This window comes from Bradyrhizobium sp. USDA 336 (assembly GCF_044908355.1).
Taxonomy (GTDB): Bacteria; Pseudomonadota; Alphaproteobacteria; order Rhizobiales; family Xanthobacteraceae; genus Bradyrhizobium; species Bradyrhizobium yuanmingense.
In genome coordinates this window covers 1,236,508-1,465,461 of the sequence record NZ_JBIYDC010000002.1, presented here as the reverse complement: position 1 = coordinate 1,465,461, position 228,954 = coordinate 1,236,508, and the positions used below count along the sequence as shown (strand labels likewise).

At 64.6% G+C, this 228,954-nt stretch carries 204 protein-coding genes, 3 tRNA genes and 4 pseudogenes (1 of these 211 only partly in view); 84 read left to right on the top strand and 127 right to left on the bottom strand.

The window, feature by feature from the left end; translation table 11 throughout:
* The first annotated feature begins 179 nt into the window (after positions 1–179).
* From ABIA45_RS07785 to ABIA45_RS07775, 3 genes are all read left to right on the top strand, one after another.
* On the top strand, positions 180–2,165 hold the full coding sequence (locus ABIA45_RS07785) for a PAS domain S-box protein (RefSeq protein ID WP_404651599.1): 1,986 nt from the start codon (positions 180–182) through the stop codon (positions 2,163–2,165).
* Positions 2,162–2,833 carry a response regulator transcription factor gene (locus tag ABIA45_RS07780; RefSeq protein WP_271537795.1) on the top strand — a complete coding sequence of 224 codons (672 nt, stop codon included), beginning with the start codon at positions 2,162–2,164 and terminating at the stop codon, positions 2,831–2,833. Before ABIA45_RS07785 ends, ABIA45_RS07780 begins: the two co-directional genes overlap by 4 nt.
* Before the next feature lie 96 nt (positions 2,834–2,929).
* Entirely contained in the window at positions 2,930–3,316 is a 387-nt protein-coding gene (locus ABIA45_RS07775) for a response regulator transcription factor (protein ID WP_404651597.1), read from the top strand.
* A gap of 54 nt (positions 3,317–3,370) precedes the next feature.
* On the opposite strand, the gene ABIA45_RS07770 is transcribed toward ABIA45_RS07775, so the two are convergent.
* The 15 genes from ABIA45_RS07770 to eno form a co-directional block, all read right to left on the bottom strand.
* Positions 3,371–4,342 (bottom strand): tripartite tricarboxylate transporter substrate binding protein BugD, encoded by a 972-nt coding sequence (locus ABIA45_RS07770; protein ID WP_271537791.1) that lies wholly within the window; start codon positions 4,340–4,342, stop codon positions 3,371–3,373.
* Positions 4,343–4,516: 174 nt separating this feature from the next.
* Positions 4,517–5,758, bottom strand: a complete 1,242-nt coding sequence (locus tag ABIA45_RS07765; protein ID WP_271537789.1) for a threonine synthase — start codon at positions 5,756–5,758, stop codon at positions 4,517–4,519.
* Positions 5,759–5,902: 144 nt separating this feature from the next.
* Positions 5,903–7,324, bottom strand: a complete 1,422-nt coding sequence (gene lpdA / locus ABIA45_RS07760; protein ID WP_271537787.1) for a dihydrolipoyl dehydrogenase — start codon at positions 7,322–7,324, stop codon at positions 5,903–5,905.
* A 17-nt stretch (positions 7,325–7,341) separates the two neighbouring features.
* Positions 7,342–7,548, bottom strand: a complete 207-nt coding sequence (locus ABIA45_RS07755) for a hypothetical protein (RefSeq protein WP_271537987.1) — start codon at positions 7,546–7,548, stop codon at positions 7,342–7,344.
* A 49-nt stretch (positions 7,549–7,597) separates the two neighbouring features.
* Positions 7,598–8,947, bottom strand: coding sequence for a pyruvate dehydrogenase complex dihydrolipoamide acetyltransferase (locus tag ABIA45_RS07750; protein WP_271537784.1), 1,350 nt, complete (start codon positions 8,945–8,947; stop codon positions 7,598–7,600).
* Between the two features lie 63 nt (positions 8,948–9,010).
* Positions 9,011–9,463 (bottom strand): nucleoside deaminase, encoded by a 453-nt coding sequence (locus ABIA45_RS07745; protein WP_157283646.1) that lies wholly within the window; start codon positions 9,461–9,463, stop codon positions 9,011–9,013.
* A 2-nt stretch (positions 9,464–9,465) separates the two neighbouring features.
* A complete protein-coding gene (locus tag ABIA45_RS07740) occupies positions 9,466–9,768 on the bottom strand; it encodes a DUF5076 domain-containing protein (RefSeq protein WP_008547332.1) in 303 nt (100 codons plus the stop codon).
* 3 nt (positions 9,769–9,771) lie between these two features.
* Positions 9,772–11,154 carry a pyruvate dehydrogenase complex E1 component subunit beta gene (locus ABIA45_RS07735; RefSeq protein ID WP_271537779.1) on the bottom strand — a complete coding sequence of 461 codons (1,383 nt, stop codon included), beginning with the start codon at positions 11,152–11,154 and terminating at the stop codon, positions 9,772–9,774.
* A gap of 28 nt (positions 11,155–11,182) precedes the next feature.
* Positions 11,183–12,205, bottom strand: coding sequence for a pyruvate dehydrogenase (acetyl-transferring) E1 component subunit alpha (pdhA, locus tag ABIA45_RS07730; protein WP_404651594.1), 1,023 nt, complete (start codon positions 12,203–12,205; stop codon positions 11,183–11,185).
* Positions 12,206–12,568: 363 nt separating this feature from the next.
* Positions 12,569–14,086, bottom strand: coding sequence for an aldehyde dehydrogenase (gene adh / locus ABIA45_RS07725; protein WP_275499695.1), 1,518 nt, complete (start codon positions 14,084–14,086; stop codon positions 12,569–12,571).
* Positions 14,087–14,237: 151 nt separating this feature from the next.
* Positions 14,238–15,197, bottom strand: coding sequence for a GAF domain-containing protein (locus ABIA45_RS07720; RefSeq protein WP_404540936.1), 960 nt, complete (start codon positions 15,195–15,197; stop codon positions 14,238–14,240).
* 201 nt (positions 15,198–15,398) lie between these two features.
* Positions 15,399–15,716, bottom strand: coding sequence for a septum formation initiator family protein (locus tag ABIA45_RS07715; protein WP_025036496.1), 318 nt, complete (start codon positions 15,714–15,716; stop codon positions 15,399–15,401).
* Between the two features lie 178 nt (positions 15,717–15,894).
* Positions 15,895–16,446, bottom strand: coding sequence for an NADPH-dependent FMN reductase (locus ABIA45_RS07710; protein WP_271537770.1), 552 nt, complete (start codon positions 16,444–16,446; stop codon positions 15,895–15,897).
* A 204-nt stretch (positions 16,447–16,650) separates the two neighbouring features.
* Complete coding sequence (locus ABIA45_RS07705) at positions 16,651–17,784, bottom strand: zinc-binding dehydrogenase (protein ID WP_271537768.1); 1,134 nt, start codon at positions 17,782–17,784, stop codon at positions 16,651–16,653.
* Positions 17,785–17,830: 46 nt separating this feature from the next.
* Positions 17,831–19,114: a phosphopyruvate hydratase gene (gene eno / locus ABIA45_RS07700; RefSeq protein WP_157283638.1), complete on the bottom strand. Its 1,284-nt coding sequence runs from the start codon at positions 19,112–19,114 to the stop codon at positions 17,831–17,833.
* A 174-nt stretch (positions 19,115–19,288) separates the two neighbouring features.
* On the opposite strand from eno, the gene ABIA45_RS07695 reads away from it, so the two are divergent.
* The 3 genes from ABIA45_RS07695 to ABIA45_RS07685 are packed head-to-tail and all read left to right on the top strand — an operon-like array spanning position 19,289 to position 21,584.
* Complete coding sequence (locus ABIA45_RS07695; protein WP_271537766.1) at positions 19,289–20,266, top strand: lyase; 978 nt, start codon at positions 19,289–19,291, stop codon at positions 20,264–20,266.
* A gap of 40 nt (positions 20,267–20,306) precedes the next feature.
* Positions 20,307–20,771, top strand: coding sequence for a preQ(1) synthase (queF, locus tag ABIA45_RS07690; protein ID WP_271537764.1), 465 nt, complete (start codon positions 20,307–20,309; stop codon positions 20,769–20,771).
* A 15-nt stretch (positions 20,772–20,786) separates the two neighbouring features.
* Positions 20,787–21,584: an extracellular solute-binding protein gene (locus tag ABIA45_RS07685; protein WP_404651589.1), complete on the top strand. Its 798-nt coding sequence runs from the start codon at positions 20,787–20,789 to the stop codon at positions 21,582–21,584.
* A 48-nt stretch (positions 21,585–21,632) separates the two neighbouring features.
* Here the strand turns inward: ABIA45_RS07685 and ABIA45_RS07680 are convergent, their stop codons facing one another.
* Both ABIA45_RS07680 and ABIA45_RS07675 read right to left on the bottom strand, forming a co-directional pair.
* Positions 21,633–25,016: an autotransporter domain-containing protein gene (locus tag ABIA45_RS07680; protein WP_404651587.1), complete on the bottom strand. Its 3,384-nt coding sequence runs from the start codon at positions 25,014–25,016 to the stop codon at positions 21,633–21,635.
* Between the two features lie 465 nt (positions 25,017–25,481).
* Positions 25,482–26,570 carry a cyclase family protein gene (locus ABIA45_RS07675; RefSeq protein WP_271537758.1) on the bottom strand — a complete coding sequence of 363 codons (1,089 nt, stop codon included), beginning with the start codon at positions 26,568–26,570 and terminating at the stop codon, positions 25,482–25,484.
* A 116-nt stretch (positions 26,571–26,686) separates the two neighbouring features.
* Here ABIA45_RS07675 and ABIA45_RS07670 point away from each other — a divergent pair, with 116 nt between their 5' ends.
* Positions 26,687–27,757 carry a CobW family GTP-binding protein gene (locus ABIA45_RS07670; protein ID WP_404651585.1) on the top strand — a complete coding sequence of 357 codons (1,071 nt, stop codon included), beginning with the start codon at positions 26,687–26,689 and terminating at the stop codon, positions 27,755–27,757.
* 44 nt (positions 27,758–27,801) lie between these two features.
* Here the strand turns inward: ABIA45_RS07670 and ABIA45_RS07665 are convergent, their stop codons facing one another.
* From ABIA45_RS07665 to ABIA45_RS07655, 3 genes are all read right to left on the bottom strand, one after another.
* Entirely contained in the window at positions 27,802–29,010 is a 1,209-nt protein-coding gene (locus ABIA45_RS07665) for an MFS transporter (protein WP_404651584.1), read from the bottom strand.
* The gene (gene kdsA / locus ABIA45_RS07660) at positions 29,010–29,858 is read right to left on the bottom strand and encodes a 3-deoxy-8-phosphooctulonate synthase (RefSeq protein ID WP_271537752.1); all 849 of its coding nucleotides are present in this window, start codon (positions 29,856–29,858) and stop codon (positions 29,010–29,012) included. Before kdsA ends, ABIA45_RS07665 begins: the two co-directional genes overlap by 1 nt.
* Before the next feature lie 113 nt (positions 29,859–29,971).
* On the bottom strand, positions 29,972–30,298 hold the full coding sequence (locus ABIA45_RS07655; RefSeq protein WP_225125229.1) for an NIPSNAP family protein: 327 nt from the start codon (positions 30,296–30,298) through the stop codon (positions 29,972–29,974).
* Positions 30,299–30,512: 214 nt separating this feature from the next.
* Here ABIA45_RS07655 and ABIA45_RS07650 point away from each other — a divergent pair, with 214 nt between their 5' ends.
* Complete coding sequence (locus tag ABIA45_RS07650) at positions 30,513–32,171, top strand: hypothetical protein (RefSeq protein ID WP_404651582.1); 1,659 nt, start codon at positions 30,513–30,515, stop codon at positions 32,169–32,171.
* Between the two features lie 43 nt (positions 32,172–32,214).
* Here the strand turns inward: ABIA45_RS07650 and ABIA45_RS07645 are convergent, their stop codons facing one another.
* From ABIA45_RS07645 to tpiA, 3 genes are all read right to left on the bottom strand, one after another.
* Complete coding sequence (locus tag ABIA45_RS07645) at positions 32,215–33,846, bottom strand: CTP synthase (protein WP_157283627.1); 1,632 nt, start codon at positions 33,844–33,846, stop codon at positions 32,215–32,217.
* Between the two features lie 166 nt (positions 33,847–34,012).
* Positions 34,013–34,396: a preprotein translocase subunit SecG gene (gene secG, locus ABIA45_RS07640; RefSeq protein WP_036009912.1), complete on the bottom strand. Its 384-nt coding sequence runs from the start codon at positions 34,394–34,396 to the stop codon at positions 34,013–34,015.
* A gap of 140 nt (positions 34,397–34,536) precedes the next feature.
* Entirely contained in the window at positions 34,537–35,292 is a 756-nt protein-coding gene (gene tpiA / locus ABIA45_RS07635; RefSeq protein WP_404651580.1) for a triose-phosphate isomerase, read from the bottom strand.
* 223 nt (positions 35,293–35,515) lie between these two features.
* Between tpiA and ABIA45_RS07630 the strand changes: the two genes are divergently transcribed.
* The 5 genes from ABIA45_RS07630 to ABIA45_RS07610 all read left to right on the top strand — a co-directional run bounded on the left by ABIA45_RS07630 (position 35,516) and on the right by ABIA45_RS07610 (position 42,714).
* On the top strand, positions 35,516–37,414 hold the full coding sequence (locus ABIA45_RS07630) for a SurA N-terminal domain-containing protein (RefSeq protein ID WP_404651578.1): 1,899 nt from the start codon (positions 35,516–35,518) through the stop codon (positions 37,412–37,414).
* Between the two features lie 14 nt (positions 37,415–37,428).
* Positions 37,429–38,442, top strand: a complete 1,014-nt coding sequence (gene trpD / locus ABIA45_RS07625; RefSeq protein ID WP_275499714.1) for an anthranilate phosphoribosyltransferase — start codon at positions 37,429–37,431, stop codon at positions 38,440–38,442.
* An 8-nt stretch (positions 38,443–38,450) separates the two neighbouring features.
* A complete protein-coding gene (gene trpC, locus ABIA45_RS07620; protein WP_404651577.1) occupies positions 38,451–39,272 on the top strand; it encodes an indole-3-glycerol phosphate synthase TrpC in 822 nt (273 codons plus the stop codon).
* 1 nt (position 39,273) lies between these two features.
* The gene (gene moaC / locus ABIA45_RS07615; RefSeq protein WP_404651576.1) at positions 39,274–39,804 is read left to right on the top strand and encodes a cyclic pyranopterin monophosphate synthase MoaC; all 531 of its coding nucleotides are present in this window, start codon (positions 39,274–39,276) and stop codon (positions 39,802–39,804) included.
* Between the two features lie 177 nt (positions 39,805–39,981).
* The gene (locus ABIA45_RS07610) at positions 39,982–42,714 is read left to right on the top strand and encodes an EAL domain-containing protein (protein ID WP_404651575.1); all 2,733 of its coding nucleotides are present in this window, start codon (positions 39,982–39,984) and stop codon (positions 42,712–42,714) included.
* An 81-nt stretch (positions 42,715–42,795) separates the two neighbouring features.
* Here ABIA45_RS07610 and ABIA45_RS07605 read toward each other — a convergent pair whose 3' ends face one another.
* On the bottom strand, positions 42,796–44,130 hold the full coding sequence (locus tag ABIA45_RS07605; RefSeq protein WP_404651573.1) for a S41 family peptidase: 1,335 nt from the start codon (positions 44,128–44,130) through the stop codon (positions 42,796–42,798).
* 302 nt (positions 44,131–44,432) lie between these two features.
* Here ABIA45_RS07605 and ABIA45_RS07600 point away from each other — a divergent pair, with 302 nt between their 5' ends.
* The 7 genes from ABIA45_RS07600 to ABIA45_RS07570 all read left to right on the top strand — a co-directional run bounded on the left by ABIA45_RS07600 (position 44,433) and on the right by ABIA45_RS07570 (position 50,866).
* Entirely contained in the window at positions 44,433–45,566 is a 1,134-nt protein-coding gene (locus tag ABIA45_RS07600; protein WP_271537729.1) for an alpha-hydroxy acid oxidase, read from the top strand.
* 26 nt (positions 45,567–45,592) lie between these two features.
* Complete coding sequence (locus tag ABIA45_RS07595) at positions 45,593–46,216, top strand: HAD family hydrolase (RefSeq protein ID WP_404651572.1); 624 nt, start codon at positions 45,593–45,595, stop codon at positions 46,214–46,216.
* A gap of 158 nt (positions 46,217–46,374) precedes the next feature.
* Positions 46,375–46,578 (top strand): hypothetical protein, encoded by a 204-nt coding sequence (locus tag ABIA45_RS07590; protein WP_128265692.1) that lies wholly within the window; start codon positions 46,375–46,377, stop codon positions 46,576–46,578.
* Positions 46,579–46,796: 218 nt separating this feature from the next.
* Positions 46,797–48,005 (top strand): gephyrin-like molybdotransferase Glp, encoded by a 1,209-nt coding sequence (gene glp, locus ABIA45_RS07585; protein ID WP_271537726.1) that lies wholly within the window; start codon positions 46,797–46,799, stop codon positions 48,003–48,005.
* Positions 48,006–48,181: 176 nt separating this feature from the next.
* The gene (lexA, locus tag ABIA45_RS07580) at positions 48,182–48,883 is read left to right on the top strand and encodes a transcriptional repressor LexA (RefSeq protein ID WP_036009965.1); all 702 of its coding nucleotides are present in this window, start codon (positions 48,182–48,184) and stop codon (positions 48,881–48,883) included.
* Between the two features lie 389 nt (positions 48,884–49,272).
* Positions 49,273–49,707 (top strand): hypothetical protein, encoded by a 435-nt coding sequence (locus ABIA45_RS07575; protein WP_271537723.1) that lies wholly within the window; start codon positions 49,273–49,275, stop codon positions 49,705–49,707.
* A 217-nt stretch (positions 49,708–49,924) separates the two neighbouring features.
* Positions 49,925–50,866, top strand: a complete 942-nt coding sequence (locus ABIA45_RS07570) for a GAF domain-containing protein (protein ID WP_271537721.1) — start codon at positions 49,925–49,927, stop codon at positions 50,864–50,866.
* A 6-nt stretch (positions 50,867–50,872) separates the two neighbouring features.
* Here the strand turns inward: ABIA45_RS07570 and ABIA45_RS07565 are convergent, their stop codons facing one another.
* The 4 genes and pseudogenes from ABIA45_RS07565 to ABIA45_RS07550 form a co-directional block, all read right to left on the bottom strand.
* Positions 50,873–53,152: a ComEC/Rec2 family competence protein gene (locus tag ABIA45_RS07565; protein ID WP_404651569.1), complete on the bottom strand. Its 2,280-nt coding sequence runs from the start codon at positions 53,150–53,152 to the stop codon at positions 50,873–50,875.
* Between the two features lie 95 nt (positions 53,153–53,247).
* Positions 53,248–53,367, bottom strand: a pseudogene (locus tag ABIA45_RS07560) (DUF2171 domain-containing protein); the annotation flags it as partial.
* A 158-nt stretch (positions 53,368–53,525) separates the two neighbouring features.
* A complete protein-coding gene (locus ABIA45_RS07555) occupies positions 53,526–53,912 on the bottom strand; it encodes a nuclear transport factor 2 family protein (RefSeq protein WP_157283616.1) in 387 nt (128 codons plus the stop codon).
* Positions 53,913–53,929: 17 nt separating this feature from the next.
* Positions 53,930–55,606: a glutamine--tRNA ligase/YqeY domain fusion protein gene (locus ABIA45_RS07550; RefSeq protein WP_404651567.1), complete on the bottom strand. Its 1,677-nt coding sequence runs from the start codon at positions 55,604–55,606 to the stop codon at positions 53,930–53,932.
* Positions 55,607–55,761: 155 nt separating this feature from the next.
* Here ABIA45_RS07550 and gltX point away from each other — a divergent pair, with 155 nt between their 5' ends.
* The 9 genes from gltX (at position 55,762) to ABIA45_RS07505 (ending at position 65,438) form a co-directional block, all read left to right on the top strand.
* Positions 55,762–57,189: a glutamate--tRNA ligase gene (gltX, locus tag ABIA45_RS07545; RefSeq protein WP_404651565.1), complete on the top strand. Its 1,428-nt coding sequence runs from the start codon at positions 55,762–55,764 to the stop codon at positions 57,187–57,189.
* Between the two features lie 144 nt (positions 57,190–57,333).
* Positions 57,334–58,635, top strand: coding sequence for a citrate synthase (gene gltA, locus ABIA45_RS07540; RefSeq protein WP_157283613.1), 1,302 nt, complete (start codon positions 57,334–57,336; stop codon positions 58,633–58,635).
* A gap of 178 nt (positions 58,636–58,813) precedes the next feature.
* Positions 58,814–59,992 carry an ROK family transcriptional regulator gene (locus ABIA45_RS07535; RefSeq protein ID WP_271537986.1) on the top strand — a complete coding sequence of 393 codons (1,179 nt, stop codon included), beginning with the start codon at positions 58,814–58,816 and terminating at the stop codon, positions 59,990–59,992.
* Between the two features lie 59 nt (positions 59,993–60,051).
* Positions 60,052–61,338 (top strand): ABC transporter substrate-binding protein, encoded by a 1,287-nt coding sequence (locus ABIA45_RS07530; RefSeq protein ID WP_157283611.1) that lies wholly within the window; start codon positions 60,052–60,054, stop codon positions 61,336–61,338.
* Complete coding sequence (locus ABIA45_RS07525) at positions 61,335–62,255, top strand: carbohydrate ABC transporter permease (RefSeq protein ID WP_198399729.1); 921 nt, start codon at positions 61,335–61,337, stop codon at positions 62,253–62,255. The genes ABIA45_RS07530 and ABIA45_RS07525 overlap by 4 nt, the downstream gene beginning before the upstream one ends.
* On the top strand, positions 62,248–63,105 hold the full coding sequence (locus ABIA45_RS07520; protein WP_198399728.1) for a carbohydrate ABC transporter permease: 858 nt from the start codon (positions 62,248–62,250) through the stop codon (positions 63,103–63,105). Before ABIA45_RS07525 ends, ABIA45_RS07520 begins: the two co-directional genes overlap by 8 nt.
* 10 nt (positions 63,106–63,115) lie before the next feature.
* Positions 63,116–64,225, top strand: coding sequence for an ABC transporter ATP-binding protein (locus ABIA45_RS07515; protein ID WP_157283609.1), 1,110 nt, complete (start codon positions 63,116–63,118; stop codon positions 64,223–64,225).
* Entirely contained in the window at positions 64,222–64,989 is a 768-nt protein-coding gene (locus ABIA45_RS07510; protein WP_404651564.1) for an SDR family NAD(P)-dependent oxidoreductase, read from the top strand. Before ABIA45_RS07515 ends, ABIA45_RS07510 begins: the two co-directional genes overlap by 4 nt.
* A 131-nt stretch (positions 64,990–65,120) precedes the next feature.
* Positions 65,121–65,438: a hypothetical protein gene (locus ABIA45_RS07505; RefSeq protein WP_225124099.1), complete on the top strand. Its 318-nt coding sequence runs from the start codon at positions 65,121–65,123 to the stop codon at positions 65,436–65,438.
* A gap of 298 nt (positions 65,439–65,736) precedes the next feature.
* Here ABIA45_RS07505 and ABIA45_RS07500 read toward each other — a convergent pair whose 3' ends face one another.
* Positions 65,737–66,399, bottom strand: a complete 663-nt coding sequence (locus tag ABIA45_RS07500) for a phytochelatin synthase family protein (protein WP_275510023.1) — start codon at positions 66,397–66,399, stop codon at positions 65,737–65,739.
* 249 nt (positions 66,400–66,648) lie between these two features.
* Here ABIA45_RS07500 and ABIA45_RS07495 point away from each other — a divergent pair, with 249 nt between their 5' ends.
* From ABIA45_RS07495 to ABIA45_RS07475, 5 genes are all read left to right on the top strand, one after another.
* Entirely contained in the window at positions 66,649–66,864 is a 216-nt protein-coding gene (locus ABIA45_RS07495; RefSeq protein ID WP_036010047.1) for a dodecin family protein, read from the top strand.
* Positions 66,865–67,020: 156 nt separating this feature from the next.
* The gene (locus ABIA45_RS07490; protein ID WP_036009997.1) at positions 67,021–67,332 is read left to right on the top strand and encodes a hypothetical protein; all 312 of its coding nucleotides are present in this window, start codon (positions 67,021–67,023) and stop codon (positions 67,330–67,332) included.
* A 150-nt stretch (positions 67,333–67,482) separates the two neighbouring features.
* On the top strand, positions 67,483–67,653 hold the full coding sequence (locus ABIA45_RS07485; protein WP_193760664.1) for a hypothetical protein: 171 nt from the start codon (positions 67,483–67,485) through the stop codon (positions 67,651–67,653).
* A 39-nt stretch (positions 67,654–67,692) separates the two neighbouring features.
* The gene (locus ABIA45_RS07480; protein WP_271537688.1) at positions 67,693–68,019 is read left to right on the top strand and encodes a GcrA family cell cycle regulator; all 327 of its coding nucleotides are present in this window, start codon (positions 67,693–67,695) and stop codon (positions 68,017–68,019) included.
* Between the two features lie 337 nt (positions 68,020–68,356).
* Positions 68,357–69,892 carry a PAS domain S-box protein gene (locus ABIA45_RS07475; RefSeq protein ID WP_404651561.1) on the top strand — a complete coding sequence of 512 codons (1,536 nt, stop codon included), beginning with the start codon at positions 68,357–68,359 and terminating at the stop codon, positions 69,890–69,892.
* A 115-nt stretch (positions 69,893–70,007) separates the two neighbouring features.
* On the opposite strand, the gene lpxB is transcribed toward ABIA45_RS07475, so the two are convergent.
* Genes lpxB through lpxA form a run of 3 tightly spaced genes read right to left on the bottom strand, consistent with a single transcriptional unit; the run spans position 70,008 to position 72,865 of the window.
* Positions 70,008–71,186: a lipid-A-disaccharide synthase gene (lpxB, locus tag ABIA45_RS07470; protein ID WP_404651559.1), complete on the bottom strand. Its 1,179-nt coding sequence runs from the start codon at positions 71,184–71,186 to the stop codon at positions 70,008–70,010.
* Positions 71,186–72,055, bottom strand: coding sequence for an LpxI family protein (locus ABIA45_RS07465; RefSeq protein WP_157283600.1), 870 nt, complete (start codon positions 72,053–72,055; stop codon positions 71,186–71,188). Before ABIA45_RS07465 ends, lpxB begins: the two co-directional genes overlap by 1 nt.
* 18 nt (positions 72,056–72,073) lie before the next feature.
* The gene (lpxA, locus tag ABIA45_RS07460; RefSeq protein ID WP_271537679.1) at positions 72,074–72,865 is read right to left on the bottom strand and encodes an acyl-ACP--UDP-N-acetylglucosamine O-acyltransferase; all 792 of its coding nucleotides are present in this window, start codon (positions 72,863–72,865) and stop codon (positions 72,074–72,076) included.
* A 176-nt stretch (positions 72,866–73,041) separates the two neighbouring features.
* Here lpxA and ABIA45_RS07455 point away from each other — a divergent pair, with 176 nt between their 5' ends.
* Entirely contained in the window at positions 73,042–73,362 is a 321-nt protein-coding gene (locus ABIA45_RS07455; protein WP_404540898.1) for a KTSC domain-containing protein, read from the top strand.
* A 12-nt stretch (positions 73,363–73,374) separates the two neighbouring features.
* On the opposite strand, the gene fabZ is transcribed toward ABIA45_RS07455, so the two are convergent.
* From fabZ to ABIA45_RS07370, 17 genes are all read right to left on the bottom strand, one after another.
* Positions 73,375–73,836, bottom strand: coding sequence for a 3-hydroxyacyl-ACP dehydratase FabZ (gene fabZ, locus ABIA45_RS07450; RefSeq protein WP_036010015.1), 462 nt, complete (start codon positions 73,834–73,836; stop codon positions 73,375–73,377).
* The gene (gene lpxD, locus ABIA45_RS07445; RefSeq protein WP_404651557.1) at positions 73,833–74,900 is read right to left on the bottom strand and encodes a UDP-3-O-(3-hydroxymyristoyl)glucosamine N-acyltransferase; all 1,068 of its coding nucleotides are present in this window, start codon (positions 74,898–74,900) and stop codon (positions 73,833–73,835) included. The genes fabZ and lpxD overlap by 4 nt, the downstream gene beginning before the upstream one ends.
* A gap of 125 nt (positions 74,901–75,025) precedes the next feature.
* Positions 75,026–77,554 carry an outer membrane protein assembly factor BamA gene (gene bamA / locus ABIA45_RS07440; RefSeq protein WP_404540895.1) on the bottom strand — a complete coding sequence of 843 codons (2,529 nt, stop codon included), beginning with the start codon at positions 77,552–77,554 and terminating at the stop codon, positions 75,026–75,028.
* 176 nt (positions 77,555–77,730) lie between these two features.
* Positions 77,731–78,882 (bottom strand): RIP metalloprotease RseP, encoded by a 1,152-nt coding sequence (gene rseP / locus ABIA45_RS07435; RefSeq protein WP_157283596.1) that lies wholly within the window; start codon positions 78,880–78,882, stop codon positions 77,731–77,733.
* Between the two features lie 44 nt (positions 78,883–78,926).
* A complete protein-coding gene (dxr, locus tag ABIA45_RS07430; protein ID WP_225125195.1) occupies positions 78,927–80,150 on the bottom strand; it encodes a 1-deoxy-D-xylulose-5-phosphate reductoisomerase in 1,224 nt (407 codons plus the stop codon).
* Between the two features lie 4 nt (positions 80,151–80,154).
* Positions 80,155–80,997, bottom strand: coding sequence for a phosphatidate cytidylyltransferase (locus ABIA45_RS07425; protein WP_271537667.1), 843 nt, complete (start codon positions 80,995–80,997; stop codon positions 80,155–80,157).
* A complete protein-coding gene (locus tag ABIA45_RS07420) occupies positions 80,994–81,752 on the bottom strand; it encodes an isoprenyl transferase (RefSeq protein ID WP_157283594.1) in 759 nt (252 codons plus the stop codon). Before ABIA45_RS07420 ends, ABIA45_RS07425 begins: the two co-directional genes overlap by 4 nt.
* Positions 81,753–81,764: 12 nt before the next feature.
* Positions 81,765–82,328: a ribosome recycling factor gene (gene frr, locus ABIA45_RS07415; RefSeq protein WP_025036556.1), complete on the bottom strand. Its 564-nt coding sequence runs from the start codon at positions 82,326–82,328 to the stop codon at positions 81,765–81,767.
* A gap of 65 nt (positions 82,329–82,393) precedes the next feature.
* Positions 82,394–83,110 (bottom strand): UMP kinase, encoded by a 717-nt coding sequence (gene pyrH, locus ABIA45_RS07410; protein WP_404651554.1) that lies wholly within the window; start codon positions 83,108–83,110, stop codon positions 82,394–82,396.
* Between the two features lie 58 nt (positions 83,111–83,168).
* Complete coding sequence (tsf, locus tag ABIA45_RS07405; protein ID WP_157283592.1) at positions 83,169–84,092, bottom strand: translation elongation factor Ts; 924 nt, start codon at positions 84,090–84,092, stop codon at positions 83,169–83,171.
* A gap of 133 nt (positions 84,093–84,225) precedes the next feature.
* Positions 84,226–85,221, bottom strand: a complete 996-nt coding sequence (locus ABIA45_RS07400) for a 30S ribosomal protein S2 (RefSeq protein WP_157283591.1) — start codon at positions 85,219–85,221, stop codon at positions 84,226–84,228.
* A 210-nt stretch (positions 85,222–85,431) separates the two neighbouring features.
* Entirely contained in the window at positions 85,432–88,245 is a 2,814-nt protein-coding gene (locus tag ABIA45_RS07395; RefSeq protein ID WP_404651553.1) for a caspase family protein, read from the bottom strand.
* A 218-nt stretch (positions 88,246–88,463) separates the two neighbouring features.
* Positions 88,464–88,982: a hypothetical protein gene (locus ABIA45_RS07390; protein ID WP_275499779.1), complete on the bottom strand. Its 519-nt coding sequence runs from the start codon at positions 88,980–88,982 to the stop codon at positions 88,464–88,466.
* 150 nt (positions 88,983–89,132) lie between these two features.
* Positions 89,133–89,876 (bottom strand): carbonic anhydrase, encoded by a 744-nt coding sequence (locus ABIA45_RS07385; RefSeq protein WP_404540887.1) that lies wholly within the window; start codon positions 89,874–89,876, stop codon positions 89,133–89,135.
* Positions 89,877–90,007: 131 nt separating this feature from the next.
* Positions 90,008–93,511 carry a DNA polymerase III subunit alpha gene (gene dnaE, locus ABIA45_RS07380; RefSeq protein ID WP_404540885.1) on the bottom strand — a complete coding sequence of 1,168 codons (3,504 nt, stop codon included), beginning with the start codon at positions 93,509–93,511 and terminating at the stop codon, positions 90,008–90,010.
* Between the two features lie 446 nt (positions 93,512–93,957).
* Positions 93,958–94,680, bottom strand: coding sequence for an outer membrane protein (locus ABIA45_RS07375; protein ID WP_271537996.1), 723 nt, complete (start codon positions 94,678–94,680; stop codon positions 93,958–93,960).
* 48 nt (positions 94,681–94,728) lie between these two features.
* Positions 94,729–95,037, bottom strand: a complete 309-nt coding sequence (locus ABIA45_RS07370) for a hypothetical protein (RefSeq protein ID WP_404651550.1) — start codon at positions 95,035–95,037, stop codon at positions 94,729–94,731.
* A gap of 267 nt (positions 95,038–95,304) precedes the next feature.
* Between ABIA45_RS07370 and ABIA45_RS07365 the strand changes: the two genes are divergently transcribed.
* Positions 95,305–96,621 carry a hypothetical protein gene (locus ABIA45_RS07365; protein ID WP_404651548.1) on the top strand — a complete coding sequence of 439 codons (1,317 nt, stop codon included), beginning with the start codon at positions 95,305–95,307 and terminating at the stop codon, positions 96,619–96,621.
* A gap of 50 nt (positions 96,622–96,671) precedes the next feature.
* Here the strand turns inward: ABIA45_RS07365 and ABIA45_RS07360 are convergent, their stop codons facing one another.
* Both ABIA45_RS07360 and ABIA45_RS07355 read right to left on the bottom strand, forming a co-directional pair.
* Complete coding sequence (locus ABIA45_RS07360) at positions 96,672–99,821, bottom strand: GAF domain-containing protein (protein ID WP_404651547.1); 3,150 nt, start codon at positions 99,819–99,821, stop codon at positions 96,672–96,674.
* Positions 99,822–99,888: 67 nt separating this feature from the next.
* Positions 99,889–100,746, bottom strand: coding sequence for a helix-turn-helix transcriptional regulator (locus tag ABIA45_RS07355; RefSeq protein WP_404651545.1), 858 nt, complete (start codon positions 100,744–100,746; stop codon positions 99,889–99,891).
* A gap of 119 nt (positions 100,747–100,865) precedes the next feature.
* Here ABIA45_RS07355 and ABIA45_RS07350 point away from each other — a divergent pair, with 119 nt between their 5' ends.
* Positions 100,866–101,945: a zinc-binding alcohol dehydrogenase family protein gene (locus ABIA45_RS07350; RefSeq protein ID WP_404655623.1), complete on the top strand. Its 1,080-nt coding sequence runs from the start codon at positions 100,866–100,868 to the stop codon at positions 101,943–101,945.
* A 177-nt stretch (positions 101,946–102,122) separates the two neighbouring features.
* Here the strand turns inward: ABIA45_RS07350 and ABIA45_RS07345 are convergent, their stop codons facing one another.
* From ABIA45_RS07345 to ABIA45_RS07310, 8 genes are all read right to left on the bottom strand, one after another.
* A complete protein-coding gene (locus tag ABIA45_RS07345; RefSeq protein ID WP_157283582.1) occupies positions 102,123–102,827 on the bottom strand; it encodes an ABC transporter ATP-binding protein in 705 nt (234 codons plus the stop codon).
* A gap of 7 nt (positions 102,828–102,834) precedes the next feature.
* Positions 102,835–104,115 carry a lipoprotein-releasing ABC transporter permease subunit gene (locus tag ABIA45_RS07340; RefSeq protein ID WP_157283581.1) on the bottom strand — a complete coding sequence of 427 codons (1,281 nt, stop codon included), beginning with the start codon at positions 104,113–104,115 and terminating at the stop codon, positions 102,835–102,837.
* Positions 104,116–104,205: 90 nt separating this feature from the next.
* A complete protein-coding gene (gene proS, locus ABIA45_RS07335; protein ID WP_404651544.1) occupies positions 104,206–105,525 on the bottom strand; it encodes a proline--tRNA ligase in 1,320 nt (439 codons plus the stop codon).
* Positions 105,526–105,689: 164 nt separating this feature from the next.
* A complete protein-coding gene (locus tag ABIA45_RS07330) occupies positions 105,690–107,252 on the bottom strand; it encodes a copper resistance CopC/CopD family protein (RefSeq protein WP_404651543.1) in 1,563 nt (520 codons plus the stop codon).
* Positions 107,252–107,770: a YcnI family protein gene (locus ABIA45_RS07325; protein WP_157283578.1), complete on the bottom strand. Its 519-nt coding sequence runs from the start codon at positions 107,768–107,770 to the stop codon at positions 107,252–107,254. Before ABIA45_RS07325 ends, ABIA45_RS07330 begins: the two co-directional genes overlap by 1 nt.
* A gap of 29 nt (positions 107,771–107,799) precedes the next feature.
* A complete protein-coding gene (locus ABIA45_RS07320; RefSeq protein WP_404651542.1) occupies positions 107,800–108,333 on the bottom strand; it encodes a copper chaperone PCu(A)C in 534 nt (177 codons plus the stop codon).
* 67 nt (positions 108,334–108,400) lie between these two features.
* Positions 108,401–110,611, bottom strand: a complete 2,211-nt coding sequence (locus ABIA45_RS07315; protein WP_404651541.1) for a TonB-dependent receptor family protein — start codon at positions 110,609–110,611, stop codon at positions 108,401–108,403.
* Between the two features lie 85 nt (positions 110,612–110,696).
* Complete coding sequence (locus tag ABIA45_RS07310; protein ID WP_404651540.1) at positions 110,697–111,071, bottom strand: DUF2946 family protein; 375 nt, start codon at positions 111,069–111,071, stop codon at positions 110,697–110,699.
* A gap of 481 nt (positions 111,072–111,552) precedes the next feature.
* Here ABIA45_RS07310 and ABIA45_RS07305 point away from each other — a divergent pair, with 481 nt between their 5' ends.
* The 4 genes from ABIA45_RS07305 to ABIA45_RS07290 all read left to right on the top strand — a co-directional run bounded on the left by ABIA45_RS07305 (position 111,553) and on the right by ABIA45_RS07290 (position 115,673).
* On the top strand, positions 111,553–111,957 hold the full coding sequence (locus tag ABIA45_RS07305) for a globin domain-containing protein (protein WP_404651539.1): 405 nt from the start codon (positions 111,553–111,555) through the stop codon (positions 111,955–111,957).
* A gap of 141 nt (positions 111,958–112,098) precedes the next feature.
* A complete protein-coding gene (locus ABIA45_RS07300; protein WP_036010114.1) occupies positions 112,099–113,118 on the top strand; it encodes a sugar ABC transporter substrate-binding protein in 1,020 nt (339 codons plus the stop codon).
* A gap of 15 nt (positions 113,119–113,133) precedes the next feature.
* On the top strand, positions 113,134–114,636 hold the full coding sequence (locus ABIA45_RS07295) for a sugar ABC transporter ATP-binding protein (protein WP_404540869.1): 1,503 nt from the start codon (positions 113,134–113,136) through the stop codon (positions 114,634–114,636).
* An 11-nt stretch (positions 114,637–114,647) separates the two neighbouring features.
* Complete coding sequence (locus tag ABIA45_RS07290; RefSeq protein ID WP_036038970.1) at positions 114,648–115,673, top strand: ABC transporter permease; 1,026 nt, start codon at positions 114,648–114,650, stop codon at positions 115,671–115,673.
* A 318-nt stretch (positions 115,674–115,991) separates the two neighbouring features.
* Here ABIA45_RS07290 and ABIA45_RS07285 read toward each other — a convergent pair whose 3' ends face one another.
* Together ABIA45_RS07285 and ABIA45_RS07280 are read right to left on the bottom strand one after the other, a co-directional pair.
* Entirely contained in the window at positions 115,992–116,693 is a 702-nt protein-coding gene (locus ABIA45_RS07285) for an L-2-amino-thiazoline-4-carboxylic acid hydrolase (RefSeq protein WP_404651537.1), read from the bottom strand.
* Positions 116,694–116,739: 46 nt separating this feature from the next.
* Positions 116,740–117,132, bottom strand: coding sequence for a RidA family protein (locus tag ABIA45_RS07280; protein WP_404651536.1), 393 nt, complete (start codon positions 117,130–117,132; stop codon positions 116,740–116,742).
* A 130-nt stretch (positions 117,133–117,262) separates the two neighbouring features.
* Between ABIA45_RS07280 and ABIA45_RS07275 the strand changes: the two genes are divergently transcribed.
* The 3 genes from ABIA45_RS07275 (at position 117,263) to ABIA45_RS07265 (ending at position 123,184) form a co-directional block, all read left to right on the top strand.
* Positions 117,263–117,889, top strand: coding sequence for a LysR family transcriptional regulator (locus tag ABIA45_RS07275; RefSeq protein ID WP_404651534.1), 627 nt, complete (start codon positions 117,263–117,265; stop codon positions 117,887–117,889).
* 507 nt (positions 117,890–118,396) lie between these two features.
* Positions 118,397–119,839 carry an FAD-binding oxidoreductase gene (locus ABIA45_RS07270; RefSeq protein WP_404651533.1) on the top strand — a complete coding sequence of 481 codons (1,443 nt, stop codon included), beginning with the start codon at positions 118,397–118,399 and terminating at the stop codon, positions 119,837–119,839.
* A gap of 18 nt (positions 119,840–119,857) precedes the next feature.
* Positions 119,858–123,184 (top strand): AAA family ATPase, encoded by a 3,327-nt coding sequence (locus ABIA45_RS07265; protein WP_404540864.1) that lies wholly within the window; start codon positions 119,858–119,860, stop codon positions 123,182–123,184.
* 518 nt (positions 123,185–123,702) lie between these two features.
* On the opposite strand, the gene ABIA45_RS07260 is transcribed toward ABIA45_RS07265, so the two are convergent.
* Genes ABIA45_RS07260 through ABIA45_RS07240 form a run of 5 tightly spaced genes read right to left on the bottom strand, consistent with a single transcriptional unit; the run spans position 123,703 to position 129,086 of the window.
* Entirely contained in the window at positions 123,703–124,731 is a 1,029-nt protein-coding gene (locus tag ABIA45_RS07260; protein ID WP_404651531.1) for an ABC transporter ATP-binding protein, read from the bottom strand.
* Positions 124,724–125,704, bottom strand: a complete 981-nt coding sequence (locus tag ABIA45_RS07255; RefSeq protein ID WP_404651530.1) for an ABC transporter ATP-binding protein — start codon at positions 125,702–125,704, stop codon at positions 124,724–124,726. The genes ABIA45_RS07260 and ABIA45_RS07255 overlap by 8 nt, the downstream gene beginning before the upstream one ends.
* Complete coding sequence (locus ABIA45_RS07250; protein WP_404651528.1) at positions 125,701–126,522, bottom strand: ABC transporter permease; 822 nt, start codon at positions 126,520–126,522, stop codon at positions 125,701–125,703. Before ABIA45_RS07250 ends, ABIA45_RS07255 begins: the two co-directional genes overlap by 4 nt.
* Positions 126,519–127,442 (bottom strand): ABC transporter permease, encoded by a 924-nt coding sequence (locus ABIA45_RS07245; RefSeq protein ID WP_157283564.1) that lies wholly within the window; start codon positions 127,440–127,442, stop codon positions 126,519–126,521. The genes ABIA45_RS07250 and ABIA45_RS07245 overlap by 4 nt, the downstream gene beginning before the upstream one ends.
* A 54-nt stretch (positions 127,443–127,496) precedes the next feature.
* Positions 127,497–129,086, bottom strand: coding sequence for an ABC transporter substrate-binding protein (locus tag ABIA45_RS07240; protein WP_404651527.1), 1,590 nt, complete (start codon positions 129,084–129,086; stop codon positions 127,497–127,499).
* Between the two features lie 225 nt (positions 129,087–129,311).
* Between ABIA45_RS07240 and ABIA45_RS07235 the strand changes: the two genes are divergently transcribed.
* On the top strand, positions 129,312–130,196 hold the full coding sequence (locus ABIA45_RS07235; RefSeq protein WP_404651526.1) for a hypothetical protein: 885 nt from the start codon (positions 129,312–129,314) through the stop codon (positions 130,194–130,196).
* A 68-nt stretch (positions 130,197–130,264) separates the two neighbouring features.
* Here ABIA45_RS07235 and mtnK read toward each other — a convergent pair whose 3' ends face one another.
* Positions 130,265–131,554 (bottom strand): S-methyl-5-thioribose kinase, encoded by a 1,290-nt coding sequence (gene mtnK / locus ABIA45_RS07230; RefSeq protein WP_404651525.1) that lies wholly within the window; start codon positions 131,552–131,554, stop codon positions 130,265–130,267.
* Positions 131,555–131,784: 230 nt separating this feature from the next.
* Here mtnK and ABIA45_RS07225 point away from each other — a divergent pair, with 230 nt between their 5' ends.
* On the top strand, positions 131,785–132,234 hold the full coding sequence (locus ABIA45_RS07225; RefSeq protein ID WP_036025325.1) for a YidB family protein: 450 nt from the start codon (positions 131,785–131,787) through the stop codon (positions 132,232–132,234).
* A 31-nt stretch (positions 132,235–132,265) separates the two neighbouring features.
* Positions 132,266–132,529, top strand: coding sequence for a GlsB/YeaQ/YmgE family stress response membrane protein (locus tag ABIA45_RS07220; RefSeq protein ID WP_024341246.1), 264 nt, complete (start codon positions 132,266–132,268; stop codon positions 132,527–132,529).
* On the opposite strand, the gene ABIA45_RS07215 is transcribed toward ABIA45_RS07220, so the two are convergent.
* From ABIA45_RS07215 to ABIA45_RS07105, 23 genes are all read right to left on the bottom strand, one after another.
* Positions 132,530–132,883, bottom strand: a complete 354-nt coding sequence (locus tag ABIA45_RS07215; protein WP_036025327.1) for a hypothetical protein — start codon at positions 132,881–132,883, stop codon at positions 132,530–132,532. It lies immediately after the preceding gene.
* 30 nt (positions 132,884–132,913) lie between these two features.
* Positions 132,914–133,189 (bottom strand): DUF1467 family protein, encoded by a 276-nt coding sequence (locus ABIA45_RS07210; RefSeq protein ID WP_025036606.1) that lies wholly within the window; start codon positions 133,187–133,189, stop codon positions 132,914–132,916.
* A gap of 9 nt (positions 133,190–133,198) precedes the next feature.
* The gene (mce, locus tag ABIA45_RS07205) at positions 133,199–133,603 is read right to left on the bottom strand and encodes a methylmalonyl-CoA epimerase (protein WP_157283560.1); all 405 of its coding nucleotides are present in this window, start codon (positions 133,601–133,603) and stop codon (positions 133,199–133,201) included.
* Between the two features lie 10 nt (positions 133,604–133,613).
* The gene (locus ABIA45_RS07200; protein WP_404651522.1) at positions 133,614–135,284 is read right to left on the bottom strand and encodes a ribonuclease J; all 1,671 of its coding nucleotides are present in this window, start codon (positions 135,282–135,284) and stop codon (positions 133,614–133,616) included.
* The gene (locus ABIA45_RS07195; RefSeq protein WP_036039011.1) at positions 135,284–136,090 is read right to left on the bottom strand and encodes a biotin--[acetyl-CoA-carboxylase] ligase; all 807 of its coding nucleotides are present in this window, start codon (positions 136,088–136,090) and stop codon (positions 135,284–135,286) included. Before ABIA45_RS07195 ends, ABIA45_RS07200 begins: the two co-directional genes overlap by 1 nt.
* A gap of 1 nt (position 136,091) precedes the next feature.
* Entirely contained in the window at positions 136,092–137,528 is a 1,437-nt protein-coding gene (gene nuoN, locus ABIA45_RS07190) for an NADH-quinone oxidoreductase subunit NuoN (RefSeq protein ID WP_225113103.1), read from the bottom strand.
* Positions 137,529–137,550: 22 nt separating this feature from the next.
* Positions 137,551–139,059 carry an NADH-quinone oxidoreductase subunit M gene (locus ABIA45_RS07185; protein WP_036025336.1) on the bottom strand — a complete coding sequence of 503 codons (1,509 nt, stop codon included), beginning with the start codon at positions 139,057–139,059 and terminating at the stop codon, positions 137,551–137,553.
* Complete coding sequence (gene nuoL, locus ABIA45_RS07180; RefSeq protein ID WP_157283557.1) at positions 139,060–141,159, bottom strand: NADH-quinone oxidoreductase subunit L; 2,100 nt, start codon at positions 141,157–141,159, stop codon at positions 139,060–139,062.
* Between the two features lie 61 nt (positions 141,160–141,220).
* Positions 141,221–141,529, bottom strand: coding sequence for an NADH-quinone oxidoreductase subunit NuoK (nuoK, locus tag ABIA45_RS07175; RefSeq protein ID WP_036010170.1), 309 nt, complete (start codon positions 141,527–141,529; stop codon positions 141,221–141,223).
* On the bottom strand, positions 141,526–142,164 hold the full coding sequence (locus ABIA45_RS07170) for an NADH-quinone oxidoreductase subunit J (RefSeq protein WP_036010173.1): 639 nt from the start codon (positions 142,162–142,164) through the stop codon (positions 141,526–141,528). Before ABIA45_RS07170 ends, nuoK begins: the two co-directional genes overlap by 4 nt.
* Positions 142,165–142,173: 9 nt before the next feature.
* On the bottom strand, positions 142,174–142,668 hold the full coding sequence (nuoI, locus tag ABIA45_RS07165; RefSeq protein WP_157283556.1) for an NADH-quinone oxidoreductase subunit NuoI: 495 nt from the start codon (positions 142,666–142,668) through the stop codon (positions 142,174–142,176).
* A gap of 8 nt (positions 142,669–142,676) precedes the next feature.
* Complete coding sequence (gene nuoH / locus ABIA45_RS07160) at positions 142,677–143,744, bottom strand: NADH-quinone oxidoreductase subunit NuoH (protein WP_085969087.1); 1,068 nt, start codon at positions 143,742–143,744, stop codon at positions 142,677–142,679.
* 10 nt (positions 143,745–143,754) lie between these two features.
* Positions 143,755–145,830 carry an NADH-quinone oxidoreductase subunit NuoG gene (gene nuoG / locus ABIA45_RS07155; protein ID WP_271538018.1) on the bottom strand — a complete coding sequence of 692 codons (2,076 nt, stop codon included), beginning with the start codon at positions 145,828–145,830 and terminating at the stop codon, positions 143,755–143,757.
* A gap of 5 nt (positions 145,831–145,835) precedes the next feature.
* On the bottom strand, positions 145,836–147,161 hold the full coding sequence (gene nuoF, locus ABIA45_RS07150; RefSeq protein WP_036025343.1) for an NADH-quinone oxidoreductase subunit NuoF: 1,326 nt from the start codon (positions 147,159–147,161) through the stop codon (positions 145,836–145,838).
* Between the two features lie 15 nt (positions 147,162–147,176).
* Positions 147,177–147,377, bottom strand: a complete 201-nt coding sequence (locus ABIA45_RS07145; protein WP_157283554.1) for a hypothetical protein — start codon at positions 147,375–147,377, stop codon at positions 147,177–147,179.
* Complete coding sequence (gene nuoE, locus ABIA45_RS07140; RefSeq protein WP_271538019.1) at positions 147,377–147,988, bottom strand: NADH-quinone oxidoreductase subunit NuoE; 612 nt, start codon at positions 147,986–147,988, stop codon at positions 147,377–147,379. The genes ABIA45_RS07145 and nuoE overlap by 1 nt, the downstream gene beginning before the upstream one ends.
* Positions 147,989–148,000: 12 nt before the next feature.
* Positions 148,001–149,008, bottom strand: coding sequence for an FkbM family methyltransferase (locus tag ABIA45_RS07135; RefSeq protein WP_271538243.1), 1,008 nt, complete (start codon positions 149,006–149,008; stop codon positions 148,001–148,003).
* Entirely contained in the window at positions 149,008–150,204 is a 1,197-nt protein-coding gene (locus ABIA45_RS07130; protein ID WP_404651518.1) for an NADH-quinone oxidoreductase subunit D, read from the bottom strand. The genes ABIA45_RS07135 and ABIA45_RS07130 overlap by 1 nt, the downstream gene beginning before the upstream one ends.
* A 2-nt stretch (positions 150,205–150,206) precedes the next feature.
* Entirely contained in the window at positions 150,207–150,821 is a 615-nt protein-coding gene (locus ABIA45_RS07125) for an NADH-quinone oxidoreductase subunit C (protein WP_036010195.1), read from the bottom strand.
* 11 nt (positions 150,822–150,832) lie between these two features.
* Positions 150,833–151,417, bottom strand: a complete 585-nt coding sequence (locus ABIA45_RS07120; RefSeq protein WP_193760674.1) for an NADH-quinone oxidoreductase subunit B family protein — start codon at positions 151,415–151,417, stop codon at positions 150,833–150,835.
* A complete protein-coding gene (locus ABIA45_RS07115) occupies positions 151,414–151,779 on the bottom strand; it encodes an NADH-quinone oxidoreductase subunit A (protein WP_008136158.1) in 366 nt (121 codons plus the stop codon). Before ABIA45_RS07115 ends, ABIA45_RS07120 begins: the two co-directional genes overlap by 4 nt.
* 680 nt (positions 151,780–152,459) lie before the next feature.
* Positions 152,460–152,873 carry a TonB-dependent receptor domain-containing protein gene (locus ABIA45_RS07110; RefSeq protein WP_404651515.1) on the bottom strand — a complete coding sequence of 138 codons (414 nt, stop codon included), beginning with the start codon at positions 152,871–152,873 and terminating at the stop codon, positions 152,460–152,462.
* On the bottom strand, positions 152,821–154,671 hold the full coding sequence (locus ABIA45_RS07105; protein WP_404651513.1) for a TonB-dependent siderophore receptor: 1,851 nt from the start codon (positions 154,669–154,671) through the stop codon (positions 152,821–152,823). Before ABIA45_RS07105 ends, ABIA45_RS07110 begins: the two co-directional genes overlap by 53 nt.
* A 406-nt stretch (positions 154,672–155,077) precedes the next feature.
* Here ABIA45_RS07105 and ABIA45_RS07100 point away from each other — a divergent pair, with 406 nt between their 5' ends.
* Positions 155,078–155,281 (top strand): hypothetical protein, encoded by a 204-nt coding sequence (locus ABIA45_RS07100; protein ID WP_036010204.1) that lies wholly within the window; start codon positions 155,078–155,080, stop codon positions 155,279–155,281.
* 163 nt (positions 155,282–155,444) lie between these two features.
* On the opposite strand, the gene ABIA45_RS07095 is transcribed toward ABIA45_RS07100, so the two are convergent.
* The 3 genes from ABIA45_RS07095 to ABIA45_RS07085 all read right to left on the bottom strand — a co-directional run bounded on the left by ABIA45_RS07095 (position 155,445) and on the right by ABIA45_RS07085 (position 157,335).
* Positions 155,445–156,551, bottom strand: a complete 1,107-nt coding sequence (locus ABIA45_RS07095) for a hypothetical protein (RefSeq protein WP_404651512.1) — start codon at positions 156,549–156,551, stop codon at positions 155,445–155,447.
* Positions 156,552–156,792: 241 nt separating this feature from the next.
* Positions 156,793–157,044: a hypothetical protein gene (locus ABIA45_RS07090; protein ID WP_404651511.1), complete on the bottom strand. Its 252-nt coding sequence runs from the start codon at positions 157,042–157,044 to the stop codon at positions 156,793–156,795.
* Positions 157,045–157,113: 69 nt separating this feature from the next.
* A complete protein-coding gene (locus ABIA45_RS07085; protein WP_404651510.1) occupies positions 157,114–157,335 on the bottom strand; it encodes a hypothetical protein in 222 nt (73 codons plus the stop codon).
* Here ABIA45_RS07085 and ABIA45_RS07080 point away from each other — a divergent pair.
* Both ABIA45_RS07080 and ABIA45_RS07075 read left to right on the top strand, forming a co-directional pair.
* Positions 157,334–159,478, top strand: a complete 2,145-nt coding sequence (locus tag ABIA45_RS07080) for a caspase family protein (protein WP_404651509.1) — start codon at positions 157,334–157,336, stop codon at positions 159,476–159,478. The genes ABIA45_RS07085 and ABIA45_RS07080 overlap by 2 nt on opposite strands.
* A gap of 16 nt (positions 159,479–159,494) precedes the next feature.
* On the top strand, positions 159,495–160,994 hold the full coding sequence (locus tag ABIA45_RS07075; RefSeq protein WP_404651508.1) for a caspase family protein: 1,500 nt from the start codon (positions 159,495–159,497) through the stop codon (positions 160,992–160,994).
* 101 nt (positions 160,995–161,095) lie between these two features.
* On the opposite strand, the gene ABIA45_RS07070 is transcribed toward ABIA45_RS07075, so the two are convergent.
* Positions 161,096–161,172 (bottom strand) — tRNA-Asp (locus tag ABIA45_RS07070).
* Positions 161,173–161,406: 234 nt separating this feature from the next.
* On the opposite strand from ABIA45_RS07070, the gene ABIA45_RS07065 reads away from it, so the two are divergent.
* From ABIA45_RS07065 to ABIA45_RS07055, 3 genes are all read left to right on the top strand, one after another.
* On the top strand, positions 161,407–161,721 hold the full coding sequence (locus ABIA45_RS07065; RefSeq protein WP_404651506.1) for an HU family DNA-binding protein: 315 nt from the start codon (positions 161,407–161,409) through the stop codon (positions 161,719–161,721).
* Positions 161,722–161,819: 98 nt separating this feature from the next.
* Positions 161,820–163,070, top strand: coding sequence for a peptidase T (pepT, locus tag ABIA45_RS07060; RefSeq protein WP_404651504.1), 1,251 nt, complete (start codon positions 161,820–161,822; stop codon positions 163,068–163,070).
* Positions 163,067–163,924, top strand: coding sequence for an alpha/beta fold hydrolase (locus ABIA45_RS07055; RefSeq protein ID WP_271538027.1), 858 nt, complete (start codon positions 163,067–163,069; stop codon positions 163,922–163,924). The genes pepT and ABIA45_RS07055 overlap by 4 nt, the downstream gene beginning before the upstream one ends.
* A gap of 18 nt (positions 163,925–163,942) precedes the next feature.
* Here the strand turns inward: ABIA45_RS07055 and ABIA45_RS07050 are convergent, their stop codons facing one another.
* Entirely contained in the window at positions 163,943–164,833 is an 891-nt protein-coding gene (locus tag ABIA45_RS07050) for a hypothetical protein (RefSeq protein WP_404651502.1), read from the bottom strand.
* Between the two features lie 361 nt (positions 164,834–165,194).
* Between ABIA45_RS07050 and ABIA45_RS07045 the strand changes: the two genes are divergently transcribed.
* The 6 genes and pseudogenes from ABIA45_RS07045 to ABIA45_RS07020 all read left to right on the top strand — a co-directional run bounded on the left by ABIA45_RS07045 (position 165,195) and on the right by ABIA45_RS07020 (position 172,418).
* Positions 165,195–165,425, top strand: a complete 231-nt coding sequence (locus ABIA45_RS07045; RefSeq protein ID WP_271538029.1) for a hypothetical protein — start codon at positions 165,195–165,197, stop codon at positions 165,423–165,425.
* Positions 165,426–165,545: 120 nt separating this feature from the next.
* Positions 165,546–165,908: a hypothetical protein gene (locus ABIA45_RS07040; protein WP_404651501.1), complete on the top strand. Its 363-nt coding sequence runs from the start codon at positions 165,546–165,548 to the stop codon at positions 165,906–165,908.
* 55 nt (positions 165,909–165,963) lie between these two features.
* Entirely contained in the window at positions 165,964–167,238 is a 1,275-nt protein-coding gene (gene ihpA, locus ABIA45_RS07035) for a divalent metal ion exporter subunit IhpA (RefSeq protein WP_275499863.1), read from the top strand.
* Positions 167,235–168,222 (top strand): annotated as a pseudogene (ihpB, locus tag ABIA45_RS07030) (divalent metal ion exporter adaptor subunit IhpB). Before ihpA ends, ihpB begins: the two are co-directional and overlap by 4 nt.
* Positions 168,215–171,435, top strand: a pseudogene (locus ABIA45_RS07025) (efflux RND transporter permease subunit). Before ihpB ends, ABIA45_RS07025 begins: the two co-directional pseudogenes overlap by 8 nt.
* 2 nt (positions 171,436–171,437) lie before the next feature.
* The gene (locus ABIA45_RS07020) at positions 171,438–172,418 is read left to right on the top strand and encodes a cation diffusion facilitator family transporter (protein WP_157283541.1); all 981 of its coding nucleotides are present in this window, start codon (positions 171,438–171,440) and stop codon (positions 172,416–172,418) included.
* Between the two features lie 123 nt (positions 172,419–172,541).
* Here ABIA45_RS07020 and ABIA45_RS07015 read toward each other — a convergent pair whose 3' ends face one another.
* A complete protein-coding gene (locus ABIA45_RS07015) occupies positions 172,542–173,402 on the bottom strand; it encodes a methyltransferase domain-containing protein (RefSeq protein ID WP_404651499.1) in 861 nt (286 codons plus the stop codon).
* Positions 173,403–173,898: 496 nt separating this feature from the next.
* On the opposite strand from ABIA45_RS07015, the gene ABIA45_RS07010 reads away from it, so the two are divergent.
* The 3 genes from ABIA45_RS07010 to ABIA45_RS07000 all read left to right on the top strand — a co-directional run bounded on the left by ABIA45_RS07010 (position 173,899) and on the right by ABIA45_RS07000 (position 176,278).
* Positions 173,899–175,413, top strand: coding sequence for an outer membrane protein (locus tag ABIA45_RS07010; protein ID WP_404651498.1), 1,515 nt, complete (start codon positions 173,899–173,901; stop codon positions 175,411–175,413).
* Between the two features lie 232 nt (positions 175,414–175,645).
* A complete protein-coding gene (locus ABIA45_RS07005; RefSeq protein WP_404651496.1) occupies positions 175,646–176,008 on the top strand; it encodes a hypothetical protein in 363 nt (120 codons plus the stop codon).
* Positions 176,009–176,201: 193 nt separating this feature from the next.
* A tRNA-Val gene (locus ABIA45_RS07000) sits at positions 176,202–176,278 on the top strand.
* A 142-nt stretch (positions 176,279–176,420) separates the two neighbouring features.
* Here the strand turns inward: ABIA45_RS07000 and ABIA45_RS06995 are convergent.
* From ABIA45_RS06995 to clpX, 3 genes are all read right to left on the bottom strand, one after another.
* Positions 176,421–176,825, bottom strand: a complete 405-nt coding sequence (locus ABIA45_RS06995; RefSeq protein WP_404651494.1) for a GFA family protein — start codon at positions 176,823–176,825, stop codon at positions 176,421–176,423.
* A gap of 72 nt (positions 176,826–176,897) precedes the next feature.
* Positions 176,898–179,321 (bottom strand): endopeptidase La, encoded by a 2,424-nt coding sequence (lon, locus tag ABIA45_RS06990; protein WP_036010279.1) that lies wholly within the window; start codon positions 179,319–179,321, stop codon positions 176,898–176,900.
* 320 nt (positions 179,322–179,641) lie between these two features.
* The gene (gene clpX / locus ABIA45_RS06985) at positions 179,642–180,913 is read right to left on the bottom strand and encodes an ATP-dependent Clp protease ATP-binding subunit ClpX (RefSeq protein ID WP_157283535.1); all 1,272 of its coding nucleotides are present in this window, start codon (positions 180,911–180,913) and stop codon (positions 179,642–179,644) included.
* Positions 180,914–181,095: 182 nt separating this feature from the next.
* Between clpX and ABIA45_RS06980 the strand changes: the two genes are divergently transcribed.
* Entirely contained in the window at positions 181,096–181,302 is a 207-nt protein-coding gene (locus tag ABIA45_RS06980; protein ID WP_404651493.1) for a hypothetical protein, read from the top strand.
* Between the two features lie 62 nt (positions 181,303–181,364).
* Here the strand turns inward: ABIA45_RS06980 and ABIA45_RS06975 are convergent, their stop codons facing one another.
* The 3 genes from ABIA45_RS06975 to ABIA45_RS06965 form a co-directional block, all read right to left on the bottom strand.
* Complete coding sequence (locus ABIA45_RS06975) at positions 181,365–182,000, bottom strand: ATP-dependent Clp protease proteolytic subunit (RefSeq protein ID WP_225150084.1); 636 nt, start codon at positions 181,998–182,000, stop codon at positions 181,365–181,367.
* A gap of 278 nt (positions 182,001–182,278) precedes the next feature.
* Positions 182,279–183,640: a trigger factor gene (gene tig, locus ABIA45_RS06970; RefSeq protein WP_157283533.1), complete on the bottom strand. Its 1,362-nt coding sequence runs from the start codon at positions 183,638–183,640 to the stop codon at positions 182,279–182,281.
* Between the two features lie 174 nt (positions 183,641–183,814).
* Positions 183,815–183,899 (bottom strand) — tRNA-Leu (locus tag ABIA45_RS06965).
* Positions 183,900–184,053: 154 nt separating this feature from the next.
* On the opposite strand from ABIA45_RS06965, the gene ABIA45_RS06960 reads away from it, so the two are divergent.
* Positions 184,054–185,355, top strand: coding sequence for a multicopper oxidase family protein (locus ABIA45_RS06960; RefSeq protein WP_404540825.1), 1,302 nt, complete (start codon positions 184,054–184,056; stop codon positions 185,353–185,355).
* Between the two features lie 4 nt (positions 185,356–185,359).
* Here ABIA45_RS06960 and ABIA45_RS06955 read toward each other — a convergent pair whose 3' ends face one another.
* Positions 185,360–186,859, bottom strand: coding sequence for an NAD(P)H-hydrate dehydratase (locus ABIA45_RS06955; RefSeq protein ID WP_404651491.1), 1,500 nt, complete (start codon positions 186,857–186,859; stop codon positions 185,360–185,362).
* Positions 186,860–187,240: 381 nt separating this feature from the next.
* Between ABIA45_RS06955 and ABIA45_RS06950 the strand changes: the two genes are divergently transcribed.
* Both ABIA45_RS06950 and glnA read left to right on the top strand, forming a co-directional pair.
* On the top strand, positions 187,241–187,579 hold the full coding sequence (locus tag ABIA45_RS06950) for a P-II family nitrogen regulator (RefSeq protein ID WP_007603495.1): 339 nt from the start codon (positions 187,241–187,243) through the stop codon (positions 187,577–187,579).
* 153 nt (positions 187,580–187,732) lie between these two features.
* Positions 187,733–189,142 carry a type I glutamate--ammonia ligase gene (gene glnA, locus ABIA45_RS06945; protein WP_036010292.1) on the top strand — a complete coding sequence of 470 codons (1,410 nt, stop codon included), beginning with the start codon at positions 187,733–187,735 and terminating at the stop codon, positions 189,140–189,142.
* 140 nt (positions 189,143–189,282) lie between these two features.
* Here glnA and ABIA45_RS06940 read toward each other — a convergent pair whose 3' ends face one another.
* The 5 genes from ABIA45_RS06940 to ABIA45_RS06920 all read right to left on the bottom strand — a co-directional run bounded on the left by ABIA45_RS06940 (position 189,283) and on the right by ABIA45_RS06920 (position 193,925).
* Positions 189,283–190,044 (bottom strand): slipin family protein, encoded by a 762-nt coding sequence (locus ABIA45_RS06940; protein WP_036025384.1) that lies wholly within the window; start codon positions 190,042–190,044, stop codon positions 189,283–189,285.
* On the bottom strand, positions 190,041–191,423 hold the full coding sequence (locus tag ABIA45_RS06935; protein ID WP_404655622.1) for a nodulation protein NfeD: 1,383 nt from the start codon (positions 191,421–191,423) through the stop codon (positions 190,041–190,043). Before ABIA45_RS06935 ends, ABIA45_RS06940 begins: the two co-directional genes overlap by 4 nt.
* Positions 191,424–191,967: 544 nt before the next feature.
* On the bottom strand, positions 191,968–192,204 hold the full coding sequence (locus ABIA45_RS06930) for a hypothetical protein (RefSeq protein WP_271538042.1): 237 nt from the start codon (positions 192,202–192,204) through the stop codon (positions 191,968–191,970).
* Positions 192,205–192,356: 152 nt separating this feature from the next.
* Positions 192,357–193,130, bottom strand: a complete 774-nt coding sequence (locus ABIA45_RS06925) for a gamma-glutamyl-gamma-aminobutyrate hydrolase family protein (RefSeq protein ID WP_036025392.1) — start codon at positions 193,128–193,130, stop codon at positions 192,357–192,359.
* A 90-nt stretch (positions 193,131–193,220) separates the two neighbouring features.
* Positions 193,221–193,925, bottom strand: a complete 705-nt coding sequence (locus ABIA45_RS06920) for a hypothetical protein (protein WP_275510075.1) — start codon at positions 193,923–193,925, stop codon at positions 193,221–193,223.
* Between the two features lie 137 nt (positions 193,926–194,062).
* Here ABIA45_RS06920 and ABIA45_RS06915 point away from each other — a divergent pair, with 137 nt between their 5' ends.
* Positions 194,063–195,214, top strand: a complete 1,152-nt coding sequence (locus ABIA45_RS06915) for an AI-2E family transporter (RefSeq protein WP_404651486.1) — start codon at positions 194,063–194,065, stop codon at positions 195,212–195,214.
* A 77-nt stretch (positions 195,215–195,291) separates the two neighbouring features.
* On the opposite strand, the gene ABIA45_RS06910 is transcribed toward ABIA45_RS06915, so the two are convergent.
* The 6 genes from ABIA45_RS06910 to ABIA45_RS06885 form a co-directional block, all read right to left on the bottom strand.
* Positions 195,292–195,588 (bottom strand): antibiotic biosynthesis monooxygenase family protein, encoded by a 297-nt coding sequence (locus ABIA45_RS06910; protein ID WP_404651484.1) that lies wholly within the window; start codon positions 195,586–195,588, stop codon positions 195,292–195,294.
* Positions 195,589–195,688: 100 nt separating this feature from the next.
* On the bottom strand, positions 195,689–195,925 hold the full coding sequence (locus tag ABIA45_RS06905) for a hypothetical protein (protein ID WP_157283526.1): 237 nt from the start codon (positions 195,923–195,925) through the stop codon (positions 195,689–195,691).
* Positions 195,926–195,985: 60 nt separating this feature from the next.
* Positions 195,986–197,206: a diguanylate cyclase gene (locus ABIA45_RS06900; protein WP_404651483.1), complete on the bottom strand. Its 1,221-nt coding sequence runs from the start codon at positions 197,204–197,206 to the stop codon at positions 195,986–195,988.
* A 229-nt stretch (positions 197,207–197,435) separates the two neighbouring features.
* The gene (gene rpsI, locus ABIA45_RS06895; RefSeq protein ID WP_018642439.1) at positions 197,436–197,915 is read right to left on the bottom strand and encodes a 30S ribosomal protein S9; all 480 of its coding nucleotides are present in this window, start codon (positions 197,913–197,915) and stop codon (positions 197,436–197,438) included.
* Between the two features lies 1 nt (position 197,916).
* The gene (rplM, locus tag ABIA45_RS06890) at positions 197,917–198,381 is read right to left on the bottom strand and encodes a 50S ribosomal protein L13 (protein ID WP_018642440.1); all 465 of its coding nucleotides are present in this window, start codon (positions 198,379–198,381) and stop codon (positions 197,917–197,919) included.
* Between the two features lie 158 nt (positions 198,382–198,539).
* The gene (locus ABIA45_RS06885; protein WP_024341189.1) at positions 198,540–198,968 is read right to left on the bottom strand and encodes a PaaI family thioesterase; all 429 of its coding nucleotides are present in this window, start codon (positions 198,966–198,968) and stop codon (positions 198,540–198,542) included.
* Between the two features lie 85 nt (positions 198,969–199,053).
* On the opposite strand from ABIA45_RS06885, the gene ABIA45_RS06880 reads away from it, so the two are divergent.
* The 4 genes from ABIA45_RS06880 to ABIA45_RS06865 all read left to right on the top strand — a co-directional run bounded on the left by ABIA45_RS06880 (position 199,054) and on the right by ABIA45_RS06865 (position 202,372).
* Complete coding sequence (locus ABIA45_RS06880; RefSeq protein WP_404651480.1) at positions 199,054–199,878, top strand: enoyl-CoA hydratase; 825 nt, start codon at positions 199,054–199,056, stop codon at positions 199,876–199,878.
* A gap of 26 nt (positions 199,879–199,904) precedes the next feature.
* Positions 199,905–200,489, top strand: coding sequence for a CoA-binding protein (locus ABIA45_RS06875; RefSeq protein ID WP_157283523.1), 585 nt, complete (start codon positions 199,905–199,907; stop codon positions 200,487–200,489).
* Positions 200,490–200,639: 150 nt separating this feature from the next.
* Positions 200,640–201,920: an O-acetylhomoserine aminocarboxypropyltransferase gene (locus tag ABIA45_RS06870; protein WP_404651479.1), complete on the top strand. Its 1,281-nt coding sequence runs from the start codon at positions 200,640–200,642 to the stop codon at positions 201,918–201,920.
* 107 nt (positions 201,921–202,027) lie between these two features.
* Complete coding sequence (locus ABIA45_RS06865) at positions 202,028–202,372, top strand: hypothetical protein (protein WP_271538049.1); 345 nt, start codon at positions 202,028–202,030, stop codon at positions 202,370–202,372.
* Positions 202,373–202,391: 19 nt separating this feature from the next.
* On the opposite strand, the gene ABIA45_RS06860 is transcribed toward ABIA45_RS06865, so the two are convergent.
* Entirely contained in the window at positions 202,392–203,474 is a 1,083-nt protein-coding gene (locus ABIA45_RS06860; RefSeq protein ID WP_404651477.1) for a COX15/CtaA family protein, read from the bottom strand.
* A 110-nt stretch (positions 203,475–203,584) separates the two neighbouring features.
* Here ABIA45_RS06860 and ABIA45_RS06855 point away from each other — a divergent pair, with 110 nt between their 5' ends.
* On the top strand, positions 203,585–203,806 hold the full coding sequence (locus ABIA45_RS06855; protein WP_036010340.1) for a DUF2842 domain-containing protein: 222 nt from the start codon (positions 203,585–203,587) through the stop codon (positions 203,804–203,806).
* Here ABIA45_RS06855 and ABIA45_RS06850 read toward each other — a convergent pair.
* The gene (locus ABIA45_RS06850) at positions 203,790–204,836 is read right to left on the bottom strand and encodes a polysaccharide deacetylase family protein (protein WP_404651475.1); all 1,047 of its coding nucleotides are present in this window, start codon (positions 204,834–204,836) and stop codon (positions 203,790–203,792) included. The two genes, ABIA45_RS06855 and ABIA45_RS06850, sit on opposite strands and share 17 nt — an antisense overlap.
* A 128-nt stretch (positions 204,837–204,964) precedes the next feature.
* Between ABIA45_RS06850 and ABIA45_RS06845 the strand changes: the two genes are divergently transcribed.
* Positions 204,965–206,146 (top strand): GNAT family N-acetyltransferase, encoded by a 1,182-nt coding sequence (locus ABIA45_RS06845; RefSeq protein WP_404651473.1) that lies wholly within the window; start codon positions 204,965–204,967, stop codon positions 206,144–206,146.
* 239 nt (positions 206,147–206,385) lie between these two features.
* Here ABIA45_RS06845 and ABIA45_RS06840 read toward each other — a convergent pair whose 3' ends face one another.
* Positions 206,386–208,731 carry a GumC family protein gene (locus ABIA45_RS06840; protein WP_404651471.1) on the bottom strand — a complete coding sequence of 782 codons (2,346 nt, stop codon included), beginning with the start codon at positions 208,729–208,731 and terminating at the stop codon, positions 206,386–206,388.
* A 202-nt stretch (positions 208,732–208,933) separates the two neighbouring features.
* Between ABIA45_RS06840 and ABIA45_RS06835 the strand changes: the two genes are divergently transcribed.
* From ABIA45_RS06835 to ABIA45_RS06825, 3 genes are all read left to right on the top strand, one after another.
* Positions 208,934–210,067, top strand: a complete 1,134-nt coding sequence (locus ABIA45_RS06835; protein WP_404651469.1) for a glycosyltransferase family 4 protein — start codon at positions 208,934–208,936, stop codon at positions 210,065–210,067.
* Positions 210,068–210,181: 114 nt separating this feature from the next.
* Positions 210,182–211,732, top strand: a complete 1,551-nt coding sequence (locus ABIA45_RS06830) for an undecaprenyl-phosphate glucose phosphotransferase (protein WP_404651468.1) — start codon at positions 210,182–210,184, stop codon at positions 211,730–211,732.
* A gap of 77 nt (positions 211,733–211,809) precedes the next feature.
* Positions 211,810–213,066: an O-antigen ligase family protein gene (locus ABIA45_RS06825; protein ID WP_404651466.1), complete on the top strand. Its 1,257-nt coding sequence runs from the start codon at positions 211,810–211,812 to the stop codon at positions 213,064–213,066.
* Here ABIA45_RS06825 and ABIA45_RS06820 read toward each other — a convergent pair.
* Positions 213,035–213,511, bottom strand: a complete 477-nt coding sequence (locus ABIA45_RS06820) for a MarR family transcriptional regulator (RefSeq protein WP_198399736.1) — start codon at positions 213,509–213,511, stop codon at positions 213,035–213,037. The two genes, ABIA45_RS06825 and ABIA45_RS06820, sit on opposite strands and share 32 nt — an antisense overlap.
* A gap of 145 nt (positions 213,512–213,656) precedes the next feature.
* Between ABIA45_RS06820 and ABIA45_RS06815 the strand changes: the two genes are divergently transcribed.
* The gene (locus tag ABIA45_RS06815; protein ID WP_404651464.1) at positions 213,657–214,853 is read left to right on the top strand and encodes an FAD-dependent monooxygenase; all 1,197 of its coding nucleotides are present in this window, start codon (positions 213,657–213,659) and stop codon (positions 214,851–214,853) included.
* Positions 214,854–214,952: 99 nt separating this feature from the next.
* On the opposite strand, the gene ABIA45_RS06810 is transcribed toward ABIA45_RS06815, so the two are convergent.
* From ABIA45_RS06810 to ABIA45_RS06800, 3 genes are read right to left on the bottom strand one after another with little or no spacing between them, the layout of a single operon-like run.
* Complete coding sequence (locus ABIA45_RS06810) at positions 214,953–216,131, bottom strand: saccharopine dehydrogenase family protein (protein ID WP_404651462.1); 1,179 nt, start codon at positions 216,129–216,131, stop codon at positions 214,953–214,955.
* A 9-nt stretch (positions 216,132–216,140) separates the two neighbouring features.
* Positions 216,141–216,923 carry a DUF169 domain-containing protein gene (locus ABIA45_RS06805; RefSeq protein ID WP_275499911.1) on the bottom strand — a complete coding sequence of 261 codons (783 nt, stop codon included), beginning with the start codon at positions 216,921–216,923 and terminating at the stop codon, positions 216,141–216,143.
* A gap of 55 nt (positions 216,924–216,978) precedes the next feature.
* The gene (locus ABIA45_RS06800; protein ID WP_404655621.1) at positions 216,979–217,746 is read right to left on the bottom strand and encodes a YdcF family protein; all 768 of its coding nucleotides are present in this window, start codon (positions 217,744–217,746) and stop codon (positions 216,979–216,981) included.
* A 168-nt stretch (positions 217,747–217,914) separates the two neighbouring features.
* Here ABIA45_RS06800 and ABIA45_RS06795 point away from each other — a divergent pair, with 168 nt between their 5' ends.
* The 3 genes from ABIA45_RS06795 to ABIA45_RS06785 all read left to right on the top strand — a co-directional run bounded on the left by ABIA45_RS06795 (position 217,915) and on the right by ABIA45_RS06785 (position 219,809).
* Positions 217,915–218,856: an acetamidase/formamidase family protein gene (locus tag ABIA45_RS06795; RefSeq protein ID WP_404651460.1), complete on the top strand. Its 942-nt coding sequence runs from the start codon at positions 217,915–217,917 to the stop codon at positions 218,854–218,856.
* 200 nt (positions 218,857–219,056) lie between these two features.
* Positions 219,057–219,254 (top strand): hypothetical protein, encoded by a 198-nt coding sequence (locus ABIA45_RS06790; RefSeq protein WP_024341172.1) that lies wholly within the window; start codon positions 219,057–219,059, stop codon positions 219,252–219,254.
* A gap of 75 nt (positions 219,255–219,329) precedes the next feature.
* Positions 219,330–219,809: a GcrA family cell cycle regulator gene (locus tag ABIA45_RS06785; RefSeq protein ID WP_404651459.1), complete on the top strand. Its 480-nt coding sequence runs from the start codon at positions 219,330–219,332 to the stop codon at positions 219,807–219,809.
* Positions 219,810–220,082: 273 nt separating this feature from the next.
* On the opposite strand, the gene ABIA45_RS06780 is transcribed toward ABIA45_RS06785, so the two are convergent.
* Positions 220,083–221,570: a porin gene (locus ABIA45_RS06780; RefSeq protein ID WP_157283508.1), complete on the bottom strand. Its 1,488-nt coding sequence runs from the start codon at positions 221,568–221,570 to the stop codon at positions 220,083–220,085.
* 408 nt (positions 221,571–221,978) lie between these two features.
* Between ABIA45_RS06780 and ABIA45_RS06775 the strand changes: the two genes are divergently transcribed.
* A complete protein-coding gene (locus tag ABIA45_RS06775; RefSeq protein WP_025036671.1) occupies positions 221,979–222,485 on the top strand; it encodes a MarR family winged helix-turn-helix transcriptional regulator in 507 nt (168 codons plus the stop codon).
* A 15-nt stretch (positions 222,486–222,500) separates the two neighbouring features.
* Here ABIA45_RS06775 and ABIA45_RS06770 read toward each other — a convergent pair whose 3' ends face one another.
* Both ABIA45_RS06770 and ABIA45_RS06765 read right to left on the bottom strand, forming a co-directional pair.
* Positions 222,501–223,613 (bottom strand): alpha/beta hydrolase family protein, encoded by a 1,113-nt coding sequence (locus tag ABIA45_RS06770; RefSeq protein ID WP_404651457.1) that lies wholly within the window; start codon positions 223,611–223,613, stop codon positions 222,501–222,503.
* A gap of 367 nt (positions 223,614–223,980) precedes the next feature.
* On the bottom strand, positions 223,981–224,952 hold the full coding sequence (locus ABIA45_RS06765) for an SDR family NAD(P)-dependent oxidoreductase (RefSeq protein ID WP_157283505.1): 972 nt from the start codon (positions 224,950–224,952) through the stop codon (positions 223,981–223,983).
* A gap of 410 nt (positions 224,953–225,362) precedes the next feature.
* Here ABIA45_RS06765 and ABIA45_RS06760 point away from each other — a divergent pair, with 410 nt between their 5' ends.
* Positions 225,363–225,602 (top strand): hypothetical protein, encoded by a 240-nt coding sequence (locus tag ABIA45_RS06760; protein WP_025036674.1) that lies wholly within the window; start codon positions 225,363–225,365, stop codon positions 225,600–225,602.
* Positions 225,603–225,749: 147 nt separating this feature from the next.
* Here ABIA45_RS06760 and ABIA45_RS06755 read toward each other — a convergent pair whose 3' ends face one another.
* Complete coding sequence (locus tag ABIA45_RS06755; protein WP_271538066.1) at positions 225,750–226,724, bottom strand: alpha/beta hydrolase fold domain-containing protein; 975 nt, start codon at positions 226,722–226,724, stop codon at positions 225,750–225,752.
* A 121-nt stretch (positions 226,725–226,845) separates the two neighbouring features.
* Here ABIA45_RS06755 and ABIA45_RS06750 point away from each other — a divergent pair, with 121 nt between their 5' ends.
* Together ABIA45_RS06750 and ABIA45_RS06745 are read left to right on the top strand one after the other, a co-directional pair.
* On the top strand, positions 226,846–227,466 hold the full coding sequence (locus tag ABIA45_RS06750) for a TetR/AcrR family transcriptional regulator (RefSeq protein ID WP_271538067.1): 621 nt from the start codon (positions 226,846–226,848) through the stop codon (positions 227,464–227,466).
* Between the two features lie 366 nt (positions 227,467–227,832).
* Positions 227,833–228,339, top strand: coding sequence for a septal ring lytic transglycosylase RlpA family protein (locus ABIA45_RS06745; protein ID WP_271538068.1), 507 nt, complete (start codon positions 227,833–227,835; stop codon positions 228,337–228,339).
* A gap of 87 nt (positions 228,340–228,426) precedes the next feature.
* On the opposite strand, the gene ABIA45_RS06740 is transcribed toward ABIA45_RS06745, so the two are convergent.
* Positions 228,427–228,579 (bottom strand): hypothetical protein, encoded by a 153-nt coding sequence (locus ABIA45_RS06740; protein WP_271538069.1) that lies wholly within the window; start codon positions 228,577–228,579, stop codon positions 228,427–228,429.
* 146 nt (positions 228,580–228,725) lie between these two features.
* Positions 228,726–228,954: pseudogene (locus tag ABIA45_RS06735) on the bottom strand (OpgC domain-containing protein) (it continues 945 nt past the right edge of the window).

Below are 228,954 nucleotides of genomic sequence, written 5' to 3'. Positions count from 1 at the left end.
CACGGTCACCGTGAACCTCGGCCGGCACGGTGTCCTTCAGGCGCCGCAATGGACCTGGCGGTGGGCGGACAGTCCAAAGGCGAACGTCATGACGACCGACCCGACTTTGGCTGGAATTGCTCCTATCGCCGCAACGTGCTCTACTCCTGTTCACGCAGAGAGTGCCGGGAGCGTCAGCGATGAAGCCTGGCCGGGCAGCGACGTTCGGGAAGTCAGCCGCGCAATTCATCGTCGGCTGCCTGAGGCAAACTGTTCCCGCCAAGCAGCGCACCGATGCCAACGCCGCCGACTTGCTTGAGGCGGTCAAGCAGTGGCAGCAGGTCTTCGAGCACACGCCGGTCATGTACTTCATGGTCGATCCGGCCGGTACCGTGATCAACGTCAACACCTTCGGCGCCGAGCAGCTGGGCTACACGCCGGGGGAGTTGATCGGCCGATCCGTGCTGGATGTCTTCCTCGCCGAAGATCGCGCCACTGTCCGCGCCTGTGTCGCGTTGTGCCTCAAGACCCTTGATCAGTCACACACCTGGGAGATCCGGAAGGTTCGCAAGGACGGCTCGATGTTATGGGTGCGCGAGAACGCCAAGGCCATGCTGCGAGCCAATGGCGGGCCGATCGTGCTGGTCGCCTGCGAGAACATCACCGAACGCAAGGAGGCCGAGAACGCGCTGCGACAGAGCGAGGCTTACCTCGCCCAGGCGCAGGAATTGAGCCACACCGGCAGTTTTGGCTGGAAGGCCAAAACCCGCGAGATCACCTGGTCCAAGGAGACTTATCGCATCTTCCAATGCGAAGAAGGGACGAAGCCCAATATCCCGTTCATGCTCCAGCGGATCCATCCGGAGGACCGGCTCGCCGTGCAGCAGACGACGGGCCAAGCGGCGCGCGAGGGGAAAGACTACGATCACGAATACCGGCTGGTGATGCCCGACGGTTCCATCAAATACGTTCGGGCGGTGGCACGGGCGACGCGAGATACGAGCGGCTACGTCGAATTCGTCGGATCAGTCAGCGACATCACGGCGGCCAAAGAGGCAGAACGCAGGCTCCGCGACAGCGAGCAGCGCTTTCGCGATTATGCCGAAACTGCCTCTGACTGGTTCTGGGAAACCGGGCCGGACCACCGGGTCACCCAGGTATCGGAACACTCGGATACCAACACTGTTCCCGCGGGCCTGATCGGGCTCACGCGGTGGGACATTGCGCCCGACGCCGCTCTTGAGCCCGAGAAATGGCGACAACATCGCGCGGCCCTCGACGCCCACGTCCCGTTCCGCGACTTGGTGTATCGCAGCAAGGACCGCAACGGGCAGCCGATCTATGTGCGGACCAGCGGCAAGCCGTTCTTTGACGCGGACGGCGCTTTCCTGGGCTACCGTGGCGTTTGCACGGACGTAACCGCGGCCATCCGGGCCAATCAAGCCGAAGACGCGCTACGGAAGGCCCAGGCCGAGCTCGCCCATGTGACACGTGTCACGACACTGGGTGAGCTGACCGCTTCGATAGCCCACGAAATCAATCAGCCGCTCGCTGCAGTGATCGCAAACGCCGACGCCTGCCTCGCCTGGCTGCAGCGCAGTCCACCGGACCTCAAAGCGGCCCGCCGCTCCGTCGAGTGGATCATCGAGGACGGCAGGCGTGCCGGCGACGTGATCCGTCACGTTCGGGCGCTCGCCAAGCGTTCTGACATCGAGATGGTACCGCTCGACGCCAATGCGGTCGTGCGGGAGGCCGTCGCGCTGGTTCAGCGCGAGATGGCCAGCCACGGCGTGTCCGTCCGCATGGAGCTGTCCTCGGCGCTGCCGAAGATCTTTGGCGATCGCATCCAATTGCAGCAGGTCCTGATCAACCTGATCATGAACGGGATCGAGGCCATGGCAGACGTCCACGATCGCCCGCGCGAACTGGCGATCCGCTCACAGGCGAGCGGCGATGGCGCGATGCAGGTGAGCGTTTCCGACTGCGGAACCGGCATCAGCGAACAGGCGATAGACCGCCTGTTCACGCCGTTCTTCACCACGAAGTCCTCCGGCATGGGCATGGGCCTGTCGATCTGTCGATCGATCATCGAGGCCCATGGAGGGCGACTTTCCGCCATACCAAATCAGGAGCGCGGCGCGACTTTTCAGATCGCCTTGCCCCTCCACCGAGAGGAAGCATCGTGACCGAGCGCGCGGACTCTTCGCCGCCGCAGAAGGACGGCGATCAGCCCCTTGTCCTCATCGTCGACGACGACGCGTCCATGCGCCGTGCGCTCACCAATCTGTTCGAGTCGGTCGGTCTCAAGGTCGAAGCATTCGGCTCGGCGCCGCAGCTCCTGCAGGCCAAGCCGCCAGACGTCCCGAGCTGCCTGGTACTCGACATCCGACTGCCCGGAACGAGCGGCCTCGAGCTGCAGGCCGACCTTGCCAAGGCAAATATCCACACGCCTATCATCTTTATTACCGGTCATGGCGATATTCCCATGACGGTTCGGGCCATGAAGAGCGGGGCGATCGACTTCTTGACCAAGCCGGTCCGCGATCAGGACATTCTCGACGCAGTCCAGGCCGCCATCGAGCGAGACCGCAAGCGCCGCGACCTCAACAGGACGGTCTCGACGGTCAGATCACGCTTCGAGTCACTGTCCTCGCGGGAGCGAGACGTATTGTCACTGGTGACGTCCGGCCTGATGAACAAGCAGGTCGCCGCCCAGCTCGGATTGGCCGAAATCACCGTCAAGATCTACCGCGGCCAGATCATGCGGAAGATGGGCGCGAAGTCGCTGGCCGATCTGGTGAGAATGAGCGAGGCGCTCGGGATTGGCCCGAACAAGCCCGATGCACAAACCTAAGTATGAGTTTCCAATCGTGACCGGCAGGTCCACCTTGCGCCTTTATGTTCTAGCCGTGGCGACGGCAAGCGTAATTCCCGGCGAGGAGCGGACGTCTTGTCAGTGGCTTCGGTCATCTCGGTGCTTGACGACGACCCCTACGTTCGGGCCGCGATCAACAATCTCCTGGAATCGCGCGGATACACCGTCCACACATTCGCCTCGGCGGAAGAGTTCCTGAGCTCGACCGATTCGAGCGATACCTCGTGCGTGATCGCCGACGTGCAGATGCCGCTGATGAGCGGAATCGATCTGTTGACGAAGATGCGGGCGCAGGGTTCGGCTACGCCGTTCATATTCATCACAGCTTTCCCGGATGAGGGCGTGCGTGTGCGGGCGCTCGATGCGGGCGCAATCTGTTTTCTCGGTAAGCCGTTCGCCGCCTCGGATCTGATGCAATGCCTGGACCGTGCGCTGGCACCAGGTCACCAAACCACGTCGTGAGCGCCCGCCGCCAGCAAACGCGGCGGTGACGCCGCGAGGAGTGCGCCGCCCGGTTCAATCTACCTTGATGTTCGCCGCCTTGATGATCGGCCACCATTTGGCGATCTCGGCCCTTTGGCGCGTGCCGAGCGCTTCGGGCGTGAGCTGATCCTTGGGTGTCATCTCGAGACCCTGGCTTTCGAGCTGCTTCCTCACTGCCGGATCGTTCAGCGCCTCCACGGCCGCGGCGTTGAGCTTTGCGACGATCTCCCTCGGTGTGCCCTTCGGCACCCACATGCCCGACCACAGCGTCATGTTGAAGCCTTTCAGGCCCGCCTCGTCCGCGGTCGGGATCTCGGGCGCGGAGGCGAGGCGCTTGTGGTCGGTGACGGCGTAGGCGCGGATGGTGCCGGCGCGGACCTGGCCGATGGAATTGGAGGTCTGGTCGACGATGATGTCGATCTGGCCGGCGATGAGATCGTTCAATGCCGGTGCAGTGCCGCGATACGGCACGTATTGCAGCTTGATGCCGGAGACGCTCTCGAAATAGACGCCGGCGATGTGGCTGCCGGAGCCCGCGCCGGCCGTGCCCGCGGTCGGCGGCGATGGCCGCGACTTCAGCCAGTCGATCAACTCCTTCAGCGAGGTCGCGGGCACCGCATTCTTGCTGACCACGATCATCGGGTTGCTCGGCAGCAGCACTACCGGCTCGAGATCGGCAACGAGGTCGAATTTGAGCTTGTAGACGGCGCCGTTGGCGACATGGGTGCCGAGATGGCCAAACGAGATGGTGTAGCCGTCGGGCGGCGATTGCACGGCACGGCCGACACCGATCGAGCCGCCGGCTCCGGTCACGTTCTCGACGACGACCGGCTGGCCGAGCGGCACCCGCATGCGCTCGGCGAGCACCCGCGCCATCGCGTCCGAAGGCCCGCCCGCCGCGAACGGCACGATGATGGTAATGGGACGCGAGGGAAAATCGTCGGCGCGCGCGGCGCCTGCAACAGCGAGAACAGCAATCAGCGCAGCCCAGACGGCCTTCTTCATTGTCTTCTCCCCAGGTGTTTTTTTCTTCACCTCGCCCCGCTTGCGGGGAGAGGTCGAATTGCGAAGCAATTCGGGTGAGGGGGAGTCTCCGCGAACTCAACTTTCACTGTGTTTGCGGAAGCAGCCCCTCACCCCGACCCTCTCCCCGTAAGAACGGGGAGAGGGAGAAGCAAGTTAGAACTTCGAATAGTCAATCGGCTTGTGGCGATCGAGCGTGCGGGTGACCGGCGGCAGCGGGTATTTCAGGCCAGTCGCGCAGTTGAACAGCATGACACGATCGGTCTTGCTGACCCGGCCGTCGGCGAGACTTTCCTTGTAGGCGGCGTAGGTCGCGGCACCCTCGGGGCAGAGCAAGAGCCCCTCCTCGCGCGCGACCTCGCTCAGCGCCGCCGAGATCTTGTCGTCATCGACCGCAATGGCAAAGCCCTTGCTCTCGCGCACCGCGCGCAGAATCAGGAAATCGCCGATCGCTTGCGGCACGCGGATGCCCGAGGCGATGGTGTGGGCGTCCTCCCAGCGCGTCGCATGCTCGGTCCCGGCCTCATAGGCGCGTACCATCGGCGCGCAGCCGGAGGCCTGCACCGCGACCATGCGCGGGCGCTTTGAGCCGATGAAGCCGATCTTCTCGAGCTCGTCGAACGCCTTCCACATACCGATCAGGCCGGTGCCGCCGCCGGTCGGATAGAAGATCACGTCGGGCACGTCCCAGCCGAGCTGCTCGGCGAGCTCGAGTCCCATCGTCTTCTTGCCCTCGATGCGGTACGGTTCCTTCAAGGTCGAGGTGTCGAACCAGCCGACTTTCGCCTTACCCTCGCCGACGATCTTGCCGCAATCGTCGATATAGCCGTTGACGCGGTAGACGGTCGCGCCCTGCAGCTCGATCTCGCTGACATTCACCTCGGGCGTATCGGCCGGGCAGAAGATCGTGGTCTTGATGCCGCAGGACGTGGCGTAGGCCGCCAGCGCCGCGCCGGCATTGCCGTTGGTCGGCATCGCCATATGCTTGATGCCGAGCGCCTTGCCCATCGACACCGCCATCACGAGGCCGCGCGCCTTGAATGAGCCGGTCGGCAGCCGTCCCTCGTCCTTGACGATGATCTCGCCGCCGCCGAGTTTTGCACCGAGCTTCGGCAGCCGGATCAGGGGCGTCGTGACTTCGCCGAGCGAAACGATGTCCTTGCATTTGCGCACGGGCAAGAGCTCGCGGTAGCGCCACATGTCGCCGGGGCGCTGGGCGAGCGCATCCTTGGTCAGCGCCTTCTTCACGCCCGCGAGGTCGTAGCGCACCAGGAGCGGCTTGCCGGCCTTGGAGAGGTTGTGGACCTCGTCGGCCGCGTAATGATCGCCCTCCATCGCGCATTCGAGATGGGTGACGAAGGTCGGGCGTTCGATAGTGAGATTGTCGTTGTCGTGCATGGGATGATTTCCTTCTTGTTCTGCAAACAGCTCTCTCTGCTCGTCATTGCGAGCGAAGCGAAGCAATCCAGAATCTTTCCGCAGCAGCAGTCTGGATTGCTTCGCTTCGCTCGCAATGACGGCGGCGGGCGACGCGCTCGCCTCTCAAATGTTCAACACCCGTCCATACGCATCCAGCACGGCTTCCTTCATCATCTCCGACAGCGTCGGATGCGGGAAGACCGTGTGCATCAGCTCTTCTTCCGTGGTCTCCAAATTCATGGCGACGACGTAGCCCTGGATCAGCTCGGTGACCTCCGCGCCGACCATGTGAGCCCCGAGCAGTTGGCCGGTCTTCTTGTCAAAGATGACCTTGACCAGGCCCTGATCCTCGCCGAGCGCGATCGCCTTGCCGTTGCCCACGAAGGGAAAGCGGCCGACGCGGATCTCGCGGCCGCTCTCTTTCGCTTTGGCTTCGGTGAGGCCAACCGAGGCGACCTGGGGGTGGCAATAGGTGCAGCCCGGGATCATGTTCTTGTCCATGGGATGCGGATTGAGCCCCTTGATCGCCTCGACGCAGATCACGCCCTCATGCTCGGCCTTGTGCGCCAGCATCGGCGGACCGGCGACGTCGCCGATGGCGTAGATGCCGGGGACGTTCGTCTTGCCGAGACCGTCGACCACGATGATGCCGCGGTCGGTCTTCACGCCGACTTTTTCCAGGCCGAGATTCTCGATGTTGCCGACGACGCCGACCGCCGAGATCACGCGCTCGAACTCTGATGTGACGGGCTTGCCCTTGCCGTCGTCGATGGTGGCGAGGACGCTGTCGGCCTTCTTCTCCAACTTCGTGACCTTGGTCGAGGACATGATCCTGATGCCTTGCTTCTCCAGCCGCTTGCGGGCGAGGCCCGCGATCTCGGCGTCCTCGACGGGCAGGATCTGCGGCAGCACCTCGACCACGGTGACGTCGCTTCCCATGGTGTGGAAGAACGAGGCGAACTCGATGCCGATCGCGCCGGAGCCGACCACCAGCAGCGACTTCGGCATCCGCTCCGGCACCATCGCCTCGAAATAGGTCCAGACCAGCTTCTTGTCCGGCTCGAGGCCCGGCAGCACGCGCGGCCGCGCGCCGGTGGCGACGATGATGTGCTTGGCCTGATAGGTCCCCTCGCCTAGCGCGCCCTTCGGGCCCTCGACGTCGGACTTCTTCACCGTGACCTTGCCGGGCGCGTCGATCGAGGCGGCGCCCCAGATCACGCTGACCTTGTTCTTCTTCATCAGGAAGCCGACGCCGTCGTTGAGGCGCTTGGAGACGCCGCGCGAACGCTGCACCACCGCCTTCGGATCAAACGAGACCTTCTCGGCGGAGAGCCCGTAGTCCTTGGCGTGCTGCATGTAGTGGTAGATCTCGGCTGAACGCAGCAGCGCCTTGGTCGGAATGCAACCCCAGTTCAGGCAGATGCCGCCGAGATATGACTTTTCGACGATCGCCGTCTTGAAGCCGAGCTGCGCGGCGCGGATGGCGGTGACATAGCCGCCGGGGCCGGAGCCGATGATGATGACGTCGAAGGATGTGTCGGCCATAGCGGCTCCCGTTCAACTCAAGAAGCGCCGCGGGCGCGGCGCTTGACCAGAAAAGACCTCACCAGCCATTCGAGCAGCACCACCAGTACTATGATGGCAAGCGCAGTGAGCACGATCGGCTGGGCGATGTTTCGTGCCAGCTGCTCGCCGGCAAAGAACGCAGAGTGAAGAAAATCGAGCTCGACCGGGTTGAGCGCGACGATGGCTCCGAGCAATAGCGATATCCATGGCCAGCGGGTCCGGACATGCAAGGTTGCCCCCTCTGCCGCCGCGTCAGACCATCATCATGACGGGGTTTTCGATCAGCTGCTTGAACGCGCCGATCAGCTCGGCGCCGAGGGCGCCGTCGATGGCGCGGTGATCGCAGGACAGGGTCACGCTCATCATGTGCGCGATCTCGATCTTGCCGCCGCGTACCACGGGACGTTCCTCGCTGGTGCCGACCGCAAGGATGGTCGCATGCGGTGGATTGATCACCGCGGTGAAGTGGCTGATGCCGTACATGCCGAGGTTGGAGACGGCGGTGGTGCCGCCCTGATATTCCTCAGGCTTCAGCTTGCGCGAGCGGGCCCGCGCGGCAAAATCCTTCATCTCGTTGGAGATGGTCGAGAGCGTCTTGGTCTCCGCTTTCCGGATGATCGGCGTGATCAGGCCGCCGGGCATCGCGACGGCGACGCCGACGTCGGAATGGTGGTGCTTGACCATGCCGCTTTCGGTCCAGCTGACGTTGCAGTTCGGGATCTTCTGCAGCGCGACCGCCATCGCCTTGATGACGAAGTCGTTGACCGAGATCTTGTAGAGCGGCTTCTTCTCCTTGTCCTTCGGCGCGGCGGCATTGATCTCCTCGCGGGCCGTGAGCAGCTTGCCGATGTCGCAGTCGATGGTGAGGTAGAAGTGCGGGACGTTCTGGATCGACGCGGTCAGGCGCTGCGCGATGGTACGGCGCATGCCGTCATGCGGGACGATGTCGTAGGAACCAGGCTCGAACAGCGACAGGATCTGCTTGTCCGACATGGTCGGCGCGATCGCGGGCGCGCCTGACGGCGCAGCAGCGGGCGCTTTCAGACCCTTGCCGGACTTGGCCTGCTCGACGTCGCGCGCGACCACGCGGCCGTGCGGGCCGGTGCCGTTGACCATGCCGACGTCAATGCCGGCTTCCTTGGCGAGACGCCGCGCCAGCGGCGATGAGAACACACGACCGCCGTGGCCATTGGCCTGCGCGGCCGGAGCTGCGGGCTGCGGCGCGGGCGCAGCTGCCGGCGACGCCGCGGCCTTGGGCGCAGCAGGCGCCGGCGCCGGCGCAGCAGCAGGTGCTTCAGCAGCTTTCGGCGGCGCGGCCGAAGCGCTGGGCTTGGCGCTCCCTGCAGCCTTCACATCCTCGCCCTCGCCGGCGAGCACCGCGATCACGTCGTTCACCGGAACGTCCTGCGTGCCCTCGGGCACCAGGATCTTGGCGATCGTGCCCTCGTCGATCGCCTCGACCTCCATGGTCGCCTTGTCGGTCTCGATCTCGGCGATGACGTCGCCGGACTTGACCTTGTCGCCCTCCTTCTTCAGCCACTTGGCGAGGTTGCCCTTCTCCATCGTCGGCGAGAGAGCGGGCATCAGGATGTTGATGGGCATGCTGACCTCAAGAAGAACTTTGCAAAACGTCGTCTTTCGACAGCGAAGACGAACAGACCAGGTTTAGTTGCCGATGTCGCCCTGCCACAGGCGCTCATTGGCGGGGATGGAGCGCCAATTCTTCATCATGGTTATGGAGCGGTCGTCGGCAAGGTCGATCCAGGGGATGCCGAACTTGTCGAGGATGTCCTTCGAGCCGGGGAAGGTGATGGACTCTCCGATCACCACCAGCTTGACCTTGAACAGCGCGAGCGCGCCGGCGCACATCGAGCAAGGCGACAGCGTGGTGTACATGACGGTGTCATGGAACGAGATCGCGCCGGCCTCGCGCAGGCAGCTCATCTCGCCATGCAGAATCGGATTGTTCTCCTGCACGCGGTTGTTGTGGCCGCGGGCGATGATCTTGTTGTCGCGCGTCAGCACCGCGCCGATCGGCAGGCCGCCCTGCGCGATCGAGGCTTCCGCCTCGCGGATCGCCTCCAGCATGAAATCGTAATGATGGGCTTCGATCGCCATGGTCAGTGCCCCTTGCCGCGCGGCGTGGTGGTGCCGGTGTCGGTGGGACGCTCGATCTCGGCCTGGAACATGTCGAGGATCCGGTTCAGCGCGTCCTCCTCGGTATATTCGCTCTCGCGCGCATAGGCGCGCGCGGCATGACGGGCGAGATCGACGAGCAGGAGACCCCACATGTCCGGCTCCTCGAAGGCGCGCTGGAACGCCATCGACAGCCCGCCGTCCAGCACGAACACGCGCAGGATCTCGACCGCGTCGTCGCGGGTCATGACGTCTGGCGGCAGTGGCTGCTCCTTGGGGCCTGCCATGGTCTACCTGTAGCAGACGGCTTTGGCGGCTTCGATGACGTCCGCCGCCGAGGGCAGCGCGAGCTTCTCCAGGTTCGCGGCATAGGGCATCGGCACGTCCTTGCCAGACACGCGCGTCACCGGCGCATCAAGATAGTCGAAGGCGTTCTCCATGATGCGCGCGGCGATCTCGGCGCCGACGCCGCTCTGGGCCCAGCCCTCTTCCACGGTGACGGCCCGGCCCGTTTTCTTGACCGAGTTGATGATGGTCTCGGTATCCATCGGGCGCAGCGTGCGCAGGTCGATCACCTCGGCCTCGATGCCGTCCTTGGCAAGCTCGTCGGCGGCCTTCAGCGCATAGGTCATGCCGTTCGACCAGGAGATGATGGTGACGTGGCTGCCGGCGCGGACGATGCGTGCCTTGCCGATCGGGATGATGAAATCGTCGAGCTTGGGCACTTCGCCGGTGTGACCGTACAGCACCTCGTTCTCGAGGAAGATCACCGGGTTGGGATCGCGGATCGCAGCCTTGAGCAGGCCCTTGGCGTCCGCGGCCGAATATGGCGCAACCACCTTGAGGCCGGGGACGTGCGAATACCACGCCGAATAGTCCTGGCTGTGCTGCGCGGCGACGCGCGCGGCCGCACCGTTCGGTCCGCGGAACACGATCGAGCAGCCCATCTGGCCGCCCGACATGTAGAGCGTCTTGGCCGCGGAATTGATGATCTGGTCGATCGCCTGCATGGCGAAGTTGAAGGTCATGAACTCGACGATGGGCTTGAGGCCGGTCATCGCGGCACCGACGCCGACGCCGGCAAAGCCGTGCTCGGTGATCGGCGTGTCGATCACGCGCTTGGCGCCGAACTCCTGGAGCAGGCCCTGGGTCACCTTGTAGGCGCCCTGATATTCGGCCACCTCTTCGCCCATCACGAACACGTCCGCGTCGCGGCGCATCTCTTCGGCCATGGCATCGCGCAGCGCTTCGCGGATGGTCTGCGTCACCATTTCGGTGCCGGCGGGGACTTCCGGATCGGGCTCGGCGACGGCCTGCGGAGCAGGCGCGGCTTTCGGCGCGGGCGCCTCGGCCTTTGCTGCGGCCGGCGGCGCGGACTCCGCAGCCTTCGCCGCCGCTGCGGGTGCCTTGGCGAGATCAGCCGCGCTCTCGCCGTCGGCGAGGATGGTCGCGATCGGGGTGTTCACCGCGACGTCGGCGGTGCCCTCGGGGATCAGGATCTTGCCGAGCGTGCCCTCGTCGGTCGCCTCGACCTCCATGGTCGCCTTGTCGGTCTCGATCTCGGCGATGACGTCGCCGGACTTGATCGTCTCGCCCTCTTTCTTCAGCCATTTGGCGAGGTTGCCCTTCTCCATCGTGGGCGACAACGCGGGCATCAGCACTTGAATTGGCATATCTTCTCCAAAGAAAGCTTGCGCGCGTTCAGCGGTACACGTCGGTCCAGAGCTCGGCGGCATCCGGCTCGGGATCATGCTGGGCGAAATCGGCGGAGGCGTTGACGATGTCGCGCACTTCGGCGTCGATCGCCTTGAGATCGGCCTCGCTGACCTTGGCGGCGAGCAGGCGATTGCGAACCTGCTCGATCGGATCCTGGTCGTGGCGAACCTTCTCGACCTCCTCGCGTGTGCGATATTTTGCGGGATCGGACATCGAGTGGCCGCGATAGCGGTAGGTCTGCATCTCCAGGATGAAGGGACCCTTGCCGCCACGGCACCAGGCCGCCGCCTCCTCGCCCGCCGCCTTCACGGCGCGGACGTCCATGCCGTCGACCTGCTGGCCCGGGATGTTGAATGACGCCCCGCGCTTGGAAAAATCCTGCTGCGCCGAGGCGCGCGAGACCGAGGTGCCCATGGCGTAGCGGTTGTTCTCGATGACGTAGATCACCGGCAGCTTCCAGAGCTCCGCCATGTTGAAGCTCTCATAGACCTGGCCCTGATTGGCCGCGCCGTCGCCGAAATAGGTGACGCTGACATTGTCGTTGCCGCGATAGTGGTTGGCAAAGGCAAGGCCGGTGCCGAGCGAGACCTGGGCGCCGACGATGCCGTGGCCGCCGTAGAAGTGCTTCTCCTTGCTGAACATGTGCATGGAGCCGCCCTTGCCCTTGGAATAACCGCCGCGACGACCCGTCAGCTCGGCCATCACACCGTTGGCATCCATGCCGGTCGCAAGCATGTGACCGTGGTCGCGATAGCCGGTGATGACCTGATCGCCCTCTTTGAGGGCCATCTGCATGCCGACCACCACGGCCTCCTGGCCGATATAGAGGTGGCAGAAGCCGCCGATGGCGCCCATGCCGTAGAGCTGGCCTGCCTTTTCCTCGAAGCGCCGGATCAGGAGCATGTCGCGGAGCGCCTTGAGTTCCTGCTCCTTCGTGAATTCCGGGGGCGAACCGCCGTCGGTCTTGTCCTGTGCAGCGCTTGCGGCGGCTTTCTTGGGTGCGGCCATGGGAATTCCGGGTCAGAGAAAACTTTCGCCCTCTCTAACCCAAGTCAAACGCCCTTGGAAAGCACCGCGGCGGCATGGCACGACTTTCATTATGCCGCACTGCAACGTGATCGAAATATTGCAAAATCTTTGGCGCTGATCGGGCAACAAATCTATGCGCGTCATCGTGCGCGCAGATTCGTGACCGGATCAAGAAGTGCTGCGCAGTCATCCTGCCGCCAAATCTCATAAATTGAGCGCTACAGCTTCCACGACGTCATGGCCGGGCTTGTCCCGGCCATCCACGCCTCGCCCCCGCGCACGAAGAACGTGGATGCCCGGGACAAGCCCGGACATGACGACCTCGTGAGTGCGGCTTCCCGATCAGAAGAAGCCGAGCTTCTTCGGGCTGTAGCTGACCAGGAGGTTCTTGGTCTGCTGGTAATGATCAAGCATCATCTTGTGGGTCTCGCGCCCGACGCCCGACTGCTTGTAGCCGCCGAACGCCGCATGGGCGGGATAGGCGTGGTAGCAGTTGGTCCAGACCCGGCCGGCCTGGATCTCCCGGCCGAAGCGGTAGCAGCGATTGGCGTCGCGGCTCCAAACGCCGGCACCCAGGCCGTAGAGCGTGTCGTTGGCGATCGCGAGCGCCTCTTCGTCGGTCTTGAAGGTCGTGACCGAGACGACGGGGCCGAAAATCTCCTCCTGGAAGATTCGCATCTTGTTGTGACCCTCGAACACGGTCGGCTGCACGTAGAAGCCGCCGGTGAGATCGCCGCCGAGATCGGCGCGTCCGCCGCCGGCCAGCACCTTGGCACCCTCCTGCTTGCCGATGTCGATATAGGAGAGGATCTTGCTGAGTTGCTCGCTGGAAGCCTGTGCGCCGATCATGGTGGTGGCATCGCGCGGATCGCCCTGCTTGATTGCCGCGACGCGCTTGAGCGCCCGCTCCATGAAGCGGTCGTAGATGTCGGCGTGGACCAGCGCCCGGCTCGGACAGGTGCAGACCTCGCCCTGGTTCAGCGCGAACATGACGAAGCCCTCGATCGCCTTGTCGAAGAAATCATCGTCCTCGGCGGTGACGTCCTTGAAGAAGATGTTCGGCGACTTGCCGCCGAGCTCCAGCGTGACCGGGATGAGGTTCTGGCTGGCATATTGCATGATCAGCCGGCCCGTCGTGGTCTCGCCGGTGAAGGCGATCTTGGCAATGCGCGGGCTCGACGCCAGCGGCTTGCCGGCCTCGAGGCCGAAGCCGTTGACGATGTTGAGCACGCCAGGCGGCAGCAGGTCGGCGATGATCTCGGCGAAGACCATGATCGAGGCCGGGGTCTGCTCGGCGGGCTTGAGCACCACGCAATTGCCGGCGGCCAGCGCCGGCGCGAGCTTCCAGCAGGCCATCAGAAGCGGGAAGTTCCAGGGTATGATCTGGCCGACCACGCCGAGCGGCTCATGGAAATGGTAGGCGATGGTGTCGTGGTCGATCTCGCCGATCGAGCCTTCCTGCGCACGCACCACACCGGCGAAATACCGGAAATGGTCGATCGCGAGCGGCAGGTCGGCGGCACGCGTCTCGCGGATCGGCTTGCCATTGTCCCAGGTCTCGGCAATCGCGAGGCGCTCGAGGTTCTCTTCCATGCGGTCGGCGATCCGGTTCAGGACCGCGGCGCGCTCGGCGACGCTGGTGCGGCCCCAGGCGGACTTGGCGGCATGCGCCGCGTCGAGCGCTGCCTCGATGTCCTGCGCGTCGGACCGCGCGATCTTGCAGACGACCTGGCCAGTCAGGGGCGAGGCATTGTCGAAATATTTCCCGGAGATCGGCGCGACGAACTTGCCGCCGATGAAGTTGTCGTAGCGTTCGGCAAAGGGCACTTTGGTGACGCTGAGGAATTCCACCTTGTTCATTGATCACTCCCGATGTTGCTGTTTGCGCTTGTCGTCGCCTGTTCGCGACTTGCGCAGACGATGATGCGGGAGGCGTTTTCTGTCAGCCCGGGTGGACGCGATCGCGGAGCGGACCTGTCGCAGTTCTGCGACAGTCGTGGCGCGGCGCCGCTCAGTGGTTCAGCTCGAACCGCTTGAGCTTCCGGTGCAGCGTGGCGCGGCTGACGCCGAGGGCCTTGGCGGCTGCGGAGACATTGCCGCCAGCGCGCAGCAGCGCGCGCTGCAGCACCGCACGCTGGCCACCGACAAGATGATCGCGCGCGGCATCGCCGCCGAGAAGATCGGCCGCGGGCACCGGCCGCAACGCACCGCCGGGCACGATGCCGAGCGCTGCCCGCGCGGAGCGCGTTGCGCCGATCACCAGATCGTCCGCATCGACCGCAACGAGGCCGCCGCAGCTTCCATCCGCCGCTTGTGTCAGCACGATGCGGGCATGGGCGAAGACCTTGCGAAACAGGTCGGCCTCGATCCGCCTGGCCGCCTCGCCTGCCGCGAGCGCGATCAGGCTGGCGAAGGCATCGGTGCGGTCGGCGCGGCAGGAGGAGACGTCGAGCACGCCCGCGAGCGCCGCCTCGTGATCGTAGATCGGAACGGCGGTGCAGCTCAGAAGCGTGTTGCGCGCAAAGAAGTGCTGGTCGCGATCGATGGTCAGCGGACGCTGCTCGACGAGGCAGGTGCCGATACCGTTGGTGCCCTCGTGCTCCTCGCTCCAGAGTGCACCGGTCCAAAGGCCCCAGGACTGAAACGTCGCATCGTCCGCCACCGTGCCGCGGCGATCGACCGGCACGCCCTCGCGATCGGCGAGCAGCACGCAGCAGCCCGCTGCGCCGACCGCCTGGTAAAGCCGGTCCATGGCGCCCTGGGCGGCCGCCAGAAGCGGCGCGATGCGCTCGCGCGCCTGCTGCAGCTCGGCTTCGGTCAGCCGCATCGGCGCGGCGTGGCCGCCGGGATCGAGATGATGCAATCGGGAGGAACGGCGCCACGAGGCCACGAGCGCGGACCGGGCCGCCTGGCCTGACGCGATGGCGGCCTCGACGCGGGCCGCGTGATGCCGGGGCATTGTCCCATTCACCACAGTTTCCTCCGGATATCGATTGTAGGACGCGCCGCTGCTCCCCGGTTGATCTACGTCAACTTCAGCCAGCGCCTGCAAATGGCATGAGCCCGCCGCGGCGCCGCCGTCAAGGCGACCGCCCGGTTCCGGAGTTACGACCTTCGCAGGAGGAGGCAGGTTGCCGGATCCCAGCAGCGGCTTTCGGAAGCTGCGGATGCGCTAATTCGCCGGGATCATCCGAACGAGATCGCGCGGATGGACATAGTCGAGCTGGAAGCGCGCCCGCTCGTCCAGCATGTCCGGGTCGATCTTCTCGGACCGCAACAGCGACACCCGTTGTTCGCTCCTGGCGCGCTCGCGCTTGAGCTGAGCCAGCTCACTGGTCAGCGCGATGATCTCCTGGTCGAGCTCTTGGCGGGCGTTGAGGCCGTATTTGCCGGTATAGGCGTTGACGCCGAAATAGCCGACGATCGCCGCCGCCATCGCATAGAGGGCAAGACCGGTCAGGATCGATTTCAGGCGCGCGCGGGAGACCATCTTCGGAAGATGGGACAGGTTGGTTAAGGGAGTGCTAATTGCCAGAACGAGGCACTATCCCCACGACGCGTCATGGCCGGGCTTGTCCCGGCCATCCACGTGCTTTGCCGGCGATAACGAAGAACGTGGATGCCCGAGACAAGCCCGGGCATGACGGAGCGTCGGCTTGGCCGGAAGCTCAACCCTGATTCTTCGCCACATGCGCGGCGAAGGCGTCGATATATTGCTGCAGCACCGTCTTGAGGGAGTCCTTGGTCAGGTTGCCCTCCGCATCGAAGGCATCGCCGACGCCACTGAGGTAGATTTCCGGCTGCTGGAGGACCGGACCAGAAATGCCCGGCAGAATGTTCTGCAGATGCTTGGCCGCGCTGACGCCGCCGAGCAGCCCCGGCGAATTGGAGACGATGCCGACCGGTTTGCCGAGGAACGAGCTCTTGCCATAGGGGCGCGAAGCGACATCGATGGCATTCTTCAGAACGCCCGGGATCGAGCGGTTGTATTCGGGCGTGACGAACAGGACGCCATTCGACGTCTTGAGCTTCTCGCGGAAGGCGAGCCAGTCCGCGGGCGGCGCGCCCTCTAGGTCCTGGTTGAAGAACGAGATGCCCGCCGGCGTGATCACCTCGAGCTTGAGCGAGGCAGGCGCGAGCTTGGCGAGCGCATTGGCGATCTTGAGCGAGAAGCTGTCCTTGCGCAGGCTGCCAGCGATCGTGACGATGTTGTAGGCCATTGGGTGTCCATTGAAGGCTTGAGCGGGAATGCCGGGACGGCACTTAAGCCATCCGGGCCAATAGATGCAAGTGCATGAACTGGTCCGATTTGGAAACGCTGCGTTTCTGGAAATGGGTCCGCGTGCCCTCCATCCGGGCCGATACAAAAAGGAATCAGGCCGCCAAGCGGCGGCCCGATGTGTCACGATAACCGTCCAAGCCGATCACTTGTTCGGGTTGATCAGGAATTTTTCGCCGGTTGCGCGCTTAGCGTAGACCGCGATGTTGGCGGGATCGAGCGCCTCGGCGAGCGACACCACCTTGGTGTAGTGGCTGGCGAAGGTGGTCTTGAGCTCGGATGCCACGCGCTGGCGCAGGCGGCCGATCTCGGCCGGGCCGATGTTCTGAAGGAATGGCGTGAGCAGCCAGCCGCCGACGCCCCAGCTGAGCCCGAACGAGCGGTTCAGCTCCGTGGGCCGGGTGTCGAGGCTGCCATAAATATAGACCTGCTTGTACACGTTGGAGCCGTAGCGGCTGTATTCCTTCGTGGTCTTGTTGGCCGCGATCTCCATCGCGGTCAGGATCTGGCTCGCCAGCTTGCCGCCGCCGATGGCGTCGAAGGCGATGGTGGCGCCGGTCTCGACCAGCGCGTTGGTGAGATCGTCCATGAAGCTGGGCGCGCTGGAATCCACGACGTATTTCGCGCCGATCTTGTGCAGGATGTCGGCCTGCTCCTTGTTCCTGACGATGTTGACGAGGCCGATGCCGTCCTTGATGCAGATCTTGTTGAGCATCTGACCGAGATTGGAGGCTGCGGCCGTGTGCACGAGCGCCTTGTGGTTCTCCCGCCGCATCGTCTCGGTCATGCCGAGTGCGGTCAGCGGATTGACGAACCAGGAGGCGCCGTCCGCCGCCGTGGTGCCCGGCGGCAGCTCCATGACGTCGCGGACCTTGAGCACGCGGTACTGCGTGTACATCCCGCCGCCGATCATCGACACCGTCTTGCCCATCAGGGCCTTGGCCGCATCCGACGATCCGGTCCTTATCACCGTGCCGGCGCCCTCGTTGCCGACCGGCAGCGACTGATCGAATCTCGCCGCCATCATCCGCATCGCCGCCTCCGGCATCGTGGCGGTGATGACCGGCATCTCCTTGGTGCCGGAGGCCTTGGCGGCCGACATGTCGGCGGGACCGATCAGGAGCCCGAGGTCGGATGGATTGATCGGGGTGGCCTCGACGCGAACCACGACCTCATCGTCGGCCGGCTCCGCGGTCGGGACCGTCACGAGAGACAATTCCAGCTCGCCGCTCTTCTTCAGCAGCGAACGCAATTCCAGTCCGGTCTTGCCGTCACTCATGTCGATCCTCCCCTGTCCTTCCGTTTGCGCGGATCGAGACGCCGGCTTACGCCAGCGCCTTCAGTGCCGCCTTGCCGCCATAGAGCGCCTGCTTGCCGAGCTGCTGCTCGATGCGCAGGAGCTGGTTGTATTTGGCGGTGCGGTCGGACCTTGCAAGGGAGCCGGTCTTGATCTGACCGCAATTGGTGGCGACCGCGAGGTCGGCGATGGTGGAATCCTCGGTCTCGCCGGAACGGTGCGACATCACCGAGGTGTAGCCGGCCTTGTGCGCCATCTCGACCGCGGCGAGCGTCTCGGTCAGCGTGCCGATCTGGTTGACCTTGATCAGGATCGAGTTGGCGCGGCCGGTCTTGATGCCTTCGGCGAGGCGCTTGACGTTGGTGACGAAGAGGTCGTCGCCGACCAGCTGGCACTTCTTGCCGATCAGGTCGGTGAGCTCCTTCCAGCCGTCCATGTCGTCTTCCGACATGCCGTCCTCGATGGTCACGATCGGGTAGCGCGCGACGAGGTCTGCAAGATACTTCGCCTGCTCGGAGATCGAGCGGGTCTTGCCCTCGCCCTCATAGACGTATTTGCCGTCCTTGAAGAACTCGGTCGAGGCGCAGTCGAGGCCGAGCATGATGTCAGTGCCCGCCTTGAAGCCGGCCTTGCCGATCGCGTTCATGACGAAGTCGAGCGCGGCGTCCGCCGACGGCAGGTTCGGGGCGAATCCGCCCTCGTCGCCGACATTGGTGTTGTGGCCGGCCTTCTTCAATTCGGACTTCAGCGTATGGAAGACTTCCGCGCCGTAGCGGAGACCTTCGGCGAACGATGATGCGCCGACCGGCAGGATCATGAATTCCTGGAAGTCGATCGGGTTGTCGGCGTGCACGCCGCCATTGATGATGTTCATCATCGGCACCGGCAGCAGGCGCGCGGAGGTGCCGCCGACGTAGCGATAGAGCGGCATGTCGAGCGAGTTCGCGGCCGCCTTGGCGCAGGCCAGCGAGACGCCGAGAATGGCGTTGGCGCCCAGCCGGCTCTTGTTCGGCGTGCCATCGAGGTCGATCATGATCTGGTCGATCTGGGCCTGTTGCTCGACGTCGAGGCCGCTCAGGGCCTCGAAGATCTCGCCGTTGACGGCGCCGACCGCTTTGGTCACGCCCTTGCCGAGATAGCGGGTCTTGTCGCCGTCGCGCAGTTCCACGGCCTCATGGGCGCCGGTGGAGGCGCCGGACGGAACCGCGGCGCGGCCAAGCGCCCCGTCCTCCAGCACGACATCGACCTCGACGGTGGGATTGCCCCGGCTATCGAGAATTTCGCGGCCGATGATGTCGATGATGGCGGTCATGATGTCCACTTCCGTTCGTTAGGGCTGATCGGTGCCGCGGGTCTTACACGGGCCGCAAGCAAATGTGAACGCTTGGACGCACCGCTCCGCCTGACGCGCAAGGCGCCTCAGAATATGCTCGACCGCATCTGGTCCGCGTGCCCAACCTCAATCTCAAACAGTCGGGGTAACGCCATGAATCGCCGCCAATTTCTTGCCTCAAGCGCCGCGCTGCTCGCCGCCCGCCCAGGTTTTGCGCAGGAAGGCGCGTTCCGGACGAGATACTACCCCATCAGCCCGGGTATCGGCCTGCACGATCTCACGCCCGCCCCTGACGGCACGATCTGGTTCACGGCGCAGGGCAAGGGCCTGCTCGGCAGCCTCGATCCACGCGATGGCCGCTTCAAGACGGTCAGCCTCGGCCAAGGCGCGGCCCCACACGGCGTGACCATCGGGCCCGACGGCGCGCCCTGGATCACCGAGGGCGGACAGAACGCGATTGCGCGGGTCGACCCTGCCGATCTCAAGGTGACGTTGTTCCGCCTGCCGGAAAGGTTCGCCTCCGCCAATCTCAACACCGGCGTGTTCGACAAGGATGGCACCTACTGGTTCACCGGCCAATCCGGCTATTACGGGCGGCTGTCTCCGAAGACCGGCGAGATGAATGTGTTCAAGGCGCCGAAGGGGGTCGGCCCCTACGGCATCACGGTCACGCCCAACGGTGATGTCTGGTACGCCTCCCTCGGCGGCAGCCATATCGCGAAGATCGACCGCGCGGGCGGCAATGCGACCGTGGTCGAACCGCCGACCCCGAACCAGGGGTCGCGGCGCGTCTGGTCGGATTCGAGGGGCCGGATCTGGGTCAGCGAGTGGAACAGCGGCCACGTCTCGGTGCATGATCCCGCCGACGGCTCGTGGAGGACCTGGAAGCTGCCGGGCGAACGTCCCCGCGCCTATGCCGTGTACGTCGACGACAAGGACAAGGTCTGGCTGACCGATTTCTCCGCCAATGCCATTGTGCGCTTCGATCCCGCCACCGAGAAGTTCAACGTCTTCGCCAGCGACAAGGCCAACGCCAATGTCCGCCAGCTCGACGGCCGGCCGGGCGAGCTTTGGGGCTGCGAGTCCGGCAACGATCGCATCGTCATGATCCAGACAATCGCCGCCGGTTGACGACGAGCCCGTTTGCGTCCATCCCGGCATCCGAAACAGGATGTTGACGACGATGGCGAAAAAGTCCCTCCAGCTCGGCCGCGCGGTCGAATGGCCGCACACGCCGGAAGAGGCCCAACTCGACCGCGTGCCCAATCCGCAGAAAGGCACGGATTATCTGATCCGCTTCACGGTGCCGGAATTCACCTCGCTCTGCCCGGTCACGGGCCAGCCGGATTTCGCGCATCTGATGATCGACTACGCGCCAGGCGCTTGGCTGCTGGAATCGAAATCGCTCAAGCTCTACATCGCGAGCTTCCGCAATCACGGCGCGTTCCACGAGGACTGCACCGTGATGATCGGCAAGCGTATCGCGTCGGAGATCAAGCCGAAATTCCTGCGCATCGGCGGCTATTGGTATCCGCGCGGCGGCATCCCGATCGACGTGTTCTGGCAGACCGGCCGCGTGCCGAAGGGCCTTTGGGTGCCCGAGCAAGGCGTCGCGCCCTATCGCGGACGGGGCTAGTTAGAGGCGAAGACGATGACATCAATCTCGGCAACATTCCGTAATTTGGCGCTAGGCCTCTTCGGCCTCCTCTTGCTGACCGGCACATCAGATGCCGCTGAGGTGCGGGTGATGATTTCGGGCGGGCTGACGGCGGCCTACAAGGCGCTCGTGCCGGAATTCGAAAAGACCAGTGGCCACAAGGTGCTCACCGAATATGGGCCGTCGATGGGAATGACCGCGAACGCGATTCCGGTCCGGCTCGAGCGCGGCGAGCCGGCCGACGTCCTGATCATGGTGGGCTATGCCCTCAGCGACCTCGCGAGCAAAGGCAAGGTCGTCGCCGGCAGCCAGGTCGATCTCACGAAGTCGCCGATCGGAATCGCGGTGAAATCGGGCGCGCCGAAGCCGGACATCAGCTCGGCCGATGCGGTCAAGCGCGCGCTGCTGGCGGCGAAGACGATCGCCTATTCCGATAGCGCCAGTGGCTTCTACGTCTCGACCGAGATGTTCGACAAGCTCGGCATTACTGAGTCCATGAAGGACAAGGCGCGCAAGATTCCGGCGACGCCGGTCGGCGAGATCGTCGCGCACGGCGAGGCCGAGCTCGGCTTTCAGCAGATCAGCGAGTTGAAGCCCGTCAAGGGCATCGACATCGTAGGTCCCCTGCCGGACGAATTGCAGAGGATCACGATCTTCTCGGCTGGGATTGCGACGGGCGCGAAGGAGCCGGAGGCTGGCCGCGCCTTGATAAACTTCCTCGCCTCCCCCGCCGCGCACGACGCCATCATCGCGAGCGGGATGGAGCCCATCGCGACCGGCGGGGCGAAATAACGCCTCTCTCAGTGCGTCTGTCCAGGTCCTGTCCCGACAGGATCCGTTTCACCACGCGTACCGCACCACGCCCTTGCCTGCGTAGGAGCGCGTGACGTTCGAGAACTCGCCCTCGAACGTACCGGCAGCCGACCAGCCGCTCAGCCACTTCTTCTCGACCGATCCCGTCACCAGCGCGGAATCGGCGGCCATCGCCGCGCCGTTCACGACAAAGCTCGCGCCGGGCAGAGCTTGGAACGTGGCTCCGATGGCGCGGTCCGGATTGAAGTCGTGCGCCCAGGCGAGCCGCCCGCGCAAGGTGACGATCCCGTCGGCCTGGGCGAAGGATTTGTCCGTGCGCAGGCCGAGCTCGGTGCGGGTGTTAGTGACGCTCTTGGCACCATAGGCCAGCGCGAACAGGTTGCCGCCGACGATGGCCTGTTCGGCGTAAGCCGGCAGGTCGAACGTCGTGAACTGCGCTGCGGCGTAAGGCGTAAGGCCGACGCCCTGCGTGACGAAGCGGTAGCCGCCCTCGAGGCGGCCGGAATAGGCGTTGGCGTTGAACTCAGCGCGCAGGCGATCGACGCCGGCAACCGTCACGGTGCGATCTGTGGTGATGTCCTGCCATCCATAGGCCAGCGCACCGGTGATGTAGGCAGGGCCGACGATGTGCCGGAGGAAGGCGCCGGCCTGGAACAGGTCGGACCGGCCGCCGCCGAGCGCGTTCGCCACGGTAAAGTTGGTGCCGCCGCCGGCGAGCGCGAAGCCAACCAGCGTATCCGGCGAGATGCGATAATCCGCACCGACGGCGGTGCCATAGAGGTTGCTTGTGGTGGTGTTCGATCCGACGATGGCGTTGCCGTCGGTCTGCTGCGCGCCGCCGAAGCCTGCCGCCCAGACGCTCCAGCGCTGCTCGAACGACGGTGCAACCGGTGCCTTGGTGTAGATCGCAGCCAATGCGTCGTCCGGCTTGCGCTTGCGCGCGTACGCCAAGGCGGTCTCATCCGCATAAGCATTCGGCGTGCCGCCCGCACTGATGGGATCGCCGCGGCCCGCGATGAATGGATCGGTCATCACGCCCATGAACTGGTTCATCGCGTTGAAGGTCGCCTGCTGCGGCGCGCTGCCGACCTCGCCGGAGAGCTGGGTCAAGCCGGCGGGCGTCAGGCTACCGAACACCATCGGGATGGTGCCGTTGGCGTTGAAATAGTTGATGATCGCGTTGCCGACGTTCTGCTGATTGCCGTTGAGGTTGCCGGACGGGGGCACGAAGTTCAGCGCGAGGTCCAGATAAGCATGTGTGGTGTCATAGCTCACGCTGGTGTGAAAACCTGACGGCAGGCCAATATTGGTCACCGTAGGACTGAACGCGCCGGTGATGCTGGTCGCATTCAGGATCGTGTACTGCTTGGCGACGTAAGAGCCGGCCGCAAAATTTGCACTAACGGTGGCGCCGCCAAGCCATGCATTGCCGGCAACATTGGCAAAGGTGGAGGTTGTGGGATTGACGAAGACATTGAAGTACGCCCCAGGTTGCATCACGAGGCTTGTCACTGCCATCGAGGTTCCCGGGCTACCCGGCGCACCCGGCGAGAAATAGCCTCCCGCGATCAGGGCGGCTCCGACTGCACCGTTTCCGGTCAGGTATCCATCGGAATTGACGGTGGTGAGAGCCGACGACGCCATCGATCCCGACACGACGAGCGTGCCGCCGTCAACCGTGGTGGTGCCGGTGTAACTGCTGCTATCGCCGGACAGGATCAGGGCGCCGGACCCGGTCTTCACGAAGCTGCCGGTGCCAATGATGGATCCGGCGAACACAGACGTCGAATTGTCGCCCCCGACGGTGAAGGCAAATGCGCCCGTATTGAGCTGGGTGCCCGCCACGCCGGCGAGTGAGCCGTAGGTCGCGCCGCCCGAGGTCGAGTAGACATTCGCACCGGCAGCCGTCATGTCCACCCGCCCCGTGACGGTGCCGCCATAGGTGTTCATCGAAGCGAGACCGCCGGACAGTGTCACGTTGCCGTTGATCGTCCCATAGAGCTGCGTGTATCCGCCGGCGGCGTTGATCGATCCATTGATCGTCCCGGTGGGGTCGACGACGATATTGGCGCCGATGGCGTTGCTGATCGTGTTTGTCGCATTCAGCGTTCCCGTGACTCCAAGATTGCCGTCGTTGGTCACGGTCGTCGCATTGACCGTCCGGCCGGCGTCGATCCAGGTGGCGTGAATCATCGCGCTGGCCTGGTTGATCAGCGTCGTTACGGTGAGATCGCCGCCTGAGACAAAAAGGTCGGATATTGCACCGGTGGTCAGGGTCCCGTTGACGGTGAGCGCACCGGTCACCGTGAAGGTACCGCCTTGATGGTCGACGTTGCCGTTGATCGTGCCGGCTGCGTTCGTCGTGCCGGAATTCGTCAGTCCGCCATTGACCGTTCCAGTCGTCGTGAAGGTACCGGCGGCTGCGTTCGTCGTCCCGGCGGTCGTCGTCACCGTACCTGCGTTGGTGAAGGAACCGGCGTTGTTGACGATGCTGGTCGCGCTCAGCGTCCGGCCTGCCGCCACCTGGACCGCCGTGGCCGAGGTCGAATTGTTCGTCAGCGTCGTGATGCCGGTGAAGCTGCCGAACTGCACGGCCAGGCTCGATGTCCCGTTGTTGGTCACCGCACCATTGGTGGTCAGGTCGCCGCTCAGCGCGAAGGCGCCGCTGCCCTGGTTGGTGATGCCGTCATTGAACACGCCCCTCGCGTTGGCCGTGCCCGCATTCGTCAGTCCGCCGTTGACCGTGCCCGTCGTGTTGAAGGTGGCGCCGGCGGCATTGGTCGTGCCTCCGGTCGTCGTGATCGAGCCATTGTTGAAGAACGTGCCACCGTTGTTGGCAATCGTCGTCGCGGAGATGATGCCGGCTGGAAGATTGGAGAAACCGGTGGTGGTGGTGATGTCGCCGATCAGGGTACCTTGATTGCTCGCGATCGCACTGACGGTCAGCGACGTCGTCAGGCTGCCGGTGTTGACGAAGGTTCCGGCGGTAACGCTGGTGGTGGTGAACGAGTTGGTGCCGGACAGCGTCAACCGGCTCGACCCTGCCTGCGAGATCGTCGCGCCCGTCATGTTGTTGCTGATCGAGATGAAAGTACCGACACCGACGGCATTGTTGGTGATGCCGGCGACAAAATTCACCGCCTGACCGCTGATTGTGTAGCCTTGTGAGGCAGCGTCGAAAATCCAGGACTGGGGCGCGATGGGGCCAAGGGTGACTGTGACGGCCGTCGTGCCAGTCGAGGAAAAGGTCGCGGTTTCACCCGCGGTGTCGGGGACCGTACCAGTCGACCAATTGGACGGCGCGTTGTAATTGCCGTTGTCGATGCCACCGTCCTGCCAGACCTGCGCTCGCGCCAGGGACGGCACCAAGGCAACCGTCGCAAGAGCTGTGCCGGCGAGAAAAGCCTTCAAGAGCGCCCCACGCGTGGGCCCAACCCCGTCCGCCCGGATCATTGAAAATTCCGCTGGGCCCTGCGCTGCAGCTGCCCTCGATTGTCAGATAATTCAAACAGCGAATATCTAGCTGCTTCGCCACCCGCGAACCATCGATGATCGGTGTCATCACGCATGGCTGAACGATTTTCGGCGCGATGTGTTTGTCGAGCAACAAAAATTTGCATATTTTCTGAGCACCCGCGACACCGGAACAGCGCGAAGCGGCGCAGCCGGCGCGGCTCGTCGGTCCGGACGGCGATCGCGCTCCCCTACCGTGGAAGTAGTCTCGAAACCGGAGAGGATGGTGGTGAGGCCGGCATTGCCGAGCGCGGTCAGGATGGGGAGCAATGCCTCCCGGCCTCGCGCCTATCGCGGGCGGGGCAGATCGGGCGGCCTTTCGCGGGTGCGCGGGGAAGCCCGCCCACCCGCGTTTTATCCGCCTCAGGTGATCGCGATCGGACAGCCATTGCTGCCGGTCGCGCCTTTGATCGGCGACGGCGTGAAGCAGTAGACGAACTGGTACTTCTTGTCGGCAATCAACTCGTCGAAGATCAGGTTCTCGTGGTTGAGAATGCCGTGCTTGGTCTGCAATTCGGAATGAACCGCGAAAGCGAGCGACTTGTCGGGATTGGGCACCACTTCGACCGCCCAGGTGTCGGCCGCAGTCAGCGCGAGATCCTTCTCGATGATCCACTTCGCGGCATCGAGGCCGATCCCGGGCTCGCCGCTATTGTAGCGATCATTGTTCTTCATCCACAGGGAGCCCCAGCCGGTGTGGAACATGATCGCATCGCCTGGCTTGATGTCGCTCTCCGCGATGCTTTGCTTCGCCAGCGCCGCCTTGATATCGGCCGAGGTGATCTCTTGGCCCGCATCCATCATGCCGCCCTTCAGCGCGACCATATCGATCAGGTGGGCGCGTGTGAACAGCGGCTTGAGCTTCTCGGTGCCAAGCTTCTTCAGGCCGTAGGCGTCGCCGATCTCAGCGGCAGTGAAGCCGTTGTAGAAGCGCATCTCGCTCTTGTCGCCGTCCTTGCCCAGCTGGATACCGATATGGCCGAGTCCGTCGAATTGTGTGCCGGTCTGGCCGATTTCGGTGGCGAGAAACTCGTCGTGATAGACGAGCTTGTTGTCGCCGAACGGGCCGCCAGTCGGCCCGCCGGGAATGCGCAACGAGAATGCGCGGGCGCCGAACAACGGCATGCCTTGCTCGTAAACGCGGCCGATCTTGTAGATCTTGCCATCCTTGATCCACTTCACGGCATCGAGAACCTTCGCTGGCGTGATGTGGTTCGACGCGCCAGCCTCGTCGTCCTTGCCCCATTTCGAGGGCCACCAAGGCTTGTCCACGCCCTTTGGCATCGCCGGGGTTTGGGCTTGGGCCGCGGTGATCGGTGCGAGTGAGAACTTGCCGTGCATCGCACCTGCGAACGCCGCCCCAGCCGCACCAGCAAGACCTGCCGTGCGGAGCAAGGTCCGCCGATCGGTCGCCGCACCGCCCTTCTCTTCATCGCCTTTGGTATGGTCCATCGCTTCCTCCCGGGGTGTGCCCGCTGAGATCGGGCTTAAGATCCTGTTTTCGGAATGCTCGTCCTCCATTAGGCTGTTGTCCAGCGACAAAAATAAGACCAGGGTTGAGGACGCCGATGAGCCTGTTCGAGAGCGACAAATCCGCCGAGCGGACTCCGGTGTCACTGATCACCGGCTTTCTTGGCAGCGGCAAGACCACATTGCTCAACCGCCTGCTGCGCCACGACGCGATGAAGGACAGCGCCGTCATCATCAACGAATATGGCGAGGTCAGCCTCGACCACCTCCTCGTGGAACGCGTGGACGGCGAAGTCGCCGTGCTTGCGAGTGGTTGTATTTGCTGCACTATTCGCAGCGATCTGGAAGAGACCCTGCGCGCGCTGCTGGTGCGCCGCGATCGTGGCGAGGTCCCGCCGTTCCGCAGGATTTTGGTTGAGACGACGGGGTTGGCTGACCCCGCTCCCATCGCTCAGCTGCTGCTGAACAACCCCTTGGTCTCGCATTTCCTGCGGCTAGACACCGTGGTGACCACCGTCGACGCGGTCAATGCAGCGCGGCAGCTCGACCGCCAATACGAGGCGGTGAAGCAGGTCGCGCTCGCTGACCGGCTGCTGATCACCAAGCGCGATTTGGTCAATGACACTGACGCACTGGACTTGCGGCTTCGTCGGCTCAATCCCAGCGCCAGGATCGAGAACGTGGCGCATGGCGAGGTCGATCCGGCTCAACTGTTCGGCGCCGCCCTCATTGACCCCGAAAAGAAGACAGCCGATATCGAGCGCTGGCTCAACGAGCAGGCGTTCGCCGACATCGCCAAGGCTGCGCATGAGCGCGGCCATCATCACGATGACGGTCATGCCCATCACGAGCATCATAGCCACGACGCGTCGATCCTCAGCTTCATGATCGCATTCGACGATCCCCTTGACTGGATGGCCGTATCGCGCTGGCTCGCACATCTGCGTGCCACCCGGGGCGAAGACCTCTTGCGGGTCAAGGGCATCTTGAATCTTCGCGATGAAGCCACACCGGTCGCGGTCCATGGCGTCCACCACGTCTTCCATCCGCCGGTGGCGCTGGCAAAATGGCCCAATGCCGACCGCCGTTCGCGCATCGTGTTCATCACCCGTGGCATTACGCGCCACGAGGTGCTTGACCTCTGGCAGGAGGCCCACGCGAGCGCCTGAGCACCACAAAGACTGCTCGCGAAGCTTTTTGAGAGGACGCGCGCTCAGACGCGGGCGTCTGACGGCGCCCGCTGCTTGAGCAGCCGCGCGCAGACGAGGCCGAGCAGCACCATGATCGCGGCGCTTGCAGACAAGGTCGCCATCTTGCCGGCATGCTGGAGCCCGAAGCCGTAGGCGAGCGGCCCCACCGTCTGCCCCATGAAGAAGAAGAACGAATGCAGCGACATCGCTGTGGCGCGCGCCTCGACCGAGAGCTCGCTGGCGAAGACCTGGAGACAGCCATGGGCGATGTAGAAGCCCCAGCCCATCACGACGAGATTCAGCGCCTGCACTTCCCAGCGTGGACCGAAGGCGACGGCGATGAGCTGTGAGGCGACCAGCGTCATCCCTGCGATCATCATGCCCTTCACGCCGAGCCAAGGCAGCAGGCGCGACACCGTGAGCGTGTAGAACAGGCCGCCGACCGCAAAGCCGGCGATGACGATGCCGGCGATCGACAACGAGGTCTGGCCGAGCTCGAACAGGAACGAAGCGATGTAGGGAAACAGGCCGAGCACGCAGCAGCCTTCGATGAACACAGCCGAATAGCAGACATAGGCATTCGGGTTGGTGAAGATGGTGCGATAGCCGGCCTTCAGCGCCGACAGGCTCGTCTTCGGCGGATGCTTGACCTTGGCGCCACGAAAGCCGGCAGCGACTGCGATAGACGCGACGATCACGAGCACACCGAGCACCGCCAGCACGCCGCGCCAGCCGAGGAAATCGCCGATCAGGCCGGAGGCCGAGGCGCCGAGCAGATTGCCGGTCATGGCGCCGGCGAGCGTGCGGCTGATCGCAACCTGGCGTTTCTCGGGCTCGACGAGATCGCTGGTCAGGCTGAGCGCCACCGGAAATACGCCGCCGGAGCCGATGCCCGCGAGGATGCGGGTCGCAAACAGAACCGAGAACGACGTCGAGAATGCGCCCAGGATGTTGGCGAGGCCGAGCAGCGCGAGGCAGCCGATCATCAGCCGCGTCTTGCCGAACAGATCGGCGGCGGCGCCGATAATCGGCTGGATGATCGAGAAGGTGAAGGCGAACACCGCGGCAAAGCCCGCGGCGGTCGCGATGCTGACGCCAAAATCCTCGGCGACGTGCGGCAGCACCGGATCGAGTGCACGGGCCGACAAGGCAGCGGCGAAGCTTGCGCCTGAGATGACGTAGAGCGCCGTCGGCAAGCCGGGATCTGGCGGCCGCGCCTCGCTCTGCTGCATCAGCGCGGATTCTTTGCCAGCGCGTCGAACGCGATCAGCCGGGCGATGAGCCCTTCGAACTCGCGCAGCGGCACCATGTTAGGACCGTCGGAAGGCGCGCGATCGGGATCGGGATGGGTCTCGATGAAGACGCCGGCAACGCCGACCGCGACAGCTGCACGCGCCAGCACCGGGACGAATTCGCGCTCACCGCCCGAGGACGTCCCCTTCCCGCCCGGCTGCTGCACCGAATGGGTGGCGTCGAAGATGACGGGTGCGCCGGTGGTGCGCGCCAGGATCGGCAGCGCGCGCATGTCGGAGACGAGCGTGTTGTAACCGAACGAGGCACCGCGCTCGGTGACGAGCACGTTGGGATTGCCGGCGCTCGTGATCTTGGTCACGACGTTGGCCATGTCCCAGGGTGCCAAGAACTGGCCCTTCTTGACGTTGACGACCTTGCCGGTCGCGGCCGCCGCCAGCAGCAGATCGGTCTGCCGGCACAGAAAGGCTGGAATCTGCAGGATGTCCACGGCCTGCGCCACCTCGGCGCATTGCGTGGCTTCGTGCACGTCGGTCAGGACAGGCAGGCCGAGCGAGGATCGGATCTCGGCGAAGATCGGCAGCGACTGCGCAAGGCCCAGCCCGCGCGCCGCCGCCGCGCTGGTGCGGTTGGCCTTGTCGAACGAGGTCTTGTAGACGAGGCCCAAGTTCAGCCGCGCGGCGATCTCCTTCAGCGCGGAGGCGACCTCCAGCGCATGCTGGCGGCTCTCGAGCTGGCAGGGCCCGGCAATGACCGAGATCGGCAAATCATTGCCGAATTTGACCCTGCCGATGGTGACGACCGGCGCCGCTGAATTCGAAGAGCTCAAGGAAAATCCCTCGTTTCGGCGCGACCATAGCCGCCACGAGGGTCGGATCAACCCTCTTCCGCCCGGGCAGTCCGAATATCAGGGTTGCGCCAGGGTTCCCTGCCCGCCGCCTGCTACTTCACCGCCGAGAAGGCGGTCGGGGTCAGGATCTGGCTGACGATGTTGGCGACGATCTGGCCGTCGGCTTCGCTCTCGGCGCGCGCCTTCATCCAGTCCGGATCGGTCATGAACGCGCCCCACTTCTTCTCGCGCTCGGCAAGCGAGTCCCAGGCGAGGAAATAGGTCAGCTCCTGGTTGGATTCGCCGATCAGGGTGGTGAAGAACCCGGCCTGCTTGATGCCATGCTTCTCCCAAATCTTGAGCGTGGCGGTCTCGAAGCGCTTGAGCAATGCCGGTAGGCGGCCGGGCACGCAACGATAGACGCGCATTTCGTAGATCATTCTTGCTCCCTCCCTGGCAGGAGCGCCGGTTATACCCGCTGGCCACAACTCTGTCTTGAGCCTCACCCGGGGCCCCCTCATGGCGTTTCGCGCATAGCTCGATAGCGCGGAGCCTGCGCTCTTGATAATGTGCAGGCTCGGTCCGGACGGATCAGCCGCCGACGGCCCGAGCAATCGGCAAAACGACCGAAGCGATCAAAGGGGGGCAGAGGCAATGACCTATTTTGATCTCGGACACTACAGCCGCAAGATCAGCACGACTTCGCCCGATGCGCAGCTCTGGTTCGACCGAGGGCTCAACTGGGTGTTCGGATTCAACCACGGCGAGGCGATCAAATGCTTTCGCAAGGCGCTCGAGTTCGATAACAGCTGCGCCATGGCCCACTGGGGCATCGGCTACGCCGCGGGTCCCAACTACAACCTGCCCTGGGTCCGCTATGACGCACAAGGCCGTCAATTGGCGCTGGCGGCATCATACGATGCGACGCAGGACGCGCTCGCGCAGGCGGATAGGGCGAGCCCGGTCGAGCAAGCGCTGATCCGCGCCTTGTCGGTGCGCTATCCGCAGCGTGAAGCGATCGAGGACATGGCGCCGTGGGACAAGGCCTTCACGCGAGAGATGCGAAAGGTCTTCGCCACGTATCCCGAAGATCTCGATGTCCGAGCCATCTTTGCCGAATCGATCATGAATGAGACGCCGTGGCTGATGTGGGACCTTGAGTCTGGAGAACCCACCAAGGGCGCTGGCACCGAGGAATGCAGGGCCGTGCTCGAACAAGCTTTCGATGGATGGCCGGCTGCGTGGAATCATCCGGGGCTGCTCCATCTCTACGTCCACCTCATGGAGATGTCGCCCTTCCCGCAACGGGCGATGCGGGCTGGGGACCGGCTGCGCGGGATCGCCCCCGATAGCGGCCATCTGATCCACATGCCGACGCATCTCGACGTGCTGTGCGGGCAGTACAACGACGTCCTGCTCTACAATCAGAAGGCGCTGGCGACCGACCGCAGATTCCTCGCTTATTCGGACGATCCGGGTGTCTACCTGGTCTATGTCATCCACAACTTCCACTTCGCCATCTACGGCGCGATGTTCCTGGGTCAATACGCCCCCGCTATCGCAGCGGCCGAGGAACTCATTGCCACCGTGCCCGAGCCAGTGCTGCGCATTCAATCGCCCCCCATGGCGGACTTCCTGGAAGGCTATTTGACGATGAAGCAGCACGTTCTCGTGCGTTTCGGCAAATGGCACGACATCATTGCCCAACAGCTGCCGGAGGATCGCGAGCTATACTGCTCTGTGACGGCGATGATCCACTACGCCAAGGCGGTGGCTCATTCGGCGCTTGGCCACGTCACTGAGGCCGAAACCGAGAAAGCGTTGTTCGCACAGGCGAAGACGCGCGTGCCGGAGAGCCGGCTCGTGCACAACAACAAGGTCGTCGCCCTGCTCGGCGTGGCCGAAGCCATGTTGAATGGCGAACTGGAATATCGCAAAGCCAATTACGACTTCGCGTTCGCTGAGCTGCGCAGATCGGTCGCGCTCAGCGACGCCTTGCCCTATGACGAGCCGTGGGGATGGATGCAGCCACCGCGTCACGCACTCGGCGCGCTGCTGCTGGAGCAGGGACGGGTCGAGGAAGCCGAGGCAGTGTACCGTTCCGATCTCGGCCTCGATGGAAAGCTGAGCCGGGCCTGCCAGCATCCCGACAATCTGTGGTCGCTTCACGGTTTGCACGAATGTCTCATGCGGCGTGGCGACAAGGCCGAGAGGCCGCTGATCAAGCAGCGACTTGACCTCGCCCAGTCGCGGGCGGAGGTGCCGATCAAGGCATCTTGCTTCTGCCGCAGGATGGACATCGCGGCCGCGTAACCGGACGTGCGAGCAAGACTTTGGTCAGGGCAGACCGAGCCGGCTACACCAGCCGGCTCTGCTTCGCCGCTGCCTCGATGAACGAAGCGAACAGCGGATGCGGCTCGAAGGGGCGCGACTTCAGTTCGGGGTGGAACTGGACGCCGATGAACCAGGGGTGGTCCTCGTACTCGACGATTTCAGGCAGCACGCCGTCGGGCGAGAGGCCTGAGAACTTCAGGCCGTGCTGCTCGAGGCGGTCCTTGTAGGCGGTGTTGACCTCGTAGCGATGGCGGTGACGCTCGGAGATTTCGGTTGCGCCGCCATAGACCTGCGAGACGCGGCTGCCGCGGTTGAGCGTTGCCGGATAGGCGCCAAGCCGCATCGTGCCGCCGAGGTCGCCGGCCTGCGAGCGCTTCTCCAGCTCGTTGCCGCGCAGCCACTCCGTCATCAGGCCGACCAGCGGCTCCTTGGTCGGGCCGAACTCGGTGGAGTTGGCGTCCTCGATGCCGACGAGGTTTCGCGCGGCCTCGATCACCGCCATCTGCATGCCGAAGCAGATGCCGAAATACGGCACGTCGCGCTCGCGCGCGAACTGCGCCGCCTTGATCTTGCCTTCGGCGCCGCGCTGGCCGAAGCCGCCGGGCACCAGGATGCCGTTGACGTGCTCGAGGAACGGCGCCGGATCCTCCTTCTCGAAGATCTCGCTCTCGATCCAGTCGAGATTGACCTTCACCTTGTTGGCGATGCCGCCATGCGAGAGCGCCTCGATCAGCGATTTGTACGCATCCTTCATGCCGGTGTACTTGCCGACGATGGCGATGGTGACGTTGCCCTCGGGGTTGCGGATGCGCTCGTTGATCTGCTGCCAGCTGCGCAGCTCCGGCGGAATCCGCGAGCCGATGCCGAAGGCGGCGAGCACCTCATCGTCGAGGCCCGCATTGTGATAGGCCTCGGGCACCGCGTAGATGTTGTCGACGTCGCGCGCCTCGATCACGGCGCTTTCGCGCACGTTGCAGAACAGCCCGAGCTTGCGCCGCTCTTCCTTCGGGATCTCGCGATCGGTGCGGCAGAGCAGGATGTCCGGCTGGATGCCGATCGAGCGCAGCTCCTTCACGGAGTGCTGCGTCGGCTTCGTCTTCAATTCGCCGGCGCTGGGAATATAGGGCAGCAACGTCAGATGGATGTAGACGGCGTGATCGCGCGGCAGCTCGTTCTTGAGCTGGCGGATCGCCTCGAAGAACGGCAGGCCCTCGATGTCGCCCACGGTGCCGCCGATCTCGACCAGCACGAAGTCGTAATCGTCGTTGCCGTCGAGGACGAATTCCTTGATGGCGTTGGTGACGTGCGGAACCACCTGGATGGTCGCGCCGAGATAATCGCCGCGGCGCTCCTTGGAGATGATGTCCTGGTAGATGCGCCCGGTCGTGATGTTGTCGGCCTTGGTCGCGGGACGGCCGGTGAAGCGCTCGTAGTGACCTAGATCGAGATCGGTCTCCGCGCCGTCATCGGTCACGAACACTTCGCCGTGCTGATACGGCGACATCGTTCCGGGATCGAGGTTGAGATAGGGGTCGAGCTTGCGGAGGCGGACCTTGTAGCCTCGGGCCTGCAGCAGGGCACCCAGTGCCGCCGACGCCAGACCCTTGCCGAGCGAAGAAACCACGCCGCCGGTGATGAATATGTACCGCGCCATGGGACTTAACCTCTAATCCCCTAAATACGATTCGCCAAAGCGATTCGTATTCCGCCCCAAAGATTTTGCGGGCCTGTGGGTGAGCCGAAACGAAGAGTGATGACAGTGCCTTGATGGGGATTGTTGATGCAGGACGGTAGCCACCGCCCTGCATGGCCCCCCTGCTTTATTGCGAGCGCGGCACCTGAGGACCGGTCGGAGCCGGTGCCTGCTGCTGCTCGTCAGCCTTCTTCAGCGAATCCAGGATGCCGCCCGAGGTCGGCGGCGCGATCGGCGACCCGCCGGCCGGCTGGGTCTGCGAGGGCTGGCCGATGATCGACGACGGCTTGCGGTCGTAACCGGCATACCAGGACAGGAACAGGCTGGTGAGGAAGAAGCCGACGGCCAAGATCGCGGTGGTCCGCGTCAGAAGGTTCGCCGTGCCGCGGCTCGACATGAAGCCCGCGCCGCCGCCCATGCCGAGGCCGCCGCCTTCCGACTTCTGGAGCAGGACGGCACCGATCATGACGGCGACGATCATGAGGTGGATGACGATGACAACGGTCTGCATGATATCCTTCCGTCACAAGCGGGCGGCGCCTGACGGCGGCCGATCGCGCTTCGCGGGTTTTCCTGAAGTTGCGCGGTGTTACACGATCGGAGGTGGCAATGCCACCCCCGATCGGGCCCGGTCCCGCGGTTTGGACTTAGCTAGGGGCAGCCCTTGGCGATCGCAAGGAAATCGGCCGCCTTCAGGCTGGCACCGCCGACCAGAGCCCCATTGACGTTCTTCACCGCCATCAGCTCGGCCGCGTTCGAGGGCTTGACCGAGCCGCCGTAGAGGATTCGCATCTTCGCGCCCTCAGCCTTGAACCTGATGGTCAGGAGTTCCCGGATAAACCCATGAATTTGCTCGACATCCTTGGCTGTGGGGGTCAGCCCGGTGCCGATCGCCCAGACCGGCTCATAGGCCACGACCAGGTTGGCCGCCGTCGAGCCATCCGGCAGCGAGCCGTCGAGCTGGCCGCGCAGGATGTCCAGGGTCTGGCCGGCGTCGCGCTGGCCCTGCGTTTCGCCAATGCAGACGATCGCAACGGCCCCGGCGCGCCAGGCCGCCTCGGCCTTCTGCCGGATCAGCGCGTCGCCCTCCCCGTGGTCGGCGCGGCGCTCGGAATGGCCGACGATGATGGCGGTCGCGCCTGCATCGGCGAGCATTTCGGCGGCGATATCGCCGGTGTGGGCGCCGGAGGCCCTGGGGTGGCAGTCCTGGGCCCCGACCGCGACCTTCTTGCCGCGCGCCTTCTCGGCGAACGCCGCAACCAGGGTCGCCGGCGGGCAGACCAGCAGGTCGGCCTTGCCAGCCACGTCTGCCGCGCCGTTGAGCATGGCGTCGAATTCAGCAGCCTGGGCTTTCAGGCCGTTCATTTTCCAATTGCCCGCGATCAGCGGTCGGATGGCGTCGGTCATGTCAATGTCCAGCAGAATGAGGTTTGTTCATGCGCTAGCAGAGGTGCTCCTGCAGTTCCAGAGACCAGAGGCCCTTTCGCCGCAGCTTCAAGTGGTCGCCCGGGGCGAGGTTGCGGGGGGAAAGCCGCCACTTTATGATGATCTATCAATTTGGTGACGCGCTTTTGCGGAATCTGCATTAAGACGCGCTCCGTTCCCCTCCTGACCAAACAAGTTGGACCAAATGCTCCGAGGAATACGCAAGGCCTCATCGAACTGGCTCGGCAAGATCATTATGGCCGTGGTGATGGGCGTGTTGATCATCAGTTTCGGCATTTGGGGCATTGCCGACATCTTCAAGGGCTTCGGCCAGTCCACGGTCGCCAAGATCGGCAGCACCGAGATCTCGCTCAACGAGTTCCGCCAGATCTACACCGACCGCCTGCAACAGATCAGCCGCCAGTTCGGCCGTCCGTTGACGTCCGACCAGGCGCGCGCGTTCGGCCTTGACCGCCAGGTGCTGCAGCAGACCATTGCCGAGGCCGCGCTCGACGAAGTGGCGCGCCGGCTCGGCCTCGGCCAATCCGACGAGCAGATCCGCCAGCTCATCATGAACGACCCCAACTTCAAGGGTATCGGCGGCAATTTCGACCCCAATCGCTTCCAAGCCTTGATCCGCAATTTCGGCTACACCGAGCAGCGCTATGTCGCCGAACAGCGCAAGGTATCGCTGCGCCGGCAGATCACCGGCACGGTCGGCGCCGGCCTCGAGCCCCCGAAGGCCATGGTCGACGTCCTGACGCGCTACCAGAACGAACAACGCTCGATTGAATTCGTCCGGCTCGACGCCGCGCAGGCCGGTCCGATCGACCCGCCCTCGCCCGAGGCGCTTGCCGCCTATTTCGAGGATCACAAGGTCCAGTTCCGCGCGCCCGAATATCGCAAGATCTCCTTCGTCGTGGTCTCGCCGGAAGAGATCGGCAAATGGACCGAGGTCTCGGACGAGGATGCCCGGAAGGCGTTCGAGCAGCGCAAGGATCGGCTGGGCACGCCGGAAAAGCGCCAGATCCAGCAGATCGTGTTTCCGAACGTTGCCGAAGCGCAAGCCGCTCGCGAGCGCCTCGTCGGCGGGACGTCGTTCGAGGACATCGGCAAGGAACGCGGGCTGAGCGCCTCCGACGTCGACCTGGGACTGGTGACCAAGTCTTCGCTCACGCCCGCCGTCGGCGATGCCGCGTTCGCGCTGCCTGCCGGCGAGATCAGCCAGCCGATCCAGAGCGGACTCGGCGTCGCGATCGTCAGGGTCGACAAGATCGAGCCGGGCGCCGAGGCCGACTACGCCAAGCTTGTCGGCGACATCAAGCGCGAGATCGCGACTGAGCGTGCGCGCGTTAAGGTCGCCGACCTCCGCGACAAGATGGAAGACGAGCGCGGCGGCGGCTCCAGCGTGATCGATGCGGCGCAGAAGCTCGGCCTCACCGCCGTGACCATCGAGGCCGTCGACCGCTCCGGCCGCGCCCCGAACGGCCAGCCGATCGCCAACATCCCGCAGGGCCTCGACGTGGTGTCGCAGGCCTTCAACACCGACGTCGGCGTCGACAACGACGCGATCTCGTTCAAGGGTGGCTATGTCTGGTACGACGTGCTCGCCATCACGCCCTCGCGCGACCGCAATCTCGACGAGGTCCGCGACCAGGTCGAGGGGCGCTGGCGCCAGGACCAGATCGCGGCCAAGCTGAAGGCCAAGGCGACCGAGATGGTGCAGAAGCTCGAAGCGGGCGGCAAGCTCGCCGACGAGGCCGCCGCTGTCGGCGCCAAGGTCGAGACCGCGGCCGGCTTCAAGCGCGACGACTCGCCCGCCGGCGTGCCCGGCACCGTCGTGGCGGCGGCCTTCCGCACCGCCAAGGACGGCATCGGACAGACGACCGTGAGCGGCGGCAGCGAGGTGATCGTCTTCCGCGTCACGGACATCGTCGATCCCGCGGTCGACTTTGCCTCCGACGCGGTCAAGAAGCTGAAGGAGAGCCTCGACCGCGCCCAGACCGAGGAGCAGGTCGCTTCCTACGTCAACAAGCTTGAAACCGACATCGGGACCACCATTAATCAGGCCGCCTTCGCGCAGGTGACCGGCGCGAACCAGTGAGTTGAAAGCACGCGATGGACGACCTGAAATCGATCATTGGAAAAGTGGCGACCGGCGCCAGCCTGTCGCGTGACGAAGCCGCTTCCGCCTTCGATGCCATGATGAGCGGCGAGGCCACGCCCTCGCAGATGGGCGGGCTCTTGATGGCGCTGCGGGTGCGCGGCGAGACCGTGGACGAGATCACCGGCGCGGTCGCGGCGATGCGCGCGAAGATGCTGACCGTGCAGGCGCCGCCGGAGGCGGTCGACATCGTCGGCACCGGCGGCGACGGCTCCGGCTCGGTCAACGTCTCGACTTGCGCATCCTTCATCGTCGCGGGCGCCGGCGTGCCCGTGGCCAAGCACGGCAACCGCGCGCTGTCGTCGCGCTCGGGCGCCGCCGACGTGCTGGCCTCGCTCGGGGTGAAGATCGATCTCAAGCCGGAGCAGGTCGGCCGCTGCGTGCGCGAATGCGGCATCGGCTTCATGTTTGCCCCCGCCCACCATCCCGCCATGAAGAACGTCGGCCCCACCCGGGTCGAGCTCGCCACGCGCACGATCTTCAATCTGCTCGGTCCCCTGTCGAATCCGGCCGGCGTGAAGCGGCAGATGGTCGGCGTGTTCTCCAGGCAATGGGTGCAGCCGCTGGCGCAGGTGCTGAAGAATCTCGGCTCCGACTCCGTCTGGGTGGTGCACGGCTCCGACGGCCTCGACGAGATCACACTCACCGGCCCGACCTTCGTCTCCGCGCTTCACAACGGCGAGATCCGGAATTTCGAGGTGACGCCGGAGGAAGCCGGCCTTTCGCGTTGCGAGGCCGGTGCGCTCAAAGGCGGCGACGCCGATGCCAACGCGATCGCGCTGCAGAGCGTGCTCGACGGCAAGCCGAGCCCCTTTCGCGACGTGGCGCTGCTCAACGCCGCCGCCGCGCTGGTCGTGGCCGGCCGTGCCAAGGACCTCAAGGAGGGCGTCGCGATCGGCGTCCGCTCGATCGACAGCGGCGCAGCCAACGCGAAGCTGAAGCACCTGGTCACGGTCTCCAAGAGCTGAACTCCCGCATGTCCGACATCCTGACCAAGATCGAGACCTACAAGCGCGAGGAGATCGCGGCGGCGAAGCGAGCGCGTCCGCTCTCCACCGTCGAGGCGCAGGCCAAGGCCGCCTCCGCGCCGCGCGGCTTCCTGCGCGCGATCAAGGCAAAGCACGCCAAGGGCGGCTACGCGCTGATTGCCGAGATCAAGAAAGCCTCACCCTCCAAGGGACTCATTCGCGCCGATTTCGACCCGCCGGCACTCGCCAGGGCCTATGAGGCCGGCGGCGCCGCCTGCCTGTCGGTGCTGACCGACACGCCCTCGTTCCAGGGCCATCTCGACTTCATGGTAGCCGCGCGCGAAGCAACCTCGCTTCCCGTTCTGCGCAAGGATTTCTTGTTCGATCCCTATCAGGTGGTCGAGGCCCGCGCGCACGGCGCCGACTGCATCCTGATCATCATGGCGGCGCTCGATGACGCCGCCGCAAGAGACCTCGAAGACGCCGCCCTCGCCTACGGCATGGACGTCTTGATCGAGATCCATGACCGCGCCGAGCTCGACCGGGCGCTGAGACTTCGCTCGCCGATGATCGGGGTCAACAACCGTAATCTTCGGACCTTCGAAACCACGCTCGCGACCAGCGAGGCCTTGGCGCCGCTGATCCCTTCGGACCGGCTGATGGTCGGCGAGAGCGGCATCTTCACGCCCGAGGACCTCGCCCGGCTGGAGCGCGTCGGCATGGCGACGTTCCTGGTCGGCGAGAGCCTGATGCGGCAGGCCGACGTCACGGCGGCGACGCGCGCGCTGCTCGCGCGCCAGGCGACGGCGCGCGCGGCGGGCACGCGCTGACATGGCGCGCCAGCCAGCGAAGAGGTCGGCCAAAGCGAAGCAGGCCAAAGCCGAGGCGGGCCCGGCCCTCACCCATATCGGCGCCTCCGGCGAAGCGCGGATGGTCGACGTCTCGGACAAGCCCGCGACGGAGCGGCTTGCGGTCGCCGAGGGACGCGTCGTCATGACCAAGACGACGCTCGATCTGATCGTGTCCGGCAACGCCAAGAAAGGCGACGTACTCGGCACCGCGCGCATCGCCGGCATCATGGCCGCCAAGCGCACCTCGGAGCTGATCCCGCTCTGTCATCCGCTCGCGCTGTCAAAGGTCATCGTCGATATCGAGCCTGACGCCAAGCTGCCGGGCTGCGTGGTACGGGCCAGCGTGAAGGTGACGGGACCGACCGGCGTCGAGATGGAGGCGCTCACGGCGGTGTCGGTCGCCTGCCTCACCATCTACGACATGATCAAGGCCGTCGAGCGCGGCGTGCGCATCGAGGGCATCCATCTGGTCGAGAAGCTCGGCGGCAAATCCGGCCATTACCGCGCCTGACGCGGGTTTGCGCAAGCACGCCGGTTTCGCGCCGCGCGCATGGATTGCTTTTGCGCGCGAGCATTCACGTCTCGTTAACCGCGCTTCCTAACTTTACTTCCACACCGTCACCGTAAACCAACGGATGTTCTCAGGGTCCTGAATTGATCCTGACGTGTGCGCGGCAACGAATCCAGCATGAAGATGAAATTCGGCAATCGTCTGTTTGACCAGGTCTTCGTGCGCAGCGGTCCGATCCGCTGGCTGGTGGTTGGCGGCACGCTGCTGATCGCGGCCATCGCCATAGGCTCGGTCCTGATCGCGCAAAATTTCCGGGAGCGGGCGCTGCGCAATTCCGGCCGCGAGCTGGAAAACACCGTACTGCTGCTCGCTCATCATTTCGACCAGCAATTGCAGGACTTCGCCGTCATCCAGAAGGATTTCGTCGATCACGTCCGCACCACCGGAATTGCGACCGGAGAGGACTATCGCAAGCGCCTCTCGGGCGAGGACGTGCATCGGAGGCTGCGGTCGAAGATCGAGGCGCTGCCCTACATGGGCGGCGTCAACATCATCGATGCCGAAGGCAATCTGATCAATTCGTCGACGGCGTGGCCGGCCCCCAAGGTGAATGTCGCCGATCGTGCCTACTTCCGCACCTTCAAGTACGATCCCAATGCGCCTGATGTCCTGATCGAGCCGCTGCACAGCCGCGTCTCCGGTGCGTGGACCATTCTGGTGGCCCGGAGGGTCGTCGGGCCACGCGGCGAGTTCCTCGGTGTGGTCGGACGCGGAATCGAGCCCGCCAACTTCGAGAAGTTCTTCGCCTCCGTGGTGCTCGGCGAAGGCGCGACGATCTCGATGCTGCATCGCGACGGCACACTGCTCGCCCGCTATCCGCAGTCCGGCGAATTGATGGGGCGAAACTTCAAGACCGGACCGTTCGAGCATCAAAGGGTGTTCGGGCTCGATCATTTCGCCGGCCGCTTCAACAGCCCGGTCGACGGCGAGGACCGGCTGATCTCCTCCCGCGCCCTGCCCCACTTCCCGATCCTGGTGATGGCCACCACGACGCGCGCAGCAGCCCTGGCGGACTGGCGCGAGCAGATCGGCATTCTGATCTCGATCGCAGCCTCTTCCGCGCTCGCGATCGCAGGCGTGCTGATTGCCGTCGTGCGCAAGCTGCTGGAGCAGCACCGCCTTTCGCGCGAACAGCTGACGCTGGAGAAGCAGCGGCTCGACCGCGCCGTCAACAACATGACGCAGGGCCTGTTGCTGTTCGATTCCGAGCAGCGGCTCGTGGTCTGCAACCAGCGCTACATCGAGATGTACGGCTTGTCGGCCGAGATCGTGAAGCCCGCCTGCAGCTTTCGCGACATCATCGCCCATCGCAAAACGACCGGCTCGTTTACCGGCGACGTCGATGCCTACGTCGCGCGCGTCCTGAAGGACATCCATCTCCGCAACTCCATGGTGGTCGATACCGCCGACGGCCGTTCGATCCACATCCTCAACGAGCCGCTCGCGGATGGCGGCTGGGTGGCGACCCATGAGGACATCACGGAGCGCCGGCGCATCGAGGAGCGCATCACCCACCTCGCCCACTACGACGCGCTGACGGACCTGCCCAACCGCGCCATGTTTCACGAGCATCTGCGGCAGGAGCTGGCTGCGGCCCGCCACGGCGAGCAGACCGCGGTGCATTACATCGACATCGACGAGTTCAAGGGCGTCAACGACGCGCTCGGCCATCTCGTCGGCGACGAGCTGTTGAAATCGATCGCGACGAACCTCCGCCGCTGTGCCGGCCCGGCAGACTTCGTGGCGCGCCTCGGCGGCGACGAATTCGCCATCGTGCAAGGCGCGGTGACGTCGTTGGATCAGGTCAACGAGCTCGTCGCGCGTGTCTTCGAAACCATCCGCACGCCGGTCGACTGCATGGGCCATCATCTCACCAGCGACGCCAGCATCGGCATCGCGCTCGCGCCGGAACACGGCACGGCGCTCGACCAGATCCTGAAGAATGCGGACATGGCAATGTACGCGGCCAAGTCCGCCGGACGCCACACCTACCGCTTCTTCGAGCCGGCCATGGACGCCAAGGTCCGCGAACGCCGCGACCTCGAGGGCGACCTGCGCCACGCCATCGCGCAAGGCGGCCGCGAAGGCGGGCTCGAGGTGTATTACCAGCCCTGCCTCGGCCTGAAGGACGACCGCATCACCGGCTGCGAGGCGTTGGTGCGCTGGCGCCATCCCGAGCGCGGCTGGGTCTCGCCGGCGGATTTCATCCCGATCGCCGAAGACACCGGCCTGATCAACGAGATCGGCGAATGGGTGCTGGCGACCGCGTGCCGGGACGCGGCAAGCTGGCCCGACGACATCCGCCTCGCCGTCAACGTCTCGCCGGTGCAGTTCAAGAGCGGCACGCTGGCGCTGAAGATCATGGCGGCGCTCGCCGCGTCGAACCTGCCGGCGAGCCGGCTCGAGCTCGAGATCACCGAGGCGGTCCTGATCCGCGACGACGATGCCGCGCTTGCCATCCTGCACCAGCTCCGCGCCATCGGCGTGCGCATCGCGCTCGACGATTTCGGCACCGGCTACTCGTCGCTGAGCTATCTGCACCGCTTCCCGTTCGACAAGATCAAGATCGACCGCTGCTTCGTCGAGGACATCGCCCGTCCCGACGGCTCCGCCAGCATCGTTCAAGCCGTCGTCAACCTGGCGCCCGCCCGTCGCATGACCACGACGGCCGAAGGCGTCGAGACCGAGGAGCAGCAGCGTCTGCTGCGCACGCTCGGATGCTCCGAGATGCAGGGCTATCTGTTCAGCGCCGCCAAACCCGCCGACAAGATGCTGGAGCTGTTCGCGCTGCACCGCAGCCGGCTCGCCCGGCGCGAAAGCCGCGAGAGCCGCCGCCGCGAGGTCGGTTAGGCCGAAACGGCGCTGCAAACCAAATCGCCCGGAAGCGGTCCTCCGCTCCCGGGCGAAACATGATCCGAAACGTCGTAAGATCTAGTTCGGCACTGCGGCCTTCGTCGCAGGCTTGGCGGCGATCGCATTTGCCGTAACGCCGCGGAGGAAGTCGTAGGCTGCGTGCAGAGCCTTATCGTCCTTCTCTTCCGGCGGAACGTAGGACTGCGATCCGGTCTGCTCGGTGCCGTCGGCCGACAGATGCCCGCGCATCTGGGATTCCGCCATGGTGTCCATCCGCCCCTTCAGCTCGGGCGGCACGTCCTGGAGGATCTCGATGTCGGGCGCGATGCCTTGGGCCTGGATCGAGCGGCCCGACGGCGTGTAGTAGCGTGCCGTGGTCAGCGCCAGCGCGCCATTGCCGGAGCCGAGCGGAATGATGGTCTGCACCGAGCCCTTGCCGAACGATCGCGTGCCGATCAACGTCGCGCGCTTGTGGTCGTGCAGTGCACCGGCAACGATCTCCGAGGCCGAGGCCGAGCCGCCGTTGATCAGCACCACGATCGGCTTGCCTTTGGTGAGGTCGCCGCCATGGGCGGTGAAGCGCTGGGTTTCTTCCGGACTGCGGCCGCGGGTCGAAACGACCTCGCCGCGCTGCAGGAAGGCGCTCGACACCGACACGGCCTGGTCGAGCAGGCCGCCCGGATTGTTGCGCAGATCAACCACATAGCCGGCGAGCTTCTCCGGCGGGACCTGCTTGGAGACCGAGGCGATCGCCTTCTTCAGGCCGTCGGCGGTCTGCTCGTTGAACGAGGTGATGCGGATATAGCCGATGTCGCCGTTCTCGACGCGGAAGCGCACCGGACGCACATGGATGATCTCGCGCGTGATCGCAACCTCGAGCGGCGCATCCGCGCCCTTGCGGATGATGGTCAGCTTGGTCTTGGTGTCGACCGGTCCCTTCATCTTGTTGACCGCCTGCTCGAGCGTCATGCCCTGCACGGCCTCGCCGTCGATCTTGCCGATGAGGTCGCCGGACATGATGCCGGCCTTCGAAGCCGGCGTGTCGTCGATCGGCGAGACGACCTTGACGAGGCCATCCTCCATCGTGACCTCGATGCCGAGCCCGCCGAACTCGCCGGAGGTGGTCTCCTGCATCTCGGTCCAGGCCTTGGCGTTCATGTAGCGCGAATGCGGGTCGAGCGAGGTCACCATGCCGGTGATCGCCCCCTCGATCAGCTTGGCATTGTCCGGCTTCTCGACATAGCTGGCCTTGACCCGCTCGAACACCGCGCCGAACAGATTGAGCTGGGAATAAGCATCATTCGCACTCACTGCCGCCCGCGCTGCCCATACGCCGCCCTGCGGGCTGGCTACCAGAAGGGTCAGGCACGCTCCCGTGAGCGCGCCCAGGGGGAACAGCAGGGTTTTCCGCATGAAGGTGCCTTTTGCTTGGCGTTTCTCTTGAGGCTGGGAAACGCCATGCAAATGGCGATCCAGTCCATCTCTCACAATACCATTCTGGTTTCTTCAAGGCCGGGATGCCGCGCTGGCGGGTACACCGAAGAAATCTCTTCGCCTTGGCCTAAACTTTTGGCAACGTTCCGAAACTGTTTCGAAGCAACACGACGCCGGTCCGAGCCGCTCACGCCTCGCAGCTATGCGATTTTAGGATGGTTTTGGAGGGCCGGACGCGATAGGCGATGGCGACAAGACTTCAAATTCTCGGGAGGACAACAATGAATGAAGCGCCCCGCATCCGGCCGGAACGGAACGTCGAGCTCGGCGCCAGCGACGAGCCGTTCCAGAACCTGCACGAGTTCATCCGGAAGGCGCGCGCCAACCTCAACCAGAATGCCTGGGACTACATCGTCGGCGCCGCCGAGACCGAGACCACGATGCGGCGCAATCGCATGGCGCTCGACGAGATCGCCTTCCGCCCGCGCGTGCTGCGCGACGTGCGCAGGATCGATGGCAGCGTCGAGCAGTTCGGCCGCAAGCTGCGTCTGCCGGTGGTGCTGGCTCCCGTCGGCGCACTCGAGATCTTCGATCCGGATGGCGCGGCGAGCGTCGCGCGCGCTGCAGGCAGGTTCGGCGCCGCGCACATGCTGAGCTCGGTGTCCGAGCCCGGCCTCGAGACGACCGCCGAGGCTGCCCCCGATGCACTGCGTCTCTATCAGCTCTATGTCCGCGGCGACGATGCCTTCGTCGCCGATGTCGTCAGCCGGGCCGAGAAGAACGCCTATGCCGCCTTCTGCCTGACCGTCGACACCGCCCATTACAGCCGTCGTGAACGTGACATCGCCAAGCGCTACGTTCGCGAGAGCCGCCTGCGCGCCACCGGCGGCGATTTCCAGAAGGGCCTGGAGTGGCGGACCGTGAAGATGATCAAGGATACGTTCAAAATTCCGCTGATCCTCAAGGGTATCGCCACGGCCGAGGATGCGCAGATCGCGCTCGATCACGGCGTCGAGTGGATCTACGTCTCCAACCATGGCGGACGCCAGCTCGACCACGGCCGCGGCGCCATGCACGTGCTGCCGGAGATCGTCGACGCCGTGAAGGGCCGCGCCAGGATCATGGTCGACGGCGGCTTTTGCCGCGGCACCGACATCGTCAAGGCGATCGCGGCGGGCGCCGACCTCGTCGGCATCGGCCGGCTGCAATGCTGGGCGCTGGCGGCAGCCGGCGAAGCCGGCGTCGCACGGATGCTGGAGCTGCTCGAAGACGAGGTGCTGCGCTGCCTCGGCCTCCTGGGCGCCACCTCATTCGCCGAGATCGATAAATCCTGCCTGCATCCGGCGACCGCCACCAACGCGCCCAGCGTGTTCAGCGCGTTCCCGCTGTTCGATCACGAGCCCTATCGTTACTGACGCGCCATACTGAAGTGAAGGACGCAATGACATCGCTCTCTCCCGGCAGCGCGGATGCGCTGCTGTTCGACCTCGGGCGCGTTGTGCTCGACATCGACTTCTCCAAGGCGATCGCCTGCTGGGCGGGACATGCCGGCTGCCAGCCCGAGGCCATCATCGCGCGCTATGTGCGCGACGAGGCCTACCGGTTGCACGAGATGGGCAAGATCAGCGATGCGGACTATTTCGCCTCGCTGCGGTCCTCGCTCGGGATCGGCATCTCGGATGCGCAATTCCTGGAAGGCTGGAACGCGATCTTCGCCGGCGAGATGCCTGATATCGCCGAGCTGCTGCCGCGGGCGGCGAAGCAGATGCCGCTCTATGCCTTCTCCAACACCAACCGGCCGCACGTCGACTATTTCTCGAAGGAATATGCCGGTCTGCTCGGCCATTTCCGCGAGCTGTATCTGTCCTCCAGCATCGGCCTGCGCAAACCGGATGCCGAGGCCTTCGACCATGTCGTGGCGGCGATCGGCGTGCCGGCCGAGCGCATCGTGTTCTTCGACGACCTCGCCGAGAACATCGAGGGAGCGCGGGCGCGCGGGTTGACCGCCGTGCATGTCACCTCGCCGCGTGATGTCGGGAGCGCATTGAAAGCACTGGGGATCTGAGCCGCGGGAAAGCCCGAAACGCGATCACTTCCCGGAACAAAAACTGCTGAAATTGTGGAACCTGATCACTTTGTGCATTTTTATACAGAGTTCCGGGAACGGAATACCACCTTTCGGACTCATGAGTCCGTTGGGACTTCTACATTGGACTGATCGACGTGCTGGGCAAGACCTATCTCACCAAGCAAGCCTCTCTCCTGCTCGAATTCGCTAGAACCACCTCGGATTCTGACCTCTCCGCCAAGCTGATCAGCAAGGCCGCCGACCTGAAATCCCAGGCCGATCCGCTGCCCGACAAAGATCAGGGTCCCAAGGCGCCCGACGTCGCGGATTTCAGTCCAGGCGATCCGACGGAGCGTTGACCGATGCTGGCCGTGGCGCTCGTCATTCTCGTCCTTGCCATGGCAATCCTCGTTCCGGTCTGTCTCGCCTTCCGCATCATGCCGCGGCGGAGTTGAGCCGACCTCCTCCACCCGCGATCACGCAGGATAAATCATCCCGCGTGCTGCTTTGCCTCACGCCTGCACTCGGCTAGAACTCTCGCCGCCCATTGACTGATGTGCTCAGCAGGAGTTCGCCCGTGGCCCTGATGCCGGTTTCTGACGCGCTTGCCGCGGTGTTGGCCGGCGTCGAGCCGCTGGCTGAACAGATGGTTTGCCTCGACGAGGCCTACCATCGTGTGCTCGCCCGCGATGTCGCGGCACGGCGCACGCAGCCGCCGGAGGCAATGTCGGCGATGGACGGCTATGCCGTGCGCACGGCGGACGCGGCATACGATTCGAGGTTGACCGTCGTCGGTGAGGTCGCGGCGGGCCGGCCGTTCGCGGGAAGCGTCGGCCCCGGCGAAGCCGTGCGGATCTTCACCGGCGGCGTCGTTCCCGACGGCGCCGATGCCGTCGTGATCCAGGAGGACACGGCTGCCGACGGCAAACATGTCACGATCAAGGAAGCCGCCATTTTCGGCCGGCACATCCGCCCTGCAGGCGTCGACTTCCGCGAAGGCGACGTGCTGCTGCGCAAGGGAATCCGTCTCACCGAGCGCGATCTCGCCCTTGCCGCCGGAATGAATCATCCGCATCTCGCCGTCATCCGCCGCCCGAGGGTTGCCGTTCTCGCCACCGGCGACGAGCTCGTGATGCCGGGCACCACGCCTGGTCGCGGCCAGATCGTCTATTCCAACGGCTATGCCCTGCATGCGCTCGCCCGCAGCGAGGGCGCCGAGACCATCGACCTCGGAATTGCCGCCGATACGCTGGAGGCGACGTCCGCCGGCATCCGCAGCGCGCGCGAGAGCGGCGCCGACATCCTGATCACGACCGGCGGTGCGTCGGTCGGCGACCACGACCTGGTCCAGCAGGCGCTCAAGGGCGAAGGCATCGCGATGGCGTTCTGGAAGATCGCGATCCGGCCCGGCAAGCCGATGATGCACGGTCGACTAGGCGCGATGCGCGTGATCGGCCTGCCCGGCAATCCCGTGTCGTCCTACGTGTGCGCCTTCCTGTTCATGGTGCCCTTGATTCGCGCCCTGTCGGGCCGTTCAGCGATTCATCATCAGCGCGAGCGCGCCGTGCTGGGCCGCGATCTCGCCGCCAACGACCAGCGCGAGGATTATCTGCGTGCGCGGCTGGAGGTGCGCGACGACGGCACGCGCGTCGCCCTTCCCGTCAGCCATCAGGACTCCTCCCTGCTTGCGAATCTCGCTGCGGCACAGGTACTTCTCGTGCGTGCACCGTTCGCGCCGAAGGCCGAGGCAGGGACGCCTTGCGAGGTGCTCCGGCTGCCCGTCTGAGCCACCCAGCCACACGCATTCCGCGAGTTTGGCCGCGTTCACCATAAATTAAGCAGTTGCGGAACACATATCGAACATATAGTGTCCGTTCATGATTTGTTTCGAGGATGTAGCGGCTTATTGCCGACTTCATCGTCTCGGAATCGAACGACATCAACCGGGGGACTTTGGTCGAGATGTTGACGCGCAAACAATACGAGCTTCTGCGGTTCATCAGCGAGCGTCTGAAGGAAAGCGGCGTGCCGCCGTCCTTCGACGAGATGAAGGATGCGCTCGACCTGCGCTCGAAGTCAGGCATCCATCGCCTGATCACTGCGCTCGAGGAGCGCGGCTTCATTCGCCGCCTGCCCAACCGTGCCCGTGCCATCGAGGTGATCAAGCTGCCCGAGCTCCAGGCCGCCGCCGGCAATCGCCGCGGCTTCACCCCGAGCGTCATCGAGGGCAATCTCGGCAAGGTGCGCGCGAGCTCCAGCCCGCCCGCGGACGAGGGCGAGCGCCCCGTCGCGGTGCCCGTGATGGGCCGCATCGCCGCCGGCACGCCGATCGAGGCACTGCAGACCCGCAGCCACACCATCAGCGTGCCGCCGGACATGCTCGGCTCGGGCGAGCATTACGCGCTCGAAGTGCGCGGCGATTCGATGGTCGAGGCCGGCATCCTCGACGGCGACATGGCGCTGATCCAGCGCAACGAGACCGCAAATACCGGCGACATCGTGGTGGCATTGATCGACGACGAGGAGGCCACGCTCAAGCGCTTCCGCCGCCGCGGCGCCTCGATCGCGCTCGAGCCCGCCAATGCCGCCTACGAGGTCCGCATTCTTCCGCCGAACCGCGTGAAGATCCAGGGTAAGCTGATCGGGCTTTATCGGAAGTACTGATACCGGAAGTCTCAAGCGCCGCGCGCGCTTCGATCGGCATCGGCGATCCAGGATCGGAGCGGATACTTGTCCGCTCCGGCGGGACGGTTTGTCTGGTTCTGCGCCGGCTGTCCGGTCTATCTTCCCGCGCGACATTCGCCCGTGCAGGCGCGCAGCAATCTCTCTCTGCTTCGCCGGTAGAGTTGTGCCGGCAGTGCTGATAGCTGCGGCCAAATGCAAGGACGCGAGGTTTGTTCCTATCGAATCCGGGAAAGATAATGTGATCGCGTGCTGCGAACGCGAGCCGCAGATTTGCCCATAACCGAGCAGAGCGTTGTATGCTTCCACTCTGATAGAGGCCTGCGCCTCGAAAGAGACGCGGGTCGCTATCCCAGCATGAGGAGCACCCGATGTGTGACTACAGCCTGCATGCCGTCGCGACGCGCCCCGCCGTAGTCGGCGAGACGATCGTCACGACAACCTTCCGCGGCACCTCGACGCGCGGCTTCGCTTCTGAAGCCGATCCCTCCGTCGCGGTCTGTCTGCTGCCGGGAACGGAGCTCGCTTTCGCCGACGACGTCCGCTACGACAACCGCTGGATCTGGACGCGCACCGTGAACTCTCGCGTCGGCAAGTTCGGCAAGATCGACCCGCACATTCCCGATCGCCATCATGACGCGATCGAATTTCCCGACGGCAAATATGTGCTGGTGACGCAGCTCGTCGAAGGCCAGCGCGCGACCGTGCTGCAATTGCCGGTGACGCAGCCGGCCCCCGAGCGCGAGCACAAGCCGCAGACCGTCGCCGACACGCGGCCCACGATCACGCGCCTGCCGATCGGCTGACGCCCTTCGGCCGAAAGGCCGAGCCCGGGATTGAAATTGCCGTCGCCGGCCGAGGCCGGCGAGCCCGGTGGGTTTTTGTTTCAGGACATTCGATCGGCGAGCCCGCCGCCGCGCCTCGTCGCCGCATGAAGTTTGGGCCGTCCTGCCTGAATTTTGAACGTTCGCTCCGCAGCCAAATGACCGATGCTGCAGTGGCTTGAGGCGGCGGACAGACTCGATGAAGACCTTCATTCGCGTCGTTGAACTCTGGGTACCCGACCGGACGCGCATGCGGCTGGAATTCGGCGGCGGCCTCTACGACGAAGGGCTGTCCGCGTTCAAGGCCGTCAGCGAAGAGCTGCACTTCGGATATGACGAGGGACTTCCAGGCAAGGCCTGGGCCTGTGGCCACCCCGTCATCCTCACGAAATTCGCCAACTCCTATTTCAAGCGGACCGATCAGGCCGCTGCGGCCGGCCTCACCTGCGGCGTGGCGGTGCCGGTGTTCGCGGGCGAATTCCTGCAAGCCGTGCTGGTGCTGTTCTGCGGCGACGACGAGGCGCACGTCGGCGCGATCGAACTCTGGCACAACGATCCTGATCTCTCGCATGAGATGGGGCTCGTCGATGGCTATTACGGCACCGCGGACATGTTCGAATTCAACTCCCGCCACACCAGATTTCCGCGCGGCTTCGGCCTGCCCGGACGCACCTGGAAGGCGGGCCTGCCACTGATCATCAAGGACTTGCACGACGCCAAGAGCTTCTTGCGCTGGGAGGACGCCGCCAAGGTCGGGATCAATCTCGGCGTCGGCGTGCCCTACGGAACCGGTACCGACCAGACCTGGGTTCTGACATTCCTGTCCGCGCAGGCAACGCCGATTGCACGACGCTTCGAGATCTGGGTCCCGAACGAGGACCGTTCGGCGCTGGTCTTTCGCGCCGGCGATTGCAGCGCACAGACCGACCTCGCCGCACGCTATGCGGCGCAGTCCATCGCCAGGGGCGAAGGCAGCATCGGCGGCGCCTGGGCCGCCGGCATGCCCGCGCTCAACGACGATCTCACCCGTGACGGCTCGATAGCCGGCTCCGAAGCCTGCGCAGCCGGGCTGAGCCGAATGGTGGCCCTGCCGGTCATCGGCAACGGAAGGCTTGACGCCGTGCTGGCCTGGTATTTGTGATCCGCGTCAATCGTCGGCCTGCAAGTCGGCCTCCGATGGCGTTGCGTCCCGGCTGCGGGGCACGGCCGCCTTCGGCACCAGGCTGCCGTCGAAATCCCCCTCGCCGGCGCCGGCAGGCAGCCAGGGACGGCTTGCCCCTCTCGCTCTCACCGCCTGCACCGAAAAACCCTCTCCGCTTCGCGTCAGAGCCAGTGCGCCCTGACTGGCAAGACGCGCCCGATCGACCACCATCGCCGCGCAATCGGACGGCGCGGGCCGCGCCGTCACCACCAGCGCGGCGCGGCTGCAATCATCGGCCAGCGCGTCGATGCGCGTCGCCAACGCGATCAGTCGTCCGTCCGCGAGCGGCGCCACGCAGCCGGACTCGTCACACGACACCCCGCTCGCCATCGAGGCGTTACCGGCATCGCGCGGATCGGCATCGGCAGCCAACCACTCCTTCAGCAGGAAGCTGTCCTTGCTGGCGCGGATCACCTGCAAGCGCCCATCCCCGCCCCGGACCGCGACGCTCGCGCCGTCCCCGGCAATCAGGATATCCGGCTGCCGTACCGACAGTCCCCAGAGGATCGCTGCCAGCAGCACCAGGGCGCCGGACCAGCGCAAGGGCGTGCGCAACAGGCCCATCACGATGAGCCCGAGGCTCGCCGCGATCAGCGGCGCGATCCCGAAGGCGGGAATGCGGCCAACGGCGCCCGGCAGGGCCGCCACCCAGCGCGCGACCAGGACCATCCACTCGATGCCGATCCCCATCAACCACCAGAACACGCCGTCGAGCCCGAAGGGCGCCGCGAGCAGCCCCAACAGCCCGGCCGGCATCACCAGCGCCGAGACCACCGGCATGGCGCCGAGATTGGCGAGCACGCCGTATGGCGTCACGCGATGGAAGTGGAAGGCGGCGTATGGCGTGGTCGCGAGCCCCGCGATCAGCGAGGCCAGGAACAGCATCGCGATCTCGCGGCCGCCCCACAACGCGATCCGCGCCGTTGCGGGATGATCGGGCGAGGCGAGCAGGTTCGGCATGCCGATCTGCACCAGCGCCACCAGCCCGAGCGTTGCCGCAAACGACATCTGGAAGCTCGGATGCACCAACGCCTCCGGCGCGACCGCGAGCACGATCAGCGCCGCCACCGCCAGCGTGCGGAAGGTGATGGCGCGGCGGTCGACCATCACGGCGATCAGCACCACCGCCGTCATGAAGAAAGATCTTTGCGTCGCGACCTCCGCGCCCGACAGCAGAAGGTAAAACGCGGCCGCGACCAGCGCCGCCGCCGCCGACCACTTCTTGATGGCAAAGCCGGCCGCCAGCCCCGGGATCAAGGCCAGCAGCGCGCGCACCGCGAAGAAGACGACGCCGGCGACGACCGCCATGTGATAGCCGGAGATCGACAGCACATGGCCGAGTCCCGAGACGAACATGGCATCGTTCACGGGCGCGGTGATCGCATCGCGCCGCCCCGTGAGCAGCGCCGTCGCAATCGCGCGGTTGTCGCCTTCGAGCGTTGCGCGGATGCGCGCATCGATCGCGTCGCGCAGGCCCTGCATGAAGGCGGCATAGCGCAGCCGCAGGCCGCCGCCATCCGGCGGCGAGGACGCCGTGATCGCGCCCATCACGAAGCCGGAGGCGCCGATGCCCTGGAAGAACATGTCGCGCGAGAAATCGTAGCTGCCGGGGCGCACCGGTGAGATCGGCGGCATCAGCCGCGCCTTCAATTGCACGAAGCTGCCGACCTCCGGCGCCGTGCCCTTGCGCACCGAGAGGCGGACGCGCTCGAGCTTGACGTCGCTGCGCTGCGCCTCTATCGCGCTGACGCGCAGCACGAAGCGATCGGTGCGCTCGCGGATGTCGCGCGCTTCCACGAAGCCCGACAGCGACACCGAATAGAGCGGTTTTGCCAAAACGGTGTGCGCGATACGCGCGGTCTTCCAGGTCGCCACGGCAAAACCAGCCGCGACCGCCGCGAGCATGATAGCAGGCGCAAACAGCCGACTTCGCCGCAGCAGCAACGCGCCGAGCATCAGCGCGATGGCTGTGGCGGCAACCACCCACAGCACCGGCTCATGATCGGCGGCGAAATAAAGCGCGATGCCGCCGCCGAAGGCGACCGGCACCCACGGCAACAACCGGCCAGGCCCGGCCTCGGCCCGCGCCCATTGGCGCAGCGTGTCGACGATCGCCGGCCAGATGCCGAGGCCCGCTGGCGCCAAGCCGCCGGCCGGGGCGGCGCGGCCGACCGGCCACGTCCCGGCAACTCCCTGGGACCGTCCTGGCCGGCCCGGCTCCGCCATTCCCCTGCACCTTACGATACGCGACGGCTGCAGAGGCTACCGGACCGTGCGGCTGCGCGAATAGCGGTACAGATCAGGAACAGGCGTGGACCGGCTTACTTTTCCTCTTTCATCGTCACGGCGACGTCCGCCTTGGCAGACAGCCTCACCTTGTGTCCTTCGACATCGGCAACAACGCCCTTGTCGATGAAATGATGGTGCCCTTTGGAGTCACCTCAACCCTCGGAGAGAACTCCGGTTCGTATCCTTCCGTCATTCCGGGGCGCGCCACTTGGCGCGAGCCCGGAATCCATAACCACGAACTGGGGTTATGGATTCCGGGCCTGGCCCTTCGGGCCATCCCGGAATGACAAACTGGTGAAGAGAGTCCTGCTCAGATCAGCGGCGCCTGCGACGAGGCGTGGTGATTGACGATCTTCCAGTCGCCGTCCTCGCGGATGATGACCCAGCTCATCTTGACGACGAGATCATCCCGCTCGCCCGCGAGATCGAACGTGATGGTCGCGGCCATGTTGATCAGATCAGGGCCGGCCTGCGCGGCGTGCACGTCGGAGAAGGTCGCGCTCGGCCTCCCCCAGCGCGGCAGGCCGTTGAAATAGTCGGCGACGCCATCTCGGCCGCGATAGAGCTTCGGGTTCGAACCGAAGAAGAACGCGTTCCTCGCATAGAGCGACGACAGCGCGGCTGCATCGAGCGTCGCGAAGCCGGCGCACCATTTCGCGATGATGGCGGAAACGATGGCGTCGGCTTCGCTGCTCATGTCCTGCTCAGCCCTTCTCAACCCTTGGCGACTTCCTTCGCGAACGTGTCGCGCAGGCCGATGGTGCGCGAGAACACCGGCTTGCCGGGCGTCGAGTCCTTGTCGCGCACGAAATAGCCCTGACGCTCGAACTGCATCGGCTCGGTCGAATTGCTCTCCGCAACGGATGCCTCGACCCGCGCATCGGCGAGGATCTCCAGCGAGTTCGGGTTAAGATCGGCCGCGAAGTTTGAGGCATCCGGGCTCGGATTAGCGAACAGCGGGTTGTAGATGCGGATCTCCGCCGACTTGGAGGCCGCTGCCGGCAGCCAGTGCATGGTCGCCTTGACCTTGCGGCCGTCCGGCGCATTGCCGCCCTTGGTCGCGGGATCATAGGTGCAGCGCAGCTCCACCACCTCACCCTTGTCGTTCTTGATCACGCCGGTGCACTTGACGAAATAGGCATAGCGCAGCCGCACCTCGTTGCCAGGCGACAGGCGGAAGAACTTCTTCGGCGGGTTCTCCATGAAGTCGTCCTGTTCGATATAGAGCTCGCGGCCGAACGTGATCTTCCGCGTGCCTGCCGAGGGATCGTCGGGATGATTGATCGCCTCGAGCTCCTCGGTCTGCCCTTCCGGATAATTCTCGATCACCACCTTGAGCGGCTTCAAGACCGCCATGCGCCGCTGCGCCGTGCGGTTCAGCTCCTCGCGGATGCAGAACTCCAGCATGCCGACATCGACGACGCTGTTGGCCTTGGCGACGCCGATGCGCTTGACGAACTCGCGCAGCGCGGCCGGCGGCACGCCGCGCCGGCGCATGCCCGCCATGGTCGGCATGCGCGGATCGTCCCAGCCCGCGACATGGCCGTCGCGGACGAGCTGCGTCAGCACCCGCTTGGACAATAGCGTGTAGGTCAGGTTCAGCCGCGCGAATTCGTACTGGTGCGGTTTGGACGGCACCGGCAGCTTCTCGATGAACCAGTCGTAGAGCGGCCGGTGGTCCTCGAACTCCAGCGTGCAGATCGAATGCGTGATGCCTTCGATGGCATCCGACTGGCCGTGGGCATAGTCGTAGCTCGGATAGATGCACCATGCGTTGCCGGTGCGCGGATGGTGCGCATGCAGGATGCGGTACAGCACGGGGTCGCGCAGATTGATGTTGCCCGCGGCCATGTCGATCTTGGCCCGCAGCACGCGCGCGCCGTTGGGGAATTCGCCCGCCTTCATGCGGCGGAACAGGTCGAGGTTCTCCTCCACGGAGCGTTCGCGGAACGGCGAATTCTTGCCGGGCTCGGTCAACGTGCCGCGCGAGAGGCGGATCTCCTCCTGGGTCTGGTCGTCGACATAAGCGAGGCCGTCGCGGATCAGCTGCTCCGCCCATTCGTACAGGCGGTCGAAATAGTCCGAGGCGAAGAACAAGTTCTTGCCCCAGTCGAAGCCGAGCCAGCGCACGTCGGCCTGGATGGAATCGATATATTCCTGCTCTTCCTTGACCGGATTGGTGTCGTCGAAGCGCAGGTGGCAGCGGCCGGGAAACTCCTGGGCGACGCCGAAGTTGAGTGCGATCGACTTGGCGTGGCCGATATGCAAGTAGCCGTTGGGCTCCGGCGGGAACCGGGTCACGATCTCCTTATATTTGCCCTGATCGAGGTCGGCCTGGATGATGTCACGAATGAAATCGCGCCCAACCTCAGCTGCCACCGGTTCTGTCATTACGAAAATCCTGTAGGGAAATCAGCGGTCCTTCTGCCAAATTCGCGTGGCCGCGCCAAGAGCATAAGCAAGGCCTGCCGGGTCCGCAGTCGCCCTTTAGTTATGTCCCGTTCCTGCTATACACCACCGCCTCCAATGCATAGGCCCTGCCAAGAATGTCCGATTCCGCCGTCACGCGCTTCGCTCCCTCGCCGACCGGCTTCCTCCATATCGGGGGCGCCCGCACGGCGCTGTTCAACTGGCTCTATGCCAAGAAGCACGGCGGCAAGATGCTGCTGCGGATCGAGGACACCGACCGGGAACGCTCCACGGAGGCGGCGATCGGCGCCATCCTCGACGGGTTGAAGTGGCTCGAGCTCGGCTGGGACGGCGAGGTCATCTACCAGTTCGCCCGCGCCGCCCGGCACCGCGAGGTCGCCGAGCAGCTGCTGGCCGACGGCAAGGCCTATCGCTGCTACGCCACCGCCGAGGAGCTTGCCGCCATGCGCGAGAAGGCGCGCAGCGAGGGGCGCACCCGCCTCTATGACGGCATGTGGCGCGACCGCGACCCGGCGACGGCTCCGAGCGACGTCAAGCCCACCATCCGCCTGCGCGCGCCGCAGACCGGCGAGACCGTGATCGAGGACCAGGTGCAGGGCCGCGTGGTCTGGCAGAACGAGAACCTCGACGATCTCGTCCTGCTGCGCGGCGACGGCAACCCGACTTACATGCTCGCCGTGGTGGTCGACGACCACGACATGGGCGTCACCCATGTGATCCGCGGCGACGACCACCTGATCAACGCCGCGCGCCAGAAGCAGATCTACGATGCGATGGGCTGGGCGCTGCCCAGCATGTCCCATATCCCGCTGATCCACGGCCCGGACGGCTCGAAATTGTCCAAGCGGCATGGCGCGCTCGGCGTCGATGCCTATCGCGCGATGGGGTACCTGCCGGCTGCGCTGCGCAACTACCTCGTCCGGCTCGGCTGGAGCCACGGCGACCAGGAGATCTTCTCGACCGAGGAGATGATCGAAGCGTTCGATCTCGGCAGCGTCGGCCGCGCCGCCGCCCGCTTCGATTTCGCCAAGCTGGAAAACCTCAACGGCCACTACATCCGCCACGCCGACGATCAATCGCTCGTGAAGATGTTCGAGGACGTGCTCGACCACATCGTGCCGAGCCGCGACGAGATCAAGGCCAAGTTAAACGACACCACGCGCGCGCAGCTGCTCAAGGCCATGCCGGCCCTCAAGGAGCGCGCCAAGACCTTGATCGAGCTGATCGACGGCGCCCATTTCATCTTCGCCGACCGGCCGCTGGCACCGGATCCCAAGGCGCAGGCGCTGCTGACGCCCGAGAACCGCAAGCTGATCGGCCAGCTACATTCCGCGCTGGAGAAAGTCGAGACGTGGAGCGGCGCCACCACCGAGGCCGCGCTGCGCGCCTTTGCCGAGGAAAATAGTCTCAAGCTCGGCGCGGTCGCCCAGCCGCTTCGGGCGGCGCTCACCGGAAGGACGACGTCCCCTGGTATATTTGAGGTTTTGGACGTGCTGGGGCGCCAGGAAAGCCTCGGCCGGCTTAGGGATCAGGCTACGACGTAAGTCGACCATGCGTGCGGCGATCTTGCAGCGCACATAGCAATAATATACCCATCTCCCCCACATTCTGGAACATCCGGCCTGCCCCTATGGTCGCCCTGGGGGTCTCCGGCTCCGGCCCGTCTCACCACACATCGGGGACCTCTGATGGACGCAAAAGAAAGCCCAAAGACCGCGACGCTGACGGTCGGAAACAAGAATTTCGATCTTCCGATCCTCAGCGGCAGCGTCGGGCCTGACGTCATCGATATCGGCAAGCTCTACGGCCAGTCCGGCCTGTTCACCTACGATCCGGGCTTTACCTCGACCGCGAGCTGCCAGTCCAAGATCACCTATATCGACGGCGACGCGGGCGTGCTGGAATACCGCGGCTACCCGATCGAGCAGCTCGCCGAGCACGGCGACTTCCTGGAGACCTGCTACCTCCTGCTCTACGGCAACCTGCCGACCGCCGCGCAGAAGAAGGATTTCGACTACCGCGTGACCCATCACACGATGGTGCACGAGCAGATGGCCCGCTTCTTCCAGGGCTTCCGCCGCGACGCCCATCCGATGGCGATCATGGTTGCGGCCGTCGGCGCGCTCGCCGCCTTTTATCACGACTCCACCGACATCAACGATCCGAAGCAGCGCATGATCGCCTCCATGCGCATGATTGCGAAGATCCCGACGCTGGCTGCGATGGCCTACAAGTACACCGTCGGCCAGCCCTTCATTTATCCGAAGAACTCGCTCGGCTTTGCCGAGAACTTCCTGAACATGTGCTTCGCGGTGCCCTGCGAGGACTACAAGGTTAGCCCGGTGCTCGCCGACGCGCTGGAGAAGATCTTCATCCTGCACGCCGATCACGAGCAGAACGCCTCGACCTCGACGGTGCGCATCGCCGGCTCCTCGGGCGCCAACCCGTTCGCCTGCATCGCGGCCGGCATCGCCTGCCTCTGGGGCCCGGCCCATGGCGGCGCCAACGAGGCCGCGCTGAACATGCTTTATCAGATCGGCACGGTCGACAAGATCCCCGAGTTCATCGCCAAGGTGAAGGACAAGAACTCCGAAGTCCGCCTGATGGGCTTCGGCCACCGGGTCTACAAGAACTACGATCCGCGCGCCAAGATCATGCAGAAGATGTGTCATGCCGTGCTCAAGGAGACCGGCCATGGCGACGATCCGATGCTGAAGGTGGCGATGGAGCTCGAGAAGATCGCGCTCAGCGACCAGTACTTCATCGACCGCAAGCTCTACCCGAACGTCGATTTCTATTCGGGCATCACGCTGAAGGCGATGGGCTTCCCGGTCTCGATGTTCACCGTGCTGTTCGCGGTCGCCCGCACCGTCGGCTGGATCAGCCAGTGGAGCGAGATGATCGAGGATCCCCAGCAGAAGATCGGCCGCCCCCGCCAGCTCTACACCGGCGTCGCAAAGCGCGATTACGTTCCGATCGACAAGCGCTAACGTCAGGCCATCACGGCTTTCGAAGCGGCGTCATCGCAAGATGGCGCCGTTTTGTTTTGCGCCCGCACTTTCCTCGTGCTGCCACGCACAACAACAAGTCCGTGCTCACGGCGGCAAGCGCCTTGACAGCCGAAATGCTCCGCGCGCATTCTTACTCTAAGTAAGAATGACGACAGGGATGGAAATGCCGGAGCAGCCGAGAAGTCGGCGGCAGACGCGCGCTGCCATTTTGACTCATCTGCTTCAGTCGGGCGGCTCGTTTCGTCCGCCGCTGGCCAAGGCCGTGCGTCTATCGGAAGCGAGCCTGTCGCGCATCCTGCTTGACCTGAAGGCCGAGGGCCTGATCGAGGAAGTGCGGCGCCCTGCCCCTTATGTCGGCGGCCCGACCGGTCTCGTGTCGCTCGACGGCGCGGTGGCGCTGGCAGCCTTCGAGCTGACGGCGCAGCGGCTCAGCGTCGGGGTCGGCGGCCTGTCGGGTGAACTGCACTACACCGAGCGCGTGCCGCTCCCGAAGACGCCTGACGTCGAGACCGTCGGCCGGGCATTTCGCGAAGCGATGACGTTGTTGCGCGACTGGACGCGACGCCGCCGGATCACCCTCTCGCAGATCGGCGTCTCGATTCCCGGCCTCGGCCGTCTCAGCATATCGGCCAATCCGATCATTCCCTGCGACGTCGCTCGCATCAGCGACATGTTCGGCGCGATGTTCGCGGGCGTGCCGCTCGAATTCACCAATTCGGTCGTCGCGCATGCCACCTTTCACCGCTGCCGCACGGAAAACTACCCGTTCAACGACACGCATCTGTTCGTGCTCGTCAGCCACGGCGTCGCCGGCGCCTGGATGGATGATCCGGCCGAGGCCGATGCTCTGCAGCCGATCGAGCTCGGCCACATGGTGTTCGGGCCTGACGGACCGCGCTGCCGCTGCGGACATCACGGCTGCGTCGAGGCCTATACGTCGATTCCCGCGCTGGCCGCGCTTCTCGGCGTTTCTGAGACCGAGCTGCTCCAGCTCGGCAACGAATGGGTCAACACGGTCCCGATCTCAGCGCGCGTGCGGCAGGAGTTGCGCCGGCGGCTGTTCCGGCTCGGCCTTGCGATCGGCAATACGCTGAACGTCAAGCCGTGCGGCGGCGTTGCGATCAGCGGCTGGCCGTCGCTTCTCGCTGAAGAGGATCGGAAAGCACTGGTCGATGGCATCGACGCCTGCCTGCTGGGCGGACGCAAATTGGCACAGGTCTCCCTCGCCTTCGTGCCGCCGTCGACGGGCAACGACCCGCAGGCTGCGCTCGCCTTTGCCGCCTTCTGTCTCGCCAGCCGTGGCGGCATGCCCGCGGCATCGACGGAGGCGGCCTGACATGCGCTGAGCCTGAACGGCCCGCAAGGGCGAAAGATTTCACACCGGGAGGAACTGCCATGCCGATCACAACAACAAGGCGTCGTCTGCTCGCTGGATCTGCTGCCGCGCTCGCATTTCCGCACCTTGCCCGCGCGCAAGGCGCGGCCAAGCCGCGACTGACCGCAATCTCGCAATGGTCGGCGGGCAGCGATGGGGCCGCCATTACGGCGCTCGGTAAGAAATTCGAGGAGAAAGGGGGCGTCTGGCAGCACTCGCCCGTCCCAGGCTTCACCACGGAGATGATGAACAAGCTGCGGGCCCAGATCATTGCCGGCGATCCGCCGGCCTGTTCGCAGCTCAAGGGGCCCGAGATCGCGGCTTGGTCGAAGATTGCTCCGACCGTGGATCTCGACAGCATTGTCGCCGCCGCCGGCTATGAGAAGGTGGTCGCGCCGGACCTTGCGAAATTGCACAAGCCGGGAGGCAAGTGGATCGCCCTGCCGCTCCAGATCTACAGCACCAACATGCTGTTCCTCTCCAAGCGCGGGATGGACAAGGCTAAGGCCGACAAGATCCCCGTCACCTGGGCTGACTTCAACGAACTTGCCGACAAGATGAAGTCGGCCGGAATGAACTACCCACTCGCCAATGGCGGCACCCGTCCCGATGACGGGCAAAAATTCGAGGCCTCCTTCGCCGGCATCAGCCCGACCGCATATCGCGCGGCGATCATGAACCTCGACAAGAAGGCGCTGGAGGGGCCCGAGATCAAGGCTGCCTTCGCACAAACCCGCAAGATCGCCGACTGGTGCGACCCCAATGTTGGCGCACAGCCCTATGCCACCAATCTGAAGCGCTTCATCGATGGCGACATGGGCATGATGATCCAGGGCGGATGGGCCCAGGGCGTGTTGCGCAACGCCGGGTTCAAGTTCGACGATTTCATCATCGCGCCCGGGCCCAGCGACAACGGCAAGCCGGTCTTCCTCTTGAATGCCGATGCCTTCATCTTCTGGCAGCGCAAGGAGCCTGACTTGCAGGCCGGCCAGATGCTGATGGCCCAGCTCGTCATGGATCCGGCGATCCAGACCATGTATTCGCAGATCACCGGATCGATTCCGGTGCGCACCGATGTCGACCTCTCCGGCGAAGGCTGGTCGGACGGCCAACGGCGGACCGCAGCCGCGCTGAAGGACGCGGTCGCCAACAATCAGGCCGTCCTCAGCCTTGCCCACAACATGGCGCAGCAAAACGGCCTGACCGCCGCGATGATCGACGTGCTCACCGAGTACGTGAAGAACAAGACGATCAAGCCGGAGCAGGCGGTCACTCGTCTTGCCGATGCCGTCGAGGGTGCGCGTTGACCGACGTGGTCGCAACAGCAGCGCGGCCGGCGACGCCCGACTGGGTGCGCCGGCTGCCCGAATATCTGATGATCTGGGTGCCGCTGCTCCTGTCCGCGGCGCATCTGGTGACGTTTTCGCTCTGGACGATCTGGATCTCGTTCACCCCCTCCACCCTGGTTCCTGTCACTGGCTGGGTGGGTCTGCGCAACTACTCGGCGGTCCTGGCGAGCCGGAACTGGCAGATCGCCTTCGACAATCTGCTGCTGTTCGGCAGTGCTTTCGTGCTGCTGAGCCTGGTGACCGGTCTCCTGCTCGCGATCCTGCTCGATCAGCGCATTCGCGGCGAGAACGTGCTGCGCTCCATCTTCCTCTACCCCCTGGCCGTGTCCTTCGTGGTCACCGGCACGGTCTGGAGCTGGCTGCTCAATCCCGGCATCGGCATCCAGAAGCTCGTTCACGACCTCGGCTGGACATCCTTCAGGTTCGACTGGCTGGTCGACCGCGACATGGCGATCTGGACCATCGTCATCGCCGCGATCTGGCAATCCTCCGGCTTCGCCATGGCGCTCTTTCTCGCCGGTCTCAGATCCGTCGACGCCGACATCATCAAGGCGGCGCAGATCGACGGCGCCGGGCCGATCCGAATCTACCGTCGCGTCGTCTTGCCCACACTCTGGCCGATCACGATCACCGTGGTCGTAGTCCAGCTGCAATTTGCGATCTCGGCCTTCGATCTCGTCCGCGCGCTGACCAATGGCGGGCCTGGAATCGCGACCCAGCTGCCGGCGCTCGTCGTCTACGACCTCATGTTCCAACGCAGCCAGCTCGGCCGCGGCGCGGCAGCGGCGGTGCTCATGCTGCTCATTCTGCTCGCGGTGCTGCTGCCCTATGCAGCCTGGCGTTATCTCCGTCGACGGCGGGCCACCCATGCGTGAGCGAACCTTCGCGCCGAGCCGGCTTCTGATCTATCTCGTCGTGTCGCTGGTCGCGGCCGCCTATCTCGCGCCATTGGTTGTGGTCGTCCTGAACTCGCTCCGCAGCAACGAGGAGATCGCGCAGGCCTCGATGATCGGCTGGCCGCAACAATGGGCCTGGAGCAACTACGCGAGGGCCTGGAGCGGTTTCTGCGTCGCCGAAACCTGCGCCGGCATCCGGCCCTACATGCTGAATTCCGCGCTCGTCACGATACCGGCGACGATCATCTCGACCCTGCTCGGCGCAATCGCCGGTTACGCCGTGTCGCTCTGGCGTTTTCGCGGCGACAACTGGATCTATGGCATCGTGACGCTTGGCCTGTTCCTCCCCCAGCAGATGCGTCTGTTGCCCTGGACCATCGTGCTGCGGGACGTCGGCCTCATCAACACGCTGACCGGCCTCGTGCTGATTCACACCATTCAGGGGCTCTCCTTCACCACGCTGTTCTGCCGCAACTATTACGTCGCCGTTCCCCATGAATTGATCAGGGCCGCGCGGATCGACGGCGCCGGCTTCTTCCGCATCTTCTGGCGCATCATCCTGCCGCTCTCCGGGCCGATCCTGATCGTCACGGTGATCTGGCAATTCACCCACATCTGGAACGAGTTCCTCTATGGCGTGACGTTCACCACCGGCCAGCAGCAACCCGTCACCGCAGCTCTCATCGCACTGTCCGCCGCAATCGCCGATATCCCGCAGCATGGCGTGCAGAGCGCAGCGGTGATCATCGCCGCGCTGCCCACGCTGTTGATCTACCTTCTCGGCGGCAAGTACTTCGTCCGCGGCCTGACTGCCGGGGCCGTGAAATGATGGAGTTGTCATGGCAGCACTGAGCATTCGCGCCCTGTCCAAGCGCTACGCCAATCTGGAGGTGCTGAAGGACATCGCGCTCGACATCGAGAGCGGCGAGTTCACCGTGCTGGTCGGCCCGTCCGGCTGCGGCAAGTCCACCCTGCTCAACATCGTCGCCGGGCTCGACCGCCCGAGCGCGGGAACGATCGAAATCGGCGGCCGCGTCGTCAACGACGTCGCGCCGAAGGACCGCGACATCGCCATGGTGTTCCAATCCTACGCGCTCTATCCCTCGATGACCGTGCGCCAGAACATCACCTTCGGCATGGAATGCCGCCACATTCCCAAGACCGAGCAGGACGCTGCGGTCGCCAATGTCGCAAAACTGCTCCAGATCGAGCCGCTGCTCGGCCGCAAGCCCTCGCAATTGTCCGGCGGCCAGCGCCAGCGGGTGGCGATGGGGCGCGCGCTGGTGCGCAATCCCCTGCTCTTCCTGTTCGACGAGCCGCTCTCCAATCTCGATGCCAAGCTGCGCGTCGAGATGCGGATGGAGATCAAGCGCCTGCATCAGCGCATCGGCGCCACCATCGTCTATGTCACCCACGACCAGATCGAGGCGATGACGATGGCGACGCGGATCGCCGTGATGCATCAGGGCAGCGTGCAGCAATTCGCCGATCCCGACACCGTGTACCGCTATCCCGCCAATCTGTTCGTCGCACGCTTCATGGGCTCGCCGCCGATGAACACCATGCCGGCGCGGCTCGAGGCCGAAAATGACGGTCCGGTCGTCGTGATCGGCGCAGGACGGCCCGACGAGCTTCGTCTGCGCCTCAGGGGATATGACGCCGCAGCACCCTTTATCGGGCGCAAGGTGGTGTTCGGAATCAGGCCGGAATGCATTGCCGAGGGCAGCCGCACGTTTTCCAGCGAAGCGCCTGTCCTCGTCGAGGCGCCGGTGGAGCTGGTCGAGCCGACCGGTGCCGAGACCATGGTGCTCCTGCGGCTTGGCGGCGAGCCCGCGATGGCGCGAGTCTCGCCGGATATCCGCCCCGCGCCCGGCACGTCCGCCGCCTTCGCGCTCGACACTCGCCGCATTTGCCTGTTCGACCCCGAGACGGAGCGCCTGATCGCATGACGAAGACGACCTATTCCAGCCTTGCCGACCGCGTGGTGCTGATCACCGGAGGCGCCAGCGGCATCGGCGCCGCCTTCGTCCGAGCCTTCGCGGGCCAAGGTGCCCGGGTCGCCTTCTTCGACATCGATAGGGACGCCGGCGAAGCCCTGGTGCGGGAGATTGCGGCCTCGTCCGGGCCCGCGCCGCTGTTCGTGCCCTGCGATCTCCTCGACATCGATGCCCTGCGCAGCGCGATGGCAGAGGCCCGCCGCTCGCTTGGCGACGCCGCCGTTCTCGTGAACAACGCCGCCAACGATCAGCGCCAGGTTCTCGCCGAGGTCACGCCATCCGAGTTCGACTGGATGATCGGCGTCAATCTCAAGCACGTCTTCTTCGCGGCGCAAGCGGTGGTGCCGCAGATGCAGGCGCGCGGCGGCGGCTCGATCATCAACATGTCCTCGATCGCCTGGATGCGCGGCGCGCCGGCACTGCCGGTCTACGCCGCGGCGAAAGCGGCGATCGTCGGCTTCACCAACTCGCTGGCGCGGTCGGTCGGTCCCGACCGCATTCGCGTCAACGCGATCGCGCCGGGCATGGTGATCACCGAGCGCCAGCGCCGGCTGTGGTATCCGGACGATCGGATCATCGCCGAGATGCGCTCGCGGCAGGCGGTGCCCGATGCGGTAACGCCCGAAGACATTGCGAGCATGGCACTATTCCTCGCCTCCGACGAAAGCCAGCGCATCACCAGCCAGTGTTTCAGGGTCGATGGCGGACTCGCCTAGGCTTGGTGCGCATAAGACCGTTCGAGTGCCCTTTGCTTAGTCCTACGTGACGTTCGACAATAGTGGTTGGAACTAGGAAACCTTGGGAGGTTCGCGCGTTTAGGGGCCGGAGCAAGCCGTGGAGGAGAAGCATGCGAACAGCAATTCTCGCATTGATTGTAGTTGCCGGAAGCGCAATGACCTTCCAAGCAACGGCCCAACAGCAAAAGGCCGCACCCAGTGAGCAAACCAAGGAGGAGATGAAGCGCGACGTGGACCGGGAGCTCAAGGCCGGCCAGCCCAACGAGCAGATGCAGCGCGATGCGGACAAAGGGATCAAGACCCGCAACTCCGGAGAGTCCGGATACGTGGCCGATCAGGACAAGCCGGCCGCTTCGGCGCATCCTCCGGGCCGGCCGGGAAGTGAGCAGACCACGGGTTCGGGTAGCCAGACCGGCACTCCGAAATAGAACACTCGGCCTGCGCTGCGTCTACGGCGAGTTGCGCGGGCGCCGGAAGTGGCCAGTTCACGGGCCGCATGCGGTCCCGGGTTAGCGTGTCGTCCGCTTGGTTGCCGCCCAAATGTCCTCCCGGGGTCAGTATGTCGCGCTCAGCGAGACCCCGGCGGCAAGTGGCGGCCGTCATAGGGCACACAAGCGCCGGTCGAGGCCAAGACGGTCCCCCGCGTTCTGTCCACCGCCGATAGACGACATCCCAACTGCCTCAAATGATCGGGCTAAGGGTCACGAGGCGACATGGAGCGGGATGTTACTCTATGAACAGCAGTCCCCTCTTCTTATCGCCGTCAAACGTATTTACAGCGTCGAACAGCCGCTTCCGTTCGACTAGCCACGGCTGGAAATCGAAATTGACATCGAGCACGAAAACGAGGTCTTCGGCTTCGAAATAGCCCCCGATTGGGGAATGGTGTCCACTACCAGCACCAAAAATATGCGCGCGATCGAAATTCACGATGTAGCGTCGTCGCGGATCGTTGGAGCGACGGAGATGCTCCAGAAACTGGTTTTCGCTGAGATCGCGCAAGACCGTAACTTTCCGGCTGGTGTTGGACTGGGCGACGTTGGCCAGTTCATCAAGCGTGAGCCCCATGATGCATACGCCTGTCCAGCAACTCCACGTCCCGGCCAGCACCTTGCCTTCCGTCCTTGCCGCCTCGCCAAGGGACCGATACGCATTTGCAACAGCGGCGGGTCCGCAGCGAGAGCCATTTGACTGCCAATCAACGTGTCGTTCAAATGTTGCTGCCACGGGCAGGTGCCACGCACGCTCAATAAGCTCCGGAGTACGTGTGACCGATGACGCTATGGCCTCTGATGGCACGTGCGATTGATTGACCACCAGGGCCCCGGCACACACCAGACTCAGGGCAATCACCAAGCTGCTGATGCTTACGCGGTGCCATCGCTTCATGGATCGGAACCTTGGCGGCAATGACGACTTAGGCGCGCAAAATTATACTGGGAAGCCGGAGAGCGCGAAGGTCCGCGTTCGTCCGGGCTGAAAATGCGAGCGTAATCTCCGACAGGACGACCCGAGTTCTTCTTTGGATCGAAGAGAAAAGCGACAGCCAATCGGACCCTTTCCGCGGCACCCCCGAGACGTATCAGCGTCGAGATCCCAGTGCTAGACTTCCTGCTCCTACCGATTAGGAGGACGAACATGCCCGATAGCGTCTACAAGGTCATTGAACTGGTCGGTACCAGCAGCGACTCATGGGAGAAGGCGGCCGCTAACGCAGTCGAGCAAGCTGCTAAATCTCTCCGAGATCTTCGCATTGCAGAGGTCGTCAAGCTCGACATGCAACTGGATGACCAGGGAAAAGTTGAGGCCTATCGCGCCAAGCTCAACGTATCGTTCAAGTTCGAGGGCTCCTGAGCCTCAGCACCTCGCCCCTTCGGGCGAGGACGGCTCATTGGACAGGCGCGTTGCGGTCCGCCAGCCGGACGCTGTGGCCCATCCCGGAAGTTGGCACTAGTCCGAGCGGGACCGAAGTGCTTTGATGCGCAGGAGCGTATGGCGCGTGGTGCCCCCATGTACATGGTCATTCGCAAGTACAGCAAGGTTCGTTCGGTCGCGGACGCCGCTCGTCGCGCCAAGAGCGGCGTTGGTGAGATCCTAAGACAATCGCAGGGATTCAAATCTTACCATGTGCTGGATGCGGGCGACGGTGTCGGTATCGCGGTGATGATATTTGACGACCGCGAAAGCGCCAACGCAGCGAACGCCAAGATACTGGCATTTGTTCAAGCCAGTCTACCCGACCTCGAACTTGGAGTTCCTGAAATCGCTGCCGGCGAGGTTTTGGTAAACATAGAGCCTAATGGATCCTCGGGGATCAAGTAGTCTAGAGTGCTGTCTGTTGCAGGGGCCTGCCGCCCGCTGATCATGCAGTCTACCCGACCCGCATCGCGTTTGCGGCGGTCGCGCCCCGGCACCGGCATATGCCGGCCAAGAATCTGGCGACTGCGCCCATTTTTCGAGGAGCACAATGCCATGAAGCAACACACCTCCGAAGCATTTTCCACCACAGCCAGGAAACTGCTCATACGGATGCGCATCGTGATGCCACCCAGGGATCCCGATGAAGACGAGGAGGACGAAGACGAGGATGAGGAAGATGATGCCGACGAACCGGCGGTCGTGCGCGAGCCGGACGAAGACTAGACTAGCCGGTGTCTGGCAGGCGGCGTTATACTATCTCTCATGGGCTGGGATGCGAAAGACATAGCGCTTCTCAAAAGGCTCTGGTCCGCGGGACAGAGCGCGGCGCAGATTGCGCGCCATCTCGGCTGCAGTCGTAACGCGGTATGCGGTATGCTGAACCGTCTGGGCCTGAAGCGCGGCCACAAGCCGCCCACAGCGCAGCCCCAGATAAGGCCGGCCCCGAAGCTGAGGCCGTCGTCGGCCTCCTGCGCCCGTCCCATCGCGCGGAGGGTGTCGCCGAGTACAGCAGAGAGGGAGCTGCCAAAGGAATTCAGCCGGCAGCAGCTTTACGCCATTCTGGCTGAGGCGGTCAGAAACACTGGTTAAGAGCTCGCCACGAACCTCCTTGCCCTCCCGTCCATGTCAGGCCCGCCTCGACGGTTCGGAGGTTCATGAGTACGCGCCTTAGCTCGTTCGCCCGCTCTTCCGCCCGCGAGACAAGAAAACAGGGCCCACCTCACACGCATGCGTTGAGGGAACCGGGTTTTAGCTCGCGTTGTTTCGGCTCGGGGTCGTCACAGCCACGTCGCTATAGAGAAGCCCTGTATACGGAAGTATAGTCGCCAAAGGCATATTCCCGATCGATCTTGACCGACTCCGGGGGGACGCGATCCGGCACGAGAAATCTGTCGATTGATCCATCACGCGTAAGCAAGAGATGATCATGCAACATGCGATTGAAGTGCCCTCGGTCGCGCTCGATTCGAATGAGTGCAAGCGCCCCGAGGAGGCACTGCGCGAGAGCGAGGAGCGCTTTCGCACGCTGGTGCAATTCTCCTTTGATGTGTACTGGGAAACGGACGCACAGCATCGCTTCATCCGCCAGGAATTCGCCGAGACGCTTCCCGAGCCGCCGGTCTCCGAGATCGGCAGGACACGATGGGAGGTCCCGTATCTCGAACCTGACGCAGATGGCTGGCGCAAACATCGGGAGATACTCGACGCTCACCTCCCGTTTCGCGATTTCGAGCTCGCGCGGCCGATGCCCGACGGCGGCAAGCGCTATATTTCCGTCTCTGGGCTGCCCATCTTTGACAAGACAGGGAACTTCGTAGGTTACCGAGGTGTGGGGCGCCACATCACGGAGCGCAAGCGCGCCGAACAGGCGCTGATCGAGAGCGAGGCCCGTTTCCGTACTTTCGTGGACCACGCGACCGATACGTTCATGCTGCACAGTGAAGATGGTCGCGTTCTCGATGTGAATCGGAATGCCTGCGAAAGTCTCGGCTACAGCCGGACCGAACTGGTTGGGGCAACTGCGGCCTTGTTCGATCTGGAGATGGATGAGGCGACTTGGCGTCGCAACCGCGAGCGTCTCAAGGCCGGCGGCATCGCTACGCTCGAGAGGCGCTATTGCCGAAAGGATGGCACTGTGTTTCCCGTCGAAGTTCGTATGCGCGAGTTCTGCGAAGTCGGACAGTCACGAATCATTTGTCTGAGCCGCGACATCACCGAACGCAAGCGAGCCGCCGAGACGTTCCGCGAGATGCAGGCTGAACTAACACACGCCAATCGCGCGGCGGCAATGGGCCAGGTCACGGCGTCGGTGACACACGAATTAAGCCAACCAATCACCGCGGTGCTCTGCAACGCAGAGGCCGCACTGAACTGGCTAGGAACACAATCTCCGAATTTCGAAAAGGCACAGCAGGCGCTCGTATCCATCGTCACAGAAGCCAAGCGAGGCGGCGAGATCATCAGTTGGATCCGTTCCTTGATCAAGAAAGCTCCGGCGCCGAAGGAGAGCGTCGATGTCAATAGTGCAATCCTGGACGTGATCACCATCGCCCGTAGCGAGCTGCTCAAACATGATGTCTCGATCCAGACCGACCTCGCTCCGGGCTTGCCGCTCGTGAAGGGCTATCGCGTTCAGCTGCAACAGGTGGTTCTCAATTTGATCCTCAACGCGATCGAGGCAATGAACTGTGTCGACGTTGGCGGACGAGAGCTGAGGATCAGCACGGCTGCAGATGCTTCAAATCGCGTTGTTGTCGCCGTACGGGATACCGGACCTGGGCTTGACGTCGCAATCGTTGACCGCCTGTTCGAGCCCTTCTACACAACCAAGCCGGACGGGACCGGCATGGGCTTGTCGATTTGCCAATCGATCATCGAGGCGCACGGAGGACGACTTTGGACTGGTGCGAATGAACCACGGGGGGCCGTGTTTCACTTTAGTCTGCCTTCGCAACAGGGGTGATCCACGTCGCTTTAGCGTAACTCACGCCTTCGCTGTTGCGTTTCCTGGCGTCTGGCCTTTGAAGGGCCGCTCACGCTTTGGAGGGGGCGGCTCAAGCAGACTTTTATGAAACACCCTAGCTCGTTCGCCGGCCTTGGCGCATCGTTGCGAGCACGATGTCGGCGGCGAGCACGCTCGGCGATGTGTTGCCGGTCGACATGATCTGATCGAGCCTGGCGAAGGCCTCGACCTGCTGCCGGCGCAGCGGAGACTCCGTCAGCACGTCCCGAAGCGCCGGCGCCAGCTTCCCCGGCGTGCATTCCTCCTGCAAATACTCGGGAATGACATCCTTGCCGATCACGAGATTGGCAAGGATCACCGAGGAGACACGGATCGCGCGTCGCAGGATGAACGCCTCGATCGCGCCGACGCGATAGGCCGTCACCATCGGAATGCCCGCCAGAGCGAGCTCGAGCGTCACCGTGCCGGATTTCGCCAGCGCGGCGTGAGCGATGCGGAAAGCCGCACGCCGCTCGTTCTCGCCGATCACGATCTGAGGCTTGACCGGCCAGCTCGCGATGCCTTCGCGGATGGTGGCTTCGAGATGCGGCATGGTCGGCAGCATCAGTTCGAACGCACAGCCCTCACCCCTTAAGCGGCCGAGCGTTGCGCCGAACACGTCGAGATGATGCCCCACCTCGCTGCGGCGGCTGCCGGGCAGCACCAGCAGCACCGGCGGCTCACTGTCGCGGCGCGCCTGCTCCTCCGCACTCGGCCGCAGCGAGCCCAATTGCTCGATCAGGGGATGGCCGACATAGCTGCAGGGCGGCCCGCCGAGCTTGCGGTATTCCTCGGGCTCGAACGGCAGCAGGCCGAGCACGTGGTCGACATAGCCGAGCATGGTCCGCGCCCGTCCTGGCCGCCATGCCCAGAGCTGCGGCGAGACGTAGTCGACGATTGGGATCGCGGGATTGCGCGCGCGCACGCGGCGGGCGACGCGATGGGTGAAGTCGGGGCTGTCGATGATGACGAGCACGTCGGGCGCGGCCTCGGTCACTGCGTCGGCAGTCTGCCGGATCAACCGCAGGATCTTCGGCAATTGCTGCACCACCGCGGCAAACCCGACGATCGACAGCTCCTCGATCGGAAACAGCGATTCCAGGCCCTCGCGCGCCATGGTGCGGCCGCCGACGCCGACGAACTGCACGCCGTCGCCGAGACGCTGGCGCAGCACCTTCATCAAGGCGCTGCCGAGCCTGTCGCCGGATTCCTCCGTCGCGATCAGGAAGATCTTGCGCTTGGGATCACGCGACATCACGCGGGCAGGCCGATGACGAAGAGATATTTGGCATCGGCAAGCGCGATCATCGCCTGCGGCTCGGCGGCGATGGTGTTGCCCGCGATGACGGCGATGCCGGCAAGGCCGGCGGCCGCGACGCCCTCGATGGTGCGCGGGCCGATCGTCGGCAGGTCGAAGCGCAGGTCCTGGCCGCTCTTCGGCGCCTTCACCAGCACGCCGCGTCCGGTAGCGGCGCGGATGCGGCCCTCCTCGCGCAGCCGCGCGACGCGGGCGAGCAGCGCGTCGGTGCCCTCGATGTCCTCGACCGCCACCACGTGGCCATCGATCACGACCACGGCTTGGCCGATGTCGAACGGGCCGAGTGCGGTCAGCACCGCCCGGCCGCGCGCGATGTCGGCCTTGCTGGCATCGCTCGGCCAGGCGCGGCTGATGCAGCCCTCGGGCATCAGGAGATCCGGCGCGACGTCCTTGATGCCGACCATCCGGAAGCCGTCCTGCTCGAGGATGCGGCCGACACCCGACAGCAGATGATCGTCGCCGCCGCGGAAGGCGCGGATGACGTTGCCGAGCAGGCGCAGCGTCGTGAAGTCGAACCGGATCTCGGACAGCGAAGGCCGCACCAATGTGCCGATGAAGATCAGGTCGCGGCAGCCCTCCTCGCGGAACAGCCGCATCGCGCGTCCGAGCTGGCCGACCGAGATCCAGCGATGCCGGTACTTCTCCACCCGCTGGGGATCGCACGCCCCGCGCAGCGGAAACAGCACCGGCGTGATGCCGTGCGCGGCGAGCGACTCGGCGACCGCGAACGGCATGGCTCCGCCGCCGGCGACGATGCCGACCGGTGACGAAACCTGCAAAGCCGCCGATGTCGTGCCCGCGGCCATCCCAAGGTCACTCCAAGATCACTTCGCGATGGCGGGAAGACAGAGCGGGCGCTTGCCCTTGCCGATGAAGTCGAGGATTTCGGCGATCGCGGGGTCCTCGCCCGCGAGCGGCCGCGCCGCCTCCAGCCGCTCGGCGAAGGTGCCGGCGCCATGGAATAGCTTCTGGTAGAACGCACGCACGATGGCAAGCCGCTGCTTGGTGAACTTGCGACGCTTCATGCCGATCAGGTTGAGGCCTTCGAGCACGGCATATTGGCCGTTGACGAGACCGAACGGAATGATGTCGTCGCGCACGCCACACACGCCGCCGACCATGACCTGCGGTCCGATGCGGGTGAACTGATGCACGGCGGACAGCCCGCCGATGAAGACGAAGTCGCCGATCTCACAATGGCCGCCGAGCGTTGCCGAGGTCGCGAAGATCACGTCGTTGCCGACATGGCAGTCGTGGCCGACGTGGCTGCAGTTCATGAAATAGCCGCGGTCGCCAACCGAGGTGACGCCCCCGCCAGCGACGGTACCCGCGTTCATGGTGACGGATTCGCGGATGGTGCAGCCCGAGCCGATCCTGAGCTGTGTCAGCTCGCCACGATAGCTGAGCGATTGCGGCGGCGTGCCCAGCGAAGCGAACGGATAGATGGTGCAGCCATCGCCGATCGTGGTTTGCGCCGTGATGTGCACGTGCCCGATCAGCTTGCAGTTCACGCCAATGACGACGTTCGGGCCGATGATGCAATAGGGTCCGATCTCGGTGCCCTCGCCGATCACGGCGCCGTCCGCGATCCGCGCGGTGGGATCAATCTTGCTCATCAAGCCAATCTTACTCGTCAAGAAGGTCGGGTTATGTATTGAAGTCGCTCGGTTTTCGGCTGGTTAGCGCGACTATGCCCGATCTGTCCAGTGACGTATCATCTCGCCGTGTTTCAAGTGCCGGATGAGGCGGCCTTCCCGTCCCGTCGTCAGGTTCATGTGGAGCTTCAACGATCGTGGTCAGGGCCCTGATCCTTCTGCTGGCGCAGCTCGCGGATACTCCGATCGTGTCGGAGGCGGTCGAGACCGGCGAACACCGCCTGGTCGATCTCCAGACATTCGAGTGCCGGGACATCACCCGCAGCACGGTGCTTCAGCGGGTCTGTTACGATCGCGCGCAGCAGGACCTGATCGTCGCGAGCAACGGCGCCTATCACCGCTATTGCGGCGTGACGTCCGACACCGTCGAGCGCCTCCTCGGCGCGCCCTCCATGGGCCAGTTCTTCAACCGGACTATCAGGCGGGAGGCGGCCGGCAGCCGCTACGATTGCACCTGAGCCCAGTGCCGCTCAATCGGTCAGCATGGCGCCGACGTCGGCTTCGGCGACGACCTGACCGTTGACCTTTGCATCGCCGTGAAACCACCACATGGTCTTGCGGCGGCCGAGCGAGCGCATGTGATACTCGATCGTATCGCCCGGCAGCACCGGCTTGCGAAACTTGCACTTGTCGATGGTGAGGAAATAGACCGCCCGCGGCTTCTCGGTGCCCTCGACCGACTTGATGCCGATCACGCCCGCGGTCTGCGCCATCGCCTCGATCATCATGACGCCGGGATAGACCGGACGCTCGGGGAAATGCCCCTGGAACGCCGGCTCGTTGAAGGTGACGTTCTTGATGCCGATGCCGCTGTAATCGGCGCGGATGTTGATCACGCGGTCGATCAGCAGCATCGGAAAGCGGTGCGGCAGTGTCTGGAGGATCGCGTTGATGTCCACCAGCTCGAACTTAACAGGTGATTCCGCCGTCATTCCCGTCCCTCGTCCTTCGGATCGGCCTTGCTGTCGCGTACCAGCCGCTCCACCGCGATGATCTCCTTGAACCATTGCTTGGTCGGCTTGGCGAAGTGCCCGCCCCAGCGGCCGCCCGGCGGGATGTCGTCCTTGACCGCGCTCATCGCCGTCACCTGCGCCCCGTCGCCGATCTTGAGGTGATTGTTGATGCCAACCTTCGCTCCGAGCGCCACGTTGTCGCCGATGGTCAGGCTGCCGGCGAGGCCGATCTGCGCCGCGAGCAGGCAGTGCCGGCCGATCGTCACATTGTGGCCGATCTGGACCTGATTGTCGATTTTGGTCCCCTCGCCGATCACGGTGTCACGCAAGGACCCCCGGTCGATCGTGGTGTTGGCCCCGACCTCGACGTCGTTCTGAATCAGCACGCGCCCGGTCTGCGGCACCTTCAGATGGCCCTCCGGGCCGAAGAAGATGAAGCCGTAGCCGTCCTGGCCGATCGAGCAGCCGGGATGGATCAGCACGTTGTTGCCGATCAGGGCGCACTGGATCGCAGTCCGGGCGCCAACATTGCAATCCCGGCCGATCTTGACGCCGGGACCGATCACCGCCCCGACGCCGATCACGGTGCCGCTGCCGATCTCGACGTCCGGGCCGATCACAGCCAGGGGGTCGACGACCACACCGTCCTCGAGCCGGGTCGTGGGATCGATGATGGCCGATGGCGCGATACCGTCGTTGCCGACCCAGGATTGCGGCCGCAGCGCGTCGGCGTGCCATTCCCGCGCGATCCGGACGAAGGCGCGGAATGGCTGCGCCACCCGCAGCACGGCCACATGTTCGGGCACCTCGGCCTCGAAGCGCGGACTGACCAGACAGGCCCCCGCCTTGGTCGCCCTGAGCTGATCGGCGTATTTGAGGTTGTCGAAGAACGCCAGATGCATCGGGCCCGCTTCGTCGAGCGAAGCAAGGCCCGTGATGACGTGGCCGCCCCTCGCGGGATCGACCAGCTGCGCCTTGGTCAGCGTGGCGATGTCGGCCAACGCTGCGGCAGGCGGCTTTGTGAAGAAGGTCGGCTGCGCCATTCCACCCCGTCGCGGTCCGGCTTCGGCATGAAGCGGTCAGGCCGCATCATGCCTCATGTCTTGGATCGGCACGATCCCTTTCGGAAACCGGTTCCGGTGATCCGGATCGTGCCGTGCTGATCGAATTAGAACGTGGTGCCGCCGCCGAACCGGAACTCCTGCGTGCGGTCATACCTGCCCTTGCTGAGCGGCACGGCGTAGTCGAAGCGCAGCGGTCCGAACGGCGACTGCCAGATCACGCCGACACCGACCGACGAGCGGACGACCTTGCTGTCGTCATAGACGAGACCGGTGCAGGTCCCCGTGCTCGAGGGATTGATGGTCGACGGGATACAGCCCGGCGCGTTGACTTCGTTGGTGGTGGTCCAGCTCGTCGGTCCCCTGTAGTCGTAGAGGCCGCCGGCGTCGGCATAGACCGCGCCCTTCAGACCCACTTCCTTCGGCAGGAACCAGAACGGCATCTGCAATTCGAACGAAGCACCCCAATACTTGGTGCCGCCGAGCGCATCCTGCGTACCGAACGGGTTCAAGTCGCGCGGACCGATGCCGTTCGGGGAAAAGCCGCGGACGAGGTTCGGGCCCATCTGGAAGTGGTCGAGCATGCGCAGATCGGTGCCGATCTTGTTCAGCATGCCGCCTTGCAGGCGGACGAGGCCGACGATGTCGGACACCAGCGGAGTGTAGTACTTCGCGTCGACGACCGACTTCAGGTAGGAGACGTCGCCGCCGACGCCGGCGAAGTCCTGCCGGAAGTCGACGAGCAGACCGTCGGTCGGGTTCTTGTTGTTGTCCAGCGTGTTGTAGGTCAGCGTGTAGCCGAGCGCCGAGGTCAGCGTCTTGCCGCCGGCGAGCTCCTTGCGCACCGGCAGCGAGGCTTCGCCATCGTTGTAGCAGCCGAGCCCGCTGGTCGACGACAGATCAATCGGCGGCGTCTGAGACGCGGCGAAGGCCGGGCTGGGGTTGAAGGTAGACGAACCAAGGACGTTGTTACAGTTCGCCAGATACGACGGCAGGGTGATTTCCTGCTGATAGATCGAGTAGCGCACCTGGAGCGAGAGATCTTCACGCAAGGAGAAGCCGAGGCGCGGCGAGAAGCCGAGCGTCTTGGTGCCGTAGGAGATGTAGCTGTTGGACTTCTGCTCACGCTGATAGAGGTCGAGGCCGAGCGCGACGCGGTAGTCGAGCAGGTACGGCTCGACAAACGACAGCGAGTAGCCGCGCGCATACTGGCCATAGGTCACCGCGGCCTTGGCGAACAGGCCGCGACCGAGCAGGTTGCGCTCGGAGATCGAGACTTCGGCCAGCGCGCCGTCGGTGGTGGAGTAACCGCCCGAGACCGAGAAGTCGCCGGTCGATTTTTCTTCCATGTCGACGATCAGGATGACGCGGTCGCTCGACGAGCCCGGCTCGGTCGTGATCTTCACGCTCTTGAAATAGTCGAGGTTCTTCAGGCGCCGCTCGGCACGGTCGACCAGCGCGCGGTTGTAGGCGTCGCCTTCCGAGATGTCGAACTCGCGGCGGATCACGTAGTCGCGCGTGCGGGTGTTGCCGCGCAGGTTGATGCGCTCGATATAGGTGCGCGGGCCCTCGTCGATGTTGAACACGACGGACACGGTGTGCGCTTCGAAGTTGCGGTCGCCGCCGGGCCGGACCACGGCGAAGGCATAGCCGCGGCGGGAGGCTTCGATCTGCATCTCCTCGACCGACTTCTCGACCAATTCGACGTTGTAGAGCGAGCCGACATTGAGACGCGAATAGGCGCGCATCGAGCTCGGATCGAAGTTCGGAATGCTGCTGCGGAAATCCACCGCGCCGACGCGGTATTGCTGACCTTCCTCGATCTTGAAGGTGACGTTGAAGCCCTTCTTCTCCGGATCGTATTCGGTCAGCGCCGCGACGACCTGCACGTCGGCGAAGCCGTTCTTGAGGTAGAATCGGCGGATCAGGTCGCGATCGGCTTCGACGCGGTCGGGATCGTAGACGTCACCGCTGCCGAGGAAGCTCAGCAGATTCGTCTCGCGCGTCTTGATCACGTCGCGGAGGCGGTAGGACGAGAAGGCATTGTTGCCGACGAACTCGATCGACCGGACGCCGGTCTTGACGCCCTCCTCGACCGTGAAGATGAGGTCGACGCGGTTGTTGGGCTGCTCGATGATCTCGGGCGTGACGCGCACGTCGTAGCGGCCGGAGCGGCGATAGATTTCGGCGATACGGAGCGTGTCCGACTGCACCATGGCGCGGGAGAAGGTGCCGCGGGCCTTGGACTGGACTTCAGCGGTGAGCTGCTCGTCCTTGATCTTCTTGTTGCCCTCGAAGGCGATACGGCCGATCACCGGGTTTTCCACCACGGAGACGATGAGCTGGCCGCCGGAACCGCGGTTGATCCTGACGTCCTGGAACAGGCCGGTCTCGATCAACGCCTTGAGGCCGTCGTCGATGGCGGCCTGATCCAGCCGGCCGCCGGGACCCGGCTTGAAATAGGAGCGGATCGTTTCCACCTCGACGCGGCGATTCCCTTCGACGGAAATCGACTGAACGGTCTGGGCGAGCGCAGACGAAGACACGAAAACAGCCCCAACCGGGGCAACCACCGGCGCGCCGAACAAGATCAGGGTCGCGAGCAAGCCCCCCCGGAGTCGCAGTCCAAACTTCATCGCGCAACGCGCCCTTATCATTCCCTGCCAGACCCAACCCCAACGCCGGTCCGGAGATTCCCCAAGTTCAGGCCGCTTGTAGCCAATTTCGCCGACGCCGCAAACGGCCGAAAGCGCCGTAATTTCAATTTCATTCCAAGACGTTGCTCAACAGCAACGCCACAAAAAAGCCCCTATCAGGAAGCGGCCATCCGCAGGATGTCGTTGTAGGTCGCAAACACCATCAACATCAGCACCAGGCCAAGCCCGATTCGGAACCCCATTTCCTGGGTCCGCTCGGACAAAGGCCGGCCCCGGACCACCTCGGCCGCATAGAACATCAGGTGGCCGCCATCGAGCAGCGGAATCGGGAACAGGTTCAAAAGGCCGATCGACACCGACAGCACCGCGCAGAGATTGATCACGAACTGGAACCCGGCGCTGGCCGCCTGCCCCGACATTTTCGCGATTCCCAGGACGCCGCTGACCTCGTTCGGATTGCCCTGGCCGGCGAACAGCGAGCCCAGGAACTTGAAGGTGCTGGTGATGATGAACCAGACCTGCTCGACGCCGATCTTGAGCGCTTCACCGACGCCGACCGGGGTGGTCGAGGCCTCCCCGGCCTGCGATTTGTGCTCGATGCCGAGAACGCCGAGACGGTGGCTGTTGCCGAAGGGGTCCTTGCGCTCCAGCAGCGCCGGGGTCGCGGTCAGTGAGACGACGGCGCCGTCGCGCTTCACTTGGAAGGTAAGAGCCGAACCGGCGTTCATCGCAACGATTCGCTGCATGTCGGCAAAGCTCTCGATCGGCTTGCCGTCGATCTGGATGACGACGTCGCCCACCTTGAAGCCGGCGGCAGCGGCCGCGCCGTTGGCGACAACGCCGTCGACCCGGGCGATCGTGCTCGGCTTGCCGTAATAGAGCGCCATTCCGGCGAAGATCAGCGCGCCCAGGATGAAATTGGCGATTGGTCCGGCCGCGACAATCGCCGCCCGGGGACCGACCTTCTTGTGGTGGAAGCTGCCGGCGCGCTCCTCGGCCGACATAGCCGCCAGCGTCTGGGCCGACGGGGTCGACGCCTCGCTCTCGTCGCCGAAGAACTTGACGTAGCCGCCGAGCGGGATCGCCGAGATCTTCCAGCGGGTGCCACGGCGGTCGTTGAAGCCGACCAGCTCGGGGCCGAAGCCGAGCGAAAAGGTTAACACGCGTACGCCCGCCCAGCGCGCGACCAGGAAATGGCCGAGCTCGTGGAAGAACACGACAATGGTCAGGACGAACAGGAAGGGAACCGCGTAGCCGAGGAGCCCATGGCTCAAGGTATTGAAACTATGGACGAAAAAGTCGATCATCGAATTCCCTCACCCAGCGCCGCAAGGCCCTGGTCCCGAACCAACTAGGATGCCTTTAAGGCAATTTGAGGCAATAGGGCGGCAGCCCTATTTCGCGCAACATGGTCAACAGAGATTGCATCGTCTGCGGAGGTCAGGGGCGCCTGGTTGCCGCCTTTGATCCAATCCTCGAGGGTCGCCTCGACTAGCCGGGCAATCGCACCGAACCGGATCTTGCCGCCGATGAAGGCGGCGACGGCGACCTCGTTGGCGGCATTGTAGACGGTGGTCGCGCCCTTCCCGGTCCGGAGCGATTCGTAGGCCAGCCGCAGTCCGGGGAAGCGCTCGAAGTCCGGCGCTTCGAAGGTCAGCTGGCCGATCTTGGCAAGGTCGAGCTTCGCCGCCGGGCCCTTGATTCGATCGGGCCAGCCGAGGCAATGGGCGATCGGCGTCCTCATGTCGGGCGCACCGAGCTGGGCCACCACCGAGCGGTCGGAAAACTCGACCATGCCGTGGATGATCGACTGCGGATGAACCAGCACGTCGATCTCGTCCGGCGAGAGCGCGAACAGATAGGACGCCTCGATCACCTCGAGCCCCTTGTTCATCATCGAGGCCGAATCGATCGTGATCTTCTGGCCCATGCTCCAGTTCGGATGCTTCAGGGCCTGCTCGAGCGTCGCCTGCTCGATGTCTGAGGGCTTCCAGGTCCGGAACGGGCCGCCGGAGGCGGTGATGATGACGCGGACGAGCTCGTCGCGATTGCCTGAGCTCAGCGCCTGAAACAGCGCGTTGTGCTCGGAATCGGCCGGCAGGATGCAGGCGCCGGCTTTTGCCGCGCGCTGCATGAAGAAGTCGCCGGCGCAGACCAGGCACTCTTTGTTGGCGAGCGCGACATGCGCGCCGCGATCGACTGCGGCCAGCGCCGGCTTCAGCCCGGCAGCGCCGCTCACCGCCGCCATCACCCAGTCGGCCGGACGCGCGCCGGCTTCGATCACCGCGCTTTCGCCGGCGCCGCATTCGGTGCTGGTGCCCGCGAGCGCAGCCTTGAGCTCGGCGAGCTTGGAGGTGTCGGCGATCGCGACATAGCGTGCGTTGAATTCCTTGGCGAGCTTGGCGAGCGCTGCGACATTGCCGTTCGCCGTCAGCGCCTCGACACGGTAGCGCTCGGGCGAGGCGCGCAAGAGATCCATCGTGCTGTCGCCGATCGAGCCGGTGGCACCGAGGACCGTGACGCTGCGAATGTCGGACGCAGCAAGCCTGTTGTTACGCAAGGGAACCGCGCTCATATCCTCACCAAACCATAAGACCGCTTCCGGCGCTATGCACACCATGGCGGAAAAAGCCGATAAACCAGGCCGCCAGGATGGCGGCGACAAAACCGTCCAGGCGGTCCATAAGCCCGCCATGGCCGGGAATTAAGTGACTGGAATCCTTGACACCGAAGCGCCGCTTCACGGCGGATTCGAAGAGATCGCCGAGCTGCGACACCACCGACAGGACGGCGCTGACGAGCAGCAGCGGAACCAGCTTTCCGATCCCGCAGGCGGCGAAGCCGGCCGCGACCGCAAGGCTCGCCGCAAAGCCGCCGAGCGCGCCGGCCCAGGTCTTTTTCGGGCTCACACGCGGCCATAATTTCGGGCCGCCGATGCTGCGTCCGGCGAAATAGCCGCCGATGTCGGTCGCCCACACCACGAGCAGCACGAACATCAGCGCGGAGAAGCCGTTGACGAGATCCTTGCGCACCAGGATCGAGGCCAGCAGCGCCGCCGCCGCATAGGCAAACCCGCTCGCCGCCCACAAGAACTTGCCCCGCGCGATCAGCGTCACGATGGCACCGCCGATGAGGCCGGTGACGACGGAGGTCTTGAGCGCGCCGAAAGCGACGGAGGCTCCCATCATGGCGATCACGACCGTCCCTGCCCCGGTCAGCGCGGCCGATGCTGCGCCCACCACCATCAGCCATTCCGCGAACAGCCCGATCGAGACCAGGGTGACGAGAAGCGCCCACAACCAGCCGCCGGCATAGGCGATCGCGATTGCCAGCGGCGCCAGCACCAGCGCTGCGAGGACCCGCATCACCAGATTGCTCGGGGCAGGCTTGGCGCCCGCCGATGCAGGATCGGGTTCGTTCACGAGGCGGTCTTCGCAACCAGGCCGCCGAAACGGCGCTCGCGCCTGGCAAATTCGGCGATCGCGCTTTCCAGCGCCGCCTTGTCGAAGTCGGGCCAATGGATCGGCACGAACACGAGCTCGCTATAGGCGGCCTGCCACATCAGAAAGTTGGACAGGCGCTGCTCGCCGCTGGTGCGGATGATGAGATCGGGGTCCGGAATGTCGGGCGCGTCGAGATGCGCGCCAAGCGTCTCGGCGTCGATCGTGGCAGGATCCCGCCTGCCCTCCGCGACCTCGTGGGCCAGCTTCTGCGCCGCCTTCGCGATCTCCTGCCGCGAACCGTAGTTGAAGGCGACGACCAGCGTCAGGCGCGTGTTGTCGCGCGTCAGCTCCTCGGCCTCGTTCAGCAAGGCGCAGATGTCGCTCTCGAGCCCCTCGCGCTCGCCGATGATGCGGACCTTGACGCCGTCGCGATGCAGGCTCGCCAGGTCGTTGCGGATGAAGCGCCGCAGCAAGCCGAACAGGTCGCCGATCTCGCTCGCCGGGCGCGACCAGTTCTCCGAAGAGAACGAGAAGATGGTGAGATAGCGGATGCCGAGCTCGTGCGAGGCACGCACCACGCGGCGCAGCGCGTCGACGCCGCGGCGATGCCCTTCCGCCCGCGGCAGACCGCGCGCGGCCGCCCAACGCCCGTTGCCGTCCATGATGATGGCGACATGTGCAGGCGCCTCGGACCTGTCGGGTCCTTCCGTTGCGGGCGCGGCGGCGTTGGACATGAAGGCGGTGCCTTAAACGGTGAGGATTTCTTTTTCCTTGGCGGCCAGCAACTGGTCGATCTCGGCGATGGTGCCGTCGGTCGCCTTCTGCACCTCGTCGGCGTGACGCTTCTGGTCGTCCTCCGACATCTCGTGATTCTTCTCGAGCTTCTTGAGCACGTCGAGCCCGTCGCGGCGGACATGGCGCGCGGCGACCTTGGCGGCTTCGGCATATTTGTGCGCGACCTTCACCAGCTCCTTGCGGCGCTCCTCGTTGAGCTCGGGAATGCGCAGGCGCAGCACCTGGCCCTCGGTCGCGGGCGACAGGCCGAGATTGGAATCGACGATCGCCTTCTCGACGGCCTTGACCATCGACTTGTCCCAGACCTGCACCGAGATCAGCCGCGGCTCCGGCACGCTGACGGTGGCGAGCTGATTGAGCGGCATGTGACTGCCATAAGCCTCGACCTGCACCGGATCGAGCATCGAGGCGGAGGCGCGTCCCGTGCGCAGGCCGCCGAGCTCGTGCTTGAGCGAGGCGACGGCGCCCTGCATGCGGCGCTTCACTTCGTTGAGATCGAAATTACCCGTGGCCATCACGTTTCTCCTTCAAAATCCCGGCGACCGCTCCGCACCGTCCTTTCGGCGCGTCAGATGAGCCGTCAGCCGGCGACGATGGTTCCGTGGCCGACGCCACGCAGAATCGCGCCGATCGAGCCCGGCTCCGCGATCGAGAATACGATGATAGGCAGCGACGTCTCGCGGGCAAGCGCGAAGGCGGTCGCATCCATCACCTTGTAACCGCCCTCGATCGCCTGCGAATGCGTCAGGCGGTCGAACCGCGTCGCGGTCGGATTCTGCTTCGGATCGGCCGAGTAGACCCCGTCGACATTCGTCGCCTTCAGGACCGCCTGCGCGCCGATCTCGGCGGCCCGCAGCACCGCGGTCGTGTCGGTGGTGAAGAACGGATTGCCGGTCCCGCCGCCGAGCAGCACGATCCGGCCTTCGGCCAGGTATTTGTGTGCCGCGGTGCGGGTGAACAGCTCGGAAATCTCGGGCATGACGAAGGCCGACAGCGTCCGGGCCGGCGTTCCCTTGCGCTCGATCGCCGCTTCCAGCGCGAGGCAATTCATCATGGTGGCGAGCATGCCCATGGTGTCGCCGGTGGTGCGCGACACCCCGCGGGATGAGACCTCGACGCCGCGGACCATGTTGCCGCCGCCGATCACGACCGCGACCTCGGTACCGAGCTTGCGGGCGGCGATCAGATCGTCCGCAACCCGGTCGATGGTCGGCTGATCGATGCCAAAGCCTTGCTGTCCCGCGAGATACTCGCCGGACAGCTTGATCACGACGCGACGATAGACCGGATCAGTCATGAGCACTTTCCTTGTCGGGCGCCGCTTCCGGCGGCACGCCGGAAGGAACTTCCGGCGCTTACTTCTTGCCGCTGGCCGCGGCGACCTCGGCCGCGAAGTCGCTTTCCTGCTTCTCGATTCCCTCGCCGAGAGCATAGCGCACAAAGCCCGCGATTTTCACAGCGCCGCCGACCTTGCCCTCGGCCTCCTTCACCGCCTGCGCCACCGACTTGCCGCTGTCGTGGATGAAGGCCTGCTCGAGCAGGCAGACTTCCTTGTAGTAGGTCTTGAGGCCGGACTCGACGATCTTCTCGATCACGTTCTCGGGCTTGCCCTGCTGACGGTACTTGTCGGCCAGCACGTCCTTCTCGCGCTTGACCACGGCCGGATCGAGGCCGGACGGATCGAGCGCCAGCGGGTTGGCGGCCGCAACGTGCATCGCGATCTGACGGCCGAGCGCTGCGAGCTCATCGGCCTTGCCCGGCGATTCCAGCGCCACGATCACGCCCATCTTGCCGGCGCCGTCAATGACGGCACCGTGGACGTAGTGCGAGACCACGCCCTGGCTCACCTCGAGCTGGGCGGCGCGGCGCAGCGTCATGTTCTCGCCGATGGTGGCGATCGCATCATTGATGGCGGTTTCGATCGTGACGTCGCCGACCTTGGCGGCCTTGATCTTCTCGACGTCGGCACCGACGTCGAACGCGACCTGGGCAATCATCTTGACGAGGCCCTGGAACTGGCCGTTGCGCGCAACGAAGTCGGTCTCGGAGTTGACCTCGACCACGACGCCCTTGGTGCCCTTGGTGAGCGCGCCGATCAGACCCTCGGCCGCGACGCGGCCCGACTTCTTGGCGGCCTTGGACAGGCCCTTCTTGCGCAGCCAGTCCTGCGCCGCTTCCATGTTGCCGTCGTTTTCGGTGAGCGCGGCCTTGCAGTCCATCATGCCCGCGCCGGTCGATTCGCGCAGGTCCTTGACCATCGCAGCTGTGATCGTTGCCATCGTTGAAAATCCTTTGTGCCTGCCGGTTTGCCGCGGCGCGGCATCGAATCGCCTCGCCGCGGTCCATCTCAGGAATTCGCGTCAACTGAAATGGTGGCCGGACCCTATCCGGCCAACCCATCGCTCTTTTTGACTATTCCGCTTCCGCGGTCAGCGCCTTGGCCTTGGCCACCCAGGCATCCGCGCGGCTCGGCAGACCGACTTCCTCGCCGATCGTATGCGCGGTGTCGTGGTCGAGCTCGGCGAGCTGCCAATAGTGGAAGATGCCGAGATCGTTGAACTTCTTCTCGATCGCACCCGACACGCCCGGGAGCTTCTTGAGGTCGTCGGCAGTGCCGCGAGGACCCGCAAGGCCCTGGAAGCCGCTCGAGGACGCCGCCGGCAGCTCTTCGGCGACCGGCTGGGCCGAAGCGCCGATGTCGATGCCCGAATCGCCCTGCGCGCGCGAGATGCCGTCGATCGCCGCACGCGCGACGAGATCGCAGTACAGCGAGATGGCGCGGCCGGCGTCGTCATTGCCCGGCACCACATAGGTGATGCCCTTCGGGTCCGAATTGGTGTCGACGATCGCAGCGACCGGGATGTTGAGCCGCTGGGCTTCCTGGATCGCGATGTCTTCCTTGTTGGTATCGATCACGAAGATCAGGTCGGGCAGACCGCCCATGTCCTTGATACCGCCGAGCGAGCGGTCGAGCTTGTCGCGCTCGCGCTGCAGCGTCAGGCGCTCCTTCTTCGTGTAGGAATTGGCTTCGCCGCCCGAGAGCACGTCGTCGAGGTGACGCAGGCGCTTGATCGAGGCCGAGATCGTCTTCCAGTTGGTCAGCGTACCGCCGAGCCAGCGCGAATTGACGAAATACTGCGCGCAGCGCTTGGCCGCGTCGGCAACGCCGTCCTGCGCCTGGCGCTTGGTGCCGACGAACAGGATGCGGCCGCCCTTGGCCACTGTGTCGCTGACGGCCTGGAGGGCCTGGTGCAGCATCGGCACGGTCTGGGCGAGGTCGACGATGTGGATGTTGTTGCGGGTGCCGAAAATGAACGGAGCCATTTTCGGATTCCAGCGGTGAGACTGGTGACCAAAGTGCACGCCAGCTTCGAGCAGCTGACGCATAGTGAAATCGGGCAGTGCCATGGTTCTAATTCTCCGGTTGGTTCCTCCGGAAACGTGTGAGCAAAACGGAGCGTTCTCGCCCCGGTTGCCACCGGACGGCCTTGTGAGCCATGTTTCCGTGTGAGATGGCGCGCTATATAGCGCCATTTCGGCCAGAAGCAAGGAAATAACGGCCTTCGGGGACGGCCTCTAGGCTGCTGTCGCATCCCGCATCCCTGCCCCTTGCGCCTCCTAACACCTGGGCTGGCCCGGGGGGCAGCTCTTCGGTGGCGGGCCGGCCGGCCGCGGAGGAGCATGTGGCGCCGGATGCGGCGCGGCGGCCATCGGCGGCGGCGCCGGTCGGGCGACCGGAGGTGGTGGCGGCGGCGGCGCTGGCCGCGCAACCGGCGGCGGCGGTGGTGCCGGCCGCGCCATCGCTGGCGGAGGCGGCGCCGGCCGGGCAACAGGTGGCGGTGGCGCCGGCCGCGCCACGGCCACGGGCGGAGGCGCCGCTCGCGGCGGCGGAGGTGGCGCAACGCGCGGCGGAGGCGGCGGCGTCGGCCTTGCCAGGGCCTGAGGAGGCGGCGGCGGAGCGGCGGGCCTGGCGGCCTGCGGTGGCGCTGGCGCGGGCCGATGATCCTGAACTCCGGACGGTGTCCGCGCCGCTACAGGCGGAGGCGGAGGTGCCGCGGGTTTGACTGCAGTCGGGGCCGCGGGCTTGCCGGTGGCCGCGCTCGGCGGCGGCAAAGCGCCCGGCTGGGGCCCGCCCGGCCTGCCGTGCAGGTCAGGCGCAGGCTGGGTCGTTGTCCCCGACGGCCTGGGCAGGGCCGCGGACGGGCTCGCCGCGGTTCCGGAAGCCGGCGGGTGATTGGGCGTCGTTGCCGCGTTCGGCTGCGCCGGCGGAACGTTGCCGCTCGGCGCCGTGGCGGTGGCGGCGGGCTTGCCAGGGGATGGGACGGTCCCGGGCACAGCCCCAGCCCTAGCCGGCGGCGGCCCGCCGGGGGTGCCGGGCACGGGCAGCGTATTGGCCGGCGGCAGCTTGGTCGGGGCCAGCGCTTGCGGGGTTGCTGCGGCGTTGCCGGCGGGAGCGTTCGCGCTCGGACTGGGCGTGCCGCCGGGCGTCCCCGTCGCGGGCGGCGCTCCGGCCGGCGGGCTGCCCGAAGATCCCGGCACCGGCAGCGTATTGGCCGGCGGCGGCTTGGTCGGGGCCAGCGCTTGCGGGGTTGTAGCGGCGCTGCCGGCGGGAGCGTTTGCGGTCGGACTTGGTGTGCCGCTGGGGGTGCCCGTCGCGGGCGGCGCTCCGGCCGGCGGGCTGCCGGGAGCTCCCGGCGGCGGTACAGTATTGGCCTGCGGCAGCTTGGCGCCGGCGGGCGGCGGCGCTGTCGTGCCAGGCGCGACATTGGCAGGAGCTGGTGTCGCGATACCGGGCCTCGCCGTCGGCTGGATGGTCGCGCTCGGCGGCATCGGCGCCTTGCCCTGCTGGATCAGGGCGGCGCGCTGAACGACCGCCTGCGGCACGGCCGGTCCTGCCGGCGTGGCGCGGCCGGCAACCGCCGGCGCCAGATTGCCAGGTCCGATCCCAGATCCGAGCGCCGGCCCCGTGGCCGGCGGCGGCGCCGGTGGGCGGTTGATGACGGTGTTGATGACCGTGGTATTGTGGATGTTCTGGTAGATGATGTTGTTCGGTGGCGGCGCGACATAGACCGGCGGCCTCACGAACACCGGGATCGGCACGAACACCGGCTGCGGCAGCACGAACAGGCCGACCACCGGCAGCGGCGGCGGCAACACGACGAAATCAGGCGGCGGCGGCGGCAAATAATAGACCGGTGGTGGCGGTGGCGGCGCGAAACCGAAATCGGGATCGCTGAAATACAGCACCGGGCGATCGACATAGACCACCTCCTCCGGCGGCGGTGGCGGCACGTCGTAGTCGATCATCGCGAAGGTCGGCGGCGGCTCGGGCGGCGCGGTGAGGATCGCAAGGCGGCGCCGCGCATCCGCCGCATGCGGCCCGCGCGGATAGCGGCGCAGATACGACCAATAGGCCTCCGGCGTGTCCGTCCGGTAAGTCCGCCGCCAGGTGATGGCTTCGCGGCGCGCGGCAACGATCGCCATCACGCGCTTGGCAAGCGGATCATTCGGATAGGCCGCGAGAAACTCCTCATAGGCCGCCAGCGTGTCGCGCTCGAGCGCGGCGGCATAGGCGTCCTGCACGCCGAGATCGCGGATCGGCTTGCTCCGGATCGCGGCGACCTGGTCGGGCGCAGCCGCCGGCGGCGCATCGGGCGCGCGCTCGAAGAACGAGAATGGCGCCGAGATCTTCTGCTCGTTCCAGGGCACCTGCGCACCCTTGGAGGCCTCGTTGACGCGCAGGCGGACGCGCTCGAACACCTCGGGCAGCGGCAAGCCGCCGGTGCGGATCATCTCGGCGAGCGACTGCGCGTAGATGCCGTAGGGCCCCGGCTCCTCCGGCGCCACCGTGCCGGGCGCGGCATTGAAGGCGATCAGCATGTTCGCCTCGGGCTCGACCAGCGCCAGACCGCTCGCGATCGGCTGACCGCCCTCGATGAAGGGCTGCGCACGGGCTGCGTCGAGCACGACGATATTGGCCTTGAGCGGAATCGATGCGAGCTGGCGCGCATAGTCGCTGATGCGCAGGGCCTCGGTCGGTATGTCGGTGTCGCGGCTGATGTTGGAATCGACCGGGATGAAATAGTTCTCACCGGCGAGCTGCACGCCGTAGCCGGCGAGATAGATCATCGCGACGGTGCCCGGGCCCGACGCCTGGGCCTTCTGGATGAAATCGCGCAAGCTCTTGCGCAGCGTGTCGCCGTCGAGATCGCGCGCGCCGACCACGTCGAAGCCGGCCGCCTGGAGCGTCTGCGCGATCAAGCCGGCATCGTTCGCGGTGGTCGCCAGCGGCGATTTGGCATAGGCGCCGTTGCCGACCACGAGCGCGATGCGCTTCTCCTGCTGCTGGGCGCGGGCCTGATGCGGCGTGCCCGCGGCAAGGGCCACCATCGGCAGGAGAAGGCAGAGAAAGACTTTGAGCGTCCCGCGCATGGCTGTGCCCGCTTTTGTCGTTGAGGTGGCCACCGCGTATCAGGCGCGCGGCGAGCTGAATGGCACTTGAACGAGATGACCGGATTGAGGCGACGACATGGCCGCGCCGCTGCCTGCGCGAGCCCAGCGTAAGATGCAAGACGAGGTGGGCTTCCCGCCTTTGGCCCTCAATTCACGCCATGCCGCGATGCCGAAACCAACAAACGCCTCCCGCTCGCCTATTCGGCCAGTCGGAGCTCTGCAACCGTCGTCCGCGCAGCCTGCTCCTCCAGCGGCATGAAATCCAGCGGCCCCTGATTTTTGTACCCAGAGGTGATCGCGAGCGTGAGGCCCCAGCCGAGCAATCCCGTACTCGAATTTGCGATCATCGCGTTTTTTCGCTCGCTGTAGCGCGCAACGAAGAACAAGGTCTGGCCCGATCGCGCGGTGAAGTCCACGCGCGTGACGCCGAGCGCTGCCTCTTCCGCCACGAATTGATGTTGCCCTGCGGGCCGATCGACATAGACGTATGTCCCTGTCTTCAGACCTTTGACCGGTATTCCATCGATGCTGAATGCCCAGTCGGGATCGCCGATCCCGCCGAAGCCCTTTTCGCGCAGGACGACCACACGTGCTTGCCCTGCTTTCGGTGGGCCGATCTTTCGCTCTGCTGCCGCATAGTCGAGCCCGCTCCTTGCGGTTTCGCAGCCGCACAGCAACAAGGCGGCCACGAACAGTACCAGTCCACGCAGCAACATCACGCCCCCAGAAATTCCCCGGAAGCATCCTAGTGGGAAACACCACTTGGTTGCAACAGCATCCGGCGACCACTGTGTCGAGCGTCAACGGGATAATCCGCCGGCCGGCCTCTCCCTGGAAGAGGCGCGACCATCCCACGCCCGATGCTCTCAGCCCTGGGCGAGCAACTCGACGGTCCCGGTGCTCAGCCGATAGATGCCGCCGACCACCTTGAGCTTGCCCTGCTCGACTGCCGCGTTGAGGATCGGGGCGGCCGATTTCAGCTTGGCGACGTTGTTCATGACGTTCTGGCGGATGGCGTTGTCGAGCGCATTGCCGCTCTGCTGCGCCGCCGCCTTCACCGCCGGCGCGATCGCAGCGACCAGCGAGGGGATGTGTCCCGGCAGCGGCTTGTCGTCCTTTAGCGACTTGATCGTCGCATCGACGGCGCCGCAATTGTCGTGCCCGAGCACCAGGATCAGGGGCGTTCCGAGCACCGCGACAGTGTACTCCATGCTCGCTACGGTCTCATCGCCGGCAAAATTTCCGGCAACGCGGCACACGAACAGGTCGCCGCGTCCGCTGTCGAAGGCATATTCGGGCGCGATGCGGGAATCCGCGCAGCTCAGAACGGCCGCGTAGGGATTCTGGCCGCCGACCAGCGCCTCGCGCTCGTGCTTGAAGTCGTGGCGGCGCGACACGCCCGAGACATAGCGCGCATTGCCTTCCATCAGCCGCTTCAGCGCCGCATCGGGCGACAACACGTTGTGCGGCTTCGGCGGCGCCTTCGCCTCTTTGGCCAACGCGGAGCCGCCAATGGCGGCGGACGCAAATGCTGAACCGGCCAACAGCATCATGGCGCGCCGGGAGGGAGTAACCGGCTGATGCAGGTCGTCAGAGCATTGGTCGCACATGGTGTTTTTCTTCCGTGGTTTCCGGTCCGAACGAGATTGCCGAGACGACAACTGATAGCTGCGCTGGCGCAACTTTGAAACCAGGTGCGAGCCAAATAGTTAAGCTTTGGTTTGCAGCGATGCGCGCAATGTCAGAGCTGCTGCACGTCGACCACGCCCGCCACCGCCTTGATCGCGCCGGCGATCTGCGGCGAGACCTTGAAGCGGCCGGGCAGCTTCATTTCCACCTCGGTCTCGAGGTCGAGCATCAGCACCAGCGAGACCTCGCCGTCGCCGTTTCCGCGCGGTGCGATGCCGGGACTGCCGACCTTCGGCACGCCGCCGTTGGCGGCCGCCATCTCGGGCCCGGCGAGCCGCTTGGCGATCGAGTCCAGCGGCTTGGTGTCGCGCAGGAAGATGCGCAGCCCCTTCTGCGTCTTCGCCGCGGCGTCATCGAGCGGCTCGGCATGCAGCACGCGGGCGCGGACGTCCTCGCCCTGAAGCTCGGCCCCTAATTGCAGCAGCACGGCCGCGCCCGGCTCCAGCACGTCTCGATATTGCGCAAGGCCTTCCGAGAACAGCACCGCCTCGAAATGGCCGGTGGGATCGGACAGCCCCATGATGCCCATCTTGTTGCCGGTCTTGGTACGCCGCTCCATGCGCGAGACCACGGTCGCGGCGACCTTGCCGGCGGTGGCGCCGGTCTTCACCGCGCGCGAGAACTCGGCCCAGCTCTGCACCCGCAGCCGCTTCAGCACGGTCGCGTAATCGTCTAGCGGATGCCCCGACAGGAAGAAGCCGATCGCGTCGTATTCGCGGCGCAGCCGCTCGGCCGGCAGCCACGGCTCGACCTGCGGCAGCATGATGGTCGGCGCATCCGCCGACATGCCGAACATGTCGTTTTGGCCGATGGTCGCAGCTTCATGCGCGCGCTGGCAGGCGGCGAGGATCGCGTCCGCACCGGCAAAGACGCGCGCCCGGTTCGGCTCGAGCGTGTCGAAGGCGCCGGCGGCGGCGAGACTTTCGATGATGCGCTTGTTGATCGCGCGCGGCGAGACGCGCGCGGCGAAATCCGCGAGCGAGGTGAACAGGCCGCCCCGGGTGCGCTCCGCGATGATCTGCTCGATCGCCTGGATGCCGACGCCCTTGAGCGCGGCGAGCGCGTAGTAGATCGTGTTCTCGCCGACCTCGAAGGTCGCGCCCGATCGGTTGATGTTCGGCGGCTCGACCTTGATGCCGAGCCGCTGCGCCTCGGAGCGGAATTCGGAGAGCTTGTCGGTGTTGTTCAGATCGAGCGTCATGGACGCGGCGATGAACTCCACTGGATAATGCGCCTTCATGTAGGCGGTGTGGTAGGACACTAGCGCGTAAGCCGCCGCGTGGCTCTTGTTGAAGCCGTAGTCGGCGAATTTCGCGAGCAGCTCGAAGATGGTCTCGGCCTGCCCCTTCGGCACGCCGTTCTTCACCGCGCCCGCGACGAAGATGTCGCGCTGCTTGTCCATCTCGGCGCGGATCTTCTTGCCCATGGCGCGGCGCAACAGGTCGGCGTCGCCGAGCGAATAGCCCGACATCACCTGCGCGATCTGCATCACCTGCTCCTGGTAGATGATGACGCCGAAGGTCTCCTTCAGGATCGGCTCCAGCACGGGATGCAGATATTCCGGCTCCTCGTCGCCGTGCTTGCGCGCGCAATAGGTCGGGATGTTCGCCATCGGGCCCGGCCGATAGAGCGCGACCAGCGCGATGATGTCCTCGAAACGGTCGGGGCGCATGTCGATCAGCGCCCGCCGCATGCCCTGGCTTTCAACCTGGAACACGCCGACCACCTCGCCCCGCGCCAGCATCTGGTAGCTCTCGGCGTCGTCGATCGGCAGCGTGGCGAGATCGATATCGATGCCGCGCGGCTTGAGCAGCTTGCAGGCGACGTCGAGCACGGTGAGCGTCTTCAGGCCGAGGAAGTCGAACTTGACGAGGCCCGCCGGCTCGACCCATTTCATGTTGAACTGGGTCACCGGCATGTCGGATTTGGGATCGCGGTAGAGCGGCACGAGCTCGCTCAACGGACGATCGCCGATCACGATGCCGGCCGCGTGGGTCGAGGCGTGGCGGGTCAGGCCTTCGAGACGCTGGGCGATGTCGAAGGCGCGCGCCACTACGGGATCTTCGTCGCGGAACGCCTGCAGCTTCGGCTCGCTCTCGATCGCGGCGGCCAGCGTCACCGGCGCCGCCGGATTCTGCGGCACCAGCTTGGTCAGCTTGTCGACCTGGCCATAGGGCATCTGCAGCACGCGGCCGACGTCGCGCAGCACGCCGCGCGCCTGCAGCGTACCGAAGGTGATGATCTGCGCGACCTGGTCGCGGCCGTAGCGCTGCTGCACGTAACTGATCACCTCGCCGCGGCGGTCCTGGCAGAAGTCGATGTCGAAGTCCGGCATCGAGACGCGTTCCGGATTGAGGAAGCGCTCGAACAGCAGGCCGAACCTGATCGGGTCGAGGTCGGTGATGGTGAGCGCCCATGCCACCAGCGAGCCCGCACCGGAGCCGCGGCCCGGCCCGACCGGAATGCCGTGAGCCTTGGCCCATTTGATGAAGTCGGACACGATCAGGAAGTAGCCCGCGTACTTCATCCGCATGATGACGTCGAGCTCGAACGCCAGGCGCTTGTTATAGTCTTCTTCCGTCGTGCCCTGAGAGAGGCCGTGCACGCGCAGACGGTTGGCGAGCCCCTCCTCCGCCTGCCGCTTCAGCTCGGCCGCCTCGACCGCGGCGGCGTCCGAGCTCGCCGCGGCGCCGACGGTGAAGAACGGCAGGATCGGCTTGCGCGTCATCGGCCGGAACGAGCAGCGCTCGGCGATCTCCACCGTCGAGGCCAGCGCCTCCGGAATGTCGGCGAACAGCACCGCCATCTCGGCGCGCGTCTTGAAGCGATGATCCGGTGTCAGCTGCACACGGTCGGTCTCGGCGATCAGCCGGCCGCCGGCGATGCAGAGCAGCGCATCATGCGCTTCGTAATCGTCAGTGGTCGCGAAATACGGCTCATTGGTCGCAACCAGCGGCAGTCCCTTGGCGTAGGCGATGTCGATCAGGCCGCCTTCGACGCGCCGCTCCTTCTCGGCGTTGTGGCGCTGCAATTCGATGTAGAGACGGTCGCCGAACAGAGCAGCCAGACGCTCGCACCGCGCGCCGGCGAGTTCGGCCATGCCGCCGGCGAGCGCCAGCGAGATCGGCCCGTCCGGCCCGCCCGTCAGCGCGATCAGGCCCTCGGTCTCGCCTTCGAGCCAGTCAAACTTGATGAACGGAGCATGGCTGTCCGGAGATTCCAGAAACGCGCGCGAGTTCAGCCGCATCAGGCTGCGATAACCGCGTTCCTGCGCGGCGAGCAGCACCACGCGCGACGGCCCCATCGCGTTGCGCGCGTTGGGATCCTGATCGCCGAAATCGATGGCGAGCTCGCAGCCGACGATCGGCTGGATGCCGGAGCCCGCCATCTTGTCGGAGAACTCCAGCGCGCCGAACAGATTGTCGGTGTCGGTCAGCGCCAGCGCCGGCTGGTGGTCTTTCTTGGCAAGCTCGGCGAGCTTGGCGATCTTGATCGAGCCCTTGAGCAGCGAATAGGCCGAGTGAACGTGAAGGTGGACAAATCCGGCGCTCGGCATGGTCGCGTGACGGCCTCTTGCAGATGAGATGGAGCGGTCGTCGGCGCCTCAAGGCATCATGCACTCGCGGCCGACTCGCCTCTCAATGGTGGGGTCTCACAGCTTGAGAGTCCACGCCGGAGCGGCCGCTTGGGCGCGTCGTCCCGCTTTTCCCCAAGAGGTCGGAGAAAGCCGGCCTAGAGCTGCGGAATGACCTGGGCCCAGATCGCGATCATCCCGACGAACAGCGTGATGGACGCCAGTGCGGCGGCTTCTTCCACGAAAACCCTGAACATGGCCTGCTCCCTTGTTGGAACGTATGAAGAACATTGTTCTCATTTCGTTCTATGGAGTCAAGCGATCCGGAAGCCGCCGAAAGGAGATGGTTAACTCGCTGAAGACAAACAGCAAAAAAGCCCCGGCCGAGGCCGGGGCTTTCGTCAGCCGCTCACGTGGAGCGGTCAGTCTCAGTAACGGCCGATCATCGGGCCGCCGAACTTGTAGTTCAGGCGGACGAGACCCATGTCGATGTCCTGCCCGATGCGTTCGACAGCGCCACTGGCGAAGGTGACGTTGTGGTCGCCGAGGAAGATGTGGTTGTACTCGACGCCGACCGTCCAGTTCGGAGCAAAACCAAACTCGAGGCCCGCGCCAACCGTGGCACCCCAGCGGGTCTCGTCGGCCCGGTCGAGATTCGCACCCGTCACGACGCTGTAGACGTCGTACTTGTTGCTGACGACCGCCGCACCGCCCTTCGCGTAGAGCAGGACGTTGTTCCAGGCGTAGCCAACCTGACCCGTGATCAGACCGAACGCGTCGACCCGCGTACGATTCCGGAGTCCGGTGAGGCCGCTGATGTTGTCACCCGAGAAGTCGGCCCAGTTGCCCTGGCCCTCGAGACCGAACACGAACTGGCCGGACTGAAAGCGGTAACCGATCTGGCCACCGACGGTGCCGCCGGTCGAGTTGTGGGAGCCTTCCGGACCGAAGCCGACCAGATCCCACGACGTGTCAGCCGAACCGCCGCCGCCGTTGATACCGATGTAGAAGCCGCTCCAGTCGTACACCGCAGCGATCGCCGCCGGCGGTGCTTTGGTGTAGGGCCGTGCCGCGAGATCTGCCGCAAGTGCCGGCGCAGCCGCGCTGAGCGCGACGAGGCTGACAGCTGCAAGCAACAAATTCTTCTTCATTTGATTCCCGTTCCAGTTTCTTCAGTGGGCCCCCCGGCCGTGGTGTCGTCATAACAGCGATCGACGGAATTGCTGTAACCACGAGGCAACAGGTGCGATCGAAAGGACCTTGCTCACTAACAAATGTTTATCGGCACGCGCGCGGAAACCCTTTGAAACAAGGGTCTTCAGCACTTTCAATGTCGCCGAGGCGAGACAAACTGCATGCGCGCGCAACATCGTCGCGCGCACATTCGCGTGATGGGAGAATCGAGAGACACGCTCGAGTTCCGCATCCAAATTGTCGCCATGTTTTCGCTCACTTTCATCACATTCGTCACCACTCGCAAGCTCGCCCGCGCACGTTCGAACGATCACCCCTTCTGCTGCCTCGCTGAGAGCACCGCGCCTCGCTCATGCTCGCCCCCACCGGCATTCTCCCGACGAGCGGAGCTTCACGCGCGAACCTCTGATCCGACCGAACGTCCCCCCTCGCCGCCCGGGCCGCGCCGCCAGTACCAGAGCGTTCTCGGACGCAGCATTGCCGGCCGCTTGTCCGAGTAAATGCGCATGGCGAGCGCAAGTTGTGACCGCGCCAGTCATCGTATAGCGTCCGGTCAAACTTTCCTTTCGCGCAGTCGATCCATGCTCGCCCGCATCCTGCTCCTTGCCTCGCTCTTGCTTCCCGGCACTTTGCGTGCCGAAGCAGCGCCGGCCGAGAAAACCGGATTTGCCTCCAGACTGACGATCTATCTCGCCAAGGGACCACCCGATGCGTGTGGCCCCGGCTGCGATCGCTGGATCGCCATCGAGGGCGAGATCGATCGGGAGGCTGCGCTGCGCATTCGCCGCTTCCTCGCCGCCGTCAAGGACCTGCAGCGTCCGATCTATCTCCATTCGCCCGGCGGCAACGTCGAGCAGTCCTACGCGATCGCGCGGTTGCTGCGCAGCCGCAAGGCGATTGCCAGGGTCGGCCGGACGATCGCGACCGCCTGCGCCGCGGGCACGCAGGGAGACGCCGCTTGCCTGAAGTTCAAGAACGCGAGCGGCGAGGTCGAGGCCGAACTCGCCACGAACCGTGCCATGTGCAACTCGGCCTGCGCATACCTGTTTCTCGGGGCGGCATCGCGCGAGGTCGCCCCCGACGCCACAATGGCGGTCCATAATTCCAGGCTGGTGCTCGCCTTCGACGGACGGCCCGATCCGGCGGCGGTCGCAGAATACAGGCGTCGCCGGCTCCTGGCGGCCGATCGCGATCGCGCCGCGTTCATCGCGGCGATGGGAATTAGCCGCGAGCTCGACTCCCTCGTCCGAACGGTGAAGTTCGAAAGCCTGCACGTGCTGACGCGATCCGAGCTGTACGGTTTCGGCATTGACACGCGACCGCTCGCTGAGACGAACTGGTCGCTGGAGAAGGAGGCCCGGCCGTTCGTCCGCAAGATCGCCACGGCAAAGAAGGCGAACGGCTCCGCGTTCCGAACGATGGAGCTGCGGCTGTCTTGCGAAAGCAGCAAGGGCGCACCGCTGACATTTGCGGCCGAGGTCGACGAAGCGGCCGCCGGCAAGAGCACGATCCTGATCGCGGCGGATGCCGACAAGGAGAAGACGGCCGGAGGAGCTCCGCTGCGGACCGGCAAGTACGAGGTCTGGCGCAGCAACATCGATACCGACATGATCAAGGCGATACTGGCCTCCCGCTCCCTGCAGGTCCGCGAAAGCACGCCGATCGCGGACGACAAGACGGACATCATGACATTCGAGCTCGACCTGGCGGGCCTGCCGTCACAATGGGCTCGGCTCAAGGCATCCTGCGCATTGCCGACGCCGGGCCCGACAAGCTCCTGGCCGACGACGCCTGGGAAAGCGGCTCCCTGGCAGGCAGCTCATTGGCCCGAGAGCCCTTGGACGCCCGCCCCCCAACTGACCGTCAGCACAAACCCTCGGCCCGCTCCCTCGCCTTGAAATGACGTCGGACATCGCCCCGCGGGGCGATTCAAACGCGCAACATTCATTCACCCCTCGTCGAGCAGGGAGCGGACCTTGGCGGCCAGGTCTTCGATCGCAAAGGGCTTGGACAGCAAATGCTTGCCGGCATCGAGCACGCCATTGTGGACGATCGCGTTGCGCGTGTAGCCGGTGGTGAACAGCACTTTCAGATCCGGGTATCGTCTCGACAGTTCGGCCGCGAGTTCGGCACCGGTCATGTCGGGCATGACGACGTCCGTGAACAGCAGATCCGGAACGAAGCCGCCTTCGATTTTGCCGATCGCCTCCCGGGCGCTGGCGGCCTCGACGACGGTATAACCAAGCTCGCGCAGGCTTTCGGAGGAGATGCCGCGGACCCGCTCGTCGTCCTCGACGACAAGGATGGTCTCGCTCTGCAGACTTGCACCGGGATGTGGTACGCCGTGCGACGGAGTTGAGACAGGCTCCTCGCCCGCGAAGCGTGGAAGATAGATCTTCACGGTCGTACCGACATCCACCTCCGAATAGATTTTGACATGGCCGCCGGACTGCCGCACGAAGCCGTAGACCTGGCTGAGGCCAAGGCCAGTCCCCTTGCCGACGATCTTGGTCGTGAAGAACGGATCGAAGACCTTTCCCAGCACGTCCGCCGCAATGCCCGTGCCGTTGTCCGTCACCGCAACGAGAACGTACTGCCCGGGCTGCAGCGCGTATTCGCGGGCATATTTTGGGTCTATCGAGGCGTTGGCGGTTTCGATCGTCAGCCTGCCCCCCTTCGGCATGGCATCGCGTGCATTGACCGCAAGATTGACGAGAGCGCTTTCGAGCTGCGCGGGGTCTGCCTTGACGCGCCATAGGCCGGCCGCCAGCACCGTCTCGAGACGGACGAGCTCGCCGAGCGAGCGCTCGAGCAGCTCACTCATTTCACCGACCATCTTGTTGATGTCCACGACCTCGGGCGCAAGAGGCTGCTGTCGCGAGAACGCCAGCAACCTTTGCGTCAAGGTGGCGGCGCGGTTCGCACCATCCATGGCGCTCTCGAGGAAGCGGTCAATGTCGAGCTCGCCCTTGCCGAGCCGCCGTTTGGCGAGATTCAAGCTGCCGAGGATGACGGCCAGCATGTTGTTGAAGTCGTGGGCGATCCCTCCGGTCAATTGCCCGACGGCTTCCATCTTCTGCGATTGCCGCAATTGCTCCTCGGCCTTCATACGCTCGGCGATCTCGTCGGCGACACGTTGCTCCAGCTCGGCATTGAGCGCTTCGAGCCTGGTCAGCAGCCGGGCGTTGTCGATCGCGGTCGCGGCGTGGCCGGCAATGCCGAGCAATGCGGCCTCGTGCTCTTCGTGGAATCGACCGACCTCCGCATGACCGAAGAAAAGCCCACCGAGCACTTCGCCGCTGCGCGAGATCACGGGGACCGCCAGGTATGACCGGACCGGGAGATGGCCCTCGGGCATGCCTTTCCGCGGCGCATTCTTGCCATAGCGCGGGTCTTGCAGGATGTCGTCCGACCTCACCACGCCCGTGCCCTTGAAGGTCGGCTCGAACACGGCGGTGGCGCGCGGCATCGGGAAGTTTTCGAAAGCGGATCGCGGCACGCCGGACAGCGAATACAGCATGTAGCTGCCGCCGTCCGCCGACAGGACGTTATAAAAGAACGCTCCGAACTGGGCACTCGTCAGCTCGACGCCGGCATCGGTCACGATCTGGACGATCTTGTCGAGATCGCGTTCGCGGGCGACCGATGCTCCCGTATCGTTGAGGATTCGCAGATGACGTTCGGTCTTCTTTTGGACGGAGATATCGAGCACAGTCCCGATGAATCGCGTGGCCTGACCATTGGAAAAGATCGTGTGGCCCGTTGCGGCGATCCAGCGCTCGACGCCATCCTCGATGCCGACGGTCCGGTATTCGATGTTGTAGCTTCCCGGAGAATTGGGCTGTAGCGCGTTCGAAACGGCCTCATGAGCGCGCTGCCTGTCGTCGGGATGAATGCCTTTCAGGAATGAGCCCTCATAGCTGACCTCGGTATCCGGCGAGAGACCGAACACCTCCTTGCAGCGGGCGTCCCATCGAAGGATATCGTTGACCGGATCGTAGTCCCAGGTGCCGATCCCTGCGGCCTTGTTGGCGAGGACCAGCCGTTCGGCAGCTTCGCGCGCCGCCTGCTCCGATCGTACGCGCTCGATGTGGGCCCATGATCGCTCCGTCACTTCGGTGAGCAAGGCAAGTTCGCGCGGCGTCCACAGATGGGGGCCGCGGTGATGAATGGCCATCAAGGCGGTCAGGCGCCCCTCCTTCACCAAGGGCATGCAGATCGTCGAACCGATCCCGATGCGCTGGAAAGTGGCGGCTTCCTCGGGAGCGATTTCCTTCAGATTGTCGTTGATGATGAGGGGCCGCCCGGCGCCCAGCTCTCGCACCGCCTTCTCGCCGAAGTCGGCAAGGCTGTAGTGCCCCAATATGTGCATCGCACCGGGGGCCGCCCAATCCCCGCGGATGGTGAAGCCGTCCTGATCAGGATCCATGTCGGCATAGGCGCAGCTGGAGACGCCGAGATACTCACCGACCATTCTCGTCGTCACCGCCATGACGCCGTCCGCATCGCGCGTCTTGGCCGTTTGCTTGTTGAGAGCGTCTAGGAAGAGGAGCCGTGCTTCGTTCTCGCGCACCGCGCTCTCAGCGCGCCGACGTTCGACCGCGGTGCGGGTGCGTTCGGCAACCTCGCGGATGAGCTCCAGCTCGGCTGGGCTCCATTCGCGGAGCGTGGCATTGTTCAGGTACAACAGCGCCACAACCCCGTCGGGCTCGGAGATCGGCATGTTGACGAATGCGCGCGCCGAGATCGCCTCGAGAGCTCGGGCGCGGTCGCCGACGCGAGGGTCCTTTTCAGCATCGGCGCAGACGACCGTCTCACCCCGCTTCAAGTCTTCGATATAGCTGCCATAGTCGCGAAAGCGCAGCACACCGGCCAGGCTCGAGATCCCAGGCGCATTCCAGTCGCGCGCGATCGTGATGGTCTCTGCTGAGGTGTCGACGGTGCCGTAACCTGCCCGGCTGACATTGAGACTGCGGCCCAGCAGCTCCGCCGCCGCATAGGCGAGATCGTCGGGGCTGCCGATCTCTCGAATATGATCGCCGAGGGTAGCCAAGACGGCGTTGCGATCGGCCGAGGCCCCCTCGGTCGCTCTCGTCATCGGTCAACCCCGAACACGTCCCTCGCTCCACCTGCATAATGATGAAACGGTAACCGTAGGATGGCCCTTAGGTTCCCCGGCTAAGGGAGCACCTCGCGGTCCTGCAGAGCGGACGTGGCGTGATACGGCGGAAGCGCGCTCTGAAGCGGGCTAAGACCGGCGTATAGATCACGAGCTTCAGCGCGGGATCGTCGTTGGCCTGGAAGCTGGTGTGCTCGAACTGCAGCACGCCCTTGCTCGGATGGTTCATGGTCTTGCGGCCCGCGATGGTGCTGCGGATGTCGTGCGCCCCCCACCATTTGACGAACTCCGGACTGCCCTCGCGCAGCCGCATCAGCAGCTCCGTGAAGGCGGGATCGCCGGCCCAGACGTCGTGGGTGGCGCGAAACATCGCCACCATGCGCTTGGCAACGTCGGTCCAGCTCGCGCCGTAGAATTTTCGCGTCTGCTTGTTCGTCAACACCAGAAGCAGCGTGTTACGATCCTCCTCGGGGAACTGACCGAAGCCAAAGACCTCCTCGGCCGCCGCGTTCCAGGCCAGCACGTCCCAGCGACGCCCGGTGATGTAGGCTGGCTGCTCTAGGCTCTCGATCATCCGCCGGATGGGCGGCGGCACGATCTCGCGGGTGAACGCGTTTTTCGCACCGTCACGGGCCAACGCTTTCAGATGCGCATGCTCGGTCTTGCTGAGCCGCAGCGCACGGGCGAGCGCATCGATGGTGGCGACCGACGGGCTGACCGTTCGGCCCTGCTCGAGCCGGATGTACCAATCGACACCGATCCCGGCGAGTTGAGCCACCTCCTCGCGACGCAGCCCCGCGGTACGCCGCCTGGAGGTCAGGGGAAGTCCGACCGCTTTTGGCGTGAGCTTCTCGCGGCGGGACCGCAGAAAGTCGCCGAATTCGACGCGGCGGGGGTCGGCCATGACGTGCTCCCGTAGGGAGGGACAAGACAATACTAGGATAATACCAGGCCTTCCTGCCCGCCGACAGCCCTTGCATATTCCGTGCACCTCACAATGAGGTACGAACGAAGGTCAACATGATGAAGGCTGCCGTACTCAAATCTTTCGGATCCCCGCTGGTCATCGAGGACGTCCCCGAACCGGTGCTGGGCACCGGCGAGGTGATCGTCGATGTCGTCGCCACCCGCGTGCTGTCCTATTCCAAGGAAGTGTTCAGCGGTGAACGCAAGTACGCGTTGGACTTGCCCGTCATTCCCGGAGCCGGCGGGGTCGGCCGGGTACGCGCGGTCGGCCCGGACGCAACGAAACTGTCCGTGGGTGACTGGGTGCTCTGCGATCCCACGGTGCGCTCGCGCGACGACGCGGTCGCTCCCGACATTCACCTGCAGGGTGTGAGCGCGCGCGGCGAAGGCGGCATGCGGCTACAGAAACATTTCCACCACGGCTCCTTCGCCGAGCGGATGATGGTACCGACGGAGAACCTCACGCGGCTCGGCGAACTCAGCGAAGCAGAAGCCACGCAATGGAGCGTGCTCGGCACCATGCTCGTGCCCTATGGCGGCTTCCTTGCAGCAAAGCTGCAGGCCGGCGAGACCGTGCTCGTGAGCGGCGCGACCGGCAATTTCGGCAGTGCCGCCGTGGCCGTGGCGCTCGCGATGGGCGCGGCCTGTGTCGTGGCGCCGGGCCGAAACGAGAAGATGCTGGCCGAACTCGTGCGTCGCCATGGCACGCGCGTCAGGCCGGTGAAGCTGACGGGCAACGAGAATGACGACCGCGAACTGATGAAGCGCGCAGCGCCTGGCCCGATCGATTGCGCGTTCGATATCATGCCGCCCTCCGTCGCCACGACGGTGGTGCGCGCCGCGATCATGACGGTGCGGCCCAACGGCCGCATCGTGCTGATGGGCGGCGTCAACATGCAGGGCGGTCCAGGGCTGGAGCTGCCCTACAACTGGATCATGCGCGAATGCATCACAATCCATGGCGTCTGGATGTACCCACGCGATGCCGCGGCTCGCCTGGTCGCGCTGGTACGCGCGGGACTGCTCAAGCTGGAGGAGTATGAGACGACAGCCTTCGACCTCGATCACGCCAATGCCGCCGTGGAGCACGCCGCGGCAAATGGCGGGCCGTTCAAATCGACGGTAATCAGGCCCTGAGTCCCGAGGCGCGCGGCGCAGCGCCGTCGCCGATTTTTTCGGAAGTCCCACCAAGCACTTGGCTACTGTGCATGGGGTTGCTTTCGCAGTTGTTATTTTGACGTTGAACGCACGCCGCGTCGGGACTGCACCTCTCCCTCCGGAGAGGTGAACGCGCCTGCGACTGGCTTCGGTTAGCTAATCGAGCTCGACCACCTGACCGTGCGACAGGGAGACCCGCCGGTCCATGCGGCCGGCGAGCTCCATGTTGTGGGTCGCGATCAACATCGACACATGCGTCGCCTTGACCAGCTGCATCAGCGCCTGGAACACGTGCTCGGCGGTGCCGGGGTCGAGATTGCCGGTTGGCTCGTCCGCAAAGAGCACGCGCGGCGCGTTGGCCACCGCACGGGCGATGGCGACACGCTGCTGCTCGCCGCCGGACAGCTCAGCCGGACGATGGGTGATGCGGTCGCCGAGGCCGAGATAGCCGAGGATCTCCTTGGCACGCTTGACGGTCTCGGACTTCTTCAGGCCGCGGATCATCTGCGGCAGCATGACGTTCTCGAGCGCCGAGAACTCCGGCAGCAGCCGGTGCGACTGGTAGACGAAGCCGATATCGGTGCGGCGCAGCTGCGTGCGCTCGATGTCGGGCAGTTGCGAGGTCGGCGCGCCCGAGACATAGACCTCGCCGGAATCGGGGGCTTCCAGCAGCCCCGCGATGTGCAGCAGCGTCGACTTGCCCGAGCCCGACGGCGCCACCAGCGCGACGGACTGGCCGGCCCACAGCGCCAGCTTGGCGCCGTCGAGGATCGTCAGCGGCACCTCGCCCTGCAAGTACTGCCGCTTTATCTCGTGGAGATAAATGACCGGTACATCTTCTGCCCCCTGCTTCTGCTCCATCAGTCCCTCACTCGTACCGGAGCGCTTCGACGGGATCGAGGCGCGCGGCGCGCCACGACGGATAGAGCGTCGCCAGGAACGACAGCGTCAGCGCCATGATGACGACGGCCGTGGTCTCGCCGACGTCGATCTCGGCGGGCAGTTTCGACAGGAAGTAGAGCTCCGGCGAGAACAGCTCGGTCGAGGTCAGCCAGGACAGAAATTGCCGGATCGATTCGATGTTAACGCAGATCACGAGGCCGACGCAGAAGCCGACCAGCGTGCCGACGACGCCGATCGAAGCGCCCGTGATCAGGAAGATCCGCATGATCGAGCCCTGCGAGGCGCCCATGGTGCGCAGGATCGCAATGTCGCTGCCCTTGTCCTTCACCAGCATGATCAGGCCGGAGACGATGTTGAGCGCGGCGACCAGCACGATCATGGTCAGGATCAGGAACATCACGTTGCGCTCGACCTGGAGCGCGTTGAAGAAGGTCGAGTTGCGCTGCCGCCAATCGACCAGGAAGATCGGACGGCCCGCCGCCTCCGTCACCGCCTTGCGGAAGGCGTCGATCCTGTCGGGGTTGGTCGTGAACACCTCGATCGAGGTGACGTCGTTGCTGCGGTTGAAGTAGGCCTGCGCTTCGGCAAGCGGCATGAACACGAAGCCGAGATCGTATTCGGACATGCCGATCTCGAACACCGCGACGATCTTGTACGGTTTTATGCGCGGCGTCGTTCCCATGGGCGTCACTGCGCCCTTCGGCGCCACCAGAGTGATGCTGTCGCCGGCATGCAGCGAAAGCTGATCGGCGAGGCGCCGGCCGATCGCGACGCCCTGCCCTTCGTCAAACCCCTCGAGCGAGCCCTGCTTGATGTTCTTGGCGATCGAGGTGAGGTTGTTGAGATCGTCGGAGCGGATGCCGCGCACGAGGACGCCCGAGGCGTTCCATGGCGATGACGCCAGCGCCTGACCATCTACCACCGGCGCCGCGAGCCGGATGCCCTGGACCTGGCTGAGACGGTCGGCAACGTCCTTCCAGTCGGTCAGCGGCGATTCCAGTGGCTGGACCAGGATGTGGCCGTTGAGGCCCAGGATCTTGTCGAGCAGCTCCTTGCGGAAGCCGTTCATCACGGCCATGACGATGATCAGCGTCGCGACGCCGAGCATGATGCCGAGAAAGGAGAACCCGGCGATGACCGAGATGAATCCTTCCTTCCGGCGCGCCCGCAAATAGCGCGCCGACAGCATCCACTCGAAGGGCGCGAAAGGCGCGGTTTGCACGGTTTCGGTCATGGTCTCATCCATCGCTCGATAATCCCATGATTCGGGGTCAATTGTGGCCGGATTGGCGGCCGCGGTATCGCGCGATGAACAATATTCAGCCGACCGGCCTCATCAGCCCACAAGTCTTGCGACCGCGTCGGCAGGCGACATGGTCTCGCGCGCGCCGTCGCTGCGCCGCTTGATCTCGACCTTGCCGTCGGCAAGGCCCTTCGGCCCGATCATGATCTGCCAGGGGATTCCGATCAGGTCGGCGGCGGCGAATTTGGCACCGGCGCGTTGGTCGGTGTCGTCATAGAGCACGTCGACACCCCTGGCCGTAAGATCGGTATAAAGCTTCTCGCAGGCCGCATCGACCGCGGCGTCACCCTGCTTGAGGTTGAGGATCGAGACACGGAACGGCGCCACCGCCTCCGGCCATTTGATGCCGGCATCGTCATGGCAAGCCTCGATGATGGCACCGAGCAGGCGCGAGACACCGACGCCGTACGAGCCGCCATGGATCGGCACGTCGACACCATCAGGCCCCGCCACGAGCGCCTTCATCGGCTCGGAATATTTGGTGCCGAAATAGAAGATCTGGCCGACCTCGATGCCGCGGGTGTTCACCCGCTTGTCCACGGGCACCTCCTGCTCGAACCGCGCGGCATCGTGGACGTCTTCGGTCGCCGCATAGAGCGAGGTCCATTGCTTGATGATCGGCGTCAGATCGCTCTCATAATCCACGTCCTCGCCCGGCACCGGCAGGTCCAGCACGTCGCGATTGATGAACACGCCGGATTCGCCGGTCTCGGCGAGCACGATGAACTCATGGCTGAGGTCGCCGCCGATCGGGCCGGTCTCGGCGCGCATCGGGATCGCCTTCAGCCCCATCCGCGCGAAGGTGCGCAAGTACGCGACGAACATCTTGTTGTAGGCGACGCGCGCCGCGGCCTCGTTGAGATCGAAGGAATAGGCGTCCTTCATCAGGAACTCGCGGCCGCGCATCACGCCGAAGCGCGGACGCTGCTCGTCGCGGAATTTCCATTGGATATGATAGAGATTCAACGGCAGGTTCTTGTAGGACTTCACATAGGCGCGGAAGATCTCGGTGATCATTTCCTCGTTGGTCGGTCCGTACAGCAGCTCGCGCTTGTGGCGGTCGGCGATGCGCAGCATCTCCGGGCCGTAGGCGTCGTAGCGGCCGCTCTCGCGCCAGAGGTCGGCGAGCTGGAGCGTCGGCATCAAGACCTCGATCGCGCCGGAGCGATTCTGCTCCTCGCGCACGATCTGCTCGATCTTCTTCAGCACGCGAAAGCCGAGCGGTAGCCAGGCATAGATGCCCGCCGCCTCCTGCCGGATCATGCCGGCACGCAGCATCAGCCGATGCGAGACGATCTCCGCCTCTTTCGGATTTTCCTTCAGGATGGGCAGAAAGAACCGCGACAACCGCATGGTAATACTCTGGGAATCAGTGATCGCCTGCAGTGAAACCGGATTGGGAGCGAAAACACAAGACGGGAATGAGGAAAAGCCGCTAACGCGGCGAAATACCTGTCATCTTTCCGTTGCCTTCAGGTTTGACTTCAGGAGCACCGTGCTCAGCAAAGCCGGTGAGCCTAGGGCGGTGGCACCTCGAGTTCATCCGCCAGCGTGATCTTCTCGAAATCGCTCACGAGCGCCTCGATGCGCACACGCCAGCGGCCGGCGAAGGGCAGCTCGACCTTGCGCACGTGCCAGTAGCCATCCGGCCCGAGCAAGGCGTCCCGTTCCATCGGCTCGATGCCGCGCTCGGGCAGGCTGAGCGTCAACGTCACCTCTTTGGCCGCCAAGGGCGTCCCATCGCCGGTCATGAGCTGGAGCACGAAATCGTCCTTGCCGACCTTTCCGGGCGACACCAGCACCTGGAACATCGCCTTGTCGCCGTGGATGTGGATCGCCAAAGGGATCTCCGGAATGATCGTTCGCGGCGGCGGCGTGAAGCGCCAGCCGGCGACGACGGCGAAGATGGCGAGGGCGATCACGCATTCGAGGAGGATCGAGCGCTTGAGGATGGCTTGGGCTCCACGATCGCGGGCGAGTGCCGGAGTGAGGCGGAAGCGGTTGAGCGCCGCAAGTGTGAGCAGCATGAGAACCAGGCCGAGCTTGATCGAGAGGATGAGGCCATAGCGGGTCTCGACCAGCGCCGAAACTTTTTCGAGCTGAACAATCGCAAGGGCGAGACCCGTCAATGCCAGCACGCCGACCGCCGGCATGGCGATGCCCGAGAAGCGCTTCACGACGGCGAGTGTTGCCGGCGTCGGCTTCGACAGCAAAGCCGCGAGCGGAGCAAGAGCGCCGATCCACAGCGCAACGCAGAGGCCGTGAAGAAACATCGCCGGGCGCATCATCATTCGAGGCGGCGCCGTTGCGGCATGCCCGCTCATGGCGAGCGACAGGCCCACGCCGGCCATGGCAATGATCGCAAGAGCCCGCGAGGACCATGCGCTGCGCAGCGCCAGCAGAGCGAACAGCATCGCGGCGGCAGCAACTAGAAACGCGCGGCCGGCGCTGGTTGCCACCGCGACCTTCCAAGGCGCGGCCGTCGCGAGCGCCGCCGGCGGCAGGCCGAGGAGATCGAGGCCTAGCGCACCAAGGGACACCACCGCGCTCGAAAGGCCGATCGCGAGCGCCACGCGCGGCACGGTCATGCCGGCCAGAGACCATGATATCCAGCGCGCAAACCACACACCGCCGACGCCAACGAACAGTCCGAGATAGAGGCCAACGCGCGCCAGCCAGATCAGCGCGGCCAACCATTGGTCCGTACTCGCGGGCAGCTTCGTTTCCGACGGCATGCCGACTGAAAACATCACCGATCCCACGATCGGATGGCCATCCCGCGAGACCACGCGATAGCTGACGACCGCGGTCCCCTTAGGCAGATCCGCTGGTATCTGGATCGAAATCGTGTCGCCGGACGCACTGACGCGCGTCTCGTCCCGCGCCCTGCCCGTCCCGTCGATCAGCCGGATCGCGCCCGGCGTTACCGGTTCGTTGAACCGCAGCTCGACCACCTTCGGCGCGGTCGCGAGCGTGCTGCCATTCGCAGGCTCGACCGAGATCAGCGCCGCATGCGCGAGCGCACCGCTCGCGAAGCTGGCAGCGAAGAGCAGCGTCGCGAGCGCGGCGAGGAGGCGCATCAGGGTTTCGGCAGGAGCTTGACGCCAGGCGCCGGCGACTTGCCCTCATGCGAATGGCTTGACCCGTCGGTTGGGATCTCGATCCAGCGACGAACGCCGGTCTCGCATTCCTGAACCACTGGGAAGTACAAGGTCGTGTTCGCCTTGAGCTTGTCGGTCAGCACCGTCTGCATGATGAACTCGTCATAGTTCTTGTCCGGCAGCTTGCCGCCGGACCACGCCACCTCCTTGACGCCGGACGAGAGCTTGTTGCCGTGATAGTCGTATTCCCCCGCATATTTGCCCTCGACGACGTCGACGGTCCAGCCGGCCTTCGGCATCGGCTTCACCGCGATCACCCCTTCCGGAATCTGCACGCGGATCTTCACCGTCGGCGAGCCCGCGCAGCCATGCGGCACGGTGAACACCGCCTTGTAGGACGCGCCGATCGTGGCTTGCTTGGTCTCGAGCGAGACATGCGCCGCCGCTGGTGTTGCGGCGAGCGCGGCAATCAGGATCAGACAGGATCGCTTCGACATATTCGGTCTCCCGAGAATCCAGAACAGTCTCATTTCATCTTCATTCCCGAATGATCCGGCATTTTCTTCATGTCCATGTGGCCCGAGTGTCCGCCATCGCCCGGCGCCTGCGCGCCGACGCCCTGGACGGCGAGCGCAACAGTGACCTTCCCGGCCTTCTCGAACTGAAGCGTCACCGGCACCTTGTCGCCCTGCTTGAACGGCCCCTTCAGCTCCTGAAGCATCAAATGATTGCCGCCGGGCGCGAGCTTCACGGTCTTGCCGGGCTCGATCGCCAGTCCCTTGTCGAGCGCGCGCATCTTCATCACGCCGTTGTCCATGGCCATCTCGTGAATCTCGGCCTTGCCTGCGATATCGGCGGACACGCTGACCAACCTGTCGGCCGCGTTGCCCTTGTTTTCGATCGTCAGATAGCCGCCGGCGACCTTGGCGCCGCCCGGCGTCGCCCGGCTCCAGGCCTGCGAGACCACGAGATCGCCGGCCTTGACGTCCTCGGCTGCGACCCCCGCGCTGGTGCCGAGCAGCATGGCGACGGCGAGAAGTGATAGATTGATCCTGTTCATTTGGTTCCCTCGGCTTTGATCTGATCGAGCACGGTCGGTCTTGGTGGTTTCGACAGCCTCAGTTCGCTTACCATCGATACCTCATTCCGGTGTAGACCGCCCGGCCGGCGCCTGGCTCGAACAAGGCCGACGTCGCCGTGGCGCGATCGATGATACTGGCGCTTGCAATGTAGGTCCTGTTGGTGAGGTTTCGACCCTCGATATAGGCGGAGAACGGCCCGCCATTGTCGAAGCCCGCTTTCAATCCGAGCAGTGCATACGGCTCGGTCGTCAACGTGTTCATACTGTCGACAAAATAGGCCTGCGGCACCCATTCGACGTTCGGACCAGCGTAGAATCCGGTCGGATGCTTGTAGAGCAATTCGGCGCGCAAATAGTGACGCGGCGCGCCGGGCAGCTGGTTGTTGCCGAACGCCGTGTCGCTGTCGAAGCGAAAATCGCTGTAAGTATAAGCGAGGTTGAGCCACACCTTATCGGGCGCGCCTCCTGTCACGAAGATATCGCGGAAGATTGCTGCCCCTGCCCCCGCCTCGACGCCCTGGTGGACGGTTCGGTCGGCATTGGTCACGTTACAATTGCCGAACGCGCTGTACAGGCACAGCAGCTCATCGCGGATATCGGCACGATAGGCGGTCAACTCCCACGAATAGTCTGGCCGTCGCATGCGGGTCCCTATCTCGTAGGTCGTCGCAATCTGCGGGCGGATGCTGGTGAACGGAATCGTCGGAATGCCAGGACCGCGCGCGCTCTCGCCGAAGCTCGGCACTTCGGCGCTCCGCGAGACATTGGCGAAGGCCTGCCACGTCGGATCGATCTGCCACAGCAGGCCCGCCTTCGGCGACCAAAGATCAAAGCGGGTTGCTCCCGACTGGTCGCCGTCGCTAAGAAACCGGTCCCGCCGATTGCGGGTCGCATGCAGAAATTGCGTGCCGGCAATCGCGGCGACGTTCGGCAGAAAATAGAAGCTGTCCTCCACGTAAACCGAGGTGTTCTCCGAGCGATCGAACGACGACGACAGCAATGCCCCCTTCTGTCCGGCAATGTTGGCGAATTGCTGGTTGTCGATGCTGCCATTCAACAGGTTGACGCCCGCGACCAGCCTGTTGTGGTAACCGCCGATCATGCGGTCGTCCGTGACCTTCGCGAAGCCGCCGTAATCCCTGTAGCGATAATCGAGCCACTGGAAGATCGGATGCATGAGGTGCCGGTCGAGGCCGAAGGCGCCGAACTCGAACCTAGTGTCGTCGAATCGGATCGTCGTTTTGTTTGCCAGCCTGACCGTGTCGATGTTGCGCTGCTGGTCCAGCGCAACGTTCGCCGGAGCCGCGGCCTCCGGATTGCTCAAGGCAGACGCCTTGGTGACGGTTCCTGGAATGCGTTGCCGCACCTCGTTGGCATTGAGATAGAATTGCGTCTCGAAATCCGGCGAGAACTGGTAGCCAACATTGCCGCTCACGCGGTTGCCCGAGCCGAAGCTGTGATCGCGGAAGCCGTCCGTGGCCTGCGTCGATGCAGTGACGAAGCCATCCCACGGCCCGTTGGCGCCTCCTGCATTGGCCTGCAGTCGCCTGAACCCGAAGGCTCCCACGTCGAGCGAGACGCCATTCGGAAATCGGTCGCGCCCCGATGGCGTCACGAAGTTGACGGCGCCTCCCAGCGAATTGGCTCCGAACTGCAGCGCGTTCGCGCCCTTGTACACCTCGACATATTTGTAGGCGGTCGGGTCGATCTCCTGGAAATCGCCGTAGCCGTCCGCCGTATTGATCGGGATGCCGTCCATGTAAAGCTGCACGCCGCGCAGATGGAAATTGCGCGACAGGCCGGATCCGCGGATCGAAAGCCGCGTGTCGTCGCCCCATTTCGGTTGCGCAAATACGCCGGGCACGTAGTCCAGGACATCCTTGATCGTGCTGGCGGGAGTCGAATTCCGGTAGGCCTCCGCTGTGACCAGCGCTACGCCGCCCGGCGTCTGGTTGATCTCGCTCAGCGCCTGCTGGGCGGTGAGAACCGTCCGGGCACCAGGACCGGGGCCCCCTTCGGAAGCTGCCGTCGGTTGCGGACGCGCAGTTGCGGGCGCGCGGGCCCGCGTTGATCGCGCGGCGGTTCGCTGTGCGCGGGCTGGTGAGGCCCGTTTCTCCCGCGGCGCGTCGACCGTGACGGGAGGAAGCTCGCGTCGGTTTTCCTCGGCGATTGCATTGGACGGCACGACGAGGGCAGAAGCTGAGGCAAGCAGAATCTTACGTGCGGAAAGCAGTCGAAAGAAGCCTGAACGAGGCATGAGGTCATTCCTGATGCCGGCAGAGAGCCGGCGCATTGCGATCCCGGCACGGCGGAAGCCGGCGCGGAGCTGAAGGTTTCGCGGATCAGGAAATGCGAGGGGGAGCGCGCGCCCAAGCGCTCGAACCGTCGATGGCGGCGAGGACGGGCGCGTTCGCCACGTGCCAGACGATGCGGGCGATGGGGCGGACGGGAGTTGAGAGCGCCGCATGGGGCGGCGCGTCAAGCGAAGCGTCAGCGTGCGCGAGGCAACAAAGCGCACATGCCCCAGCTTTTGCGGCCGGTGTCCCGGTCTCGTCGACCGGACCGCCCTGCTCACTTGCGCTGTGGCAGATGAGGCCTGCAGAGAACGGATCGGCCGCAGCCTGGCCGGCCGCGAGACAGGCGGCGATCGGCGCCAGCACCTGCATCACCAGGGCGAGCAGGACCAGAGGCAGGAATTTTTGCAGGCGTGCGCGCATCCGCCGGACCATTCGTTCGTGCGCTAACTAATCACTCGGGCGCAGCCGAGTCGAGGCCAGTTCCGCCGCCCGCTTGGTCCCGCGCAAATTGCTCGAAAGCTGTGGCCGGACCGCCCTACGCCCGAGCCCGGCCGGTATCTGAGGCAGGGAAACCTGCCCGGCCACCCACAAATTTCTTATATCTGTCATATGTTTAGGTAGGCAGAAACCCGATCGTTTCGTCAGCTGCTCCTATTTTGAACATTCGTTGCCGAAAATGATGACAAGTGAGAAAAGTTGATCTAGCATCCCTCTTGCTCAGGCGCTGACCGCGAGGTCGAGGCCTGGTGGTCCAAGTCTCGGGAGGAGCCCCTGGCGCGCAAAACGCAGCGTCGCCCCGTCAATCAAGATCAAATCTTAAGATCGGGGATAATAGGGTCGACACAATTTTTGAGCGGGGCCAGGGCCCCGCTCTTTTTTTGCCCGCGGCACTGAACTGTCGATGAACGCGGCCTTTCATCCCATCCACGACAGCTTTGAACGTGCGGCCTCGCGTTGCGCCGACCTCACGCCGCTCGTCTATCGACGTCTGTTCGAACTCCATCCGGAAACGCAGGCGATGTTCCGCGCGGATAGCGGTGACCTCGTGAAGGGGTCGATGCTGGCGCTGACGATCGAGGCGATTTTCGACTTCGCCGGCCAGCGCCGCGGGCATTTCCGGCTGATCGCGTGCGAGGTCGCCTCGCACGATGCCTATGGCACGCCGCGCGAGCTGTTCATCGCGTTCTTCGCCGTCATTAGGGATGCGCTCCGCGATCTGCTCGGCGATGAATGGACGCCCGAGATCGCGCAGGCCTGGGATACATTGCTCGCCGAGATCGACGCATTCGCCGCCGCGGCCAGCTGACGCTTTGCGCTGCACCAACGCGCGGGCTGCGACGACACTGCGGCTGAATGCAGATTGAGTGCGAACAACTCTTGTGAGAGACTTTCGGAGATCGGTAGCGCTACCAATGACGCGCCGACGACAAATATATGGGAGCGAGCGATGTCCGGGACGAAAGATTTCTCGACGACCAGGCGCGATCTTCTTCAGGCGGCTGCGGCCGCCGGCGCCGGAGCTGCCATCCTCGGCAGCATGGGCATAAACCCCGCACTGGCCGCAGTCGGACGCAGCGAGAAGCCGTTGAAGGCGGCCTTCTCCAACGCCGGCCTCCAGGCCACCTGGTGCGCGCAAGGCAAGCAGGCGGCGGAATTCTGGGGCAAGCTGTTCAATGTCGAGGTGACCTGGTTCGACGGGCAGCTCGATGCGGTGAAGCAGCGCGCGGCGATCGACAACATGGCCTCGCAGAAATGGGACTTCGTCGCGATCCAGGCCTTCGGCATCGGCACCCTCACCCAGCCGGTGCAGAAGATGATCGACGCCGGCACGCCCGTGATCGACATGGACACGCTGATCGCGCCGCTCGATCAGATCAACGTCCATTCCTTCCTCGCTCCCGACAACGAGTTCATGGGCGCTTCGGTGACGCAGGCGCTGTGCAACGCCATGGGCGGCAAGGGCAAGATCATCATGACGCAGGGCGCGCTCGGCCACACCGGTGCGCAGGGCCGCGCCAAGGGCTTCAACTCGGTCGTCAAGCAATTCCCGGGCATCGAAGTGCTCGACACCCAGCCGGCCGATTGGGACGTGTCGAAGACCGCCCGTCTCTGGGAGACCTATCTGACCAAATACCCGCAGATCGATGCGGCCTTCTTCCACAATGACGATATGGCGCTGGCCGCCGCCAACATCATGAAGGCGCGCAATCGCACCAACATCCTGATCGGCGGGGTCGACGCCATGCCGCCGGCGATCCAGGCGGTCAGCGAAGGCCGCATGTTCGCGACCGTCCGCAATCCGTCCTGCCGCATCCATGGCGGCGCGATCGTCGCGGGCGTCTCCGCCGTGGTCGGCGGCGAGAAGAGCGGACAGGGCATCCCGAAGAACGTCGTCACCGACGGTCCGGTCGTGACCAAGGCGAATGCGGCCGGGATGCAGTGGATGCAGGATCACTTCCTGATCTGAGCCTCCAGATCCTTCATGAGCGTGGGACAACAGCCCATCCTGGAACTGCAGGGCATCACGAAGAGCTTCGGCGGCGTCGAAGCGCTTCGTGGTGTCGACTTCGCGCTTTATCCCGGCGAGATCCATGGTCTCGTCGGCGAGAACGGCGCCGGCAAGAGCACGCTGATGAAGATCATCGCCGGCGTGCACACCGAGTTCTCCGGCCGCTTCCTGGTCGACGGCCAGGAGATGCATTTTCGCTCGGCGCGCGATGCGCACGCCGCCGGCATCGCCATGGTGCACCAGGAGCTCAGCGTCGCGCCCGACCTGACCGTCGCGGAGAACGTCTTCCTCGGCAACCAGCCGACCAACGCCTTCGGCCTCGTGCAATGGCGGCGGATGGCGCGCGAGGCGGGCGAGCAGCTTGCCCGCTTCGGCATCGACGTCGATCCGATGGCGCGGCTCGGCGACCTTCCGATCGGGCTGCAGCAGCTGATCGAGATCGCGCGCGTGCTGTTCTCCGGCGCGCGCATCGTCATCCTGGACGAGCCGACCTCCGCCCTCTCCCCGCCCGAGGTCGAGCGCCTGTTCGCAACGCTCCGGCGGCTGCGCGAGGAAGGCACGGCGATCGTCTTCATCTCGCATTTCATCGAGGACATCCTGCTGGTGTCCGACACGGTGACCGTGTTCCGCAACGGCCGCAAGGTTGCGGAGACGGCGAGCGCCGCGACCAGCAAGGGCGCGCTGATCGAGGCCATGATCGGCCGCGGCGGCGAGGCGCTCGAGCATAGCTATACCGACGACCTGATGCTGCCGCAGCCGAGCGACAGCAAGGTCATTCTCAGGGTCGACCAGCTGTCGCTGTCACGCAGCCTTCAGGACGTCTCGTTCGAGGCCCGTGCCGGCGAGGTGCTCGGTATCTACGGCTTCATGGGCTGCGGCCAGCAGGAGCTGTCGCGCATCCTGTTCGGCAAGCTGAAGCCGGACGGCGGCACGCTTGCAGTCGAAGGCGTGCCGAAAACTTTCGCCAGCACGGCTGCGGCGCGGCGCGCCGGCGTGGCGCTGGTGCCGGAGAGCCGGCGCGACATGCTGTTCCACCAGGAGCCGGTCTACAAGAACATCTCGATCAGCATTCTCGACCGCATCTCCTCGCTGCTGCTCAAGCCGGCGCAGGAGCGCGACATCGCCAAACGCCAGGTCGAGCAGCTGCAGATCAGGCCGCCGGTGGTCGGCCTCGATCTCGGCATGCTATCGGGCGGCAACCAGCAGAAGGTCGCGCTGGCGAAATGGCTGACCTATCCGCCCAAGCTGCTGGTGCTGTGCGAGCCGACCCGCGGCATGGATGTCGGCGCCAAGAACGACGTCATCAACATCGTGCGCGACCTCAGAACGAAGGGGCTCGCGATCATCGTGCTGTCGACCGAGCCGGAAACGGTGCTGTCGCTGGCCGATCGCATCCTCGTGCTCAAGCGCGGCGCCTTGGTGCGTGAATTCAAGAACGAGCCGGTCAGCAAGGACCGCCTGCTGGAAGCGGCGTGACGGAGAAGCACATGAGCAGCGAGACGGCTTTGGCGACAGGACAACGGGCACGGGGCCTTGCGCCCTTCCTGCGCTCGCAGATGCGCAACATCGCCCCGTTCCTGACGCTGATCTTCCTCACCGCCTTCTTCGCCTTCGCCAGCCCCTCCTTCGCGACGCTCGACAATCTCGGCAATATCCTGACCCAGGTATCGGTGACGGGCATCATCGCCGTCGGCCTCACCTTCGTGATCCTCTGCGCCGAGATCGACCTGTCGGTCGCCAGCATCGCCAACGTCACGGGCATTGCGGTCGCCTACTTCACGCTGCAGGAATCCTACGTCAACATCGCCAACATTCCCCTGCCCGGCGCGGTCGCGATCATCCTGTCGCTCCTGCTCTGCGCCCTGCTCGGTCTCGTCAACGCGCTGGGGCTGACCGTGATCGGCATCCCCTCCTTCATCATGACGCTGGCAATGATGCAGATCGCCGCCGGCATCTCCGCGCTGCTGGTGCGCGGCCAGATCGCCTACAAGGTGCCGAGCCTGATCACGACGCTCGGCTCCGGCTCGATCGGCGGCATCCCCTGGATCGTCATCGTCGCCGCCATCATGCTGCTCGGCGGCCATCTGGTGCTGACCTACACGCGCTTCGGTCGCTACGTCTACATGGTCGGCGGCAATCGCGAGGCGGCCGAATATTCGGGCCTCAACGTCAAGCTGATCCTCGGCGCGGTCATGGTGATCTCGGCGGTGTGCTCGGGCCTCGGCGGCATGCTCGGCGTCGCCCATTTCGGCAGTGCGCAGCAGAACGAGTTCGACACCTACCTGCTCGATTCCATCGCCGCCGTCGTGGTCGGCGGCACCAGCCTGTTCGGCGGCCGCGGCGGCATCGGCAACACCATCGTCGGGCTGTTCGTGCTCGGCGTACTCAACAACGGCCTCGACCACGTCAACATCGACAGCTTCCTGAAGATCCTGATCCGCGGCCTGATCCTGCTAGCGGCGCTGGTCATCAACGTCTATGCGCAGCGCTTGAGGGAGAAAGCGGCGGAATAGTCGGCCGGCAAAACAAAAGTGCGAAAACAACCCCATGCACAGTAGCCGGGGCCAGCGGAATCAACGACTTGCCGGCGGGTGTCGCGAAATTGCGGATTCGGCGAAGTCGATTTGCTCCGTCGGGCAAAACAGGGGTATAGTGGCATCATCGGCAGCCGGCTTTGAAAGGCCGGTGCACGCCCGTCCCCCGTCATTGCGAGCGCAGCGAAGCAATCCAGACTGCCGCCGCGGAACGATTCTGGATTGCTTCGCTGCGCTCGCAATGACGACGGGGAAGCAGAACGGCGATCCGGGATCACCGATAGTCTCGGGTGCGGTCTAACTCCCAGCCTCGGCATCCGACGACAATCGCGAAAATCGAAAATTGCAGTGGCTGGCGCCGCCCGCCAGCGTCTGGGTCCGCTCCAGGCGGATGCCTCGCGTGGCGTAGGCGACGAAGTCGAGGCCGCAGATGTTCGGCAGGATCTCCGTGTCGCCGCGGCGCGCCGCGAGCTTGCAGAAGCCGCAGGCCTTGTAGTCGATGCCGAATTCGAAAGTATCCTGCGGACCCGGCTCGACGAAATCGTAGACGAAATCTTCCGGAAACTCCGCTTGGTGAGCCTCTGTGACGCTCCTTGCCGCCTGCTCGCGCATCAAAGCCTGGTTCTCCCGTGACATGAACTGACGCCCCGCGGCGAGACGCTCGGCTTCGGGAATCGACAGCAGCTGCGCCTTGTAGGTTTCCCGCTCGATCTCGCCGATGACCGGCACCGGAACGCCGTGGCGCCGCAGCGCCCGACTGATGGTCATGAAGCCTGTCAGGCGCATGAAGAAATCGCTCATGCGGCTTGCCGCGCCGCCGACATAGGGCATCTGGGTGAGGACGATCTGAAATTCGTCCATCACCTCCTGCCTGATTGCGTCGATGTCGGAGAGATGCGTGCGCTCGCGGAGCATCGCTTCGGCAAGGTCTAGTCGCTCGCGCATGGCGGCCTCCATCGCTTGCCGATGCGTCTGGTAGAACGGATGGATCTCAGCCATTGGACACCCGATATGATTGGCTCATTGCAACATCGACGACGCCGCCTCAGTCGGCGGCGATCGCCTCGATCTCCAGCAGCCATTTGCTGTCGACGGTCTCGACCACCACGACGGTCAGCGCCGGCTGGTGCTCCCCGAGCATGGCGCGGCGAATGGCCCGATTGGCGACGACTTGACTGCGGTCGGTCAGGAACGTGGTGACCTTGACCAGGTGCTGGACGCCGAGACCTGCCGCGGCGAGCACTTCCCTGACATTGCGCCAGGCCTGCTCGCATTGCGCCTCGAAGCCGTCAGGCACGGTGCCGTCGGACTTTTCAGGCACCTGGCCGCTGATGAACAGCAGGCGGCTGTGCTGCTTCAGCTCGAGTCCCATGCAGTAGCCGCCGGCGGGCGGGTGAACCGTTGCGGGATTGTGGCTGACGATGTGAGCTGGGGACATGACGTTTCTCCGGATTTGCGCGTCAAGCGTATCCGGCGGCATCAATGCTGCGCAAAGCATCATTGCTGCGGTTCAGCGCAAGAAAATCTATTGCAAGGCAGCGGCCTATCGGTGTCAAAGTGAAGTTGCGATGACCTACGCCCTTCCTCCACTGAACGCGCTCCGCGCCTTCGAGGCCGCGGCGCGCCATCTCAGCTTCAAGCTGGCCGCACACGAACTGCACGTCACGCCCGCAGCCGTGGGGCAGCAGGTGAAAGCGCTGGAGGCGCGGCTCGGCGTGCAGCTGTTCGAGCGGCTGCACAAGCAGCTCATCCTCACCGAAGCCGGCCAGGCCTATCTGCCCGGGATCTCCGAAGGCTTTCGCCACATTGCGGATGCGACCTCGCAGTTGAAGCCGTCGGGTACCGTGCTGCTGCAATTGGGCGTCCATGGCACTTACGACCTGCGCCGCCTCGAACTTGCGGAGTTTCGCCGCGCACATGCGGAGATCGGTTTGCGCGTGCTGCAGCCCGCCGGCCTGCACGAGCTCGTCGAGGGCAAGGTCGACCTCTCGATCGCCCGTGGCGTGAGCCACCATCCGGGCTATCGCTGCGAGCGGATCGATGAGGGATCGGGCGCGGGTGATTGGCTGGTTGCGCCGGAAGGCACGGCAGATTGTCCGGAGATCGTGAGTTTTCGCGTGTGGCTACGCGCGCTATCGGCCGAGTGCCCGCTCGCAAACCGCCGCCCGCGTCTGGTCGGCGGCGTCGGGAACTGAGGGGGCACAACGTTGCGCGTCGAGGCCCGGACTTCCTTTCAACTCAACGCCCTACCCGTAAAGAGAAAATCGCGATGACCATCTATGGCGCGTCGTCATAAACCCGCGCCCTGGATGAGGTCCGCTGTGCAGGGCCAGGAGCTGAATTGCGAGAAGTGGCAGCTGCTGGCGTAAAACGGACATCGGCCGGCGAGTTGGCTTCAGCAATAGGACAAAGGGACCATCCTTTCTCTACCCCAGCAGTTCCTTCTGCGGACCGCATTTTCTTGATGCGGAGGTTTGTGGGCGCTTCTCATCCGCGAGACATTCTGTCGCAGAACCATTCGATTTGCCGGAGGACTAATCTCTAGGTGGAAATCTGTCGTTCGCAAGCCGAACGGCATGCAACGGGCGATCCTGCGCCGTCAAGGTTGCAAGAGCCGTGGGCGTGGTCGCCCCTTTGCCGATCTGTCCAAGAGCGTGAAGTGGACTGCCGCAATACTGACCACTAGTCACGGAGGAGATACCATGACGGAGATCCGGCTGGCCTCGCTGCAGGGCGGGGCGATTACGCTTGAAAGCGATGCAATTGCTGCCTTTCGCCAAACCTTGCGAGGCAACGTCTGTCTGGCCGAGGAGCCGGGCTATGATGAAGCACGCACGATCTGGAATGCAATTATCGATCGCTACCCGGGCGCGGTCGTGCGCTGCAGAGGGGCCGCTGACATCATTCGTGCTGTACGCTTTGCCCGTGCGCATGGCCTCTTGATCGCCGTGCGCGGCGGCGGCCATAACATCGCGGGCAATGCTGTTTGTGACGGCGGGCTCTTAATTGATCTTTCCCTCATGCGCTCCGTCAGGGTTGATCCATTTCACCGCACCGCGCAAGTAGAGCCGGGCGCGACGCTTGGCGACTTCGACACGGAGGCGCAGGCTTTCGGCCTTGCGACCCCGCTCGGGATCAACTCGACGACCGGCGTTGCGGGATTGACACTGGGCGGTGGCTTTGGGTGGCTCAGCCGCAAGTTCGGGCTTGCCGCTGACAATCTGATCTCGGCGAACGTGGTGACGGCCGAAGGCGAGCTTGTCCGGGCGAGCATCGCCGAGAATACCGACCTGTTCTGGGCGCTCCGGGGAGCCGGAGCCAATTTCGGGGTGGTGAGTTCGTTCGAGTTCCGCCTGCATCCTGTTGGCCCAATGGTTCTGGCCGGACTCATCGTCCATCCCTTTGCGCGGGCGAAGGAGCTGCTCGCGGGCTATCGCGACGTCGCCGCCAAGGCGCCGGACGAACTGACGGTGTGGGTGGTGCTGAGGCAGGCGCCGCCGCTGCCGTTCTTGCCAGCCGAGGTTCACGGCAAGGAGATTGTCGCGTTCGCCGTCTGCTACACGGGAGAGGAGAACGAGGGCAAGCGCGCATTGGAGCCGCTGCGCGCGCTCGGAGACCCGATCGCGGACGTGATCGGCATGCAGCCCTTCGCGGCTTGGCAGACCGCCTTTGACCCACTGCTCACGCCCGGCGCCTACAATTACTGGAAGTCGCACAATTTCGTTGAGCTAAACGACGGCCTTCTCGATACGCTGGAGAGCCATACGACCAGCCTGCCGACCGGAGAGTGCGAGATTTTCATTGGTCAGCTTGGTGGCGCCACCAGTCGCATGGCCGTCGACGCCACGGCGTTCCCCCACCGCGACGCGAACTTTGTCATGAACGTTCACACGCGATGGCGCGATCCGGCAGATGCGCAACGTTCGATCGCCTGGGCGCGCAGGCTCTTTACCGAGACCGCACCTCACGCAACCGGCGGCGTCTACGTTAACTTCATGCCGGAGGACGAGACCGATCGCGTCGCTGGCGCCTACGGCGCGAATTACGCTCGTCTTGCCGCGCTGAAGGCCAAGTACGATCCCGGCAATCTGTTCCGGTTAAACCAGAACGTCAGGCCGTCCACCGCACAGCGACCGGCCGCCTGACGGGCTACGGAGACGAAGTTGGACATCGGAGAATGGCTGCGCAGCCTAGGCCTCCAATCCTATGAGCAGACATTCCGCGACAACGGAATTGATCTCGAGATCCTGCCCCAACTGACGGTTGAAGATCTCAAGGAGATTGGAGTCCAGGCCGTCGGCCACCGTAGGAAGCTTCTCGATGCAATCGGTCTACTACCAGCGAACCTGGCGGCGCGGCCGCCCGCGTTGGTGGAGCGCCGTCGGCTCACGCTCATGTTCGTCGACCTCGTCGGCTCGACCGACCTCAGCCGCCGTCTCGATCCCGAGGAGCTGCGCGAGGTCATGCGAGCCTACTCGAACACAGTGGCGGCAGAGATTGTGCGACTGGAGGGCCACGTCGCGAAGTTTCTGGGAGACGGTGTGCAGGCCTATTTCGGCTGGCCGCGCGCAAGCGAAGATGCAGCAGAGCAAGCAGTCCGGGCAGGACTTGCGGTCGCAACAGCGGTCAGCGGCATGTCATCAGGCGCGGGAGGTCTGCTGGCAGCACGCGTCGGCATCGCCACCGGCCTGGTCGTGGTAGGTGATCTGCTCGGGGAAGGTGCTGCGAAAGAGGAAGCGGTCACTGGAGAGACCCCTAATCTCGCGGCCCGTCTGCAGCAGGTTGCGGAGTCTGGTACGGTCGTTATCGCCGACAGCACGCGCCGGCTGGTCGGCGATCTCTTCGAATTTGTTGAGCTCGGGTCCCTTCAGCTCAAGGGCTTTGCGGAGCCGGTGCAAGCGTGGCGGGTCATCGGCGAAGGCAGGGCAGAGAGCAGGTTCGAGGCGTTGCACGGCGCCCACGTCACGCCACTCGTCGGGCGCGGCGAGGAACTCGATTTGATGATGTCACGGTGGCGGCTTGCAGAAGGAGGGGCTGGACAGGCCGTCCCTATTTTTGGCGAGCCGGGAATCGGAAAATCACGATTGGTGCGCGCGCTGCGCGAACGGCTACAGGCTGAACAAATCACGCTCGTTAGCTACGCCTGTTCGCCGCATCACCTGAACAGCTCGCTCTTTCCCTTCATCTCGCAGCTCGAGCGGGAGGCGCGGTTCGCACCTGAGGATGCTGCGGAAAAACGGCTCGAGCGCCTCGAACTACTCCTTGGCGAAAACGGCGAGGGGCTATCTGGCGATGCAATCCAGCTCCTTGCCGATCTGCTCGGCATTCTAACTGAGAGGCCGAGCACCCAGCCAGAGATGTCGCCGCAGCAAAGGAAGGCGCTCCTGTTTCGCACGTTCGTGGCCCGGCTCGATCGACTTGCCGGTCGTGGCCCGGTGATGATGGTGCTTGAAGATGCGCACTGGCTTGATCCGACCTCGCGCGAGCTGTTCGACCAGATCGTGGATCGTATTCAGGACCTGCCAGTGCTGCTCGTCGCTACATTCCGCCCGGAACTCCCGCCGCCATGGACCGGTTTTCCTCACGTCACGTTGCTCATGCTGAATCGCTTGCCAAAGGCGCAGGTGGTTGTACTCGTCGACCGGATCACCGAAGGCAAAGCGCTTCCCGCCGAGGTCCTCGACCAGATTCTGGCGCGGACCGAGGGAGTGCCGCTCTTTACAGAGGAGCTCACGAAGGCTGTTCTTGAAGCCGGGATCCTCCGCTACACCGGCGCTCGCTACGTCCTCGCGGGCGTATTCCCGTCGTTGGCGATCCCCGCGACGCTGCACGATTCATTGATGGCGCGGCTTGACCGTCTTGCTCCAGTCAAGGAGGTCGCCCAGATCGGAGCCTGTATCGGCCGCGAATTCGATCACGAGTTGCTTGCTGCGGTCGTGTCGATGCCAGAGGTGGAGCTCGCCGCGGCGCTTGATCGCTTGGTAGCCTCGGAGCTCGTTTTCCGGCGGGGCCTCGCACCTGCCGCCACCTATGTTTTCAAGCACGCCCTTGTGCGCGACGCCGCCTACGAAAGCCTTCTCAAGCGGCGCCGCCAGGAGCTGCACGCACGGATTGCCACATCGATCGAAGCGCTCTTTCCGCAACTTGTCGAAGCGCAGCCGGAGCTGGTCGCCCGTCACTTCGGCGAGGCGGGCTTGGCAGAGAAGGCCATTCCATACTGGCTGAGGGCGGGGGGACTTGCGGCCGCCCGATCCGCGAATATGGAAGCAATTGCCCATCTGAGATCGGGGCTAGAGTGCGCCCAGACACTTCCTTCCGGAGCATCACGCTCGCGCTTCGAGCTTGATTTACAGCTCGGACTTGGAGGACCGCTGATTGCAACAAAAGGGTTTGCTTCAGGCGAGGCAGAAGCGGCATTCCAGCGGGCGCAGGAGCTCAGCCGTGAGCTGCAGAGCGAGGCCGATCTCTCCGCCGCGCTGAAGGGGCTCGGCCACGTCTACCACGTGCGCGCCAAATTGCGCGAAGCCGCGAGCATCGTCGCGGAGACGGAGGCGATAGCAAAACGAAGCGGTGATCCGGTACGCCAGGCCGAAGCCGATCATCTTGCGGGCGTGCTCTCATTCCACCTCGGCCAGTTTCAATTCTCGCGCGACCAGCTTGAGAGAAGTGCGCAAGCCGGCGAATACCGCGGCCGCTATTATTCCGAGGTGTACGGAATCGACATGAGCGTATTCTGCCGCGCCTACATGAGTCATTGCGACTGGCATCTCGGTTATCCGATTCGTAGCCTTAAGATTGCTGAGGAAGGGCTCGCCATCGCGCGCGAGATTTCACATCCATTCAGCATCGCGCTCGCGCTCAATTATCTGGCCATGCTCTGTCAATTCCGGCGAGAGCCCGATGCCGCACTGAAAGCCGCGGCAGAGTCGCGCGACGTCTGCACCGAGTACCGCTTCGACTACTATCGTGCATGGGCCAGCCTCGTTCGCGCCTGGGCGATCGCTGAATCCGGCAGGCTTGAGGAAGGTCTGGCGGACTTTGATACTGGGCTTGAGGATCTCCGGCGAACCAGCGCGGGACTACGCATTCCGCACCATCTTGGGTTGCGCGCGGCGCTTCATCGCAAGGCCGGAAACGCCATGACCGGGCTTCGGATCATCGACGAAGCGGTCGCAATTGCGGACGCAAGTCTCGAGAGCTGGTGCGCCGTCGAGCTTCACCGGGAGCGCGGTGAACTGCTGTTGCTGACAGGCGGGGAGCAGGCGGAAAATCAAGCGGACGCGGAGTTCGAGACCGCGATCAAAATCGCCGCCGCCCAGGGAGCAAAGTTGCCCGAGCTTCGCGCAAGCATTGCGCGCGCCAAGCTGCAAGCGTCACGCGGCATGCGGCGAGAGGCGCGCGACGTTCTTGTGCCGATCTACAGCTGGTTCAGCGAAGGCTTAGAAACGCTCGATCTCGTGGAAGCCCGCAAGATGCTAACAGACTTGTGACGAAGTTACCGCCATAACCGTGCGATCAGGTTCCGGACAAGACTGAGCTTTCGCATGCTTTGGAGTCAAAGTGCTACCTGGCCCACCCGGCCTGTAATGGCGCCAAGCGGACATCCTGCTGACGCGCCACTTCTGCTGCGTGTTAAAACGCGAAGAACTCAGATTTGAGCAAATCTGGTCCGCTCTGGCTCAACGAGCGGACTACCTACCGCCGAGGCGCAACTTCGCCGATGGGCCACAACCCGACCTCGGTATGGTATGAAGGAGATCGTCAACTGGGCCGCCGGGGTGTGATAGGGTTCTGGAATGTCGAGAGGCGCGCTGAAATGGACCCTCCTAGGATGCGCAGTCGTTTACTTCCTCCTGACGCTATACGGCCTCGTCGATAGCGGCGAATCGAAACCACTTCGGATCATGCTGTGGACCGCGATTTTGGGTCTTTACGCGTACCTGGTCGCTACATGGAAACGGCGAAAAACCACCGCCTGGTGTGGAATGGACGTACCCCCTTCGGCGCATTAGCCCGTGGTCGAGACTAACGCCATCCGTCCCGCAATCTCCTCACGCCGCCAGCACCGCACCGCGTGCCCATCCACCCGCGTCTCCAGCGACGGCCCCGGCTCGCTCCGGCACACCGCCTCCGCGTAGCGGCAGCGCGGGCTGAAGGCGCAGCCGTTCGGCGGGTTAAGCGGGTTGGGCAGGTCGCCGCCGGTCGTTGCCAGCGGAGCGTGGCGCAAGGGATCGGGGATGGCCGCGATCAGGGCCTGCGTATAGGGGTGCGCCGGACGTTCGAAAATCTCGCGCCAATCGCCGTTCTCGACGATGCGGCCGAGATACATCACGGCGACGCGGTCGCTCATGTGCTCGACCACACCGAGGTCGTGGCTGATCATGATGTAGGACAGGCCGAGCGTGTCCTTCAATTCCAGCAGCAGGTTGATGATCTGGGCGCGGATCGAGACGTCGAGCGCCGAGACCGGCTCGTCGCAGATGACGATCTTCGGGTTGAGGATCAGCGCCCGCGCGATGCCGATGCGCTGGCGCTGGCCGCCGGAGAATTCATGCGGATAGCGGTCGGCCTGCTCGGGGCGCAGGCCGACATGCCTCAGCATCGTCGCGACGCGGTCCTCGATCTCGCTTTTCGCGGTCACGCCGTGCACGCGCAGGGGATCCTCCAGCGTGCGGCGAACGGTCTGGCGCGGATTGAGCGAGGCGTAGGGATCCTGAAATACGATCTGCACGATGCGGGCCAGCGCCTTCCGGTCGCCGGATTGCCGGTTCGTGACGACCTGTCCGTCCAGCACGATGCGGCCGCGCGTCGGCGTGAGTAAGCCGAGGATCGACAAAGCGACGGTCGACTTGCCGGAGCCGGATTCGCCGACGAGGCCGAGGCATTCGCCGCGCTTCAGTTTGAGGTCGACGCCGTCGACGGCGCGGAGCAGCCGACGGCCGCGGCCCAGCAGGCCGCCCCCGAGCGGAAAGTGAACGGCGAGATCCTCCACGCTGAGGATCACATCGTCGTCCGCTCTCCCCTTTGGCTCATGCATGGTGGTGACACCGGACGAAACCGCCCGCCTCCAGCCCATCCGTCTGCGGCGCATTGGTTCGGCAAATATCCGTCGCCTGCGCGCAGCGCGGATTGAACCGGCAGCCGTCGGGGAAACGCGTGATCGCCGGCACGACGCCCGCGATCTCCTTGAGCCTGCTGCGGCCGAGCGCAGCGCGGCTGCCGAGCCGCGGCAGCGAGTCGACGAGGCCCTGCGTATAGGGATGGGAGGGCGCTCGGAAGATGTCGGCCGAGCCGCGCTCCTCGACGATGCGACCGGCATACATGACGGCGACGCGGCGGCAGACGTTGGCAACAAGACCGAGATCGTGACTGATCATCAGGATCGCCGTTCCGCGCTCGGCGCACAGATTGCGCATCAGCTCGATGATCTCCGCCTGCACGGTGACGTCGAGCGCCGTCGTCGGCTCGTCCGCGATCAGCAGGTCCGGACCGCAGGCCAGCGCAATGGCGATCATCACGCGCTGGCGCATGCCGCCGGACAGCTGGTGCGGATAGTCCTTCACGCGCCGCTCCGGCGCTGGGACGCGGACGCTCGCGAGCGCCTCGACAGCCAGCTGGTTGGCCTCCCGCCAGCTCTTGCCCTTGTGCAGCACGAACATCTCGGCGATCTGCCGCCCCACCGGCGAGACCGGGTTCAGTGCCGTCATCGGCTCCTGGAAGATCATGGCAATGCGATTGCCGCGCAGCTGCCTTTGCCGGGCGGCGGACAGGTGCTGGATCTCCTGGCCCTGGAACCGGATGACGCCGCCGGCGATCGACAAGGGTGGCCGCAGCAGGCCGATCAAAGCGAGCGCCGTGATGCTCTTGCCGCAACCGGACTCGCCGACGAGGCCGAACGTCTCGCCGCCATCGATGCGGAATGAAATGCCTTCGGCCGCCGCAACGCGCCTCGCTCCGTCATCGAGATCGATGCGGAGATTCTCGACCTCGAGCAGCGGCGCGCCGGTCATATGCGCCGGCTCCGCGATTGCGGATCGAGGATGTCGCGCAGGCCATCGCCGAGCAGATTGAGGCCGAGCACGGTCAGGAAGATGGCAAGGCCGGGAAAAATCGAAAGCCACGGCGCCGTCGTGATCTGCTCGCGCGCTTCCGACAGCATGCTGCCCCAGCTCGGAAAGGGCGGGCGGACGCCGAGGCCGAGGAACGACAATGCGGCTTCGGACAGCACCGCGCTGCCCATGCCCAGCGTGCCGATGACGACGATGGGCCCCAGCATGTTCGGCAGGAGCTGCGTGATCATGATGCGGATATCACCGTAGCCGAGCACGGTGGCCGCCTGCACGTAGCCCTGGCTCCGCAGCGACAGCGCCGAGGCCCGTGCGAGCCGGCAGGTGAACGACCAGTTGGTCAGCCCGAGCGCGATCAAGAGGCTGGTCAGGCCGGGACCAAGCACCGCCATGATGGCGAGCGCGAAAATCAGCGAGGGGATCGCGAGCATGAGATTGGTCAGGGCGTTGACGACATCGTCCCACCAGCCGCCGAAATAGCCGGCGCTGAGGCCGAGCGCCACGCCGATGACGCTGTTGATGAGCTGCGAGACGATGCCGACCGTCAGCGAGACGCGCGCGCCGTAGAGGACGCGCGAATAGATGTCGCGGCCCTGCGCGTCGGTGCCGAACCACCAGGTCCAGCTCGGGGGCTCCTCCGCATTCATGAGGTTGGCGTCCATCACGGGATCGGTATGTGCCAGCCATGGCGCGAGCAGGCCGACGACAATCGCCAGCGCGAACAACGCTCCCCCGATGACGAGATTGGCGCGCAGCTTCATGCGTATCTGATCCTGGGATCGATCACGCCGTAGAGCATGTCGATCAACAGATTGATCGCGAGAAAGAACAGCACCACGACGAGGATGGAGCCCTGGACGGCGGGAATGTCGCGCTGGAGCACGCTGTCGACCAGCAGCGAGCCGATGCCCGGCCAGGAGAACAGTTTCTCGACCACCACCGCCTGCCCCATCAGTGCGCCGAACTGCAGGCCCATGGTCGTGAGGATGAGGACGAGCGCGTTGCGCATGACGTGCCACTTGACGACCCTGGTCTCGCTCATGCCCTTGGAGCGCGCAGTGCGGACGAAATCCGCGGTCATGATCTCGAGCACCGCGGCGCGCGTGGTCCGCGCCAGCAGCGCCATCGGCGAGACACCGAGCGTCACGGCGGGCAGGATCAGGTATTTGAGGCCACCGTCGCCATAGCCGAAACTCGGCAGCCAGCCGAGCTTGAGCGCGAACAGGTACATCAAGAGCAGTCCGAGCCAGAACTTGGCCAATGACAGGCCGGACACTGCCAGCATCATCGAGACGGTGTCGACGAGACTGCCCGGCCGCAAGGCCGCGACGAAGCCGAGCGGCACGCCGATCAGTACCGCAAACGCCATGGACGCGAAGATCAGCTGCAGCGTCGGCCATGCCCGCTTGGCGATCATGGTCGTGACAGGCTCACGGGTCCGGAACGAGGTTCCGAAATCGCCGGTCGCGAGCCCGGCGATATAGGTGCCGAAACGCATATAGACGGGCTGATCGAGGCCGAGCTGCTTCTTCATGCGCAGCTCGACCTGCGGATCGCTGTCGTCGCTCATGCTCGAGACGATGCTGCCGGGAACGACGCTGAACAGCACGAACACCAGCAGCACCACGGCGAGCACGGTCGGAATGGTCTGCAGGACGCGGCGGATCAGGAACGCGAGCATCTCAACTTTTCCCGGCTCCCTCCCTCGCCCGTCGCGCTGGAGGGAGCGCGCGTGTCACTTCGCGGGCGAGGTCTCGTCGACCCAGAGGTCCTCGACGTTCTGGTGGGTCAGCTCCGTCGCGTTGAGCTGAATTCCCTTGAGCCAGGGCTGCACCGCCATGACAGCCTTGTTGTAGTTGAAGAACCAGACCGGCGCCTCCTCGTAGAGCAGCGCATTAGCCTTCTGCATCAGCTGGATGCGCTTTGTGGGATCGTCGGCCTGTCCGGCTTCATCGAGGATCTTGTCGAAGTCGGGATTTTTGTAGGTCGTGTAGTTGCAGGCCGCCTGCGGCGTCGCCGAATGGAAGCATTTGAGCGCGGCCTGAGGATCGGGGCCGCTCGCCTGAGAATAGATGAAGGCCTGATAGTCGCCGGTGCGAACCACCTCCGCCAGCACCGCGGTCTCGACCTGCTTGACCTTGGCCTTGATGCCGACCTTGTCCAGCATCGGGATGACGGCCGAGACGATCGGCAGGCCCCAGCTTTCATTCTGGCTGGTGGTCCATTCGAACTCGAAGCCGTTAGGATAGCCGGCTTCGATGAGCAATTGCTTGGCCTTTGCGGGATCGAAGGGATAAGGCTTCATCGCCTTGTCGTAGGCCGGCGAGGTCAGCGGCAGCCAGCTGGTGGCGCGGTAGGCCTTGCCCTTAACCAGTTTGTTGATGATCAAATCGGTATCGATGGCGTAATTGATCGCCTGCCTCACGCGCTTGTCGGAGAACGGCTTGACCGCGGGATTCATGCCCATGTAGCGCGTGAACACTTCGGCGACCTCGACGATGGTGCCCTTGAGGTCGGCGTCGGATTGGTAGGCGACGTACTGCGCAGGTCCCAGCACCGAGGTGTCGATCTCCTTGTTGCGAAAGGCGACGTCGCGCGCCGCGGCCTCGCCCATGACCGACACGACGATCTTGTCGGCATAGGGCTTGCCTGGCTTGTAGAACCGGTCCCAGCGCTCCATGACGATGCGCGATCCCGGCACATGCTCGACGAACTTGAAGGGACCGAGACCGATCGGCTTCTGGATGAAGCTTTCCTTGGCGGCCTCGTCCGCGGGATAGATCGAGGTCAGCGCGGTGAAAAAATAGAAGCCGGGATCGACCTTCTCCGTCAGCTTCATCTCGATGGTGAAGTCGTCGATCTTCTTCAGGCCGGAGATTTCCTTGGCCTGGCCCTTCTCCACTGCTGCGGCGCCCTCGATCACACGGACGTAACGCGCGCCGGGATAGGCTTTGCTGCCGTCCATGATGCGGTTGTAGGACCAGATGACGTCGTCGGCCGTCATCTTGCGGCCGTTGTGGAAATAGGCGTCGTCGCGCAGCTTGAAGGTGTGAACGAGGCCTCCGCCCGAGACCACGTCCTCCTTGGCGAGCTCCAGCACCGGCTTTCCTTCCGCCGAATTCCAGATGTAGAGCGAACGGTGCAGGGCCTTGGCGTAGATCTCGTCCTGGGCCCGCTGCGTGGTGTGAATGTCGAGGCTGGTGAAGCTCGAGCCGTAGGGCGCCGTCATGCGGATGGTTCCGCCCTTGCGCGGTGTCTGCGCCTCGGCTGTGGCGGCGAGCGCCAGTCCCAAACCGGCAACGATCGCGATGGTCTTGAACATCATGTGTCCCCCCGACGCAGGCGTATTCCGATGAGTGATTTGATCATTCGTCGCCTGCCGAAAGCAAGCTTCGTTTTGACGGCAAATGATGCCGGTTCCTGAGGCATGCTTTCGGCGGAGGCGCAATGACGCGGTGCGTCATCGGGCGGGTAGGATCGATGAACATTTTTCGTGATCGAGGCGACCAAGCTCAGGATCATTATCTGAGCCCCAAGGGATGGCGCAAAAATGCATCGCCGAACGCTAGGTGCCCTGCTCGCCACGGGTCTGGTCGCCGCAACGGCCGTGCTGGCGCGCCCGGTCGCGGCCGGCCTGGGTGGAGAGAGCGCGACAAACGCTATCCAGTTCGGCTGGAGTCGCACCTCCGGCGCGAACGACAATGTCGACCAGACCTGGTGGGCGGTCCGGAGCCATGACGCTCTGGACAATTTCGTCGAACGACTGCTCAGCATCCCCGTCGGGATGATGGCGCGCGGTGCGGGGGCACGTTTCGAAGCCAAGCTCTCCGAGCATACCGGCCTGCCGCTGCCCGAAGGGTGGGCCCTCGCGACGGCGAAAGAATCGCCGCAGATCCGGTCGATCTACGCCGAGACGCCGCGCGATTTCGCCTCTGTGCTCGGCTTCTATCGCGACGCACTCGGCAAGCGTGGCGGGACGGAGAAAGACGGTGCGCTCGAAGAGCCGGACCGGGCCGTGATCACGTTCCTGACGAGAGAGGGACCGCTCCTGCTCCGGCTCTCACGTCAGGACGGCAAGACAATTGCCGAGCTGTCGAGGCGCAAATTCGCTCCGGCGACCATCGGCCTGCTGCCGAAGCCGGGGCAAGTGAGGCTGATGCTCGGCAACAAGACGGATGAAGCGGCGGTGATCACCGTCGCCGACCAGGCCGTCCATCTGGCGGCGCACGCCGGCGAAGAACTGGCGAACTCCGACGGTGCCGCAGGCAAATTGCCGGACAGCCAGAAGCTCGATCTGCCGCCCGGCAGGTACAAGGTCACCCTCAAGGTGGATGGCGGAGCGGCAGCGAGCCGGGAGTTCGAGGTCGCGGCCAACGAGACCTGGGGTTTGCTGGCCGGCGCGGACGGCGTCCTGCTGCCGATGCGGCTTTACTAAAATTCCGGGGACGATCTCTCATCTCGTAATGACGGAGCGTGGGGCGGGCGCCTCATCATGTGGCTGGTTCAGCCCGACAATTCCGGCATCCAGTCCCGCAGTTTTCGCGCGGCATTCGTCACATCCGCGATGGTCCGGAACGACGCCGTCTCCACCATCATCGCCCTCGCCAGCCGCACGGCACGGGCTTCACTGACCGCCCGCGTGCGCGGGTCCTCGATCAGCTCGAAATCGATGTTGTGGGCGAGGCCGAAGATGCGGCGGATGATTTTTGCGGCTGCGAAGCCGACAGCGTCGGCGAACAGGCGTTGCATGTAGCTTTGTCGCTCGGCTTCCAACCGCGCGGCACCCTGTTCGCCGGCGAAAAGCGAGACTGGATAGGCATCGCCGGTGCCTCCCGCCCGCCAGAGATCGAGGAACTTTCGGGTAAACTCGGTCCAGACCTGCTCGACCGTCTCCAGCACCCAGGCCTCGAATGCCGCCCGTTCGCCCGGCGCGCGCTCGTGGCCGGCGGAAGCGAAATAGGCCATCAGGAGATTGGCCAGCACCGCGCCGACGTCGAAGCCCATCGGACCGTAGAACGCGAATTCCGGGTCGATCACGCGGGTCTGGCTATCCGTGACCATGATCGAGCCGGTGTGGAGGTCGCCATGGATCAGCGCTTCCGGACCCGCCATGAATTTCAGCTTCAGCCGGGAGATTGCGACGTGCAGCTCCAGGTCCTCGCGCAAGCGCGCGGCAAGGCCGTCCAGATAGGGCGCGGTCCAGCGGTTCTGCTCGGCGATGCGGTAGGGATCGGTGAAGATCAGGTCCTCGGTGATCTTGCAAAGCGCATGGTTGCCGGCAAAGGCCGCGATGGCCTCCTTCTTCTCGGCCGCTGACAGCGCGAGGTCGGAGGTGAAGAACAGCGTCCGCGCCATGAAGGTGGTGATGTCGTCCACGAAACGCGGATAGCGCGTTGCCGCGACCAGGCCCTTTCGCATGATGATGTGGGGCTCGAGCAGCTCCATCACGGTCAGCGCCAGGGCTTCGTTGTGATGCAGCACGGCCGGCACCAGGCCAGGCGCGAGCTGGGCCTGGCGCGACAGCGCCAGATACTCGTAATGGGCGCGCGACAGCGGCAGCGGCCAGCTCTCGCCGACCAGGCGGACATAAGGCAGGGCCTGCTTCACGGCAATGCCGCCGCGTGCGCCCTTGACGATGAAGACGAGGTTGAGGTTGCCATCGCCGACCTCGGTGATCGCCCAGGACGCCGGTTCGCCGCCAAGGAGCGCGGCGATATCGGGCAGGCCTGCGAGATAGTCCCGCGAGTCCGCCTCGTGCAAAATCCGATAGTCCCCTGCCCGGTCCCCGGTCATTGCGATCCCATCCCATGTCTGGGCCGGATCGCTACTCCCGATGCTGGCAAGCTCGAGCCGATCCGGCCATTCTTTTCATCGGATCGTAGCCACAATGTACGCTGTCTGCCACCCGCTGCTTTGGTGGCGGCCAAGCTGGGACGCTTGGTCGCGAGCTCCTATTGGTCGATTGAGGAACCCAAGCAGGCTGAGACGGTTTTGGGTTTCTGACCTTCTAAAAGGAGCTAGCGATGAGCCGCGGAATGCCTTCCATGACTGCCCTGCTGGCGATGCTGGCCATCGCCGGGTATCAAAATCGCGACAAGCTGGCGGAGCTGCTGAAAGGCGCCGGCGCCGGCTCGTCCACGGGCGGCCAGCAGCCGCTCGGAGGCATGCTCGGCAATCTCGGCGGCATGCTAGGCGCTGGCGGAATCGGGGGCCTGCTCAATGGCGGGATTGGCGAGCTCCTGGAGAGGTTCAACCAGAATGGGCAGGGCGAGATCGCCGATTCATGGGTGAAGCCAGGCCCCAACAAGGAGATCTCCCCGCCGGAGCTCAAGCAAGCCATCGGCAGCGACGTCCTTGAGAAGCTCGCGCAGCAGACCGGGCTTTCCCAGGAGGAGATCGTCTCACGGCTAACCCGCGAGCTTCCTTCCGCAATCGACAAATACACGCCGGATGGACGCCTGCCCGACGCATAGGAGCAGCGGCTCAACTCGAAAAGGTGTACTCATGAGCATTCTCTGGACCATCATCATTGGCTTTCTCGCCGGCGTGATCGCCAAGTTCATCATGCCGGGCGACAACGAACCGTCAGGGTTCATCCTGACGACCATCCTCGGCATCGTCGGCGCCTTCGTCGCTTCGTATCTTGGGCAAGCGCTGGGCTGGTATCGCCCTGGCGAGGGTGCGGGCCTGATCGGTGCCGTGGTCGGCGCGATCATCGTGCTGTTTGTTTACGGTCTCTTCGCCGGCCGGCAGCGCCGCGCGATCTAGCTAGAAAGTCTCCCGCTCCAGGAAGCTGGAGCCGATGTCGGCCTTTCTCTTGATCGGATCGTAGTCGCAATAGACGCTGTCCGCGACCAGCGTGTAGCTGGCGCTGACCGTGTATTTGTCCGTCTTGACCGAGTTCAGGCCGATCACCGAGGTGCTCTTGCCGCCGTTCCATTTGAACGGCGTCGAGCTTTTGGCCTGCTCGCAGGCCAGCACGGCCTCGTTGAAGACATAGCCCTCAACGAACGCCTTCAGGGTGCGCACCTGCACCGCCATCCGCCATTCGAAATAGCCGATGGCACCGAGCCCTGCGACGATCAGCACCAGAAGCGCAATGACGATACGCTGAAATGTCATTTTTGACCCCATAACAACGCCAATCAAAACTTAAAACGGCATTCCCATCATCTTCGACAGGCGCTCGATCGAGAGATAGCCGGCATGATAGGCCGCAAGGCCAATGCCGAACACGATTGCCGAGATGATCGTGGTCCAGATCAGCTTGTGCCCCATGCGGGTGAGGATGGGAGCACCGGGGTCGGTGCCGGGCGCGCCAACACCGTCCTCGTGCTGGCTGCGCACGCCGAACGGCAGCGTCACGAACAGCATGACCCACCAGAGTACGAAATAGATCGCGAGCCAGGTTGAAATCTGGATGGCCATGACGCGGCCCTATGCCTGCTCGATCTCGACGAGAGCGCCGGAGAAATCCTTCGGGTGCAGGAACAGCACCGGCTTGCCGTGGGCGCCGATCTTCGGCACGCCGTCGCCGAGCACCCTCGCGCCCTCCTTCACCAACGTGTCGCGCGAGGCGATGATGTCGACGACCTCGTAGCAGACGTGATGGATGCCACCGTCGGGATTGCGCTCGATGAACTTTGCGATCGGCGAGGCCTCGCCGAGCGGCTCGATAAACTCGATCTTGGTGTTGGGCAGGGTCGCGAACACAGTGGTGACGCCGTGCTCGGGCAGCGGCACGGCCTCGGAAATCTGGGCGCCGAAGGCCGCACCGTAGATCTTCGCGGCCTTGACCGCGTCCCTGGTCGCGATCGCGACATGGTTGAGCCGGCCCAACATGTTCCTCTCCCTATACCGTCAGTACATGTACCAGACAGGGGGGCTTTTTGCCCCAATGTTCGTTGATCACGGCCCGGACAGCGCGTCGCACCGACTCGGCCAAGGCGTCCGGATCGCGCCGGCGCGCCCTCGGCAGGCCTTCGATGGTCGACATCACGGCATCGAAGACGATGTCGTCGAAGGTCTCGCCGGCCCTGTTCTTCTCGGGGATGCCGACCAAATCGAGCTCGGGATCACCGGCGAGCTCACCCTGCGCGGTCATGGCGATGGCGACGAAGGCGCAGCCGGAGAAGCCCATGCGGCGCCGCTCCACGACGGCACGGGACTTGGAGTCTTCCAGGATCGTGCCGTCCTTGTAGAGCCGCCCCGATGGCACCTCGCCGACGATGCCGGGATCGCCCGGGCCGAGCTTGACGAGGTCACCGTTGCGGCAGACCAGCACGCGCGGCACGCCGGCGGCGCGGGCGAGCTTGGCGTGCTCATGCAAGTGCAGGGCCTCGCCGTGGACCGGGATCAGGATCTGCGGCTTCACCCAGGAGATCATATCGCGCAGCTCGTCGCGACGGGGATGGCCGGAGACGTGGACCAGCGCATCGCGGTCGGTGATGACCTCGACGCCCTGCAGCACCAGATTGTTGATGATCGAGCCGACCGCCTTCTCGTTGCCGGGAATGGTGCGCGAGGAGAAGATGACGCTGTCGCCGCGGTTCAGCGTGATTTCAGGATGGTCGTCATTGGCGATGCGAGCCAGCGCGGCGCGCGGCTCGCCCTGGCTTCCGGTGCACAGCGCCAGCACCTTGTCCTGCGGCAGGTGGCCATAGACCTCGGGCGAGCGGAAATTCTGCACGCCCTCGAGATAACCGGTCTCGCGCGCGACCTGCACCACGCGCTCCATGGCGCGGCCGACCACGACGACCTCGCGGTCCGCGGCCCTCGCGGCGTCAGCCACCGCTTTGACGCGGGCGACGTTGGAGGCGAACGTCGTCACCGCGACGCGGCCCTTGGCGGATTTGACGAGATCGATGATGGTTCGGGCGACCTCGGCCTCGGAGGGCGAACGGCCGTCGCGCACGGCATTGGTGGAATCGCCGATCAAGGCGAGCACGCCCTGCTCGCCCAATTCCCGCAGCCGCTTCTCGTCGGTCGCGGCTCCAAGCGTCGGGGTCGGGTCGATCTTCCAGTCGCCGGTGTGCAGCACGATGCCGGCGTCGGTGTGGATCGCCAGCGCATGCGCTTCCGGAATCGAATGCGCGACCGGAATGAACTCGACGTTGAACGGACCGATATCGACACGGCCGCCTGAGGGCACCACGGTGACCGGAATCTCGGGCGCGTTGCGCTCGGCGGCGCATTTGGCCTCGAACAGCGCGGCGCTGAACCTGGTGGCGTAGATCGGGCATTTCAGCTTCGGCCAGAGGTCGATGATGGCGCCGAAATGATCCTCATGGGCGTGGGTCAGCACGAGGCCCATCAGGTTCTTGCGCTCCTTCTCCAGGAAGGAGATGTCGGGCATGATCAGATTGATGCCGGGCAGATGCTCCTCATCGCCGAAGGAGACGCCGAGATCGACTGCAAGCCAGGCGCGCTGGTGACGGTTGCCGAGGCCGTAGATCGACAGGTTCATGCCGATCTCGCCGACGCCGCCGAGCGGCGCAAACACCAGTTCGTCCGGCCTTGCCATCACGCTGCTCCCACCGAGGCGACGGGGCCGAAGAACACCTCGCCGGCCGCCACCGGCACGAGGCGGCCCTCCGCGGTGCGGACGATCAGGCAGCCGGTGTCGTCGATCGTGTCAAAAACACCTTCCAGCGTCATGGTTCCCGTGTGGATGGCAACCTTTTCGCCGAGGCCGGCGGCGCGCTCCAGCCAGAGCCTGCGGATCTCGGCAAAGCCGCGGCCATTGTCCCAGATGCCGCGGAACTCGACCCAGGCATCCGACAGCGCCATGAATAGTTCCTCGGCGCTGATCTGGACGCCGAGGGCGGCCAGCGACACCGCGGGCGTCGGGGTGCCCTCGGGCGCGGCGACCACATTGGTCCCGATACCGACCACGACGGCAAGGCCGCCACCGACGGCCTCGGCCTCGAGGCCAATGCCGACCAGCTTCTTGCCGCCGGCGAGCACGTCATTCGGCCATTTCAGCGCGTAGCGGGGCCGGCCTTCGCCGAGACGGAGCGCGGCCTCGAGGCTCACCTTCTCCAGTGCCGCCTCCTCGGCCAGCCCCGCGGCAAAGCCGAGCGTGGCGGCGACGGCGGGGGCAACGTCCATGACTTCGAGGATGCTGGCGGCGAGATTGCCGCGCGGCGCGATCCAGGCGCGCTGGCGCCGGCCGCGGCCGGCGGTCTGCTCGGACGTGACGAACCACATCGGGCCGCGCTCGCCGGCCCTGGCGTGTTCGATCGCCTCGGTATTGGTCGAGCCGGTCCGTTCGAACGCCGCGAGCCTGTAGCCCGCAGCCGATGCGCGAGGACCGAGCGCGAAGGCCATCCTAGAACAACGACTTTGCCGCGGCGGAGGCGACGCTCACCACGGGCCCCGCGAACAGCGCAAACAGCAGGTTGAACAGGCCAGCGACCGCCAGCACCGTCCGCACTTCGATGCGGACCGGATCGACCCGGCCGGCCGGCTCGTCGAAATACATCGTCTTGACAATGGCGAGATAATAGTAGGCGCCGACGACGCTGGTCAGCACGCCAATGACGGCGAGCGTGAACAGGTTCGCCTTGATGGCGGCGACGAAGACGTACCATTTGGCGAAGAAGCCGGCGAGCGGCGGGATGCCGGCGAGCGAGAACAGCAGCATCGCGAACATGAAGGCGAGCAGCGGATTGGTGCGCGATAGGCCGGCGAAATCGCTGATCTGCTCCACGGCCTGACCGTTGCGCTTCATGGCGAGAATGATCGAGAACGAGCCGAGCGTCATCGCGACATAGATCACGATGTACATCAACACGCCCTGTGCGCCTTCCACCGTGCCGGAGGCAAGGCCGACCAGCGCAAAGCCCATGTGGCCGATCGACGAATAGGCCATCAGTCGCTTGATGTTGCTCTGGCCGATCGCGGCGAAGGAGCCGAGCGCCATCGAGGCGATCGACACGAAGACCAGGATCTGCTGCCATTGCGAGACGATGCCGGGGAATGCGGTGAGCGTCACGCGGGTGAAGACGGCGAGCGCGGCGACCTTCGGCGCGGACGCGAAGAAGGCGGTGACCGGGGTCGGCGCACCCTCGTAGACGTCAGGCGTCCACATGTGGAACGGCACGGCCGAGACCTTGAAGCAGAGGCCGACGAGCAGGAAGACCAGGCCGAAGACGAGGCCGACATTCGAGACCGTCGCGGCCGCGGCAATGCCGGTGAAGCTCACCGTGCCGGTGAAGCCATAGACCAGCGACGCCCCGTACAGCAGCATGCCCGAGGACAGCGCGCCGAGCACGAAGTACTTCAGGCCGGCTTCGGTCGACTTGGCGTTGTCGCGGTTCGAGGCCGCGACGACATAGAGCGCCAGCGACATCAATTCGAGGCCGAGATAGAGCGAGATCAGGTCGCCGGCCGAGATCAGCACCATCATGCCGAGCGTCGAGAGCAGCACGAGGATGGCGTATTCGAAAATCCGGCGCGACGGGTCTGACAGGAACTCGGTCGACAGGACGAGCGTCACGGCCGAGCCGATCAGGGCCAGGATCTTCATGAAGCGGGCGAAGTCGTCGACGATGAAGCTGCCGCCGAACGTCACCTGCTTGCCGGCGGGTTGCATGTAGACGAGCGCACCGACCACGATCAGAAGCACCACCGCCAGCGACGTCACGGTCCTGGTCGTCTCCTGCCCGCGATAGGCGCCAAGCATCAGAAGCGCCATCGCGCCGACCGCGAGCACGAGCTCGGGCAGCACCGGCGCCAGTTGATAACCTGCAGTCGAAAAGCTCATGGCGATATCCTGATCTGCCCGATCACTGGAGCAGTGCGGCGGCCTTCACGGCCGTCACGGCGGTGTTGTAATTGTTGACGAGTTGCTGGACCGAGGCGGCCGACATGTCGAGCACCGGCTTCGGATAGACGCCGAACAGGATCGTCAGCGCGATCATCGGGAATAGAATGACGCACTCCCGCAAGGTGAGATCCTTCATGCTCGCCAGCTGCGGCTTAACCAGCGCCCCGAACACGACCTTGCGATAGAGCCATAGTGCGTAGGCCGCCGAGAGGATCACGCCGAAGCTGGCGAAGAACGCGGTCGGGATCGACACCTTGAAGGTGCCGAGCAGCGTCATGAACTCGCCGACGAAGCCGCTCGTGCCGGGCAGACCGACATTGGCCATGGTGAACACCATGAAGGTCATCGCATAGAGCGGCATCCGGTTGACGAGGCCGCCATAGGCCGCGATCTCGCGGGTGTGCAGGCGGTCGTAGACGACGCCGACGCAGAGGAACAGCGCGCCGGAGACGATGCCGTGCGAGATCATCTGGAACACGCCGCCGGCGACGCCCTGCATGGTGCCGGCGAAGATGCCCATGGTGACGAAGCCCATGTGCGCGACCGAGGAGTACGCGATCAGCTTCTTCATGTCCTCCTGCATCAGGGCGACCAGCGAGGTGTAGATGATGGCGATGGCCGAGAGCGTGAACACCAGCGGCGCGAAGTCGTGCGAGGCCAGCGGGAACATCGGCAGCGAGAAGCGCAGGAAGCCGTAGCCACCCATCTTCAGAAGGATCGCGGCGAGGACCACGGAGCCCGCGGTCGGTGCCTCGACGTGCGCGTCGGGAAGCCAGGTGTGCACCGGCCACATCGGCATCTTCACCGCAAAGGACGCGAAGAAGGCGAGCCACGCCCAGGTCTGCAACGACCGCGGCACCGCGGTGTGCATCAGGGTCGGGATGTCGGTGGTGCCGCCGTTCCAGTACAGCGCCATGATGGCGAGCAGCATCAGGACCGAGCCGAGCAGCGTGTAGAGGAAGAACTTGAACGAGGCATAGACCCGGCGCGGACCGCCCCAGACGCCGATGATCAGGAACATCGGGATCAGGCCGCCCTCGAAGAACAGATAGAACAGCACGAGATCGAGCGCCGAGAAGGTGCCAATCATCAGCGTTTCCAGAATCAGGAACGCCATCATGTATTCGCGGACGCGGTTGGTGATCGCCTTCCAGCTCGCGACGATGCAGAACGGCATCACGGCGGTGGTCAGGATCACGAGCGGCAGTGAGATGCCGTCGACGCCCATGTGGTAGGTGATGCCGGTGGCGAGCCAGTTCGCCTTCTCGACGAACTGGAAGTCGGGGTTGCTGGGGTCGAAGCGCATGACCAGGATCACCGACACCGCGAAGGTGATCAGCGTGGTCCAGAGCGCGATCCAGCGCGAATTGCGCCGCGCCGCTTCGTCGTCACCGCGGCTCAGATAGACGATCAGCGCGCCGACCAGGGGCAGGAACGTCGTGACCGAAAGAATGGGCCAGGTTGTCATTTACTGGCCTCCAAAGCCGAACATGAACCAGGTGATCAGGCCGGCGGCGCCGATCAGCATGGCGAAAGCATAGTGATAGAGATAGCCGGTCTGGATCTTGACGACGTTGCGGGTGACGTCCAGCACGCGGGCCGAGACGCCGTCGGGGCCGAAGCCGTCGATGATGAAGCCGTCGCCCTTCTTCCAGAGCTGGTAGCCGATCCACTTCGCCGGACGGACGAAGATGATGTCGTAGAGCTCGTCGAAGTACCATTTGTTGAGCAGGAACTGGTACAGCATCGGCTGGGTGTTCGCGAGCTCGACCGGCAGATAGGGCCGGCGGATGTAGAACAGGTAGGAGACGAGGAAGCCCAGCACCATCATCACCGTCGGCAGGAAGGCGATGGTCTGCGGGATGTGGTGCATCTCTTCGATGATGTGCGGGTTCATCTTCACGGACTCGCGGAAGAACTCCTCGACCCCGTGACCGGCGAACAGCTCCTTGAACGGCAGGCCGGCGACGAACGAGCCGACTGCGAGCACGCCGATCGGGATCAGGATCCAGAGCGGAGCCTCATGCGCGGCCTCGTAATGATGCTCGTCATGCGGCTCGCCGTGGAAGGTCTTGAAGATCAGGCGCCAGGAGTAGAACGAGGTCAGGCCGGCGGCGATGATTGTCATCAGGAAGCCGTACACCGCGAACGGATTGTGCGAGGCGTAGGCGGACTCGATGATCGCGTCCTTGGAGAAGTAGCCGGCGGTGAGCGGGAAGCCGGTCAGCGCCAGCGTGCCGACCACCATCACCGCATAGGTGTAGGGAATCTTCTTCCAGAGGCCGCCCATGTTGCGGATGTCCTGCTCGTGGTGCATCGCGTAGATCACCGAGCCGGAGCCTAGGAACAGCAGCGCCTTGAAGAAGGCGTGGGTGAACAGGTGGAACATGCCGACCGAATAGGCCCCCGCCCCCATCGCCACGAACATGTAGCCGAGCTGCGAACAGGTCGAGTAGGCGACGATGCGCTTGATGTCGTTCTGGACGAGGCCGATGGTCGCCGCGAAGAACGCCGTGGTCGCGCCGAAGAACATCACGACGGCCTGGGCGGTCGGGGCGAGCTCGAACAGCGGCGACAGGCGCGCCACCATGAAGACGCCGGCCGTGACCATGGTCGCGGCGTGGATCAGCGCCGACACCGGGGTCGGGCCTTCCATCGCGTCTGGCAACCAGGTGTGCAGCAGGAACTGGGCGGACTTGCCCATCGCGCCCATGAACAGCAACAGGCAGGTCAGGGTCAGCGCGTCGGCGTGCCAGCCGAGGAAGTTGATGGTCTTGCCGGTGAGGCCGGGCGCGGCGTGGAAGATGGTCTCGAAGTCGGTCGAGCCGACCAGCATGAAGACCGCGAAGATGCCGAGCGCGAAGCCGAAGTCGCCGACGCGGTTGACCACGAAGGCCTTGATGGCGGCGGCGTTCGCCGAGGGCTTCTGGTACCAGAAGCCGATCAAGAGATAGCTGGCGAGACCCACGCCTTCCCAGCCGAAGAACAGCTGCACCAAATTGTCGGCCGTCACCAGCATCAGCATGGCGAAGGTGAACAGCGAGAGATAGCCGAAGAAGCGCGGCCGGTTCGGGTCCTCGTCCATGTAGCCGATGGAATAGAGGTGCACGAGCGAGGAGACGGTCGTCACCACTACCAGCATCACGGCCGTGAGCGTATCGACGCGCAGCGTCCACCAGACCTGGAGATCGCCGGAGAAGATCCAGGGCAGCAGCTGGATCCTGTAGTCGTGATGCATGAAGCCGACGTCGACCAGCGTCATCCAGGACAAGGCCGCCGAGACGAACAGCAGCCCGGTGGTGATCAGCTCGGCTGCGCGCGAGCCCGCCGCCGGCGGCTCGGTCGGGCCATGGCCGTGATCGTCGTGAGCGTCGTCGTGATGGCTCTCGTGGATGACGGAGGCATCCTCGTTGATCTTGTCGGACGCATGGGCATGAGCGCCATGGCCGTGGTCGCCGTGATGCTCGAGCTCGTCGCCCGAGGGGTTGCGGGCATGCGCGCCGAACAGCGCGATCAGGCCAGCCAGAATGGCGCCCAGCAGAGGCAGAAAGACAATTGCCTGAACCATGACTTACTCTTTCCGCATGATCTGATCGGAAAACCGGCGTCCACTTTTCCGGATCATGCGCTCAGCCCTTCATCAGATTGACGTCCTCAACCGCGATCGAGCCGCGGTTGCGGAAATAGACCACCAGGATGGCGAGACCGATCGCAGCTTCGGCAGCCGCGACCGTCAGCACCAGCAGCGCGAAGACCTGGCCGACGATGTCGCCGAGGAAGCTCGAGAACGCCACGAGGTTGATGTTGACCGAGAGCAGGATCAGCTCGATCGACATCAGGATGACGATGATGTTCTTGCGGTTCAGGAAGATGCCGAGGATGCCGAGCGTGAACAGGATCGCGCCGACCGCCAGATAATGTCCGAGCCCGATCGTCATTTCACCCACTCCGCCGCATCCGCGTCCGAGAGCCCCTGCCCCGGCGCCACCTTGCGCACCGCCATCGCGATGTCGGGCGTGCGCGCGTTCTGAACGTTGATGTCCTGCCGCTTGACCTTCTCCTTGTGGCGCAGCGTCAGCACGATGGCGCCGATCATGGCGACCAGGAGCACCATGCCCGAGAGCTGGAAGTAGTGGATGTACTTCGTATAGAGCACGAGACCGAGCGCCTCGGTGTTGCTGACGTTGGCCGGGATCGCCGCCGTGATCGTCTTGGAGACGCCGGGATTGATGACCCAGAAGCCGACGGTGAGCAGCAACTCGAACATGAAGATGCCGCCGATCACGAGGCCGACTGGCAGGTACTCGATGAAGCCCTCGCGCAGCTCGAGGAAGTCGACGTCGAGCATCATGATCACGAACAGGAACAGCACCGCGACCGCGCCGACATAGACGACGATCAGCATCATGCCGAGGAACTCGGCGCCCATCAGCACGAACAGGCCAGAGGCGTTGACGAAGGCCAGGATCAGGTACAGCACGGAGTGCACGGGATTGCGCGAGACAATCACCATCACGGCCGAGGCGACGCAGACGCCGGCGAAGAGATAAAAGAACAGCGCGGGAAGGATCATGCCCTCACCTCACCGGTACGGCGCGTCGAGCTCGATCGCCTTGGCGATCTCGCGTTCCCAGCGGTCGCCGTTGGCGAGCAGCTTGGCCTTGTCATAATAGAGTTCCTCGCGGGTCTCGGTCGCGAACTCGAAGTTCGGGCCCTCGACGATGGCATCGACCGGACAGGCCTCCTGGCAGAGGCCGCAATAGATGCACTTCACCATGTCGATGTCGTAGCGCACGGTGCGGCGGGTGCCGTCGTTGCGGCGCGGGCCGGCCTCGATGGTGATGGCCTGCGCCGGGCAGACCGCCTCGCACAGCTTGCAGGCGATGCAGCGCTCTTCGCCGTTCGGATAGCGCCGCAGCGCGTGCTCGCCGCGGAAGCGGGGCGAGATCGGGCCCTTCTCGAACGGATAGTTCAGCGTCGGCTTCGGCTGGAAGAAATAACGCATGGCGAGGAAGAACGCCGAGACGAATTCCGACAGCAGAAGCGAGCGTGCAGTGGCGTTGACGTTGATACCCATGACGGCCCTCACTTCGGCGCGATGCCGGCGAAATGCAGCACGCCGGCCACCACGATCACCATCGCCAGCGACAGCGGCAGGAACACCTTCCAGCCGAGGCGCATCAATTGATCGTAGCGGTAGCGCGGCACGATCGCCTTCGCCATCGCGAACAGGAAGAACATGAAGAACAATTTCAGCGAGAACCAGATGATCCCCGGCACCCAGTTGAAGGGCGGCAGGTCCACCGGCGGCAGCCAGCCTCCGAGGAACAGGATGGTCGCCAGCGCGCACATCGTGACGATTGCGACATACTCGCCGAGCATGAACAAGAGGTACGGCGTCGAGCCGTACTCGACCATGAAGCCGGCGACGAGCTCGGATTCGGCTTCGACGAGGTCGAATGGCGGACGGTTGGTTTCCGCCAGCGCCGAGACGTAGAACACCACGAACATCGGGAACAACGGCCAGACGTACCAATTCAGGATCGTCAGCTGCGGCAACCCGATCAGGCTGGCGAGGCCGCGCGCGTGCTGGGCCTCGACCACCGCCGTCAGGTTCAGCGTGCCGGCGCAGAGCAGCACGGTGATGATGACGAAGCCGATCGAGACTTCGTAGGACACCATCTGCGCGGCCGAGCGCAGCGCGGCGAGGAAGGGGTATTTCGAGTTCGACGACCAGCCGGCCATGATGATGCCGTAGATCGACAGCGACGAGATCGCGAAGATGAAGAGGACGCCGACATTGATGTCGGCGATCACCCAGCCGAGATTGGTCGGGATCACGGCCCAGGCGGCGAGCGCGAGCACGCATGAGACTAAGGGAGCAAGGAGAAACACGCCCTTGTTGGCGCCGGCCGGGATGATCGGCTCCTTCAGCACGAACTTCAGCAGGTCGGCGAAGGACTGCAGCAGGCCCCACGGGCCGACCACGTTCGGGCCGCGCCGGATCTGCACCGCCGCCCAGATCTTGCGGTCGGCGAGCAGGATGTAGGCGATCGCGACCAGCAGGACGACGAGCACGAGAACGCTCTGCGCGACCATGATGATCAGCGGCCAGAGGAACCCGGTCCAGAATGCGCTTTCGAAGAATTCCATCAGATCACGCTCACTCCGCTGCGGTCAGCATCTGCCCGGAGGCGAGGCGCGAGCATTCCGCCATCACGGCGGACGCACGCGCGATTGGGTTGGTCAAATAGAAGTCCTCGACCAGAGGCTTGAACGGCGCCTTCTCGGGCGAGCCGCCCTTCCCCGCCAGCTTCTTGATCTGGTCGGCCGAGCCGGCCTCGATCTGGTCGAGACGGATGAGATGCGGCACGGCCTTGAACATCGCCTGGCGCAGCTGCGCAAGCGAGTCGTAGCCGAGCTTCTTGCCGAGCGCTTCCGACAGCGCGCGGATGATCGCCCAGTCCTCGCGGGCCTCGCCCGGCGGGAACGCGGCGCGGCCCGTCATCTGCACGCGGCCTTCGGTGTTGACGTAGATCGCGGATTTCTCGGTGTAGGCGGCCGCCGGCAGGATGACGTCGGCGCGGTGTGCGCCGCGATCACCATGGGTGCCGATATAGACGACGAAAGTGCCGTCCGGCGCCTTGATCTCGTCGGCGCCGAGCAGGAACAGCAAGTCGAGCGTGCCGAAGGTCGTCATCTGCGCAGCATTGAGGCCGCCGCTGGTTGCGGCAAAGCCGATGTCGAGCGCGCCGACGCGCGAGGCGGTCTCGTGCAGCACGCCAAAACCGTTCCAGCCGTCCTTGACTGCGCCGACATCGAGCGCGAGCTTGGCGCTGGCGGCGAGAATGGCGGCGCCGTCGTGACGGGCGGCCGCGCCCGCACCGACCAGGATGATCGGTTTCTCAGCGTTCTTCAGCACGTCCATGAAGGAATGCTTGCCGGCCGCGAGTTCGGCCAGCGTCTCGGTACCGGCACCGAGATGGTCGAAATCATAGGTCAGGTCGGCCTTGGCACCGATCACGCCGACCTTGAAGCCGCCGGCGCGCCAGCGCTTGCGGATGCGGGCGTTGAACACGGCCGCCTCTTTCCGCGGGTTCGCGCCGATGATGAGCAGCGCATCGGCCTGCTCGACGCCGGCGAGCGTCGGATTGAAGATGTAGGAGCCGCGGCCGAGCGCGGGATCGAAGGCATCGCCGCCCTGCACCGCCAGATTGCTCGAACCGTATTTGCCGAGCAGGTCCTTCAGCGCGAACATCTCCTCGACGCCGGCGAGATCGCCTGCGATCGCGCCGATGCGCTTGCCGTCGGTGCGCGCCGCCTTGGCGGCGATCGCAGCGAAGGCCTCGGTCCAGCTCGCTGCGCGCAGCTTGCCGGCTTCGCGGATATAGGGCCGGTCGAGACGCTGGGTGCGGAGGCCATCGACCACGTGCCGGGTCTTGTCGGAGATCCACTCCTCGTTCACGGCCTCGTTGATGCGCGGCAGGATCCGCATCACCTCGCGGCCGCGGGTGTCGACGCGGATCGCAGAGCCGACACCGTCCATGACATCGATCGACTGGGTCTTGCCGAGCTCCCACGGCCGCGCCGCGAAGGCGTAGGGCTTCGAGGTCAGCGCGCCGACCGGGCAGATGTCGACGAGGTTGCCCTGCAATTCCGACGTCAGGGCGTGCTCGAGATAGGTCGTGATCTCCATGTCCTCGCCGCGGCCCGTGGCGCCCATCTCGGGCGCGCCGGCCACTTCCGCCGAGAAGCGGACGCAGCGCGTGCACTGGATGCAGCGGTTCATCGAGGTCTTGACCAGCGCGCCGAGATATTTGTCCTCGACGGCACGCTTGTTCTCGGCGAAGCGGCTGGTGTCGACGCCATAGCCCATCGCCTGGTCCTGCAGGTCGCACTCGCCGCCCTGGTCGCAGATCGGGCAGTCCAAGGGATGGTTGATCAGAAGGAATTCCATCACGCCTTCGCGTGCCTTCTTCACCATCGGCGAACGCGTCGAGATCTCCGGCGGCTCGCCCTTGGGGCCCGGACGGCAGTCGCGCACACCCCAGGCGCAGCTCGCGACCGGCTTCGGGCCGCCCTTCACCTCGACGAGGCACATCCGGCAATTGCCGGCGATCGACAGCCGCTCGTGATAGCAGAAGCGCGGAATCTCGGCGCCGGCCGCCTCGCACGCCTGAAGCAGCGTGTACTCGGCGGGGACATCGATCTCTTTGCCGTCGATGATGAGCTTGGTCATGTCTCTTACTCCGCCGCGACCATGTTCACGGGATCGCGGACGCCGATGTCATCGACATCGGCCTTGTGCGAATATTGGTCGATGCGCGCTTCGATCTCGTGGCGGAAGTGCGTGATCAGGCCCTGGATCGGCCAGGCCGCGGCGTCGCCGAGCGCGCAGATGGTGTGGCCTTCGACCTGCTTGGTGACCTCGAGCAGCATGTCGATCTCGCGCTTGTGGGCGCGGCCTTCAGCCATGCGGGTCAGGACGCGCCACATCCAGCCCGTGCCTTCGCGGCACGGCGTGCACTGGCCGCAGCTCTCGTGCTTGTAGAAATAGGAGATGCGGGCGATCGCACGGATCAGGTCGGTCGACTTGTCCATCACGATCACGGCGGCGGTGCCGAGGCCCGAGCGCAACTTGCTCAGGCTATCGAAATCCATTGGCGTGTCGATGATCTGCTCGGCCGGCACCATGCGCACCGACGAGCCGCCGGGGATCACGGCCTTGAGGTTGTCCCAGCCGCCGCGAATGCCGCCGCAATGCTTCTCGATCAGCTCACGGAACGGGATGCCCATGGCCTCTTCGACGTTGCAGGGCCGCTCGACATGGCCGGAGATGCAGAACAGCTTGGTGCCGACATTGTTCGGGCGGCCGATGCCGGCGAACCACGCCGCGCCGCGGCGCAGGATATCGGGCGCAACGGCGATGGACTCGACGTTGTTGACGGTGGTCGGGCAGCCGAACAGACCGACATTCGCCGGGAACGGCGGCTTCAGCCGCGGCTGGCCCTTCTTGCCCTCGAGGCTTTCGAGCAGCGCGGTCTCCTCGCCGCAGATATAGGCGCCGGCGCCGTGGGCGACGTAGAGGTCGAACGGCCAGCCGTTGAGATTGTCCTTGCCGATCAGCTTGGCCTCGTAGGCCTGGTCGATCGCGGCTTGAAGGCGCTCGCGCTCGCGGATGAACTCGCCGCGGACATAGATGTAGCAGGCATGCGCATTCATCGCGAAGCTCGCGATCAGGCAGCCCTCGACCAACAGATGCGGATCATGCCGCATGATCTCGCGGTCCTTGCAGGTGCCGGGCTCGGATTCGTCGGCGTTGACGACGAGATAGCTCGGACGGCCGTCGGTCGATTCCTTCGGCATGAAGGACCACTTGAGACCGGTCGGGAAGCCGGCGCCGCCGCGGCCGCGCAGGCCCGAGGCCTTCATCTCGTTGATGATCCAGTCGCGGCCCTTGTCGATGATGTTCTTGGTGCCATCCCAAGCGCCACGACGCCGCGCACCCTCCAGCCCCCAATCATGGAGGCCGTAGAGGTTCTTGAAGATGCGGTCCTTGTCCTCGAGCATATCAGTGCTTTCCGATCAACGAATGGACTGCTTGTAGGCAAGTCCGGCGGCGCAGACGGCGAAGAACAGCGCCCAGAGCAGACTGGTCTCCTGCGAGGCGTTCATGAAGAAACGCTGCAGCAGGAACATGAAAGCAGCCGCGATCGCGGCGTGCATGGCGACAAAGCCCCATTTCTTCACGGCCGCGGTCCCTCCGGTTATGGCGAGATCACGCATCAGGTGATCTCCTTGAGCGTGGTCGGTCCTGATATCGGCGCCGAGAATTGGCGGCCGTTCTGCGGACCGGGCTTGGGCGGATTGCCCGAAGCGAAGCCATCGAGCACCTTGCCAAAGCTTTCCTTGGTCAGGTCCTCATAGGTGTCCTTGCCGATCAGCACCATCGGCGCGTTCACGCAGGCGCCCAGGCACTCCACCTCCTCCCAGCTGAAATTGCCGTCCTTGGAGAGATGGAAGGGCTCGTGATGGATGCGGTGCTCGCAGACGTGGATCAGATCCTCGGCGCCGCGTAGCCGGCACGGCGTGGTGCCGCAGACCTGGACGTGGGCCTTCTTGCCGACGGGGGCGAGCTGGAACATGGTGTAGAAGGTCGCGACTTCCAGCACGCGGATATAGGGCATGTCGAGCATGTCGGCGATGACGCGGATCGCGGCTTCCGACACCCAACCCTCGTTCTGCTCCTGCGCACGCCAGAGGATGGCGATGACGGCGGAGGCCTGACGGCCTTCGGGATATTTCGCGATCTGCTGCCGGGCGAATGCGAGGTTCTCCTCCGTGAACGCAAAGCTCGCGGGCTGGACTTCCTTCGGTGCTAATCGGCGAACGGACATCTCTTCAATCTCTCACTGCATGCGGCGCGCGGACTTGGCATTCAGATTCTTGGCATTCAGATTTTTGGTATCCAGGTTCTTGGCGTTCATGGCCTCGATCCTGTCCTGCCAGAATGCGCTTGCGGTGCCGAAAACGTTGTAGCCGACGTGGGTCGAGACCTTGATGCGGTCGAGGATCGACAGCTCGGTCACGGTCTCCATGCGGTTGCTGCGCGGATCGAACACGATCAGCTTCAGCGGGGTCTGTTCGAGGATGAAGCGCGACACGGCGTGAGAACGGTCGCTGCCGTGCTCCTCGCACATGATGACGCTGTCGGCCTGCAGCAGTCGCGCCCCGCCCTTGATCGCCTCGATCTCGACGCCCTCGACGTCGAGCTTGATGAGGTACTTGCCGCTCGCAGCGATCTTGCCGTCATCGATCAGATCGTCGAGCGCGATCACCGGGACCTCCTCGCCGCCCACCGACTGATCGCCGGCGATGCTGAAGGCCTCGTGCTTGGTGCCCGACAGGCGCGCGGTGCCGCGCGCCGCGCCGATGGCGCATTTCATGGTCTCGAAGCGGCCAGCGTTGATGCGGGCATTGTTGGCGAGCTTCGAATAGTTCTGGCCCGACGGCTCGATCGCAATCGCCTTGTGCGCGCCGAACGGCTTACTCGAGACCAGCACCGACCAATAACCGTAATTGGCGCCGCAATCGAGCAGCGTGTAGTCGACGTCGATGGAATCGGCGAACAAGAGCTCGAGCTCGTCCTCGTAAATGTAGGAGCGGTTGAGCAGCTTGCTCCAATAGCCGTCGCCGTAAGGGAATTCGAACACCGCGTCGGGATTGAGCCTGATCGCGATGTTGCGCTCGGGCAGCGTCTTGCGCAGCAAATTCGCGCAGGCGATGTAGCCCATGTGCGAGAAGTGCGAGGAGATCTTCGATCCCGTCACCAGCGCCAAGGCAGCCGTCCGCTCCCACAGGTTGGCCCCTTCAAGGGCCCCCGAGGCACGGTCAAACTGGATCGGCGCCTGCGCCATCACCGATCGACCTCTCCGAACACGATGTCGAGCGAGCCGAGGATCGCCGAGACGTCGGCGAGCAGATGGCCGCGGCAGATGTGGTCCATGGCCTGCAGATGCGCAAAGCCCGGCGCGCGGATCTTGCACTTGTAGGGCTTGTTGGTGCCGTCGGCGACGAGATAGACGCCGAACTCGCCCTTGGGCGCCTCGACCGCGGCGTAGACCTCGCCGGCCGGCACGTGGACGCCTTCGGTGTAGAGCTTGAAGTGGTGGATCAGCGCTTCCATCGAGCGCTTCATCTCGCCGCGGCGCGGCGGCGCGACCTTGTTGTCTTCGACGACGACCGGGCCCTTGCCGTCGGGCGCGTTCAGCTTCTGGATGCACTGCTTCATGACGCGCACGGACTGGCGCATCTCTTCCATGCGGATCAAATAGCGGTCGTAGCAGTCACCGTTCTTGCCGATCGGGATGTCGAAATCCATCTCGGCGTAGCATTCATAGGGCTGCGACTTGCGCAAGTCCCAGGCCGCACCCGAGCCGCGCACCATCACACCCGAGAAACCCCATTCCCAGGCTTCCTTCAGCGGCACCACGCCGATATCGACGTTGCGCTGCTTGAAGATGCGGTTGGCGGTGAGCAGACGGTCGAGATCGTCGACCACCTTGAGGAACGGATCGCACCAGGCCTCGATGTCGTCGACCAGCTTCTGCGGCAGGTCCTGATGCACGCCGCCGATACGGAAATAAGCCGCATGCATGCGGCTGCCCGAGGCGCGCTCGTAGAACACCATCAGCTTCTCGCGCTCTTCGAAGCCCCACAGCGGCGGGGTCAGCGCGCCGACGTCCATCGCCTGCGTGGTGACGTTGAGCAGATGCGAGAGGATGCGGCCGATCTCGCAATAGAGCACGCGGATCAGCTGGCCGCGGCGCGGCACCTCGATGCCGAGCAGCTTTTCTGCGGCGAGGCAAAAGGCGTGCTCCTGGTTCATCGGCGCGACGTAATCGAGGCGGTCGAAATAAGGGATCGCCTGCAAGTACGTCTTCTGCTCGATCAGCTTCTCGGTGCCGCGGTGAAGCAGGCCGATATGCGGATCAACGCGCTCGACGACTTCGCCGTCCAGCTCCAGCACAAGGCGCAGCACGCCGTGCGCCGCCGGGTGTTGCGGTCCGAAGTTGATGGTGAAGTTGCGGAGGTTCTGCGGTTGCTCGTTCATGATCAGACCTTCGGCCCCGCTTTTTCATCGCCCGGAAGCACCGGATAGTCGGCTCCTTCCCAAGGAGACAAAAAGTCGAATTTGCGGAATTCCTGGTTGAGCCGGACCGGCTCGTACACCACCCGCTTCTCCTGGTCGTCGTAGCGGACCTCGACGAAGCCGGTGAGCGGGAAATCCTTGCGCAGCGGATGGCCCTCGAAGCCGTAGTCGGTGAGGATGCGGCGCATGTCGGGATGGCCGACGAAGAACACGCCGTAGAGGTCGTAGGCTTCGCGCTCGAACCAGTCGGCGCCCGGGAAGACGTCGATCAGCGAGGGCACCTGCGTGGTCTCGTCGGCTTGCGCCTTGAGCCGGATGCGCGCGTTCAGCGTCGGCGACAGGAAGTGATAGATCACGTCGAAGCGCTTCTCGCGATCCGGATAGTCCACCGCCGTGATGTCGGTGATGTTGACGAACCGGCAGTTCGGGTCATCGCGGAGGTACTTGACCACCTCGACGATCCTGGCGGCCTCGACGTCCACGGTGAGCTGGTTGAAGGCCACCGAGTGACCGGTCGCGGCGCCCGGAAGCGCGCTAACGATCGTCTGCCCCAGGGCGTCGAGCTTGGCGTCGTCCATGACGTAAAACCTTAGCGTTCGATGGTGCCGGTGCGCCGGATCTTCTTCTGCAGCAGCAGCACGCCGTAGAGCAGCGCCTCCGCCGTGGGCGGGCAGCCCGGCACGTAGATGTCGATCGGCACGATGCGGTCGCAGCCGCGCACGACCGAGTAGGAATAGTGATAATAGCCGCCGCCATTGGCGCAGGAGCCCATCGAGATGACGTAGCGCGGCTCGGGCATCTGGTCGTAGACCTTGCGCAGCGCCGGCGCCATCTTGTTGGTCAGCGTTCCCGCAACGATCATCACGTCGGACTGACGCGGCGAGGCACGCGGGGCGAAGCCGAAGCGCTCGACGTCGTAGCGCGGCATCGAGACCTGCATCATCTCGACCGCGCAGCAGGCAAGACCGAAGGTCATCCACATCAACGAGCCGGTGCGGGCCCAGGTGATGAGGTCGTCGGTCGCGGCCACGAAGAAGCCCTTGTCGGACAGCTCGGAATTGACCTCGAGGAAGAACGGATCATTGGCCCCAACCGGCTTGCCGGTCGACGGATCCAGAATGCCCTTCGGGGCCGGTGCGATCACCGGACCTGCGGACTGCGTATTCGGGTTCAATCCCATTCGAGGGCCCCTTTCTTCCATTCATAGGCGAACCCGACCGTCAGTACGGCGAGGAACACCACCATGGACCAGAAGCCGGTCGCGCCAAGCTTGCCGAACGCCACCGCCCAGGGAAACAGAAACGCCACCTCGAGATCGAAGATGATGAAGAGGATGGCGACGAGATAGAAGCGGACGTCGAACTTCATGCGGGCGTCGTCGAAGGCGTTGAAGCCGCACTCGTAGGCCGACAGCTTTTCGGGATCCGGCTGCTGGAACGCCACGATGAACGGCGCGATCAGCAGCACGAGGCCGATCAGGCCCGCTACCCCTATAAAGACGACGAGTGGAAGATAGTTCTGCAGAATGCCGCTCATTGGCGAGCCCTTTTCCCGCAGCCTCGGGACAGCCACGGATTCGTCCGATTTGGAATTATTCTGAGCCTTAGCGCAGTGCACCAATGGGCGCAAGACACGCTCTTTTCAGGCCCTTTGCCGCCCCCAGAACGGTGAAAATCCCGGAATCACCCCGCGGCTGGTATGGAGCAGATCGCCCCACCCAGCAAGGGCTGCCACGGTCTCGCAGGTCAGCCGTTCTGAGATTGCGGCACTCGGGCCGAGGCAGCTACTCGCTGCGCGCTGACCGACCAAATGCTCGGGTTTTCGGTGCGGCAGTGCAGCGCCGTAGGGGCAACTTCCCCCTGTTGTCGCGGCGACAGATTTGCCGATCGGCGCGGCCCCGACACCAATGCTGGTGCCGCCGCCTCAGGTGCAGGAAAGACCTGTCCACAGCTCAGAGTAATCGGAGGAGCCATGCGTCATCACGAGACCGGAGCCCGTCCGGCGAATGTGTCCGCGATTGGCTCCAAGCCGGCAGCGAGCGCGGCGGCGGCGACCTGCCGGTCGCTCGCGCCGCGCTCGGATGAGCTTTGGGCCGGGGGGCATGGCCCGCGAGCTCATCGTGACGGCGGATCAGCGGACGCCCAGGCGGAGCCGGGCGAACATCACGATCAATTGCTCCGAGCCCCAGAGCCTTCCGGCCCTGCCCTCGGCTGCCCTCACCATTTGTAGGAGACGCTGGCGGTGACGCGCCGACGGTCTCCGTAGAAGCAGGACGTGGCCGACGCGCAGCTCGCGACATAGATCTTGTCGGTCAGGTTGATCACGTTCAGCGCCGTGCGCCAGTTCTGCCATTCATAGTGGAGCGCGAGATCGCCGAGCACAACCGCGGGAACCTCGAGGGTGTTGGCGGTATCGGCCCAGGACGAGCCGATGTAGCGCACGCCACCTCCGAAGCCGAACCCTGCGAGCGGACCATCCTTGAAGGTGTAGTCGGCCCAGCCGGACACCAGGAGTTCGGGCGTGTTGGTCGGCGTCTTGCCGACGAGCGTCGGATCGAGATCCTTGCTCACAAAGAGATTATAGGCCGTGAAGGCACCAATGAATTTCAGCTCCTTCGTGGCGTTGGCCACCGCCTCGAGCTCGATGCCGCGCGACGTCACCTCGCCAGTCTGATTTTGCAGGAGCGGAACGCTGCCCGGCACCGTTTGTCGGGACATTCTGACGGACAAGGTCGAACGCCGAGACCGTGAAATAGCCGTCGAATCCGACCGGCGCGACCTTCACGCCGATTTCGGCCTGCTTGCCGGTCTCCGGCAGGAACAGCTGGTTCGTCGCATTGAGGCCGATGATTGGATTGTAGCTGGTCGAATAGGAGATATAGGGCGCGATGCCGTTGTCGAAATTGTAGATCAGCCCGGCGCGACCACTGAACCTGCTGTCGTCGCGGCTGGCGAGGTTGGCGCCGGTGTCCCGAGCCTCCTGCGTCGTCTCGACCCAGTCATTGCGGCCGCTCAGCACCAGCGTGAAATTGCCGAGCTTCATCTGGTCCTGAACGTAAGTGCCAGCCTGTTTCTGCGTGATGAGGAAGTTGCGGAACGGCGAGCCGGGTAGCGGAACCTCAGCTCCTCCATAGGCCGGATTGAAGACGTTGATCGAGGGCACACCGAACCCGAAGGCCTGGTAATCGTCGATTTGATAGCCCCGCAGATCGACACCGAACAGCATCGTGTGCCTGACAGCGCCGGTGTTGAAACGATACTCCAGCTGGTTGTCGAGATTGGCCTGGTTCGCGGTGTTTTTCGCATACCAGTTATAGCGGCCCATCGTCGCCGTGTTGATGTTGTCCCAGCCGTTGCCGACATAACCGCGGTAGCTGATGTCGACATGAGCAAAGCGAGCGTTCTGACGGAACGTCACATCGTCGGTGAGATGGCGCTCGAACTGATAGCCGAGCATCTCCTGCTCGCGCGTGAACTTGTCGACACTGGGATCGCCGACAAAGAAGCTGGTCGGGATCTTGCCGAACGGCGCGCTGGTCACCGTGCCCTGATACGGCAGGAAGTTGATGCCGCGGGTATCCTGCTTCGAGGCCGAGGCCAGCACTGTGAAGGTCGTGTCGGCATCGGGCTTCCACGTCACCGACGGCGCGATGAAGTAGTTGTTGTCAGGCGTGAAGTTGACCTGCGTACCGCCGTTCTGGACCTGACCGACCACGCGTGCGAACAGCTTGCCGTTGTCAGGGCTGGTCGCGACCGGGCCGCCCATGTCGAAGCTGACATAGGCGTTGCCGAAATTGTTGACGCCCGCCTCGATGTAGCGGATCGGCTCCGCCGGCGGCATCTTGCTGATGACGTTGACGATGCCGCTCGGGCTCGATCCGCCGTAAAGCACTGCCGACGGACCACGCAACACTTCGACCCGCTCCATGTTGGGGGTCTGCAGCTTCCAGCTTGCGTAAGACGTATAGAACAGTTGCATGCCGTCGAGGAACAGACCGATATCCTCTGACTTGAAGCCGCGGATCAGCCACCAATCGTTGCGCGTGTCCGTGCCGAAAGTCCCTGCCCGCACGCCGGCGGTGTAGCGCAGGACCTCGTCGAGCTTGTTCGGCTTCTGGTCGCGGATCTGCTCGGCACCGATGACGGACACCGCCTGCGGCGTCTCCATGATCGGCGTGTTGGTCTTGGTGCCCGACGAGCTGCGGCCGGCGACGTAGCCGTTCACCGGCCCGCGCGGCGTCTCGACGAAGCCGACGTCGCGCCGTGGCTGCGGCCTGTTCGTGGCGGGGGTCTGCACCGAGATCCGCGTTGCGCGGCGCTGAGGCGTCGCCGCGGTGCGGCGGCGCGCTTCCGGCGCCGTGACCGTCACCGGCGGAATGTTCTGCGCGCCACTCTGCGCGGAAGATTGTGCAAGCGATGCCTGAGGCATCAAGACCCAAGCGGAAGCGGTCGCCAACACGGCCGACCGCAGCATTCCAAGACTGTTCAACGCGCCACCCCAAAGCTGCATGTTCGATGCGTCATGCCGCCTGTTCCCCAACGGCATGCGCTTGTGGTGACGCTTATGTGAGGGCGCGCGATTTCCCTAATTGAAAGCTTCTTAGAAAGACTCTTAGAAGCACTCCAGAATGCGCTTGGCGTCCGCTGCCTCCGGGGCCCCCTCGCTCCGGATCGACATGCCAGGCCTCGGAAGGGCCGCCTCCAACCCCCACTCCGGGCGAGCCCCGCCAAGCAGGAGATGAAACCATTTTGCGGAACCCGCGAAACCATCCGGAAACAGATGGCCCGTAGAAGATGAGCCCATAGACGGCGGCAAAGCCCGTCGGGAGGCTCAGATGAACCACTCAATTCATTCTGCTGATCGTGCGACCCACCTGAAGATCGTGGTGGTGGCGCTGGTCGCCGGCATTGCCGTGGCCGGCTTCGGGATCGCGGCCCGCACCCACGCCGATTACAGCCAGACCGCCCAATCCACCCAGGTCATCAAGGCCGGCAAGCCGGTGGTCGTGACCAGCGCGGGGACGTCGGAGATTCGCTGAACACCGGAATAGGTCCGGATTGAGACCAAACGGCCGCCTTCGGGCGGCCTTTTCGTTTGGTTTCGCCCATGCGACGGCGCCACGGGGATGTGCCTCCGCCAGACGCAAGAGGAGCGCAACAAGGTGCCGCTAGGCCCGGCCGGCATCCGTCTTCGAGATCACTCTACCAGGTATAGCGAAGGCCGGCCTGAGTACCCGCGATCGAGGTTCCGAATCCGCCAACCCCAGGCAGCAGCGGGTCCGGCAAGGTGATGCTGCTGCCATGAACCTCAAGGTAGGACGACAGCTGCGGCGTCCAGAGCACGTTGACCTTTGCGGAACCGCGAAGGCCATTGGTACCGATCATGCCGGCCGCAACGGGGACCGCACCTCCAACGGCGCCGGCGCCGCTCGCATCGACAATCCTGTAGTACTGACCCAAGATCGACGGCTGGATCTTAAAGCCCAGCCAGTCCGCCTCGAATCCGACGCGCATGCCACCGTGAAATTCGGTTGAATCGCCCGTCTTGCTGCCGAAATTGGCGGTATAGCTCTCCGAATAGGTTACGCCGACCGTGGGCTCGAACCACACGGTGTAGGGGAAGTCGAACCGGTATTGGCCGTTCCAGGTATAGGCGATGCCGCTGCCGTCCGCGGTCGCGGCAAGGGGCAGATTGGATGTGCTGCGAGTCCAGCTCGCGAGCGCGGTGAAGTCAGTCGAGAAACCGCCGTTGAGATACGACAGGGTGCCGGAAGTCGATGGAATTGAACCATCGGTAGTCAGTCCGCCATTCGTGAAGGTGTGCGCCCATGAGTGGGAGCCAGTCCCGATGAAGGTCAGCGCGTCGGTTGCAGTGAAGATACCGATCTTGGTCACATCGACTGCGCCGGTCACTGTCGCAACGCTGACCTGGACCCCGCTCGATTGCGCACTGTCGCCACTGCCGACGAGGTTCGCGCCGTAAAGCCAAGCCGCCGGGGGCGGCGCTGCAAGTGCCGGAGCCTTGGCGTAGGCCAAGGCACCGAACGGATTGCTGACACCCCTTGCGGCGAACGGATTACGACGGTCGAAATCCGACTCCTCGCCGCTGAAGCGCAGCATTCCAGGAGGAGTAACGACCCTGCGATGCTGAATCTGGTCGCGGACGTTCTGGATGATGTTCTGAACGGTGTTGTTGATGACTTGCTGCGGAACATTGACCTCCTGTGCGGAGACCGGTCGCGTCGCAAACAGACTAAGCAAAAAAGGTACGGCCACGACAAAGCCGCGGCGGAAAATTCCTGCCCTCATGGTATTCGATCAGCCCCCTGCTGGTTCAGCCCGAGCCTTGGCGGGAGGTAAATTCCCGCAAGCTTCAGGCGCCGAATTTATTTGCAAAGCACCCGCGGCGTCTTCACCTGATTGGCTGAATTGGGGGTTCGGCTCCATCAAGCGCGCCCAGCTGATGCTCATTTGCAACACTTTCCCAGGCCGCGCTGCACGCCGAGCAATACGAGAAGCAACCCAACGCAGGGGACGCGCCGATATCCCTCTACTCCACCGTCGAGCGGTTTCGCTTCTTCGCGGCACCACGCTGCGTTGCCGCCTGGCTCAGCTCCGGACTTTTCTTAGGCCTGCCTGCTTCCCGTGCCCGGATGTGCCGCCGCACGTCCTCTCGAACGTTCTGAATGATCGAGTCGCGTGACGATTCGGCCGGATCATTGCAGCGGGCCACGCTGCACAAAGCGACGAGCAGCGGCAGGGCCAGAATCGGCGCACGGGCGAACTTGACTGTCCTGGTCATCCGCAGTCTCCGAAGATGTCGCCGGCCTTGGCCGCCTGCGCCATCAACACCAGCGCAGCGCGACTGGTTTCACCGCTCGCGATGTGCAGCCTTTTGGTCGAAGCATCGCCACTCCCGGTTCACGAAATCCTGAACACGGACGCCTTTGATGTCGTCATCCAGCATCCCTTGCTGTAAAATCCACGAACAAGCCGCCTTAGCCCGTTTCTGCGATTTTTCATTTTCTGAGTTTCTGCCGATGCCTGCCCATTTCGGGATTTTCGTTCTCCCAAGCTCGCGTCCCGTCTTCATGTTGCAGGATCTGGCACGCCGGATCGCCGTTCTCGGCTGCGTAGCGTTGTCGCTGCTCGTTTCGACAATACTGCAGGCGGCCGCCGGAGACAGGATCGCGCTCGTTGTCGGCAACAGCAACTATCGCAAGGTCCCAAAACTCATCAACCCGGCCAACGACGCCGCCGACATGGCGACGTCGCTGGGTCGTCTGGGATATTCCGTCAGGCACCTCGCCGACCTCGACTACAATCATTTCCGGCAGGCCCTCATCGAATTCGGCAATGCGGCGAAGACGGCCGACAAGGCGGTAATCTTCTTCGCAGGCCATGGCGTCGAAATGGACGGAAAGAACTGGCTGATTCCGGTCGATGCCGAAATCAAGTCCGAGATCGATGTCTATGCCGAGGCGATCAATCTCGAGACCCTGATCGATATCTCCGTGATGCCGAAGATCATCGGCCTCGTGGTTCTCGACGCCTGTCGCAACGACCCGTTCGAAACGACGAAGGTCGCCGCCGCGGGACGCGCGCTGTCGTCGCGGCCATCGAAGGCGGCCGCGCCAGTGTCCGGCACAGCCCGTTCCCCGACCCCTTTCGCGCCCGACACGCGCGGCCTTGCCCCTGTCGAGGTGAGCGACAACGTGCTGGTTGCCTTTGCGGCTGCTGCCGGCACGACGGCGAGCGACGGGGCCGGGCGGAATAGCCCCTACTCCGGCTCGCTCCTGCGCCATGTCGAAACGCCGCAACTCGAGATCAACTATCTCTTCCGGATCGTGCACGACGAAGTCTGGAAGGAGACCGGGACACAAGAGCCGGCGATCTACGGGACGCTGCCGAAGGGCGACATCTATCTCAACGGCGAAGCCGCCGTCGCAAGCGGCGATGGCGGAGCAGATGCCGAGCAGCTCGCCTGGGAGTTCGTCCGCTCGACCAACGACATCGCGACCTTGCGCCGTTTCGCCCAGCAATTCCCGGCGAGCGCGCATACGGCCGAAATCGACCAGCGCATTGCGCAGTTGCAGACGGCTGAAACGAACGCCTGGAAGATCGTCGAGCGTCAGAAGTCGCTCGCGGCCTACCGCGCCTATCTGGATCTCTATCCGTTTGGCGAGCATGTCGAGAGCGCCCGGGTCGCGCTGGCTTCGCTTGAGAAGTCGGCCAAGCCGGGCCAAGCCACCGGGCAGATCGACATGCCGGGTCCGCCACCGGCGAGCTATCAGCTCGCCTCGGCCGAGACGACCACCGGCAATTCGCAGGCAGTCGAGAAGGCATGGGACGTCCTGAAGGAATCGCGCGACAAGAGCGTGGTTGGCCGGTTTGCCGAGCGCTATCCGAGCTCGCGCCATAACCGCCTGCCGCCGGGCAGCGACCTTGCCCTGCGACCTGTCAATTCCACCGAACTGATGCTGCAATCAGCGCACGACAGCGACGTGAACGCCTGCTTCGACGGCGATTCCGGGGCGTGCGCCAGATCCATCAAAAAATACCCCGACTACGTCCAGCTTCAATTCCAGCTTTGCCGGACCAAGGGCAATCCCAAGGGATGCATGATCAACGCGGTGACCGAGGCGCGCAGGCGCGGGCTCCTGGTTTCCGCCTACACCCGCTCGGAAGAGGAAAAGGTTCGCAATCGCGAATATCGGCGAGTGGTTGCACGCGTGAACCAGAATGTCGGCAATGTGGTCAGCGGCGTCGTCAGCAACGTCGTCGGCAACGTAGTCAGCAATGCCGTTTCGACTGCGGTCAGCAATGCCGCGTCGAGCGCAGCAAGCCGGGCGGCATCGCAGGCGGCATCATCCGCGGCGTCGAGCGCTGCCAGCCGATCAGCCTCGAGCGCCGCATCGAGCGCGGCCAGCAGAGCGGCCTCCACCGCCGCCTCGAATGCCGCGAGCCGCGTCACCATTCCATCGGACATCCGCCTCAAGGAGGACATCACGGCACTCGGCTGGACCGATACTGGCCTCCGCCTCTATCGCTATCGATACAAGGGCGATGCGAGGTTCTATGTCGGCGTGATGGCGCAGGAGGTCGCGCTGCAGACTCCCGCGGCGGTGTCGTCTGGAGTGGACGGGTTTCTGCGCGTCGACTATGGTCTGCTCGGCCTCGATTTCCTCACCGACCGCGACTGGATGAGGCGGCAGCTCCGTTCGGGCATCGACTAAGGGACGCGACTCCATCTTGCGCTGGCTGGCACTGTTCATTGCCATCGGGCTTCTCTTCGACGCCGAAGCGGAAGCTTCCAACCGCCGTGTCGCCTTGGTCATTGGAAACGCGAGCTACGCGAACGCGCCGCCGCTCGGCTCTCCCGTCAACGATGCCGAGGACATTGCCGCGGCTCTCGCCGGCCTCGGCTTCGACGTCGATCTGCGCAAGAACACGACCATCGACGATCTGCGCGTGGGGCTCGTCGCCTTCACCGAGAAGTCCGCCGCTGCGGACATCGCGGTCGTCTATTTTGCCGGATACAGCGCAGCTGCCGGTGTCGGCAGTTACCTGATCCCCGTCGATGCGCATCTCGCCACACCTGAGTCGGCCAGCGCAGAGACCGTTCCCCTGCCTGCGGTGACCGCTGCCGCAGGGCGGGCTCGCAGGCTGGGTCTGGTGATCCTGGATGCCATGCGGGAGAACCCGTTCCCTGCCATACCGAATGGCCGCCGCAGCAGCTCTTCCCTGACCTCAGCCGGAAGCGCACCAATCCGCAACACGCTCGTGTTCTTTCCAGCGGAGCCGGGGCGGACCGCGGAAGAAGGCGAAGGCCGCAACAGCCCTTTCGCTGCGGCGCTGCTGAAATACCTCCGGCAGGCCGACCTCGAGATCAACTTCGTGTTTCGCAACGTTCGCGACGAGGTTCGGCAGGCAACACACCGGAAGCAGACGCCCTACATGTATGGTCAGCTTTCCAAGGACAAGATCTATCTCCATCCCGTCAAGCAAGTCGTTCAGGACGATACCGCCGTCATGCAGCACTGCGACAACGCCGTTGCCGGGCTCGCGGATTTGAGGGCAGCCGGCGCCGCCCAAGGCGAGACGCGCGACGATACAAAGGTGGCGGGCGCGGTTGCGGCGTGCGCGGAGGCGGTCAAGCGGTGGCCAGGGGTGGACCGCCTGCACTACCAGCTCGGGCGTTTATTGTTCGCCATGCGCGATTACGGAGGAGCGGTGGCGAGCTACAAGGCGGCATCCGAACTCGGCAACGCACGCGCGCTCTACGAGCTCGGATTGATGTATGAGAACGGCAACGGCGTCGAGAAAGATCCGGCCCGCTCGCGCTTCTACTATGAGATGGCCGCCGAGAAGAAGATTGCGCCAGCACTCGTTAGCCTCGGCCTACAGCAGGAGCGTGGAATCGGCGCGGCCAGCGATCCCGCAAAGGCCTATGCGTTGTACCAGCGGGCCGCCGAGCTCGGCGATGCGACGGCCATCAACAGGATGGGGGAGCTTGCCGAGAAGGGACTGGGAGCCAGGCGAGACCTGAAATTGGCTCGGGCGCTGTACCAGAGGGGCGCCGCGATGGGCGGACTCGAAGCCCTGGTCAATCTCGCCCGGTGCAACGCCAATGGAATCGGCGGCCGACGGGACCCTGCCGAGGCCAGGCGGCTCCTGGCCAAGGCGGCGCAGGCCGGCAGCACCGACGCACGGCGCATCCTCGCGCATATCGAGGAGCGCAAGCCGAAATAGACGGACTCTGGCAGGGAAGGAAGCGATCGGAATGAAACAGCAGTCCAAGCGGCGCTTTTGGCTACCAGTAGACAGCAACTGTTTGATCTATTTGCCAAAAATGGCGCGAGAGACGGGGCTCGAACCCGCGACCTCCGGCGTGACAGGCCGGCGCTCTAACCAACTGAGCTACTCCCGCGTGACACGCAATGTCTGCGGAACGAGGGGGGACTTAAAGGCCCGATCTGGTGAAGTCAAGGATGTTGCATCCGCAGCCCAAACCGGCGGATTCCACTGCTGGCACACACGAACGCGGCCCTCGGCAACGCCGGCGGCGTAGTCAGTCCGGTCCCGAATCGTCTACGCCTCCGGGAACTTGCGGATCAGGGGCCCATCTCCCTCTGGACGACCTGCAAGATCGAGGAGGCCAGACATGGCTAAGAAGGATCCGGCTAAGAAGGCAGCCGCGCCCGCCACGATCACACTCAAGCACCTCGCCGCCGACATTGCCGAGCGCCAGGATGTCTCCAAAAAGCATGCCGAGGCCGTCCTGACCGACATGGTCGATCTGATCACCAAGCACCTCAAGAAGGGCGACCGGGTCCGCATCGTCGGCCTCGGCATCCTCCAGGTCCGCAAGCGCGCCGCCCGCACCGGCCGTAATCCTTCCACCGGCGAAGCGATCCACATCAAGGCCACCAGGAAGGTCGCGTTCCGCCCGGTGAAGGAACTGAAGGAAGCGATCTGAGGCCACTAAAGCCTGCCCCCGAGCCCGTTCCGGCCGCATCCCGGCCCGCTTTTCTGATATACCGCCTGCTTCCCGAACATTCGGCGGTTTGACCAGAAATGTCCTCCCTCTCCTTTTCGCATACCGTGACCGAGCGCTTCCTGCGCTACGTCACCATCGACACCCAGTCCGATCCGGCATCTCCCAGCTCACCGTCGACCGAGAAACAGAAGGATCTCGGCCGCGTGCTCGCTGCCGAGCTGAAGGCCATGGGCGTTGTGGACGCGCATCTCGACCATTACGGCTACGTCTACGGAACGATCCCGGCCAACACCGACAAGAAGGTGCCGGTGATCTGCTTCTGCTCGCATATGGACACCTCGCCCGACGTCACCGGCAAGGACGTCAAGCCGCAAATCGTGAAGAACTATCGCGGCGGCGACATCGTCCTGCCCGGCGACACCAGCCAGGTGATCCGCTTCAATGAGCACCCCGCGCTGAAGAACCAGATCGGCAACGACATCATCACCACCGACGGCACGACGCTATTGGGCGCCGACAACAAGGCCGGCGTTGCCGAGATCATGGATGCCGCGCATTTCTTCATCAACAACCCCGAGGTGAAGCACGGCACCATCAAGATCCTGTTCACGCCCGACGAGGAGATCGGCCGCGGCGTCGACAATGTCGACCTGAACAAGCTGGGCGCCGATTTCGGCTACACCATGGACGGCGAGAGCGCCGGCTGCGTCGAGGACGAGACCTTCTCGGCCGACGGCGCCACCATCACCATCCACGGCGTCAGCGCCCATCCCGGCTACGCCAAGGGCAAGATGGAGCACGCGATCAAGATCGCCGCCGCCATCGTCGAGCGTCTGCCGAAGGAGGGCTGCTCGCCCGAGACCACCTCGGGCAAGCAGGGTTTTCTGCATCCGATCGGCATCGACGGCGCGCTCGAACAGGCGACGCTCTCCTTCATCGTCCGCGACTTCACCGAGGAAGGGCTGAAGGAGAAGGAGGCGCTGCTCGAGGGCATCGTCAAGGACGTCATGAAGGATTATCCGCGCTCGACCTACACGTTCGAGGTCAAGGAGCAGTACCGCAACATGAAGCAGGTGATCGACCGTCACCCGCACGTGCTGGAATACGCCATCGAGGCGATCCGCCGTGCCGGCCTGCGCCCGATGCGCACCGCGATCCGCGGTGGCACCGACGGCTCGCGCCTGTCCTTCATGGGACTGCCCTGCCCCAACATCTTTGCCGGCGAGCACGCGTTCCATTCGCGGCTCGAATGGGTCAGCCGACAGGACATGGAAAAGGCGGTGCAGACCATCGTGCATCTGGCGATGATCTGGGAAGAGAAGGCTTGAAGCGCGACGAGACTGGAATGAATCATCACCGCGCTTCGATGCAATACGTCGCGTCCGGCCGTGCCAGCCTTGCGACAGAAGTGGCAGGCGACGGTCCTGCCGTCGTCTTTCTTCATGCGAATGTGTGCGACCGGCGCATGTGGCGCGCTCAATGCGATGAATTGAGCGCCACGCACAGGGCGGTCGGGTATGACCGACGCGGGTTCGGCGAAACCCGCGCCGAGCCCGAAGACTTTTCCGCGCTTGCTGATCTCCTCGTAGTGCTGGAAGCAACCGCAGGCGGCGAGCCCGCAATCCTCGTCGGCTGCTCACTTGGCGGGCGCATCGCGCTTGATGCCGCCGTCCGGCATCCCTCGCGCGTTCGCGCCCTGGTTCTGATCGCCCCCAATGTCGCGGGTGCACCCGATCCGGTCTATCCCGCCGACATCGAGACGCTGATGATGCGATGGAAGGAGATCGAAGCGTCAGGCGATCTTGATCGGATGAACGCGATGAAGGCGCGCCTCTGGCTGGACGGACCACGGGCTGCCGAAGGTCGCGTTGGCGGTCCGGCTCGCGATCTGTTCCTTGATATGAACGGCATCGCACTCCGCTCGCCGCCGTTCGGATCGGACGTCGATATTAGACCCTTCTTCAACCGGCTTCATGAGATCGCAGTGCCGACCCTCATCATATGGGGCGACCTCGATTTCCCCTATGTGCAGGACCGCTGCCGTCATCTCGTCGCGGCAATTCCGGGCGCGGAAGGCCATGAGGTTCGTGATGTGGCCCATCTTCCGAGCCTCGAGTGCCCAGCGGAGATCACAGCTCTCGTTGCGGCGTTCGTTCAGCAACATGCGGGGGCGGACAGGTAGGTCCACCCCCGATTTAGCCTACGGCACCGGCATCGCGCGCGGGTTGCGGTGGAAGCGGTTGGCGCTCGCCATCCAGTTCGGCAACGGCTCTCCATCGCGATGGCGTCCGCCGGCAACCGCCGCGGCCCAGGCCACTGCAGCGCCGATCAAGGTCGCGGCTGCGACCGAGAACGCCACGATGATCGAGTTGCGTCGCGCGCGGTTGATCGCCGTCTTCGCGTCTGCGATCAGGGCGTCAACGCGCTTTTCGGCGTCGGGGGCCGCCAGCCCCGTGACCGCGGCGACCTGCTGCACGAGGTACGTCCGGTCATCGGCGGCGACGCCGCTGTGGCTGGACGACGTCATCAGGATACGTCCGGCTTCGGCGCGCGCTTCCCTCAGGTCGGTGTTCGGCGCGCGGCGCGGCGCGCGGAACAGCTTGTCGAGCTCATAGCTCAACAAGGGCTCGGCCGCCGAGGTGTTGCTCGCCGAACTGCGCATCGGCGAGCGGTCGATCGCGGCGGCGCCGAGAAGCGCCAGCAGCGCGGCGCCGGCCAGGACCGCCAGCGCCCAGGCGGTCAACCCGTGAAGCCCGTCCCGCCGCTCGCCGTCATCCTCGATGGTTGTGAGAGTGGGCTCGGGCCGGGTGGTCCGGCCGGCGATGTAACCGCCAAAGCCAAAACTGACGATCGCCTGGATGATCAGATACAGTCCGGAAAGCAGCGCCAGCGCCGCCGACGCATCGCGCCAGGTCGGCGAGGCCGAACTGACGCCGAGGCCGACCGCGACACCAAAACCGATCAGGATGAACGACATTGCGCTCGCAGCAAGAGCGCCCGCAAACACCGAACTCCACTGGATCGTTCGAGGCGACTCGGCTGCCAGGCCGCCTTCGATGACCTCTTCCCGCATCAGAGTTTCGACCGTCATCGCGGCGCTCTCAGCGCAGGCCGAAGAACGACAGGATCGCCATGATGACAACGATCAAGCCGATCAGATAAATCAGTCCGTCCATTGTCCGTCCTCCTCAGTTTCTTCTGCTGGCTAATCGCGAGGTATGAGGAACGTTCCAAATTGGACAGATCGTATGGAACGAACTTGGAGGATGCGGGTTGTCTGTCCAAGTCCTAGGGATAGAGATTGTGAGCACATGAGGCCTCAGCTGGCTCGTCCGGCTGGGGCCTTTCCGCGTTGCGGCCGGGGCGTCTCCTTCTGTCGTATGTTAACGACGCCGGGGCCGGGATCATCAATGATGCGATCAGGGGCGGAACCTCCGGATCGGGAGTGGCGCGTGGACCGCAGAACGGCGTGCTTGCATCAGGCGAACGCATTCCGGGAGAAGGCCCTCGCCGATCCCGAGCACCACGACCAATGGATCGACGAGGCCATCAAATGGCTGGAACGGGCGATGGAGGCGAGCTGTCGGGCCGTCATCACCATGGAAGGTGACGATGGCAGCGAGGCTCCGGCCTCCACGATCGACGCCATGGCGCCACTTCGGCGCGCCTTTGTTCGCCAGTGAGAGGCGCTGGCGGCGTATGCGCTGCTGCGGCAATTGTTCCAGGGACGTAACAATGTTGCGGGTCGACACTGTTCCCGCGCCCATGCTAGGCCGGGCACAGACCGCAACCAGAGTGACGTCGTGCTCGCAAACCGCCAGCCCTCAGGATCCTGCCGCTCGCGCCCCTGGCGCGGGCTGCTGTCCGTCCTGATCGCGGCGATCTATCTGCTCGCGGGCGCGCTGCACGGCGCGCACGACATCGACGTCACCACGCCCCGCGGCGGTTCGGAGATCGCCGCGGTCCTCGATGGCGCCACAGGCCATGGCGACCACAAGGCCATCGGCGGACATCATTGCCACGGCTGCTTCTCGCTGACCATGGCGCAGCCGACGCCGTCGACCGCGGCGATCGTGCTGGTGTCGGCCCCGAGCCCGCAACAGGCCCCCCGCCTCGCCGGAATTGTGCCCGATACCGACTCGCCCCCTCCCAGATCCATTGCCTGAACGGATTGGTCGGGCGCCGCGCGCCCATTAGGTTCATCCTTCACAGGTCGATTTCATGTTTTGCAGGGGAATGACCGCGCGTCTCGCGTGCGCGGCAGCGTGTCTGATTGCAGCATCGGCGCTTGCACCGGCTCACGCCCAGACTTTGACGATGCGGAGCGCGCTGTCGCGCGCGCTGGCGGCGAGCCCGCGCCTGACGGCGGCAGAGCGCGACGTCGGCATCGCCACCGGCCAGCGCATCCAGGCGGGCGCCCTGCTCAATCCGGAACTGTCCTACGAACAGGACGATTCGTTTGGCTCCGGCAGATATCGCGGAACGCGCTCGGCCGAGACCACGCTCCAGATCAGCCAGGCCTTCGAGCTGTTCGGCAAGCGCGAGGCGCGGATTGCCGCAGGCGCAGCCGGCGTCGAGGTCGCGGCGATCCAGCGCAAGGCGATCAGGCTGGAAGTGCTGTCGGAGACCGCGATCGCCTTCCTGAGCGTGCTCGGCGCGCAGCGGCGCATCCAGATCCTCGACGAGCAGATCGCCGCGATCGACCGGCTGACGCCGCTCCTGCGCCGCCGTGTCGAGGCCGGTGCCTCCTCGCCGGCGGAGACCGGCCGCGCCGAGGTCGCCTCCGCCCTGGTGAAGGCGGACCGCGAGCGCTTCAAGGCGACGCTGGCGAGCGCCCGGCGCGAGCTTGCGGTGCTAATGGGCGATCCCGCCGCCAAATTCGGCGAGGTGTCCGGCCGGCTCGACACCACCGGACGCCCACCGGCGTTCCAGGCCGTGGTCGCCGCCATCGACGCCAATCCGCAGCTGGTGCGCTGGACCGCGGTCTACGCCCAGCGCAATGCCGAGCTCCTGCTGGCACGGCTCAGGCCCTATCCGGACGTGCGGATCGCGGCCGGCTGGCGCCACTTCAACGAAACGGGCGACGATGCGGCGCGGCTGACCGTCTCCGTGCCGATCCCCGTGTTCGACCAGAACCAGGGCAACATCCTTTCGGCCCAGGAAAGCCTCGCCAAGACCAAAGCCGAGCGCGAGGCCAACCGCAACGCGCTGATCGTGATCGCCGGCCGCGCCTATGACTCTCTGCAAGGCTCCCTGCGCGAGCTCGCGGTGCTGCGCGAGACCGCGATCCCCAAGGCCGTCGAGGCCTCCGAGGCGATCTCGCAAGGCTACGGCCAGGGCCGCTTTACCCTGCTCGAAGTGCTGGATGCCCAAGCCAGCGTCGCGCAGGCGCGGCTTCGCGAGCAGGAGGCGCTGCAGAATTTCCATGCGGGCGTAGCCATCATCGAGGGCCTCGTCGGCAATCCGTTCACGCTGGCGCGGGAGAGCGCACGATGAGGACCTTCTCCACCATTCTCGTCGCCATCGTTGCCGCCGCGCTCGGGGCTTACGGCCATTCCCTGCTCGCGCCGGACAAAGTTGCGCACACCGAGCATGCCGAGCATGGCGAGCATTCCGAGCACAAGAAGCCGAACGATCGCGTCGAGCAGGACGAGCATGGCGCCGACCGCATCCGCATCTCCGACGTCAAGCTGGCGGCCGCGGGCGTCACGCTGGCGGAAGCCGCGAGCGCCACGCTGACCGACACGCTCGCCTTCAACGGCATCCTGCGCGCCAACCAGGAAGCCGTGGTGCAGGTGACGCCGCGCTTTCCGGGCCTCGCCAAATCCATCCAGAAGCGGATCGGCGACAAGGTCGGCAAGGACGACCTGCTCGCCGCGATCGAGAGTAACCAGAGCCTCACCGTCTACGAGCTGAAGGCGCCGATTGCCGGCACCATCATCGAGCGGCAGATCTCGCTCGGCGAATACGCCTCCGAGCAGAAGCCGGCCTTCGTGGTCGCCGACCTCTCCACCATCTGGGTCGACCTGTCGATCTACCGGCAGGACCTCCGCCGCGTCCGCCTCAACGACGAGGTCCTGATCGATCCCGACGACGGCCGCGGCGAGATCAAGGGCACGATCTCCTACATGGCGCCGATCGGCTCAAGCGAGACCCAGACCGCGCTGGCGCGCGTGGTGCTGCCAAATCCGGACGGCCGCCTGCGGCCCCGGCCTGTTCGTCACGGCGCGGCTGATCCTCGCGGCGCGCAATGTCGCGGTTGCCGTGCGCCGCAGCGCGATCCAGACGCTGGAGAACAAGACCATCGTGTTCGTGCGCGAGGACGGCGACAAGATCGAGGCGCGCCCGGTCGAAACAGGCGATTCCGATCCGCGCCATGTCGAGATCAAGGCCGGCCTTTCGGCCGGCGAGCATTACGTCGCGGAGAACAGCTTCGTCGTGAAGGCGGAGATGGGCAAGGGCGAGGCCGAGCATGATTGAGCGTCTCATCGCCGTCTCGCTGCAGCAGCGCTGGCTGGTCCTCGTCCTCGCGCTCGGCGCCGTCGCCTTTGGCGCCTGGAATTTCCAGCGCCTGCCGATCGACGCCGTCCCTGATATCACCAACGTCCAGGTCCAGATCAACACCCGCGCCCCCGGCTATTCGCCGCTCGAGACCGAGCAACGCATCACCTTCCCGGTCGAGACTGCGATGGGCGGCCTGCCCAAGCTCGACTACACCCGCTCGCTGTCGCGCTACGGCCTCAGCCAGGTGACAATCGTCTTCAAGGACGGCACCGACATCTACTTCGCCCGGCAGCTCGTCGGCGAGCGCATCCAGCAGGTGAAAGACCAGCTGCCGGCGGGTGTCGAGGTCGCGATGAGTCCGATCTCGACCGGCCTTGGCGAAATCTTCATGTACACCGTCGAGGCCAAGGCGGGCGCGAAGACGCAGGGTGACCGCGACTATTCGCTGACCGATTTGCGCACCGTGCAAGACTGGATCATTCGACCGCAGCTTCGCAACGTGCCGGGCGTGATCGAGGTCAACACGATCGGCGGCTTCGAGCGGCAATTCCACGTGCTGCCGGATCCCGGCAAGCTGATGGCCTACCGGCTCGGCTTCCGCGACGTGATGACCGCGCTCGCCGCCAACAACGCCAATGTCGGGGCCGGCTATATCGAGCGCAACGGCGAGCAATATCTGGTTCGCTCGCCGGGCCAGGTCGGCAACGTCAGCGAAATCCAGGACATCGTCATCGGCTCGCGCGGCGCCAATCCCGTCAGGATCAGGGACGTCGCTGCTGTCAGCGAGGGGCGCGATTTGCGCACGGGCGCTGCGACCTGGAACGGCGAGGAAACCGTGCTCGGCACCGCCATGCTGCTGATCGGCGAGAACAGCCGGACCGTGGCCCGCCGCGTCGCAGCCCGTCTGGAGGACATCGCCAAGTCGCTGCCCGAGGGCGTCGTGACGCGGACCGTCTACGACCGCACCGACCTGGTCGAAGCCACCATCCGCACCGTCCGGAACAACCTGCTGGAAGGCGCGGCGCTGGTGGTCGCCGTGCTGTTCCTGATCCTCGGCAACTTCCGCGCCGCGCTGGTCACGGCCTGCGTCATTCCACTGTCCATGGCGTTGACGATCACCGGCATGGTCGAGACCAAGGTCAGCGCCAACCTGATGAGCTTGGGGGCGATCGACTTCGGCATCATCGTCGACGGCGCCGTGATCATATCGTCGAGAACTGCCTGCGCATGCTGGCGGTGGCTCAGCGCGAGAAAGGCGGGCTCCTGACGACGCCCGAACGGCTGCGCGCGATCCTGCGCGGGTCGAGTGAGGTCATCAAGCCGAGCCTGTTCGGCACGCTGATCATCGCGGTGGTCTACCTGCCGGTGCTGACGCTGACCGGCGTCGAGGGCAAGATGTTCACGCCGATGGCACTGACCGTGCTGATGGCGCTCGGCGCTGCTGTGCTGTTCTCCATCACCTTCGTGCCGGCGGCTGTTGCCATTTTCGTCACCGGCAAGGTGTCCGAACATGAGAACCTGTTCATGCGTGCGGCGAAGCGCGCCTACCTGCCCCTGCTCCGCTTTGCCATCGACAATCGCGCCGCCGTCGCCGTCATGGCCGTGATCATCGTGGTCGCGAGCGGCATCGCCGCTTCGCGCATGGGCGGCGAGTTCATCCCGAGCCTGGACGAAGGCGACGTCGCGCTGGCCTCGATCCGGATTCCCGGCACCAGCCTCACCCAGTCGCTGGACCTGCAGAAGGCGCTGGAGAAGCGCGTCATGCAAATCCCGGAAGTGAAGGAGTTCTTCACCCGCATCGGTACCGCGGAGATCGCCACCGACCCGATGTCGCCGGCACAGACCGATGGCTACGTCATGCTGAAACCGCGTGCCGAATGGCCCGAGCCCGCCAAGTCGAAATCGGAGGTGGTCGAGGCCATCGAGCATGCTGCAGACGAGATTCCCGGCAGCGCCTACGAAATCTCCCAGCCGATCCAGTTCCGCGTCAACGAGCTGATCTCGGGCGTCCGCACCGATGTCGGCGTCAAGATCTTCGGCGACGACCTCGACATCCTGCAAGGCGCCGCCAAGCAGGTGGAGGCCGCGATCCGCGGCATCCGCGGCGCCAGCGACGTCAAGATCGAGCAGGTCTCGGGCTTGCCGATCCTCACCGTCCGCCTCGATCGCCAGGCGCTTGCCCGCTACGGCCTCAGCGTCGCCGAGGTGCAGGGCATCGTCGAGATCGCGGTCGGCGGCAAGTCGGCCGGCAAGCTGTTCGAAGGCGATCGCCGCTTCGACATCGTCGTGCGCCTGCCGGAGCACCTGCGCGGCAATCTCGAGGCGATCCGGGCAATTCCAATTCCGCTGCCGCCCGCCGAGGAGGCGGCAACCGGCAGCGCCGTTCGAACGGCGCTGGCCAGCTCGCCCCTCACCCAGATGCGCTACGTGCCGTTATCGTCGGTCGCCACCGTCGATGCGACGCCGGGGCCGAACCAGATCAGCCGCGAAAACGGCAAGCGGCGCATCGTCGTCACGGCCAATGTCCGCGCGCGCGACCTCGGCTCTTTCGTCGCGGAGGCCGAGGCGGCCGTTGCCGAGAAGGTCAAGCTGCCGCCGGGTTACTGGATCGGCTGGGGCGGCCAGTTCGAGCAGCTGGTCTCGGCCACCAAGCGGCTGACGATCGTGGTGCCGGTTGCGCTGCTCTTGGTGTTCCTGCTGCTGTTCATGGGCATGGGATCGGCGGCGGATGCGGCGCTGGTGTTCTCCGGCGTGCCACTGGCGCTGACCGGTGGCGTTGCCGCGCTGCTGCTGCGCGGCATTCCGCTATCCATCAGTGCCGGCGTCGGCTTCATCGCGCTGTCCGGCGTTGCCGTGCTCAATGGCCTCGTCATCATCGCCTTCATCGAGCGTCTGCGCAGCGAGGGACGCTCGGTCGCGGAGGCCGTGCGCGAAGGCGCGCTGACGCGGCTGCGCCCGGTGCTGATGACCGCGCTCGTCGCCTCGCTCGGCTTCGTGCCAATGGCGCTCGCCACCGGCGCCGGCGCCGAGGTGCAGCGGCCGCTCGCAACCGTGGTGATCGGCGGCATTCTCTCCTCGACCGTGCTGACGCTGCTGGTGCTGCCGGCGCTCTACGTGCTGTTCCGCCGTGACGTGGCAAAGGAAACGCATACAATGGCCCCTGATTTGGCGGCGTCTGCGGAGCGCTAGATTTGGGCAGCCACGACCACCACGGTCATCACGACCATGATCATGCGGGCCACTCGCATGCGCATGGCCATACGCACGATCATGGTCATGGACACGGCCATGTCCATGCACCCGCCAATTTCGGCAAGGCGTTCGCGCTCGGCATTACTCTCAACATCGCGCTCGTCGTCGCCGAGGCGGTTTACGGCTATGTCGGCAACTCCACCGCCCTGCTCGCCGATGCCGGCCATAACCTGTCGGACGTGCTCGGCCTCATCATTGCCTGGGGCGCCTCGATCGCAGCCCGCCGCGCGCCCAAAGGGCGCTTCACCTACGGCTTTCGCGCCTCCACCATCCTGGCGGCGCTGGCCAATGCGGTGTTCCTGCTGGTCGCGACCGGCGCGATCGGCTGGGAGGCGATCCTGCGCCTGCGTGAGCCGGAGCCGGTCGCAGGCGTCACCGTGATGGTGGTCGCCGGCATCGGCATCCTCATCAACGGTTTTACCGCCCTGCTGTTCGCTGGCGGACGCAAGGACGACATCAACATCGAAGGCGCGTATCTGCACATGGCCGCCGACGCCGCGGTCTCGCTCGGCGTCGTGGTCTCGGCCGCGCTGATCATCTGGACCGGCTGGCTCTGGCTCGATCCCATCACCAGCCTCATCATCTGCGCCACCATCCTCTGGAGCACGACCAGCCTCTTGCGCGGCTCCATCGACATGTCGATGGCGGCCGCGCCCAAGGGTACCGACCTCGCCGCAATCAGGGCGTTCCTGCTGGCGCGACCGGGCGTCTCGGCGATCCACGATCTCCACGTCTGGCCAATCTCGACCACCGAGACGGCGCTGACCTGCCATCTCGTCATGCCCGCAGGCAGCGACGACGCATTCCTGATGCAGACGACGCAGCTCCTCAAGACATCCTTCCGCATCGGCCACACCACGCTCCAGGTCGAGACGCATCCCGACAACGGCTGCGCGCTCGCGCCGGATGATGTGGTGTGAGGCGACTCTGCCTCCGCGCCGTCATTGCGAGGAGCCGTTGCGACGAAGCAATCTAGATTGTCTCCGCGGAGGGATTCTGGATTGCTTCGCTTCGCTCGCAATGACGGTGGAGAGAGCTGCGCCCTACTCCACCTTCGCCGTTACGATCCAGATCGCGCCCTGCAACGCTACGCTATGCTCCTTCAGGAACGGCGCGAGCGCCTCGCGGATCGAAGCCTTGGCAGCTTCATAAGTCTCGGGCGGATGGCCCTGGAGTGCGCGGCTGGCGGGACCGATCTGGAGCGAGCCATCGACGGCGGCCTCGAGCCCGCCGCCGATAGCAATGTCCATCGCCAGATTGTGCGGCTCCATTGCAACGTCCGCGAAGCCCGCGCCTTTGAGGATGCGCGTCACGCGCTCTTCCGAGGCAAAGGCGAACGGGCCCGGCTCCTCCGGCCCGACCGGCGGCATCTTCGGCACGTGCTTGTAGACCGCCATCAGCGGCGTCATCGCCCACGGATTTTCCTTCGGCTCGCGCCAGCAGGCGAAGGCGAGCCGTCCCGAGGGCTTCAGCGCGCGACGCAGATTGGCGAAGGACGCGATGGGATCGGCGAAGAACATCACGCCGAAGCGTGAAGCGAGCAGATCGAAGCTCGCCGGCTCGAACGGATAAACGGTCGCATCCGCCAGCACGAAGTCGAGCGGCAGCCCCTTCGGCGCGAGCGCCCGCGCCTGCGCCAGCATCGGCTCGGAGACGTCGAGGCCGAGCGCGAAGCCATCGGGTGCCACCGCCTTCGCGAAGGCAAACGTCGTCGCGCCGGAGCCGCAGCCGACATCCAGAACGCGCTCGCCCGGCTTCGGCTTGGCGCGGTCAATCAACACGTCGGCAATAGGGCCGAGCAGCTTCTCCTGCGCCGCGTGGCGATCGGCCCAGCGCTGCCCGCTCGGCCCGTTCCAATAAGCAATCTGGTCGGCGTTCTCTGCGTGCCCGGCGGGTCGTTCCATTCAAGGCTCCATCATCTATTCTTGCTCTATCACAGAAGCCTGTTCGGTCGAAAAGCGGACGCCCTAACGTCAGGCAGGTGTGAGAGCGCTTTGGAGGTTGCGCGACGGATTGCCGCGTCGGCGCGTGCCGACCCGTCCGAGCCGCGTCCGATCAGAGACTGGCTTTCGGAAAACTGTTGATGTCCGCAGCACTGGACTGCACGCGTCGAACCGTCAGAACCCTCTGCTAGCAAAGAGGTTCTTCTGGACGCCATCCGGTCCCTTCGAAGGGCCAAGGCTCGCACCCTCTGCTCCCACGAGACCGACACCAGAAGCGCGATGTCGCGAAAAGCCCGGCTCGCGGTTGGATATGCACAGGCGAGCCGCACACTTTCCGCGATTGTAGCCTTCCTGCAACAGCATTCTGAATCAAACTTCGTATGTTTGTCCCGAGGAGTCGATTGTGGCTTGGCGAGGGGTCGCTTGGCTGCGGTCTGGTGGAATGGGAATGTTTGGAATGAAGCAGGTTGCGCCCGCCCTCGTGGCATTGGTGACGTTTTCCGGATCAGCATTGGCAGCCGACCTTCCGCGCAAATACGCGAAGCCACCGGCTGTCGCCGCAGCTTTCGTCAACTGGACCGGCTGCTATGTCGCGGGCGGCGGCGGCTACGGCATGTGGAATCAGGAAAACTCGACTTTTGTGGACGGTCCGCCCCGCTTTCAGAATGCCGATACCATCACCACGGGTGGCCGCGGATACTTCGGCACGGTACAGGCGGGATGCGACTATCAGTTTGCGGCGGCCGGCGAGCGCTTCGTGGTCGGAGCCTTCGGTGATTACGATTTCGCCAGTCTAACCGGGCGGCTCACTCCCTCCGGCTTCTCGATGGTCGGCGACGAGAAGATGAGCTCGGCCTGGGCGGTCGGCGGCCGTCTCGGCTGGCTGGCGACGCCCAGCCTGCTGACCTATGTCTCGGCGGGTTACACCGAAGCGACTTTCGACCGCACGAACTTCAATCTGAACTTTCCGCCCTTCGGAGTTGCGGCCGGCCTCTATCAGGACAAGCGAACCTACGATGGCTGGTTCATCGGCTCCGGCGCCGAATATGCGCTGGGCTTCCTGCCGGGTCTCTTCTGGAAAACGGAATACCGCTTCTCCGACTTCAATGTCGGCACAAATCCGATCCGGGATACGGCGAGCGGATTGCCGATCGGCTTTTCCGAGGATTCGAAGAAGTACGTCCACACTGTCCGCAGCGAGTTGGTCTACCGCTTCAATTCGAGCGGCCCCGCCGCCGATGTGACGTCCCCTGCCTATCTGAAGGCGCCTCCGACTCCGATGCCGGTTACGAATTGGACCGGCTGCTACGTCGGCGGTGGCGGCGGCTACGGGCTGTGGAATCAGGACAACACGACCTACATCGATGGCCCCACCAGGACCCGCTTCAGCGAGACGGCAACAACTGGAGGCCGCGGCTTCTTCGGCACTGTGCAGGGCGGCTGCGACTACCAGTTTGCGGCAGCGGGCGCCGCCTTTGTCATCGGCGCATTCGGCGACTACGATCTCAGCAGCCTGAAGGGCCAGCTCAGCCCGCCGCGCTTCGGGATGGTCGGCGAGGAAAAGATGAGCTCGGCCTGGGCGGGTGGCGGCCGGCTCGGCTGGCTGCCCACCCCGAGCCTCCTGACCTATTTCTCAGTCGGCTATACCGAAGCCAACTTTGACCGTACCGATTTCACCCTCAACGCTGCGCCGTTCGGAAGACCAAGCGGCGAGTTCATGGACAAGCGTACCTACCGTGGCTGGTTCATCGGCGCCGGCCAAGAACACGCGCTGAAGATCGTGCCTGGCCTTTTCTGGAAGACTGAATATCGATTCTCTGAATTCGACACCGGGACGAACGCCATCCGCGACACGGCAACGGGTCTGTCGGTCGGAGCGTCGATCGATTCCGAGAAATGGGTTCATGCCGTTCGCAGCCAAGTGGTCTATCGCTTCAACTGGGGCGGAGGCCCGGTCGTGGCGAAGTACTGATCTTCCATGCTGATCTGTCGCTAAGGCAAAGCCCCGGTTCGTCCGGGGCTTTTGCTTTCTGCATTCGATCGTGTGGAAGTCGGGAACAGAGTTGCGCTCTGGGCTCCGGACCCGACGCAAGCGTCTCATCCGCGCGCATTGCGGCCGCATTGTTTCACCGAACGGCCACATCGGAATCAGATGCCAACCAGATTTCCGCGCTAGGTTCGCGCTTCCTCAAACTGGAAAAGGCATGACCATGCGCAGCTTCACGGCATCCGTCATCGTTGCAGCTCTCTCGCTGGGAACACCTGCCCTGGTGCAGGCACAGGGCGCATCGTCGCAATCCGACACGGAGCAATCGTCCACGCAATCCAGCACTGTGATCCGGAGCATACAGGTTGTGGACGTCAAGGAACTGCAGCCGGCCGTGCGCGCGAAGGTCGATGAACTCGTGGCGCATACCAACGAAAAGGACATCCAGTCGCTTCGGCAGTCCATCGACGCCACACCGCAGGCCGCATCCGTGCTCAAGGCCAAGGGCTTGAGCTCGGCACAAGTCGTCGCGATCAACATCGTCGACGGTGTTCTGACGATGTTCACCAAGACGGCCTGACACCCGGAGCATGATCGCCGGCTCCTCGGCCGGACGTCGAGATCCGCGCTGCGAGAAGATTGCCCTGCAGCGGACCTGCTGCAGGGCTGGCCGTGTCCGACATGAAAGCTCTCACCGGGCCGGCAATTGCAGCCGGGTCGGGCGCGCTCGGCCCTTGCTTCGGCACCCGCCGGGGCGCTAAAGAGGCGCCATTGGGCGGTTAGCTCAGCTGGTTAGAGCATCTCGTTTACACCGAGAGGGTCCGCGGTTCGAATCCGTGACCGCCCACCAGCCTTCGCTCGCTTCGCGAGCTACGGCTCGGCAGGCCAGCACAGCAGGTCATGGGCGCGAAGCGAGCGAAGGCTGCCGCGCCGAAGCCCAACGGGCGAAGGCGGTCTTATCGCGGCGAAATTCAGCCCGGCAATCTCAGCCATCAATCCTGCGGCCGGCCCGGCAGCAGCGGCACCGCATCGATCCACACCGCCGCCGACTGGCACCAGATCTGCCGCACCGGCCGTAGCGCGTTCCGTTGCCGGATGCTGCCCCAGCGGATGCCCCAATCGTCGGCCTGATCGCCCTCGCCGCTGGTGAACAGCGGGGAACCGCAATCGGCACAGAAATGCTGGAAGCGCACGCGGCCGTTGTCGCCGCGCTTGCCGTAGATTTTGGGCGAGCCGCGGGTCAGGCGGACATCGGCCTTGGTGCAGATGGCCGTCACCCGGAACGGCGAGCCGGTCAGCGTCTGGCAATCGGTGCAGTGACAGACCGAGACAGCCTCGGGGTCGATCTCTGCCTCGAACGCGATCTTCCCGCAATGGCATTGCCCGTCGACGTGCATTGCCTCCTCCCCTTCCCCAAACAAAAACGGCGCCCGAAGGCGCCGTTTTATCATCATTTTCGAGCTGCGATCTCAGTGAGCGGTCAGGCCGCCGGCGGCTTCATCGCCGTCCGGCTTCACCGTCACCTTGGTGTCCTCTTCCCAGACGATCGGCGTAGGCTTCTTCACCAGGGCCTTGGCAACGACGTCATCGAGGCGCGAGACCGGGATGATCTCCATTCCGCCCTTGATCGCATCGGAAATCTCCGTGAGATCCTTGGCGTTGTCCTCGGGGATCAGCACCGTCTTGATGCCGCCGCGGGCCGCAGCCAGCAGCTTCTCCTTGAGGCCGCCGATCGGCAGCACGCGGCCGCGCAGCGTGATCTCGCCGGTCATCGCGACATCATGGCGGACCGGGATGCCGGTCATGACCGAGATGATCGCGGTGGCCATCGCAACACCCGCGGACGGGCCATCCTTCGGCGTCGCGCCCTCCGGCACGTGCACGTGGATGTCACGCTTGTCGAACAGCGGCGGCTCGACGCCGTAGTTGATCGCGCGCGAGCGGACGTAGGACGCCGCCGCGGAGATCGACTCCTTCATGACGTCGCGCAGATTGCCCGTGACCGTCATCTTGCCCTTGCCGGGCATCATGACGCCTTCGATCGTCAGCAGCTCGCCGCCGACATCGGTCCAGGCAAGGCCGGTGACGATACCGACCTGCGGCTCGCTCTCGATCTCGCCGAAGCGGTACTTCGGCACGCCGAGCAACTCTTCCAGAGTCTTCTCGGTGACCTTGACCGACTTCTTCTTGGAGATCATCAGCTCCTTCACCGCCTTGCGGGCCAGTGTAGAGAGCTCACGCTCCAGGTTACGCACGCCCGCTTCGCGGGTGTAGCGGCGGATCAGCAGCAGCAGCGCCTCGTCGTCGATCGAGAACTCCTTGGAGTCGAGGCCATGCTTGGACACCGCGTTCGGGATCAGGTGCTTGCGCGAGATCTCGACTTTCTCGTTCTCGGTGTAGCCCGCGATCCGGATGATCTCCATGCGGTCCATCAGGGGCCCCGGAATATTGAGCGTATTCGCGGTGGTGATGAACATCACGTTGGACAGATCGTAGTCGACCTCGAGATAGTGGTCGTTGAAGGTCCCGTTCTGCTCGGGGTCGAGAACCTCGAGCAGCGCCGAGGACGGATCGCCGCGGAAATCGGCGCCCATCTTGTCGATCTCGTCCAAGAGGAACAGCGGATTGGACGACTTCGCCTTGCGCATCGACTGGATGATCTTGCCGGGCATCGAGCCGATATAGGTGCGGCGGTGACCGCGGATCTCGGCCTCGTCGCGCACGCCGCCGAGCGAGACGCGCACGAACTCGCGCCCCGTCGCCTTCGCGATCGACTTGCCGAGCGAGGTCTTGCCGACGCCGGGAGGCCCGACCAGGCACAGGATCGGCCCCGTCAGCTTGTTGGCGCGCGACTGCACCGCGAGGTACTCGACGATACGCTCCTTGACCTTCTCAAGACCGTAGTGATCGGAGTCCAAGATGGCTTGCGCCTGCTCCAGGTCCTTCTTCACCTTGGACTTCTTGTTCCACGGGATCGACAGCAGCCAATCCAGATAGTTGCGCACGACGGTCGCCTCCGCGGACATCGGCGACATCTGGCGCAGCTTCTTCAATTCATGCTGCGCCTTCTCGCGCGCTTCCTTGGAGAGCTTGGTCTTGGAGATCTTCTCTTCGAGATCGGCGAGCTCGTCGCGACCGTCGTCGTCGCCGAGTTCCTTCTGGATCGCCTTCATCTGCTCGTTGAGGTAATACTCGCGCTGGGTCTTCTCCATTTGTCGTTTGACGCGAGAACGGATGCGCTTCTCGACCTGCAGAACCGAGATCTCGCTCTCCATCAGGCCCAGCACCTTCTCCAGGCGCGTGGTGACGGACAGCGTCTCCAGGATTCCTTGCCGATCGGCGATCTTGACGGCGAGATGCGAGGCGACCGTATCGGCCAGCTTGGCGAAATCGGTGATCGCCTGCACGACGCCGACGACCTCGGCCGAGATCTTCTTGTTGAGCTTCACATAGCTCTCGAAGTCGGACACGACCGAGCGCGCCAGCGCTTCCGCCTCGACCGATTTCGCATCGGTGTCGGCGAGCGCGACGGCGGTCGCCTCATAATAGTCGGCGCGGTCGGTGTACTTCGCCACGCGCGCACGCTCGAGGCCCTCGACCAGCACCTTCACGGTGCCGTCGGGAAGCTTCAGGAGCTGCAGCACGCTGGCAAGCGTCCCGGTCTCGTAAATGGCATCGGGCGCCGGATCATCGTCGGACGCGTTCTTCTGCGTCGCGAGCATGATCAGCGCGTCGTTCTTCATCACCTCTTCGAGTGCGCGGATCGACTTCTCGCGACCGACGAAGAGCGGAACGATCATGTGCGGAAAGACGACGATGTCGCGCAGCGGCAGCACGGGATAGGCGTGCGCTTCGCCATGAACGATGGTTGGCCGGGGTTTTGGATTGGTCATGGCCTTTTCCTTTTGCTTTGCCCCCTTGCACGCAGCCCGCGATCATGCGCAACCGCCACAAGGTGCCGAGGTGATCCGCAGAACCGGTCGGTCCTCTACAAGTTGGACCGGCTCGCCGGAACGGAACTGAGGCGAATCTTGAAGAGAATTTTCGCTCGCCGCCGACATTAGGTGGCTATCGACCCGGGGGGTGTCAAGTCATTGAAAAACGCGCGCCATCAGGCGCTTACGCAACGCGGTAAGCGACGCAATACCGGCTGCGGAACCACGGCTCCGCAGCCAACTCGAGGAGACGATTGGAGCGTTCCAGCGCCGTCAGATCAGGCGCTGGCGTTCTCGACCGCGCGATCGGACCGATCGGCGTAGATGTAGAGCGGACGCGCCGTGCCTTCCACGACTTCGCGGGAAATCACGACTTCTTCCACACCCTCCAGGCCCGGCAGGTCGAACATGGTCTCGAGCAGGATCGCCTCGAGGATCGAACGCAGGCCTCGCGCGCCGGTCTTGCGCTCGATCGCCTTGCGGGCGACCGCGCCAAGCGCTTCGTCGGCGAAGGTCAGCTCGATGTTCTCCATTTCGAACAGCCGCTGGTACTGTTTCACCAGCGCGTTCTTCGGCTCGGTCAGGATCTTCTTCAGCGAGGTCTCGTCGAGGTCCTCGAGCGTCGCCACAACCGGCAGACGGCCGACGAATTCGGGGATGAGGCCGTACTTCAGGAGGTCCTCAGGCTCGACGTGACGGAATATCTCACCGGTCCGGCGATCCTCCGGCGCGAGCACGTGGGCGCCGAAGCCGATCGAGGTCGACCGACCGCGGGCCGAGATGATCTTCTCCAGGCCGGCGAAGGCGCCGCCGCAGATGAACAGGATGTTGGTGGTATCCACCTGCAGGAACTCCTGCTGCGGATGCTTGCGGCCGCCCTGCGGCGGGACCGAAGCCACCGTGCCTTCCATGATCTTGAGCAGCGCCTGCTGCACGCCCTCACCCGACACGTCGCGCGTGATCGAGGGGTTGTCGGACTTGCGGCTGATCTTGTCGATTTCGTCGATGTAGACGATGCCGCGCTGGGCGCGCTCGACGTTGTAGTCGGCGGCCTGGAGCAGCTTCAGGATGATGTTCTCGACGTCCTCGCCGACATAGCCGGCCTCCGTCAGCGTCGTGGCGTCGGCCATCGTGAATGGCACGTCCAGGATGCGGGCGAGCGTCTGCGCGAGCAGCGTCTTGCCCGAGCCGGTCGGACCGATCAGCAGGATGTTCGACTTCGCGAGTTCGACGTCGTTGTGCTTGGTCTGATGGTTGAGGCGCTTGTAGTGATTGTGCACCGCGACCGAGAGGACCTTCTTCGCATGGCTCTGGCCGATGACGTAATCGTCCAGCACCTTGCAGATTTCCTTCGGCGTCGGAATACCGTCGCGCGACTTGACCAGCGAGGACTTGTTCTCCTCGCGGATGATGTCCATGCAGAGCTCGACGCACTCGTCGCAGATGAAGACCGTGGGACCCGCGATCAGTTTGCGGACTTCGTGCTGGCTCTTGCCGCAGAACGAGCAATATAGCGTGTTCTTGGAGTCGCTCGTGCCGACCTTACTCATTCATGTCTCCGTCCGCGGTTCGATCCCGTTCCGCTCGATCGCTCCATTCCGACACGATGGTCGGCATGAAGCTTAAGTAGAGCAAATTCCGTACCAAAAAAGACCCTACGCTTTACTACATTCCGTGCGAATCACGGTGGCTCGATTCTCCCGCGATCATAGCCGATCAATCGTAGCCAACCATGCTGTCACCCGACTATCAAGAATTCGCTAATCGGGGGTCGCCGGCTACCCGTGACAATACCGTGATTTGCGGTCTTGGCACGGGCGAAGTGATCGAAAACACCCCGGCGTTGCTGGATTGCCACGAAAAACAAGCACGAAAGCGGAACTTTCTGCTTGTCGCAGGGCGCAAAACCGCGTTTTGCGCCGTGCGCACGCGCACCTAACGTGAACGCCGCCCTGACGGGTCCACGGCAAACCGAGGGCTCGTCGTGACGCCCCAGTAGTGCTACGGGGCCTTCACCGGCGCCGGCTCCTCGGCGCGCTTGTCGATCACCTTGTCGACCAGGCCGAACTCCTTGGCGTCGTTCGCGGTCAGGAACTTGTCGCGCTCCAACGCATCCTCGATCGACTTGTACGTCTGGCCGGTGTGCTTGACGTAGATCTCGTTGAGCCGCTTCTTCAGGTTCAGGATCTCCTGGGCGTGCAGCATGATATCGGTTGCCTGGCCCTGGAAGCCGCCGGAGGGCTGGTGCACCATGATGCGCGCGTTCGGCAGCGAGAAGCGCATGTCCTTCTCGCCGGCGCAAAGCAGCAGCGAGCCCATCGAAGCCGCCTGACCGGTGCACAGGGTCGAGACCGGCGGGCGGATGAACTGCATGGTGTCGTAGATCGCAAGGCCCGACGTCACCACGCCGCCCGGCGAGTTGATGTACATCGAGATTTCCTTCTTCGGATTTTCAGCCTCGAGGAACAAGAGCTGCGCGACGATCAGCGTCGACATGCCGTCCTCGACCGGGCCGGTCACGAAGATGATGCGCTCCTTCAAGAGGCGCGAGAAAATGTCGTAGGCGCGCTCGCCACGGTTGGTCTGCTCGACCACCATGGGCACGAGGTTCATGTAGGTTTCAACCGGATCGCGCATGAGTCACCTAGGGTTTCGGAGACGGACATCGCCGGGCAGGCTTGCCAGCTTGGCTGGATTTGCCGGAAGGCGAATGGACGTCCTGTGATGCAGGAACTTGGGTAAGAAGTAGAAAAGCGTAGCGACAGATATAGCCCATTTCGCTTCTGACAAGTGCGCAGCGCATTAAGGCTTAATCCGTGGCGGCAGTTGAAGCTGATTCGCACAAAGAGGCCCAACCACCTGGCTAGCTGGGCCTCTTCGCTCATCATCCTTAATAGCGGACTATCTCAAACCCTTCAGGCCGCGGTCTTTTCCGCGTCGTCGTCCTTGTAGAGGTCCTCGCGCGAAACCTTCTTCTCGGTCACGTTGGCGAGCTCGAGGATGAAGTCGACCACCTTGTCCTCGTAGATCGGTGCACGAAGCTGGGCCAACGCCTGGGCGTTGTTGCGGTAGAAGTCCCAGACCTCCTTTTCGCGGCCGGGCATCGAGCGCGCGCGCTCGATCACGGCGCGGCCGACCTCGTCGTCGGTCACCGTGATCTTGTTCTTCTCGCCGATCTCGGAGAGCACCAGGCCAAGCCGCACGCGGCGATCGGCGATCTTGCGATACTCCTCCTTCGCCTTGTCCTCGGTGGTGTCCTCGTCGGCAAAGGTCTTGCCGGCGGAGTCCATCTCGGCCTTGACCGAGTTCCACATCAGGCTGAACTCCTCGTCCACCAGCGAGGGCGGCGCCTCGAAGCGATGCGCCTCGTCGAGGCGGTCGAGCAACGCGCGCTTGACGCGTTGGCGCGTGGCGGTGGCGAACTCGGCGGTCAGGCGCTCGCGCGCGGCTTCCTTGAGCTTGTCCAGCGATTCCAGGCCGAGCGACTTGGCAAATTCGTCGTCGATCGCAAGGTCCTGCGGCGCCTCGATCAGCGTCGCGGTGGTCTCGAACTCGGCCGGCTGCCCGGCGAGCTTGTCGTTCATGTAGTTCTTCGGGAATGATACTTTCAGCGTGCGCGTCTCACCCGCGCCGATGCCGATGAGCTGCTCCTCGAAGCCCGGAATGAAGGTGTTGGAGCCGATCAGGACCTGGATGCCCTCGCCGGTGCCGCCTTCGAAGACTTCGCCGTTGATGCGGCCCGTGAAGTTGATGGTGACGCGGTCGCCCTGCTCTGCCTTGGCGCCCTCGCCCTTGTCGGCGTAGGTGCGATTGGAATCGGCGATGCGCTTGATCGCCTCGTCGACGTCGGCGTCGGTGACCTCGGCAACGGGCTTCTCGACCTGGAAGCTCTTGAAGTCGGCGAGCGCGATCGCCGGCACCACTTCGATGGCCACGGTGTAGGTCAGATCCGTCTTGCCGCTCAGCAGCTCCTCGACGTCCTTCTGCTCTGTCGGCATGGTGATCTTCGGCTCGGTCGCGAGGCGGAAGCCGCGCTCGGAGAACAGCTGCGTGTTGGTGTCGCGGATGGTCTGGTCGATGGTCTCGGCCATCACCGAGCGGCCATAAACCTTCTTCAGGTGCGAGACCGGCACCTTGCCCGGACGGAAGCCGTTGATGCGGACCTTGTCCTTGAGGTCGACGAGCTTGGCGCCGGCCTTGGCGTCGAGATCAGACGCGGGAACGCTGATCTTGAACTCGTGCTTCAAACCTTCCGAGAGGGTTTCTGTGACCTGCATGGCGTCCAATCTTCTTTTCGTTCGGCCCCGGCACGTCGCGCGTCGGGACGCTGTCGTTAATCGATCCGGCGCGAGGCGATCGCCTCCACGCCGGTGGTTCATCGGACCCGCTCCAGGCGGATGATCATCCGCGCGAAAGCAGGCCTCGTAATCCGTGCAAACGCGATAAGCGCTTGGTGCGGGCGGAGGGACTCGAACCCCCACAACTTTCGTCACTGGAACCTAAATCCAGCGCGTCTACCAGTTCCGCCACGCCCGCGTGAATTCGCATCAAGACCGGCCGCGATGCCGCGGGCGGCCGGGCTTATAGCATGTGCCTGACTGTTCGCAGCAAAAAAATGGCCTGATGGAGGCAAGCTTCAAGTAGGCACTGCGGCTGGACTTATCCAGCACGGCGTGGTCCGGATCGTGCCATGACAACGCGGATCCATGCTCCCCATCGGCGCGAGGTTTTGGCCGGCTTAGGGGCCTCGGCAGCCGGGATGATCGTGGGCGGCGCAGGCCCCTCCGTCACGGCCCAGCTCGCGCTGCAGGCGAGGCCGGCAACGCTGGCTTTGAGACCGGGTCAGCCGGCTACACCAGTCTGGGAGCTGGCCGCCGTAAGCCACCTCAGAGACGTGCGTCTCAAGCGTTTCGACCGCTGCCAACTGGTCTTCAGCAACAACCTCCCTGTGCCGATTGCGCCAGTCTGGTACGGCCTCCACGCGCCGATGGCCGCCGACCCGCTCCGCGGCCGCGCCCCGGCAGCGCCGGATGCGACGGAAACATCAATTATTTCAGTGCCTAATGCAGGCACCCTGCTGGCCGACTTCCGCCTCTTCGAGCACCGCCTGCAGCAGCCCGCACGCGCGCTTCCCATCATCGTGGCCGAAACCGGCCCGGTCGCCGTCGATCGTGACGAGCTCCTGCTGATCCAGGAATGGCGCCTACGGCCGGATGGCACCGCGGTCCCGCCGGGCCAGGACCCGAAGGACACGACGCCGCTTTACACAATCAACGGAGAGACTTCATTCGAACTCTCAGCTTCGGCGGGCGAGCGGCTGCGGCTACGCTTCATCAACGGCTCGCAACGCTCTGTTCTCGCAATCAAATTGGAAAAACACGAAGTCCGCGTGATGGCCCTCGACGGCCAGCCGGCCGAGCCGTTCCCCGCGCGCAACGGCGCGTTGGTGCTGGCCCCTGGTGCGCGGGCCGACGCCTTCGTGGATGCGGCCACCTCGGCCCCATTTCTGCTGCATGATGGCAAGGAGGCGCGCCGGGTCGGAAACCTGACCGTCTCCAGGACGCTGGAGCGCGCCCCGCTGCCGCCGCCCCAACCGCTCCCGCCGAATGATCTGCCCGAGAAGCTCGATCTGAGAGGCGCCCTGCGGTTCGATGTCGCGCTCGGTACAACCGATGCCGGCTGGGCACGGCCCGCGACCTTCTCCACCGCCTCCGCCCCCGCCTTCCGCGCCAAGACCGGCCGCATCGTGGTGCTGGCGCTGCAGAACCCCGCCCCCATCACCACCGTGTTTCACCTGCACGGCCACCATTTCCGCCTGCTCGACAAGCTCGACGACGGCTGGAAGCCCTACTGGCTCGACACACTCGCGATCGAGCCCGGCCAGACCCAGCGCATCGCCTTCGCCGCGACCACGCCCGGACGCTGGCTGATCGAATCCGTCGCGACCGACTGGGCCGCGCCGCGCCTGGTGCGGTGGTACGGGGTGGAGTGAACGTTCAGTATTCGATGCCCAGCGCGTCATAGATCCGCCGGTGCACGGCCGGCAGCGTCTCGGTCAGGTCCTCCGCGATCAGGCCAGGACCGGCTTCGCTCGCCGCCTCGCCGTGCATCCAGACACCGATGCTGGCGGCCTCGAACGCCGGCACGCCTTGCGCCAGGAGCCCGGCGATGATCCCGGACAGCACGTCGCCGGCGCCGGCCGTGGCGAGCCAGGGCGGCGCATTGGCGGCGATGGTGGCGCGGCCGTCGGGGGCGGCGACGGTGGTGTCCGGGCCCTTCAGCAGCACGACGGCGCCGCAGCGCTCGGCGGCGGCGCGGACGCGCTCGAGCTTGGAGCGGCCGGGATGCTTGTTGCTGAGGTCGGAGAACAGGCGCGGAAACTCGCCTTCGTGCGGGGTCAGCACCACCGCATTGTCCTGCGAGGACTTGATCGATTCAAACAGGCGCTCGGGCGTTGCGGCAAAGCTCGTCAGCGCATCCGCATCGAGCACCAGATGCCGGTGCGCGGTAAGCGCGGTGTGGACGAGATCGCAGGTGCGCTCACCGATGCCAGCACCGGGGCCGATGATGCAGGTGTTGTAGCGCTTGTCGCCGAGCAGCTCGCCGAACTCGACCGCGGTATCGACGGGGCGCACCATCACCGCGGTCAGCGCGGCAGCATTGATCGCGAGTGCATCGCGCGGGCTCGCCAGCGTCACGAGGCCCGCGCCGGCGCGAAGCGCGCTGCGCGCGGCGAGCCGTGCCGCGCCGGTCGCGGCTGCGTCGCCCGAGACCGCGAGCACGTGCCCGCGCGCGTATTTGTGGCCGTCGATGCGGGGCACCGGAAAGGCCGCGCGCCAGAGATCCGGATCGTTCTCGAAGGTCTGCGGCGCGATCTCCTCCAGCACCTGCCCATCGATGCCGATGTCGGCAACGCGCACGCGGCCGCAATGCATGCGCCCGGGCAACAGCAGATGCGCCGGCTTCTTGCGGAAGAAGGTGACGGTCTCGGTGGCGTTCACCGCCACGCCCAGCACGGCCGCGCTGGTGCCGTTGATGCCGCTCGGCAGGTCGACCGCCAGCACCGGGGCACCGTTGGCGTTGATCGCCTCGATCATGGCGCGCGCTTCGCCATCCACGGTGCGGCTGAGGCCGGCACCGAACAGCGCATCGATGATCAGCGCAGGCCTGCCGATCGCCTGCGGGTTGAACGGCAGCACCGGGTGCTTCCAGCCGCGCGCGGCCGAGGCGGCATCGCCCTGGAGCTGGTCCCGCTCGCACATCAGGATCACCGAGACCTCGCGCCCCTGCGCGGCGAGCTCGGCCGCGGCCACGAAACCGTCCCCGCCATTGTTGCCGGGGCCGGCCACGATCAGGATCGGCCCCTCCTCCACCAGCGCATGGGCGGCCTCGGCGACCGCCTGGCCGGCGCTGAGCATCAGCTTGAAACCGGGCGTGCCGGCCGCGATGGCGAGCTGGTCGGCGCGCTGCATTTCGGCGTTGGTCAGAACTTCCATGCCACTTCCTAGTACAAACGCCTCTTGAACAGGCATATTTGGCGCCGATCCGGCGGCGGGAACGTCGAACTGCACATATATTGAACCGTTTGCCTATTTTGCGGTCTTCGGTATTTTGTGCAGGTCGGCACCATCACTCAGAGATGCTCGTTAAAAGGCTGATAACGCTCCGATAATCAGGGCATTTGCAACTTGGCATAGACCCTGCTTTCGAGGAAGCCGCTTCGGTTCGTCGTGCTCACTGACATCTTGAAGGGCGTGGCCGGCCGTTGTTGCCGGACGGGTCAGGGATCCCGGCACAGAGAAGACAAGATCGTGCGTTGAGAAATGCGCGTCCTGACGAAGACGTTGCTATTGGATCGAAAGGCCGGGAGTCGCGCAGTGAAGAAAATCGAAGCCATCATCAAGCCATTCAAGCTCGACGAGGTGAAGGAAGCGCTTCAAGAAGTCGGTCTGCAGGGCATCACCGTCACCGAGGCCAAGGGCTTTGGCCGGCAGAAGGGTCACGCCGAACTTTACCGCGGCGCAGAATACATCGTCGACTTCCTGCCGAAGGTCAAAATCGAGATCGTGATCGGCGACGATCTGGTCGAGCGCGCCATCGACGCGATCCGCCGCGCCGCGCAGACCGGCCGCATCGGCGACGGCAAGATTTTCGTCTCCAACATCGAAGAGGCGATCCGCATCCGAACCGGCGAATCCGGGCTGGACGCTATCTGAGCCGGGTGCTATCCCGCATTTTGCGACACTCTGACAAGAAATAAGGCTGCTTCGGCGGCCTGATTTCGTTTGTGCGGTCGCGCGCGAACTCGCCAAAAGCGAGAACAATCTTGCTCACCTGGAAACCGACCCGCAGAGCCATAAGGGGTATGCATGAAGACCGCCAAAGACGTCCTGAAATCGATCAAGGACAACGACGTGAAGTACGTCGACCTGCGCTTCACCGATCCGCGCGGCAAGTGGCAGCACGTCACGTTCGACGTCAGCATGATCGATGAAGACATCTTCGCCGAAGGGACGATGTTCGACGGCTCCTCGATCGCCGGCTGGAAGGCGATCAACGAGTCCGACATGTGCCTGATGCCCGATCCGGTGACCGCGACGATCGACCCGTTCTTCGCCGAGACCACCATGGTCATCACCTGCGACGTGCTCGAGCCGACCACCGGCGAGCCCTATAACCGCGACCCCCGCGGCATCGCCAAGAAGGCCGAGGCGATGGTGAAGTCGATGGGCGTGGGCGACGCCGTGTTCGTCGGCCCCGAGGCAGAGTTCTTCGTGTTCGACGACGTGCGCTTCTCCTCCACCCCCTACAACACCGGTTTCCGCCTCGACTCCTCGGAGCTGCCGACCAACTCCGACACCGAATATGAAGGCGGCAATCTCGGCCACCGCGTCCGCACCAAGGGCGGCTATTTCCCGGTTCCGCCGCAGGACTCGGTGCAGGACATGCGCTCGGAAATGCTCGGCGCCATGGCCAAGATGGGCGTCAAGGTCGAGAAGCATCACCACGAGGTCGCTTCCGCCCAGCACGAGCTCGGCATGAAGTTCGACACGCTGACGCTGATGGCCGACCACATCCAGATCTACAAGTACTGCATCCACCAGGTCGCGCACATCTACGGCAAGACCGCCACCTTCATGCCGAAGCCGGTCTACGGCGACAACGGCTCGGGCATGCACGTGCACCAGTCGATCTGGAAGGACGGCAAGCCGGTGTTTGCCGGCAACAAGTACGCCGACCTATCGGAGACCTGCCTCCACTATATCGGCGGCATCATCAAGCACGCCAAGGCGATCAACGCCTTCACCAACCCGTCGACCAACTCCTACAAGCGTCTGGTCCCGGGCTATGAGGCCCCCGTGCTGCTCGCCTATTCCGCGCGCAACCGCTCGGCGTCGTGCCGCATCCCCTACACCGCTTCGCCGAAGGCCAAGCGCGTCGAGGTGCGCTTCCCCGATCCGCTCGCCAATCCCTATCTCGGCTTCGCCGCGATGCTGATGGCCGGCCTCGACGGCATCAAGAACAAGATGGATCCGGGTCCGGCGATGGACAAGGACCTCTACGATTTGCCGAAGGAAGAGCTGAAGCAGATCCCGACCGTGTGCGGCTCGCTTCGCGAGGCGCTCGAAAACCTCGACAAGGACCGCGCCTTCCTCAAGGCCGGCGGCGTGTTCGACGACGACTTCATCGACGCCTATATCGAGCTGAAGATGACCGAGGTCGAGCGCTTCGAGATGACCCCGCATCCGGTCGAGTTCGACATGTACTATTCGGGCTGATCGGCCTGAACCATCCGCGACAAGCAAAAGGCGCTTCCGGAAGGAGGCGCCTTTTCGTTTGAGGAGTCTCGACCACATCGCCGCTGCAGCTCGGTCGGAGCCGTGACGCCCGCTCGCGATCAGCACCTCGCCGCTTTCTGTTACGGGTTGTTAGGTCGCGGCATCAAATGGTCGAGCAGGCCGGTGGGGAGCGGAAACACCACGGTCGACGAGCGCTCACCGGCGATGTCGTGCAGAGCCGCGAAGTAACGCAGCTGCATTGCCTGAGGCTCCTGCGCCAGGATCCGGCCGGCTTCGACGAGCTTTTCGGCGGCCTGCTGCTCGCCCATCGCATTGATCACCTTGGCTCGCCGCAAGCGCTCCGCCTCAGCCTGTTTGGCAATCGCGCGAACCATGGTTTCGTTGATATCGACGTCCTTGATCTCTATGCCGGTGACCTTGATGCCCCAGACGTCAGTCTGCTTGTCGAGGATCTCCTGGATATCGGCGTTTAACCTGTCGCGCTCGGCAAGCATCTCGTCGAGCTCATGCTTGCCGAGCACCGAACGCAACGTGGTCTGGGCGAGCTGGCTGGTCGCCGCCATGTAGTCGCCGACCTTGATGATGGCGCGCTCGGGGTCGACGATGCGGAAGTACAGGACGGCGTTGACCTTGACGGAGACGTTGTCCCGCGAAATCACGTCCTGCGGCGGCACCACCTGCACCATCACCCGCAGATCGACCTTGACGAGTTGCTGCACGATCGGGATGAGGAGTATCAGGCCCGGGCCCTTCACACCGGTAAAGCGGCCGAGCGTGAAGACGACGCCGCGCTCGTATTCGCGCAGGATTCGAATAGCCTGGGATAGAAACACGATGACAAGCAGCGCAAGCGCCGCATACGTCAGATATTCCAGCGTCATGATGTACCTCCCTCGCCTGTCCGGGCGGGTGTGCGGCGTATCAGCAGCGTCAGGTCGACGACATTGGCGACCTCCACCGTCTCTCCGGGCTTGAAGGTTTCGGCGCCGCGCGCCTGCCAGCGCTCACCATGGGCGAAGACATGACCTTCGTTCCCGTTCCAGTCGAGAACCTCGGCGGGCAAGCCGCGCATGGCCTGTGCGCCGACCAGCGCAGGAGCTTTGCGGACGCGCCGAAGCGAGCCAAGCACGACCAGAGCAAAGCCGCTGAACACGACCGCGGTGGTGCCGATCACCCACCAGGACAGTTGGTATCCAGGCGCCTCGCTCCTGAAGAGCATCATTGCTCCCAGCACGAAAGCGATGATGCCGCCGAAGCCGACCACCACGGTCGGGTTGAAGGCTTCGACGGTGAGAAGCACGAGTCCCACCAGCATCAGGGCGAGGCCGGCATAGTTGATCGGCAGCAAATTGAGCGCATAGAGGCCGATCAGCAGGCAGATCGCGCCGACGACTCCCGGGGCGACGGCTCCGGGAGACATGAACTCGAAGATCAGGCCGTAGATACCGACCATCAGGAGAATGAACGCCACGTTCGGGTTGGTGATGACCGCCAGGAACCGGGATATCCGTCCGGGCTCGATGGCTTCGACGAAAGCATCCTTTGTTGCGAGGCGTTGCGTCTTGCCGCCTGCGAGCTCCACCACACGGCCATCAACCTGCCGCAGCAATTCAGCCTGATCGCGCGCGACGAGATCGATGGCATGTGCCTCCAGCGCGCCGTTGGCAGAGAGTGTTGCGGCCTCGCGGACCGCCCTCTCCGCCCACTCCGCATTGCGGTTGCGCAGCTCGGCGAGGCTTCGGATGAAGGCGACGGCATCGTTCGTGGCCTTCGCCGTCATCGCGTCCTTCGGCTCATCCCTCTTGTCTTTGCCATCCTTGTCGGGTGTGCCGCTCGGCAGGCCCGGCAGCGGCCCGCCAATCTGGACCGGCGTCGCCGCACCGATGTTGGTACCTGGTGCCATCGCCGCGATGTGGGTCGCGTAAAGGATATAGGTCCCCGCACTCGCCGCGTGGGCGCCGGAGGGAGCGACGTAGCCAATGACAGGGACGGGCGAGGCGAGCACATCCGCGATGATCTCGCGCATGCTGGAATTGAGCCCGCCGGGCGTGTTCATCCTCAGAAGCACGACCTCGGCGCGCCGCTCGCTCGCCATGGCCAAAGCCTCCCGCACGTAGCTGGCTGACGCCGGGCCAATCGCCCCGTCGATCGAAACAACAAGGGCTACGCGCTTGCTCTCCTCCGCTGAGCTGGGAAGGAGGCAGCAGCTCAAAGCCACGGCGGTGATCGCCGCAACGAGGGCCGCCTTCATGGTCTGCACGGCACGGGCTCCCTTGCAGAGCATATGGTATTCTTCTCATGAACCTCAATGCTGCGCGTGGAGATCAACATTGCGATTGTGCAACGCAATGGGAATGCCCATGCAGGATTGCCGACGCGCTCGGCCTCGGCGAGCGTACGTTGAACCGAAAATTCCAGGACTCACGCACGAGCCGCCGCAATCCTTCATCACTCGCTGGGCACAGCCTGTGCGCACCTACGATTCAACACAGTAGAGAAACCCCGCGCCACGGAGCCATCAGCTTTCGTTCTGCATCTGACTCCAATTCGTTCTCGAAGAACAAATCAGAGCCGCAAAAGCCAGGACGGAGCAATTCCTACTGATTGGTTTACTCCGTCGGAAATTCGGGATGCACCTTGGATAAACAGTCCTCGTAGGGCGGATTAGCCGAAGGCGTAATCCGCCTACTGCGTGCGACGCTCACGCACGTTCGCCAAAGTTAAACGCCACGCTCCCGTCTTTGCGATCTGTACAGCGGTTAAAGGCTCTGTCTTCGGCAGGGACTTCGCGAAGCGCATTTTGATCAATCTCCACCGCATCGAAAAGTCGGCATCGCCGCGGGGAAGCGTCCAGACCGCATGAAGGTGGTCCGGAGCACGACAAACGCATCGATAGTGAACGAATAGTCCCGACGGGTCGCTGCAACGGCCGCGCGCAGCGCTGCGATGTGCTCGACGAGCAGCCGCTGCCTACGATCATGAAGATTGACCGTGAAGAACCAGCAGCCACCTGGAACAAATGCACGGCGGTAGTTCGGCATTGCAGCTGTCCCATGAACTAAAGATGGCGGATTACGCCTTCGGCTAATCCGCCCTACTCAGTCCAAGCCGAGTGCGCAACGTGGCAGAAGCTGGATTCCCGGCTCTGCGCCGCAACGCTCCGCGTTGCAGCTGGTCCGGGACACGACCGCGGCTACGCCTCCGCCTTCTGCCTTGTCACCAGCGCCTCGCCAAAGGCCTCGAACAGCTTGCGGTTGATCGGATTGTGCTGCGGGTCGTACTCCGCGTGCCATTGCACGCCGAGGGCAAAGCTCGGGGCTTCCGCGATGCGAATCGCCTCGATGGTGCCGTCCTCGGCGATGCCTTCGATCAGCACGCGCTTGCCGGGATCGAGAATGCCCTGTCCGTGCAGCGAATTGACCCGGATCTTCTCGCAGCCGAGAATCGTGGCGAAAGCGCCGCCGGGCGTCAGCTCGACGTCGTGGCGGTCGGCGAACACCACGGTCGGATCGGGATGGATCTCGCCGTTCTCGAGCCGGGGCATGCGGTGGTTCATGCGGCCGGGAATCTCGCGGATCTCGGGATGCAGCGAGCCGCCGAAGGCGACGTTCATCTCCTGCAGGCCGCGGCAAATGCCGAACAGCGGAATGCCGCGGGCGACGCAGGCGACCGAGAGGGCCAGCGCAACTTCGTCGCGGTGGATGTCGTAGGGTTCGTGCTTCTCGCAGGGATCGACGTTGAAGCGGGTTGGGTGAACGTTGGCCCGGGCCCCGGTCAGGATGATGCCGTCGACGGTATCGAGCAGCGCCGGGATATCCGTGATGTCGGGGGCTCCAGCGAACATCAGCGGCAAGCCGCCGGAGACTTCGGCCACGGCGCGCAGGTTTCGCTCGCCAACCATCTGGACCTGAAATCGATTCTCGACGCGATAGGAATTCCCGATCACGCCGACGACCGGCTTTCTCATCTCTCGTTCCGCGCCTCCGGATAAGAAGATTCCCCGAACATGCCCCTCCGATGGAACAAATTCAACAGAGGGGATCGCGGGACGGCAATGCTATTTTCGCGCAAATGCCTCCCGGGCGTCCAACCCGCCCTCCACGGGCAGACCCGCGGCCCTCAGCGCAATTGCCGCTGTCTCGCCCGGCGCGACCAGCCAGGGAAGCTTGGCCTCGATTCCGCGCGTCACGGGCTCCCCGAGCGCGCCTCCGAAGTCGATCGGCCAGAACCCGTTGGGCACCACCTCGGCGGAGAAGCTGCGGATCGCATAGCCCTCGCCCAGGATTGCCTCTGCCTTGTCGCTGGCGACACGGCGCGCGGTCTTGGGATCCTTGAGATCGCCAAAGCTCACGAGCACGGGGATGAGCTCCCCCTGCACCGGGACAATGCCGGTCTGCCGGCTCATGTCCTTGAACGACACCCGGCTGCCGCGCGCGGCGCCATAGGCGCGGAGCGCCACATAGTTGATGTCGTCGAGGTCGAGCTTGGCGCCCTGCTGGTGCGCCAGCAAGACCACGACGTTCTTGCCTTGGCCGAGATCGACGAACACGGCCTCCCCGCGCGTCGTGGTGCGGCCGCTGCGGTTATAGTTGCGATCGGGCACGACAGCGAGAATGGCCGACCCGGTCTTGATCCCGGCGGGCGTCGTCACCTCGACGGTCAGGCGGTATTTGTGGTCCGGCCGGTTGATCCGGATCTGGTCGCCGCCGACGAGCAAAGCCAACAGCCCGAGCAGACCGGCCCACTTGCTGATAACGCCCAAGCGCCCCTCACTTCCTTTTCGCCACCGCTCTGCACCGTTCGCGAGGCAGCGTCAAACCGGCGCGTTGCCGCTCTTGATCGGAAGCGTGTTTGTCGAAAGAGTGCCCCCATTGCAGCCACCAAAAGACAGGATACGATGTGACCTTTCCCGCAGATGAACGATCCCGCTCCCGTGCCGACCTCGCGCGGGATCAGGCCTGGGCGATCGCGGTCGGAGGCATCGGCGTCGTGCTGTTCAGCGCGCTGCTCGCCTTCACCTGGTATTTTGCCGCCACCCTGCTGCTGATCTTCACCGGCATGCTGCTCGGTCTCGGTCTCAACGCTCTGGTCAATGCCCTCGGCCGCCGGGTCCACCTGCCTCACACGATCCGGCTTGCAATCGTCTGCGTCGCGCTCGCTTTGCTGCTCGCGGGCGTCGCCTATCTCGGCGGCGCCACCATTGCCGAACAGGCCTCGCTGCTGAGCAAGACCATCAAGTCGCAGATCTCCAATGTCAGGTCCTTGCTCGAGAACCACGGTATCGACACCAGCTTCTTCGATCTCGGCAACGCTGCATCGGACCCCGCCGCCAACACCTCCTCGGAGGTGACGCCCGCGCCGGCAACTCCTTCGCGCGCTCCGCTGCCCAGTGCCGGCACGCTCGCCTCCAGCGGCGGGGCGATCGTGAGCCAGACATTCAAGCTGCTGCTCGGCACCATTCACGGGGTCGGCAACATCTTCATCGTACTGTTCCTGGGCCTGGCCTTCGCCGCCCAGCCCAGCGTCTATCATGACGGCCTGCTGTTCCTGGCACCGGCGCGGCACCGTACCCGTGTCGCCCTGGTCATCGACCGTATCGCTGAAACGCTCGAGCGCTGGCTGATCGCCCAGATCATCGTCATGATCGCGGTCGGTGCCGTAACCTGGATCGGACTTGCCGTCATCGGCATCCCCGGCGCGTTCATCCTAGGAATTCAGGCGGGCCTGCTCGCCTTCATCCCCACGGTGGGAGCCATCATCGCCGGCGTCATCGTGGTACTGGCGAGCCTCGCCTCGGGCTGGATCCCCGCTTTGTCGGCATTTCTGCTGTTCATGGGCGTGCACGCCATGGAAAGCTACGTGCTGACGCCGATCCTGCAGCGCCAGGCACTCGACATCCCGCCGGCCACGCTGTTCGCGTTCCAGATCCTGCTCGGCGTCGTGTTCGGCATCTGGGGCCTGGCGCTGGCGCTTCCGCTGGTCGCGATCGCCAAGGTCATGATCGACCACGTCAAGACCTACGAGGCGTCGCCTCTCGCGGAGGCGGCCTAGAGCATGATCCGGACCCGGAGGGCCGCGTTAGCGCAAAGTGTGGAGCGGTTTTCCGATCATGCTCCCGACATAAGGCCTCAGGTCGTCAGCACGGTCTCGGTGTGCTCGACCTCGGGAGACGCGGCAAAATACTGGCCGACCAGGCCGCGCCATTCGGTGAAATTCTCCGAGCCGCGGAAGTCCACGGTGTGGTTCTCCAGCGTCGCCCATTTCACCATCAGCCGGTAACGCTGCGGCTTCTCGATCGACTTGTGCAGCTCGAAGCCGTGAAAGCCCTTGGAGCGGCCGAAAGCGGCCTTGGCCTTGGCAACGGCCGCCTCAAAGTCCTTCTCGCTGCCCGGCTTGACGTCGATTTGCGCGATCTCGGTGATCATCGGCTTTCCACCCTGTTTGTTCGATGCCCGTGTCTAGCGTAGCCGGCGCCAAAGAAAAAGGCGCCGAAACGGCGCCCTGCCCGGCCAAATTGCGGGTGCGTCAGGCGAACAGCAGGACGGTGCCCGTCACAATCAGCGCACAACCCGTGAACAACACGAACGGCCAGTAGCTGCGTTGCTGCGTGTAGCGTCCTTGCGCGCGGCGCTCGGTGATCAGCGCGCTCTCGTATTCGTCCGCGGTGGAGAACAGACAGGCGAAACCGCCGCGGGCCGAGGCAGCTTCGGCTTCGAGCGACATCAGGGCGGCTTGCGGATTCCGTCGACGGATCGATTCCATGACCACGATGGTAGGGATCGAATGGTAAACAGAGATTTACCGCAAGCCCGCCCTGCATGCTCACGCGGTGACCGGGCGCGCCTGCGGTGCGCCGGTCCGCGCCGCGCTCTGGCGGCGCCAGTTCTCCAGCGACAGCGGCAGCTCTTCGGCCGCCTCGACGCGGTTGCGGCCGCCGCGCTTGGCCTGATAGAGCGCCGTATCGGCCGAGGCCAGCAACACCTCGAGCTCGGTGCCGGCCGGACCGCCGGCGACACCGATGCTGACGGTGGTATCGACCGGGCCTTCATCGACGACGACGCCGGAGGTCTCGAACGCCTCGCGCACGCGCTCGGCGACCAGCACGCCCTCCTCCAGCGAGCACGGCAACAGCGCGGCGAACTCCTCGCCGCCGATGCGGCCCGACAGGTCGGAGATGCGCAAATTGCTGACCACGACCGTCGAGAACAGCTTCAGCATCTCGTCGCCGGCGGGATGGCCGAAGCGGTCGTTGATCGACTTGAAATGGTCGATGTCGAAGATCATCACGGTCACCGGCCGCCCGGCCTTGGCCTCGCGCTCGATCACGCGCGCACAAGCCTCCGAGAAGCCGCGCCGGTTGAGCATGCCGGTCAAGGGATCGGTCGATGCCGCCGTCCGGTGCGCGGTGACGGTGCGTTCCGACACCAGCATGAAGATCACGAACACGGTACCGACGGCATAGAGTATGAGCTCGACCGCGAACACGGTGACCCAGATGCTCGAGGAGAAGCCGGCATCATGCGGGCGCAGGAAGCTGCCGATCAGGATCGGCAGCATCAACACGCAGCCGTGCATCACCGGCATCACGAAGGCGGGCCAGCGCCGTTGCACGCTCTTGCGCCGTTCGGTCCAGAGCTCGCTCGCAGTCAGCGCCGCATACACCGAGACGATGCCGGCACCGACGAGCATGCGCAGCATCGATGCCGCGGGATCGAGCAGCGTCGCAGCAGCGACCCAGGCGAGCGCGCCGAGCACGAGCCCCGGCCAGTTCGGGTTGCGGCCGTGGAAGACGCGCGCCGCGTTCCAGACCATGCCGCAGGCGACGAAACCGACAGCGTTCAGCGCAAGGTAAATGTGCGGCCCCAGCCTGTCGCCAGCCGCGGTCCATAGTGCGACGGAGGCGGCACCGAGCAGATAGGCGGTGCCCCACCATTTCAGCGCTGGGCTTTTCTCCTGCTTGCCGAAAAACACCATCATGGCGCCGAGCAGTGCGGCAACCATTGTGGCGACCAAATAGAGCGTGATGCTATCGAGCGACATCATGTCGGCCCCCTCTAGAACATAGCAGTTACGCGATCGGCCCAGCCGATTTGCGCGCCCTTCCGAAGGCGACGCTAGGGCTCGCGGGTTCCATTCAGGTTTTCGCCGATCCCTAAGTTTTCGGGAAACACGCCATCAATTTGCATACAAACGAACAACAAAAAGGGCGCTGAAATCAGCGCCCTTTTGCATCTCATTGAAGCCGCTTTCGCGGCGAATGCGACAAATGCGATTAACGCTTCGAGAACTGGAAGGAGCGGCGGGCCTTGGCCTTGCCGTACTTCTTGCGCTCGACCACGCGCGAGTCGCGGGTGAGGAAGCCACCCTTTTTGAGCACGGAGCGCAGCTCCGGCTCGAAATAGGTGAGCGCCTTGGAGATGCCGTGACGGACCGCGCCGGCCTGGCCGGACAGGCCGCCGCCGGCGACGGTGCAGATCACGTCGTACTGGCCCGAACGCTGGGCCACGGAGAACGGCTGCTCGATCATCATGCGCAGCACGGGACGGGCGAAATAGACCTCGACCTCGCGCGAGTTGACGGTGACCTTGCCGGCGCCCGGCTTGATCCAGACGCGGGCGACCGCGTCCTTGCGCTTGCCGGTGGCGTAAGCGCGGTTGAACTTGTCGACCTTCTTCTCGTGCTTGGGCGCCTCGGGCGCGGCCGCCGTCTTGAGCTGCGAGAGCTGGTCGAGCGACTGAATGGATTCGGCCATGTTATGCGGCCCTCGTGTTCTTGCGGTTCAACTTGGCGATGTCGATCTTCTCGGGCTGCTGCGCCTCGTGCGGATGATCGGCGCCGCCGTAGACACGGAGGTTACCCATCTGCACGCGGCCGAGCGGACCACGCGGGATCATGCGCTCGACGGCCTTCTCGAGCACGCGCTCGGGATGACGGCCTTCGAGGATTTGGCGCGCGGTGCGCTCCTTGACGTGACCGACATAGCCGGTGTGCTTGTAGTAGGTCTTCTGCTCGCGCTTGCGACCGGTGAGGACCGCATGCTGCGCGTTGATGATGATGACGTTGTCGCCGCAATCGACGTGCGGGGTGTAGGTCGGGAGGTGCTTGCCGCGCAGGCGCATGGCGACGATGGTAGCGAGGCGGCCGACGACCAGACCCTTGGCGTCGATCAGCACCCACTTCTTCGTCACCTCAGCCGGCTTTGCCGAAAAGGTTTTCATGTCGGAGTTTCCGTGGACGGGAGATATCGGCGCGAACACCGCGCCAGACTGCGCGCGGTTCTAGAGAAGAGCGGCGCAACGGTCAATGCCCCAGAGCTGAAAATAGATAAGCAAAATCAATAATTTAAAAATATGGTGCGATATTACCTGCAAAAAGCTCAAACGTTTGGAATGGAATAGGTCGAGGTGACATGGGCGATCGGATCGGGTGAGGTCCCGGACAAGAGGTTCACCTCCCCGACCGCAAGGCGCTTGCCGAGCTTGAGCAGCCGGGCCTCAGCCAGCACGTCCTGCCCGGGCTGGCCCTTGCGCAGGAAGTTGATGTTGAGATTGGTGGTGACGGCGAGCCCGATCGGCCCGATCGCGGACAGCAGCACCACGTACATCGCGAAATCCGCGAGCGCCATCAGCGTTGGCCCGGACACGGTTCCGCCGGGCCGCAACATCCGCTCGCTGTAGCGCTGGCGCAAGAGGCTGGTCTGGCCGTCCGCGCTCTCGATCGTGATGTCGTCACCGCTGAAGGCCTGAGGAAATTCGTCACGGAGGAACCGCTCGAGCTCCGCCACGCTCATTTTCGCTAACGCCATGCCGTCCCCACCCTCGCTTCGCCTGCCCTGTTACATTAAGTTATCGGTGTCATCCAATTGCAATCATTTAGCGGAAATCGCGTCAATGTCCGTTCAGGCCGCCCGCGCCCCCTCCCCGCAACCGCCGATCCTGCTGCGCGAGATCGTCGGCAGCGTCGCCGTGCTCACGCTGAACCGACCAGCCGCGCGCAACAGCCTTTCCGAGGCGATGATCGGACAGCTGCATGCGAGCCTCAACGCGATCGCGGAAGACAAGCACATCCGCGCGGCCGTCATCGCGGCCAACGGCCCCGCTTTTTCCGCCGGCCACGACATAAAGGAACTGAGCGCGCGCCGCACCGATCCGGACCGCGGCCGGGCTTATTTTGCGCAGATCATGACGGCCTGCAGCGCGATGATGCAGGCGGTCGTGCATCTGCCGAAGCCCGTGGTCGCGGCCGTCCAGGGCATCGCGACCGCTGCCGGCTGCCAGCTCGTCGCCAGCTGCGATCTTGCGATCGCATCGCACGAGGCGAAGTTCGCCACACCCGGCGTCGATATCGGCCTGTTCTGCTCGACCCCGATGGTGGCGCTGTCGCGCAACGTCCCGCGCAAGCAGGCCATGGAGATGCTGCTGACGGGCGAGCCTGTCACGGCCGAACGCGCCCGCGAGATCGGGCTCGTCAACCGTGTCGTTCCGGCCGGCACCGAACTCGGCGCCGCGATCGAGCTCGCGCAACAGGTCGCGTTGAAATCCGCCTACACGGTCAAGCTCGGCAAGGAGGCCTTCTACCGCCAGGCCGAGATGAGCCTTGCGGACGCCTATCGCTATGCCGCAGAGGTGATGACCGAGAACATGATGGCGCGCGACGCCGAGGAAGGCATCGGCGCCTTCATCGAGAAGCGTGCGCCGACATGGCGGGATGAATGACCCCCGCCAACAAGAAAAGATAAGTGATGAACCACGACGCCTATCCCGACAATTACATCCGCGGCATCCTCAACAGCGTGAAATCGATCGCGATGGTCGGGGCCTCGCCGGTTAACGTGCGGCCGAGCTATTTCGCGTTCAAATACCTGATGCAGCGCGGCTACGACATGATCCCGGTCAATCCCGGCCATGTCGGCAAGGAGCTGCTCGGCAAGCCGTTCGTCGCGTCACTGTCGGACATCGGCCGTCCCGTCGACATGATCGACATCTTCCGCAACTCCAGCCACATCATGCCCGTCGTCGAGGAGGCGCTCACGCTCGACCCGCTGCCGAAGGTGATCTGGATGCAGCTCGGCGCGCGCGACGACGCGGCAGCGGCGAAAGCGGAATCAGTCGGGATCAAGGTGGTCATGAACCGCTGTCCCAAGATCGAATATGGCCGCCTGTCGTCAGAAATCTCCTGGATGGGCGTGAATTCGCGCACGCTCAGTTCCAAGCGCGCGCCGGTGCCGACGCAGGGCATGCGGCTGTCCCTCAATCGGATGAGTGTCGGCGGTGGCGACACCGCCGCATCGGACCGCGCCGCGAAGAACAAGAGCGAGCAAAGCTGACGCGATTGCGAAGGCTTCGTTTCGCAAACGCGACAATGCGCAGCACGATCGTTCCCAAAATGATTCCGATGTGACGCCGCGCCTTGACGGCGGGCACGGCGCCGATCAGCATGCCGCGCGAATTTCAGGCCACAAGAACAGGACGCCCAAATGAGCGATCGCCTTCCGGGATTTTCAACGCTCGCCGTGCATGCCGGTGCACAGCCCGACCCCACCACCGGCGCGCGCGCGACTCCGATATATCAAACGACCTCTTTCGTCTTCAACGATGCCGACCACGCCGCCTCGCTGTTCGGCCTGCAGGCGTTCGGCAACATCTATACCCGCATCGGCAATCCCACCAATGCGGTGCTGGAAGAACGCGTCGCCGCGCTCGAAGGCGGCACGGCCGCGCTCGCGGTCGCTTCCGGCCATGCCGCGCAGGTCGTGGTGCTGCAGCAGCTGCTTCAACCCGGCGACGAATTCATCGCCGCGCGAAAGCTCTATGGCGGCTCGATCAACCAGTTCACGCACGCCTTCAAGAGCTTTGGCTGGAACGTGGTGTGGGCCGATCCCGACGATACCGCGAGCTTCGAGCGTGCGGTGACGCCGCGCACGAAAGCGATCTTCATCGAGTCCATCGCCAACCCCGCCGGCAGCATCACCGACATCGAGGCGATCTCGACCGTGGCGCGCAAGGCGGGCGTGCCGCTGATCGTCGACAACACGCTAGCCTCGCCCTATCTGATCCGCCCGATCGATCATGGCGCTGACATCGTCGTGCACTCGCTGACGAAATTCCTGGGCGGCCACGGCAATTCCCTCGGCGGCATCATCGTCGATGCCGGCACCTTCGACTGGTCCACGGGCGGCAAGTACCCCATGCTCTCGGAGCCGCGCCCGGAATATCACGGCATCCGCCTCCAGGAGACGTTTGGCAATTTCGCCTTCGCAATCGCCTGCCGCGTGCTCGGCCTGCGCGACCTCGGCCCGGCGCTGTCGCCGTTCAACGCCTTCATGATCCTGACCGGCATCGAGACGCTGCCCCTGCGCATGCAGAAGCACTGCGACAATGCCAAGGCCGTTGCCGAATACCTCGCGGGACATCCGGCGGTGGCCTCGGTGAGCTATGCCGGGTTGCCGAGCGACAAGTACAATCAGCTCGCGCGCAAATACGCGCCGCGGGGCGCCGGCGCGGTGTTCACCTTCAGCCTGAAGGGCGGCTACGACGCCGGCGTCAGCCTGGTCTCGAAGCTGCAGCTGTTCTCGCACCTCGCCAATGTCGGCGACACCCGCTCGCTGGTGATCCATCCGGCCTCGACCACGCACAGCCAGCTCGACGATGCCGCCAAGATCAAGTCCGGCGCCGGCCCGGACGTGGTCCGGATCTCGGTCGGCATCGAGGACAAGGAGGACCTGATCGCGGATCTGGAACAGGCGCTGGGGGCGTAGCGCCTGGGAACGACGGCGGCCGTTTTGGCCGCCGCCGGTTAACCCTCATTAACCATATCTGCCCCATACGTCGTGCTTGGATCGCCCCTTTTGATTCGGAGCCGACGATGCTGCGCTGGATGGTGCCCGCCCTGGCTGTGATGCTGACGGCCTCGGCGGCCATTGCCGCCGATCTGCCGGCGACGCCGAAGCGGCGCGCGGCCGGGCCGCCGCAGGAACCACCTCAGGTCTATGTCGAAACCGATCCGGATGCGCTGATCTCGCCGGCCTACGGCATCGGCAGCTACATCCGCAACCTGCCGGGCACGCCGCTGCTGCCGGGCTCCCACACCTTGCCCGGCTATTACGGCCGCCCCTGGAGCTACGATTATCAGGGCGCCTATTACGGCGGGAAACAGGTCGATTATTTCTGGCGCCTGCCCTATGCGTGCGGCGTCTACGGCTATTGCTGATCAGCCGGGCTGATGGTGATCAGCCGGGCTGACCCACGGGGACCGCGCGCGGCTGCGCCTGCGCCGACTGCCGTGACGCCAGCCGCTCCACCTGCACCACTGCCAGCGTCAACACCACGATCGCAACCGCCTGATGGGTCAGCGCGAGATCGATCGGCACCTGGTTGAGCAGCGTGAGGATGCCGAGCACCGCCTGCACGCTCACCGCCGCGAACAGCCACAACGCGCCGCTCGCTGCCGCACCTGCACGCGAGCGCACCGCGTCGATCGCATGCAGCAGCGCCAGCACGATCAACACGTAGGCGGTCATGCGATGCTCGAACTGCACCGTCAGCACATTGTCGAACATGTTGCGCCACCACGGCGTCTCGAACCACAGCCGTTCCGCCGAGGGGATGAGCGCCCCATCGATCTCAGGCCAGGTGTTATAGGCCCGCCCGGCACGCAGGCCCGCGACCAGCGCGCCGAAATAGATCTGCACGAAGGTCACCACGAGCAGCACCGCGCTCGTGAACCGCAGCCGCGCGGGCGCCGCGATCTGAGGTCGCTGCTCGAGGCGCCGCACCGTCCAGACGATACCGGCGAAGATCAGCAGCGCGAGCGAAAGATGCGTCGCCAGCCGATATTGCGACACCTCGGTGCGTTCCGTCAGGCCCGAGGCCACCATCCACCAGCCGACCGCCCCCTGCAGGCCGCCGAGCGCGAACAGCAGCCACAGCCTGCGCTTCAGCTCACCCGACAATCCGCCGCGCCAAAGGAAGTACAGAAACGGCAGGAGATAGGCGACGCCGATGAAACGGCCGAGCAGCCGGTGGCTCCACTCCCACCAGAAGATCGTCTTGAACTCGGACAGGCTCATGCCTGAATTGAGCTCGCGGTATTGCGGGATCTTCTTGTAGGCCTCGAACGCCTCGGCCCACGCCGCTTCCGACAGCGGCGGAACACTGCCCGTGACCGGTTTCCATTCGACGATCGAGAGGCCCGATTCCGTCAGCCGTGTCGCACCGCCGACCAGCACCATCAGCGCGATCAGCGCGGCCACAGAGATCAGCCACCAGCGCACGGCGCGATGCGGCTCGGATGGGGCGGAATTCGTCGTCATTTCAAAGACAAAACCAAGCCTGTGGCGAAGAGACTTGAACCGGATTGCGTGCCCCTTATAGTCCCCCGCTCCCGCAGCGCAAGTAACGCGAAAGCCTTAAAGTTCCCGCCATGACGATCCGCACCCGCAAGTTCCTCGGCGCCATCCTGCTGCTGGTGCTGGCCACCGTTTGGGCCCTGCTCGGCATGGCGGCGGCGCAGATGCCGTGGATCGCCGAATCCGGCTGGCGGCAGGCGATCTACTACGTCGTGGTCGGCATGGGCTGGGTGCTGCCGGCGATGCCGATCGTGAGCTGGATGCAGCGGCCCGATCGCCTCAGGTCTGGCTCGTAGCGCTCCCGGTCGGCCGCACCGGCGCAAAGGCGGCGCCCGACACCAGCACGCGCAGCATCCGCAGCGAGCGCCCGCGCCCGTCCCAGGAGATCCGCGGCAGCGCGCGCAAGTTCGTGCGTCCCTCCGCCTCCACGATGCCTGGGATCGTCGAGGCCGCGCTGGCGAAGCCCGCCTGCTCCGCCATCACGACGTGGTTGCGCCGGAACGAAGCGCGGTCGCCGAACGGATAGGCGAAATGCCTGATCTCGCGCTGGAAGGCCGATTCCGCCACGGCCTTGCCCATCGTCATCTCGCGCAGCGCGGCTGCGTCCTTCATGTTGGCCAGCATCGGATAGTTCACCGTTGCGCTGCCGATGGTCACGAGCGGATCGGCGGCGAGCCTGGCGAGGTCCTCCCAATCCATCGACGCCTCGCGCGAGAGCGCAGCGAGGTCGATCCGATAGCGCGTACAGAGATCGGCGATCGCTGCCGACACATCCGCCGGCGGCAGCGAGCGCAGCCAGCTCTCCAGATGCGAGAACAGCGCCTGCTTTCCGGCCTTGTCGGCGACCGTGAAGCGCTGCTCCTTCTCGCCCATCATCAGGTCGATGCGGCTCTCGCGCGCAATCACCTGCTCCAGCCCGAGCCACCAGGCCTCGCCGACCCCGTCGGGAAAAGCGGTCGGCACATAGATCGTGAATGGCACGGCGTGACGCGCCAGCACCGGATAGGCGAAGCTGATGAGATCCTTGCCGGCGCCATCGAAGGTCAGCGCCACGAAGCGCCGCTTCTCCGGCAGCGTCACCGCACGCCGGCAGACCTCGTCCATGCCGAGGAAATCGTAGTTCCACCGCTTCAGCGCGCGGATGGCGCGGTCGAGGAATTGTGGCGTGATCTCGTGCTCGCGCAGCGGCTGAAATCCGCGCCGCCGCGGCCGCACGTAGCGGAAGCGCAGGATGGCGCCGGCACCGCGACTACGCAGCGCGGCCTGGCCGGTGAACCAGGCCAGCTCGAGGCGCAGCCGTTCCAGCCATCTGTCGTCGGAAGCCAAAATCCCACCCTTCGCGCGCGCCGGCGGTCAGTTCCCTCGCCCAAGTCATTACCCTTTGTTGACCTTTGTTTGCAAAGGTCGGCCACGGGCCGAAGTACGTATTTTCGATTTCTCGACAGGTTTCGCGAATGACCATGGCTGCGGCGATGCAAAGCCGGACGGCAGAAGCGCCAGCGCGGTCGAGAGCGAGCCGTATCGCACAGGTCGACATCGTCACCGATCTCGCCGAGGCCGAGGCGGTCTGGCGCGGCTTCGAGGCCAGTGGCCATCTTTTCACGCCCTACCAGCGCTTCGATCTGCTCGATCCGTGGCAGCGGCTGGTCGGCGCCCGTGAAGGTGCCCGGCCGTTCATCGTGATCGCCCGCGACGCCGATCGCCGCCCGCTCCTGCTGCTGCCGCTCTCGCTGCGGCAGGGCCACGGCGTGCGCACCGCCGGCTTCATGGGCGGCAAGCACACGACCTTCAATATGGGCCTTTGGAACGCCGAGTTCGCAGCCGAGGCCGCCAGCGCCGATCTCGATGCACTGCTTGCGCCGCTCGGCGAGCACGCCGACGTGCTCGCACTGACACAGCAGCCCGAGCGCTGGCACGACCAGCAAAACCCGTTTGCAGCCCTGCCGCGGCAGCGCCCGATCAACGGCTGTCCGCGACTGGTGATGGAGCCGGACGGCCCGCCGGCATCGCGGATCAGCAATTCCCTCCGCCGCCGCCTCAAGAGCAAGGAAAAGAAACTTCAGTCCCTCGCCGGCTACCGCTATCACCTGGCGACGTCGGACGCAGACGTCATTCGCCTGCTCGATTGGTTCTTCCGCGTTAAGCCGGCGCGGATGGCGGAGCAGAAGCTCCCCAACGTCTTCGCCGAACCCGGCGTCGAGCAGTTCGTCCGCAGCGCCTGCCTCGCGCCGCGCGGCGAAGGTCACGTGATCGACATCCATGCGCTGGAATGCGACGAGGAGGTGATCGCGATCTTCGCCGGCGTCGCCGACGGCGAGCGCTTCTCGATGATGTTCAACACCTATACGATGTCCGAGCACGCCCGCTACAGCCCCGGCCTGATCCTGATGCGCTACATCATCGACCGCTACGGCGAGCGCGGCTACCGCTCGCTCGACCTCGGCATCGGCTCGGACGATTACAAGCGGATGTTCTGCAAGGACGACGAGGAGATCTTCGACAGCTTCGTGCCCCTGACCTCGCGCGGCAGGCTCGCGGCGATGGCGATGTCCTCGCTCAGCCACGGCAAGCGGCTGGTGAAGCAGAACCAGATGCTGTTCGACATGGCCCGCCGGCTGCGGCAGGCGTTCGGGTAAGACCTCTCCACCAGCGAGCCTTGCACCCTCCCCTGGAGGGGGAGGGTCGTTACGCATGCAGCGAAGCGAAATGCGTAACGGGGTGGGGTGACGGTTCCTCCACATCCAACAGTGCCCGAGTGGAGAGATCACCCCACCCCGCTCGCGCTGCGCGCGATCGACCCTCCCCCTCCAGGGGAGGGTAAGAGCAGCACCAATTTCACTCAGTCTCACGAACGCCCGGCAGCGGCGTCCCTCACCTACGCCGCGACCACGCGCGGCGTCTCGGCGGCACCGGACGGCTGCACCGGCTTGCTCAGCATCGCCACCGCGCTGAAGCCGACGGCTCTCAGCTGCTCGCACATCTGCGCGCGCGCATCCGGTGCCATCGCGGCGTCGGGCACCACGACGGCGCGGGCATGCGCCGTCAACAGCTCGGCCGGAAGGTCGGAGGCGCTGCCGGCATCGATCAGCACGTGGTCGTAAGCCCGCAGCAGCGCGTCGATCGCGAGTGCGACGCGCGGCGATTGCAGCAGGCTGCGGTCGAAGCCGGGACGGCCGGCCATCACCAGATGCAGCCGCGACAGCTTGTCCCGGGTGATGACTTGCGCGAACGAGGCCTCGCCCTGCATCAGCTCGGCAAGGCCGGGAGCCTGCGCATCGGCGGAGACTGCGGCAATGGTCGGCGAGGAGGCGGCGAGATCGAGCACGACGACGCGTGCATCGCGCGCCAGGTTCCGCGCCAGCGTCAGCGTCGACAGCGTGATGGCTTCGCCGGGCGCCGTGCCGAGCACCGTGACCTTCTTGGCCGCAGTGCCTGCGGCACGCAGTTCGTCGGCCAGACGTTCGATCTCGGCGAATTCGCTCGTATCCAAATCGGCCGTTATCTCCGGCTGCAGCGGCGCGGGCTCCGCCAACATCGGATCCAACATTGGTTCGCCGCCCCTGTCGACCACGGGCTCGATGGCCCGCTGAACGACCAGCGGCTCCTGGCGCACCGGCGCCGGCGCAGAGCTCATCGCCGCGCCCGGCGCGGTCTGTCGCAGCAGCTCGCCGGTGACGACGACGCCGGACGAGAGCAGCAGCGTTGCGATCGTCGCGATCAGCACGATCGGCAGCTTCTTCGGATAGGCCGGCGTGTTCGAGACGATGGCGCGCGAGATGATGCGGCCGTCGGTCGGCGCGGTGTCGATGGTCTCGCGGGTGTTGGCCTCGCGGTACTTGGCGAGATAGGTCTCGAGCAGATCGCGCTGCGCCTTGGCTTCCCGCTCCAGCGCGCGGAGCTGGACGTCCTGGCCGTTGGTGGAGGCCGCCTGCTTCTTGAGCTGCTCGAGACTCACGGTGAGGCCATCGACCCGGCCGCTGGCGATGCGGGCGTCGTTCTCGAGCGAGCGCGAGATCTTGGCGGCTTCATCGCGGATCTGATTGTCGAGGTCGCCGAGCTGCGCCTTCAGCTCCTTGATCCGGGGATGATTGCCGAGCAGCGTCGACGATTGCTCGGCGAGCTGGGCGCGCAGCGTGACCCTCTGCTCCGACAGCCGGCGCATCAATTCGGAGTTTACGACTTCGGATGCCTCGATCGGCTTGCCGCTCTGGAGCATCTCCTTGATCAGCCGTGCCTTGGATTCCGCATCCGCCTTCATCGAGCGCGCATTGTTGAGCTGGGTGTTGACCTCGCCCATCTGCTGGTTCGACAGCGTGGTGTTGTTGGTACCGATGAACAGGCTGGACTTTGAACGGAAGTCCTCGACCCTGGCTTCGGCGTCCGAGACCTTCTTGCGCAAACTCTCGATCTCGCCGGCCAGCCATTGACTGGCGTTCTTGGCCTGCTCCTGGCGCGCCCCCTGCTGCAGCACGAGATAGCCGTCTGCGATCGAGTTGGCGACGCGCGCGGCAAGCTCGGGATCGGCGGACTGGAATTCGACCACGATCACGCGCGACTTGTCGACGGCGTAGGCCTGAAGGCGTTCGTAATAGGAATCGAGCACGCGCTCTTCCGGCGTCATCGCGAACGGATCGCGGACGATGCCGACGAGCGCGGCAAGCGACTTGAGCGGCGAGATGCCCTGCAGGACGGGGTCGAATTCGGGGCGCTCGGCGAGCTTGTTCTTCTTGATGATCTCGCGAGCGAGATCGCGCGACAGCACCAGCTGCACCTGGCTGGTGACGGCCTCGGCATCGAGCGCCTGCCGCTCCTCGGTGCGGTCGCTGTTCGGACGCAGGAACACGTTCTCGCGGCCGTCGATCAGAATCCGGGTTTCAGATTTGTAGCGCGGCGTGACGAGATTGACGATGGCGAGCGAGGCAACGAGCGCCAGCACCGTCGGCACGATGACCCAGCCGCGCTTGCGCGCCAGGGCCGCACCGAGCGCGTGCAGGTCGATGTCGCCGGATTCGACCTGCCCAGGCTTGGCGATGACGGGCGCGGACTTCGCTGCCGGCTTCGCTTCGATCTTGGCCTCAACCTTGGCTTCGATCTTTTCGGCCTTCGCTTCGCGCTTTTCAGCCTTCGTTTCGCTCTTGGGCGCAGCTTCGCCTTTGGACTTCGCGACGGCCCGCGCGATCACAGCCTTGTCCTTGCCGGCACGCCAGAACGCTAAACGCATCGAACACTCCCGCAGGGCAACGCTGCGACTCTACCTCAACCGGGGCGATTACACTCCATTAAGGTTGCCGCTGGGTTAATCGTGACGACCCGCGCCTTGTGCACGTCGACCCGTCACCGTTTGTTAACCACGAGGCCCCTTAATCCATCTCGATTATTTCGTGAGAATTGTTCGGCAAGTCGCCGTCGAGCTGGTTTTGATCATGCCCCCCTCTCCCGACCGGCCGCTTCGCATCCTTCACGCCGTGCGCGCTCCGGTCGGCGGGATCTTCCGGCACATCCTCGACGTCGCCAACGGCCAGGTCGACCGCGGCCATCATGTCGGCATCCTCGCCGACAGCCTCACCGGCGGCGAGCGCGCCGACAAGGCGCTGACCGAGCTTGCGCCGCGCCTGAAGCTCGGCGTCCACCGCATGGCGATCCGCCGCGAGCCGTCGCCCGACGACGTCCTGGTATGGCTCCGCATGCGGCGGCTCATCGCCACGCTCAAGCCCGACGTGCTGCACGGCCACGGCGCCAAGGCCGGTGCCTTCATCCGCATGCGGCGGCGCTCGGACGACACGATCCGGATCTACACCCCGCATGGCGGCTCGCTGCACTATCCGCTCAACACCTTCAAAGGCGAATTCTACGCACGGCTCGAACGCGCGCTGATGGACTCGACGGACCTGTTTCTGTTCGAGAGCGCCTTTGCCCGCGACACCTATCAGCGCATCGTCGGCACGCCCAAGGGCGTGGTGCACTGCGTTTTCAATGGCGTGACGCCGGAGGAATTCGAGCCGGTCGTCACCGCCGAGGATGCGACCGACCTCTGCTATGTCGGCGAGTTCAGGCACATCAAGGGCGCCGACCTGCTGGTCGATGCTGTGGCGCGCCTGCACGAGGGCGGCAAGAAGGTGACGCTCACGCTCGGCGGCGACGGCGAGGAGACGGCCGCGCTGAAAGCACAGGTCGAGCGGCTCGGCCTGGCGAGCGCCATCCGCTTCATCGGTCACGTCAAGGCGCGCTACGGCTTCTCCAAGGGGCGGCTGCTCGTCGTCCCCTCGCGCGGCGATTCCATGCCTTACGTCGTGATCGAGGCCGGCGCCGCGGGCATTCCGATGATCGCATCCAAGATCGGCGGCATTCCCGAGATCCTGGGCGTCGACAGCCCCGCGCTGTTCGCGCCCAGCGATCCCGAGGCCATGGCGGAGGCGATCGCCGCAGCGCTGGACGATCCGCAAACGACCGAGCAACGCGCACTCTCCTTGCGCGAGCGTATCTCGGCGCACTTCTCGCAAGCCGCGATGGTCGAGGGCGTGCTCGCCGGCTATCGCGACGCATTTGCCAATCATTAACCATCCTTAAGCCAGCTTTAGAAAATCTTCCGATTTGTTCGATAATCGAAGCGCCAGGGGATGCTTGCCCGGGCGCAAGGCTGTGCCGCGGGTCTGGAATGGACGTGAACGCCCGTGGAACCGCTCAACGCACGCTCGATGCTCGATGCCGCGGCCAACGCTGCGGCAAAGCCTGCTGACCAGCCCTTCGTGGAGCGCCGTCGCCGGCTCTCGCCTGCCGCGCTCGAAGTCGTCAACCAGAAGGTCGCCCGCGCCTATTCGCCGATCGTGATCGCCGGCTTCGTGCGCCTTGCCGATTTCGCGCTGCTGAGCCTCGTCGGCATCGCAATCTATCTCGGCTACGTCATGCCGCTCGCGGGGGCGTTCAGCTGGATCTATCCGGCCGAGGTCATCGCCGTCGCCATCGCCGCCGTGGTCTGCTTCCGGGCCGCCGACATCTACCAGGTGCAGCTGTTCCGTGGTCAGCTCCGGCAGATGACGCGGATGATCTCGTCCTGGTCGTTCGTCTTCCTGCTCTTCATCGGCATCTCCTTCTTCGCCAAGTTCGGCAGCGAAATCTCGCGGCTGTGGCTCGCCGCCTTCTACTTCCTCGGACTCGCCGCGTTGATTGCCGAGCGCCTGGTGCTGCGCGCGCTGGTCCGCGCCTGGGCGCGCCAGGGCCGGCTCGACCGCCGCACCATCATCGTCGGATCCGACAGCAACGGCGAGGAACTGGTCGAGGCGCTGAAGGCGCAGGAGGATTCCGACATCCACGTGCTCGGCGTGTTCGACGACCGCAACGACAGCCGCGCGCTCGACACCTGCGCCGGCGCGCGCAAGCTCGGCAAGGTCGACGACATCGTCGAGTTCGCCCGCCGCACCCGCGTCGACCTCGTGCTGTTCGCGCTGCCGATCTCGGCGGAGACGCGCATCCTGGAGATGCTGAAGAAGCTCTGGGTGCTGCCGGTCGATATCCGCCTCTCCGCGCACACCAACAAGCTGCGCTTCCGGCCCCGCTCCTATTCCTATCTCGGCGAGGTGCCGACGCTCGACGTGTTCGAGGCGCCGATCACCGATTGGGACCTGGTGATGAAATGGCTGTTCGACCGTATTGTCGGCAGCCTTGCGCTGCTCGCAGCCCTGCCGGTGATGGCGTTGGTTGCGCTCGCCGTGAAGCTCGACAGCCCCGGCCCGGTGCTGTTCCGACAGAAGCGGTTCGGCTTCAACAACGAGCGCATCGACGTCTACAAGTTCCGCTCGATGTACCACCATCAGGCCGACCCGACCGCCTCGAAGGTGGTGACCAAGAACGATCCGCGCGTCACCCGCGTCGGCCGCTTCATCCGCAAGACCAGCCTGGATGAGCTGCCGCAGCTCTTCAACGTGGTGTTTTCAGGCAATCTGTCGCTGGTCGGCCCGCGCCCGCATGCGGTGCAGGGCAAGCTGCAGAGCCGGCTGTTCGACGAAGCCGTGGACGGCTATTTCGCCCGCCACCGCGTCAAGCCGGGCATCACCGGTTGGGCCCAGATCAACGGCTGGCGCGGCGAGATCGACAACGAAGAGAAGATCCAGAAGCGCGTCGAGTTCGACCTCTATTACATCGAGAACTGGTCGGTGCTGTTCGACCTCGTCATTCTCCTGAAGACGCCGGTCTCGCTGCTGACCAAGAACGAGAACGCGTATTGAGTTGAGTTTCTCTGTCATGGCCCGCGAAGGCAGGGCGATGACGGCGTTGTGTGGCGTGCGAGTAGCGTGAGCGTTTGATGGCGTATGCGGCGACAGCCGGTGGAGTGAACGCAGCCGCAACGGCCGCGCCCGGCGTGCTGGCGTTGCAGCGCGCGCTGGTGTGGCTGGTCGGCGCCTCTGGCGCCATCGTCTTCATCGAGCCGAGCCCTTACGAGATAGCGACGCTGCTCGCGACCGTCACCTTTTTCGCCACCGGCCTGCGCCTGCGTCTCGTGCTGATGCCGCTGCTGTTGATGCTGATCCTGCTCAATGTCGGCTACACCATCAGCGCGATTCCGCTGTACGAGCGGACCGAGGTGGTGAGCTGGATCGCGACCTCCTGGTACATGGCGGTGACCGTGGTGTTCTTCGCCATGGTCATCTCCGAGGACACCGAGGCCCGGCTCGACATGCTGCGCCGCGGCCTCGTGGTCGGCGCGATGATTGCCGCGCTGCTGGCGATCGCCGGCTACTTCCACCTGGTTCCCGGCGGCAACGACCTCTTGACGCTCTACGGCCGCGCGCGCGGCACCTTCAAGGACCCGAACGTGCTCGGCGCCTACCTGATCCTGCCGGCGCTGTTCGCGCTTCAGAGCGTGGTCTCCGATAAAATGGCCAAGGCATTCCGCAACGTCATCGCCTTCGGCATCATGTCGCTGGCGATCCTGCTCGCCTTCTCGCGTGCGGCCTGGGGCGGCCTGGTGCTGACCTCCGCCTTCATGCTGGCGCTGATGGTGCTGACCAGCCGCACCAATGCGCAACGCTCGCGCATCGTCATCATGGCGATCGTCGCCGCGGTGCTCGGCCTCGCGCTGATCGCCGTGCTGCTGTCGCTCGACTCCACGGCGGAGATGTTCAAGCAGCGCGCGAGCTTCGGCCAGAGCTATGACGAAGGCCGCTTCGGCCGGTTCGGCCGGCACATCCTGGGTGCGGAGATGGCGCTCGATCTGCCGTTCGGCATCGGTCCACTGCAATTCAACCGCTACTTCCCCGAGGACACCCACAACTCCTACCTCAACGCCTTCATGTCCGGCGGCTGGCTCTCCGGCGTGTGCTATCCCGCGCTGGTCTTCACCACCGTCATCATGGGTTTCCGCCACGTCTTCATCCGTGTGCCGTGGCAGCGCGCCTACCTCGCGGTCTTTTCCGCCTTCCTCGGCACCGTCGGCGAAAGCTTGGTGATCGACACCGACCACTGGCGGCACTTCTGGATGATGCTGGGCGCTGTGTGGGGCATGATCGCGGCCGCGCAAGCCTACAAGCTCAGGTCCGGCGAGGACGCTTCTTCAGCTTGAGATCCGGCCGCTTTTCCGGCGGCGTGTCGAGCAGACCTTTCAGGGCCTCGGTCGCCGCGAGCGTGCCCTTGTATGCTTCATTGGAGAAGCGAAGCAGCAGCCGCAATTCCTCGTCGGAATAGCCGTTGCAGACATTCTCCATCGCCTCCTGCATCGGCACGTAGAATTGGCCGAGCCTTGCGATCGCCTCGGGCACGACCGCGATGAACACCTTGCGGCGGTCTTTCTCGTCGCGTTCGCGGCGCACCAGGCCGGCCTTCTCGAGCCGGTCGACCACGCCGGTGATCGCACCGGTCGTCAGGCCCGTAACCTCGGCGAGCCTCCCTGCGGTGATGCGCCCCTCGAGATACAGGATGTCCATGCATTCGAGGTCGGAATTGGCAATTCCGGCAACGTTGGCGACGGTCTGGCCGTAGAGCACGCCCTGCGCGGAGGACCTGCGCATGGCATCCTCGAGCTCCTGCAGCAGCGCAGCGCGCGCCTTCGTCCTTGACAAGGCCCACCTCATCTCTTAGGCAGTATATATCTTAGTTACTAAGATAATTAATGACCGTAATTTCCTAGCACCACGGAAACGTCGGGAGCAAGCCATGACCTACCGTCCCCGCAAGGCGCTGATCATCGGCGCCGGAATCGCCGGGCCCGTCGCCGGGGTGCTGCTCCGCCGCGCCGGCATCGAGTCCGCGATCTACGAGGCCTGGCCCTATTCGAAGGGCATCGGCGGCGGCCTGCAGATCGCACCGAACGGCATGCATGTCCTGGACGAGATCGGGCTGGCGAAGCAGCTGATCGACCGCGGCTCGGTCGCGGAAGCCTTCAACTTCTATTCGCAGGGCGGCGAGAAGCTCGGCTCGATCAACCGCGACCTGGCGCGGCGCTTCGGCCAGCCGGCCGTCAACATCGCGCGCGCCACGCTGAACGAGATCCTGATCGACAAGGCATGGTGCGCCTCTGTCTCGCTCTATTTCGAGAAGCGCCTGATCAAGATCGAGGATCGCGGCGACCAGCCGATCATCGCCTACTTCGCCGACGGCACCACCGCCGAAGGCGACTTCCTGATCGGCGCCGACGGCGTGCACTCGGTCGTGCGCCGCCAGGTCGTGCCCGACGGCCCGCAGCCGTTCGACACCGGCCTGATCGGCTTCGGCGGCTTCGTGCCGCATGCCGTGCTCGACGGCAGATCCATCGGCCAGCACGTCGAAACGACCTTCGGACAGAGCGGCTTCTTCGGCTATGGCTATTGCAGCTCCGATCCGAAAGACGGCGTGATGTGGTGGAGCACGCAGCCGGCGCACGGCATGGACGCGGCGACGTTCCGCGCGCTCGACCATGCGACGCTGAAACAGCATCTGCGCGGCTTCCATCACGGCTGGCATGATCCGATCCCCGCCATCATCGAAGCGGCCGAGAACATCTTGGTCACCGACACGCTCGACGTCGCGACCCTGCCGACCTGGTCGCGCAAGCGTTCGCTCTTGATCGGCGATGCCGCGCACGCGACCAGCCCCCATGCCGGCCAGGGCGCCTCGCTGGCGCTGGAGGACGCGATGCGATTTGCTCGGCTGATGCAGGAGGGCCAGGAGCTCGGCGCCACCTTCCAGGCCTTCGAGGCCGAGCGCCGCCCGCGTACCGAGAAGATCGTCGCGATCGCCCGCCGCAACGGCAACAGCAAGCGCGAGTTCAGCGCCACCGGCGCCTGGATGCGCAATCAGATGCTGAAATGGCTGCTGCCGCTGGGCGCCAAGGGCATGGACTTCATGTACGCGTATGATGCCAGGGCGGCGTGACAGAGACGGTGCCGTAGGGTGGGCAAAGCGCAGCGTGCCCACCACTGAGAGATGGTGGGCACGGCGCGTTGCGCCTTTGCCCACCCTACGAGAGCCGACCTAGCTCTCCACCCCAAACGTCAGCCCGGCATTGTCCTGCAGCCGCTTGATCAGCTTGTGCTGCATCGCCGCGCCCGGCGTCCAGAAGCCGGCGGGAACGTCTTTCGCATCGCGCAGCAGGCAGATGGCGCATTCGGAGATCATCTTCGAGGTCGAGCCGTAGCCGGGATCGCGGTCGCCGGTGACGCCGGCGCGGACCATGCGGCCATCGGGGGCGATCGCGACATAGAGCAGGTTGAACAGGCCGTTCTCCCGCTCCTCCTTCGACGGCCCCTCGCCCGGCTTCGGCGCGTTGGGGCCGGTCTTCTCGGCATTGGCCGCCATCACGCGCTTGGCGTTGGCCTCGCCCTTCTCGCCGGGACCGGTCAGCACCATCTCGTCGTAGACGAAGTCCTTCCCGTAGGGAAAGCCCATCAGCATGTTGGAGCGGTGGACGTTGCGGGTGTTGATCAGAGCCATCATGAACGGCGCGGCCCAGGATTGCAGGTCCTCTTCGAAGACCGCCCTGTTGCCCTTGGGCTGTTTCGGACCGGTGAAATCAGGTGTCAGCGCGAAGTGGTCGTTGAGGATGGCGACGAGGCTGAGGTCCTTGGCGACGGCATCGAAGGTCGCCTTCGCGCTCGCCGCGGTGCCGCCTGACAACGTACCGCGCATGTCGCGCACGCGGCCCTTCACACGTGGTGCCGGCGCGCCGAACACGCGCTTTGCCTCCTCCTGCACGAAGAAGGTGCCGAGCTCGAACGGCACGGAATCATAGCCGCAGGAGAACACGATGCGCGCGCCGCTCGCCTTGGCCGCCGCCTCGTACTTGTCGATCATCTGCCGCATCCACACCGGCTCGCCGCAAAGATCGAAATAATCGACGCCCGCAGCGACGCAGGCAGCGAGCAGATCCTCGCCGTAGAACTGGTAGGGACCGACGGTCGTGATCACCGATTTGGTCTGCGCCACCATCGCCTTCAGCAACGCCGCATCCGACGCATCCGCCACGATCAGCCGCGTGTCGGCCGGCGCGCCGATGGCGTCACGCACCGATGTCAGCTTGTCGAGGCTGCGGCCCGCCATCGCCCATTTGAGCGCCTTGTCGTCCTTGTAATGCGCCGCCAGATATTCGGCGACGAGCTGGCCGGTGAAGCCGGTCGCGCCGTAGACGACGATGTCGAATTTCGCAGAGCTCATGATCGGCCTTTACTTCTTCGCGTAGCTCACGCCCATGCCGGCACGGACGTCGCTTTGAATGCCATAGGGCGGGATCGGATAGCGCAGGCCGTTCTTGGCCAGCGCCTTCATGCCCTCGATCGCCCTGGCGAGATGGGAGGGCTTCAAGGCCATCAGCATCTCCTCGTCCGGCACGCCGCCATAGCGCCGTTCGGCATAGCATGGCAAGGACAGGCTGGGCTCCCCGGTCTTGAGCGCCCGCCCCCAGGAATCCGCGCAGGCGGTCTCGCCGACCACGCCCCATTCGAACTTCTTGTAGCCGGTATATTGCAGCCCGTTGATCAGGATGATCATCTGCCCCGGCGTCGCATAGACGAGGCAGATGTCGGGCGGATCGAGCCGGCCGCTGGCGAGCGGACTGACGGCGAGCGCCTGATAGTGTCCGAACGGAACCACGTCCAGCGCCTCCTGGCGCTTGCGCGCGTCGTCCGCCGTGCCATGCCACACCCCGACATAGTTCTCGCCGGCGAGCCATTTCTCGTCCTGCGGCGCAAGACCGATCACCGCACGGCATTGGCTACCCACGAGATCGTCGGCGGTGATGCCGACGGTCCAGCCCAGGCGCGCGGCCATGCTGACGATCTGGTCGGTGGTGTGAATTGCGTTCGGGCGGCGGATCTTCGGGATCGCCTCCATCTCCGCGATGCTCGCGAACAATTTCATGCCGATCACGTTCGTCTTCAGCCGCAGCAGGCTGTTGAGATCGGCGACGAGGCCGGCAAGGTCGATCCTGTCCGTACTCTGCTGTTGCATGGCTTCCTCCGCGCCGGCGATGGTGCGCCGCGTATTCTTGTTTTGCGGCTTTGTTCTAGTCCCTGCCCGGTCCCGGAAGCAACTCGGAGATCCTGCCCATCAGACGGTAAGCGGTAAGACCGATCCACTCGCGCACCGCAACTTCGGTTCGTCTCAAGCCGTCCGCGCCCATGTTGGTGAAGGAGAATAGATCCTCACGTCCCCCCATCCGCCAGTCCACCGGATAGGCCTCGACGTCAAATCCGGCCTTGCGGAAGATTCCCATCGAGCGCGGCATATGGAAGGCCGACGTCACCAGGAGCCAGCGCTCGCCGGGCTTTGGTGATACCAATTGCTTGGTGAAGATCGCATTCTCCCAGGTGTTGCGGGAGTTACGCTCGAGGATCAGGCGGTCCTTCGCGATGCCGAGATTCTCCAGGATCGGCGCGGAATAGTCGGCCTCCCTGGTCTCGCTCGATACCAGGTTCGCGGAGCCTCCGGTGAAGACGATGCGCGCATTGGGGTAGCGGCGCGCAAGCTCGGCCGGCGCAAACAGACGATCGGCCGCGTGCGCGACGACCGGCGTGCGATGCGCCGCCGACAGATCGGTGTCGACCGAGCCGCCGAGCACGATGATGCCGTCGGGCGCGCCGCGCGAGGCGTCCCACGCCGGGAAGCGCGACTCCAGCGGGTAGATCAGGAGATTGCCGAGCGGCGAGAACGCCGCGAGCGCCAGCAGCACCAGCGTGGTCACGGCAAGCCGGCGGCCAAACGCGGCAAAGCGCGTCGCCATCAGCAAGACAGACACAATTCCGAGCTCGACCAGAAGATTGATCGGCAGCAGCGCGACGCCGATGGTCTTGGAGAGAGCGAAAAACAGAGGAGCCTCGCTGGAATGATCGTGCCTGCCATGCGCGGGCTTGGCCGGCCCGGCCTTGTTCGGAAATCCTTCTTGAAAGAGGATCGATCGCCGGGTCAAGCCCGGACCGATCAAACCAACCGGACGCGGCAAATGACCCATCGTCACCTGCATTCCAGCCCCGAAACCTGCCATTGGGGCTTCTTCGAAGCCGCACTCGAGCCCGTCCTCACCGTGGCCAGCGGCGACGAGGTCACGGTCGACACCATCAGCGGCGGTCCCGACATGCTGCCTGATCGCGACAGGTTTCACATTCCGCCCGAGATGCACGAGGTTCATGCCAATAACGAGCGCATGCTGCCGGGCCACATCCTCACCGGTCCGATTGCGGTCGAAGGGGCCGAGCCCGGCGACGTGCTCGCGGTCGAGATCCTCGACGTGCAGCTCCGGCAGGATTGGGGCTGGAACATGATCAAGCCGCTGTCCGGCACCCTGCCCGACGATTTCCACGAGACGCGGATCCTGAACATTCCGCTCGACCGTACCAGGATGGTCGGCCGCATGCCGTGGGGCCTCGACCTGCCGCTGAAGCCGTTCTTCGGCGTGATGGGCGTATCGCCGCCGCCGGCCTGGGGACGGATCTCCTCGCTGATTCCGCGCGCGATGGGCGGCAATCTCGACAACAAGGAGCTCGGCGCAGGTGCGACGCTGTATCTGCCGGTCTTCGTGCGAGGGGCAATGTTCTCCTGCGGCGACGGCCATGGCGTGCAGGGCGACGGCGAGGTCTGCGTCACCGCAATCGAGACCGCGCTGCAGGGCCGCTTCCGCCTGACGCTGCGCAAGGACCTGAAGCTCGACTACCCCCGCGCCGAGACGCCGACGCATTACATGACCATGGCGATGGACCCCGATCTCGACCAGTGCGTGGTGCGCGCGCTGCGCGACATGATCGCGCTGCTCGGCGAGACGCGAAATCTGTCGCGCGAGGACGCCTACACGCTGTGCAGCCTCGCCGCCGATCTCCGGGTGACCCAGACCGTCAACGGCGCCAAAGGCATCCATTGCATGATCGAAAAGGCGATCGTGCACGGCTGAGCCGGGCCGCCCCTTCCCGACCGATTGACGACCCCCGCCGCCCGGTCTACCGCGCGGCGCGCTGAGTCGTGGGTAATTTCCCGTGCGATTCCAACATGCTGAGCGTCACGCACAGCCTGCATTTGACTTCCGCCCCCGAACCTAAATAGAGTCTTAATCGTTACTTTTATGTACCCGAGTAAGAGGCTAGCGTTCGGGCCATGGCCACCGAAAAAGCCGAGACTGACCGCATTCCCGTAACCTTGGCGCTCTCGACCATCGCGTATCTGGAGAAGCTGGTGAGACAGGGCACCCACGGCACCAGCGTTCCCGGCGTCGCACGGACATTGATCGAGGAAGGCATCCGTCTCGCCATCAAGGACGGTCTTCTGTCGATCCGCGACAATGGCAGGACGTGAGCGCGCGCTGTACGTGAGGCGGACGGATCTCGAGACCGCGGATGGCCGACATCTGCAACCTGGGATCGCCGACACATGCCTGTTCTCTCACCGACCTGGACCGACGAACGAATCGAACTCCTGAAGCAGCACTTCGAGGCCGGCCTCTCCTGTCGCGAGATCGCCGCCGACATCGGCGTCAGCCGCAACGCGGTGATCGGCAAATTGTCGCGGCTCAATCTGACGCGCGGCCGGACGGTCGACGACCGCAAGGTCCAGGACAAAGGCCTTGCGCCGGCGCGGATGCGCAAGGCCGTGCCGCGGCTGCAATACGAGATGCTCGCCACGATCTATGGCGAGACCGATGCGCCGGTGTTTGCCGGCCCAATCGACGAGGCCAACCGCTGCTCGTTGCTGGAGCTGTCGGAGAATCGCTGCCGCTGGCCGATCTCGACGCCGGGCGCAGACGATTTCTGCTTCTGCGGCAACACGGCGCCGGACGGCCAGCCCTATTGCCCCGGCCACAGCCGCCTCGCCTACCGGCCGCCGGCGCGCACCCGCGCGATACGCGGCTGACATTGCGGGCATCTGCACAACAAAAAACCTCCGGCGGGGCATCGCCGGAGGTTTCTGGAGGCTTAGCATGAAGCTAAGAGCCGCAACTTTCGTATCTGGCTGAGAAGCTATATAGCTTAGTAACTCAGGTAAGTAAATAAGTTTGATGCGATCGAATCGCATGGCACGCCTTCGTGTTCTGCAACGGCCATTCGATTTTCCGAAACGATTGCCCGTGAAAAAACCCCGGCGGTTTCCCGCCGGGGTTCTCCGATCGATTTGCGCGATCGATGATCAGAAGTTGCGCTGAGCGCGCAGCAGCATGCTCACCGAGTCCTGGTCCTTCAGCTCGTACACGGCCGCCGGCTTCGCAGCCGAGGCAATGCCGGGGCTGTTGATTGCGCCCGAGTACTTCTGGTCCAGACGCGACCAGCTCAAGTCGGCAGTGAACGCCAAGCCCTTGACCGGGGTCCACACGGTGTTCACACCGACCACCGCGAAGTTGAAGTCCGGATTACAGGTCGAACCGGCCACGGCGATCGCGGCGAAGTTGGTGCAGATCAGGCCTTTGCCCGTCGTGCCGTACCTCAGCTGAGCATAGCCACCGTAGATGGCGCTGGCCCAGTTCGGGCTCCAGTTGTGGGTATAGCCACCACGGAAGCCCCAGGTCTTAACGGTGTCGATACCGGTACCGGTTCCGAACACGCCGTCGGCGACACCGGCGAACCCGGTGCTCTGATAGGCGCCGTTGCCGCTGCCGCTGAACATGAAGAAGCTCTGCGGGAACAGGCTCTGGAAGTTGTAGCGGGTCGCTCCGTCCGTGTAGACGGCCTGCAGGTTGATGACGTCACCCGCGCCGGTCGGGATGTTCTTGATCGACAAGGCGCCCTGCACGGCCCAGCCCCACTTGTCGGAGGGATGACCGGAGACTTCAGTCGCGCCGTAATAGGCTGAATGCAGCTCATGGGCCGCGACCGAGATCTGCGCCAGACCCCAGGCCTGGTCGACACGAACCTGACCGATCACCTCGGGCATGCGCGTGCCGCCCCAAGCGCTCGCGCCATAGACGCCGGTCACGAACTGCGCCGCCGTACCCGACGACACGTTCCAGAGGTTCGACTGACCATTGTTCGCCGACGTCTCGTCCTGCAGCGCGAACGAAGCAGTGATGCCCTGGCCGAAGTCGGCCGTGTAGGCAACCTGGTTCACGCCGTTGACGTGGTTGGAGCCGCCCGGAATGGTATCGGGGCCGCCCGCCGGATAGCTCTGCCAAGGAGCGTCGAAGATCGAGACCGTGCGGCCGAAGGTGAAGCCGGCGAACTGGATGAACGCATGGTAGAGACCGAGCGAAGCCGAACTGGTCGAGAACGCCGAGGGATTGCTGCCAGTGACGTTCGTGGAGTCATAGCTGACGACGAGGTCGGCGTAGGTACGAACGACGCCGTATTCGGTCGCCGTGCGGGTATCGATGTTGAAGTCCAGACGAGCGCGGGTGTAATAGTAGTTGGTCAGACGGTTGTTGGACCCGCCGTTCACACTGCTCGAGCTGTTCCTGAAGCCATAGTCGCCGCCGCCGCCGAGAAGCATGTCGGCGCGGACGTAACCACCGAGCTTGATGCAGGTATCGGTGCCCGGCATGTAGTAGAAACCTGCGCCGTAGAGCGAGCAGATCTTCACGTACTCGACCGCCTTGGCCTTGACCGGAAGATCAGCTGCCTGAGCTCCACCAACGGCGATCAATCCCGCCGCAGTGCCGAGCAAAAGGCTCTTCACCACTTTCATTTAAAACCTCCAAGTTGCTCATTTAACGGAGACCGGACCATGAGGCCCCCCAGATCCCCGTCTCTTCATCAAATCCGCTCGGCCGCTTCGCGTTTTCGGACGTACCCGCATTCGCGAGGGACGTGAGCGAACCACCTGCAACGGGACGATCGAGAACCCCCCACCGTCACGGATCAATATGCCCGCGCAGCTCCGTTAATCAAAATAGTTTATTAGATCAGCTTTGTAGTTTCGCTAACCGTGTGTCCGCGGCGCAACACCGGGTTGGGCCCGAGAAGGTTGATCGGGTCATATTTGTAGTTTTCGTGACACAATTAGCCTGCTCTGCACTTGCGTCAGAGCAGAGTTGCGTGGACTATGCCCACAAACGAACGATCGAAAAGAGAATCAGCTTGCGGGAGTGACGCTGTGTCCGCGACGAGGAAAGAAGGGGCGCGCCTGCGCACCATCGGCAACCTGGATATCATCAGGCGATTCACCTGGGAGATATCGTCGATCAACATGTATCTCGAGGAGCTGCGTCAGTTCTGGGCGAGGACGCTCGGCATCAGCGGGCCGCAATGGCTGATCCTGATGGCGATCTCAGACCTGGACAAGGACGACGGCATTCCGGTCAACGTCGTGTCCAAGCTCCTCCACGTCGATCCGTCCTTCGTCACCACCCAGTCCAAGCTGCTGGAAAAGAAGGGTCTGTTGCGCCGCCGCCCCTCGCCGACCGACGCGCGCGTGGTCCGGCTGTCCCTGACCGAGAAGACGCAGAAGCACCTGGCGAGCCTCAACGAGCAGTACAAGACCATCAAGGAATTCGTCTTCCAGGAGTTCGACGAGGCCGAGCTCGCCGAATTCACCACCAAGCTCGCGACGCTGAAGACCCGGCTGGAAAAGGCCTGCGTCCGCCTGAGTCTCGACTTCTGAGGCGGAAGCCGGCGGCTAGACCCGCCTGGGCGCGCGAAGGCGCGATTCGAGCCAGTCGAAGATGTACTCGTTGGCAAGGCTCGGATTGTCGGCATGGGCCTGCGCCGCGCCGGTCTCCGCCGCAGTGAACACTTTGAGCATGACGTCCGAGCTGCCGAGCCGGGAGTTCTGGACCAACTGACGCGCCCGGTCGGCCTTGAGCCAGCCGTCCTCGCCGAGGGTGATCAGCACCGGGCAGTCGGCGCTGGAGGCCATCAGCGGCGCATGCGGCACCGGCACGATGCTGACGTCGCTCATCGCGAATCGGCTGGCGAAGAAGGCTCGCTCGTGCAGGTCCCACAGGCCGCCGTCGCAGACGGCGGCGGCAAGCCGCGGCTCCTGCAATACCGCGCGCGCCACGAAGGACGAGCCCCAGCCATCGGCGACGATTGCGACGCGCGCGAAATCGACGTCCCGCCGCGTCTCCAGATAGTCCATGACGCCGGGGATCGCGCTCTCGATATCCCTGCGCCGCAAGAGCGTATCGAGAAAATCGTCGCGCTGGTCGCCGAACAGGTCGAGCGCCAGCATCGAGAAGCCGCGCTCGCGCGCGTGCGGCTCGAGCTTGAACAGAAATTCTTCCTTGCGGTGGCCGGGCTCGCCGATGCAGATCACAGTCGGCGCCGGCTCCGTCCCCGACGACGCAGGAAGGAAATAGCCCTGCAGCGAATGCCCGTCGAGCCAGGGTATCGTTGCCACCTCGCCGGCCGGCCTGCGCGCGGTGAGGTAGCTGCGCGCGCATTCCTGCGTGGCCAGCACCGCCACCCAGCGGCGCTCGTCGGCGGCGTCGAGCGGCATCGCTGCGGCCCCATAATAGTTCATGGCGCGCAGCCAATTGCGCTGCGCACTGGCGCGGTGGCCCTCCGCGAACGCGGCCTCCGCGCGCTGCCGATTGGTCTGCGCCAGCTTCTTCCACTCGCGGTGCCAGGAGCGGTCGTCGTCGGGCTTCAGCTGCCGCGCGATCATCAGGCATTCCGCGATTGTGGCGCCGCCCTCCTGGGCCGCCGTGAGCAGCCGCGTGAACTCAGCTGAAATGTCCTCTCGCTCCGGGCAAAAGGTCCAGTCGTCGGAGAGGCATGCGGGCATCATCGAAAGCTACGCTCTAAAAGCTACGCTCTAATCGTCGCGTTACGCCGATTGACTAAACCATTTCAGATCGCCGACCAAGCCGCCTCGCGCGGCATTACAGGCATTTGAGATCAACATCGCTTGAACATCGTCATGACGGATGGATGACATTCCAACAGCTCATGGTGCGCGACGAACATTGGCAGTAGCTGGCACATAGAATTGTCCGAGCGTCTCTTGCCATGACGACTATCATAGCCATATTAGCGCGCCTCGTTGGCACGCTAACGAATATGCGCCCTAGCGGCGGCGTGCGCGCACGCCTCTCCTTCGAGACGGCGCTGACGCGCCTCCTCGGGTGCGATGGGTGGGCGCCCCGCCGGCGGCCTCAACCAAGCCGCCAGCCGACCTCCTGCGTAAAACTTTCGTAGAAGGCACGGTCGTAAGCCTGCTCCGGCGTGGCGCGCACACGCTCGTCGAGGCGCTCGGCATCCTCGCCGACGAGGATGCGCCACCGCTCCGCCTTGACGCCGTCCAGAATGATCTTCGCCGCCTGGGCGGCCGTGGTCGGCGCGTCCTCCAGGAAGCTGCGGGCGCGCTCGGCGAACGCGGCCTGGATGTCCTCGTCCGACATCTTGTCTGCATCCGGCACGCCGGCGGCGGCCATGCGCTTGCGGGTCAGTGCCACCTCGTCGGCGTTGAGCCGCTCCGAGCCGTCGCCGCTCTGCACCTTGCGCGAATTGGAGACGATCGACGTGCCGATATGGCCGGGCATCACCACCGAGCATTTGACGTGTGGGGCGTGCAGGCGAAGATCGTTGATCAGCGCTTCGGTAAATCCCTTCACCGCGAACTTCGCGGAGCTATAGGCGGTGTGCGCCTGCCCCATGCCGATCGAAGCCCAGAAGCCGTTGACGCTCGCGGTGTTGACGATGTGGGCCTCGTCCGCCGCGACCAGCATCGGCAGGAAGGTGCGCACGCCGAGATAGACCCCGCCCCAACAGATGTTGAAGGTGCGCTCCCATTGCTCGCGGGTGTTGGTGAACAGGCTGCCGCCGCCGCCGATGCCGGCATTGTTGAACAAGAGATGAACCTTTTCGGTCTTCTGCTGCTCGGCGACCTCATCGCGAAACCGCTTCAGATGATCCTCGATCGCCACGTCGGCGACGTGCGTCGTGACGCGCAGGCCCTGCGGCAGCTTCTCGACTTCGCAGAGCCGTTTGGTCTCGGCCATCGCCGCTTCCGAGACGTCGCACATCGCGACGTTGCAGCCTTCGGCGACGAGCTGCCGCGCGAGCTCACGCCCCATTCCCGTGCCGCCGCCGGTGATGACCGCGATCTTTCCAGCAAAATCCTTCATGGGACTTCGGTCCCTCCCCTTGTCGGTGTGTTTCTTGGTCACGGCGCCGCTGACCGCGGCGCGCGCAAAACTGTAGCAGCGCGACATCCGCGGGTAAAAGCCGCGCGTTGCCCTCTTCGCCTTCGGTAATTTCGGCGGGCGGACTACGCGCGATGCCGCGCGCGGGCCTTGTGAAGTGGCTCATAGGCGACACGGCCCGGACAATCGATCATTCCCAGGTGTTTTCCAGCGGGTTCCCCGTATTTGTCCGGCTTCGGGTTAATGGCAATTTTTTTACAATCCGAATCGCCAAATGGGGGGTGGACGCTGGATTTGAGTCGGCCAGGCCAGCGTGTTGTTTGCGTGTCACAGGCTCTGGCACTCCGCTTGCATCCTCTTCGTGGTCAGAAACAACCAACGAGGTGATAGGAATGTTCGTGACCGTCGTTGCCGTGCTTTGCCGACTTGGCGCAGCCAGCTCAGGCAGTTGTGTCGAGGAAATCGTGACCGACAGCAACATGACACCCGAGATTTCGCTGATGCAGTGCGCGATCGGCGCACAAGCGCCTCTCGCGAAGTGGATGGGTGAGCATCCGATTTATCACGCGAACTGGCGCCTCGAGCGCTACAAATGCGTGCCGGGTCACTATGAGATCAAGGGCCACGCCTAAGGCCCCGCAAAACCACTGGTATCGAGACCACGGATACCAGAACGATCAATCCAAGAGGAAACGCCCGGGGGCCGCTTATCCCTCCGCGCGGACACGGCGCCAGACCGATCACGGCAGGCGCTCTGTGACCATGATCACGCCCTCCCTCTAAGCCACTTCACGCAAGATGATCGCGCGTGCCCGCCGTCCTTCCGGCGTCGGCATCAGCGCGAAGTTGTGCGGCTGCTCGCGCAATAGATGCAGCTCGATCGGCACGCCCACCGCCCTCGCCCTTGCGGCAAGGTCGACGCTGTCGGGATAGAGAAGATCGCGCGTGCCCGAAAAGATCGTCATCGGCGCGAGCCCGCGGAAACCGCCGTTGAGCGGGCTGACGAAGGGATGGCCGACCTCGAGCTCGCCGGCATAGAGCCGCGCGGCCTCAACGATGCCCGGAATATCCTGGATCGGATCGCGCGCGGCGATCGCAACCTGCTCCGGACGGCTGACCGAGGCATCGGCCGCGGGCGAGATCAGCAGCATCCGGCTCGGCTGCCGATGCCCGCGATCGCGCAGCCATTGGCAGGCGGCGAGCGCAAGGCCAGCGCCGGCCGAATTGCCGACGACTGTAACCTTTGCATCGGCCGCGTCTTCCAGCAGCATGCGCAGCAGCTCGGCCGTCGCCGGCACGACGTCCTTGGCGGTCGCCCGCGGCGCCAGCGGGTAGATCGGCACGACACAGCAGACGCGCGCCTTGCGCGTCATCTCACCGATGAAGCGCCAATGCGCCGGCGCGATCTCGTTGATGTAGCCGCCGCCATGCAGGAACATGACGTAGTTGCAGCCCTCGTAGCCCGACGCCGGAGCAGTGTAGTAGACCGGCCAGCCGCCCATCTTGGTCAGCGTCACCTCGACGCCGCCGCCGACCCCGATCGGCTCGTGAGAGGCCGGGGCCAGCGCCAGCTTCTGCACACGCGCCTGCACCGCTTCGGCGGATGCGAGCTGCGCCTTGTACGGAAGCTGGCGCAGCAGCAGGTTGAACGCCCGGCTTTGCAGGCTTGGTGCAGGATCGCGCGACGTCCGCGCGCCGAATACGCAGCCGCCCGGACAGAATTGAAAGGCCGACACAAGTCTCGCAACGCTCATCGCCACATCCCCATCCGGCTGTTTCGACCCGGCGACGAAGAGGGTTGCCGACCCGCCGCCATTGGACGATATAATGCGAGCATTCACTCGCTTTTCCTACTCGCATTCAGATCACAAGTCCGTGGCCCGCAAACCGTCCACAACACCCCGGAAAAATGCCTCGCAGAAGCGATCCCGTGCCACCGTCGACGCGCTGGTCGAGGCAACTGCTCGCATTCTGGTCAAGGAAGGCTTCGAGAAGACCAGTACCAACCGCATCGCCGAGATCGCCGGCGTCAGCGTCGGCTCGCTCTACCAATATTTTCCCAGCAAGGAGGCGCTCGTCGCCGCCGTGATCGACCGCCACAACGAGGCGATCATGAATGTCGTCCGCGCCGCCTTCGCGGAGGTCGCCGATCTGCCGATCGAGAAGGCTGTGCGCCGCCTCGTCACCGTCGCGATCGAGGCCCATCAAATCGACCCGAACCTGCATCGCGTCCTCGCCGAGCAGATCCCCCGCTCCGGCCACCTCGCCGAGGTCGAAGCCTACAGCCACGAAGTCAACGCCCTCGTGCGCGCCTATCTCGAACGTCACCGCAAGGAGATGCGCAAGCTCGACCCCGCGCTCGCAGCGTTCATGTGCGTGAGCGCGATCGAAGCCATCGCGCACAACACGGTGCTGAACGGCGAGATGCTGTCGGAGAAGATGGTGAAGGTGCTGGTGGACGAGACGACGCGGATGGTGGTGGGGTATTTGAGGTAGGTGGGCGACAAGCCAGGGCACTTGCGATCTAGCTCCGCACGATCCTTCTTGAACTTCGCATCTGGCCTGATGACGATCGCACTGCCTGCGTCCAAAGCTGATCGTATTTGCGCGACTCATCCTCCGCCGGGACGCGACCGCGTCAGTCGTCGCGCGGTAACTCGCCTCGCCAATTTAAATATTTAAATATATTTAATTTTGACAAATTAAATAATTATTATTCGAGGCCGGGGAGAGCCGGAGCGTGGTCAAGCACGCTCTTGCTCCGCGATGTCGGTATGTCATCACCGTTTTTGCGCGTCTTAAGGAACGCGACCTCTGAGCTTGCATTGTCGGCTTGATCTTCAATCGTTCATGAGGTCGACAATGCATCTTCTCGTCAGAATGGCGGCGATTGCGACAGTCCCTGCTTGGATCGGGTTGAACGCGAACGGCGCTCAAGCACAGGATTTCCATGACCGGTGGTCCATCATTCCGAAGGCTCAGGCAGAGCCGGCGCCTGCTGGACCCGAACAGCCGAAGAAGGATCAGATTGAGGCGCCACCTCCAACCGCACAAGAGCCATCGGCTGATCGCTCGGGCATGCGATCTTTCAATCGAGTCTTTACTGGAAAGGCCTCCTATTATTCATATTCCAAAGGCAAGACAGCGAGCGGTTCGACATTCAATCGGAATCACCTCACGGCGGCGCATCGCACCCTACCGTTCGGCACCAAGGTCCGCGTGACCCATGGAGGAAGCAGCGTCATCGTCACCATCAACGACAGAGGCCCGTTCATTCGTGGCCGCGTCCTCGATCTCTCGCTCGCTGCCGCGCGCAGCTTGGGGATTACGAGTCGCGGCGTAGCCCAGGTTCGTGCCGAGGTGCTGTAGCAGATGACTCTTGAAGCGCCGTGACATTGAATAACCGGACGCGCTTGTGGATCTGCCCGCTCGAGTGGCTCGCCGCCTTCATCGGCATCAGCGCGATTGAGCCGGTCGCGCAAAATACCGCACTGGCGCGATGGCCACGTTGTGCGCCACCGACTCGATCGTGCTGACGCGGATGAAGGTCGCCGGATCGAGGTCGATCTTGCGCATCTCGTTGCGGCGGCTTTCGAGATAGGTGCGCACCAACGCGTGGACCTCGCAGTAAAGGCTTCGCCTCCCGCTTATCTGGGCGACAAAGGCCGCCGGCTCTGCCTACGAACAGGAGGTATTGAACCGCGTACCGGGGGCGACCTTGTCGAGGCACTCTTCGTCAGCGCCGGCGGCGGTTGTCAAACCTCGGTTAAGGGCGGCTGCCGCGAATCCGTCCCGCGAGCGACCTGCGGCACCCTTCCGCCGCCGCGCAGGACAAGATGCTCGACGGAGCCGGTGCTTTCCGGCGCTCTCTTTCCATCTACCGGACTCTCATGTGAAGATTTCTCCACTCGCTTTGACCAGGCTCTGTAGTAGGCAACCGCCGTCATGATCGCGATTCCTGCCGCTCCGACGAGCAGTTGAGCG

Bases quoted from the DNA above. Each gene is read 5' to 3' on its own strand.
- ABIA45_RS07785 (WP_404651599.1), top strand. From the start codon at position 180: ATGAAGCCTGGCCGGGCAGCGACGTTCGGGAAGTCAGCCGCGCAATTC.
- ABIA45_RS07770 (WP_271537791.1), bottom strand. From the start codon at position 4,342: ATGAAGAAGGCCGTCTGGGCTGCGCTGATTGCTGTTCTCGCTGTTGCA.
- ABIA45_RS07765 (WP_271537789.1), bottom strand. From the start codon at position 5,758: ATGCACGACAACGACAATCTCACTATCGAACGCCCGACCTTCGTCACC.
- lpdA (WP_271537787.1), bottom strand. From the start codon at position 7,324: ATGGCCGACACATCCTTCGACGTCATCATCATCGGCTCCGGCCCCGGC.
- ABIA45_RS07750 (WP_271537784.1), bottom strand. From the start codon at position 8,947: ATGCCCATCAACATCCTGATGCCCGCTCTCTCGCCGACGATGGAGAAG.
- ABIA45_RS07745 (WP_157283646.1), bottom strand. From the start codon at position 9,463: ATGGCGATCGAAGCCCATCATTACGATTTCATGCTGGAGGCGATCCGC.
- ABIA45_RS07740 (WP_008547332.1), bottom strand. From the start codon at position 9,768: ATGGCAGGCCCCAAGGAGCAGCCACTGCCGCCAGACGTCATGACCCGC.
- ABIA45_RS07735 (WP_271537779.1), bottom strand. From the start codon at position 11,154: ATGCCAATTCAAGTGCTGATGCCCGCGTTGTCGCCCACGATGGAGAAG.
- pdhA (WP_404651594.1), bottom strand. From the start codon at position 12,205: ATGGCCGCACCCAAGAAAGCCGCCGCAAGCGCTGCACAGGACAAGACC.
- adh (WP_275499695.1), bottom strand. From the start codon at position 14,086: ATGAACAAGGTGGAATTCCTCAGCGTCACCAAAGTGCCCTTTGCCGAA.
- ABIA45_RS07715 (WP_025036496.1), bottom strand. From the start codon at position 15,716: ATGGTCTCCCGCGCGCGCCTGAAATCGATCCTGACCGGTCTTGCCCTC.
- ABIA45_RS07710 (WP_271537770.1), bottom strand. From the start codon at position 16,446: ATGGCCTACAACATCGTCACGATCGCTGGCAGCCTGCGCAAGGACAGC.
- ABIA45_RS07705 (WP_271537768.1), bottom strand. From the start codon at position 17,784: ATGAGTGACGGCAAGACCGGACTGGAATTGCGTTCGCTGCTGAAGAAG.
- eno (WP_157283638.1), bottom strand. From the start codon at position 19,114: ATGACCGCCATCATCGACATCATCGGCCGCGAAATTCTCGATAGCCGG.
- ABIA45_RS07695 (WP_271537766.1), top strand. From the start codon at position 19,289: ATGAATCGCCGCCAATTTCTTGCCTCAAGCGCCGCGCTGCTCGCCGCC.
- queF (WP_271537764.1), top strand. From the start codon at position 20,307: ATGTTGACGACGATGGCGAAAAAGTCCCTCCAGCTCGGCCGCGCGGTC.
- ABIA45_RS07685 (WP_404651589.1), top strand. From the start codon at position 20,787: ATGACATCAATCTCGGCAACATTCCGTAATTTGGCGCTAGGCCTCTTC.
- ABIA45_RS07675 (WP_271537758.1), bottom strand. From the start codon at position 26,570: ATGGACCATACCAAAGGCGATGAAGAGAAGGGCGGTGCGGCGACCGAT.
- ABIA45_RS07670 (WP_404651585.1), top strand. From the start codon at position 26,687: ATGAGCCTGTTCGAGAGCGACAAATCCGCCGAGCGGACTCCGGTGTCA.
- ABIA45_RS07665 (WP_404651584.1), bottom strand. From the start codon at position 29,010: ATGCAGCAGAGCGAGGCGCGGCCGCCAGATCCCGGCTTGCCGACGGCG.
- ABIA45_RS07655 (WP_225125229.1), bottom strand. From the start codon at position 30,298: ATGATCTACGAAATGCGCGTCTATCGTTGCGTGCCCGGCCGCCTACCG.
- ABIA45_RS07650 (WP_404651582.1), top strand. From the start codon at position 30,513: ATGACCTATTTTGATCTCGGACACTACAGCCGCAAGATCAGCACGACT.
- ABIA45_RS07645 (WP_157283627.1), bottom strand. From the start codon at position 33,846: ATGGCGCGGTACATATTCATCACCGGCGGCGTGGTTTCTTCGCTCGGC.
- secG (WP_036009912.1), bottom strand. From the start codon at position 34,396: ATGCAGACCGTTGTCATCGTCATCCACCTCATGATCGTCGCCGTCATG.
- tpiA (WP_404651580.1), bottom strand. From the start codon at position 35,292: ATGACCGACGCCATCCGACCGCTGATCGCGGGCAATTGGAAAATGAAC.
- ABIA45_RS07630 (WP_404651578.1), top strand. From the start codon at position 35,516: ATGCTCCGAGGAATACGCAAGGCCTCATCGAACTGGCTCGGCAAGATC.
- trpD (WP_275499714.1), top strand. From the start codon at position 37,429: ATGGACGACCTGAAATCGATCATTGGAAAAGTGGCGACCGGCGCCAGC.
- trpC (WP_404651577.1), top strand. From the start codon at position 38,451: ATGTCCGACATCCTGACCAAGATCGAGACCTACAAGCGCGAGGAGATC.
- moaC (WP_404651576.1), top strand. From the start codon at position 39,274: ATGGCGCGCCAGCCAGCGAAGAGGTCGGCCAAAGCGAAGCAGGCCAAA.
- ABIA45_RS07610 (WP_404651575.1), top strand. From the start codon at position 39,982: ATGAAGATGAAATTCGGCAATCGTCTGTTTGACCAGGTCTTCGTGCGC.
- ABIA45_RS07605 (WP_404651573.1), bottom strand. From the start codon at position 44,130: ATGCGGAAAACCCTGCTGTTCCCCCTGGGCGCGCTCACGGGAGCGTGC.
- ABIA45_RS07600 (WP_271537729.1), top strand. From the start codon at position 44,433: ATGAATGAAGCGCCCCGCATCCGGCCGGAACGGAACGTCGAGCTCGGC.
- ABIA45_RS07595 (WP_404651572.1), top strand. From the start codon at position 45,593: ATGACATCGCTCTCTCCCGGCAGCGCGGATGCGCTGCTGTTCGACCTC.
- lexA (WP_036009965.1), top strand. From the start codon at position 48,182: ATGTTGACGCGCAAACAATACGAGCTTCTGCGGTTCATCAGCGAGCGT.
- ABIA45_RS07575 (WP_271537723.1), top strand. From the start codon at position 49,273: ATGTGTGACTACAGCCTGCATGCCGTCGCGACGCGCCCCGCCGTAGTC.
- ABIA45_RS07570 (WP_271537721.1), top strand. From the start codon at position 49,925: ATGAAGACCTTCATTCGCGTCGTTGAACTCTGGGTACCCGACCGGACG.
- ABIA45_RS07565 (WP_404651569.1), bottom strand. From the start codon at position 53,152: ATGGCGGAGCCGGGCCGGCCAGGACGGTCCCAGGGAGTTGCCGGGACG.
- ABIA45_RS07555 (WP_157283616.1), bottom strand. From the start codon at position 53,912: ATGAGCAGCGAAGCCGACGCCATCGTTTCCGCCATCATCGCGAAATGG.
- ABIA45_RS07550 (WP_404651567.1), bottom strand. From the start codon at position 55,606: ATGACAGAACCGGTGGCAGCTGAGGTTGGGCGCGATTTCATTCGTGAC.
- gltX (WP_404651565.1), top strand. From the start codon at position 55,762: ATGTCCGATTCCGCCGTCACGCGCTTCGCTCCCTCGCCGACCGGCTTC.
- gltA (WP_157283613.1), top strand. From the start codon at position 57,334: ATGGACGCAAAAGAAAGCCCAAAGACCGCGACGCTGACGGTCGGAAAC.
- ABIA45_RS07535 (WP_271537986.1), top strand. From the start codon at position 58,814: ATGGAAATGCCGGAGCAGCCGAGAAGTCGGCGGCAGACGCGCGCTGCC.
- ABIA45_RS07530 (WP_157283611.1), top strand. From the start codon at position 60,052: ATGCCGATCACAACAACAAGGCGTCGTCTGCTCGCTGGATCTGCTGCC.
- ABIA45_RS07520 (WP_198399728.1), top strand. From the start codon at position 62,248: ATGCGTGAGCGAACCTTCGCGCCGAGCCGGCTTCTGATCTATCTCGTC.
- ABIA45_RS07515 (WP_157283609.1), top strand. From the start codon at position 63,116: ATGGCAGCACTGAGCATTCGCGCCCTGTCCAAGCGCTACGCCAATCTG.
- ABIA45_RS07510 (WP_404651564.1), top strand. From the start codon at position 64,222: ATGACGAAGACGACCTATTCCAGCCTTGCCGACCGCGTGGTGCTGATC.
- ABIA45_RS07505 (WP_225124099.1), top strand. From the start codon at position 65,121: ATGCGAACAGCAATTCTCGCATTGATTGTAGTTGCCGGAAGCGCAATG.
- ABIA45_RS07500 (WP_275510023.1), bottom strand. From the start codon at position 66,399: ATGAAGCGATGGCACCGCGTAAGCATCAGCAGCTTGGTGATTGCCCTG.
- ABIA45_RS07495 (WP_036010047.1), top strand. From the start codon at position 66,649: ATGCCCGATAGCGTCTACAAGGTCATTGAACTGGTCGGTACCAGCAGC.
- ABIA45_RS07490 (WP_036009997.1), top strand. From the start codon at position 67,021: ATGTACATGGTCATTCGCAAGTACAGCAAGGTTCGTTCGGTCGCGGAC.
- ABIA45_RS07485 (WP_193760664.1), top strand. From the start codon at position 67,483: ATGAAGCAACACACCTCCGAAGCATTTTCCACCACAGCCAGGAAACTG.
- ABIA45_RS07480 (WP_271537688.1), top strand. From the start codon at position 67,693: ATGGGCTGGGATGCGAAAGACATAGCGCTTCTCAAAAGGCTCTGGTCC.
- ABIA45_RS07475 (WP_404651561.1), top strand. From the start codon at position 68,357: ATGCAACATGCGATTGAAGTGCCCTCGGTCGCGCTCGATTCGAATGAG.
- lpxB (WP_404651559.1), bottom strand. From the start codon at position 71,186: ATGTCGCGTGATCCCAAGCGCAAGATCTTCCTGATCGCGACGGAGGAA.
- ABIA45_RS07465 (WP_157283600.1), bottom strand. From the start codon at position 72,055: ATGGCCGCGGGCACGACATCGGCGGCTTTGCAGGTTTCGTCACCGGTC.
- lpxA (WP_271537679.1), bottom strand. From the start codon at position 72,865: ATGAGCAAGATTGATCCCACCGCGCGGATCGCGGACGGCGCCGTGATC.
- fabZ (WP_036010015.1), bottom strand. From the start codon at position 73,836: ATGACGGCGGAATCACCTGTTAAGTTCGAGCTGGTGGACATCAACGCG.
- lpxD (WP_404651557.1), bottom strand. From the start codon at position 74,900: ATGGCGCAGCCGACCTTCTTCACAAAGCCGCCTGCCGCAGCGTTGGCC.
- bamA (WP_404540895.1), bottom strand. From the start codon at position 77,554: ATGAAGTTTGGACTGCGACTCCGGGGGGGCTTGCTCGCGACCCTGATC.
- rseP (WP_157283596.1), bottom strand. From the start codon at position 78,882: ATGATCGACTTTTTCGTCCATAGTTTCAATACCTTGAGCCATGGGCTC.
- dxr (WP_225125195.1), bottom strand. From the start codon at position 80,150: ATGAGCGCGGTTCCCTTGCGTAACAACAGGCTTGCTGCGTCCGACATT.
- ABIA45_RS07420 (WP_157283594.1), bottom strand. From the start codon at position 81,752: ATGTCCAACGCCGCCGCGCCCGCAACGGAAGGACCCGACAGGTCCGAG.
- frr (WP_025036556.1), bottom strand. From the start codon at position 82,328: ATGGCCACGGGTAATTTCGATCTCAACGAAGTGAAGCGCCGCATGCAG.
- pyrH (WP_404651554.1), bottom strand. From the start codon at position 83,110: ATGACTGATCCGGTCTATCGTCGCGTCGTGATCAAGCTGTCCGGCGAG.
- tsf (WP_157283592.1), bottom strand. From the start codon at position 84,092: ATGGCAACGATCACAGCTGCGATGGTCAAGGACCTGCGCGAATCGACC.
- ABIA45_RS07400 (WP_157283591.1), bottom strand. From the start codon at position 85,221: ATGGCACTGCCCGATTTCACTATGCGTCAGCTGCTCGAAGCTGGCGTG.
- ABIA45_RS07395 (WP_404651553.1), bottom strand. From the start codon at position 88,245: ATGCGCGGGACGCTCAAAGTCTTTCTCTGCCTTCTCCTGCCGATGGTG.
- ABIA45_RS07390 (WP_275499779.1), bottom strand. From the start codon at position 88,982: ATGTTGCTGCGTGGACTGGTACTGTTCGTGGCCGCCTTGTTGCTGTGC.
- ABIA45_RS07385 (WP_404540887.1), bottom strand. From the start codon at position 89,876: ATGTGCGACCAATGCTCTGACGACCTGCATCAGCCGGTTACTCCCTCC.
- dnaE (WP_404540885.1), bottom strand. From the start codon at position 93,511: ATGCCGAGCGCCGGATTTGTCCACCTTCACGTTCACTCGGCCTATTCG.
- ABIA45_RS07375 (WP_271537996.1), bottom strand. From the start codon at position 94,680: ATGAAGAAGAATTTGTTGCTTGCAGCTGTCAGCCTCGTCGCGCTCAGC.
- ABIA45_RS07365 (WP_404651548.1), top strand. From the start codon at position 95,305: ATGCTCGCCCGCATCCTGCTCCTTGCCTCGCTCTTGCTTCCCGGCACT.
- ABIA45_RS07360 (WP_404651547.1), bottom strand. From the start codon at position 99,821: ATGACGAGAGCGACCGAGGGGGCCTCGGCCGATCGCAACGCCGTCTTG.
- ABIA45_RS07355 (WP_404651545.1), bottom strand. From the start codon at position 100,746: ATGGCCGACCCCCGCCGCGTCGAATTCGGCGACTTTCTGCGGTCCCGC.
- ABIA45_RS07350 (WP_404655623.1), top strand. From the start codon at position 100,866: ATGAAGGCTGCCGTACTCAAATCTTTCGGATCCCCGCTGGTCATCGAG.
- ABIA45_RS07345 (WP_157283582.1), bottom strand. From the start codon at position 102,827: ATGGAGCAGAAGCAGGGGGCAGAAGATGTACCGGTCATTTATCTCCAC.
- ABIA45_RS07340 (WP_157283581.1), bottom strand. From the start codon at position 104,115: ATGGATGAGACCATGACCGAAACCGTGCAAACCGCGCCTTTCGCGCCC.
- proS (WP_404651544.1), bottom strand. From the start codon at position 105,525: ATGCGGTTGTCGCGGTTCTTTCTGCCCATCCTGAAGGAAAATCCGAAA.
- ABIA45_RS07330 (WP_404651543.1), bottom strand. From the start codon at position 107,252: ATGCGCCTCCTCGCCGCGCTCGCGACGCTGCTCTTCGCTGCCAGCTTC.
- ABIA45_RS07325 (WP_157283578.1), bottom strand. From the start codon at position 107,770: ATGTCGAAGCGATCCTGTCTGATCCTGATTGCCGCGCTCGCCGCAACA.
- ABIA45_RS07320 (WP_404651542.1), bottom strand. From the start codon at position 108,333: ATGAACAGGATCAATCTATCACTTCTCGCCGTCGCCATGCTGCTCGGC.
- ABIA45_RS07315 (WP_404651541.1), bottom strand. From the start codon at position 110,611: ATGCCTCGTTCAGGCTTCTTTCGACTGCTTTCCGCACGTAAGATTCTG.
- ABIA45_RS07310 (WP_404651540.1), bottom strand. From the start codon at position 111,071: ATGCGCGCACGCCTGCAAAAATTCCTGCCTCTGGTCCTGCTCGCCCTG.
- ABIA45_RS07305 (WP_404651539.1), top strand. From the start codon at position 111,553: ATGAACGCGGCCTTTCATCCCATCCACGACAGCTTTGAACGTGCGGCC.
- ABIA45_RS07300 (WP_036010114.1), top strand. From the start codon at position 112,099: ATGTCCGGGACGAAAGATTTCTCGACGACCAGGCGCGATCTTCTTCAG.
- ABIA45_RS07295 (WP_404540869.1), top strand. From the start codon at position 113,134: ATGAGCGTGGGACAACAGCCCATCCTGGAACTGCAGGGCATCACGAAG.
- ABIA45_RS07290 (WP_036038970.1), top strand. From the start codon at position 114,648: ATGAGCAGCGAGACGGCTTTGGCGACAGGACAACGGGCACGGGGCCTT.
- ABIA45_RS07285 (WP_404651537.1), bottom strand. From the start codon at position 116,693: ATGGCTGAGATCCATCCGTTCTACCAGACGCATCGGCAAGCGATGGAG.
- ABIA45_RS07280 (WP_404651536.1), bottom strand. From the start codon at position 117,132: ATGTCCCCAGCTCACATCGTCAGCCACAATCCCGCAACGGTTCACCCG.
- ABIA45_RS07275 (WP_404651534.1), top strand. From the start codon at position 117,263: ATGACCTACGCCCTTCCTCCACTGAACGCGCTCCGCGCCTTCGAGGCC.
- ABIA45_RS07270 (WP_404651533.1), top strand. From the start codon at position 118,397: ATGACGGAGATCCGGCTGGCCTCGCTGCAGGGCGGGGCGATTACGCTT.
- ABIA45_RS07260 (WP_404651531.1), bottom strand. From the start codon at position 124,731: ATGCATGAGCCAAAGGGGAGAGCGGACGACGATGTGATCCTCAGCGTG.
- ABIA45_RS07255 (WP_404651530.1), bottom strand. From the start codon at position 125,704: ATGACCGGCGCGCCGCTGCTCGAGGTCGAGAATCTCCGCATCGATCTC.
- ABIA45_RS07250 (WP_404651528.1), bottom strand. From the start codon at position 126,522: ATGAAGCTGCGCGCCAATCTCGTCATCGGGGGAGCGTTGTTCGCGCTG.
- ABIA45_RS07245 (WP_157283564.1), bottom strand. From the start codon at position 127,442: ATGCTCGCGTTCCTGATCCGCCGCGTCCTGCAGACCATTCCGACCGTG.
- ABIA45_RS07240 (WP_404651527.1), bottom strand. From the start codon at position 129,086: ATGATGTTCAAGACCATCGCGATCGTTGCCGGTTTGGGACTGGCGCTC.
- ABIA45_RS07235 (WP_404651526.1), top strand. From the start codon at position 129,312: ATGCATCGCCGAACGCTAGGTGCCCTGCTCGCCACGGGTCTGGTCGCC.
- mtnK (WP_404651525.1), bottom strand. From the start codon at position 131,554: ATGACCGGGGACCGGGCAGGGGACTATCGGATTTTGCACGAGGCGGAC.
- ABIA45_RS07225 (WP_036025325.1), top strand. From the start codon at position 131,785: ATGAGCCGCGGAATGCCTTCCATGACTGCCCTGCTGGCGATGCTGGCC.
- ABIA45_RS07220 (WP_024341246.1), top strand. From the start codon at position 132,266: ATGAGCATTCTCTGGACCATCATCATTGGCTTTCTCGCCGGCGTGATC.
- ABIA45_RS07215 (WP_036025327.1), bottom strand. From the start codon at position 132,883: ATGACATTTCAGCGTATCGTCATTGCGCTTCTGGTGCTGATCGTCGCA.
- ABIA45_RS07210 (WP_025036606.1), bottom strand. From the start codon at position 133,189: ATGGCCATCCAGATTTCAACCTGGCTCGCGATCTATTTCGTACTCTGG.
- mce (WP_157283560.1), bottom strand. From the start codon at position 133,603: ATGTTGGGCCGGCTCAACCATGTCGCGATCGCGACCAGGGACGCGGTC.
- ABIA45_RS07200 (WP_404651522.1), bottom strand. From the start codon at position 135,284: ATGGCAAGGCCGGACGAACTGGTGTTTGCGCCGCTCGGCGGCGTCGGC.
- ABIA45_RS07195 (WP_036039011.1), bottom strand. From the start codon at position 136,090: ATGGCCTTCGCGCTCGGTCCTCGCGCATCGGCTGCGGGCTACAGGCTC.
- nuoN (WP_225113103.1), bottom strand. From the start codon at position 137,528: ATGAGCTTTTCGACTGCAGGTTATCAACTGGCGCCGGTGCTGCCCGAG.
- ABIA45_RS07185 (WP_036025336.1), bottom strand. From the start codon at position 139,059: ATGACAACCTGGCCCATTCTTTCGGTCACGACGTTCCTGCCCCTGGTC.
- nuoL (WP_157283557.1), bottom strand. From the start codon at position 141,159: ATGGTTCAGGCAATTGTCTTTCTGCCTCTGCTGGGCGCCATTCTGGCT.
- nuoK (WP_036010170.1), bottom strand. From the start codon at position 141,529: ATGACGATCGGGCTCGGACATTATCTGGCGGTCGGCGCGATCCTGTTC.
- ABIA45_RS07170 (WP_036010173.1), bottom strand. From the start codon at position 142,164: ATGATCCTTCCCGCGCTGTTCTTTTATCTCTTCGCCGGCGTCTGCGTC.
- nuoI (WP_157283556.1), bottom strand. From the start codon at position 142,668: ATGGGTATCAACGTCAACGCCACTGCACGCTCGCTTCTGCTGTCGGAA.
- nuoH (WP_085969087.1), bottom strand. From the start codon at position 143,744: ATGGAATTCTTCGAAAGCGCATTCTGGACCGGGTTCCTCTGGCCGCTG.
- nuoG (WP_271538018.1), bottom strand. From the start codon at position 145,830: ATGACCAAGCTCATCATCGACGGCAAAGAGATCGATGTCCCCGCCGAG.
- nuoF (WP_036025343.1), bottom strand. From the start codon at position 147,161: ATGCTCGAGGACAAGGACCGCATCTTCAAGAACCTCTACGGCCTCCAT.
- ABIA45_RS07145 (WP_157283554.1), bottom strand. From the start codon at position 147,377: ATGCGTGATCTCGCCATAACCGGAGGGACCGCGGCCGTGAAGAAATGG.
- nuoE (WP_271538019.1), bottom strand. From the start codon at position 147,988: ATGTCCGTTCGCCGATTAGCACCGAAGGAAGTCCAGCCCGCGAGCTTT.
- ABIA45_RS07135 (WP_271538243.1), bottom strand. From the start codon at position 149,008: ATGGCGCAGGCGCCGATCCAGTTTGACCGTGCCTCGGGGGCCCTTGAA.
- ABIA45_RS07130 (WP_404651518.1), bottom strand. From the start codon at position 150,204: ATGAACGAGCAACCGCAGAACCTCCGCAACTTCACCATCAACTTCGGA.
- ABIA45_RS07125 (WP_036010195.1), bottom strand. From the start codon at position 150,821: ATGGACGACGCCAAGCTCGACGCCCTGGGGCAGACGATCGTTAGCGCG.
- ABIA45_RS07115 (WP_008136158.1), bottom strand. From the start codon at position 151,779: ATGAGCGGCATTCTGCAGAACTATCTTCCACTCGTCGTCTTTATAGGG.
- ABIA45_RS07105 (WP_404651513.1), bottom strand. From the start codon at position 154,671: ATGCCTCAGGCATCGCTTGCACAATCTTCCGCGCAGAGTGGCGCGCAG.
- ABIA45_RS07100 (WP_036010204.1), top strand. From the start codon at position 155,078: ATGAACCACTCAATTCATTCTGCTGATCGTGCGACCCACCTGAAGATC.
- ABIA45_RS07095 (WP_404651512.1), bottom strand. From the start codon at position 156,551: ATGAGGGCAGGAATTTTCCGCCGCGGCTTTGTCGTGGCCGTACCTTTT.
- ABIA45_RS07090 (WP_404651511.1), bottom strand. From the start codon at position 157,044: ATGACCAGGACAGTCAAGTTCGCCCGTGCGCCGATTCTGGCCCTGCCG.
- ABIA45_RS07080 (WP_404651509.1), top strand. From the start codon at position 157,334: ATGTTGCAGGATCTGGCACGCCGGATCGCCGTTCTCGGCTGCGTAGCG.
- ABIA45_RS07085 (WP_404651510.1), bottom strand. From the start codon at position 157,335: ATGAAGACGGGACGCGAGCTTGGGAGAACGAAAATCCCGAAATGGGCA.
- ABIA45_RS07065 (WP_404651506.1), top strand. From the start codon at position 161,407: ATGGCTAAGAAGGATCCGGCTAAGAAGGCAGCCGCGCCCGCCACGATC.
- pepT (WP_404651504.1), top strand. From the start codon at position 161,820: ATGTCCTCCCTCTCCTTTTCGCATACCGTGACCGAGCGCTTCCTGCGC.
- ABIA45_RS07050 (WP_404651502.1), bottom strand. From the start codon at position 164,833: ATGACGGTCGAAACTCTGATGCGGGAAGAGGTCATCGAAGGCGGCCTG.
- ihpA (WP_275499863.1), top strand. From the start codon at position 165,964: ATGTTTTGCAGGGGAATGACCGCGCGTCTCGCGTGCGCGGCAGCGTGT.
- ABIA45_RS07015 (WP_404651499.1), bottom strand. From the start codon at position 173,402: ATGGAACGACCCGCCGGGCACGCAGAGAACGCCGACCAGATTGCTTAT.
- ABIA45_RS07010 (WP_404651498.1), top strand. From the start codon at position 173,899: ATGAAGCAGGTTGCGCCCGCCCTCGTGGCATTGGTGACGTTTTCCGGA.
- ABIA45_RS07005 (WP_404651496.1), top strand. From the start codon at position 175,646: ATGACCATGCGCAGCTTCACGGCATCCGTCATCGTTGCAGCTCTCTCG.
- ABIA45_RS06995 (WP_404651494.1), bottom strand. From the start codon at position 176,825: ATGCACGTCGACGGGCAATGCCATTGCGGGAAGATCGCGTTCGAGGCA.
- lon (WP_036010279.1), bottom strand. From the start codon at position 179,321: ATGACCAATCCAAAACCCCGGCCAACCATCGTTCATGGCGAAGCGCAC.
- clpX (WP_157283535.1), bottom strand. From the start codon at position 180,913: ATGAGTAAGGTCGGCACGAGCGACTCCAAGAACACGCTATATTGCTCG.
- ABIA45_RS06980 (WP_404651493.1), top strand. From the start codon at position 181,096: ATGCTGTCACCCGACTATCAAGAATTCGCTAATCGGGGGTCGCCGGCT.
- ABIA45_RS06975 (WP_225150084.1), bottom strand. From the start codon at position 182,000: ATGCGCGATCCGGTTGAAACCTACATGAACCTCGTGCCCATGGTGGTC.
- tig (WP_157283533.1), bottom strand. From the start codon at position 183,640: ATGCAGGTCACAGAAACCCTCTCGGAAGGTTTGAAGCACGAGTTCAAG.
- ABIA45_RS06960 (WP_404540825.1), top strand. From the start codon at position 184,054: ATGACAACGCGGATCCATGCTCCCCATCGGCGCGAGGTTTTGGCCGGC.
- ABIA45_RS06955 (WP_404651491.1), bottom strand. From the start codon at position 186,859: ATGGAAGTTCTGACCAACGCCGAAATGCAGCGCGCCGACCAGCTCGCC.
- glnA (WP_036010292.1), top strand. From the start codon at position 187,733: ATGAAGACCGCCAAAGACGTCCTGAAATCGATCAAGGACAACGACGTG.
- ABIA45_RS06940 (WP_036025384.1), bottom strand. From the start codon at position 190,044: ATGACGCTGGAATATCTGACGTATGCGGCGCTTGCGCTGCTTGTCATC.
- ABIA45_RS06930 (WP_271538042.1), bottom strand. From the start codon at position 192,204: ATGCCGAACTACCGCCGTGCATTTGTTCCAGGTGGCTGCTGGTTCTTC.
- ABIA45_RS06925 (WP_036025392.1), bottom strand. From the start codon at position 193,130: ATGAGAAAGCCGGTCGTCGGCGTGATCGGGAATTCCTATCGCGTCGAG.
- ABIA45_RS06910 (WP_404651484.1), bottom strand. From the start codon at position 195,588: ATGATCACCGAGATCGCGCAAATCGACGTCAAGCCGGGCAGCGAGAAG.
- ABIA45_RS06905 (WP_157283526.1), bottom strand. From the start codon at position 195,925: ATGGAATCGATCCGTCGACGGAATCCGCAAGCCGCCCTGATGTCGCTC.
- ABIA45_RS06900 (WP_404651483.1), bottom strand. From the start codon at position 197,206: ATGATGTCGCTCGATAGCATCACGCTCTATTTGGTCGCCACAATGGTT.
- rpsI (WP_018642439.1), bottom strand. From the start codon at position 197,915: ATGGCCGAATCCATTCAGTCGCTCGACCAGCTCTCGCAGCTCAAGACG.
- rplM (WP_018642440.1), bottom strand. From the start codon at position 198,381: ATGAAAACCTTTTCGGCAAAGCCGGCTGAGGTGACGAAGAAGTGGGTG.
- ABIA45_RS06885 (WP_024341189.1), bottom strand. From the start codon at position 198,968: ATGGCGTTAGCGAAAATGAGCGTGGCGGAGCTCGAGCGGTTCCTCCGT.
- ABIA45_RS06880 (WP_404651480.1), top strand. From the start codon at position 199,054: ATGTCCGTTCAGGCCGCCCGCGCCCCCTCCCCGCAACCGCCGATCCTG.
- ABIA45_RS06875 (WP_157283523.1), top strand. From the start codon at position 199,905: ATGAACCACGACGCCTATCCCGACAATTACATCCGCGGCATCCTCAAC.
- ABIA45_RS06870 (WP_404651479.1), top strand. From the start codon at position 200,640: ATGAGCGATCGCCTTCCGGGATTTTCAACGCTCGCCGTGCATGCCGGT.
- ABIA45_RS06865 (WP_271538049.1), top strand. From the start codon at position 202,028: ATGCTGCGCTGGATGGTGCCCGCCCTGGCTGTGATGCTGACGGCCTCG.
- ABIA45_RS06860 (WP_404651477.1), bottom strand. From the start codon at position 203,474: ATGACGACGAATTCCGCCCCATCCGAGCCGCATCGCGCCGTGCGCTGG.
- ABIA45_RS06855 (WP_036010340.1), top strand. From the start codon at position 203,585: ATGACGATCCGCACCCGCAAGTTCCTCGGCGCCATCCTGCTGCTGGTG.
- ABIA45_RS06845 (WP_404651473.1), top strand. From the start codon at position 204,965: ATGACCATGGCTGCGGCGATGCAAAGCCGGACGGCAGAAGCGCCAGCG.
- ABIA45_RS06840 (WP_404651471.1), bottom strand. From the start codon at position 208,731: ATGCGTTTAGCGTTCTGGCGTGCCGGCAAGGACAAGGCTGTGATCGCG.
- ABIA45_RS06835 (WP_404651469.1), top strand. From the start codon at position 208,934: ATGCCCCCCTCTCCCGACCGGCCGCTTCGCATCCTTCACGCCGTGCGC.
- ABIA45_RS06825 (WP_404651466.1), top strand. From the start codon at position 211,810: ATGGCGTATGCGGCGACAGCCGGTGGAGTGAACGCAGCCGCAACGGCC.
- ABIA45_RS06820 (WP_198399736.1), bottom strand. From the start codon at position 213,511: ATGCGCAGGTCCTCCGCGCAGGGCGTGCTCTACGGCCAGACCGTCGCC.
- ABIA45_RS06815 (WP_404651464.1), top strand. From the start codon at position 213,657: ATGACCTACCGTCCCCGCAAGGCGCTGATCATCGGCGCCGGAATCGCC.
- ABIA45_RS06810 (WP_404651462.1), bottom strand. From the start codon at position 216,131: ATGAGCTCTGCGAAATTCGACATCGTCGTCTACGGCGCGACCGGCTTC.
- ABIA45_RS06805 (WP_275499911.1), bottom strand. From the start codon at position 216,923: ATGCAACAGCAGAGTACGGACAGGATCGACCTTGCCGGCCTCGTCGCC.
- ABIA45_RS06795 (WP_404651460.1), top strand. From the start codon at position 217,915: ATGACCCATCGTCACCTGCATTCCAGCCCCGAAACCTGCCATTGGGGC.
- ABIA45_RS06790 (WP_024341172.1), top strand. From the start codon at position 219,057: ATGGCCACCGAAAAAGCCGAGACTGACCGCATTCCCGTAACCTTGGCG.
- ABIA45_RS06785 (WP_404651459.1), top strand. From the start codon at position 219,330: ATGCCTGTTCTCTCACCGACCTGGACCGACGAACGAATCGAACTCCTG.
- ABIA45_RS06780 (WP_157283508.1), bottom strand. From the start codon at position 221,570: ATGAAAGTGGTGAAGAGCCTTTTGCTCGGCACTGCGGCGGGATTGATC.
- ABIA45_RS06770 (WP_404651457.1), bottom strand. From the start codon at position 223,613: ATGATGCCCGCATGCCTCTCCGACGACTGGACCTTTTGCCCGGAGCGA.
- ABIA45_RS06765 (WP_157283505.1), bottom strand. From the start codon at position 224,952: ATGAAGGATTTTGCTGGAAAGATCGCGGTCATCACCGGCGGCGGCACG.
- ABIA45_RS06760 (WP_025036674.1), top strand. From the start codon at position 225,363: ATGTTCGTGACCGTCGTTGCCGTGCTTTGCCGACTTGGCGCAGCCAGC.
- ABIA45_RS06755 (WP_271538066.1), bottom strand. From the start codon at position 226,724: ATGAGCGTTGCGAGACTTGTGTCGGCCTTTCAATTCTGTCCGGGCGGC.
- ABIA45_RS06745 (WP_271538068.1), top strand. From the start codon at position 227,833: ATGCATCTTCTCGTCAGAATGGCGGCGATTGCGACAGTCCCTGCTTGG.